211 protein-coding genes, 1 tRNA gene, 1 pseudogene and 1 riboswitch (2 of these 214 cut by a window edge) are annotated in these 230,686 nt (G+C 34.7%); of the genes and pseudogenes, 145 read left to right on the top strand and 68 right to left on the bottom strand.

Going from position 1 to position 230,686, the window contains the following annotated elements:
- The 12 genes from BR65_RS06615 to BR65_RS06560 all read left to right on the top strand — a co-directional run.
- Nucleotides 1-234, top strand: the 3' end of a protein-coding gene (locus tag BR65_RS06615) for a glycoside hydrolase family 32 protein (protein ID WP_034537417.1). Its footprint begins 1,167 nt before the window's first position; the window shows 234 of its 1,401 coding nt (coding positions 1,168-1,401); its start codon lies off the left edge, out of view; the stop codon is at nt 232-234.
- 124 nt (nt 235-358) lie between these two features.
- Nucleotides 359-1,018 (top strand): undecaprenyl diphosphate synthase family protein, encoded by a 660-nt coding sequence (locus BR65_RS06610; protein ID WP_034537416.1) that lies wholly within the window; start codon nt 359-361, stop codon nt 1,016-1,018.
- Between the two features lie 217 nt (nt 1,019-1,235).
- Nucleotides 1,236-2,033: a histidinol-phosphatase HisJ family protein gene (locus BR65_RS06605; RefSeq protein ID WP_034537414.1), complete on the top strand. Its 798-nt coding sequence runs from the start codon at nt 1,236-1,238 to the stop codon at nt 2,031-2,033.
- Nucleotides 2,034-2,194: 161 nt separating this feature from the next.
- Complete coding sequence (locus tag BR65_RS06600) at nt 2,195-3,586, top strand: glycoside hydrolase family 1 protein (RefSeq protein ID WP_023178964.1); 1,392 nt, start codon at nt 2,195-2,197, stop codon at nt 3,584-3,586.
- Nucleotides 3,587-3,814: 228 nt separating this feature from the next.
- Entirely contained in the window at nt 3,815-5,095 is a 1,281-nt protein-coding gene (gene celB, locus BR65_RS06595) for a PTS cellobiose transporter subunit IIC (RefSeq protein ID WP_034537411.1), read from the top strand.
- Nucleotides 5,096-5,264: 169 nt separating this feature from the next.
- On the top strand, nt 5,265-5,981 hold the full coding sequence (locus BR65_RS06590; RefSeq protein WP_023178961.1) for a GntR family transcriptional regulator: 717 nt from the start codon (nt 5,265-5,267) through the stop codon (nt 5,979-5,981).
- Nucleotides 5,982-6,015: 34 nt separating this feature from the next.
- Nucleotides 6,016-8,703, top strand: coding sequence for a sigma-54-dependent transcriptional regulator (locus BR65_RS06585; protein ID WP_034537408.1), 2,688 nt, complete (start codon nt 6,016-6,018; stop codon nt 8,701-8,703).
- 157 nt (nt 8,704-8,860) lie between these two features.
- On the top strand, nt 8,861-9,178 hold the full coding sequence (locus BR65_RS06580; protein ID WP_023178958.1) for a PTS sugar transporter subunit IIB: 318 nt from the start codon (nt 8,861-8,863) through the stop codon (nt 9,176-9,178).
- A 61-nt stretch (nt 9,179-9,239) separates the two neighbouring features.
- Nucleotides 9,240-9,539, top strand: a complete 300-nt coding sequence (locus BR65_RS06575) for a PTS lactose/cellobiose transporter subunit IIA (protein ID WP_285836196.1) — start codon at nt 9,240-9,242, stop codon at nt 9,537-9,539.
- 147 nt (nt 9,540-9,686) lie between these two features.
- Complete coding sequence (locus BR65_RS06570) at nt 9,687-11,105, top strand: glycoside hydrolase family 1 protein (RefSeq protein ID WP_023178954.1); 1,419 nt, start codon at nt 9,687-9,689, stop codon at nt 11,103-11,105.
- 124 nt (nt 11,106-11,229) lie between these two features.
- Nucleotides 11,230-11,997, top strand: a complete 768-nt coding sequence (locus BR65_RS06565; RefSeq protein ID WP_034537406.1) for a sugar phosphate isomerase/epimerase family protein — start codon at nt 11,230-11,232, stop codon at nt 11,995-11,997.
- A 198-nt stretch (nt 11,998-12,195) separates the two neighbouring features.
- Nucleotides 12,196-13,368, top strand: coding sequence for a hydroxymethylglutaryl-CoA synthase (locus tag BR65_RS06560; protein ID WP_034537405.1), 1,173 nt, complete (start codon nt 12,196-12,198; stop codon nt 13,366-13,368).
- A 130-nt stretch (nt 13,369-13,498) separates the two neighbouring features.
- Here BR65_RS06560 and BR65_RS06555 read toward each other — a convergent pair whose 3' ends face one another.
- Together BR65_RS06555 and BR65_RS06550 are read right to left on the bottom strand one after the other, a co-directional pair.
- Nucleotides 13,499-14,794 (bottom strand): hydroxymethylglutaryl-CoA reductase, degradative, encoded by a 1,296-nt coding sequence (locus BR65_RS06555; RefSeq protein ID WP_034537402.1) that lies wholly within the window; start codon nt 14,792-14,794, stop codon nt 13,499-13,501.
- Nucleotides 14,795-15,087: 293 nt separating this feature from the next.
- Complete coding sequence (locus tag BR65_RS06550; RefSeq protein WP_023178948.1) at nt 15,088-15,693, bottom strand: 50S ribosomal protein L25; 606 nt, start codon at nt 15,691-15,693, stop codon at nt 15,088-15,090.
- A 444-nt stretch (nt 15,694-16,137) separates the two neighbouring features.
- Between BR65_RS06550 and BR65_RS06545 the strand changes: the two genes are divergently transcribed.
- The 6 genes from BR65_RS06545 (at nt 16,138) to BR65_RS06520 (ending at nt 23,491) form a co-directional block, all read left to right on the top strand.
- The gene (locus BR65_RS06545) at nt 16,138-16,905 is read left to right on the top strand and encodes a MurR/RpiR family transcriptional regulator (protein ID WP_023178946.1); all 768 of its coding nucleotides are present in this window, start codon (nt 16,138-16,140) and stop codon (nt 16,903-16,905) included.
- Between the two features lie 126 nt (nt 16,906-17,031).
- Nucleotides 17,032-18,639: a PTS transporter subunit EIIC gene (locus tag BR65_RS06540; protein WP_034537401.1), complete on the top strand. Its 1,608-nt coding sequence runs from the start codon at nt 17,032-17,034 to the stop codon at nt 18,637-18,639.
- A 31-nt stretch (nt 18,640-18,670) separates the two neighbouring features.
- Complete coding sequence (locus BR65_RS06535; protein WP_023178943.1) at nt 18,671-19,996, top strand: 6-phospho-alpha-glucosidase; 1,326 nt, start codon at nt 18,671-18,673, stop codon at nt 19,994-19,996.
- A gap of 509 nt (nt 19,997-20,505) precedes the next feature.
- On the top strand, nt 20,506-22,056 hold the full coding sequence (locus BR65_RS06530; RefSeq protein WP_023178940.1) for a gluconokinase: 1,551 nt from the start codon (nt 20,506-20,508) through the stop codon (nt 22,054-22,056).
- Nucleotides 22,057-22,262: 206 nt separating this feature from the next.
- On the top strand, nt 22,263-23,051 hold the full coding sequence (locus tag BR65_RS06525; protein WP_023178938.1) for a threonine/serine exporter family protein: 789 nt from the start codon (nt 22,263-22,265) through the stop codon (nt 23,049-23,051).
- On the top strand, nt 23,048-23,491 hold the full coding sequence (locus tag BR65_RS06520; protein WP_034537400.1) for a threonine/serine exporter family protein: 444 nt from the start codon (nt 23,048-23,050) through the stop codon (nt 23,489-23,491). The genes BR65_RS06525 and BR65_RS06520 overlap by 4 nt, the downstream gene beginning before the upstream one ends.
- Before the next feature lie 106 nt (nt 23,492-23,597).
- Here the strand turns inward: BR65_RS06520 and BR65_RS06515 are convergent, their stop codons facing one another.
- A complete protein-coding gene (locus BR65_RS06515; RefSeq protein ID WP_034537398.1) occupies nt 23,598-24,422 on the bottom strand; it encodes an aminotransferase class IV in 825 nt (274 codons plus the stop codon).
- A 236-nt stretch (nt 24,423-24,658) separates the two neighbouring features.
- Here BR65_RS06515 and BR65_RS06510 point away from each other — a divergent pair, with 236 nt between their 5' ends.
- The 22 genes from BR65_RS06510 (at nt 24,659) to BR65_RS06405 (ending at nt 47,834) form a co-directional block, all read left to right on the top strand.
- The gene (locus tag BR65_RS06510) at nt 24,659-25,750 is read left to right on the top strand and encodes an ABC transporter permease (RefSeq protein WP_034537394.1); all 1,092 of its coding nucleotides are present in this window, start codon (nt 24,659-24,661) and stop codon (nt 25,748-25,750) included.
- Between the two features lie 15 nt (nt 25,751-25,765).
- Complete coding sequence (locus BR65_RS06505) at nt 25,766-26,437, top strand: ABC transporter ATP-binding protein (RefSeq protein WP_034537393.1); 672 nt, start codon at nt 25,766-25,768, stop codon at nt 26,435-26,437.
- A gap of 40 nt (nt 26,438-26,477) precedes the next feature.
- Nucleotides 26,478-26,933 carry a MarR family winged helix-turn-helix transcriptional regulator gene (locus BR65_RS06500; protein WP_034537392.1) on the top strand — a complete coding sequence of 152 codons (456 nt, stop codon included), beginning with the start codon at nt 26,478-26,480 and terminating at the stop codon, nt 26,931-26,933.
- A 56-nt stretch (nt 26,934-26,989) separates the two neighbouring features.
- Nucleotides 26,990-28,501, top strand: a complete 1,512-nt coding sequence (locus BR65_RS06495) for a phytoene desaturase family protein (RefSeq protein WP_023178930.1) — start codon at nt 26,990-26,992, stop codon at nt 28,499-28,501.
- A gap of 44 nt (nt 28,502-28,545) precedes the next feature.
- Nucleotides 28,546-29,406, top strand: a complete 861-nt coding sequence (locus BR65_RS06490) for a phytoene/squalene synthase family protein (protein WP_023178929.1) — start codon at nt 28,546-28,548, stop codon at nt 29,404-29,406.
- Between the two features lie 91 nt (nt 29,407-29,497).
- Nucleotides 29,498-31,000, top strand: a complete 1,503-nt coding sequence (locus BR65_RS06485; protein WP_034537390.1) for a phytoene desaturase family protein — start codon at nt 29,498-29,500, stop codon at nt 30,998-31,000.
- Nucleotides 30,993-32,405, top strand: a complete 1,413-nt coding sequence (locus BR65_RS06480) for an aldehyde dehydrogenase family protein (protein WP_034537388.1) — start codon at nt 30,993-30,995, stop codon at nt 32,403-32,405. Before BR65_RS06485 ends, BR65_RS06480 begins: the two co-directional genes overlap by 8 nt.
- A gap of 65 nt (nt 32,406-32,470) precedes the next feature.
- Nucleotides 32,471-33,526, top strand: coding sequence for a glycosyltransferase family 2 protein (locus tag BR65_RS06475; protein ID WP_244877153.1), 1,056 nt, complete (start codon nt 32,471-32,473; stop codon nt 33,524-33,526).
- Between the two features lie 15 nt (nt 33,527-33,541).
- Nucleotides 33,542-34,036 (top strand): glycosyl-4,4'-diaponeurosporenoate acyltransferase CrtO family protein, encoded by a 495-nt coding sequence (locus BR65_RS06470; protein ID WP_023178925.1) that lies wholly within the window; start codon nt 33,542-33,544, stop codon nt 34,034-34,036.
- A 129-nt stretch (nt 34,037-34,165) separates the two neighbouring features.
- Complete coding sequence (locus BR65_RS06465; RefSeq protein ID WP_156098852.1) at nt 34,166-34,972, top strand: motility protein A; 807 nt, start codon at nt 34,166-34,168, stop codon at nt 34,970-34,972.
- The gene (locus tag BR65_RS06460) at nt 34,969-35,715 is read left to right on the top strand and encodes an OmpA/MotB family protein (protein ID WP_034537383.1); all 747 of its coding nucleotides are present in this window, start codon (nt 34,969-34,971) and stop codon (nt 35,713-35,715) included. The genes BR65_RS06465 and BR65_RS06460 overlap by 4 nt, the downstream gene beginning before the upstream one ends.
- A gap of 180 nt (nt 35,716-35,895) precedes the next feature.
- Entirely contained in the window at nt 35,896-36,342 is a 447-nt protein-coding gene (locus BR65_RS06455; protein WP_023178922.1) for a CopY/TcrY family copper transport repressor, read from the top strand.
- Between the two features lie 21 nt (nt 36,343-36,363).
- On the top strand, nt 36,364-38,823 hold the full coding sequence (locus BR65_RS06450; RefSeq protein WP_034537382.1) for a heavy metal translocating P-type ATPase: 2,460 nt from the start codon (nt 36,364-36,366) through the stop codon (nt 38,821-38,823).
- Nucleotides 38,824-38,865: 42 nt separating this feature from the next.
- Nucleotides 38,866-39,075: a heavy-metal-associated domain-containing protein gene (locus BR65_RS06445; protein ID WP_023178920.1), complete on the top strand. Its 210-nt coding sequence runs from the start codon at nt 38,866-38,868 to the stop codon at nt 39,073-39,075.
- A gap of 320 nt (nt 39,076-39,395) precedes the next feature.
- Nucleotides 39,396-40,733: a C1 family peptidase gene (locus BR65_RS06440; RefSeq protein WP_034537381.1), complete on the top strand. Its 1,338-nt coding sequence runs from the start codon at nt 39,396-39,398 to the stop codon at nt 40,731-40,733.
- Nucleotides 40,734-40,846: 113 nt separating this feature from the next.
- On the top strand, nt 40,847-41,425 hold the full coding sequence (locus BR65_RS06435; RefSeq protein ID WP_023178916.1) for a TetR/AcrR family transcriptional regulator: 579 nt from the start codon (nt 40,847-40,849) through the stop codon (nt 41,423-41,425).
- 68 nt (nt 41,426-41,493) lie between these two features.
- Nucleotides 41,494-42,618, top strand: coding sequence for an ABC transporter permease (locus BR65_RS06430; RefSeq protein WP_034537379.1), 1,125 nt, complete (start codon nt 41,494-41,496; stop codon nt 42,616-42,618).
- Nucleotides 42,618-43,301, top strand: coding sequence for an ABC transporter ATP-binding protein (locus BR65_RS06425; RefSeq protein ID WP_023178912.1), 684 nt, complete (start codon nt 42,618-42,620; stop codon nt 43,299-43,301). Before BR65_RS06430 ends, BR65_RS06425 begins: the two co-directional genes overlap by 1 nt.
- Before the next feature lie 237 nt (nt 43,302-43,538).
- The gene (locus BR65_RS06420; RefSeq protein ID WP_023178911.1) at nt 43,539-44,738 is read left to right on the top strand and encodes a dicarboxylate/amino acid:cation symporter; all 1,200 of its coding nucleotides are present in this window, start codon (nt 43,539-43,541) and stop codon (nt 44,736-44,738) included.
- Nucleotides 44,739-44,900: 162 nt separating this feature from the next.
- Nucleotides 44,901-46,577, top strand: coding sequence for a formate--tetrahydrofolate ligase (locus BR65_RS06415; RefSeq protein ID WP_023178909.1), 1,677 nt, complete (start codon nt 44,901-44,903; stop codon nt 46,575-46,577).
- Between the two features lie 34 nt (nt 46,578-46,611).
- Nucleotides 46,612-47,235 carry a cyclodeaminase/cyclohydrolase family protein gene (locus tag BR65_RS06410; protein WP_034537377.1) on the top strand — a complete coding sequence of 208 codons (624 nt, stop codon included), beginning with the start codon at nt 46,612-46,614 and terminating at the stop codon, nt 47,233-47,235.
- A gap of 38 nt (nt 47,236-47,273) precedes the next feature.
- On the top strand, nt 47,274-47,834 hold the full coding sequence (locus tag BR65_RS06405) for a 5-formyltetrahydrofolate cyclo-ligase (RefSeq protein ID WP_023178906.1): 561 nt from the start codon (nt 47,274-47,276) through the stop codon (nt 47,832-47,834).
- Nucleotides 47,835-47,899: 65 nt separating this feature from the next.
- On the opposite strand, the gene BR65_RS06400 is transcribed toward BR65_RS06405, so the two are convergent.
- Nucleotides 47,900-48,343 (bottom strand): acyl-CoA thioesterase, encoded by a 444-nt coding sequence (locus BR65_RS06400; RefSeq protein WP_034537373.1) that lies wholly within the window; start codon nt 48,341-48,343, stop codon nt 47,900-47,902.
- A 202-nt stretch (nt 48,344-48,545) separates the two neighbouring features.
- On the opposite strand from BR65_RS06400, the gene BR65_RS06395 reads away from it, so the two are divergent.
- Together BR65_RS06395 and BR65_RS06390 are read left to right on the top strand one after the other, a co-directional pair.
- Nucleotides 48,546-49,676, top strand: a complete 1,131-nt coding sequence (locus BR65_RS06395) for an exonuclease SbcCD subunit D (RefSeq protein ID WP_034537371.1) — start codon at nt 48,546-48,548, stop codon at nt 49,674-49,676.
- Between the two features lies 1 nt (nt 49,677).
- Complete coding sequence (locus BR65_RS06390) at nt 49,678-52,737, top strand: AAA family ATPase (protein ID WP_034537370.1); 3,060 nt, start codon at nt 49,678-49,680, stop codon at nt 52,735-52,737.
- 57 nt (nt 52,738-52,794) lie between these two features.
- Here the strand turns inward: BR65_RS06390 and BR65_RS06385 are convergent, their stop codons facing one another.
- Nucleotides 52,795-53,349 (bottom strand): hypothetical protein, encoded by a 555-nt coding sequence (locus BR65_RS06385; RefSeq protein ID WP_023178899.1) that lies wholly within the window; start codon nt 53,347-53,349, stop codon nt 52,795-52,797.
- Between the two features lie 377 nt (nt 53,350-53,726).
- Here BR65_RS06385 and BR65_RS06380 point away from each other — a divergent pair, with 377 nt between their 5' ends.
- The 5 genes from BR65_RS06380 to BR65_RS06360 all read left to right on the top strand — a co-directional run bounded on the left by BR65_RS06380 (nt 53,727) and on the right by BR65_RS06360 (nt 60,429).
- The gene (locus BR65_RS06380) at nt 53,727-54,593 is read left to right on the top strand and encodes a glycosyltransferase family 8 protein (protein WP_034537369.1); all 867 of its coding nucleotides are present in this window, start codon (nt 53,727-53,729) and stop codon (nt 54,591-54,593) included.
- Between the two features lie 129 nt (nt 54,594-54,722).
- A complete protein-coding gene (locus BR65_RS06375) occupies nt 54,723-55,571 on the top strand; it encodes a glycosyltransferase family 8 protein (protein ID WP_034537366.1) in 849 nt (282 codons plus the stop codon).
- Between the two features lie 380 nt (nt 55,572-55,951).
- Nucleotides 55,952-57,712, top strand: a complete 1,761-nt coding sequence (locus BR65_RS06370) for an ABC transporter ATP-binding protein (RefSeq protein WP_023178895.1) — start codon at nt 55,952-55,954, stop codon at nt 57,710-57,712.
- A complete protein-coding gene (locus BR65_RS06365) occupies nt 57,699-59,480 on the top strand; it encodes an ABC transporter ATP-binding protein (RefSeq protein WP_034537363.1) in 1,782 nt (593 codons plus the stop codon). Before BR65_RS06370 ends, BR65_RS06365 begins: the two co-directional genes overlap by 14 nt.
- A 196-nt stretch (nt 59,481-59,676) precedes the next feature.
- Nucleotides 59,677-60,429: an acyl-[acyl-carrier-protein] thioesterase gene (locus BR65_RS06360; protein WP_034537361.1), complete on the top strand. Its 753-nt coding sequence runs from the start codon at nt 59,677-59,679 to the stop codon at nt 60,427-60,429.
- Between the two features lie 51 nt (nt 60,430-60,480).
- On the opposite strand, the gene BR65_RS06355 is transcribed toward BR65_RS06360, so the two are convergent.
- Nucleotides 60,481-61,446 carry an asparaginase gene (locus tag BR65_RS06355; RefSeq protein ID WP_034537358.1) on the bottom strand — a complete coding sequence of 322 codons (966 nt, stop codon included), beginning with the start codon at nt 61,444-61,446 and terminating at the stop codon, nt 60,481-60,483.
- 229 nt (nt 61,447-61,675) lie between these two features.
- On the opposite strand from BR65_RS06355, the gene BR65_RS06350 reads away from it, so the two are divergent.
- A complete protein-coding gene (locus BR65_RS06350; protein WP_034537356.1) occupies nt 61,676-63,127 on the top strand; it encodes a DEAD/DEAH box helicase in 1,452 nt (483 codons plus the stop codon).
- Between the two features lie 204 nt (nt 63,128-63,331).
- Here the strand turns inward: BR65_RS06350 and BR65_RS06345 are convergent, their stop codons facing one another.
- A complete protein-coding gene (locus BR65_RS06345; RefSeq protein ID WP_023178888.1) occupies nt 63,332-64,960 on the bottom strand; it encodes an ABC-F family ATP-binding cassette domain-containing protein in 1,629 nt (542 codons plus the stop codon).
- 265 nt (nt 64,961-65,225) lie between these two features.
- On the opposite strand from BR65_RS06345, the gene BR65_RS06340 reads away from it, so the two are divergent.
- Nucleotides 65,226-65,693: a Dps family protein gene (locus BR65_RS06340; protein ID WP_034537355.1), complete on the top strand. Its 468-nt coding sequence runs from the start codon at nt 65,226-65,228 to the stop codon at nt 65,691-65,693.
- Between the two features lie 39 nt (nt 65,694-65,732).
- Here the strand turns inward: BR65_RS06340 and BR65_RS06335 are convergent, their stop codons facing one another.
- On the bottom strand, nt 65,733-66,776 hold the full coding sequence (locus BR65_RS06335; RefSeq protein WP_034537354.1) for a hypothetical protein: 1,044 nt from the start codon (nt 66,774-66,776) through the stop codon (nt 65,733-65,735).
- Nucleotides 66,777-66,925: 149 nt separating this feature from the next.
- On the opposite strand from BR65_RS06335, the gene BR65_RS06330 reads away from it, so the two are divergent.
- The 4 genes from BR65_RS06330 to brnQ all read left to right on the top strand — a co-directional run bounded on the left by BR65_RS06330 (nt 66,926) and on the right by brnQ (nt 71,252).
- On the top strand, nt 66,926-67,888 hold the full coding sequence (locus tag BR65_RS06330) for a phosphoglycerate dehydrogenase (RefSeq protein WP_034537352.1): 963 nt from the start codon (nt 66,926-66,928) through the stop codon (nt 67,886-67,888).
- 287 nt (nt 67,889-68,175) lie between these two features.
- The gene (locus BR65_RS06325) at nt 68,176-69,045 is read left to right on the top strand and encodes a transporter substrate-binding domain-containing protein (RefSeq protein WP_034537350.1); all 870 of its coding nucleotides are present in this window, start codon (nt 68,176-68,178) and stop codon (nt 69,043-69,045) included.
- 17 nt (nt 69,046-69,062) lie between these two features.
- Complete coding sequence (locus BR65_RS06320; protein WP_023178879.1) at nt 69,063-69,743, top strand: amino acid ABC transporter permease; 681 nt, start codon at nt 69,063-69,065, stop codon at nt 69,741-69,743.
- A 150-nt stretch (nt 69,744-69,893) separates the two neighbouring features.
- Nucleotides 69,894-71,252, top strand: a complete 1,359-nt coding sequence (gene brnQ / locus BR65_RS06315; RefSeq protein WP_023178877.1) for a branched-chain amino acid transport system II carrier protein — start codon at nt 69,894-69,896, stop codon at nt 71,250-71,252.
- 92 nt (nt 71,253-71,344) lie between these two features.
- Here brnQ and BR65_RS06310 read toward each other — a convergent pair whose 3' ends face one another.
- Complete coding sequence (locus BR65_RS06310) at nt 71,345-71,824, bottom strand: nucleoside 2-deoxyribosyltransferase (protein WP_034537349.1); 480 nt, start codon at nt 71,822-71,824, stop codon at nt 71,345-71,347.
- Between the two features lie 150 nt (nt 71,825-71,974).
- On the opposite strand from BR65_RS06310, the gene BR65_RS06305 reads away from it, so the two are divergent.
- From BR65_RS06305 to uvrC, 3 genes are all read left to right on the top strand, one after another.
- Nucleotides 71,975-73,105 carry a 3D domain-containing protein gene (locus tag BR65_RS06305; RefSeq protein ID WP_023178874.1) on the top strand — a complete coding sequence of 377 codons (1,131 nt, stop codon included), beginning with the start codon at nt 71,975-71,977 and terminating at the stop codon, nt 73,103-73,105.
- A 26-nt stretch (nt 73,106-73,131) separates the two neighbouring features.
- On the top strand, nt 73,132-73,392 hold the full coding sequence (locus BR65_RS06300; protein ID WP_023178873.1) for a hypothetical protein: 261 nt from the start codon (nt 73,132-73,134) through the stop codon (nt 73,390-73,392).
- A gap of 345 nt (nt 73,393-73,737) precedes the next feature.
- Entirely contained in the window at nt 73,738-75,510 is a 1,773-nt protein-coding gene (gene uvrC / locus BR65_RS06295; protein WP_023178872.1) for an excinuclease ABC subunit UvrC, read from the top strand.
- Between the two features lie 196 nt (nt 75,511-75,706).
- Here uvrC and BR65_RS06290 read toward each other — a convergent pair whose 3' ends face one another.
- Together BR65_RS06290 and BR65_RS06285 are read right to left on the bottom strand one after the other, a co-directional pair.
- Nucleotides 75,707-76,054, bottom strand: a complete 348-nt coding sequence (locus tag BR65_RS06290; RefSeq protein ID WP_023178871.1) for an iron-sulfur cluster biosynthesis family protein — start codon at nt 76,052-76,054, stop codon at nt 75,707-75,709.
- Nucleotides 76,055-76,136: 82 nt separating this feature from the next.
- Nucleotides 76,137-76,481 carry an iron-sulfur cluster biosynthesis family protein gene (locus BR65_RS06285; RefSeq protein ID WP_034537348.1) on the bottom strand — a complete coding sequence of 115 codons (345 nt, stop codon included), beginning with the start codon at nt 76,479-76,481 and terminating at the stop codon, nt 76,137-76,139.
- 197 nt (nt 76,482-76,678) lie between these two features.
- Between BR65_RS06285 and BR65_RS06280 the strand changes: the two genes are divergently transcribed.
- Complete coding sequence (locus BR65_RS06280) at nt 76,679-77,149, top strand: Rrf2 family transcriptional regulator (RefSeq protein ID WP_034537347.1); 471 nt, start codon at nt 76,679-76,681, stop codon at nt 77,147-77,149.
- Nucleotides 77,150-77,182: 33 nt separating this feature from the next.
- Complete coding sequence (locus tag BR65_RS06275) at nt 77,183-80,005, top strand: YhgE/Pip domain-containing protein (RefSeq protein WP_034537344.1); 2,823 nt, start codon at nt 77,183-77,185, stop codon at nt 80,003-80,005.
- A 54-nt stretch (nt 80,006-80,059) separates the two neighbouring features.
- Here the strand turns inward: BR65_RS06275 and BR65_RS06270 are convergent, their stop codons facing one another.
- The gene (locus BR65_RS06270; RefSeq protein ID WP_034537342.1) at nt 80,060-80,791 is read right to left on the bottom strand and encodes an amino acid ABC transporter ATP-binding protein; all 732 of its coding nucleotides are present in this window, start codon (nt 80,789-80,791) and stop codon (nt 80,060-80,062) included.
- Nucleotides 80,784-82,235 (bottom strand): amino acid ABC transporter substrate-binding protein/permease, encoded by a 1,452-nt coding sequence (locus BR65_RS06265; protein ID WP_034537340.1) that lies wholly within the window; start codon nt 82,233-82,235, stop codon nt 80,784-80,786. The genes BR65_RS06270 and BR65_RS06265 overlap by 8 nt, the downstream gene beginning before the upstream one ends.
- A 187-nt stretch (nt 82,236-82,422) precedes the next feature.
- On the opposite strand from BR65_RS06265, the gene BR65_RS06260 reads away from it, so the two are divergent.
- Nucleotides 82,423-82,983: a GNAT family N-acetyltransferase gene (locus BR65_RS06260; protein WP_034537339.1), complete on the top strand. Its 561-nt coding sequence runs from the start codon at nt 82,423-82,425 to the stop codon at nt 82,981-82,983.
- A gap of 54 nt (nt 82,984-83,037) precedes the next feature.
- On the opposite strand, the gene BR65_RS06255 is transcribed toward BR65_RS06260, so the two are convergent.
- From BR65_RS06255 to BR65_RS06245, 3 genes are all read right to left on the bottom strand, one after another.
- The gene (locus BR65_RS06255; protein WP_023178862.1) at nt 83,038-83,556 is read right to left on the bottom strand and encodes an LURP-one-related/scramblase family protein; all 519 of its coding nucleotides are present in this window, start codon (nt 83,554-83,556) and stop codon (nt 83,038-83,040) included.
- A gap of 124 nt (nt 83,557-83,680) precedes the next feature.
- The gene (locus BR65_RS06250; protein ID WP_169727077.1) at nt 83,681-83,845 is read right to left on the bottom strand and encodes a YvrJ family protein; all 165 of its coding nucleotides are present in this window, start codon (nt 83,843-83,845) and stop codon (nt 83,681-83,683) included.
- Nucleotides 83,846-83,946: 101 nt separating this feature from the next.
- Complete coding sequence (locus BR65_RS06245) at nt 83,947-84,858, bottom strand: Cof-type HAD-IIB family hydrolase (RefSeq protein ID WP_023178858.1); 912 nt, start codon at nt 84,856-84,858, stop codon at nt 83,947-83,949.
- Nucleotides 84,859-85,051: 193 nt separating this feature from the next.
- On the opposite strand from BR65_RS06245, the gene BR65_RS06240 reads away from it, so the two are divergent.
- From BR65_RS06240 to tnpC, 7 genes are all read left to right on the top strand, one after another.
- On the top strand, nt 85,052-85,735 hold the full coding sequence (locus BR65_RS06240; RefSeq protein WP_023178857.1) for a uracil-DNA glycosylase: 684 nt from the start codon (nt 85,052-85,054) through the stop codon (nt 85,733-85,735).
- A 101-nt stretch (nt 85,736-85,836) separates the two neighbouring features.
- Nucleotides 85,837-86,817 (top strand): phosphate acetyltransferase, encoded by a 981-nt coding sequence (gene pta, locus BR65_RS06235; RefSeq protein WP_023178856.1) that lies wholly within the window; start codon nt 85,837-85,839, stop codon nt 86,815-86,817.
- 127 nt (nt 86,818-86,944) lie between these two features.
- Entirely contained in the window at nt 86,945-87,583 is a 639-nt protein-coding gene (locus tag BR65_RS06230; RefSeq protein WP_023178855.1) for an NAD(P)-dependent oxidoreductase, read from the top strand.
- A gap of 543 nt (nt 87,584-88,126) precedes the next feature.
- Entirely contained in the window at nt 88,127-89,899 is a 1,773-nt protein-coding gene (locus BR65_RS06225; protein WP_034537338.1) for an oleate hydratase, read from the top strand.
- Nucleotides 89,900-90,145: 246 nt separating this feature from the next.
- On the top strand, nt 90,146-90,352 hold the full coding sequence (locus tag BR65_RS13970) for a hypothetical protein (protein WP_034537336.1): 207 nt from the start codon (nt 90,146-90,148) through the stop codon (nt 90,350-90,352).
- Entirely contained in the window at nt 90,339-90,698 is a 360-nt protein-coding gene (tnpB, locus tag BR65_RS06215) for an IS66 family insertion sequence element accessory protein TnpB (protein ID WP_034537334.1), read from the top strand. Before BR65_RS13970 ends, tnpB begins: the two co-directional genes overlap by 14 nt.
- A gap of 105 nt (nt 90,699-90,803) precedes the next feature.
- Nucleotides 90,804-92,366, top strand: coding sequence for an IS66 family transposase (gene tnpC, locus BR65_RS06210; RefSeq protein WP_051932677.1), 1,563 nt, complete (start codon nt 90,804-90,806; stop codon nt 92,364-92,366).
- A 182-nt stretch (nt 92,367-92,548) separates the two neighbouring features.
- On the opposite strand, the gene BR65_RS06205 is transcribed toward tnpC, so the two are convergent.
- On the bottom strand, nt 92,549-93,892 hold the full coding sequence (locus BR65_RS06205) for an IS701 family transposase (RefSeq protein WP_051932676.1): 1,344 nt from the start codon (nt 93,890-93,892) through the stop codon (nt 92,549-92,551).
- Between the two features lie 156 nt (nt 93,893-94,048).
- On the opposite strand from BR65_RS06205, the gene tsaE reads away from it, so the two are divergent.
- Together tsaE and BR65_RS06195 are read left to right on the top strand one after the other, a co-directional pair.
- Nucleotides 94,049-94,513, top strand: a complete 465-nt coding sequence (gene tsaE / locus BR65_RS06200; protein WP_034537332.1) for a tRNA (adenosine(37)-N6)-threonylcarbamoyltransferase complex ATPase subunit type 1 TsaE — start codon at nt 94,049-94,051, stop codon at nt 94,511-94,513.
- Nucleotides 94,514-94,524: 11 nt separating this feature from the next.
- Entirely contained in the window at nt 94,525-95,049 is a 525-nt protein-coding gene (locus tag BR65_RS06195; RefSeq protein ID WP_023178853.1) for a GNAT family N-acetyltransferase, read from the top strand.
- 38 nt (nt 95,050-95,087) lie between these two features.
- On the opposite strand, the gene BR65_RS06190 is transcribed toward BR65_RS06195, so the two are convergent.
- From BR65_RS06190 to BR65_RS06170, 5 genes are all read right to left on the bottom strand, one after another.
- Nucleotides 95,088-95,819, bottom strand: coding sequence for an amino acid ABC transporter ATP-binding protein (locus BR65_RS06190; protein WP_023178852.1), 732 nt, complete (start codon nt 95,817-95,819; stop codon nt 95,088-95,090).
- Nucleotides 95,812-97,269 carry an amino acid ABC transporter substrate-binding protein/permease gene (locus BR65_RS06185; RefSeq protein ID WP_034537331.1) on the bottom strand — a complete coding sequence of 486 codons (1,458 nt, stop codon included), beginning with the start codon at nt 97,267-97,269 and terminating at the stop codon, nt 95,812-95,814. Before BR65_RS06185 ends, BR65_RS06190 begins: the two co-directional genes overlap by 8 nt.
- A gap of 185 nt (nt 97,270-97,454) precedes the next feature.
- Nucleotides 97,455-97,988 carry a 3'-5' exonuclease gene (locus BR65_RS06180; protein ID WP_023178850.1) on the bottom strand — a complete coding sequence of 178 codons (534 nt, stop codon included), beginning with the start codon at nt 97,986-97,988 and terminating at the stop codon, nt 97,455-97,457.
- Between the two features lie 149 nt (nt 97,989-98,137).
- Nucleotides 98,138-100,774: a cation-translocating P-type ATPase gene (locus BR65_RS06175; RefSeq protein WP_023178848.1), complete on the bottom strand. Its 2,637-nt coding sequence runs from the start codon at nt 100,772-100,774 to the stop codon at nt 98,138-98,140.
- Nucleotides 100,775-101,298: 524 nt separating this feature from the next.
- Complete coding sequence (locus BR65_RS06170) at nt 101,299-102,063, bottom strand: exodeoxyribonuclease III (protein WP_023178846.1); 765 nt, start codon at nt 102,061-102,063, stop codon at nt 101,299-101,301.
- 150 nt (nt 102,064-102,213) lie between these two features.
- Between BR65_RS06170 and BR65_RS06165 the strand changes: the two genes are divergently transcribed.
- The 11 genes from BR65_RS06165 (at nt 102,214) to BR65_RS06115 (ending at nt 114,216) form a co-directional block, all read left to right on the top strand.
- Nucleotides 102,214-103,113: a Gfo/Idh/MocA family protein gene (locus tag BR65_RS06165; protein WP_034537330.1), complete on the top strand. Its 900-nt coding sequence runs from the start codon at nt 102,214-102,216 to the stop codon at nt 103,111-103,113.
- 141 nt (nt 103,114-103,254) lie between these two features.
- Nucleotides 103,255-104,634, top strand: a complete 1,380-nt coding sequence (locus BR65_RS06160; protein WP_081901360.1) for a TrkH family potassium uptake protein — start codon at nt 103,255-103,257, stop codon at nt 104,632-104,634.
- Between the two features lie 12 nt (nt 104,635-104,646).
- The gene (locus BR65_RS06155; protein ID WP_034537329.1) at nt 104,647-105,318 is read left to right on the top strand and encodes a potassium channel family protein; all 672 of its coding nucleotides are present in this window, start codon (nt 104,647-104,649) and stop codon (nt 105,316-105,318) included.
- 279 nt (nt 105,319-105,597) lie between these two features.
- Entirely contained in the window at nt 105,598-106,500 is a 903-nt protein-coding gene (gene murB, locus BR65_RS06150) for a UDP-N-acetylmuramate dehydrogenase (protein WP_034537328.1), read from the top strand.
- Between the two features lie 613 nt (nt 106,501-107,113).
- Complete coding sequence (locus BR65_RS06145; RefSeq protein ID WP_023178837.1) at nt 107,114-107,656, top strand: helix-turn-helix domain-containing protein; 543 nt, start codon at nt 107,114-107,116, stop codon at nt 107,654-107,656.
- A gap of 60 nt (nt 107,657-107,716) precedes the next feature.
- Nucleotides 107,717-108,811, top strand: a complete 1,095-nt coding sequence (locus tag BR65_RS06140) for an ABC transporter ATP-binding protein (RefSeq protein WP_023178836.1) — start codon at nt 107,717-107,719, stop codon at nt 108,809-108,811.
- Between the two features lie 10 nt (nt 108,812-108,821).
- Nucleotides 108,822-109,637, top strand: a complete 816-nt coding sequence (locus BR65_RS06135) for an ABC transporter permease (RefSeq protein ID WP_034537326.1) — start codon at nt 108,822-108,824, stop codon at nt 109,635-109,637.
- Nucleotides 109,634-110,467 carry an ABC transporter permease gene (locus BR65_RS06130; protein ID WP_023178834.1) on the top strand — a complete coding sequence of 278 codons (834 nt, stop codon included), beginning with the start codon at nt 109,634-109,636 and terminating at the stop codon, nt 110,465-110,467. The genes BR65_RS06135 and BR65_RS06130 overlap by 4 nt, the downstream gene beginning before the upstream one ends.
- Nucleotides 110,464-111,537 (top strand): ABC transporter substrate-binding protein, encoded by a 1,074-nt coding sequence (locus BR65_RS06125; RefSeq protein ID WP_034537324.1) that lies wholly within the window; start codon nt 110,464-110,466, stop codon nt 111,535-111,537. Before BR65_RS06130 ends, BR65_RS06125 begins: the two co-directional genes overlap by 4 nt.
- 524 nt (nt 111,538-112,061) lie before the next feature.
- Entirely contained in the window at nt 112,062-112,733 is a 672-nt protein-coding gene (gene rpiA / locus BR65_RS06120; protein WP_023178832.1) for a ribose-5-phosphate isomerase RpiA, read from the top strand.
- A gap of 181 nt (nt 112,734-112,914) precedes the next feature.
- Complete coding sequence (locus tag BR65_RS06115; RefSeq protein ID WP_034537323.1) at nt 112,915-114,216, top strand: pyrimidine-nucleoside phosphorylase; 1,302 nt, start codon at nt 112,915-112,917, stop codon at nt 114,214-114,216.
- A 54-nt stretch (nt 114,217-114,270) separates the two neighbouring features.
- Here the strand turns inward: BR65_RS06115 and BR65_RS06110 are convergent, their stop codons facing one another.
- Nucleotides 114,271-114,480: a hypothetical protein gene (locus BR65_RS06110; protein ID WP_034537322.1), complete on the bottom strand. Its 210-nt coding sequence runs from the start codon at nt 114,478-114,480 to the stop codon at nt 114,271-114,273.
- 178 nt (nt 114,481-114,658) lie between these two features.
- Here BR65_RS06110 and BR65_RS06105 point away from each other — a divergent pair, with 178 nt between their 5' ends.
- The 3 genes from BR65_RS06105 to BR65_RS06095 all read left to right on the top strand — a co-directional run bounded on the left by BR65_RS06105 (nt 114,659) and on the right by BR65_RS06095 (nt 116,581).
- Entirely contained in the window at nt 114,659-115,378 is a 720-nt protein-coding gene (locus BR65_RS06105) for an AzlC family ABC transporter permease (protein ID WP_034537321.1), read from the top strand.
- Nucleotides 115,371-115,694, top strand: coding sequence for an AzlD domain-containing protein (locus BR65_RS06100; RefSeq protein ID WP_034537320.1), 324 nt, complete (start codon nt 115,371-115,373; stop codon nt 115,692-115,694). The genes BR65_RS06105 and BR65_RS06100 overlap by 8 nt, the downstream gene beginning before the upstream one ends.
- A 104-nt stretch (nt 115,695-115,798) precedes the next feature.
- Nucleotides 115,799-116,581 (top strand): GNAT family N-acetyltransferase, encoded by a 783-nt coding sequence (locus tag BR65_RS06095; RefSeq protein ID WP_034537319.1) that lies wholly within the window; start codon nt 115,799-115,801, stop codon nt 116,579-116,581.
- Nucleotides 116,582-116,653: 72 nt separating this feature from the next.
- Here the strand turns inward: BR65_RS06095 and fni are convergent, their stop codons facing one another.
- Genes fni through BR65_RS06065 form a run of 6 tightly spaced genes read right to left on the bottom strand, consistent with a single transcriptional unit; the run spans nt 116,654 to nt 122,481 of the window.
- Nucleotides 116,654-117,721 carry a type 2 isopentenyl-diphosphate Delta-isomerase gene (gene fni / locus BR65_RS06090; RefSeq protein WP_051932674.1) on the bottom strand — a complete coding sequence of 356 codons (1,068 nt, stop codon included), beginning with the start codon at nt 117,719-117,721 and terminating at the stop codon, nt 116,654-116,656.
- Between the two features lie 42 nt (nt 117,722-117,763).
- The gene (locus BR65_RS06085) at nt 117,764-118,840 is read right to left on the bottom strand and encodes a phosphomevalonate kinase (RefSeq protein WP_034537316.1); all 1,077 of its coding nucleotides are present in this window, start codon (nt 118,838-118,840) and stop codon (nt 117,764-117,766) included.
- Nucleotides 118,841-118,884: 44 nt separating this feature from the next.
- Nucleotides 118,885-119,871, bottom strand: coding sequence for a diphosphomevalonate decarboxylase (gene mvaD, locus BR65_RS06080; protein ID WP_034537315.1), 987 nt, complete (start codon nt 119,869-119,871; stop codon nt 118,885-118,887).
- Nucleotides 119,864-120,808, bottom strand: a complete 945-nt coding sequence (gene mvk / locus BR65_RS06075; RefSeq protein ID WP_034537313.1) for a mevalonate kinase — start codon at nt 120,806-120,808, stop codon at nt 119,864-119,866. The genes mvaD and mvk overlap by 8 nt, the downstream gene beginning before the upstream one ends.
- Nucleotides 120,809-120,844: 36 nt before the next feature.
- The gene (locus tag BR65_RS06070) at nt 120,845-122,203 is read right to left on the bottom strand and encodes a tripartite tricarboxylate transporter permease (protein WP_034537312.1); all 1,359 of its coding nucleotides are present in this window, start codon (nt 122,201-122,203) and stop codon (nt 120,845-120,847) included.
- 35 nt (nt 122,204-122,238) lie between these two features.
- Nucleotides 122,239-122,481 (bottom strand): hypothetical protein, encoded by a 243-nt coding sequence (locus BR65_RS06065; protein WP_023178818.1) that lies wholly within the window; start codon nt 122,479-122,481, stop codon nt 122,239-122,241.
- Between the two features lie 212 nt (nt 122,482-122,693).
- On the opposite strand from BR65_RS06065, the gene coaA reads away from it, so the two are divergent.
- Nucleotides 122,694-123,617 (top strand): type I pantothenate kinase, encoded by a 924-nt coding sequence (gene coaA / locus BR65_RS06060; protein WP_034537309.1) that lies wholly within the window; start codon nt 122,694-122,696, stop codon nt 123,615-123,617.
- Nucleotides 123,618-123,727: 110 nt separating this feature from the next.
- A complete protein-coding gene (guaA, locus tag BR65_RS06055; protein WP_034537308.1) occupies nt 123,728-125,278 on the top strand; it encodes a glutamine-hydrolyzing GMP synthase in 1,551 nt (516 codons plus the stop codon).
- Between the two features lie 105 nt (nt 125,279-125,383).
- Here the strand turns inward: guaA and BR65_RS06050 are convergent, their stop codons facing one another.
- Nucleotides 125,384-126,253, bottom strand: a complete 870-nt coding sequence (locus BR65_RS06050) for a TIR domain-containing protein (RefSeq protein WP_034537307.1) — start codon at nt 126,251-126,253, stop codon at nt 125,384-125,386.
- A 314-nt stretch (nt 126,254-126,567) separates the two neighbouring features.
- Nucleotides 126,568-127,077 (bottom strand): hypothetical protein, encoded by a 510-nt coding sequence (locus BR65_RS06045; protein WP_034537306.1) that lies wholly within the window; start codon nt 127,075-127,077, stop codon nt 126,568-126,570.
- Nucleotides 127,078-127,254: 177 nt separating this feature from the next.
- Between BR65_RS06045 and BR65_RS14020 the strand changes: the two genes are divergently transcribed.
- From BR65_RS14020 to BR65_RS06010, 7 genes are all read left to right on the top strand, one after another.
- Nucleotides 127,255-127,782, top strand: a complete 528-nt coding sequence (locus tag BR65_RS14020) for a hypothetical protein (protein WP_202881938.1) — start codon at nt 127,255-127,257, stop codon at nt 127,780-127,782.
- Nucleotides 127,783-127,819: 37 nt separating this feature from the next.
- A complete protein-coding gene (locus BR65_RS13815; RefSeq protein WP_156098850.1) occupies nt 127,820-127,984 on the top strand; it encodes a DUF6933 domain-containing protein in 165 nt (54 codons plus the stop codon).
- A complete protein-coding gene (locus tag BR65_RS06035) occupies nt 127,953-128,447 on the top strand; it encodes a DUF6933 domain-containing protein (RefSeq protein ID WP_425304616.1) in 495 nt (164 codons plus the stop codon). The genes BR65_RS13815 and BR65_RS06035 overlap by 32 nt, the downstream gene beginning before the upstream one ends.
- Before the next feature lie 39 nt (nt 128,448-128,486).
- The gene (locus tag BR65_RS06030) at nt 128,487-128,855 is read left to right on the top strand and encodes a site-specific integrase (RefSeq protein WP_034537304.1); all 369 of its coding nucleotides are present in this window, start codon (nt 128,487-128,489) and stop codon (nt 128,853-128,855) included.
- A gap of 648 nt (nt 128,856-129,503) precedes the next feature.
- Complete coding sequence (gene trpS / locus BR65_RS06020; protein ID WP_034537301.1) at nt 129,504-130,514, top strand: tryptophan--tRNA ligase; 1,011 nt, start codon at nt 129,504-129,506, stop codon at nt 130,512-130,514.
- 551 nt (nt 130,515-131,065) lie between these two features.
- Nucleotides 131,066-132,604, top strand: a complete 1,539-nt coding sequence (locus tag BR65_RS06015; RefSeq protein ID WP_034537299.1) for an ATP-binding cassette domain-containing protein — start codon at nt 131,066-131,068, stop codon at nt 132,602-132,604.
- A gap of 83 nt (nt 132,605-132,687) precedes the next feature.
- A complete protein-coding gene (locus BR65_RS06010) occupies nt 132,688-133,485 on the top strand; it encodes a nucleotidyltransferase domain-containing protein (RefSeq protein ID WP_034537297.1) in 798 nt (265 codons plus the stop codon).
- An 87-nt stretch (nt 133,486-133,572) separates the two neighbouring features.
- Here BR65_RS06010 and ndk read toward each other — a convergent pair whose 3' ends face one another.
- Together ndk and BR65_RS06000 are read right to left on the bottom strand one after the other, a co-directional pair.
- Nucleotides 133,573-133,974: a nucleoside-diphosphate kinase gene (gene ndk / locus BR65_RS06005; protein ID WP_034537296.1), complete on the bottom strand. Its 402-nt coding sequence runs from the start codon at nt 133,972-133,974 to the stop codon at nt 133,573-133,575.
- 117 nt (nt 133,975-134,091) lie between these two features.
- A complete protein-coding gene (locus BR65_RS06000; protein ID WP_034537295.1) occupies nt 134,092-134,475 on the bottom strand; it encodes a hypothetical protein in 384 nt (127 codons plus the stop codon).
- Between the two features lie 198 nt (nt 134,476-134,673).
- Here BR65_RS06000 and BR65_RS05995 point away from each other — a divergent pair, with 198 nt between their 5' ends.
- Entirely contained in the window at nt 134,674-135,126 is a 453-nt protein-coding gene (locus BR65_RS05995) for a hypothetical protein (protein ID WP_034537294.1), read from the top strand.
- 53 nt (nt 135,127-135,179) lie between these two features.
- On the opposite strand, the gene gpmA is transcribed toward BR65_RS05995, so the two are convergent.
- Nucleotides 135,180-135,866, bottom strand: coding sequence for a 2,3-diphosphoglycerate-dependent phosphoglycerate mutase (gene gpmA / locus BR65_RS05990; protein ID WP_034537293.1), 687 nt, complete (start codon nt 135,864-135,866; stop codon nt 135,180-135,182).
- Nucleotides 135,867-136,094: 228 nt separating this feature from the next.
- Here gpmA and BR65_RS05985 point away from each other — a divergent pair, with 228 nt between their 5' ends.
- The 4 genes from BR65_RS05985 to BR65_RS05970 all read left to right on the top strand — a co-directional run bounded on the left by BR65_RS05985 (nt 136,095) and on the right by BR65_RS05970 (nt 141,670).
- The gene (locus BR65_RS05985; protein WP_034537290.1) at nt 136,095-136,880 is read left to right on the top strand and encodes a glucose-1-dehydrogenase; all 786 of its coding nucleotides are present in this window, start codon (nt 136,095-136,097) and stop codon (nt 136,878-136,880) included.
- A 626-nt stretch (nt 136,881-137,506) separates the two neighbouring features.
- The gene (locus BR65_RS05980; RefSeq protein ID WP_034538650.1) at nt 137,507-138,505 is read left to right on the top strand and encodes a glycosyltransferase family 2 protein; all 999 of its coding nucleotides are present in this window, start codon (nt 137,507-137,509) and stop codon (nt 138,503-138,505) included.
- Nucleotides 138,501-138,908 carry a GtrA family protein gene (locus tag BR65_RS05975; protein ID WP_269465134.1) on the top strand — a complete coding sequence of 136 codons (408 nt, stop codon included), beginning with the start codon at nt 138,501-138,503 and terminating at the stop codon, nt 138,906-138,908. The genes BR65_RS05980 and BR65_RS05975 overlap by 5 nt, the downstream gene beginning before the upstream one ends.
- Nucleotides 138,909-138,913: 5 nt before the next feature.
- Nucleotides 138,914-141,670: a YfhO family protein gene (locus tag BR65_RS05970; protein WP_034537288.1), complete on the top strand. Its 2,757-nt coding sequence runs from the start codon at nt 138,914-138,916 to the stop codon at nt 141,668-141,670.
- Between the two features lie 41 nt (nt 141,671-141,711).
- On the opposite strand, the gene BR65_RS05965 is transcribed toward BR65_RS05970, so the two are convergent.
- The 3 genes from BR65_RS05965 to BR65_RS05955 form a co-directional block, all read right to left on the bottom strand.
- On the bottom strand, nt 141,712-142,419 hold the full coding sequence (locus BR65_RS05965; protein WP_034537286.1) for an MgtC/SapB family protein: 708 nt from the start codon (nt 142,417-142,419) through the stop codon (nt 141,712-141,714).
- A gap of 77 nt (nt 142,420-142,496) precedes the next feature.
- A complete protein-coding gene (locus BR65_RS05960) occupies nt 142,497-143,063 on the bottom strand; it encodes a chromate transporter (RefSeq protein WP_023178795.1) in 567 nt (188 codons plus the stop codon).
- Nucleotides 143,060-143,638 (bottom strand): chromate transporter, encoded by a 579-nt coding sequence (locus BR65_RS05955; RefSeq protein ID WP_023178794.1) that lies wholly within the window; start codon nt 143,636-143,638, stop codon nt 143,060-143,062. The genes BR65_RS05960 and BR65_RS05955 overlap by 4 nt, the downstream gene beginning before the upstream one ends.
- A 276-nt stretch (nt 143,639-143,914) precedes the next feature.
- On the opposite strand from BR65_RS05955, the gene BR65_RS05950 reads away from it, so the two are divergent.
- Together BR65_RS05950 and gorA are read left to right on the top strand one after the other, a co-directional pair.
- Nucleotides 143,915-144,769: a glycosyltransferase family 8 protein gene (locus BR65_RS05950; protein WP_034537284.1), complete on the top strand. Its 855-nt coding sequence runs from the start codon at nt 143,915-143,917 to the stop codon at nt 144,767-144,769.
- 58 nt (nt 144,770-144,827) lie between these two features.
- Entirely contained in the window at nt 144,828-146,180 is a 1,353-nt protein-coding gene (gorA, locus tag BR65_RS05945; RefSeq protein ID WP_034537282.1) for a glutathione-disulfide reductase, read from the top strand.
- A gap of 423 nt (nt 146,181-146,603) precedes the next feature.
- On the opposite strand, the gene BR65_RS05940 is transcribed toward gorA, so the two are convergent.
- Nucleotides 146,604-146,831, bottom strand: coding sequence for a hypothetical protein (locus BR65_RS05940; protein ID WP_023178789.1), 228 nt, complete (start codon nt 146,829-146,831; stop codon nt 146,604-146,606).
- A 286-nt stretch (nt 146,832-147,117) separates the two neighbouring features.
- A riboswitch (purine riboswitch) is annotated at nt 147,118-147,218 on the top strand.
- A 163-nt stretch (nt 147,219-147,381) separates the two neighbouring features.
- On the opposite strand from BR65_RS05940, the gene BR65_RS05935 reads away from it, so the two are divergent.
- On the top strand, nt 147,382-148,842 hold the full coding sequence (locus BR65_RS05935; RefSeq protein ID WP_034537279.1) for an NCS2 family permease: 1,461 nt from the start codon (nt 147,382-147,384) through the stop codon (nt 148,840-148,842).
- 178 nt (nt 148,843-149,020) lie between these two features.
- Nucleotides 149,021-149,503 carry an AI-2E family transporter gene (locus BR65_RS05930; protein WP_034537277.1) on the top strand — a complete coding sequence of 161 codons (483 nt, stop codon included), beginning with the start codon at nt 149,021-149,023 and terminating at the stop codon, nt 149,501-149,503.
- A 56-nt stretch (nt 149,504-149,559) separates the two neighbouring features.
- Here the strand turns inward: BR65_RS05930 and BR65_RS05925 are convergent, their stop codons facing one another.
- The gene (locus BR65_RS05925; protein WP_023178784.1) at nt 149,560-150,309 is read right to left on the bottom strand and encodes an NAD-dependent epimerase/dehydratase family protein; all 750 of its coding nucleotides are present in this window, start codon (nt 150,307-150,309) and stop codon (nt 149,560-149,562) included.
- A gap of 83 nt (nt 150,310-150,392) precedes the next feature.
- On the bottom strand, nt 150,393-150,590 hold the full coding sequence (locus BR65_RS05920) for a CsbD family protein (protein ID WP_023178782.1): 198 nt from the start codon (nt 150,588-150,590) through the stop codon (nt 150,393-150,395).
- 230 nt (nt 150,591-150,820) lie between these two features.
- Here BR65_RS05920 and tsaB point away from each other — a divergent pair, with 230 nt between their 5' ends.
- The 4 genes from tsaB to tsaD are packed head-to-tail and all read left to right on the top strand — an operon-like array spanning nt 150,821 to nt 153,638.
- The gene (gene tsaB / locus BR65_RS05915) at nt 150,821-151,543 is read left to right on the top strand and encodes a tRNA (adenosine(37)-N6)-threonylcarbamoyltransferase complex dimerization subunit type 1 TsaB (RefSeq protein WP_034537275.1); all 723 of its coding nucleotides are present in this window, start codon (nt 150,821-150,823) and stop codon (nt 151,541-151,543) included.
- On the top strand, nt 151,527-152,096 hold the full coding sequence (gene rimI / locus BR65_RS05910) for a ribosomal protein S18-alanine N-acetyltransferase (protein WP_034537274.1): 570 nt from the start codon (nt 151,527-151,529) through the stop codon (nt 152,094-152,096). The genes tsaB and rimI (BR65_RS05910) overlap by 17 nt, the downstream gene beginning before the upstream one ends.
- 11 nt (nt 152,097-152,107) lie before the next feature.
- Nucleotides 152,108-152,572, top strand: a complete 465-nt coding sequence (gene rimI, locus BR65_RS05905; RefSeq protein WP_034537272.1) for a ribosomal protein S18-alanine N-acetyltransferase — start codon at nt 152,108-152,110, stop codon at nt 152,570-152,572.
- A 46-nt stretch (nt 152,573-152,618) separates the two neighbouring features.
- Nucleotides 152,619-153,638: a tRNA (adenosine(37)-N6)-threonylcarbamoyltransferase complex transferase subunit TsaD gene (gene tsaD, locus BR65_RS05900; RefSeq protein ID WP_034537270.1), complete on the top strand. Its 1,020-nt coding sequence runs from the start codon at nt 152,619-152,621 to the stop codon at nt 153,636-153,638.
- Nucleotides 153,639-153,779: 141 nt separating this feature from the next.
- Here the strand turns inward: tsaD and BR65_RS05895 are convergent, their stop codons facing one another.
- On the bottom strand, nt 153,780-154,322 hold the full coding sequence (locus BR65_RS05895; RefSeq protein WP_023178773.1) for an SF0329 family protein: 543 nt from the start codon (nt 154,320-154,322) through the stop codon (nt 153,780-153,782).
- A 69-nt stretch (nt 154,323-154,391) separates the two neighbouring features.
- A complete protein-coding gene (locus tag BR65_RS05890; protein ID WP_034537269.1) occupies nt 154,392-156,338 on the bottom strand; it encodes an ABC-F family ATP-binding cassette domain-containing protein in 1,947 nt (648 codons plus the stop codon).
- Nucleotides 156,339-156,648: 310 nt separating this feature from the next.
- Between BR65_RS05890 and BR65_RS05885 the strand changes: the two genes are divergently transcribed.
- Nucleotides 156,649-157,290: a redox-sensing transcriptional repressor Rex gene (locus BR65_RS05885; RefSeq protein ID WP_034537268.1), complete on the top strand. Its 642-nt coding sequence runs from the start codon at nt 156,649-156,651 to the stop codon at nt 157,288-157,290.
- A 22-nt stretch (nt 157,291-157,312) separates the two neighbouring features.
- Here the strand turns inward: BR65_RS05885 and BR65_RS13640 are convergent, their stop codons facing one another.
- Nucleotides 157,313-157,471: a DUF4305 domain-containing protein gene (locus BR65_RS13640; protein ID WP_244877185.1), complete on the bottom strand. Its 159-nt coding sequence runs from the start codon at nt 157,469-157,471 to the stop codon at nt 157,313-157,315.
- Between the two features lie 81 nt (nt 157,472-157,552).
- Nucleotides 157,553-158,206: a CPBP family intramembrane glutamic endopeptidase gene (locus BR65_RS05880; RefSeq protein WP_023178768.1), complete on the bottom strand. Its 654-nt coding sequence runs from the start codon at nt 158,204-158,206 to the stop codon at nt 157,553-157,555.
- Between the two features lie 345 nt (nt 158,207-158,551).
- Here BR65_RS05880 and groES point away from each other — a divergent pair, with 345 nt between their 5' ends.
- Complete coding sequence (groES, locus tag BR65_RS05875; protein ID WP_023178766.1) at nt 158,552-158,836, top strand: co-chaperone GroES; 285 nt, start codon at nt 158,552-158,554, stop codon at nt 158,834-158,836.
- Nucleotides 158,837-158,889: 53 nt separating this feature from the next.
- Nucleotides 158,890-160,515 carry a chaperonin GroEL gene (gene groL / locus BR65_RS05870; RefSeq protein WP_023178764.1) on the top strand — a complete coding sequence of 542 codons (1,626 nt, stop codon included), beginning with the start codon at nt 158,890-158,892 and terminating at the stop codon, nt 160,513-160,515.
- Nucleotides 160,516-160,618: 103 nt separating this feature from the next.
- On the opposite strand, the gene BR65_RS05865 is transcribed toward groL, so the two are convergent.
- Nucleotides 160,619-160,939 carry a hypothetical protein gene (locus BR65_RS05865; RefSeq protein WP_236620716.1) on the bottom strand — a complete coding sequence of 107 codons (321 nt, stop codon included), beginning with the start codon at nt 160,937-160,939 and terminating at the stop codon, nt 160,619-160,621.
- Between the two features lie 1,013 nt (nt 160,940-161,952).
- Between BR65_RS05865 and BR65_RS05860 the strand changes: the two genes are divergently transcribed.
- On the top strand, nt 161,953-162,864 hold the full coding sequence (locus tag BR65_RS05860) for a nuclease-related domain-containing protein (protein ID WP_034537267.1): 912 nt from the start codon (nt 161,953-161,955) through the stop codon (nt 162,862-162,864).
- A gap of 211 nt (nt 162,865-163,075) precedes the next feature.
- Nucleotides 163,076-163,159, top strand: a tRNA-Leu gene (locus BR65_RS05855).
- A gap of 79 nt (nt 163,160-163,238) precedes the next feature.
- Here BR65_RS05855 and BR65_RS05850 read toward each other — a convergent pair.
- Nucleotides 163,239-164,162, bottom strand: coding sequence for an AEC family transporter (locus tag BR65_RS05850; RefSeq protein ID WP_023178759.1), 924 nt, complete (start codon nt 164,160-164,162; stop codon nt 163,239-163,241).
- A 208-nt stretch (nt 164,163-164,370) separates the two neighbouring features.
- On the opposite strand from BR65_RS05850, the gene BR65_RS05845 reads away from it, so the two are divergent.
- From BR65_RS05845 to gloA, 3 genes are all read left to right on the top strand, one after another.
- The gene (locus BR65_RS05845) at nt 164,371-164,907 is read left to right on the top strand and encodes a GNAT family N-acetyltransferase (protein ID WP_023178757.1); all 537 of its coding nucleotides are present in this window, start codon (nt 164,371-164,373) and stop codon (nt 164,905-164,907) included.
- Between the two features lie 22 nt (nt 164,908-164,929).
- The gene (gloA2, locus tag BR65_RS05840) at nt 164,930-165,310 is read left to right on the top strand and encodes an SMU1112c/YaeR family gloxylase I-like metalloprotein (protein ID WP_023178756.1); all 381 of its coding nucleotides are present in this window, start codon (nt 164,930-164,932) and stop codon (nt 165,308-165,310) included.
- A 77-nt stretch (nt 165,311-165,387) separates the two neighbouring features.
- Complete coding sequence (gene gloA / locus BR65_RS05835; RefSeq protein ID WP_023178754.1) at nt 165,388-165,768, top strand: lactoylglutathione lyase; 381 nt, start codon at nt 165,388-165,390, stop codon at nt 165,766-165,768.
- A 92-nt stretch (nt 165,769-165,860) separates the two neighbouring features.
- Here gloA and BR65_RS05830 read toward each other — a convergent pair whose 3' ends face one another.
- Nucleotides 165,861-166,286: a hypothetical protein gene (locus BR65_RS05830; protein ID WP_023178752.1), complete on the bottom strand. Its 426-nt coding sequence runs from the start codon at nt 166,284-166,286 to the stop codon at nt 165,861-165,863.
- A gap of 578 nt (nt 166,287-166,864) precedes the next feature.
- Here BR65_RS05830 and BR65_RS05825 point away from each other — a divergent pair.
- The 3 genes from BR65_RS05825 (at nt 166,865) to BR65_RS05815 (ending at nt 170,496) form a co-directional block, all read left to right on the top strand.
- Nucleotides 166,865-168,142: an alkaline phosphatase family protein gene (locus tag BR65_RS05825; protein WP_034537265.1), complete on the top strand. Its 1,278-nt coding sequence runs from the start codon at nt 166,865-166,867 to the stop codon at nt 168,140-168,142.
- A gap of 20 nt (nt 168,143-168,162) precedes the next feature.
- Complete coding sequence (locus tag BR65_RS05820) at nt 168,163-169,428, top strand: MFS transporter (RefSeq protein WP_034537263.1); 1,266 nt, start codon at nt 168,163-168,165, stop codon at nt 169,426-169,428.
- A gap of 132 nt (nt 169,429-169,560) precedes the next feature.
- Nucleotides 169,561-170,496 carry a dipeptidase gene (locus tag BR65_RS05815; RefSeq protein WP_023178746.1) on the top strand — a complete coding sequence of 312 codons (936 nt, stop codon included), beginning with the start codon at nt 169,561-169,563 and terminating at the stop codon, nt 170,494-170,496.
- A 68-nt stretch (nt 170,497-170,564) separates the two neighbouring features.
- Here the strand turns inward: BR65_RS05815 and BR65_RS05810 are convergent, their stop codons facing one another.
- Nucleotides 170,565-172,226, bottom strand: a complete 1,662-nt coding sequence (locus BR65_RS05810) for a peptide ABC transporter substrate-binding protein (RefSeq protein ID WP_051932671.1) — start codon at nt 172,224-172,226, stop codon at nt 170,565-170,567.
- 199 nt (nt 172,227-172,425) lie between these two features.
- On the opposite strand from BR65_RS05810, the pseudogene BR65_RS14080 reads away from it, so the two are divergent.
- The 3 genes and pseudogenes from BR65_RS14080 to BR65_RS05790 form a co-directional block, all read left to right on the top strand.
- Nucleotides 172,426-172,740 (top strand): annotated as a pseudogene (locus tag BR65_RS14080) (YrhK family protein); the annotation flags it as partial.
- Nucleotides 172,741-173,361: 621 nt separating this feature from the next.
- A complete protein-coding gene (gene ptsG, locus BR65_RS05795; RefSeq protein ID WP_034537262.1) occupies nt 173,362-174,900 on the top strand; it encodes a glucose-specific PTS transporter subunit IIBC in 1,539 nt (512 codons plus the stop codon).
- A 3-nt stretch (nt 174,901-174,903) separates the two neighbouring features.
- Nucleotides 174,904-175,596, top strand: coding sequence for an N-acetylmannosamine-6-phosphate 2-epimerase (locus tag BR65_RS05790; protein WP_023178738.1), 693 nt, complete (start codon nt 174,904-174,906; stop codon nt 175,594-175,596).
- A gap of 61 nt (nt 175,597-175,657) precedes the next feature.
- On the opposite strand, the gene BR65_RS05785 is transcribed toward BR65_RS05790, so the two are convergent.
- Nucleotides 175,658-176,464 carry a MurR/RpiR family transcriptional regulator gene (locus tag BR65_RS05785; RefSeq protein ID WP_023178736.1) on the bottom strand — a complete coding sequence of 269 codons (807 nt, stop codon included), beginning with the start codon at nt 176,462-176,464 and terminating at the stop codon, nt 175,658-175,660.
- A gap of 902 nt (nt 176,465-177,366) precedes the next feature.
- On the opposite strand from BR65_RS05785, the gene BR65_RS05780 reads away from it, so the two are divergent.
- Nucleotides 177,367-178,689: an FAD-dependent oxidoreductase gene (locus BR65_RS05780; protein WP_034537261.1), complete on the top strand. Its 1,323-nt coding sequence runs from the start codon at nt 177,367-177,369 to the stop codon at nt 178,687-178,689.
- A 220-nt stretch (nt 178,690-178,909) separates the two neighbouring features.
- Here the strand turns inward: BR65_RS05780 and spxA are convergent, their stop codons facing one another.
- Nucleotides 178,910-179,314 (bottom strand): transcriptional regulator SpxA, encoded by a 405-nt coding sequence (spxA, locus tag BR65_RS05775; protein WP_034537260.1) that lies wholly within the window; start codon nt 179,312-179,314, stop codon nt 178,910-178,912.
- A gap of 276 nt (nt 179,315-179,590) precedes the next feature.
- Between spxA and gcvT the strand changes: the two genes are divergently transcribed.
- Genes gcvT through gcvPB form a run of 4 tightly spaced genes read left to right on the top strand, consistent with a single transcriptional unit; the run spans nt 179,591 to nt 183,947 of the window.
- On the top strand, nt 179,591-180,700 hold the full coding sequence (gcvT, locus tag BR65_RS05770) for a glycine cleavage system aminomethyltransferase GcvT (protein WP_211251485.1): 1,110 nt from the start codon (nt 179,591-179,593) through the stop codon (nt 180,698-180,700).
- A 34-nt stretch (nt 180,701-180,734) separates the two neighbouring features.
- Complete coding sequence (gcvH, locus tag BR65_RS05765) at nt 180,735-181,133, top strand: glycine cleavage system protein GcvH (protein WP_023178730.1); 399 nt, start codon at nt 180,735-180,737, stop codon at nt 181,131-181,133.
- Between the two features lie 4 nt (nt 181,134-181,137).
- Nucleotides 181,138-182,484 (top strand): aminomethyl-transferring glycine dehydrogenase subunit GcvPA, encoded by a 1,347-nt coding sequence (gcvPA, locus tag BR65_RS05760; RefSeq protein ID WP_034537257.1) that lies wholly within the window; start codon nt 181,138-181,140, stop codon nt 182,482-182,484.
- Nucleotides 182,481-183,947, top strand: a complete 1,467-nt coding sequence (gene gcvPB, locus BR65_RS05755; protein ID WP_034537255.1) for an aminomethyl-transferring glycine dehydrogenase subunit GcvPB — start codon at nt 182,481-182,483, stop codon at nt 183,945-183,947. The genes gcvPA and gcvPB overlap by 4 nt, the downstream gene beginning before the upstream one ends.
- A gap of 79 nt (nt 183,948-184,026) precedes the next feature.
- On the opposite strand, the gene BR65_RS05750 is transcribed toward gcvPB, so the two are convergent.
- Nucleotides 184,027-185,391, bottom strand: coding sequence for an FAD-binding oxidoreductase (locus tag BR65_RS05750; RefSeq protein ID WP_034537252.1), 1,365 nt, complete (start codon nt 185,389-185,391; stop codon nt 184,027-184,029).
- A 258-nt stretch (nt 185,392-185,649) separates the two neighbouring features.
- A complete protein-coding gene (locus BR65_RS05745; RefSeq protein WP_051932669.1) occupies nt 185,650-186,384 on the bottom strand; it encodes a YjjG family noncanonical pyrimidine nucleotidase in 735 nt (244 codons plus the stop codon).
- 124 nt (nt 186,385-186,508) lie between these two features.
- On the opposite strand from BR65_RS05745, the gene BR65_RS05740 reads away from it, so the two are divergent.
- From BR65_RS05740 to BR65_RS05725, 4 genes are all read left to right on the top strand, one after another.
- Nucleotides 186,509-186,838, top strand: coding sequence for a DUF6054 family protein (locus BR65_RS05740; protein WP_023178721.1), 330 nt, complete (start codon nt 186,509-186,511; stop codon nt 186,836-186,838).
- Between the two features lie 219 nt (nt 186,839-187,057).
- Entirely contained in the window at nt 187,058-187,708 is a 651-nt protein-coding gene (locus tag BR65_RS05735; protein ID WP_034538642.1) for a CAP domain-containing protein, read from the top strand.
- Between the two features lie 227 nt (nt 187,709-187,935).
- A complete protein-coding gene (locus BR65_RS05730) occupies nt 187,936-188,355 on the top strand; it encodes a DUF4430 domain-containing protein (RefSeq protein WP_034537249.1) in 420 nt (139 codons plus the stop codon).
- Entirely contained in the window at nt 188,342-188,887 is a 546-nt protein-coding gene (locus BR65_RS05725) for a hypothetical protein (protein ID WP_023178716.1), read from the top strand. The genes BR65_RS05730 and BR65_RS05725 overlap by 14 nt, the downstream gene beginning before the upstream one ends.
- A gap of 96 nt (nt 188,888-188,983) precedes the next feature.
- Here BR65_RS05725 and BR65_RS05720 read toward each other — a convergent pair whose 3' ends face one another.
- Nucleotides 188,984-190,438: a M23 family metallopeptidase gene (locus tag BR65_RS05720; protein WP_034537246.1), complete on the bottom strand. Its 1,455-nt coding sequence runs from the start codon at nt 190,436-190,438 to the stop codon at nt 188,984-188,986.
- A gap of 262 nt (nt 190,439-190,700) precedes the next feature.
- Between BR65_RS05720 and BR65_RS05715 the strand changes: the two genes are divergently transcribed.
- A complete protein-coding gene (locus tag BR65_RS05715) occupies nt 190,701-191,600 on the top strand; it encodes an ROK family protein (RefSeq protein ID WP_034537244.1) in 900 nt (299 codons plus the stop codon).
- A gap of 147 nt (nt 191,601-191,747) precedes the next feature.
- A complete protein-coding gene (locus BR65_RS14150; protein WP_023178710.1) occupies nt 191,748-193,529 on the top strand; it encodes an ammonium transporter in 1,782 nt (593 codons plus the stop codon).
- Nucleotides 193,530-193,578: 49 nt separating this feature from the next.
- On the opposite strand, the gene BR65_RS05705 is transcribed toward BR65_RS14150, so the two are convergent.
- The 3 genes from BR65_RS05705 to BR65_RS05695 are packed head-to-tail and all read right to left on the bottom strand — an operon-like array spanning nt 193,579 to nt 195,772.
- The gene (locus BR65_RS05705) at nt 193,579-194,160 is read right to left on the bottom strand and encodes a hypothetical protein (RefSeq protein WP_034537241.1); all 582 of its coding nucleotides are present in this window, start codon (nt 194,158-194,160) and stop codon (nt 193,579-193,581) included.
- A complete protein-coding gene (floA, locus tag BR65_RS05700) occupies nt 194,160-195,161 on the bottom strand; it encodes a flotillin-like protein FloA (protein WP_023178705.1) in 1,002 nt (333 codons plus the stop codon). Before floA ends, BR65_RS05705 begins: the two co-directional genes overlap by 1 nt.
- Before the next feature lie 2 nt (nt 195,162-195,163).
- The gene (locus BR65_RS05695; RefSeq protein ID WP_244877151.1) at nt 195,164-195,772 is read right to left on the bottom strand and encodes an NfeD family protein; all 609 of its coding nucleotides are present in this window, start codon (nt 195,770-195,772) and stop codon (nt 195,164-195,166) included.
- Between the two features lie 448 nt (nt 195,773-196,220).
- Here BR65_RS05695 and glgB point away from each other — a divergent pair, with 448 nt between their 5' ends.
- The 7 genes from glgB (at nt 196,221) to BR65_RS05660 (ending at nt 207,916) form a co-directional block, all read left to right on the top strand.
- Entirely contained in the window at nt 196,221-198,131 is a 1,911-nt protein-coding gene (glgB, locus tag BR65_RS05690) for a 1,4-alpha-glucan branching protein GlgB (protein ID WP_034538641.1), read from the top strand.
- A 54-nt stretch (nt 198,132-198,185) separates the two neighbouring features.
- A complete protein-coding gene (locus BR65_RS05685; RefSeq protein WP_034538640.1) occupies nt 198,186-199,334 on the top strand; it encodes a glucose-1-phosphate adenylyltransferase in 1,149 nt (382 codons plus the stop codon).
- The gene (gene glgD, locus BR65_RS05680) at nt 199,324-200,496 is read left to right on the top strand and encodes a glucose-1-phosphate adenylyltransferase subunit GlgD (RefSeq protein WP_034537237.1); all 1,173 of its coding nucleotides are present in this window, start codon (nt 199,324-199,326) and stop codon (nt 200,494-200,496) included. Before BR65_RS05685 ends, glgD begins: the two co-directional genes overlap by 11 nt.
- 4 nt (nt 200,497-200,500) lie before the next feature.
- A complete protein-coding gene (gene glgA / locus BR65_RS05675; RefSeq protein ID WP_023178696.1) occupies nt 200,501-201,937 on the top strand; it encodes a glycogen synthase GlgA in 1,437 nt (478 codons plus the stop codon).
- 123 nt (nt 201,938-202,060) lie between these two features.
- Nucleotides 202,061-204,496 (top strand): glycogen/starch/alpha-glucan phosphorylase, encoded by a 2,436-nt coding sequence (locus BR65_RS05670; protein WP_034537235.1) that lies wholly within the window; start codon nt 202,061-202,063, stop codon nt 204,494-204,496.
- A 41-nt stretch (nt 204,497-204,537) separates the two neighbouring features.
- A complete protein-coding gene (locus tag BR65_RS05665) occupies nt 204,538-206,394 on the top strand; it encodes a glycoside hydrolase family 13 protein (protein ID WP_034537232.1) in 1,857 nt (618 codons plus the stop codon).
- Between the two features lie 244 nt (nt 206,395-206,638).
- Nucleotides 206,639-207,916 (top strand): NCS2 family permease, encoded by a 1,278-nt coding sequence (locus BR65_RS05660; protein WP_034537230.1) that lies wholly within the window; start codon nt 206,639-206,641, stop codon nt 207,914-207,916.
- 85 nt (nt 207,917-208,001) lie between these two features.
- On the opposite strand, the gene BR65_RS05655 is transcribed toward BR65_RS05660, so the two are convergent.
- Nucleotides 208,002-208,730: a hypothetical protein gene (locus tag BR65_RS05655; RefSeq protein ID WP_244877149.1), complete on the bottom strand. Its 729-nt coding sequence runs from the start codon at nt 208,728-208,730 to the stop codon at nt 208,002-208,004.
- A gap of 128 nt (nt 208,731-208,858) precedes the next feature.
- On the bottom strand, nt 208,859-209,491 hold the full coding sequence (locus BR65_RS05650; RefSeq protein ID WP_034537226.1) for a DsbA family oxidoreductase: 633 nt from the start codon (nt 209,489-209,491) through the stop codon (nt 208,859-208,861).
- Between the two features lie 201 nt (nt 209,492-209,692).
- Here BR65_RS05650 and BR65_RS05645 point away from each other — a divergent pair, with 201 nt between their 5' ends.
- A complete protein-coding gene (locus BR65_RS05645) occupies nt 209,693-211,366 on the top strand; it encodes a peptide ABC transporter substrate-binding protein (RefSeq protein ID WP_023178685.1) in 1,674 nt (557 codons plus the stop codon).
- 69 nt (nt 211,367-211,435) lie between these two features.
- Here BR65_RS05645 and BR65_RS05640 read toward each other — a convergent pair whose 3' ends face one another.
- Together BR65_RS05640 and BR65_RS05635 are read right to left on the bottom strand one after the other, a co-directional pair.
- Nucleotides 211,436-211,792, bottom strand: coding sequence for a hypothetical protein (locus BR65_RS05640; protein WP_034537224.1), 357 nt, complete (start codon nt 211,790-211,792; stop codon nt 211,436-211,438).
- 139 nt (nt 211,793-211,931) lie between these two features.
- The gene (locus BR65_RS05635) at nt 211,932-212,300 is read right to left on the bottom strand and encodes a DUF4828 domain-containing protein (protein WP_023178681.1); all 369 of its coding nucleotides are present in this window, start codon (nt 212,298-212,300) and stop codon (nt 211,932-211,934) included.
- A gap of 317 nt (nt 212,301-212,617) precedes the next feature.
- On the opposite strand from BR65_RS05635, the gene BR65_RS05630 reads away from it, so the two are divergent.
- Nucleotides 212,618-213,973 carry an aspartate kinase gene (locus tag BR65_RS05630; RefSeq protein WP_023178679.1) on the top strand — a complete coding sequence of 452 codons (1,356 nt, stop codon included), beginning with the start codon at nt 212,618-212,620 and terminating at the stop codon, nt 213,971-213,973.
- Nucleotides 213,974-214,254: 281 nt separating this feature from the next.
- Here the strand turns inward: BR65_RS05630 and BR65_RS05625 are convergent, their stop codons facing one another.
- Entirely contained in the window at nt 214,255-215,079 is an 825-nt protein-coding gene (locus tag BR65_RS05625) for an undecaprenyl-diphosphate phosphatase (RefSeq protein ID WP_034537222.1), read from the bottom strand.
- A 143-nt stretch (nt 215,080-215,222) separates the two neighbouring features.
- Nucleotides 215,223-216,206: a YeiH family protein gene (locus BR65_RS05620; RefSeq protein ID WP_034537220.1), complete on the bottom strand. Its 984-nt coding sequence runs from the start codon at nt 216,204-216,206 to the stop codon at nt 215,223-215,225.
- Between the two features lie 176 nt (nt 216,207-216,382).
- Between BR65_RS05620 and BR65_RS05615 the strand changes: the two genes are divergently transcribed.
- From BR65_RS05615 to BR65_RS05600, 4 genes are all read left to right on the top strand, one after another.
- A complete protein-coding gene (locus tag BR65_RS05615; RefSeq protein ID WP_034537218.1) occupies nt 216,383-218,554 on the top strand; it encodes a glycoside hydrolase family 3 N-terminal domain-containing protein in 2,172 nt (723 codons plus the stop codon).
- Nucleotides 218,555-218,687: 133 nt separating this feature from the next.
- A complete protein-coding gene (locus BR65_RS05610; protein WP_023178672.1) occupies nt 218,688-219,197 on the top strand; it encodes a PTS sugar transporter subunit IIA in 510 nt (169 codons plus the stop codon).
- 335 nt (nt 219,198-219,532) lie between these two features.
- Complete coding sequence (locus BR65_RS05605; protein ID WP_034537215.1) at nt 219,533-220,255, top strand: ABC transporter ATP-binding protein; 723 nt, start codon at nt 219,533-219,535, stop codon at nt 220,253-220,255.
- Nucleotides 220,256-220,282: 27 nt separating this feature from the next.
- Complete coding sequence (locus tag BR65_RS05600) at nt 220,283-221,938, top strand: hypothetical protein (protein ID WP_034537213.1); 1,656 nt, start codon at nt 220,283-220,285, stop codon at nt 221,936-221,938.
- A gap of 56 nt (nt 221,939-221,994) precedes the next feature.
- Here BR65_RS05600 and BR65_RS05595 read toward each other — a convergent pair whose 3' ends face one another.
- From BR65_RS05595 to BR65_RS05575, 5 genes are all read right to left on the bottom strand, one after another.
- A complete protein-coding gene (locus tag BR65_RS05595; protein WP_023178667.1) occupies nt 221,995-222,615 on the bottom strand; it encodes a flavin reductase family protein in 621 nt (206 codons plus the stop codon).
- Between the two features lie 180 nt (nt 222,616-222,795).
- Complete coding sequence (locus BR65_RS14175; protein ID WP_051932667.1) at nt 222,796-223,089, bottom strand: VOC family protein; 294 nt, start codon at nt 223,087-223,089, stop codon at nt 222,796-222,798.
- 58 nt (nt 223,090-223,147) lie between these two features.
- Complete coding sequence (locus BR65_RS05585; protein ID WP_034537210.1) at nt 223,148-224,053, bottom strand: VOC family protein; 906 nt, start codon at nt 224,051-224,053, stop codon at nt 223,148-223,150.
- A 147-nt stretch (nt 224,054-224,200) separates the two neighbouring features.
- Entirely contained in the window at nt 224,201-225,259 is a 1,059-nt protein-coding gene (locus BR65_RS05580) for a lactonase family protein (RefSeq protein WP_023178661.1), read from the bottom strand.
- A 142-nt stretch (nt 225,260-225,401) separates the two neighbouring features.
- The gene (locus tag BR65_RS05575) at nt 225,402-227,507 is read right to left on the bottom strand and encodes a CDP-glycerol--glycerophosphate glycerophosphotransferase (RefSeq protein ID WP_034537207.1); all 2,106 of its coding nucleotides are present in this window, start codon (nt 227,505-227,507) and stop codon (nt 225,402-225,404) included.
- Between the two features lie 201 nt (nt 227,508-227,708).
- On the opposite strand from BR65_RS05575, the gene BR65_RS05570 reads away from it, so the two are divergent.
- The 3 genes from BR65_RS05570 to BR65_RS13455 all read left to right on the top strand — a co-directional run bounded on the left by BR65_RS05570 (nt 227,709) and on the right by BR65_RS13455 (nt 229,982).
- A complete protein-coding gene (locus BR65_RS05570) occupies nt 227,709-228,077 on the top strand; it encodes a PTS glucitol/sorbitol transporter subunit IIA (protein WP_023178657.1) in 369 nt (122 codons plus the stop codon).
- Nucleotides 228,078-228,105: 28 nt separating this feature from the next.
- A complete protein-coding gene (locus BR65_RS05565) occupies nt 228,106-229,311 on the top strand; it encodes an AI-2E family transporter (protein ID WP_023178656.1) in 1,206 nt (401 codons plus the stop codon).
- A gap of 158 nt (nt 229,312-229,469) precedes the next feature.
- Nucleotides 229,470-229,982, top strand: a complete 513-nt coding sequence (locus tag BR65_RS13455; RefSeq protein WP_051932665.1) for a hypothetical protein — start codon at nt 229,470-229,472, stop codon at nt 229,980-229,982.
- A 228-nt stretch (nt 229,983-230,210) separates the two neighbouring features.
- Here the strand turns inward: BR65_RS13455 and BR65_RS05555 are convergent, their stop codons facing one another.
- Nucleotides 230,211-230,686: the 3' portion of a M20 family metallopeptidase gene (locus BR65_RS05555; RefSeq protein ID WP_034537206.1), read on the bottom strand. Its footprint extends 703 nt past the window's final position; only the last 476 of its 1,179 coding nucleotides appear in the window; its start codon lies beyond the right edge, outside the window; the stop codon is at nt 230,211-230,213.

Here is a 230,686-nt window from a genome sequence, read left to right as displayed (position 1 = left end):
AAAACAAGGGGTAAAGAAGAACGAAGTGTCTTTTTAAAACGTGACCTGATGGAATTAAGGATAATGGTTGAAAGCTCATTGATTGAATTATTTTTAAATAGAGGAGAAGAAGTTTTCACCTTACGTTATTTTGTAGATGAAGATGACTTTCTATTGAGATTTAATTATTTAAAGGAAACTGCTGAAAAAACACTGACACTTTATTCTTTAGATTCGTTTGTATTAGAAAAATAATGAATCAACTTAAAAATTTCTCGAGAGACTATCTCGGGAAATTTTTTTTGAGAAAAGCTATTTATTATTCATTTTTATAGAATTCGGTTACAATAATAAGGTGGACATTTAAGGGGGGAATTTGATGAACGTATATAAACGTCTGCCTAAACACATCGGAATCATTCCAGATGGCAATAGACGATGGGCTCAAGAAAATGGACTTGAAAAGCAAGAAGGATATAAATTTGGTATAGAACCTGGTCTGGAATTATATCATCTTTGTTTAGAATTAGGTATTAAAGAAATGACATTTTATGGCTTCACAATGGACAATACTAAACGCCCAGCAGAACAGACACAAGCTTTTCAAAAAGCCTGTGTAGATGCTGTGAATAAGTTGAAAGATAGAGATGCAGATTTGTTGGTTGTCGGAAATACAAATTCCCCATTATTTCCAAAAGAATTGCTTCCTTATACTAAGAGAACTAAATTTGGCAATGGACTAATGAAAATCAACTTTCTAGTGAATTATGGCTGGAATTGGGATTTGAATTACGGTATTAAACAAATCGATTTTGACCCTAAGCAAGATAGTACAAAAATGATTGCCTCTTCAGATATCTCAAGAATGGATCTTATCATCCGATGGGGCGGTAGAAGAAGATTAAGTGGATTTTTACCGATTCAATCAATCTATTCTGATTTTTATGTCGCTGAAGAAATGTGGCCAGATTATACTATTGATCAAGTACATGCAGCTTTGCAATGGTATCAAGATCAAGATGTAACATTAGGCGGCTAAAACATTAACTAAAAAACGATCGTAAACAACGAAGTAAAAGCTAAATAAAAGACACGCGACTAAAAAAGGTGGACACTTCACTCATAGGTGTCCATCTTTTTTTTGCTAGATAAAAGATGAAAAGAAACTGCATCTGGATTAAACTGAATAAAGTCATCTAATTCAATAGAGAGAACCTTATTTTGGAGGATAAATTAAGACAAAGGAGTGTAGAATCATGTATCTTGCTGATTATCATCATCACACAGATAATTCATTTGATTCTCAAGCACAGATGAAAGAAGTATGCGAACAAGCGATAAGAAGAGGGGTGAATGAAGTTTGTTTTACGGAGCACTTTTCTGTTAACCCTAAAGTTCCTACTTATGGTCACATGGAATTTGACCGTTATTTTTCTCAGATTAACAAGTGCCGTGAATTAGTCAAAAATCAACTAGTGATTAAAGCTGGAATTGAACTATGCGAGCCGCATTTGATGAAAGAAGACTATAAAGAAGCTTTAGCAAATTTGGAAATAGATTTTATCCTAGGGTCTGTTCATAACATCAAAGAAGAAAAATTACGAACGTTTATGGCAAATAAAACGAAGGAAGAAATTCACCAAAATTATTTTGAAGAAGTTTATGCAATGGTAAGCGACGCTGACATTGATGTGATCGCACATTTAGATTTAATTAAACGCTATGCTGTAGAAACAGTAGGTAACTACGATTTTACAATTTATAGACCTATTATTGAAAAGATTTTACGCAAAGCGATCAAACGAGATATTGGAATTGAAATCAATACATCAGGATTGTCAAAAAAAGGATTAAAAGAAACTTTTCCATCAATGGATGTTTTGCGATTGTATCATTCATTGGGTGGAAAAATTTTAACGATTGGTTCTGATTCGCATCGCTCAGAAACAGTAGGATCTAATCAAGAAATAGCAATAAAAATGGCAAAAGAAGCAGGTTTTGATAAGGTATATGTATTTGAAAGAAGAACGCCGAGTACAATCAATCTTGAGTAAAATATAAAAGGAAAAACGCTCATAAATGATTGGATTCCTGTTTAATTAAAAATATAGCGCTAACATCTTGTAATCTGTTCTTTATAAATGTATAATTGTTTTATACAAATGACTAGACTTTTAGTCTAGAGGTTAAGTTAAAAAAAGGAGTGTTTAGTAGGATGAAATATGAATTTCCAGAAGGATTCTGGTGGGGATCTGCAGCTAGCGGCCCGCAAACAGAAGGCGTTTTTGAAGGCGATAACAAAGGGGATAACATTTGGGATCATTGGTACCGTGAAGAACCAGAAAAATTCTTTAATGGAGTAGGACCAGAAAAAACTTCTTACTTCTATGAAAAATATAAAGAAGATATCCAACTAATGAAAGAAACAGGTCACACAACATTTAGAACTTCTATTCAATGGAGTCGTTTGATTCCTAATGGTACAGGAGAAGTGAATCAAAAAGCTGTTGAGTTTTATAATGATGTGATCAATGAATTGCTTGCAAATGATATTGAACCATTTATTAACTTATACCACTTTGATATGCCTATGAAATTACAAGAAAAAGGCGGTTGGTTAAATCGTGAAACAGTAGATGCTTATGTAGTATTTGCTCAAACATGTTTTGAATTATTTGGCGACCGCATTAAGAAATGGTTTACACATAATGAACCTATTGTACCAGTTGAAGGTGGATACTTATATCAATTCCATTATCCAAATGAAGTGAATATGAAAAAAGCTGTTCAAGTTGCTTACCATGAAGTTCTTTCAAGTGCTAAAGCGATAAAAGTTTACCATGAAATGGATTTAGATGGAGAAATTGGAATTATTTTAAACTTAACTCCAAGCTACCCAAGAGACGAAACAAATCCTGAAGATGTAAAAGCAGCACAACTTGCCGATGCATTCTTTAACCGCTCATTCCTAGACCCTTCAGTTAAAGGTGAATTTCCAACAGATTTAGTTGAGTTATTGAAAGAAATCGATCATTTGCCTACTATTGAAGATGACGATTTAGAAATTATAAAAAATAATACTGTCGATTTGTTGGGAGTTAATTACTACCAACCTCGTCGTATCAAAGCGAAAGAATCATCAGAAAAATTAGCTGATGGTCCTATGCCAGATGATTATTTTGACAATTATATCAAACCTGACCGTAAAATGAATCCTTACCGTGGATGGGAAATTTACGAAAAAGGCGTTTATGATATTTTAACAAACCTTAGAGAAAACTATGGCAATATTCGTTGCTACATTTCTGAAAATGGAATGGGTGTAGAAGGTGAAGAAGCCTATATTAATCCTGATGGAAGTATAGAAGATGATTACCGTATCGAATTTGTAAAAGATCATTTAACTTATATGCATCAAGCCATTCAAGAAGGCAGCAATGTACAAGGGTACCATATGTGGACATGTATGGATAACTGGTCATGGACAAATGCTTATAAAAACCGTTATGGTTTTATTGCAGTAGACATCAACAATGAAGGAAAAAGAACAGTTAAGAAAAGTGGTCGTTGGTTCAAAGAAGTATCTGACGCTAACGGGTTTAACTAAAAAGTAATTCAGTATTGGATTTTCCAAATGGAAAATCCAATATTTTTTAAATAAGTTCAGTTTTTTTAAATAAAAGACTAGACATATAAAAATGTACATGCTATTATTCATATGTAATCGATTTCAAATAATTGATGAAAACTAAAAAGAGGCCTATTTTTAGTTGCTTTACAAATTCTTACCTATTTAACTTTACTTAGAAAATAAGAATAGAAAAGAGGAATACCCGTGAATGGATTTATTGATAAATTAGGGGAGAAATTACTTCCTATTGCCGGGAAACTTGGCGAAAATCGTTATCTTAAAGTTTTACGTGATGCATTTATGCTTGCTTTTCCAATTACCATGTTTGGATCAATTGTAGTTGTATTAAATAACTTGCCATTTTTCAGCGATACATTAAAAGGTAACTTAGGAAATTTATTTGGAAATGGGCAAAATGCGACAATGTCGATCATGACCATTTTTGTAACGTTCGGTATTGGTTATTATTTAAGCAAATCCTATGATGTTGAAGGCGTCTTTGGTGGGGCTGTATCATTAGCTTCGTACTTAATTTTAACACCTTTCTCAATGGTAACTGAATCTGGAGAAGCAGTAACAGGCGTGTTATCATTAGATCGTTTAGGTGCAAAAGGTATGTTCATCGGTATGATCGCAGCATTTATTGCAGCTGAGATATACACACGTATCGTTAAAAAAGGAATTGTTATCAAAATGCCTGATGGTGTTCCACCAGCAGTTGCAAATTCATTTGCAGCCTTATTACCTGCTATTATTACATTAGCAACTTTCTTATTACTAAATGCAGCAGTTTCTGGTTTCTTTGATACAAACTTGCATGATGTTGTCTATACAGCAATCCAACAACCATTAACAGCTCTTGGTAGTGGATTACCTGCTACACTGATTGCCGTGTTCTTCGTTCAATTCTTATGGTTCTTTGGATTACATGGACAAATTATTGTTAACTCAGTAATGGACCCAATCTGGAACACTTTAGCTTTAGAAAACCTTGATGCTTTCAAAGCCGGCGATGCTTTACCACATATCGTAACTAAACCATTTATGGAAATTTACACTGTTGGTATGGGTGGATCAGGAAGCACTTTAGTTGTTGTATTACTCCTTGCATTTGTTATGAAAAGCAGACAAAATAAAGATATTGGTCGCTTAGCTTTAGGACCTGCAATCTTTAACGTAAATGAACCATTGATTTTCGGTATGCCTTTAGTATTAAATGCTTCAATCTTTATTCCTTGGTTAATTGCTCCTTTAGTAACAACAGCATTCAATTATGCGGTTATGGCTGCAGGAATATTCCCGATCCCAACAGGGGTTACAGTTCCTTGGACAATACCTGTTATTATTAATGGATTCATGGCTACCAACTCATTAATGGGTGGATTACTTCAAGTAATTGATATGGCCATTATCGGATTGATTTGGTTCCCATTCCTTAAATTAGTAGATAAAGTAAATCTAAATGCTGTTTCTATGGCTGATTAAGTTTACGCTTAAAAGAAATAGTGATTAAAAAAGGAACTTGCCTCTTCGGGGTAAGTTCCTTTTTGTTAGAAAATATAATTGAAAATGAGTTTTTTTATATTAAAAGGCTAGTCTTATTTTTTTAATTAGGCTATGATGATCGTGAGTGTAATAACAAGGAGGTGCCAAAATGGTAAAGTATGAAGCGATAGCAAATGAAATAAGGAATCGCATTACAAATGGAATTTATAAAGTGGAATCTCTTATTCCCGATCAAGTGACATTATCAGAAGAATTTAGTGTTAGCAGAATGACTATAAAAAAAGCGTTAGATATCTTGGCAATGGAAGGATTGATTTACCGGCAGCGTGGTTCTGGTACTTTTGTTATGAAAAACTCTCCATTAAATGAAGAAAATGCTGCAGTTAATGAATACGATGGACTAACTAAACAAATGCAAGGCCATAAGTTAGAAAGTAAGATCATTAAATTTACAGTTGAATTTCCAAACGAAGAGATTATGGAGCATTTGATGATTGAAAAAAATATGCCGGTCTATAACCTAATTAGATTAAGAATACTTGATGATAAAGCGTATGTTTTAGAGCATACTTACATGCCAACCGATTTGGCAATAGGATTAACAGAAGATATCATTAAAGGTTCTATTTATAAATATATTCATGATGAATTAAATATAAAATTTAGTGGAGCTTATCGTAAAATTAGGGCTGATAAATCTTCTAAGTATGATCAAGAATATTTAAATTGCGGTGTCCATGACCCCGTATTAGAAGTTGAACAAATTGTTTATTTAAAAGATGGACGTCCTTTTGAGCATTCACGAAGTCGTCATCGCTATGATACCCGTAGCTTTACGTTTATAGATATGAACCAAAAATTTTAAAAGAAAACATTAATCAAAGTAAGGGGGAGGCAAAGTGACAAACAATCGTAAAAAAGTAGTGCTAGATTACTTAAATGAATTAAATAAAGCTGTCACAGCCAAAGATATTGCACTGGCATTATCTTTAGATCGGGCAAATATCAGTCGTTACTTAAATGAATTGTATAAAGAAAACCAAATTAATAAGATACCAGGTCGTCCAGTTTTGTATCAAGCATTTCCACTAAACGAAGTACATCAAAAAGAAAAAATGGATCAAATAGCTTTTTCTCGTCTGATTGGTTATGAAGCCTCTTTAAAAGAAATGGTGCAGCAAGCAAAAGCGGCTATTTTATATCCCCCTAATGGGTTGCATACGATTATTTTTGGACAAACGGGTACTGGGAAATCATTATTTGCAGAATGTATGTATCAATATGCTGTGGAATCAAATGCATTATCTACAGATGCTCCTTTTATTACTTATAATTGTGCTGATTATGCTCAAAACCCACAATTACTATTTGGGCACATTTTTGGTGTGAAAAAAGGTTCTTATACTGGTGCTACTCAAGACCGAACAGGATTGCTTCACCAAGCAAATAATGGCATTTTATTTCTAGATGAAATTCATCGATTACCGCCTGAAGGTCAAGAGATGTTATTTACATTTATTGATAAAGGCATTTATCGTCCACTAGGTGAAAGCAATGAAACGTATCATGCAAATGTATTGATCATTGGAGCAACAACAGAAAAATCAGATGTTTTGTTGTCAACCTTTACTCGTAGGATACCGATGGCAATCACGCTACCTGAGTTAGCTGAACGGACCATTGAAGAGCGGTATGAATTGATCGATAGTTTTTTAAAACAAGAATCTCAACGTCTCAACCAAAAGATAACGATTGAAAGAGAAGTCTTACTAGCTTTTATGTTGTACCAACCAGAAGGCAATATTGGACAATTTCAAAGAGATTTAAAACTTGTTTGTGCTAAAGCCTTTTTGAATTTTAGAACAAAAAAAAGTTTAGTTTTAAAAATAGACCAAAAAGATCTGCCACTTCAAGTTCAAAAAGGATTGCTGTCCATAAAAGAGATGCCCAAACCTATGGAACGATTGATACAACAAGATAAAGCAGAATTTACGTATCAACCTTTAAATGAAGGAACTGAGCAGCAAGTTGAAACAGCTATGGATTCCACAACTGCAAAGAATCTTGTGAAAAAAACGAATAAGAATGTGTTGGGAAACTATCAAATGGAAGGTCAAGGTCATAAAGAACAAAAGACGTATTTTAATGAATATGTAAAAAACTTATCAGCAACATCAGATATACGTCATCATATGATTGATCCAATTTTAAAAGAACTCGTTAAACAAATGTATGAAGTGGCGAAAAAGCGACTTGATCGTTCTTATTCAACTAAAATTGAGTTTGCGTTTGCTTTGCATTTACAAAGTGCATTGGAACGGATTGAAGAGAACCAACTAATCGACTTTCCTAATTTAAATGAAATTCGAAAGAATTACCCTAAAGAATTTCAGGTGGCCATTGATTTGTCTGCTATGATCGAAGAAATGTATTCCATTGAGATCCCTTTTGAAGAAATCGGTTTTATCACGTTATTTTTAACTAAACAAGAAGAAACAGAGATCAGTCAAAAACAAGAAAAAACAACAGCTATTATGGTTTTGATGCATGGAAAAACAACGGCCAGCAGTATGTTGGAAACGGTAAAGGAACTATTAGAAACATCGGTGGGTATTGCTATTAATATGCCATTGTCTATGAAAGTTCAAGTAATGTACAATCGTGTGCGTCAAACGATTATGGAAGACAAAGAAGTGTACCAACAAGGTTTATTGATACTGACCGACATGGGTTCTTTAAATACATTTGGAAATATGCTGGCAGAAGATTTAGGGTTAAGAATAAAGACATTGCCGATGGTGAGTACTCCAGTTGTTTTAGAGGCAGTGAGAATGGCTAGCATTGGACGCACACTAGAAGATATTTACCAAAGTTGTCAAACCGTATTGAAGAGCAGTACAAAACAACTGACGTTAATGGACGCAAAGAAAAAGAAAGCCATATTGGTTACTTGTTTTACCGGTGAAGGAGTGGCTAAAAAATTAGAGCAACGCATTCGTCCAATATTGGACACTGACAATGTCAGCATCATTCCGTTGCAATTTTTACATCGTGAAGCGTTTAATCAACGAATTGACCAATTAATGGAAACGTATGACATTAAAGCAATAGTAGGAACGGTAGAATTTGACTACCAAAATATTCCTTTTTATACAGCCTATGATATTTTTAATGATGAAAAATTACAATTGTTAAAAAACCAAGTTGAAGAAGAGCTTCCAATCAATGAAATGATCCAATCTTTAACGGGAACATTAGAAAAAGTAGGATCGGTTCAACAATTGATGCATTTCTTACAAAAATTGATGCAACAGTTAAAGAATGAGTTGAATATTATGATTCCAGCAGGTGTTGAAACAGGAATGATGTTGCATATTGCATTTTTGATAGAAGGACTGAAAACCGGAACAATCTTGCGCAAGTTTTCTGATTTAGATGAATACGCTAAGAAAAATCGAATGACCATGGATGTTATCAAAGTAACCTTGATTCCATTAGAAAAACAATATCAGATCGCTATTCCAGAAGATGAAATAGCTTATATTGCTCAGATGATTATTGAAAATAAAGTTAAATTTCATCTTTAAAAGTACACACTAAAATAGTGTGTACTTTTTTTGTTCGAGTGTGTAATGAAAACGATTGAAAGAAAAGGCTTTCTGAATAGGTTTTCATTTATAAAAGTTGGCACGCTTATTGCAATATAATAAGTGTAAAGCAAATAAAACATTGGAGTGATAAATAATGGCAGAAAAAACAATTATGTTAGTATGTTCAGCAGGTATGAGTACAAGTTTATTGGTGACTAAAATGCAAGCAGCTTCAAAAGCTCGTGAAATGGATACAGAAATTTTCGCAGTATCTGCAGCAGAAGCTGATAAACACATTGCAAGTAAAAACATCGACGTTCTGTTATTAGGACCTCAAGTTCGATTTATGAAAGGCCAATTTGAAAAGAAATTAGCTGACAAGAATATTCCTTTAGATATTATCAACATGCAAGATTACGGTAAAATGAACGGTGAAAATGTATTAAACCAAGCTCTTGAATTAATGAAATAATTAGTTACGGTTATGGAAAGGAAGTTTTGAAGTGGGACAAGCAATAGATATAGAAACAATCATGGGTTTGATTATTCATGGAGGAAATGCTAAAAGTGATGCAATGGAAGCTATTCATGCTGCAAAAAAAGATGATTTTGCATTAGCAGCTGAAAAATTGGAATCGTCAGATAAATCATTAGTTGAAGCTCATCATGCTCAAACGAGTTTGTTAACACAAGAAGCTTCTGGTGAAGCAATGACAGTTTCTTTATTAGCTGTGCACAGCCAAGATCATTTGATGAATGCTATTACATTTAAAGATCTAGCATCTGAAGTTGTAGACGTATACAAAAAACTTGCAGGAGTAGCAATCGACTAAATGTAAGTTCATATGTGTTCATAAAAAGTCATAAAACTTTATTTTATGACTTTTTATTGTCTAGTAAGCTCGAAGAATAATACTTATCATTTTAAATTAGATGACTATCGGTTTTTAGATGAAAATGTAAATGAAGGAGCGTATAAATTGAAAAAAACTATTCCAGAGAATTTTATTATCGGTGCTGGGTCTTCAGCATGGCAAACAGAAGGATGGAAAGGCAAAAAAGAAGGACAAGATTCGTATCTTGATACATGGTATAAAAACGAACGCCATGTCTGGCATGAAGGGTATGGACCCGGTGTTGCAACAAATTTTTATGAACGTTACCAAGATGATATTGATTTAATGAAAGAAATTGGCTTAACTCATTTTAGAACGTCTATCAATTGGTCGAGATTCTTTACGAACTATGAAACGTTAGAAGTAGATGAAGACTACGCTTCATTCATTGACCGTTTTGTAGACAGTTTGATTGAAGCAGGGGTTGTACCTATGCTTTGTTTAGAACATTATGAACTTCCTACTTATTTGCTAGATAAGTATGAGGGTTGGAGTTCTAAAAAAGTTGTAGAATTGTTTACGCAATATGCGGAAATTGTATTTGATCGTTATGCAGACCGCGTGAAATATTGGTTTACATTTAATGAACCAGTGGTTATCCAAACACGGACCTACTTAGATGCTATCCGTTATCCACATGAGCAAAATACTAAAAAATGGATGCAATGGAATTACCATAAAGTTTTGGCAACAGCAAAAGTTGTTGAAGTGTACCATAGAAATAACTACGATGGACAGATCGGTGTTGTCCTTAATCCAGAAGTAACCTATCCAAGATCTTCCTCAGAAGCAGATAAAAAAGCAGCAGAAATGTATGATCTATTTTTCAATCGAATTTATTTAGATCCGTTGGTTAAAGGAACTTACCCTGAAGAATTGTTCCCGCTTTTAGAAAAGCACGATATCCTATTTGACTATACAAAAGACGAACTGGATATTATTGCACAAAATACTGTAGATTATCTAGGGATCAATTTGTATTACCCTAATCGTGTGAAGGCACCAAGTCATCAATGGAATGAACAAACTCCATTCCACCCAGCGTATTATTATGATCATTTTGAATTGCCTGGACGCAAAATGAACAAATCAAGAGGATGGGAAATTTATCCTCAAATGATGGTTGATTTTGGGATGCGCATAAAAAATGAGTATGGCAATATTCCATGGATGGTCACAGAAAATGGAATGGGTATTGAAGAAGAAGAACGATTTATGGATAGTAATGGAGTCGTGCAAGACGATTACCGCATTGAGTTCATTACAGAACATTTGAATAGTTTAATAGAAGTTACTGAAGCAGGATCAAATTGCAAAGGCTATATGCTTTGGGCCTTTACAGATTGTGTATCTCCTATGAATGCATTTAAAAACCGGTATGGCTTGGTTAGAATCGATTTAGACAATAACCGAGACCGTTCATTAAAGAAATCAGCCTTTTGGTATAAAGATTTAATTGAAAAAGGTGAATTTGATGTTCCGGATAAAACGGAAATCAAGTAAAAACGGAACGTCTTAAAAAAGTTGATAAGAATAAATAAGATAAAAATGGTAATCTATTCTTAATGGATTGCCATTTTTATTTTGAATAGGAATAATGTAGATGGATTTATTAAGGAGGATAAAAATGACAACTGAAACAATTGTAGTAAATATGTTGGTTTTTGATGAATTAGTTAAAGAAGGAAAGAGACAATTAGATTTTTTTGAAGGTCTCTCTCAATTAGCGATAAAAAAAATAGAAATTAGAAGAGATTACATCAAAGAGGAGTCTGAATTTAAAGACCTTAATGAAGCAGCAAAAAAATACGGTTTTGAATTGTTGTATTCTGTTCCAGAATTGCTTTATACAGATCAAATGATGACAGAGACAGAACTAAGATTATATGCAAAAGAAGCGTATGCGTTAGGGGCTAAACATTTGAAATTTGGAGCTGGATACGTTAAAGAAGTTTCGACAGAAGATGTTGTGACTTTAAATAATGTATTAAATGAATACGAAATCAATCATTTTACGATTGAAAATGGTCAGGAAAGTTATTCCACAGCGGATAAACTAAACCAAATAAGTATTCAATTAATTGAAAAAGGGGCAGCTGTTTCTCTAACATTTGATACTGGGAATTTCATGTATGTTCATGAAGATCCAGTTAAAAACGCAAAGCTTTTAAAAACCAATGTAACGTATGTCCATTTGAAAGATATCAAAGCAGGTACATTAGAAATGACCCTGTTAAATGAAGGCGATATTTCTATAGCAGAAGTACTTAAAGCATTTCCAAGCGATATCAATACAGCAATTGAATACCCATGTGGACATGATCCGTTAGACGTATTAAAAAAAGAAATAGATAAACTAACAGCTATTAAAGAAGCGATAGAAAAATTAAGATAAAAAAATAAATTGGTGTACTTCACTTTGAGACAAATTATTTTATTAAGCTTCTCTTTAGATTTAGTGCAAAGAGTTGTTTTTTTATTGGGAATAAATTATGATTTATTAGAAAGCTTAGTAGAAGAGGCCATTAGGCAGGTATACACTGAACTTACAGTTGTATAAGAGAAGTCATTAAATAAAAAAGGGGTCCTTTCTTTGAAAATTGGAGTAGACAAGATTGGTTTTTATGCACCGCATTTATATGTGGACATGAATAAATTGGCGGTAGCTAGAAATGTAGAACCAGAAAAATTCACCATTGGTATTGGTCAAGAAAAGATGGCAGTTGCTCCTATTACACAAGATCCAGTAACGTTAGCAGCCAATGCAGCTTTAACGATTCTAGATGATGAAGACAAAGAAAAAATCGATTTCGTTATTTTTGGTACAGAGTCAGGTATTGATAATTCTAAATCTGCAGCTGTCTATGTCCATCAGTTATTGGGCTTAAACCCGAATGCTCGATCGATCGAAGTCAAACAAGCTTGTTACGGAGCTACTGCAGGGATTCAAATGGCAAAAGGTCATATTGCCTTAAATCCAGAAAGCAAAGTTTTAGTATTAGGTTCTGATATTGCACGTTATGGATTAAATACTTCAGGAGAGTCTACTCAAGGAGCCGGTGCTGTTGCTATGGTTATCAGTGCAGATCCTAAGATATTGGCATTAGAAGATAAAAGTGCCTATCTAACTGCGGATATTATGGACTTTTGGCGTCCTGTTTATTCAGACAAAGCCTTTGTTGACGGCAAATTTTCAAATGAACAATACATTCACTTTTTCAATACAGTTTGGGAACAATACAAAGCTAAATCTGATTTAGGTTTAAATGATTTCGAAGCCATCTGTTTCCATTTGCCGTACACTAAAATGGGACTTAAAGCTTTGAGAACAGTATTAGAAGAAGCAGATGAAGCTGATCAAGAACGATTATTGGCTAACTACAAATCAAGCACAATGTATAACCGCAATGTTGGAAATATCTATACTGGTTCACTGTATCTGAGCTTAGTTTCTTTACTTGAACAAAGTGACCAGTTAAAAGATGGTGCTCGAATTGGGTTGTATAGTTACGGATCAGGTGCAGTAGGCGAATTCTTTACAGGTATTTTGCAACCAAACTACCGCGAATATCTGCAAGCAAAAAGTCATGCTGAATTGTTTGCTGCTAGAACAGAGGTCTCTATTGAAGAGTATGAAGCTGTTTTCCAAGAAACCGTTCCAGTTGATGGATCTACAGTAGAATTTGATGCGACAAAAGATACAGCAGCTATTTATTTAGCTGGTATAAAAGACAACATGCGTCAATATGTAAATAAAGCTAACTAACAGTAGGAAGTATAAATTCCTATCAAAAAACTTACGCTCATTTCTGATGATATCCTTCATCGAAAGTGAGCGTAAGTTTTTTGTGTTCTAGTGAAGTGAGATCAAGAGTTGGAATGAACTCTAAACGTTTTTACTCTTCTAAAGATAAAATTTCTTGAAGCAATTCTTTTGCAGTTGCTAAGTTCATGTTCTTAGCGTGTTTTAATTGTTCTGAGACTTGTTCAATGGCTTTTCCAGTAGCTCCTGCACTGATGGCTAAAGAGCGAGCTTGCAAGCCCATATGTCCTTTTTGGATTCCTTCAGTCACTAATGCTTTAAGTGCTGAAAAGTTTTGAGCCAATCCAACTGAAACAATCACCGCTTCTAATTCTTTGGCCGATTGGTATCCTAACAAGCGTTTGCTGAACTGAGCAGCAGGATGAATCGAAATCGAACCGCCAACTGATCCTACAGGCAAAGGCAACGTCAATTCACCAATCAAATCACCGTTCTCAGCTTTTTTCCAAGAAGAAAGAGCACGATACTGTCCACTGCGTGAGGCATAAGCATGAACTCCAGCAGAAATAGCCCGCCAGTCATTTCCAGAAGCTAAAACAACAGCATCGATACCATTCATGATGCCTTTATTATGAGTAACTGCACGGTAAGGGTCAACATAAGCTAGTTGTCCGGCTTCAATTAAACGGTCGCGTATGTCTTCGCCCGAAAAATCGTTTCTTTTTAGCAAATCAACTGAAATCTGACAAGTAGCTGTTGCCAAACACTCCGTTGCATAGTTAGAAAGAATGCTCATCAAAGCGGTACCACCGGTCAAAGTTTCAAGATACCCCGTAATGCCTTCCATCATTGTATTAATGATATTAGCTCCCATTGCCTCCATAGTCGCTATGTGTATATGCACGATTAAAAATTCAGGTGTTGCGGCTTCTTCATCCTGCTCAATAACGCGAATTGAAAGATCTTTTGCTCCTCCGCCACGATTAACGATAGAAGGGTGAGCGGCGTTGGCTTTTTTGAGAATATCTTTCTTATGGTTAGTCAAGTTGATTTTGGCAAGAGAGATATCAGGAATGTTTTTTAAGGCTACTTGCCCAATCATAATCCGTTCTGAAATAGTTGTTTTGAATCCGCCAGCTTGAGCGATAATTTTTGCTCCGGCACTGGCTGCTGCAATAACAGAAGGTTCTTCGATTGCCATCGGAACAACATAATCTTTTCCATCAATTAAAAAATTTAAAGCGGCTCCTAATGGAAGTTGGTAAGTAATTAAGTAATTTTCAATCATATTGTCAGCAAGTTCATCTGATAAAAGCAGACCTTCGTTTAGAAGCAAGTCATCAGAAGAGAGGATATTTGCGTCTACAAGAGCATCCATTCTTTCAGTGAGGCTTTTTTTATAAAATTTATCTAAATAGGCTTTGTCCATAATTGTATGCTCCTTGTGAATTCCTAATAACAAAAGTTTACCATAATCTTTCCTTAATTTCGTTAGTAAATATTTATTAGCTCAATCATTATTCACCATTCTTGCTGCAAATTTAGCTAAGAAGACTGAACTAACAGGTCTCTACAGTAGAATCTTTGGTACTAAATGCAAGAAAACTGAACTATCCGGCTACTATCCAATAATATTGGTTTGTGACATGAAATAAATAAAAAACCTCTTCTATCTAATGCCATTAAGCAAAAGATAAAAGAGGTCGCTGGATGTTTATTAAATTATACTTCTTCAGTTTCTCCAACTAGACTAGGTTCTGAAGCTTCTTCTGTAGTTTCTGGTTCTTCAACTGATGGTGGTAAAACACTAACAACAGATTGTTCAGCATCACTTAATACAGTGATATCTTTATCAACTTTAATATCAGAAACCGTTAATGCATCTCCAATTTCTAATTCACCAGCATCAACAGTGAATTCAGTTGGGATATTTGTTGGAAGAGTTTCAATTTCTAATTCGTTTAAAGTTTGAGAAACAATGCCTCGTTTAACATTTTCAGCATTTACTACACTAATTGGAACAGTAACTACTAATTTTTCACCTTTTTTAACAACTTGTAATTCAACATCTAAAATTTGATTTACTAAAGTTGCACTTTGAATTTCTTTAATAATAACTTGATGACTTTCACCATTTGGAACGGCAACATCAAAGATAGCATTTTTACCTAAAGTTTTTAAAACGTTATCCAAGTCTTTACCGTCTAATAGTACTGGGGTGCTCTCAAGACCCTTACCATTGATAACAGCTGTAACTTTCTTTTCTCTTCTGTCGCGGTTTGCTGCTGAAGATCCGACCTCTGTTCTTAAAGTAGCATTGATTTTCATAAATATTTTCCCCTTTCAACTAACGTGAATAGTGGTTAAAATAAACGAATTCTAATTAAATTAGAATACATTTTTTAAAACCCTTACATCTATTAGTGTAACAAAGAAACTCAAAAGAAGCTAATGTAAAGACTTTATCAAACAGATCATAGGATGACTTTTTATTTTTTTACTAAACTATTGAAAGTTGGAATTGCTGGTTTTAAGGAATAAAGGTAAACTAAACTTAATAAGAATAGAAAAAAATTAGTCTATATGAAATGAAACAAAACAGGTCTTATTCCATTTGTCGGATTATTAAATGCTGCTGGAATCAAATAGGGATTTATTTGACTAGATAAAATAGCGTTCATCCTGCATCAGTAGAATATAAGGTAAGTGCAAGATCATAGCTCAATACTATTAAAAATAGTTGACAGCCTCAGCTAATAGGAGTGAATAGAAGTGAATGATATTAGTAAATTAATTCAGGGAAAAAACTTATCAGAGCTAGATGAAAAAATTGTCCATTACATTATTGAACACATTGATGATATTTTAGAAAAAGGGGTGCGTGGCGTAGCAAAAGATAACTACACATCACCTTCTACCATTATCCGCTTAGCTAAGAAACTTGGCTACACAGGATTTATTGATTTATATTATCAGATTCTTCCAATGGTCAAGAAAGTAGAAGGTAGCCAAGCAGATAATGATGAAGACTTTTTACGTATTAGTCAGGAAGACTTTTTTAAAGAGAACAGCAGAGAAGATATTGAACAGTTTATTCAGCAAGTTTTGTATTTGAAACAAAAATACCTTTTTATTTATGCAACGGGATTTTCTGCAATAGCAGCGGAGTATTTGTATAAGAAATTATTGGTATTAGGTAAGAAAACAATCATTGCTACTGGAACAGATTCAATTGGTGTTTTTGAAAATAATTTGGAAGATATCGGAGCTCTTATTGTCATTTCAAAATCTGGCGAAACACAGCTGGTTATTGATAAATTACTTGTAGCAAAAGAACAAAACATTTTTACAGTCACCTTTACAAAAGAAACCACAAATCGAGCAGCAGAAATATCTGATTTGAACTTTAAAATTATTGATAACAACAAATTGGATGACCGAAATATGCTGCCCAATAGTTTCTTCCCTAGATTACTAATGTTAGTAGAATTCATTTTTAAAACGTATCTTGATGATATGCAACAAAAAATCAATCAATAGACCGAAACGTGTTTCAAAAAAGCGAAACACGTTTTTTATATACCCAAAATCGTATACAATAAATCGCTTTCAAGATAAACTAGCATTATCAAAAGAAATGAAACAATAAAAGTGGGAGGTAAAAATATGAAAGAGAAATTGATGGATGGTATGCAGCGGTTTTCAAAAGCCATGTTTATACCAGTATTAATTTTACCAATTGCAGGGATTCTGATTGCGATCGGGAATTTATTCACAAATGCAAAGTTGATTGAAACCGTTCCCTTTTTGAATAATCCTATTACGATGGGGTTTGGCGCAATTTTATCTGGATCATTGGTTTCAATTTTAAGTAACCTTGGTTTAGTTTTTTGTATGGGGTTAGCAGTTGGTTTAGCTAAGAAGAAAAAATCAGAGGCAGGATTTACTGCTGTATTGGGTTATTTAGTTTTTATTAACGCAATGAACAAATTTATGGAGCTTAGTGGAATACTGTTTGAAGGAGAATCGTTACAAGGTACTGGACAAACAATGGTATTAGGCGTCCAAGTACTCGATATGGGTGTTTTTCTTGGTATTATTTTAGGAATTGTAACAGCAATCGTACACAATAAATTCTGTGAAAAAGAATTTAACAATGCTTTTCAAATTTATGGCGGAACACGATTCGTATTCATCATGTTGATTCCAGTAGTGGTTTTATTGGCAATTGCATTTACGTACATTTGGCCGTTCTTCCAAAGCGGCATCAATAGTTTAGGAACATTGATCAATCAAAGTGGAAACTTCGGTATCTTCCTATATGGAACATTGGAGCGCTTATTGATTCCAACAGGATTGCATCACTTAGTTTACACACCTTTCTTGTATACCTCATTAGGTGGCATCCAAGAAGTTGGAGGACAACTTTTTGAAGGAGCTAGAAATATCTACTTTGCAGAAATTGCAGATCCTTCAGTTAGTATCTTGTCTCCAAGTGTTATCTGGGACGCACGTGGAATTTCTAAAATGTTTGGACTAATCGGGGCATGTTTAGCTATGTATCATACAGCCAGCCCAGAAAATAAAGGGAAAGCAAAAGCTATTTTGATCCCAGCAGTCGTTACTTCATTTGTAGCGGGTGTGACAGAGCCAATCGAATTTTCATTTATGTTTGTAGCACCGTTGCTATTTGTGGTTCATGCGGTATTAAGTGGACTGAGCATGGTTGTTTTAAATTTATTAAGTGTAAGAGCTATCGGACCCAACGGCTTTATCGATTTCTTATTGTACAATGTACCACTAGGAATTGAAAAAACAGGCTGGCCAATGTATATCTTAGTCGGACTGGTATTCTTTGTTATTTATTACTTCACATTCCGTTTCTTGATTACTAAATTTAAGTATAAAACCATTGGGCGTGAAGAGACTGGTCAAGAAACAAAACTCTATTCTAAGAGTGAATACAATGAAAGCAAAGGTAAAAAAGCAACTACTAATGAAGCTCAACCCCAAGCAGAGACTAGTTTAGCCAGCACGATCGTTGCAGCTCTTGGCGGGCCAGACAATATCAATACGGTAACCAATTGTTATACCCGTTTGAGGTTAACTTTAGACAAGCCGGATAAAGTCGATGAGTTAGCGTTAAAAAATGACACTGGAGCAAGCGGAGTAATCATTAAAGATCACAATGTACAAGTCGTATATGGTTTGCAAGTGAATAGCGTCAGAAAAGCTGTCGATCAGTATCTAGGAAGAGAATCAGAAGAAGAATAAAATTGGATAAACTGAAAGGAAGTAATTAAAAATGAAAAAATTCTCAATTGTGATTGCAGGAGGCGGAAGTACGTTTACGCCAGGAATCGTTATGATGATGTTGGATAATATCGACCGTTTTCCAATTCGGACGTTAAAACTATATGACAATGATGGAGAACGGCAAGCGATCCTAGGAGAAGCTTTAGAAATCTTATTGAAAGAACAAGCTCCTGATATTGATTTTTCTTATACCACTGATCCAGAAACCGCATTTACGGATGTTGATTTTTGTATGGCTCATATTCGTGTTGGAAAATACGCTATGCGTGAACAAGATGAAAAAATTCCATTAAATCATGGTGTAGTTGGACAAGAAACTTGCGGACCAGGCGGAATCGCTTATGGGATGAGAAGTATTGGTGGCATGATGGAAATTATTGACTACATGGAAAAATATTCTCCTGACTGCTGGATGTTAAACTATTCTAATCCAGCTGCAATTGTGGCTGAAGCTTGCCGCGTGATGCGCCCAAACGCTAAAGTATTGAATATTTGCGACATGCCAGTAGGTACGTTAAGAAGAATGTCTCAGATCATTGATAAAGAACCAAAAGACTTAGAAGTTCGTTACTTTGGACTAAACCACTTTGGCTGGTGGACAAGTGTTAAAGATAAAGAAGGACATGAATATTTGCCGCAAATTCGCGAATATGTTGCTGAGAATGGTTATTTAACAAAAGTTGAAGTTGATACACAGCATATGGATCAAAGCTGGCAAGAAACGCATAAAAAAGCTAAAGATTTATTAGCAGTTAATCCTAGATATTTACCAAATACGTATTTAAAATACTACTTGTTTCCAGACTATGAAGTAAACCATTCAAGCTGTACGTATTCACGTGCGAATGAAGTAATGGACGGCAGAGAGAAAACAGTCTTCACGGCAGCTAAAAAAATTGTTGAAAAAGGTACTGCTGAAAACAGTGGATTTACAATTGACAGTCATGCATCGTTTATTGTTGATTTAGCACGTGCCATTGCATTCAATACACATGAAAGAATGTTGATGATCGTAGAAAATAATGGTGCCATTGCAAACTTTGATGATGACGCAATGGTAGAAGTACCTTGTATCGTAGGCAGCGATGGTCCAGAACCATTAGCTCAAGGGAAAATTCCAGCTTTTGAAAAAGCTTTGATGCATCAACAAGTAACAGTAGAAAAATTAGTAGTAGAAGCTTACATTACTGGAAGTTATCAAACATTATGGCAAGCTTTAACACTTTCAAAAATAATTCCAAGTGCGGAAGTTGCTAAAAATGTATTGGATGATTTAATCGTAGCCAATAAAGGATTCTGGCCAGAATTAAGTTAACTAGGTATAATAAAGTATGGCAAGAAAATGTGGAACTTGTTCCCTTTTCTTGCTTTTTTACTGAGAATTAACTAACGAAAGCATTTTTACTAATGGGGGAAGAATCAGTATAGAAGAGGAGGATTGGATCAGGAAAAATGGAATGAAGTTAGCAGGACATTTAGCGACTTCAAATCAGCAATTTATGGGGTGTGATGAAATCGATTGCAGAAGGATTTGATGTGTTGTATCATTCTAACTATGAGTATGATTTAACGAATGTAGCAAAAGGAAGGGAACAATAGTAATAGTTCAGTTATCTGAAGTTGATTAATGGAATGGACTCAATCGGCTTTTGAGAAAGACAATGGACCGTTGTAAAGGCTCTTCAATTGCCTGTTCCTGTAATTGCACAATCGTTAATAGTCCGTTTTAACGCAACAACTTAAGATTTTTTTTGAGAAAAAATAGTCGCATCATTGTGCAATGAATTCGAAGAATATTCGGTTCAAAGCAAGGAGGATTAAGAAATGATAAATCAGCAAAGGTATACCATTGGAGTTGATATTGGTACTACAAGTACGAAAGCCGTTTTGTACCAAGAAGATCTTCAAGTAGTAGATAGTACATATGTTGGATATGACATTATTCAAACTGAACCTGGGATGGCAGAACAAGACCCAAAGGCCATTTTTCAGGCTGTACTATCGGTTATTCGAACATTAATGGAAAAAGATACTAGTATTAAAGAGAAAGTTGATTTTATTTCTTTCTCCAGTGCTATGCACAGTGTAATCGTTATAGACGAAAAAAATGAACTTTTAACAAATTGTCTAACGTGGGCAGATAACCGTTCAACTGAATTAGTTACACAGTTAAAAGCCAATACAGACTGGAAAGCATTGTACCAAAAAACAGGTACGCCTATTCATTCCATGACGCCACTTAGCAAGATCATCTGGTTAAAGGAATACCATCCTGCTATTTTAAAAAAAGCTAAAAAAATTATTGGTATAAAAGAATACATTCTCTATCAATTAACTGGCGAATATAAAATTGATTACTCACTTGCTTCAGCTACAGGGTTATTTAATATCCATGAATTAGCATGGGATCAAGATATTCTAAAGCTGTTTGGAATAGAAGCATCTATTTTATCTGAACCTGTAGACGTTACATATAGATGGCCAGCGATCCAAGAAAAGTATGCAGACGAAATGAGTATTAGTGCAGCAACGGACTTAGTTATTGGAGCAAGCGATGGGTGTTTATCTAACCTTGGAGTAGGAGCAATGAATCCGGGCGAGACAGCAATCACCATTGGTACTAGTGGAGCCATTCGAATGGTCACCAATCATATTGTTTTAGATACTGAGGGCAGAACATTTTGTTATTATCTATCTAAGGGACGTTGGGTAATCGGAGGTGCTGTCAATAACGGCGGGAACGTAATGGCTTGGCTTACTGCGGTGCTTTACCCAGAAGGAAGTCTTTTAGTAGATAACGGCGTAGAAACAAGATTAGAACAACTTAATCGATTGGCTGAAATCATTCAGCCTGGAGCAGAAGGATTGTACTTCTTACCTTATTTAAATGGCGAACGCGCACCGTTGTGGGAATCCCAAGCAACAGGTAGTTACATCGGTTTAGCAGCTCACCATACGACTGGTCACATGGTTCGTGCTGCAATGGAAGGCGTATTATTTAACCTGCATGATGTCTGGCAAATCATTCAGGAAGTAGGAGGACTTTCTAAAACAATCAAGGTAACTGGTGGTTTTTTAAACTCTCCTTTATGGAAACAAATGATTGCAGATATATTTGGCAGGCCAATGCAACAGCCGACCAGTTTTGAAAGCTCTTGTCTAGGTGCAGTCTTGATTGGGAAAGATAGCGAAGAAACTGCTGAACAAACTTTGCTGCAAGAAAATAGAGTGTTGGTAGAAGGCATAACCGAATCGAAAATATGGATGCAACCAAATCAACCTATAGTAGAAAAATATCAAAAAATTATTCCAACCTATCAAAAATTGGCTAAAGAGATGAGCAATGTTCGCAAAGTTTTAAGTGAAACGAATTAGGTTATTCCTCATTATCTTAAACAGTACAATTCATTTTAACAGCGCAAACGCAAAAAACAGAGCGAGATTTCTTGCTCTGTTTTTTGCGTTTGCGTTCAATTACCTAAAAACTAGGACTATAAAGGTTCTTGGGGATAATAAAAAATATGCTATACTAAATTAAAAATGGGAATGAAATATAGGACTAAATTGGGGGTGACAGCTAAGTGGAAAAAGATAAGGGACACGATATGGATTATAAAACACTAATGGATGTGGCTATTCTTGCAGGGAAAATTATGTTGGAAAGCAATGCTGAAACGTATCGTGTAGAAGATACAATGAACCATATTTTAAAAACGTCCAAATTTGAAACGACTGAAGCCTTCGCAATTGCCACTGGCTTAGTAGCAACGTTAGATGATCCTAGTATTGAAGATCCTATTACAATTGTTAAACGGATAAATTCGCGAGACACAAATTTAAATAAAATTGCTAATGTAAATACTATCTCACGGCAGTTGACGAGCAAAGAAATTAAGCTTTCAGAAGCTTATGAAGCTCTACAAAAAATAGGCGGAGAACAGTATAAGCAACTGTATAAAGATTTCGCTATTTCTGCTTTAGCGGCTTCATTTGCTTTATTGTTAGGCGGGGGTATTTTTGAAATCATAGCTGCTGGAATCAACGGCGGTTTTTTGGCACTTGTATTAAAAGGAGAAAAAAAGTTGGATATGGGGCCTTTTGTGCGTAATGTTTTATCTTCTGCCGTTATATCGGTAGTTGCAGGTTTGATGCAAGCATTTGTCTTTTCTACTCTGAGTATCAACTTAGTTATTATAGGAACTATTATGCCATTGGTACCCGGAACAGCAATTACAAATGCCATTCGAGATACGCTACAAGGAGATTACATGTCTGGTGGAGCTAAGGCCTTAGAAGCTTTTGTTATTGCGTTGTCTATTGCTTTAGGTGTTGCAATCGGATTAATTCTTATTGGGGGTGCAATCTTTTGATTAGTCAGATTATTGGTGCCTTCTTAGCAGTAGTTTCAGCTGCTGTTATTTTAGAATCACCTAAAAGATACGTCTTTACAGCAGCTTCTGTGGGAGCTGTAGGATGGGGAATCTATCTCGTATGTCTGGAACCATTTGGATCTGTTTCGGCTACTTATATTTCAGGTTTGGTGATTTCTATCCTGTCACATATTTATTCGCGTATTTTTAAAGTTCCTGTAACCATCTTCTTTTTACCTGGTTTTTTTCCTCTAGTTCCAGGGTCAGGTATGTATTTGACCGTTTATGAATTTATCCAGGGCAATACTAATACAGCTCAAGAACATCTTCAAAACACGATTCAAATTGCAGGAATGATTGCTTTAGCTATTTTTACGATTGATACAGTCTTTAAAGTAATAAAAAAAGTTCAACAACTAAAAGCAGAACGAGTCACATAAAAAAGCCCTGAACGCAAATTGCGCTCAGGGCTAAATTAATTATAGCGTTTTATCATTTTTATCATTGGTAGAGCAATAAGCAAATTTAACTTGAATTTATGGAAGACTATCGAGTAAGTTTGTGTTCTTTGATATAGGTTTCAACCAGTCGATCATATTCAATCATTAAAGCTTGAATAACGGGGTCGGACGTAGAGTTTAAGACCCTATCTCCAATTGAACGAATAGGTAAAATATTGTTTCCCGTCCCTGTAATAAAAGCGCCATTAATCTCATTTAGTTTTTTGACCGGTATGGTTTCTTCTATTACATCAATTCCTAATGTGCCACACAACATCAAAGTTTTTTTTCTAACGATCCCAAGTAAAACATCGTTAGCAGGAGAAGTGTAGATTTTTTTGTTATGGACAATAAATAAATTTGAACGACTGCCTTCTGTTACATGATCTTGTTGGTCAACAAGTAAAACTTCGTAAGCGTGTTGTTTTTCCCGTTCATCTAAAACAACTTGCTGATATTCTGTTCTCAAAACTTTAATATTTGGATCAGGTCGTTCGAGCTTTAATAGCGTTGTGTGCATACCATTTATATAATAATCTTTGGGCGGATAAATAGAACGAGTGAAGAAAATTAACAGCCCGGCCGATTGATTTAAAATCATTTTAATATTTTGATCGCTAACTTGATTAACAGATATCAACTGGTAAATACGGTCAGTTAATGCTTTATCAAAATCTGTTAAATTCAAACCGGTCGCAGCAGCTGACTTTTTAAATCGATCCAAATGGTCTTCTAAAAAAAGAGGAATACTTTGTTGGACACGTATCACTTCGTAAATGTTTTTTCCATCCAACTGGCTAAAAACCCTAGCATCGGCTGTGGATTTTAGATCGTTATTTATAAAATAAAAAGCTTGTTCTACTTGTTCCATAATAATCTCCTTTTTGTATAAACCTTTTGTTAACAGATGTCTTTTCTATTGTAATCAACTAATAAGAGAGTTAGCAAGATTTTTTGTCATTTAGTTAATGAATAAAATAAATTTAAGAAGTGTAAGTCAAAAAGCTTTACTTTGTAAAGTGTTCTCTGTAATGTATATCGTGTAAGATGTATTAATTGAAATTGTTAAAGTATGTAACGAATATTGCATACATAGGAGGAGATAAAATGTTTTTAGCATGGAAAGAGATTAAACATTCAAAAACAAGATTTGCATTAATTATTGGGGTTATGGTTTTAGTATCTTATCTAGTGTATTTTTTAACAGGTTTAGCTTACGGTTTAGCGCAAGATAATCGTACAAGTGTTGATAAATGGGAAGCAGATGCTATTGTTTTAACAGATGAGTCCAACCAAAATATCAATATGTCTATGATGACGATTGGAGAAACAGAAGATATTTCCGCAGATGAAACAGCATTACTTGGTTTGGCTTCAAGCGTTATTCGTAAAGAAGGCGAAACTGGAGAAGACGCTAAAACGAATGTAACTTTTTTTGGGATTGATCCTGATGAGTTTATTATGCCGGAAGTAATAGAAGGTAAGCCTTTTGAAAATGATGATGAAGTAGTTGCAGATATCAGTTTGAAAGAAGAAGAAGGCATTGAACTGGGCGACACAGTCCAACTTGCTGGGAGTGATAAAGAAGTAGAAGTGGTAGGTTTTACAGAAAATGCTAAGTTTAATGTAGCTCCTGTTTTGTATACAACGATCGCTTCTTATCAAGAAGTTCGTTTTGAGGCTGCTGATGATTCTGAAGATGGACGAATCAGTGCAGTCGTAGTAAGAGATTCAACTGAAGATCTTGACGAAATAGTTGGAGATTCAGAAGATCTAGTATCATACTCTATTGGCGACTATATCAACAATATTCCAGGATACAGTGCACAAGTATTAACCTTTGGATTGATGATTGGATTCTTGATCGTTATTGCAGCAGTTGTTATCGGTATCTTTATATATGTATTAACGCTACAAAAAACAAGCATGTTTGGTGTGATGAAAGCTCAAGGGATATCTTCAGGCTATATTGCTAAATCAGTAGTAGCTCAGACATTCTTACTTTCAGCTATTGGAGTTGGTATTGGTTTACTATTGACTGTGGTTACATCCTTCGTATTGCCTGCAACCGTCCCTTACAGCACAAACTGGGTATTTTTCATTAGTATAACAGCCTTATTGATTATTGTTGCTGTTTTAGGAGCTTTATTCTCAGTACGAACAGTTGTTAAAATCGATCCATTAGAAGCAATCGGATAATAGGAGGAATGAGAAATGAAATTAATTGAATTAGATAATGTCAGCCGTTCATTCGGTGAAGGACATACAAAAATTGAAGCACTAAAGAATACTAGTTTCTCTGTAGAAGAGGGCGAATTTGTTGCTATTATCGGTCCTAGTGGATCAGGAAAGAGTACCTTGCTGACCATTATTGGTGGCTTGCAAACTCCTTCAAATGGAACAGTAGAAATCAATGAAAAACCGTTTAGTGATGTTAGTGAAAAAGAACGTGCAGCATTACGATTTAAAGAAATCGGCTTTATTTTGCAAGCTTCAAATTTAGTTCCATTTTTGACCGTGAAAGATCAACTTAATTTGGTAAATAAAGTTGAAAAAACAAAAGTGAAGAAAGAAAAACAAAAAAAACTATTAGATGAGTTAGGGATTTATGATTTGAAAGATAAATACCCAAGTGATTTGTCCGGTGGGGAACGTCAACGTGTAGCAATTGCTCGTGCATTGTATCATGAACCTTCAGTTATTTTAGCAGATGAACCAACGGCTAGTCTGGATTCTGAAAAGGCATTTGAAGTAGTTGAAATTTTAGCACGAGAAACAAAAAATAAGAAAAAAGCAACCATTATGGTAACCCATGATGAACGATTGATTGACCATTGTGACAAAGTATATGTTATGAAAGACGGCGTATTAACGTTAAGAGAATAAAAATAAATCTATTACAGATTAAGAAGGTTGGCGTTGATAAATGGATGAAACAGTATTTGTTCGCTCTTTAGAAGAACAGTTATGTTTTGAAGTATATAGAGCTTCAAATGGTTTTTCAAGAATGTACGGAAGAGCATTAAAACCATTTGGGTTAACATTTCCGCAGTATCTTGTACTATTGGCCCTATGGGATGAAGACCATGTCTTTATAAAAAATATCAGTGACCGTATTGGGATGAGTATTGGAACAATGAATCCAATTCTTAATCGTTTAGCCACTCAAGGATGGATCGAAAAAGTAACATCTGATATTGATAAGCGTGCAGTAGTGGTTACATTGACTGAAAAGAGTCAGAACGAAAAAAAAGCAATCTCAAAAGCAATCTTAAATGAGATCATTAATTGTGATATGACAGACATCAATAATGATGCTTTCTTAAATGGATTAAAAGCATTAAATAGAGAATTTGATCATTTAGAAGAGGACAGTGAATAAACTGATTTAGGGGATAAGATCTTTTTAGCGATGCTGGAGAAGAAAAGAGGGATTATTTGACAAAAAAGGTAGCCGTTATTGGAGCTGGTGTAGCCGGTTTAGCTAGTGCTATTCGGTTGCAACATGAAGGATATGAAGTAGAGTTATTTGAAAAAGAAGCCATTCCAGGTGGGAAAATGAATCGTATTGAAAAAGATGGTTATACATTTGATCTAGGTCCAAGCCTCGTGATGATGCCGGAGATTTATAAAGAAGTTTTCGAATTGGCGGGAAGAGATCCAGATGATTATATTCCTATGACAAGACTAGATCCTATGTATTCTGCCTTCTTTGGCCCAGATGAAAAAGATAGATATGATGTATCCTCAGATCTCGTTACATTGATAGCTTCACTGGAAAATCTTAGTGATGAAGATGCTAAAGGATTTTTAAGTTACTTGCAAGATATTTATGGACGTTTTATCGTAGCAAAAGATCACTTTTTGCAACGACCTTTCAGAAGTGCGTTAGATTTTTATAATCCATTTATGATCAAGCAAGCGCTGAAGTTGAAAACATTTGATACTGCCAGTCATTCTATCGGTAAATTCGTAAAGGATAAACGAATGCAGCAAATGTTGAGCTTTCAAACTTTATATATAGGCGTTTCACCCAATAATGGACCTTCTCTTTATTCGATCATTCCAATGATTGAATTCCTTTACGGTGTTTGGTTTATTAAAGGCGGTATGTACACAATGGCTAAGTCAATGGAACGTTTATTTTTAGAATTAGGCGGAAAAGTGAATTATAATACGCCTGTAGAACGTATTTTGATCCAAGATAAAAAAGCTTATGGAATCCAACTGCAAAATAAAAAGGTTCTAACTGATTTTGTTTTATGTAACGCGGATTTCCCTTATGCTATCAAAAATTTGGTTCAAGACAAAGCTGCAAAAGGCAAATATACTGATAAAAAAATTGACAGTATGAAGTATTCTTGTTCTTGTTTTATCCTGTACCTAGGTATGGATCGTAAATATGATCAGGTTGAACAATTGCATAATTTTGTGTTTACAGAAGATCTAGATAAAAATCTTGAAGATATTTTTGATGGGAAATTATTAGATAAACCTTCTTACTATTTATATATGGCTTCAAAAATGGATCAATCTATGGCACCAGAAGGCAAAGAAGGTTTGTATCTGTTGGTTCCAGTTTCGGATCTATCAACAGCAGATTACGAATGGAATGAAGAAACGGTTCAGTATTATCGTTCGCAAGTCTTAAATTCACTTAAAACATTAAAAGGTTTTGAAAATGTTGAAAATGAGATCGTATCGGAAACGTATATGACACCTTTAGATTTTGAAGAAAAATTCAATGCGTATAATGGGGCTTGTTTTGGTTTAAGACCTAATTTGCTGCAAAGCAATCATTTTCGTCCACAAGCAAAAGCAAAGAATTGTGAAAATCTTTATTTTGCCGGAAGTAGTACCCATCCAGGAGCAGGAGTTCCTATCGTATTGTTGTCTGCCAAAATAGCTGTAGAAGAATTATTGTTAGATGATCGTGGAGTTAAAGCATGATGGTTTAAAAAAAGTAGATTATCAAAAGTTAGGAGGGTCGGAATATGGAATTAAACAAACAAGAAACCATAAAACAAGATTATCAGTACTGTGAAAACATTATTAAACAGCACTCCAAAAGTTTTTATTATGCTTTCTCACGTTTGCCTAAGGCTAAGGCACAAGCCATATTTGCTATTTACGCCTTTTGCAGGCGGGCCGATGATGATGTAGATTTAGCAGAAACAACCCAAGAACAGTTAGCTGCAGTTGATGCACTTGAAAAAGAATTGGCCTTATTTGAAAGTGGAAAACCAATTGATCACCCTGCTTGGAGAGCTTTAGCAGATGTGTTTGAACGATACGATATGGATATTCAGCCGTTTTATTATCAATTAACTGGTCAAAAAATGGATGTGCAATTTAGCATGCCTGAAACGATGTCAGGATTAGAAAAGTATTGTTTTTATGTAGCCGGCTCAGTTGGGCTTATGTTATTGCCTGTTTTAGCTTCTGAAACAAATAAAGATCTTACTCAAACAGCGATCGATCTAGGAGTAGCCATGCAGCTGACCAATATATTGAGAGACGTTGGCGAAGATTTTCAAAATATTGGACGTGTGTATCTCCCGGTTTCAGAATTAGAAAAGGAAAATTATTCTGTTCGAGAGTTGGGGAAAAAAGAAGTTACTGATAAATTTATCCGTATCTGGGAAAGATTAGCTCAACGTGCTGAAGAATTATATGATAAAGTTCAACCTGACTATCGTTATTTTGATGAAGATAGCCGTTTACCGGTTGAATTATCAGCTAATGTCTATAAAGGGCTGTTAAATGCGGTACGAAAAAATAAGTACGATTGTTTTACAAAACGCAATTATGTTTCTAAAATGGAGATGCAGCGTATTTACCAAGCAATAAAATAAGGAATTGTCCTTGACGAATGAGCACGATGCTTGAGTCTGGGACTTTTCTTATACAATAAATGAGAACACAGTACATGAGGAGTGTTTGAATATGTCATCTCAGAAAAAATCAGTAATTGTCATTGGCGGAGGATTAGGTGGGCTTTCAGTAGCTATTTCACTAGCTCAGAGTGGATATAAGGTATCTCTTTTTGAACAAAATAATCATCTTGGAGGTAAGTTAAACTGTTTAGAACAAGATGGTTTTGGTTTTGATTTAGGCCCATCAATTTTAACAATGCCTCACGTATTCGAAAAACTATTTACAGACAGTGGACGTAAGATGGAAGATTATCTTTCGATCATTCAATTAGATCAACAATGGAGATCTTTCTTTCCAGATGGTACGGTTATTGACCTATATGGCGATTTAGATAAAATGGCTAGGGAAAATCAAGCGTTAAGTGAAAAGGATATGAAAGAATATACAGAGTTCTTGTCTTACGCTAAAAAATTATATGATGCAACTGAAAAAGGTTATTTTGAAAAGGGATTAGATAAAACAGGAGAAATTTTTCGGGAGCATGGGTTAATAGGTTCGATGAAAGATTTTGATTATTTTTCATCTATGTATGATGCTATTGAAAAAAGAATCAGCAATCAAAAAGTCAGAGACATGCTGGCTTACTTTATCAAGTACGTCGGTTCTTCACCATATGATGCCCCAGCGGTATTAAATATGATGATTTATATGCAGCATGCTCAAGGCGTTTGGTATGTTCCTGGGGGGATGCATAAAATCGCTGAGGGACTCGTTAAGCTGGCTGGCGAGTTGGGCGTAGAATTGAATACAGGTAAAGCCGTTACTTCTTTTGTTAAAGATAATCAAAGTCAAATTAATGGTGTACAATTTGCGGACGGCTCTCTAAAAAAGGCCGATTATTATGTTTCAAATATGGAAGTCATCCCAGCTTATAAAAAATTATTAAACGAGGAAACTGACTTTATTGAAAAATTAGAAAAAAGATTTGAGCCTTCAAGTTCTGGATTAGTTTTGCATTTGGGTGTAAATAAAGAATATCCACAGCTTGCTCACCATAATTTCTTTTTCTCAGCTGATCCAGCTAATCACTTTGATACTGTATTTAATAAACATGAACTTCCAGAAGATCCTACTATTTACTTAGTAAACGTGAATAAAACAGATGAAACTCAAACTAAACCAGGACATGAAAATATTAAAATATTGCCTCATATTCCATATATTCAAGACAAACCCTTTACTCAAGAAGATTATCTGCAATTTCGTGAACGAGTCTTAACCAAATTAGAAAAAATGGGATTAACAGATTTGCGTCAACATATTGTGACAGAAGATATGTGGACACCGGATGATATTGAGAAAACCTATGGATCGCATAAAGGTTCAATTTATGGAACCGTTTCTAATCGTAAAAAAAATCATGGATTTAAGCATGCTAAACACAGTGAAAAATATGATAATCTTTATTTTGTTGGTGGAACCGTAAATCCAGGTGGAGGTATGCCGATGGTTACTATGAGTGGTCAACAAGTTAGAGATAAAATCGTGCAACGAGACCAAGAAAATGAGTGATACAACAAGAGTCAATAACCAAAAGATAAACTGGTTTATTATTCAACAACGTCAAAAAAGTAGGATGACAGAAACAAATCTTTCAGATATCCGTTACCGCAAACAACAATTGGCTACTTTTAAGTTAATGTTAGAGAATAATCAAGATGAGTTGCTGAATGCGCTTTATGAAGATTTAGGGAAGTCACCTGAAGAAGCTTACGTTTCTGAAATTGCTGTATTGCTTCAAGAAATCGACTTTATGAAACGTAAACTAACTAAGTGGCAAAGACCTAAAAGGAAACGTCACGTTAGATTAAGTTCATTTAGCAAAACAAGTATTCAACATCACCCTTATGGATCGGTATTGATTATTAGTCCTTGGAATTACCCTTTACATCTAGCACTTCTTCCTGCAATAGGGGCAATAGCTGCCGGGAATAGTTGTTTTATTAAACCTTCTGAGTATGCTCCTGCAACAGCAAAGTTATTAGCAGAATTAGTTGAGAATTATTTTTCACCGGATAATTTAGTGGTTGTCACCGGAGATGCCTCAGTGGCTAGTGACTTATTAGAATTGCCATGGGATTTCATTTTTTTTACTGGAAGTAAAAAAGTGGGTTCAATTGTTTACGAAGCCGCAGCTGCAAAGCAAATTCCGATTGTACTCGAATTAGGGGGAAAGAATCCTTGTATTGTTGACGAAACGAATCTAACTCCGTCAGTTGTTCAGCGAATCATTTGGGGGAAATTTTTAAATGCAGGACAAACCTGTATCGCTCCTGATACGATGTATGTTCATGAATCTGTTTACGCTAAATTTCTTCAACTAGCGGCTGACCAAATTAAAGCATTTTATGGATCTCAACCGATTCACCCTTCACGTTTCGGTCGTATTGCTCATGATAAACAAGTTGAAAAATTAATGGGCTATTTGAAACAAGGAAAAATCTATTATGGTGGACACACGGACACTGCTAATCGATTTATTGAACCGACACTATTAACAGATATCCCAGTTGATAGTTCAATTCTGCAAGAAGAAATATTCGGTCCAATTTTGCCAGTCATTCCTTACACTGATTTAGCAACTTTAGTTCATCAATTGAAATCTTTTCCTGATCCGCTAGCTGTATATGTGTTTAGTAAAGATAAAAAATCCATTCAGTTTTTGAAAAGCGAATTGCGTTCAGGAGCGTTCAGTTTAAATCAAGTGATTTTACATGCTGTCAGCTCGCATAGTCCTTTTGGTGGGGTCGGAGCTAGTGGTTTTGGACGCTATCATGGGATGGCTAGTTTGGATACCTTTAGTTATTTGAGGATGGATTATGAGAATCTCTTGCCTTTCAATATACAGAAACAATATCCTCCGTATCAATCTAATGATATAAACCTTCTTCGTAAATGGAGGCGTTGGTTATTTTAGAAGTAGAAAATATCATCACTATTTTTTGTTTTCTTACAGGAATAGCACTAGTCAGTGGCTTTCTGATGCTTTGGAAAATTCCTTTAGCATTAAAAAAAGACAAACGGCTAAGTGAAGGGAAAACGTTATCGATTATTATACCTGCTAGAAATGAAGCAAATCGTTTACCAAAACTACTAAACTCATTAAAAGAACAATCAACCTATAACGTAGAAATAATAGTAGTCGATGATGATTCAAAAGATCAAACGGTTGCTATTGCTAAACGTTATGGCGTTCAAGTAATAGAAAGAAACAGTACTGAGGAGGGTCTCGGAAAATCCGCAGCTTGCTGGCGTGGAGCCCAAAAGTCCGATGGAGATTGGTTGCTTTTTTTAGATGCAGATACGTACTTTGATGATCAATTTAGTTTACAGCATTTACTAAACACCTATCAATCGGTTGGTGAAAATGGCATTTTATCTTTTCAGCCTTATCACAAAATAGCCCACCTATATGAAAATTTATCTGCAGTTTTTAATATTATTTTAATGGCTGGAATGAATACTTTTACACCTATAGGGGATAAACTTAAAGCAGCTGGATCTTTTGGTCCATGTATTTTGTGTACAAGAGAAGACTATTTTAATGTTGGCGGTCATAAAGAAATACAAGGAGCAATCATGGATGATTTAGCATTAGGGGAGTTATTCGACAAAAACGGATTTCCTGTTCGTTGTTATAGCGGAAAAGAAACCATTTCTTTCCAGATGTATCCAGAAGGAATAAAAGCATTAGTGGAAGGGTGGACAAAAAGCTTTGGAACTGCTGTGCAATCTACTCATCCATTAGTCACATCAATCATTTCAAGTTGGATCAGCGGAAGTTTTTTCTCTGTTTTTGCTTTAATAGGAGCTTTGAATATAGGCCACTTTAACTTAGTACTATCAACTAGCCTTTTGTGTATCCTGTATCTTATGCAGTTTTATTGGCTAGCTAGACGAGTAGGAAACTTTAAGTTTTATGCACTCGTTCTCTATCCGTTCCAATTTTTATTTTTTATTGGATTGTTTGCTTGGTCACTTGTTTTGACAAAAGTTTTTCATAGAGTGAAGTGGCGAGGGCGTAATATAGAAGTATAATGGAGGGAAAACTCAATGCAGCTCATAGAATTATCCGTTTTCTGGACCATCATTACTGATAGTGCAGCATGGCTTTTTTTTCATTTAGCTATTTCTATTTTTACGTTGCATTTACCGAAACATTTTTTCCTAACCACTAACTTTCTTTATCGGACTAGAGAATGGGAAGCGGAAGGACAATTTTGGCAAACACATTTTAACGTTAAGAAATATGCAAAGATCATTCCTGAAGGCTCTCGTATTTTAGGAAGTGGTTTTTATAAAAGAAGGTTAAAGCATAAAGAAACGACTTATTTAGAAACCTTTATACTCGAAACAAAAAGAGCAGAATTGACACATTGGCTTTCAATTCTTCCTTCATTTCTCTTTTTTTTATGGAATCCAGCTTGGGCAGGCTGGGTAATGGTTAGTTACGCTTTACTATTCAATATTCCTATTATAATAGTTCAACGATATAATCGACCGCGGCTTGAAAAAATACTTGCTCGTAAAAAAAAATTCCCATTCTAAGATTCAATGAATGGGAATTTTTTTGGTTTTCATCCTCATTAGAGACTTAATAACGAAAGAAAAAAACCGATATAAGTAATGAAGATATAGGTATTGTTCCGTTGATATTAAAAACTTGGAGGAATTATAGTGGGAGCATTGATTGCATTAATTATTGGATTTGGATCTATGATCATAGGCTTTATGGGAGAAGGAGGACATGTAGGTGCACTTATTTCTTGGACGCCAGCTGTGATCGTTTTCGGAGGTACTCTTGGAAGTGTCTTGTTAGCATTTCCTTTAGAATATATAAAAAATATTGGGAAAATTCTTAAAGTGTCATTTACTGCAAAGTCAAAAGACTTAACGACTATCATTGTTTACTTCAGTACGATAGCTGCTAAAGTAAAAAGAGAAGGCGTATTGAGTATTGAATCTGAAGCTGCAGATAGTTCTGATGTTGATCCATTTATAAAAAAAGGCATTCAATTAATAGTAGACGGCGAATCCTATGAAATGATACGAGACACATTAGAACTTGAAATGGATGCTATAGCAGAGCGTCATAAGACTGGAGCAGCTATTTTTAATTCAGCTGGCGGTACTGCTCCTACAATGGGAATTGTTGGAACAGTATTAGGTTTGGTCCATGTATTAGGTGGCTTAGCAGATGCAGATATGTCTCAACTGGGTGCAAGTATCTCTTCTGCATTTTTAGCAACTCTTTATGGACTGGCTAGTGCAAACTTAGTCTTCCTGCCTATTGCTACTCGATTAAAAAAAATCGCTCAAAAAGAAGAAATGGAAAAGGAACTAATATTAGAAGGTATTTTAATGCTCCAACAAGGCGTGCGCCCTAATCTAATAACTGAAAAATTAACCGGTTTTCTAAATGGTACAGAAATTGTAGTAGACAGCAGCAATATAGAAGAAGGAAAGGCAGTTCCTGAACTATGAGCAGACGAAACAAGAAACATGAAGAAGAACCAGAAAATCATGAAAGATGGTTACTCTCCTATGCAGATTTCATCACACTCTTAATGATATTTTTTATCATTATGTATTCTATGAGTGAAATGGATAAATCAAAATACAATGCTCTGGCTTCTGTTTTCAATGTTGAAATGGGTGGCGGAGATGCAAGTATCGTTGAAGGTGGAAACGGAACTGGAAATGCGGATACTGGAGCAGAAGGAGAATTAACGGAAGAAGAAAAACAACTAGAGGTTAAAGAAGCTGTTGATCAATATATTGATACCAGTGGATTAAACGATAGTGTAACAACATCTATTGAAGAAAGAGGATTAGTTCTCAGTTTTAATGATGCCTTATTTTTTGATAGTGGAGATGCAGAAATTAAGGAAGATCAAAAAAATAAATTTGCAGATATTGGAAGATTGTTGAATCAGCCTGCTTTAAAAGAGAGTTTTATTCGAGTGGAAGGACATACGGACTCTATTCCTGTCTCAAATCCAAAGTATAAATCAAACTGGGATCTTTCTGCATTAAGAGCGAGTAATGTTGCTCAAATTATTATAAATGATGCTGGGATTCAGCCTAACAGGGTTTCTGTCATAGGATATGGGGAATACCGGCCAAAAGCAGATAATAAAACCGAAGAAGGAAGGAATGAGAACAGAAGAGTTGATATTTTGATTTTGAATAGTGAATTTAATAACGCTGAACAAGTAGCACAATAAGGAGTGAGAGAATTTTCTCGCTTCTTTTTTCTATAATAAAAGAAAGAAACAGCACTAAGAATGAAAAATTGGATACCAATTGTAAATCCTAGACATAACTATTGACAAGAAACGTTTACAGATGTAAACTATAGATATAAGAAACGTTTACGAATGTAATCGAATAGGAGGACGAGATAAATGACAAACAAAACTCAGCCAACCATTTCAGATGCGGAATGGGAAATTATGCGGGTAGTTTGGACTAATCACACGGTGACTAGTAAAGATATTACAGAAATAATAAAAGAAAAAATGAATTGGAAACAAGCGACGATTAAAACATTGATTGGTCGGTTAGTTGAAAAGGGAATGTTGAAGACAGAAGCAATCGGAAATAAATATTTGTACAGTCCTTCAGTTACTGAAGAAGAAAGTTTGAAAAGCAAAACATCCGATTTTTTTGAACACCTTTGCAATCGAAAAGTTGGGGCAACGCTAGCAGAATTGCTTAGTGAAGCCACGTTAAGTCATTCGGATGTACAGCTATTAGAAGAAATAATACAACGAAAAAAAATGGAAGCAGTGGATGTTGTATCGTGTAATTGCACGCCGGGCCAATGTGACTGTCAACACTATCATCATTAATTTAAAAAGGAGTGAATGAAAATGATTGAAAAAAACTTTACAATTGAAGGGATGAGTTGTGCTTCTTGTGCTCAGACTGTTGAAAAAGCAACTAAAAAATTGTCAGGAGTCCAAGAATCAACGGTTAATCTAGCTACTGAAAAAATGCATATCACCTATGATGAGGCAAAACTTACGGATAAAGATATTCAAGAGGCTGTCAATCAGTCAGGATATAAAGCAGTAACAAACACAAAACAAAAAAATTATGTGATTGAAGGCATGACGTGCGCATCTTGTGCACAAACAATTGAAAAAGCAGTAGGGAAATTAGCTGCTGTACAAATGGTAAATGTTAATTTAGCAACTGAAAAAATGAGTATCGAATATGACCCTGATCAATTAGTTTTAGCAGACGTTACGAAAGCTGTTGAAGAAGTTGGGTATACAGCACATGAAGAAGTTGAAACAGGGGATGAAATAGATAGAACTCGTGAAAAAAAAGCACAGCACATAAAAGATATGTGGCAACGTTTTTGGATTTCAGCCCTTTTCACTGTGCCTTTATTGTATATTTCAATGGGGCATATGCTAGGAATGCCTTTACCAGAATTCATTGATCCTATGGCAAACGCTGTGACATTTGCTCTAGCTCAATTGGTTTTAACTATTCCCGTAATCATTTTAGGAAGAGAATTCTTTAAAGTGGGGTTTAAGGCTTTAGTTAAAGGGCATCCCAACATGGATTCGCTGGTTGCTTTAGGAACGAGTGCTGCATTCCTGTACAGTTTGATTTCAACTGTAGCGATAGGAATGGGAAATACTCATTTAGCGATGGATCTTTATTATGAATCTGCGGCAGTTATTTTGACGTTGATTACGCTTGGAAAATACTTTGAAGCTCTTTCAAAGGGAAAAACATCTGAAGCAATAAAGAAATTAATGGGTCTAGCTCCAAAACAAGCTAGAATAATGCGTAATGGACAAGAAGTCGATGTAGCAATTGATGAAGTTCAAGTAAATGACCTCATCATTGTTAAACCTGGTGAAAAAATGCCGGTCGATGGAATCGTTGTTGAAGGAAATACTTCAGTTGATGAAGCAATGTTGACCGGAGAAAGTATACCGGTTGAAAAAACAGCCGGCGATGCTGTAATTGGGGCAAGTATCAATCAAAATGGGACCATTAAATATAAAGCCACTAAAGTAGGGAAAGATACAGCCTTATCTCAAATCATTAAATTGGTTGAAGATGCCCAAGGTTCGAAAGCTCCCATTGCAAAATTGGCTGATATTATTTCTGGATATTTTGTACCTATCGTTATTGTATTAGCTGTTATATCAGGTTTAGCTTGGTATATAGCAGGTGAGTCAGGTGTATTTGCTTTAACGATTGCTATTTCTGTATTAGTTATTGCTTGTCCTTGTGCACTTGGGCTAGCAACTCCAACTGCTATTATGGTTGGAACAGGAAAAGGTGCAGAACATGGAGTTTTGATTAAAAGTGGTGGAGCATTAGAAAAAACGCACAAAATCCAAACGATTATCTTTGACAAAACAGGTACAATCACAGAAGGAAAACCTGAAGTGACAGATATTGTAGCAGTGAATGGGATGTCCGAAGAAGAACTGCTGATCCTTGCAGCTTCTGCTGAAAGAGGATCAGAACATCCATTAGGAGAAGCGATTGTTCATGGGGCAGAAAAGAAAGACTTGTCTCTTTTTAAAACTCAAACGTTTAATGCACTGCCAGGACATGGAATTGAAGTAACGATTGAGAATCAATCGCTATTATTAGGAAATAAAAAACTAATGATAGACCATGGCATTTCGATAGATACAGTAGAAACAGTTTCCGATACGTTGGCTGGTGAAGGGAAAACACCAATGTACATTGCTAAAGATGATCAAATTGTTGGGATTATTGCCGTTGCTGATACAGTAAAAGCAAATAGTTTGAAAGCTATTGAAAAATTGCATAAGATGGGATTAGAAGTAGCGATGATCACTGGTGATAATAAACGTACAGCCCAAGCAATTGCAAAACAAGTCGGTATTGATCGTGTATTAAGTGAAGTACTTCCAGAAGAAAAAGCAAACGAAGTGAAAAAATTGCAAGCTGAAGGAAAGATCGTTGCGATGGTTGGTGATGGAATCAATGATGCTCCAGCTTTAGCTCAAGCAGATATCGGAATTGCTATTGGATCAGGTACAGATGTAGCTATGGAATCTGCTGATATTGTGTTGATGAGAAGTGATTTAATGGACGTATCAACAGCCGTTGAATTAAGTAAAGCAACCATCAAAAATATCAAAGAAAACTTATTTTGGGCATTTGGATACAATGTATTAGGTATTCCAATTGCGATGGGTCTATTGCATGTTTTTGGTGGACCATTATTAAATCCTATGCTAGCTGGAGCGGCAATGAGTTTCAGCTCAGTATCTGTATTGATTAACGCCTTGCGCTTAAAAAGGTTCAAACCCTCTTCTATTAAATAGAAAAGAGGTAAAAAAATAAAAATAGAAATGGAGCGATTACTAATGAAAAAAGAATTGACCATTGAAGGTATGAAATGTGAAGGTTGTGCCAGCACAGTAGTTGAAAAAATTCAAGCTGTTGAAGGAGTTGAACGTGTAGCAGTTGATTTAGCTACTAAACAAGCTATTGTGGAAAGCCAAACAGACATTGATGAAGCGGTTTTTAATCAAGCATTAAGCGATACAAATTATGATGTAGTAAGCAGTAACTAAAGTTTAAAAACTCACTTTTCTACGGAAGAGTGAGTTTTTTTGTTCACTTTTACGTGGACCCCGCTTTGACGAATAAGTGAGAATTTTTTTTATTCAACTTTTACGTCAAAGGTCGTTTCATGTAAGAGTAGTACCCGTTGTATGATATGTAATCAAGAAAGGCTAGGAAAAAAAGTTGAATTAAAAGGGAAAACAATTATATTTTGATGAAATAGACCATTAAAATAAGGACAAGTTTAATTAGTACTCTAAATGAAGCAGCTTGCTAAATAAGCCAAAGAAGAGTAACCTATTAATTATTATTTAGGGGAGGAATGAAGATGGGAATCAATAACGAATTATTAACGAAATTTAAAGACCAATTTGATGGCAATAGCAGTAACCAAGTGATCAAAGGTGCAATTGCAAAAGTTGGTATTGATGATGCTTCTTTAGACAATAATGTTTTAAGAAAGCACTCTTTTGAGTTTTCAAATGAAACAAAACGCGGCACAATAACAAATCAAAAATCTAGTGGACGCTGTTGGATGTTTGCAGCATTAAATACAGCTCGTGTAGATACAATGAATAAGTTAAATATGGAAAGTTTTGAGTTTTCACAAAACTATACCTTATTTTGGGATAAATTAGAAAAAGCAAATTATTTCTTAGACAGCATTTTGGAAACACTTGACGAAGCCCAAGATTCTAGAATTATTTCTCATCTATTGATGGATCCAGTTCAAGATGGAGGACAGTGGGATATGTTTTCAGGTCTGTTAGAAAAATATGGAGCTGTTCCTAAATCAGTTATGCCGGAAACCTTTCATTCTTCTAATACAAGAAAATTAAATTCAATACTGACATCTAAATTAAGAGAATTTGCTTGTCAATTACGTGAAGGTTACCAAGCAGGATCAACACAAAATGAACTAACGGCTAAAAAAGAAGATATGTTGTATTTTATCTATACAGTTTTAGTGAAAGCTTTAGGAGAAGTTCCTGAAACATTCACTTATACGTATCGAAACAAAGATGATGAATACTGTCGCATCAAAGATATTACACCACAAGCTTTTTTCAAAGAGTATGTAGGTTGGGACTTAACTAGTTTAGTCAGTTTGTTGAATGCACCAACAGAAGATAAACCATATGGAAGAGCTTACACCGTTAAGTATTTAGGAACCGTTAAAGAAGCTAAACCGATTCAATACATCAATGTTCCGATCCAAGTACTAAAAGAAGCAGCAGTTGCTTCAATTAAAGATGGACAACCTGTGTGGTTTGGCTGTGATGTGGGCAAAATGTCGATAAGAGATGTTGGGATTATGGATGAACACAGTTACAATTATGAGTTGACATTGGGTGAAGATAGCGGTTTGTCAAAAGCTCAACGCTTAGATTACGGAGACAGCTTATTGACCCATGCGATGGTTTTTGTTGGAGTAGATTTAGATGAACAAGGTCAACCACAGACTTGGAAAGTCGAAAACAGTTGGGGAGATAAGTCTGGTAAAAAAGGGATTTTTTCTATGAGTGATAAATGGTTTGAAGAATTTAATTATCAAATTGCAGTAGACAAGAAATACATTCCTGAAAAATGGTTAAAAGCCTTAGATGAACCCATTATCGAATTAGAACCTTGGGATCCAATGGGTGCTTTAGCATTAGTTAGATAAATGGATACCAAGAGTTGAGGGATTTGTCTCAGCTCTTGGTATTTTTGCTTTTTAGCAGATGAGAACATGGTATAATCTATAGTAGAAAAGAGAAAATGAAAGGATGATTTTGGATGGTAAGAGAAAAGAAATTTTCAACAGAAGATATTTACGTACAGACTCATAATCTTCTGATAAAGGAAGGATATGAAAAATTTTCTTTTAGTCTGCTAGCTAAGTCATTAAATGTTTCAAGAGCGGCTATTTATAAGTACTATACGAATAAAGATGAACTTATTACGGACTATTTAATAAAGCAAATGGAACAGATGATGCGGGATTTTAATCAACTAACATGGTCTGTAGACTATTCCAATCAATTTGACCAATTATTCGAGCTGATATTCAATTATCGAGATACGCATTTGATCTCAAATGATATACCAAAGAAAACCCTAATTAGTCCTGAAAAACAACTACAAAAAGAGGCGATTTCTAAAGAAGTGCATGGCCATTTTTTAAATTATATACAACAATTTATCCAGACGGGTAAAAAAAATGGACAGATAAAAAAAGAAATACCCGATAGTTTAATTGTGGGTATTATTTTTCATAGCATTAATATACCTGATCGTTCTCAATTAAGTTTGCAAGAAAAAGCTTATTTTATTAAGATGATCATAAAAAATGGTATTTTTGATACACCAAAGTGACACGAGTGTAACTTTGGTGTATACTACTCATTATAAGGATAAATATTCAAAGAAATGGGGTAGGATAAATGTTTTTAGCATTAAAAGAATTAAAGCACTCCAAAGGAAAATTTATGATGATTGGTTTAATTATCGTATTTATTTCGTGGCTCGTGTTTGTATTATCTGGTCTTGGAACAGGATTATCTGATTTAGCAACTTCGACGTTAAAATATTCTGAGGCAGATTATGTTGTTTTTGAAGATGAAACAGATTTTAGCTTTTCTAAATCGATTCTTCCCGAATCGTTAGAGAAAGAAATAGCAGAACAAAAAGGTGTAGAGTCTGTTGCTTCTATGGGGACTGTTTCAGCTTCGATTCGTTCAGCTGGCAGTAATGAAGAAAATGCAACAAAAGTTGATGTTCTTATAGCAGGCATTCAACCCGGATCGTTCATGGAGCCAAGCGTTCGTTCTGGTGAACCATTGGCGTCAAGTAATTTAAATGGTGTAATCGTAGATGAATCATTGAAAGAAGATGGATTTTCATTAGGTGATACATTAGCAATCAATGGATCTACTGAAGAGTTGGAGATCATTGGTTTTGTTGAAAATGAGACTTTAAACCATCAACCGGTTATTTTTAGTCAGCTAGATAAATTTCGTGCTATCAAGTATGCTGCACCTGGTTCAGATAATGGAATAGAAAATCCAGTTAATGGAATTCTAGTTCAAGGAACGGATATAGATGTGGAAGTCGTAAATGAAACAATCGATGGGATTGAAATCGGTACAAAAGACGAAGCAGTGAATGCAGTTCCTGGCTATACAGCTGAGAATGGAACGATCATGATGATGCTTTGGTTTTTAATCATTATTTCGGCGTTTATCATAGGTGTATTTTTCTATGTTTTGACCAACCAAAAAACACAACAGTTTGGTGTATTAAAGGCTATTGGAGGAAGCAACTGGTTTGTTATTAAAACAGTTATTTCACAAGTTTTTATTTTATCAGCGGTCAGCATCTTAGTAGGGATTGGACTGACATATATGACTGCAGCATTACTGCCAGAAGGAATGCCGTTTAATTTGCAACTTCCTATGGTTATTATCTATAGTGTTGTTTTACTAGCGATAAGTGTATTAAGTTCGTTATTTTCTGTAATGAAAATTTCAAAAATTGATCCGTTAACAGCCTTAGGGAGGGTGGAATAATGTCTGGTATTCAGTTGAAAAATGTAACAAAACGTTATAAAGATAGTGAAAGTGAAACCATTGCTTTAGATCATGTTTCGTTGACTGTAAATAAAGGAGAGTTTGTGGCGATTATTGGACCGTCTGGTTCAGGAAAAAGTACCTTTTTATCCATTGCTGGAGCTTTATTGCAGCCTTCTGAAGGAGAAGTGTTTGTAAAAGACAGAGCTATTTCAACTTTAAATGAAAAAGAATTAGCACACGTTCGCTTAGAACAAATTGGCTTTATACTCCAAACATCTAACTTAATCCCTTATTTAACAGTGTTAGATCAACTCTTAGTAGTTGTTAAAATGAAAGGTGCGATCACTGAAGAATTGAAACAAACCGCTAGTGAATTGCTGACAGATTTGGGATTAGGAAACAAACTGAAAAAATTCCCTAACGAATTATCCGGTGGTGAAAGACAACGAGTGGCTATTGCACGTTCTTTTATGAATGATCCAGATGTTATTTTAGCAGATGAACCTACAGCTAATTTAGATACGGCGCGTGCTTATGAAGTGGTCCAATTGATTGCAAAAGAAGTAAGATCTCGTAATAAAGCAGCTATCATGGTAACGCATGATGAGCGTATGCTGAAAGATTGTGATCGAGTATACCGTATTGAAGACGGTGTACTGAAAGAAGAAAAAAATGTATAAGCAATAAATTCGAAAAGTAGATAGTTAACCATTAGCTGGCATCCATTCGGTAGTATTCTGAATAGATACCAGCTAATTTTCATGATTTAATAAATAAGCAACTATTATTTTTAGGATAAAAGAACTATTTTTAATTAAAAAATGGTTAGGAATAAAAATGTATGTTAGGATAATGAAGGAAGAATTTATTGTAAAAAGTAAATTTTTTTTTTTTTAATAAAAGGAGTGTAAATAAGAATGAAAAGAATCAAATTAGGATTAGTAACTAAGTTGCTAATAGCTATTATTTTAGGTATTATTTTTGGACAGTTGGATTTTTTGCCAGATTTTATTATTCAAATACCCGTTACGATTTCTTCACTATTTAGCAGTGTACTAAGTTTTATTATCCCATTAATGATCATTGGTTTTGTAGTAGTAGGAATTGCCGATTTGACACAAGGAGCGGGTAAATTATTAGGTTTAACAACAGTGTTGGCTTATGCTTCAACGTTAATTGCTGGGATGATTGCATACTTTGTTGCTGTAAATCTATTTCCTTTATTTATTGATGCTAGCTTAAGTAAGGCTGTAGTTGGGGATCAACCAAGTCTTGAACCGTTATTCTCTATACCAATTGAACCTATGCTGGATGTGACTTCGGCTATTGTTTTTTCATTTATGTTCGGTATTTGTATTTCTTGGTTAAAAGGACAAGGCAAAGGGGAAACGATGTACAACTTTTTTAGTGAATTTAGTTTGATTATCAGCAAACTGCTTAATTCATTTATTATTCCCGGATTGCCATTTTTTATATTTGGTAATTTTGTAAATTTGAGTTATACAGGAAGTGTGTTTTCAATTCTTTCTATTTTCTGGAAAGTCTTTGCGATAGTCATTGGTTTACAACTGATTTTAGTATCGCTCTTCTTTGTTATTGCAGGGTTATACGCGAAAAAAAATCCTTTTACAATGATTAAGAATCAAATTCCAGGATATGTGACAGCTATTGGAACGCAATCATCTGCGGCTACGATTCCAGTAAATTTAGAAGTTGCTAAAAAGAATGGTGTATCAGCTCAAATTCGTGAGTTTGTTATTCCTTTATGTGCTACGATTCATTTATTAGGAAGTATTGTGACAGTAACATCATGTGTAACAGCTGTATTATTGATTTACAATATGCCGGTACATTTTGGAATGATGGCAGGATTTATTGCGATGTTGGGAGTAGCTATGATAGCAGCACCAGGCGCACCAGGTGGAGGCATCATGAGCGCTTTACCGTTTATGACGATGGTTGGTATTGATCCAACGGGGGTGTTGGGAAATCTATTGATTACATTGTATTTAACACAAGATAGCTTTGGAACAGCAGCAAATATTTCTGGAGATAATGCCATTGCTGTAATCGTAGATAAAGTATACTATAAACACATTTTAAAAAAATCCAATTAAAGACAGGCGAATGTACTTCTCTTAAGTACATTCGTCTTTTTATGTAAACAATAAAAATCAAAAAATATTGAGAGATTTTACAATACTATAAGGAATAAAACCAGAAAAATGATAGTATAGAGATAAGAATATTGAGTTTAAGACTAGGCGGAGGGATTACCTATGGAATTTAAAAACGATGTAACGATTGCACAAGAAGCCATTATGGAACCAATAGTAGAAGTGGCTGAAAAATTAGGAATAGACAGTGAATCGATTGAACAGTATGGGAAATACAAAGCAAAGATCAATGAAATAGAAATTGCTGATTTAGATACCAGAAAAGAAGGAAAATTGATCTTGGTAACGGCTATTACGCCTACACCAGCTGGGGAAGGCAAAACAACTACTGTCGTAGGCTTAGGAGACGGACTTCAAAAAATAGGCAAGAAAGCAGCAATTGCTTTAAGAGAGCCTTCATTAGGTCCTGTATTTGGGATGAAAGGAGGTGCAGCTGGAGGCGGGTATGCTCAAGTCGTGCCGATGGAAGATTTAAATTTACATTTTACAGGTGACTTTCATGCCATCAGTGCAGCTAACAATTTACTAGCGGCTATGCTGGATAACCATATTCATCATGGCAATTCACTAGCTATCGATACACGAAACATTACGTGGAAACGAGTAGTAGATATGAATGATCGCCAATTACGTTTTATCGTTGATGGTTTAAACGGCAAAACAAATGGTGTTCCGCGTGAAGATGGATTTGATATTACAGTTGCTTCTGAGATCATGGCAATCTTATGTTTATCCACAGATATGGAAGAAATGAAAGATAAACTGAAAAGAATCATCGTAGGGTACACTCATGCAGGACAGCCCGTTACAGCTGGTGATTTAAAAGCACATGGAGCAATGGCTGCACTATTAAAAGACGCACTGAAACCGAATTTGGTCCAAACATTAGAACATACGCCTGCTTTTGTTCATGGCGGTCCATTTGCCAATATTGCACATGGCTGCAATAGCATCAAAGCAACGAAATTGGCTTTGAAATATGCTGATTATGTCGTAACGGAAGCCGGTTTTGGAGCTGATCTAGGAGCAGAAAAATTCATGGATATTAAATGCCGGTTATCAGGATTGGAACCATCAGCAGTCGTTGTTGTCGCAACAGTTAGAGCTTTAAAGATGCATGGCGGCATGTCTAAAAAAGAATTGAATAAAGAAAATCTTTCAGCCCTTGAAAAAGGATTACCTAATTTAATGAAGCATATTGAAAACATGCAAACTGTTTTTGGAATGCCAACCGTTGTAGCCATCAATAAATTTCCAACGGATACAGCTCAAGAATTAGCTTTGGTAGAAGAAAAATGCAAACAATTAGGGGTAAATGTTGTTTTATCAGATGTTTGGGAAAATGGTGGGAATGGTGGTCAAGCTTTAGCTCAAGCGGTCGTGAAACTTGCAGATCAAGAAAGTACTTTAACATATGCCTATGAATTAGAAGATTCGTTAATAGATAAAATGACTAAAGTTGTTCAAAAAGTATATGGCGGTGAAGGGATTGTATTAGCTCCTGGAGTAAAAAAAGAAATCAGTCGTTTAGAAACTCTTGGATTTGGGGATTTACCTATATGTATGGCAAAAACGCAATATTCGTTTTCAGATGATAAAAATAAATTAGGGCGTCCAGAAGACTTTACAGTTACGATCAAAAAGGTAAAAGTTTCTGCTGGAGCAGGTTTTATTGTTGTTTTAACGGGTGATATTATGACGATGCCGGGATTACCAAAAGTACCTGCAGCAGAATCGATTGATGTTCTGTCTGATGGAAGAGTCATTGGATTATTTTAATTTCTTATTATAAGAATGAAAGGTGGTCATAGCAATGAAAGAACAATCTATTGAACAATTTTTAACAGATTTGTCAGCAAAAAAATCCACTCCTGGAGCAGGCGGTGCAGCAGCGTTAGTAGCAGCCATAGGATCTGCTTTAGGCAGTATGGTGGGCAACTTTACCATCGGAAAAAAGAAGTATGAATCTGTTCAACTTGAAGTTCAGGAATGTGTACATGAACTGGAAAAGATAAAGATGGACTTAGAAGATTTGATCCAAAAAGATGCGGACGCTTTTTACCCTTTAGCACAAGCTTATAAACTGCCAAAGTCAACTTCTGCAGAAGTAGAATACAAAGAGAATGTTATAGAAAAGACTTTGGTTGGAGCAACAACTGTGCCAATTGAAATTATGGAGAAAGCGGTACGAGCAATCGAGATTCTTGGAAGCTTATCAAAAATTGGAAATACGATGCTGATAGCAGATGCAGGAACCGGAATACTTTTCTGCAAAGCGGCTTTAGAAGGGGCTAGTCTTAGTGTCTACGTCAATACTGCTGAAATGAAAAACATGCAAAAGAAAGAGGCTTTAAACCAAAAGGCCGATCTTTTAGTAGAGGAAGGATCTTTTCTTGCGGATAAAGTATACAAAAAAATCAAATTTTCTTATAAATAACCCCATTAATCAAAATAAATGGACAGAAAGAGGAAGCAATGACAAAAAAAATAGATAAGCAACTATTGCGTCAGCAAATGATTTCTTTTTTGAAGAGCATTTCTTCAGAAGAAAAAGTAGCAATCGAAAGAAAATTGGAAAAAAATTTATTTGAATCTGAAGAATGGAAAGAGGCTAAAAGAGTTGGGGTTACGCTTTCTCAAGGATTTGAATGGAATACATTCGGTATTATCGACCGAGCTTGGCAAGAAGGTAAAATCGTTTGTGCTCCAAAATGTATTCCAAAGGAAAAAGCGATGACTTTTTATGATTTCACAAATAGAGAACAACTGGAAAAAGGCTTTTACAATCTCATTGAACCAAAACCTCTTGAGACTACAGAAGTGTCTAAAAAAGAAATTGATTTAGTTTTAGTACCAGGACTGATTTTTGATGAAAAAGGTTATCGAATCGGTTTTGGTGGTGGGTATTATGATCGTTTTTTAAGCAATTTTCCCAATCGAACTGCTGCGCTTATATATTCAAGACAGTTAACTTCAAAATTGCCTATTGAACCTTTTGATATACCTGTTCAAAATTTAATTACTGAAAAAGGATAAGATAAATAAGCCCAAGAAGACAAAAGCAACCTGTCTTCTTGGGCTTATTTGATTTTTTTAGATGTCTATTTTGGAATAGATAAATCAACTTTTAAATAAGAATCGAATAAATCATATAATTTAGGCTGTTCTTTTTTCAATGAAAAAGGGCGGTTTTCTTTGTTTAAGAAACAGTGTTTGCTTTCTCCAGTTGTTCGTAATTCACCTGTAGCTTTATCCACTATACGATACGAAATAGTCAGTCTAATCCCATTGAACTCTTCGATTTTAGGAATGATGTACACTCGATCATTGTAACGAACCATTGATTTGTAAATGCAATTTATCGCTAGAACGGGTACGATAACACCTGATTCTTCCATTTTAGCATAGCCAAAACCCATCTGGTCTAATAAATTTGTTCTGGCTTCTTCAAACCAGCGAATATAATTTGAGTGATGAATAATTCCCATTTGATCCGTTTCATAATATTGAGCTTGGTGTTCATATAAGTCAAAATGTCTTTCCATGTTTATGCCTCATTCCTTAGTACTAGTTAATAATAGGATAGCATAAATGAATGGTTTTTTTTCAATAAAATAAAACGAGAAAGATCAGAATTTGTTTTCGCTAGCTGGTGTTTTCAAAGGATTTTTCGTAGTATACTTCTTGGTAGAAGAACGTTAAAAATGGATGCTGTTTTTATAACAATGTCACTAAAGGAGAGTACCTATGCGATTATTACATACAGCAGACTGGCACATTGGAAAGATCGTCAATGAATTTTCTATGTTGGAAGACCAGGAATATTTTCTAGATCAAATGATTAAAAAGTTAAAAACAATAGAATTAGATGCATTGATTATGGCTGGCGATTTATATGATCGTTCTATGCCCTCAAAAGAAGCAGTGTCTTTAGCTAATAAAGTGTTAACAAGACTGATTCAAGAAGTAAATGTACCGGTCTTAGTCATAGCAGGGAATCATGATAGCAGTGAACGAGTGGAATATGGAGCAGACCTTTTAGCCACTAATCGTTTGTATATTGAAGGAACAGTAAAAGAAGTGACACGCAAAGTAACCATTAAAGGAGTCAACTTTTATTTACTGCCATTTGCTGACTATGCATACACTAGAGAATTGTTACAAGTTGAAACGATTAAAAGCTTAGAAGACGCTACTAGAGTCCAAATTGAAACGATAAAAAAAGAGATGGATCCTGAAGAAATAAATGTGCTTATTGCACATGGCTATGTTATAAACTTAAGCAATGATACTTCTGAAACGACAGATTCTGAAAGACCCTTAAGTATTGGAACCGCAGAATATGTTAGTGTTGAGTTATTTGAAGATTTTGATTACGTTGCTTTGGGACACTTGCATAAAGCTCAAAAAGTAAAATACGATCGAGTTCGCTATAGTGGGTCATTATTAAAATATTCTAAATCAGAAGCTCGACATAAAAAGCAATTGTCACTTGTTACGTTAGAAAAAGACCATGTGGAGATTGAACCGATCTATATTAAACCAAAAAGAGATATGCGTATTGTTAAAGGATTATTTGATGAGATAATGGAACAACAATCAGAAGATTATCTATTTTTTGAATTGCTAGATGGAAATTTTGTCATTGATGCAATGAATCAATTGAAGCGTCGTTACCCAAATGCAATGGGTTTGGAATACGTTGCTAAGAAAGAACGAGAAGAAAATTCATCCATAAAGCATCAAGAACAATTGGAAAAATTATCTATTCAAGATATTTTTGCTGATTTTTATACACATTATAAAGAAAAAAATTTAACAGATGAGCGCAAAGACATTATTGACAATATATTGCATCAAATGGAAAGAGGAGAATAAAGTGAGACCATTAAAGTTAGTTATGAATGCTTTTGGCCCTTATAAAGAAAAAGTGGTAATTGATTTTACTCAATTCCAACAAGAAACGCTCTTTTTAGTAAGTGGGCCAACAGGAGCAGGCAAGACCACCATTTTTGATGCCATTGCATATGCACTATACGATGATGCTAGTGGGACAAGCCGAGGAAAGGATTCTTTTAAGTCACAATTTGCTTCTGATGACATACTCTGTTTTGTAGAGCTGGAATTTGAAATAGCTGGGAAAAAGTATTTTATAAAAAGAAGCCCAGCACAAAAAGGACCAGGAAAGAATGGGAAATTAAAGAATTGGTCTTCAGAAGTTGAATTTCACCATAATGGTACTGTTACTACTAAAATTAATGAAGCAAATAAAGAGATTCAAGAATTGCTTTCATTGTCATATGAACAATTCAAACAAATAGTAATGCTGCCGCAAGGTGAATTCAAAAAAATGCTGGAGTCTAATAGTGCCGATAAAGAAAAGATTTTTCGAAATATTTTTCAAACTGACACCATCAAGGAATTTCAATCGATTTTAAAAGACCAAGCAAATAATCTGAAACGTGAAATAGATCAAAGTGAAAATACGCTGCAACAATTTGTAGGAATGATCAATAAAGACGTTAATGAAACATTAAAAGAAGCGATTGCCTTTTTTGATGTTCCAACAATTTTAAAAGAATTAACGGCTTTAGTAGAAGATTACCAAACAAAGATTGGTACATTAGAAAACGAGTTGTCAGCCTTAAATGGAAAATATCAGACAAATCAACAAAAAATCGAATGGTTAACGAGATTAGAGTTTCTTGAACAGGAAAAAAACTCTTTAGAATCAACTAAAGAGTTGATAGAAGCAAAACGATTAGAGATAGAGTTGGCAAAAAAAGCCGAAACTTGTTTGGAAGCAAAAAAACAAGTTGAATCCTTAACCCAACAAAGAATGTCTATTGAAAAAGAATTACTGGAAGAACAAAAACAATTGGTTGATATTTCAGAGCAATTCATAGAAGCAAAAAACCGTTATGAAATTTTACAGACTGAATACAAAGACCTGCCTGCTAAACGTGAATCTTTGACCGATTTAAAAGAGCAAGAAAAACAACTCAATGAACAAGTGACTAAAGAACAGGCAAAGGTCTCATTAGAAAATGAAAATGAAGAAACGCAACAACTAATTGTCTTGCTTACCGATCAAGTTATAAGGGAAAATGAACAGCTAGATAAAATAGATTATGAATTAAAAGAAATCCAACTAGCTAAAGTAAGCATTATGGATAAACAACGTGAGGCAGCTAGACTGCAGCAAGAAGAACACCAACAGATAAAAGAACAAGAAGCGGTAATCGATTTTTGTGAAAATCTAGAAAAACAAACCGTTAAAGTAGAAGCGTTTCAAGAAATTGAATATGTCTTTACTCAAATTGAAAAAAAATACCAAGAAAAAAGAGTAGTATACAATCGAAATCTTGCGGGTATATTAGCTGAGGAGTTGGCAGAAAATGAAGCATGCCCGGTATGTGGTTCTCTTCATCATCCTTCTCCTGCCAAATTAGCGAACGATACAATCTCAAAAGAAGCCTTAGAAACGGTAGAAGTAGAAAAAAATGAACTTGGAAAGCAATTTGATCGACTATCTATTGAACTTCAGGGTTTAAATGAAGTGATTCAAACAAGTGAAGAAAAGCTATCTATTCAACGAAGCGAGGTATACGAGAAACGAGCTAAACTTGATGAGCTAGTGTCTGAGAATCGTATAAAACAAGACAGAATTACAAAAGAAATCGCTGCTTTGCAAAAAATAATGGACAAGGAAGAGCAAGTAGAAGAGCAAAAACAAGAAATTTTACAACAAATAAGAGAAAAAGAATCGAAAATCCAAGTACTTAGATCTACGATACAACACAATGTGAAACGGATAGATGAATTAAAAAAAGACATCGATACTCTAAAAATAAGAACAAAATCTAGCAGTCTGTCTGAAATCCAAGCACAAATCGACAATAGAATAAAGGAAATAACAACGATTGAGCAGGAATACGAAGAAGCTCAAGAACAGAAAAGTACATTAGAAAGACAACAAACTCAGTATCAAACAAGTACAACATCTTTTGAAAAGCAGCTAAGTTTATTACTTGAACGTGAGGCAGATTTGAAAGAATTGTTCCATCAACAGTTAAAAATAAATCAATTAGATGATACGTTTGAAAAATATGTAGTGAAAAAAGAACTAAAAGAACAAATGATTGAGGAAATAGAATCATTTGATAAGAAAAGTTGGGCGAATCAAGACGCTATTTTGGAGCAAAAAAGAAAACTTGAAAAAGAAGGAAGTAGTCACTCTATTGAAGTGTATCAATCTCACAATCAAGAAATAGAAAACCACAGCAGAACATTAAAAACACAACAACATGAGCTGATTGGAACGGAAAAAACGGTTCAATCTATTCTTTCTCAAATTCAATTGAACTATCAGACAAAAAAAGGGCAACAAGAAGAATACCTCATGTACAAAGAGTTAGCTGAGATTGCTAATGGATCTAAAGAAACAGAGTATATTTCATTCGAACGATATGTATTAGGGATTTATTTTGAAGAAATTATTGAAGCTGCAAATAGTCGATTTACACAAATGACTAATAGTCGTTATTCGCTTATTCGCAATAAAGAAAAAACAAAAGGAGCGGGTCCTAAAGGCTTAGATCTAGATGTCTTTGATAATTATACAGGGATGAAAAGAAGTGTGAAAACTTTGTCTGGCGGGGAAAGTTTTAAAGCTTCTTTAGCACTGGCTTTAGGTCTAAGTGATGTGATTCAAAATCATAGCGGTGGAGTGAGCGTAGACACTTTATTTATTGATGAAGGTTTCGGAACATTAGATACAGATTCATTAGATAGTGCAATTGAAACATTGGTTGAATTAAACCAAAGAGGTCGTTTGGTTGGAATTATTTCTCATGTAGAAGAACTAAAAACAAGAATCCCGGTTCATATTAAAGTGACTAAATCATCAAAAGGCAGTTATGCTGAAATTAAAGTGTAAAAAAAGGATCGAGATTTTTCTCGATCCTTTTTTGTCTATTCAAATAAATTCATTCGTTCAGTAAGACATCTGAGTTTTAGTTTGTTCTTCAGAAGTCGTTAAAAGATAATCCAATAATGAGCCAGAATAAATTTGTTCAAATAATGGGACTTTGCTTAAATCTTCTGGTGTAACAAAGTAGGATTCTTTTTCAAATTGATAGATGTCACTTTCTTTAAGAACAGAGGCAACAAATTGAGAACAAAAGAAAGCATCACTTCGATCAAAATCAATATTTAAAGCTAAAGTAACTAACCCAATTAAGTTAAAGCGGTAAAGATCTTTCGTTTGATTGTAAAACGATAAAACATCGACTAAACGGTCGTATTGCTGTTCAGATACTTCACAAGAATAAATAGCACATTGTGCTCTTAAAAAATAATGGCGTGATAAATCTTCCTCTATAAATCCACCTGAAAAGGGATTGTAAGCATGTTTTCGTCCAAAACTATAAGGTTTTAGTAATCCTGGTTCTAATGCAAGAGAAGCATGATTGTATTTTGCTTTAGTATATAGTTTGATTGTTCTAGAAAGAACAGTATTCGTATCCGTTAGCATTAAGTAAATTTTCATTACAAGACCTTCATTTCTTTTACTTAGTTATTCTATCCAATTAAATGACCTAAATGTTTAATAGCTAAAAAATAAAAAGTATGGGTAATTATACCAGTTCTTTTTTAGTATACATGAAATCAAAAAAAATTCTATGGAACTTAAGAAATAAAATTCATTTTTAAATAGTAGAAGAAAGCAAGTGAATAGAGGGTGTAAGCGCTTTGATATAGACTGCCTTTTTAAAAATTATAAAGTAAACGTTGTTATACCAAGGCGTATCGTTTGTAAAAAAAGGAAGAAAGAGGTAGAATTTTGTATATAATAGAAACCAAATTTTAATTATTTATTCATTTATTTTTAATTAATAGACAAATAAATAGAAAGGATGATTGGAAATGGGAGAAAAAAAACTGATTCCAATTGTAAGTGCTGCAGATAATAACTATGCACCTTATTTAGGTGTCACCCTAAAAACGATTTTAGATCATCTTAATTCTGAATATGATGTAGCGTTTTACATTATTGATGATCATATATCTACGGAAAGTAAAAATAAATTAAAGCAAGTTATTTCCAATCATACGGCTCATACGGCAACACTTGACTATTTAGAGGTTGATTCCGAGTTGTACGCAAATGTAATGGAAAGTGATCATATCACTCAAACAGCTTACTATAGAATCTCTTTACCAGATTTGTTGGAAGACAAACATTACAAAAAAGTATTGTATATAGACAGTGATGTTTTAGTATTGGATGATGTATCCAAATTGTATGAAACAAATATTGGCGACAAAGTAGTTGGGGCTGTTGTTGACCCTGGACAAGCAGTTGTTCATCCAAGATTAGGAATCGAAACAGAAGACTACTACTTTAATTCTGGGTTAATGATCATTGATTTAGATAACTGGCGTAAAGCGCAGATTACTGAAAAAACCCTAGCTTTTCTTGAAAATCAAATGGATAAAATTATTTACCATGATCAAGATGCTTTGAATGGAACGCTTTATGAAAAATGGTATGCTCTTCATCCTAAATGGAATGCACAAACTTCTTTAGTATTTGAACGGCATCAGCCGCCAAATGATGAGTATGCTAAATGGTATAAAGAAGCTGTTAGCCAACCATCCATCGTTCATTTTACCGGTCATGATAAACCATGGAATTCAGATGAATTCCATCCTTATACTGATCAGTATTTAAAAGAATTGAGTCAAACGCCTTTTAGAGATACAGCTGTAAAACAAAACGCAGTTAACTAGAATAGTAAATAAGATCTATGGGTTAGAGGAGAAACTCTTCTAAAGTGAACATTAGCTTATCTTGTTTTTAGTACAAAACAAGTAAGGCAATAACTAAAATAATTTACAAATCTTAAGGAGGAATTACCAATGGTTGAACAAAAAAGCATTTCAATTGTTTCATCAAGCAATGAAGCGTTTGTCCCACATTTGGCTACGCTCTTTCTTTCACTACTAACAACAAAACAAACAAATACAACTTTTCACTTTCATGTGATTGATGACAACATTTCACTACGCTCAAAATTTTTATTGAATCGTACAGTAGGAGAATACAATGCAAGAATCAGTTATGTCACAATTGACCCAACGGATTTCTCAGGCGCTGTAGAAAGTGATCGTATTCCACAAACGGCTTATTACCGTATTTCAATACCTAATCTATTGAAAGAAAGTAAACGTGCCATTTATATGGATTGCGATATGATAACCTTAGAAGATATTGAAGCACTTTGGGAAGTTGATCTAGGCGAAAATTTACTGGCTGCAGTTGAAGATGCAGGTTTCCATAATCGTTTAGAAAATATGGGAATCGAAAGTGAGTCCGACCTTTACTTTAACTCTGGTTTAATGGTTATGGATTTAGAAAAATGGCGTGAACAACAAATAACAGAACAAGTTTTGACTTTCATTAAAGGTAATCCAGAAAAATTAAGATTCCATGATCAAGATGCGTTAAATGCCATCTTACATGATAGATGGTTAGAATTAGATCCTCGTTGGAATGCACAAACCTATATGATGTTAAATGAAAAAGAACATCCAACGATTCAAGGACAATTAAAATGGGATGAAGCTAGAGAGAACCCTGCTGTCATTCACTTCTGTGGCCATGCTAAACCATGGAATGCAGATTCAAATCATCCATTCAGAGATAATTACTTTGACATTCGTGAAAAAACATTTTTCCCAATGAAGAAGGAAACGAAATTGCTCTAAAGTCTGAACAGACTGTTCATTAATGGTAATAAGAAGGGCTGGGATGCTTATCCCAGCCCTTTTGCATCGTACAGGTTGAAGTCTTAAGGTGAAGTTTGAAAGTTAATGGTAGTATAAATAGAAATAGTTTAGAAAGAAAAGCGACCCGCTGATTTATTCTAGTGAGCAGAATAAGTGTATTCATTTTCTTTATCAAATATAATAAATAAGTAAGCATGAATGAATCATGTAAACTAGTATAAATAAAAAACAAATTTTCTTATTTTTTTATTGCTACACAAAAAAATTAGTGGAATGATTGTCAGCAATTTATTTGTTAATTCAGCATTTTTCATAGAATAGTGTAGCAATGAAAAGCTAAGATAAGGAGGCATTGTTGTATGAGCAGTATTAAATGGGTTTCTCAATACATTCAATCGAATAAGGTAAAAGCTTTAGTAGGAACGATTATGGTTATAATAGTAGCTGTATTGAATATTGTTTCCCCGTTGATCGGTGGAGAAATTGTCGATAAGGTTATTGTGGACGATCAAAGGAATATGCTTGTTCCTTTATTAGCTTTAATGATCGGTGCTACCGTATTGAGGACAGTCATGAGGTATGTATACCAGATTATGTTTGAACACATAGGGCAGGATGCTATTTATCAAATGAGAGAAGATCTTTATAAAAAACTACAAGAACTCGATTTTGCTTTTTTTAACAATACGCGAGTAGGAGATATTATGGCCCGCATGTCTGGTGATACAGATGCAATTCGCCATGCTATTTCATGGTTAACCTATAATGTATTAGACAATATTTTATTATTGGTTTCAGCTATTTTAGTTATGGGATTTATAGAATGGCGTTTAATGTTAGCTTTATTAGTTGTTACACCTTTTATTGGGGTATTAACAATTTTATTATCAGGAAAAGCAAATGCTGTTTATTATGAGATTCGGGAAAGTTTTTCAAGATTAAATTCAATGGTAGAAGAAAATGTCAGTGGAAATAAGGTAATAAAAGCCTTTGCCAGAGAAGATTATGAAAAAGAAAAATTTGATAAGTATAATGATGATTACAAGCAACGCAATATGGATTCTGCTAACGTAACAAGAACTTATTTACCACCATTAGAAACATTAGCAGGCTTTTTATCGGTTATTACAATTGGTTATGGAGGATTTTTGGTTATTAACGGATCAATGAGTTTAGGCGATTTGGTTACTTTTAATGGATTCATATGGATGTTAAACTTGCCAATGCGAAATGTCGGTTGGTATGTAAATGATTTACAACGGTTTATTGCTTCTTCTTATAAAATCAGAGAAATGTTAGCGGCTAAACCAATGATTCCGATTGAAGAAAAAGAATCTGCACAAACAATCCAAGGGATCGTTGAATTTCAAGATGTTTCATTCTCATTTGCAGATGCTCCTGAAACACCTGTATTAAGTCATATTTCTTTAAAAGCTAAGCCTGGTATGACAATTGGGATTTTAGGGGAAACAGGTTCTGGTAAATCAACCTTAGTCAATATGATCTCGCGTTTCTTTGATCCTACGGAAGGTAAAATATTGATTGATGGAATTGACGCAAAACAATGGAACGTAAGAGAATTAAGAAGTCATATTGCGATTGTTATGCAAGACGTTTTTCTATTTTCAGATACGATTCAACAAAATATTTCATTCGGAACTCCTGGAGCAGATATGGAAAATGTTCAAAAAAGCGCACGAGTGGCTGATGCTGATCCGTTTATTCAAAACATGCCGGATCAATACAATACGTATTTAGGCGAACGAGGCAGTGGTTTGTCTGGTGGTCAGCGTCAAAGGATATCCTTGGCCAGAGGATTAATGAAAGATCCTTCAATATTGATCTTAGATGATACGACTTCAGCTGTAGATATGGAAACAGAAGTGAAAATTCAGCGTGAATTAGGTGAAATCATGAAAGAAAAAACGACCTTTATCATTGCCAATCGTATTTCTTCTGTGAAATCTGCTGATGAAATCATTATCATGTCTAAAGGGGAGATTATCGAAAGAGGAAATCACGCTTCTTTATTAGACAAAAAAGGGTACTACTATAGAATTTATCAGAAGCAATTAGGCCAAGCTGATGAAGAGGAGGTAGAAACAAATGGAACAGACTAATCAATCCATTGAAGAAAAAAATACCCAAAAGAACAGCACAAATATGTTGAAAAGAGTAGGGGGATACTTAGCTCCTTATAAGAGCGGCTTCTTAAAACTCCTTTTTGCAATTTTAGTATCCAACATTGTTTTAGTCCTTGGGCCATACTTTACCAGTATCGTCATTGATGAAAGTATTCCAAACAAAGATACGACTCAACTAATATGGATCATTGTGTTATTTTCGGCGGCTCAGTTATTTGGCGGGTGGTCTTCAAGGTATCGGATCAAAAATATTACATTATTAGGACAAGACGTATTAAAAGATATGCGTACGGATGTCTTTGTACATTTGCAAAAACTTCCATTCTCATTCTTTGATAGTCGTCCGCATGGGAAAATCGTTACACGAGTAGTGAACTACATCAATTCATTAAGTGATCTTCTTTCTAATGGTTTGATCAATGTTCTATCAGATGTCTTCAGTTTAGTGGTTACCTTAATCATTATGTTTGCTATGGATGTGCGGTTGACGCTTTACAGTTTTATCCTATTGCCTGTTTTATTCGTTGTGACACTTGTCATTCAAAGAGAACAGCGTAAAGCATATGAAGAAGTCAGTAGCAAACAGGCAGAATTAAATGCTTATATTCATGAAAGTGTTGCTGGAATAAAAGTTACTCAGTCTTATACAAGAGAAAATGTGAATAAAGATATTTTTGCAGAAGTTAGTGAAGGACAACGAACAACCTGGATGCATGCAGTCAAAATTCAATTTTTACTAGCTCCATTTATCCAAAACATCGCAACGATCACTATCTCAATTATTTATTTTATTGGTTTGAGTGGTTTTGGTGTGGATGTTTCTACAGGGGTATTGATAGCCTTTATTGGTTATGTGAATAACTTTTGGAACCCAATGATCAATATCGGAAACTTTTATAATAGTTTAGTGACTGGTATGGTTTACTTGGAACGTATTTTTGAAATCTTGGATATTGAACCAGAAATCCAAGATGCACCTAATGCTTTTGTTATGCCCCCAATACAAGGTTATGTTGTGTTTAATGATGTGAAATTTGGCTATAAAAAAGATCAACCTATTTTTGAACACCTTTCTTTCAGGGTCCGTTCTGGTGAAACAATCGCACTTGTGGGGCCTACAGGCGCCGGTAAATCAACGATTATTAACTTAATGACTCGATTTTATGATGTAGATGATGGAGAAATTTTAGTTGATGGTATAGATATTCGAAAAGTAACCTTGAATTCTTTAAGAAATGAAATAGGGGTCATGTTGCAAGAGACATTTATTTTCTCAGGAACGATCATGGAAAACATTCGTTTAGGGAAATTGGATGCAACTGAAGAAGAAATTATACAAGCTGCAAAAATAGTCCGAGCCCATGATTTTATCATCAGTTTAAAAGATGGTTACCGTACAGTTGTTAAAGAACGCGGAAGCACCTTATCTGCTGGGCAAAGACAATTGATTTCCTTTGCTCGTACCTTGCTGGCTGATCCTAAAGTGTTGATACTTGATGAAGCAACTTCTAGTATTGATACACAAACAGAAATTTTGCTGCAAGAAGGTTTGGATCGATTGCTAGAAGGAAGAACAGCGTTTATTATCGCACATAGATTATCTACCATAAAAAATAGTTCACGTATTTTTTATATCGCAGATAAAAAAATTCAAGAATCAGGAAGCCATAACGAATTGATGGCTCAAAAAGGGTTGTATTACAACCTATATTCTACACAAGCTGAATTGCTGAAAAAAATGTAGTTTTAAGCAAGTGATATTAAATAGAAAAAGGTCTTAGACAACTGTCTTTGGCCTTTTTCTATGATTTCAAAAATAGTATTTTTTATTAGGTTTATAATGATTTAGTAAATAAATACTCATCTTTATTTTCAGGTATTTTTAATAAAAATATGCTATTCTAAAAGAAGGATCTTTTATAAGGAAATGAGGCTTTTAAATGAGCGGAAAAGTATATAAAAAAGAACACCAAATCAAATATTATGAATGTGATACAACACAAAAAATGACAGTCTCCATGTTACTAAACATTATGTTACATGTATCTGGTGAACAAAGTTATTCATTAGGCGTAGGAGATGAAGTTTTAGTAGAAAAAGGATTAGCTTGGATCATTCTTCAATATGAAGTAAACGTTGACCGGATGCCGGCTTTTTACGAAACCATCAACATTACAACACAAGCCACTTCTTATAACAAGTTATTTTGTTACCGTACGTTTAAAGTTTATGATGAAGAAGGCAATTTATGTGTGACAGTCAACAGTACATTTGCTTTAATGAATATAAAAGAGCGGAAAATGGCTCGTGTACCTGATGAAATTGTAGCACCTTATGGATCAGAGTTCTCTAAAAAATTGATTCGGAGTCCAAAACCAGAAAAAGTTGATGAAGAAACAATGCTTTCTAAAGAGTATCGTGTCAGATACTTGGATATTGATAGTAACCGTCATGTGAACAACTCGAAATACGTGGAGTGGGTCATGGATACATTAGACCTTGAGTTCTTGACGTCCCACGAAATAGAAAATATGACGATCAAGTTTGAAAAAGAAGTTCATTATGGTCAATTGATCCATAGTGAAATGAGCTTGACGAAACAAGAAGAGGGTAAAGTTCTTACTGCTCATCGTATCGTGACAGAAGGTATCATCAACTGTGAAGCAAGCATTCTGTGGAAAAAGGCTCGTTAATTAAGAAGACCAAAAAAAACCGTTCATTTCATATGAACGGTTTTTTTTTAGTTAAAAGTAATTTTCAAGTGAATGAGTCAAGGTAGCTTGACTCAATACTACTTGTAATTTAATACGGGCTTTAGGTCCGGATAAACCAGTAGCAAAAATAACGCCATCTTCTTTCAACTGTTTACCGCCACCCATATAGTCATAGACATCCTGTGCAATACCGTTAAATGAACGTGAGACAAGAACGACTGGAATATTATTGGCTAAGACTCGCTTAAGAGCAGGCAAAGTAGCAGGCGGTAAGTTACCTGCACCTAGCGCTTCAATAACGAGTCCATCAGTAGTAGGTTGATTTACAGCATCGAATAAGGTTCCATCCATACCTGCATAAACTTTTAGCAAGTAAACTTTTTTATTTACAGTGTTGATCGAATAAATTTCTTCTTCAATTAGTTTTTGGAAGAATAAAACTTTGTTTTTTGAGATTAAACCGATAGGGCCAAATGTTGGTGTTCGGAAAGTGGCCACATTGCTTGTATGCGTTTTGGTTACATAACGTGCAGTGTGGATCTCATCATTCATTACTACTAAAACGCCTTTTTCTTTAGCTTCTTCAGCTAAAGCCACCCAAATGGCACTTTGAAAGTTATATAATCCATCTGAACCGACCTCATTTATTGAACGCATAGCTCCAGTTACGACAATGGGAATAGATGTTTCAAGTGTGAGATCCAAGAAGTAGGCTGTTTCTTCCAATGTGTCAGTCCCGTGAGTAATGACAACGCCATCTGCTTCATGAGCAGCAATTGCTTGTTCGATTCGATTTTTTAAAATAAGCATTTTATCAGGTGTCATATGCGGAGACGGCAAATGGAAAAAGTCTTCCACAATCATATTCGCGACATTATCAAATAAATGACCACGCTTTTTTAACGGATTTTCTGAGGTGGGAGAAACTTTTCCAGTTGTTTGATCCTCACTCATGGAAATAGTTCCACCGGTATGTAATACAAGAATAGTTTTCACATTGAACCCTCCTATAAGAACAAAAAAAATCATCCATAAATCATTTTCGTTAAGTAGTATATCACGTTTTGTGGATATCTTACATGGGCTTCAATAAAGAAAAGACAAATGAAAGGATGAGAGTTTTGCCACTATGTAAGGGATTTTACCAAATTATCGCTTTAAAAAACAGTAATTTAGTGAATATGCTGTTATACTAATAGAAAAGGAACAATTGAAAGAGGTTATTATGAATAAAAAGAATACATTTGAAGAATTTGCTATTAGTGATGAAATTATTGTTGCATTAACAAGTTTACGTTATTTCCATCCTACTAAAGTTCAAGAAGAAGTGATCCCTGTAGCGTTAGAAGGAAAAGACGTTATTGTTGAATCACAAACGGGAAGTGGAAAGACAGTTAGTTATGGTTTACCACTATGTGAAACTGTTGATTGGGAAGAAAATAAACCACAAGCACTTGTCTTAGTACCTACAAGAGAATTAGCTATTCAAGTAAAAGAAGACATTATGAACATCGGTCGTTTAAAGAGAGTAAAAGCTACAGCAGTATATGGTAAAGCTTCGTTTGATACTCAAAAATCTGAATTAAAACAAAAAAGCCATATTGTTGTAGGAACACCTGGTCGAGTATTGGATCATTTGCAAAAGGGAACGTTTAAAGTAGAGAAAATAAACTGCTTAGTCCTAGACGAAGCTGATGAAATGTTAAATATGGGATTTGCCGATCAGGTAGAAGCCATTATTAACTTTTTACCAGAAGAACGCCAAACATTATTGTTTTCAGCAACTATGCCAAAAGAAATTGAACGTATAGCAAGTTTCTATATGAAACCTGACAAACAATCGATTCAAATTCAAACAACTGAGTTATCTAAACCAAAGATTATTCAATCGAGTGTTAAGGTACAAGAAGACAAGAAAGAACAACAGTTGCTAGATTTATTAACTGTGGAAAACGCAGATTCATGCATCATTTTTTGTAATACACAAGAAGCTGTGAACAACTTATATACATTTTTAAATAAAGCTGGTTTGCCAATAGATAAGATCCATGGCGGAATGGTCCAAGAAAATCGTTTTTCTGTAATGGATGATTTCAGACAAGGAAGATTCCGCTATTTAGTAGCTACGGATGTTGCTGCTCGAGGAATTGATATTGATAACATCACTCACGTTGTGAACTATGATGTTCCTGTGGAGAAAGAAAGTTTTGTCCATCGTACTGGCCGTACAGGTAGAGCTGGAAAAACAGGAATGGCATTGACTCTTGTTACACCTAGAGAAGAAAAATGGTGGAATGAAGTTAAGGATTACGCTAAACAATCTGTTATCGAAATCTCACTGCCAAGTGCTCGTACGGTACAAAGTCATAAATCGGCTTTTGAAAAGAAATTACAAGAACGTCCGCCATTGAAACAAGTTCGTTCAAAAGAACTAAATCGTGGTATTACTAAAGTTTATTTTAACGGCGGTAAAAAGAAGAAGATACGGGCAGTTGATTTTGTTGGAACAATCGCTAAAATTCCTGGAATCAATGCAGATGACATTGGAATCATTACGATTCAAGAAAATGTGACGTATATTGATATCTTAAATGGTAAAGGTCCTCTGGTCATCGAAGAAATGCAAAGTCGTACTGTTAAAGGTAAAAAATTAAAAGTACACAAAGCTAGAAAATAAAAAAAGAATGCCTCTAAAAGCTGATCATTATTTGATCACTTTTAGGGGCATATTTTAATTTTGCTTCACTTAACCATGAAATGATGTTTCATAGCTTAAACCGTAAAGAAATGATAATCCGGATTGATTTTTGAGCAAATTGTTGCGAAAAGAGGTATTGGATAAAAAATAGAGTTGAGACAAAAGTCTCAACTCTATTTTTTATTAGTTAGCGTACAAAGCAGCAATTTGTTCTTTAACTGATTTGTTGTCTAGGAATTCATCATAAGTTGTTTCAGCGCGATCAACGACTCCATTTGGAGAAATTTCGATAATGCGATTTGCAATGGTTTGGATAAATTGGTGGTCATGTGAACCAAACAATATTGAGCCTTTAAAAGCAATCAAACCATCATTTAAAGCGGTAATAGATTCTAAGTCCAAGTGATTTGTAGGATCGTCCATTACTAAAACGTTCGATTTACTCAACATCATTTTAGATAACATACAACGAACCTTTTCTCCACCTGAAAGAACGGATACTTCTTTTAGTACATCTTCACCAGAGAAGAGCATACGACCTAAGAAACTACGTAAGAATGTATTGTCATTTTCTTCAGCAGAAGCAAATTGACGCAACCAATCTACAACGGTTAACTTTGCATCAGTAAATTCGTCAGTAGTATCTTTTGGTAAGTAAGATTGAGAAGTCGTTACTCCCCACTTAAATGTACCAGAATCTGGTTCCATTTCGCCCGTCAAAATTTTGAATAAAACAGTAATAGCAATATCATTTTTACTTGAAAAGGCAACTTTGTCGTCCTTATTTAACGTAAAAGTAATATTATCTAATATTTTTTTGCCGTCAATTGTTTTAGAAATATTTTCAACACGCAAAAGGTCATTTCCAATTTCGCGTTCAGGAGTAAATCCAACAAATGGGTAACGACGAGAAGAAGGTTGAATATCATCTAAAGTAATTTTTTCTAACATTTTCTTACGAGAAGTCGCTTGTTTCGACTTAGACGCATTTGCACTAAATCGAGCAATAAAGGCTTGTAATTCTTTGATTTGCTCTTCTTTTTTAGCATTTACGTTACCTTGTAATTTAGTAGCCAATTGACTTGATTCCAACCAGAAATCATAGTTTCCAACATATAACTTGATTTTACTAAAATCAACGTCAGCCATATGAGTACATACTTTATTCAAGAAATGACGGTCATGGGAAACAACAATAACGGTATTAGGGAAATCAATTAAGAATTCTTCCAACCATTCAATTGATTGTTTGTCTAAACCATTGGTAGGCTCATCCAGTAAAAGAACATCTGGTTTGCCGAATAAAGCTTGTGCCAGTAATACTTTTACTTTTAATGACTCTGTTAATTCGCTCATTTTTTTATCAAGCATATCTTCTGTAATGCCTAATCCTTGAAGCATAACTGCAGCTTGAGGTTCAGCTTCCCAACCATCTAATTCAGCGAATTCACCTTCTAATTCGGCAGCTAATAGACCATCTGCATCAGTAAAATCTTCTTTCATGTAGATAGCATCTTTTTCTTTCATAATGTCATACAAACGTTTGTGTCCCATAATAACTGTTTCTAAAACAGTATATTCTTCAAAGCCATAGTGATTTTGACTTAAAGTAGTCAAACGTTCGTCAGGACCCATTGAAACATTTCCTGTTGAAGGTTGGATATCACCAGCTAGTATTTTTAGGAAAGTTGACTTACCTGCACCATTTGCACCTATGAGACCATAACAATTGCCGGGAATGAATTTTATATTTACATCATCGAACAATTTTCTATCTGAAAATTGTAAACTTACGTTAGTTACTGTAATCATTTAATTTAGTTACCCCTATTCTTTTATATATCTTGACCATTTTAGCACAAATAATTGTTAAATGCGATGGTAGGAGATTTTTTATTATTATTTAGCAACATTCTATAGAAGAAGATTACAAGAGAGCGCTTAATTAGGAATAAGCTAATCGGGGTTTAATAATTGAGCGAAAAAAAAGACCTTTTACTAGACTATTATTTCAGGTTAGATTATAATAAGTATAAAGTAATAAATAAAACAATTAACTAATAGGAGGAATAGCAGAATGGAAAAACAAACAGAAGTACAAGAATTACTAAATGAATTAGTTGCAACTTTTGGTGTATTCAATATTAAATTGTATCAACATCATTTTTATGTCAAGGGACCTCATTTCTTCAAACTACATGAAGAATTCGAAGAACTTTATGATGGTGTAACAGAACAATTTGATGAATTAGCTGAGCGATTGATTGCAATCGGTGGAAAGCCTTACGCTACTTTAGGAGAATTTTTAGAACACTCTGTGGTTAAAGAATCACCTTATGACAGCAAAGAAACGGCTGAAGAAATGATTCATTCAACTGTTGTAGACTATAAAATTATTGATGAAAAATTACAAAAAGGGATTGTTCTTACAGGTGAAGCTGGGGATGATGCCACTCAAGATCTACTGATTGGTTATAAAGCTGGAGTGGATAAAACGATTTGGATGTTACAAGCTTTCTTAGGCAAAGACCCATTAGAAGATTAATATAAAAAAAGGAAGTGAGATAAATTCTCACTTCCTTTTTTATCTTTTGATTTCAGAAAAAATGTAGAGTTCCAAGGATTTCTCTTTAAGAATATGCAACTGATTTCGATAATTTCTGGTTCGAGTATAGATTCTAAATTTTAATACATCTTGAGCTGGAAGCTCTAATAATTTTTTGTTTTGTAACGTTACTTTAAAATTGGGAGATGATGCATCTACGATCAAAGATGAGGAAAAATCCATTCGTTGATCATTTGCAGCTGCTGATTTTAATTCTAAACGAATAGATTTTGACCGATATAAAGCATTTTTCTTTATTTTTGTGCGATCCATTTCAAAAGAAAATAAATAGCCATCTTGCATAGAAGGTTTGTCTAATGATAGTGGTAATGGATATTCTTGTAGTTGTTCATGAAGGTTATTTTTCGCCAATGAATCAATGGGCGCGCAATCAAGTACATGTAATTGTCCTTTTCGTTCATTAAATTGGATAAAATAAGCAGGATAAACAGGATCTTTACCATATTGAATAAGATTATGATGGTCCCAAGTTGTGTGAGACGCAAAGTGAGAACTTAGTTGAAAGATGCGAACAACTTTTTGCCTCTCGAGTTGCTCATAATAGTATTGAGTAGAAAGCAGATATTCATAAAGCCCAGCATCTCCAGCAGACAAAGCCATTCTTCCTGCAGTAGATAAAGAGATAGAATAAACCGGTTGCTCCCAAATACGTATCCTTTCAGTGTCTTTTTTTGTTAAAGAAAGACGATAAAAACCAGTGTAATCAGAGAAGTACAACGTATGATTGAAAAGAGCACTATCATAAATCGTTTCAGAAAAAGAAAGAGTACGTTCTAAAAAAGGAGCTAAATCATCAACGGACACATGCAACTGTTCCGTTGGCTGTGGTTCAAGGTAAATTGGGCGATCTACATAAGCAAGTTGGGTCAACCACTTATTCCAATTGTATATTTTTAGTTCTTTTTTATTAGTCCATAAATAAAACTTTCCGCTATAAAGTTGAAAATCATGAAATTGACCATCAATAATCAACTTAGTTGTTAATAAATGTTCTTTATCCATCAAAACACCCCATTCTAAACCCCTGTCTTTCACTCTATTGTACCATTTATAGCTTTAAAAATAACAAAAAATGAAAATAGATAAGGGATATTCTTTGATATCTTATTTAGTAATGAGATAATAAAAGAAAACAATGAAAAGGTGATAAAATGACTGAAAAAAATATTTTACTTATGCAAGAAACAACTAAAGAACAACTTCAGACGTTAAAAGAATTAGCTCCAGACTATAAGTTGATTAAAGGTTGGGAGATGGATGAAAAAGAAATCCCTTTAAAATCTGTGGAAATTATATATGGGTGGACTGGACAACGATCAGAGGAACTATTAACAGATGATAAACACACATTAAAATGGGTACAAGGAAAAGCAGCTGGTGTTGACTTTCTTGATTTAGAAAAGCTTGAAAGAAATAAGATTTTACTTACAAATGGAAGCGGGATACATAGTATTCCTATTGCAGAATCAGTTTTTGGTATGCTGTTAGCTTACGCTAGAGGAATCCAAACAGCTGTTAAAAATCAGCAAACAAAAACATGGGAAAAAGTAGATAAGTTAATGGAATTGCATGAAAAAACAATTATGATTGTTGGGACCGGTAAAATTGGAGTTGAAATTGGACGATTAGCTAAAGCATTTAATATGAAGACGATCGGTGTAAACCGCAGTGGAAGAGATGTAGACTACATGGATCAGTTAATTAAACAGCCAGAACTAAAAGAACAAGTGAAACAAGCAGATATTGTGGTAAATATTTTACCGCATACAGATCAAACACATTATTTCTTCAATGAAGATATTTTCTCGCAAATGAAAGAAGGAACGCTCTTTATTAATGTAGGAAGAGGCCCAACGGTTAAAACGGATGATTTAATAAAGGCTCTTGATAATGGAAAATTAGCTTTTGCCGGTTTAGATGTTTTTGAAACAGAACCTTTGCCAGAAAATAGTGAATTATGGGGTAGAGAAGATGTTTTGATTACTCCTCATATTACCGGGATTGCAGAACATTTCAAAAAAAGATTATTTGCTATCTTTGAAGAAAATTTAAAAGCTTACTTAGCTGGAGAAGATTTACCTAGAAACTTGATCGACTATGATCAACAATACTAAAAGTTTGATTAAAAGTAATAAGAGAACACCTCGCTTCAACTAGGAGGTGTTTTCTTATTGTCAAAAAAGAGACATTAATATAACAGTTTTTTTCTGTGTTTCATTTTGAATAAAAACAAAATTGTTTGTTAATCATCCTTTCGTGATGTTGATTTAATGGTATTTTTGTTTAGCTGACAAGAAAAGTATTAAAAGAAATAAAATCTTTTTAGGATAAGTTTGACTACACAGTTAAGCGCTGTTATTCTAATTGAGGAATTTAAAAAGAGGGTAAAGGGGATAGTAACATGTTAAAAAAAATAATGAGTTTTGGGTTAATAACTTTTGTGTCAATGACTTTAGCAGCTTGTGGATCAAATGAATCATCTTCTGCTTCATCAAAAAATACTTCAGACACAATGTGGAGTGAAATCGAAGAAAGAGGAACTTTAAATGTAGCTACATCCGGAACGCTTTATCCAAGTTCTTTCCATGAATCAGAAACAGATAAGTTAACAGGATACGAGGTAGAAATTATTCGTGAAGTTGCTACTCGATTAGATTTAGATGTCGATTTTACAGAAATGGGTGTAGACGGTATGTTGACTTCTGTTAATAGTGGAGCAATTGACGTCGCTGCTATGGGCATAGACCGTGATGGGGAAAATGCTGATAAATACAATTATACGATTCCATATAAATATTCTTTTGGATCAATGGTTGTACGTGAATCAGATAACTCGGGTATTGAAACGTTAGAAGATTTAAAAGGTAAAAAAGCAGCTGGAGCAGCTACGACGAGCTATATGAAAGTTGCAAGACATTATGGAGCTGAAGAAGTGATCTATGATAATGCAACAAATGACCAATATCTTCAAGATGTAGCGAATGGACGTACAGATGTTATATTGAATGACTTTTATTCACAAAAAATGGCTGTTGCTGCTTTACCGGAGATACCAGTAAAAGTCCATGACATTTTTTACAATCCTAGTGAAACAAATTATGCGATTAAAAAAGGAAATGATCTGTTAACTGAAAAAATCAACACGACCTTAGAAGAAATGAAAGCTGATGGAACTTTGACAGAATTGTCTAAACAATTTTATGACGGCGAGGATGTATCGGAACAGATTGATTATGAGTTTCCTGAAATCGAATTTGAGGAAGGCGAATAGAAAGTAGGTGACAGAATATGTCTGAGATTCAATGGCACTATATTTTTGATCCTGCTTTAGCTATTGACAGCTTTGGATATATTTTAAAAGGATTAGGGTACACTTTGGGCATTTCATTAGCCAGTATGATTTTTGGAACGATCCTAGGATTTTTATTAGCCATTATGCGTATGTCAAATAGTAAAATTTTGAGTATGATTGCGCGTACGTATATTTCCTTTATGCGTGGAACACCAACGTTAGTATTTTTATTTATTTTGTATTTTGGTTTCCCTTTTATTGGCATCCAGTTTAAAGCTGTAAACGCAGCTATTATCGGTTTTAGTTTAAGTTCAGCAGCTTATAGTGCAGAAATCATTCGATCTTCGTTGCATTCTGTTGATCACGGACAATGGGAAGCCGCTTATGCTTTGGGATTAAAATGGACTTTTATTATGAGAAAAGTCATCATACCTCAAGCAATGAGAATTGCAGTACCGCCAATGAGCAATGTGCTACTTGATCTCATTAAAGGCACATCTCTGGCCGCAATGATAACTGTTCCAGAAATTTTCCAGCAGGCTAAAATTGTTGGCGGGCGTGAATTCGATTATATGACAATGTATATTTTAGTTGCTTTAATTTATTGGGCTATTTGTAGTGTATTTACTATTTTTCAAAACTATCTCGAGAAAAAAACGTCTCTTTATATAGACTAAACATAAAAGATATTTCTGTCAGATTTTGACAGAGGTATCTTTTTATAGTGAAAAACAGGAGTAAACAAGAGTTTTACTTGAAGCTGAAAGCTAAAAAAGCTATTATTTAAGTTACGCATCACATAGCTAAGTTAGAAAGGACGTTTTTTTATGAAAAAAGGACTGACATTGTCTTCCTACCTTTATATAGGATCAATGTTATTTGGACTGTTTTTTGGAGCAGGAAATTTAATATTTCCCGTTCACATGGGGCAAGTAGCAGGAGCTAACGTAAGTTGGGCTACACTAGGTTTTTTAGTAACAGGTATTGGATTGCCGTTTTTAGGAGTTATTGCAATCGGAATTTCAAAAAGTAATGGATTATTTGATTTAGCCAGTCGCATCCATCCATTATATGGTTATTTTATGACTGTTGCATTATACTTAACGATTGGGCCCTTTTTTGCACTTCCAAGATTAAGCACCGTTTCTTATGAAATTGGTTTGACACCTTATATCAATCCAGAATATCAAACAATAGGGTTAGCAATTTTTTCTATTTTATTTTATGGAGCAGCATTATTTCTTTCTTTAAAACCGACAAAGATTTTGGTCTATGTTGGGAAAGTATTAAATCCTATTTTCTTAGTTTTTTTAGGTGTCTTAATTGTAACGGCATTTATTCGTCCAATGGGAGGAATCGCTGAAATACCAGTTACTGGTAATTACATCAATGAGCCTTTTGTTAGTGGTTTTCTTGAAGGTTACAACACGATGGATGCATTAGCATCTCTTGCATTTGGGATAGTCGTGGTTCAAACCATTAAAAGCTTAGGTGTGACTAAACCAAGTGAGATCGCAAAAGATACCATTAAATCTGGATTGATCAGCATCATTTTAATGGGAATCATCTACGCTAGTCTTTCTTATTTAGGGACAATGAGCGTTGGACAGTTTCCAATTTCAAAAAATGGCGGAATCGCTTTAACACAGATTTCCCAATATTACTTCGGATCATTTGGGAGTGTATTGTTAGCTGTAATTGTAACGATTGCTTGTTTAAAAACAGCTATTGGTTTAATAACAGCCTGTGCAGAAACGTTTAAAGAAATGTTTCCTCGCACGATCAGTTATAAAGCGTATGTCGTTGTTTTTAGTGTATTGACAACATTAGTTGCTAATGTTGGATTAACAAACATTATTGCATACTCATTACCTGTATTAATGTTTTTGTACCCTCTAGCCATTACGTTGATTTTATTAGCATTATTATCACCGTTGTTCAAAGATCGACAAGTTGTCTATGTCACAACAACATTATTTACTCTTGTGGTAAGTGTGGCGGATCTATTCAAAGCATTGCCTAAAGATATTCAAGGTGTTAGCGGAGTAAAAACGTTCTTAGCATTTTGTACGGAATATCTTCCTTTATTCTCTATTGGGATGGGATGGATTTTACCAGCTACAATTGGTTTTGTAGTTGGATTGTTGATCAGTTGGTTTACTAAGCCAACTCCTCGTAGCCTGTAAAGTGTATGCTATATAATAGAAGATAACGAAACAAAAAATACAAAAGAGCAATGGAAACGACACGTTTCCATTGCTCTTTTGTTGTAGAAATATTACAAATAATCGTTAATAGCTGTAATAAAGTCTTTTGAAGTACTGTAAATAGCTCCATTCATTTTTATAATGCCAACAGTGTAAAGATTGATATATGAGAATTGAGATTCTGCAACTTCTTGTAAAGCGGCTAATTTTTGTTTGTTTTCAGCGCCTTGTTGACGTGAATCCGTGTATAAACCAATAATAGGAATTCCAGCTTGATAAGCGACCCCAATTTCGGTAGCAACTCCAACATCAATAGTTGAGCCATCTAAAACTGCAACCATTAATTCGCTGTCTAATAAGGCATCTGTATCATATTTAGCAATAGCAACAGAATCAGCATAAGCATTTTTGTCATTGATTTCACCTTGCTCTTGAGGGACATAAATTTCAACATCAGGGTACGTTACACGAATACTTTGTACAAGATTTTCATTATAAACTCTTTCCATCTCTGAAAATAGTGGGCTAGCAAAATAGATTTTTTTTGACATTTTTTGGCCTCCTAATACGATTATTACAATTTTAGCATACTATAAAAAGGTTTTGTAACAAAAAGTAATCGTAAAGAAATATAGTGAGACATCTTTTTCGTTATAATCATTGAAGAGCTTATAAGTCAAAAAGAAGGGTGTTGTCAATTTGTGAGAATTAAAAAGCTAGTTTCCAGCCTTATGATGGCTTTATTATTGGTTAACGTTGTGCCAACGGTTAGTTTCGCAGCGACATTAGATGAAATTGAATCGCAACAAAATACAAAAGAAAAAGAAATGGCAGAAATGGATAGTCAAATCAATAAAGCATTAACAAAGGTGAATGAAAAAAATAGTGAGCTAGGAGAATTAACTACTCAAATTGAAGTGCTAAATGAAACTGTTCAAGCAACAAACGAAACAATATCAGAACAAGAAGAAGTTGTTAAAGAGCGTTTGGATCAAGCAAAAGAACGTATCTTATCTATGCAAACAACAGAAGTAAATCAAAACGTCGTATTGTCATTATTTGAATCTGAAAGTATAACAGATTTCTTTAATCGTGCGTATGTTTTAGTTACTTTACAATCAGCCGGAAATGATCAGTTGGAATTAGCAGAGAATGAAAGAGCAGAATTAGCTGAATTACAAGCAGAATTGAAAAATGATTTGGCATTATTAGAAAATCAAACAGAAGAAGCTAAAGAACAAAAAGCAGAATTAGATACACAAATAGCAAATCTACAAAAAACAATGGATGAAAATCAAGAGATTTTAAATGAATTAGATGAACAACGTGCAACAGAAGAAACAAGACTTGCAGAAGCTAAGGCGGAAGAAGAAAAAATAGCGGCTGAAAAAGCAGCAAAAGAAAAAACTGCCGCAACTCTTGTAAAAACTTCAGAAAATGAAGCAACAGTAACTAAAACGACAGCTTCAAATGAGCAAGCAGAGCCTGAAAAACAAAGTACAACAGTTGAAGCTGAAACGACTAAATCTACTGAAACAGCTTCAAAAGGAAAAACAATGGTTGTATCCGCAACAGGGTACTCTACAAAAGAAGCTAATTTAAGTACACATACTGCTACTGGAATTAATTTAGAAAGCAACCCTATGGTTATTGCAGTAGATCCTCGTGTCATTCCTTTAGGATCTATCGTTGAAGTCCCTGGTTATGGAACTTTTATCGCTGGTGACACTGGTGGAGCAATAAAAGGAAATAAAATCGATGTACATTTTTCAAGTGTTCAACAAGCCAATAACTTTGGAAGAAAAACAATTACGATCACAATTTTAAATTAAGAGCTTTTTAGAAAAAGGTGAATCAAATGACAGAACAAGCAGAAATTGATTTTTATCTTGATAAAGATGAGGATACTTTTTTAGAGGCATGGGAAAATAAATATGGTGAACTTAATGATGAACAAATAGAAGAATTATACCAAGAAATTGCACAAGATATCGAATTAAAATACAAATCTGGTGAGCATCAGCTTGGAAAATTATTTTCTTATAAAGAGATTGCAGTAGGCTATTCAGATTATAGTACGTTTAATAATTGGTTCTTGTTTAGTTCTTCAAAAAAATAATAAATAGAAAAACAGCGACGGAGAGTAATTTCTGTCGTTGTTTTGCTGTTTAGTGGTAAACTAAATAAGGTTAAATAAGTGCTTATTTGGTAATTGGTGTTGGTACAACAAAATAAAATTTCTTCTGGAATAGACGGATTTGCTTGTGGAAAGCCATGTGACCGTCTGAAACTTGTAATTTTCAGACTTTTAATCCTTAGATAGGACTACAAGCAACCCTTATTCCTCCAGAAATATCTCGTAATCAATTTATCTAATCTATCAACATCAAAAATTATAGAGCCAAACGAATAAACGAATAAGTAAAATTAAAAGTAATGAATGACTATAAGGGGAATCATGAATATGGTAAGTACTCATATTAATAATAAATTGATGTTGCTTCCTGATTTGCCAGGATGCTATTTGATGAAAAATAAAGAAAAAGAAATCATTTATATTGGAAAAGCTAAAAATTTAAAAAATCGGGTTCGTTCTTACTTTAGAGGAACACATGAAGGGAAAACTCAATTGTTGGTTGAAGAAATAGTGGACTTTGAAACCATTATTACGTCAACAGATAAAGAGTGTTTGCTCCTTGAGATTACACTGATCAAAAAACACCAACCAAAATACAATATTAAATTAAAACAAGGAACCAGTTACCCTTATTTGAAGATCACAAATGAAAAAGACCCTCAATTAATTATTACTTCTGAAGTAAAAAGAGATGGCGGGCATTACTTTGGCCCGTATCCTAATGTCTATGCAGCAAGTGAAACACAGCAGTTTATCCAAAAAGTATATCCTTTAAGAAAATGTAACGGGCACCAGAAAAGGGCTTGTTTATACTATCATCTCGGACAATGTATCGGACCTTGCGATCATGAAGTTCCTCAAGAAGAGTACGATGCTCAAATAGATAAAATTAGACGTTTTTTAAACGGTGATGTAAAAGAAATAAAAAAAATATTGAAAAGCAAAATGATGCAAGCAGCTGATGAGCTGGCTTTTGAACGAGCAGCAGAATACCGTAATCAAATTCAATACATTGAAACAACAGTAGAAAGGCAAAATATTATTACCAATGATTTCACTACAAGAGATGTGTTTAGTTTTTATATGAATAAAGGATGGATCTCTATTCAAGTATTCTTTATTCGACAAGCTACGTTAATTAAACGTGAAGCAACTATCTTCCCGTGTTATGATACACCCCAAGAAGAATTGGCCTCTTACATTGTGCAATTTTATCAAGAGGCAAACCATTTGTTGCCAAAAGAAATCTTAGTTCCGAGTGGTTTAGATACTAAAATTTTATCTGAGGTGCTAGAAATACCAGTCAAGGTACCGATTCAAGGGCGTAAAAAAGACATGTTGGATCTTGCAACAAAAAATAGTGAAATTTCATTGAACGAAAAATTCCAACTGATCGAGATGGATGATCGAAAAACGGTAGGGGCTATGAAAGAACTATCAGAAGCATTGAATCTGCCGCTAATCAAGCGCATTGAAGCATTTGACCATTCCAATATTCAAGGAACCAATCCTGTTTCAGCTATGGTTTCTTTTTTAGACGGAAAACCAGATAAAAGCAATTACCGAAAATATAAAATCAAAAGTGTAACGGGCAGCAATGAACTTGCTACTACTGAAGAAGTCATAAGAAGACGATACGAGCGACTGTTGAAAGAAGGCAAACCACTGCCTGATTTGATTTTAATGGATGGGGGTAAAATTCAAGTAAATGGTGCAATCAACATTCTTGAAAATGAGCTTGGTTTATCTATTCCTGTAGCAGGTATGGTGAAAGATGAAAAACATAGAACGTCTTCTCTTATTTTTGGAGAAGATCTTCAGAGAGTTCCTCTTAAGCCAACCAGCCAAGCTTTTTATCTTGTGCAACGCATTCAAGACGAAGTTCACCGTTTTGCTATTACATTCCATAGACAATTACGTGGTAAAAATAGTTTATCTTCTAAATTGGATCGTATTGAAGGCGTGGGACCAAAGACACGAACAAAAATATTAAAACATTTTAAATCAGTCAAAAAAGTAAAAGATGCAAGTGTGGAAGAAATCAAAGGACTAGGCATTCCTCTAAAAACGGCTGTGAAAATCAAAGAAGGACTCGAGTAAGTTATTTTAATGTGGGTAAAAGTGCAGGCCAACTTAGTCAGAACTTCTGGAAGAATAAAGCTAGTTTAGTTTACGTTCCATAAATTTTATTTTGTTGCATCCATACCCTAGTGTTTAAAAATTTAAAAAAGCCGAGATGAAGAATTAATTTCCTTCATCTCGGCTTTTTTTTATGATAATGCATTCGAATACTGAACTAAAAAAGTTTATTGTTGTCATTATCTAAGATCGTAACATCATCATTTATCAATCCAGCATCGCTTCTTAAGATCAAGCTATTCAGTGATTTTTTATAATCCAATACTACGTTTTCTGATAAATCATCCAATCGTTCGCTTTGAACTGGAATTTTTCCAATAGTAGAATCAATTGTTGCATCTAATTCCTCATTAGGGCTAGTTAATAATTTCAGTGAAAACGTACCGACTATTCCACAAGCATAACCACCTACAATGCGGTTGTAATATAAAGCTAAATCACCTGAATGTTGTTCTTGAATCATTTTTAAACGGTCAATAGCAGGTTCTGTGATAGTTAAAAACATAAAATTCCTCCAATTTCACTTTCAATTAGTAAGTTAATTGTAGCGGAAATTTAGAAAAATGTCCAATATCCTGTTTAATAAACTAAAAGACAGCTTGATTAGCATCATTAAGAATTAATAGATTGTCATTGATCAGACCACTATTGCTGCGTAGAATAAGGGTGCTTTTTGTTTCATTGTAATCTAATTTCATTTCATCATCTAAAAAAGGCAGGCTCCATCCTTGAACTGGAAGATCACCTAATGAAGAAGAAATAGTTGCATCAAGTTCTGGATCATTTTGTTGAATGATTTTTAATAAGAAAATCCCATTATTTCCACACGTACAACCAATTCTTGATTCATAGTAAAACACGAGTTGTCCAGGATGACGAGAACAAGTCATTTCTATTTTCTTTTGTGCACTCTCCGTTATGGTTAGATACATTTTAATGAACCTCCTTCATTTCTTCACATTTATGATATCTTGTATCACGTGTCTTGTCTAGCCAAACTCATAGCAATTTCTTTTTGATAAAAAAACAAGAAAAAATAATTGTAATTCTATATAAAAAGGAGTATATTATTCATTGTGGACATTAAAAGTCCACAATCACGAAATTAACTGACGAAAGAAGGGAAATAATGAAGTTAACTAAAGGTTTGGAGCAAGCGATATGTATTCTAGCTATGCTTTCAACTCAAGATAATCAAATACCGATTACTTCACGTGTGCTAAATAGTCGACTAAATGGGACGTCACATTCTTATATTCGAAAAATTATTCGGAAATTAGTAGTCAGTGGATTAGCAACATCCATTCCTGGAAGTAGCGGTGGCTTTAGATTAGCTAAACAACCCGAAAAAATAAATTTGTTGGAAATTGTTGAAGCATTAGAAGGTGAAATTGTTACTTATCCGAATTCAGGAATGATCAATCAAGTGTTCTCAGATCTTGGAGAAACGGCTAGTAATGGAGAAAAAATGTTAACAATGGTTTTTGAAGAAGCAGATAATCAATATACAAGTTTTCTTAAACAACAAACATTAGATCAACTGATCTGGTCAACGATCGGTAGAACTGAATTACCTGCTATTGATTGGAATGAAAAATAGGAAGCGTTAAATTGAAAGGGATGTACAGATAAGATGGAAATGTTAAAGAATGAATGGAAGAAATTGGTATCTAATAAGATGCTGCTCATTTCTTGTATTGTAATATTGTTTATCCCCATAATGTATGCGGGAGGTTTTTTAAAATCTAACTGGGATCCTTACGGAAATACGGATAAATTATCTGTAGCAGTTGTTAATCTAGATCACTCTGTAGACTATCAAGGAAAGAAATTGGATATAGGCTCAGACGTTGTCGATAAACTAAAAGAAAATGATGCATTAGATTGGCATTTTGTGTCTCAAGAAGAAGCTCAAGAAGGTTTGAAAAACCGTGAGTATTATATGGTAATGACATTGCCAGCTGATTTTTCAAAAGATGCTTCTACATTGATGGATGTGAATCCAGAAAAAATGACCATTGAATATGAAACGAATGGATCACTAAATTATATCGGAGAAGTTATCAGCAAATCGGCTGCTAAAGATTTGAAATCTGAAGTATCTAATAATGTAACAAAAGCTTATACAGAATCTGTATTTGAGCAAATCAGTACCATTGGAAACGGCTTTGCTAAAGCAGCAGATGGGGCGGAAGAAATTGATGGTGGAACTGGAAAATTAGCAGATGGATCTCAGCAACTAACAGATAATTTAGAGACCTTATCGTCAAGTACGTTGACTTTTAAAGAGGGTGCTGAAACATTTGAAGTTGGCGTAAAAGAATACGCAGCTGGAGTATCACAAGTAAACGATGGAGCACAACAATTAACGAATGGAATCAATCAATTGTACTCAAAAGTAGGACCGCTAGAAGATGGTGGAGCTCTTTTAGAAAAAGGATCAAATGATTTAACGAATGGATTAGAAACTTACACAAACGGTGTATCAAAATTAGCTGATGGAACAAAAATCTTAAATGAAAATTCTGCAGCAGTAAAAAACGGAACGGTTGAAATCAGTAATGGTGTTGACCAAGTGAAAACAGGCAGTGATCAATTACTAACAGGATTGAACCAACTTTCCTCAGAATTAGATCAGAGTTTATCACAAGAAAATGCAGACAAGTTAAGCTATTTAATGGGGAATTTAGATTCAATGAACGAAAATATTCAAAAGTTAAATACTCTCCTTAATGGACAGTCAAGTACCGCTGGTTCTGGCGGTGTTGAAGCTAGCCTGCAACAAACAAGATCAAGTTTGTTGAATCTTATAGGAGATATAACACAGGCTACAACTGAGTTGGCAGATGCAAAAAATTCAGTTAAAGATCTTGAAGAAACGATACAAGCAGATACTGACTCTAATACTTTAGCAATAGAGAAAACAGCAGCGTTTCAAAGTCTTTCTAATGAGCAGCAAGAAGAGTTGCTTAGTGCAATAGCGGATCAAAAAGATGCGGAACTAGCTAGTTTGACGACCATAAAAGATCAACTAAATGGTGCAAATACGACTCTCAGTAATGCAACGGATAATACAACAACAACTACTGCTTCACTAAATGATCTACAGTCAGAATTAGCGGTAACCAGTGAATTAGCCGGTCAATTAACAGAATTGAAAACACAAGTAGGAGCTTTGGCACAAGGGTCAAACGCTTTGTTGCCAGCAACGACTCAAACAATAGAAGAGTTGACGAATGGTTTAACTAAGATTCAAACAGCTTTGGAACAACAAGGAACAGGTTCTAATAAAGGGATCATTCAAGGAGTGACCGAACTAAATCAAGGTCTAGCAACTATTCAAAATGGATTATCAGGACAAGATGGTTTAGTAAATGGTGTAACCAATTACACAAATGGAGTGAACACAATACAGTCTGGAGCAGACGAATTAAATACAAATTCACCAGCTTTAACTGCAGGATCTCAACAACTAACGAATGGAATAGGACAATTAGCAGGTCAATTGCCTAATCTTGTTGAAGGAATCACTCAATTGAATACTGGGTCAAACCAACTAGTTCAAGGAACAACTCTTCTAGATGGGAAATCTGGAACTCTCATAAAGGGTGCAACGAGTCTAGCTGACGGGTCAACAAAAATCAGTGATGGTTCTCAAGCCTTAAGTGAAGGGTCTGAAACATTAGGAAGCGGAATTGAAACTTTAAAAGATGGAACCAGTCAATTAGCAACGAGTTTGTTAGATGGTTCTGAAGAAGTCAATGATGTAAATGCTACGAATAAAACTACGGATATGTTTTCAAGTCCTATAACATTAAAACAAGAAAAATATAGTAAAGTTCCAAATTACGGAGCAGCACTAGCTCCTTATATCATGTCCATGTCCTTGTACATTGGAGCAGTTGTTTTTACAACTATTTATCCTGTACGTAAGAGATCCACTCAAGGAAAATCAAGTCTAGCTTGGTGGCAAAGTAAAGTCTCGGTAGCGATGCTTGTTGCTGCTTTAATGGCTGTCATTGAATGTGGTATTTTATTGATGATTGGATTAGATGTGTTATTTGTTGGGAAATTCTTCTTACTAGCCGTACTTACATCATTAGCCTTCATGTCTATTGTCTTAACGTTAGTTGTAGCATTCGATAATGTTGGGCGCTTCGTGGCAATGGTATTGTTAGTCTTACAATTAGGCGGTTCAGGTGGAACGTTCCCAATTCCGTTGACGAATAGCTTCTTCCAAACGATTCATTTATGGTTGCCGATGACATACTCAGTTTATGGGTTTAGACAAGCCATCAGCAGCGGTTTAGGAAATGATATTTATTGGCAAGCTAACTTTGTTATGATCGGGATCATCATTGTTTTCAATGGATTACTGATTTTAACTATGCACTTCTTACAAAAAAAGAATCAAAATAATGAAGTAAAAGAAGTAGAAGAAACAGTTAAAGCTTAAAAACAAAAAAAGTTCTGCTATACGAGTGAAATTCTCGTATGGCAGAACTTTTTTTTAGATTAAAACTTTTTCTAAGAAGTTCTTTGTCCGTTCATTTTGAGGGTTATTAAAGACATCCTCAGGTTTTCCTTCTTCAACGATATAGCCGCCATCCATGAAAATCACGCGATCTGCTACTTCTTTAGCGAAGCCCATCTCATGAGTTACGACCAACATCGTCATTCCTTGGTCTGCTAGCTTTTGCATAACTTCCAGTACATCGCCAACCATCTCTGGGTCAAGTGCGCTGGTAGGTTCATCAAACAACATAATGTCAGGATCCATAGCTAGTGCTCGTGCAATAGCCACACGTTGTTTTTGTCCACCGGATAATGATTTAGGGTAATCATTGGCTTTTTCAGAAAGTCCAACCGTTTCCAGCAATTCTAATGCACGTTTTTGACTTGATTCGTTAGATTCTTTTTTTAATTCTTTAGGAGCTAATGTAATATTCTCTAAAACCGTCAAGTGAGGAAAGAGGTTGAACTGCTGGAAAACCATTCCAATGTTTTCTCGGACTTTGTTGATATCTTGTTTTGGATCGGTCAAATCAAAGTCATCGATAATGACTTTTCCGCCAGTAATTTCTTCTAATGCATTCATACAACGAAGAAAAGTACTTTTACCAGATCCTGAAGGGCCGATAATACAAACCACTTCACCTTCTTGAACTTCAACAGATAAATCTTTTAATACTTCTAAATCTCCAAAATTTTTCTTTAAGTGTTCCACTTTTAATTTAGTCATTTGATAGTCTCCTTTCAAGATAATTTGAAAATTTCGTAAGAATGGTAATAATGATGATGTACATCAAACCAACGATCAGCCACATATTACCAGAAGAATAGGTACGTGCAATGATAATCTTCCCAGTTTGTGTCAATTCAACAATACCGATAACCGACAAGATCGATGTATCTTTCAGTGTAATGACAAATTGATTGATGAAAGACGGAATCATGATTTTAACCGCTTGTGGTAAGACAACTTTGCGCATAGAGGTATTGTAAGTAAGTCCTAAACTTCTAGAAGCTTCCAATTGACCAGGGTCTACGGCTTGGATTCCTCCACGAACCAATTCAGCAATATAAGCTGTAGTGTTTAAACTTAGTGTGATCACTCCAGCAATATAGGCAGGAATTTGGATACCTAAGAATTGCGGAATGGAGAAATAAATGAAAAAGGCTAAAACAATTAAAGGAATACCACGTAGAATATCCACATAAATAGTTGCTATCCAATTTAAGGCTCTATTAGGTGTAGCACTAAATAAACCAAAAATGACACCTAAAATCGTAGCGATAACAAAAGCAGTGATGGTCAATAAGAGTGTTCTCCCAAGACCTTTTAATAATTCCCCACCATTTTGTTGGATCAAACCAAAGAAACCAAGATTAGCCGTTTCTTTTTGAGTTGTATCTCCAAGATAACTATTAATAATGTCATCATAAGTACCATTTGCACGAATATTGATCAAACCGTTATTAAACATTTCCAATAGCTCGGCATTTTGTTCTTTATTTACTGCAAAACCATAATTGTCACCTGGTTCAGGATCTGTCGGGATTTTTAATTCTAATCCTGATTGAATAGCATAAGCCATTACAGGGTAATCTTCAAATGCAGCATCTGAGTTACCAGTTTGAACATCTTCATACATATTAGCAGAATCTTCAAATGTATTTACTTCAAAACCATATTCTTCTTGAATGGATTGTGCAAAAGCAGCACCAGTTGTTCCGACTTTGATAGCTACTGTTTTTCCTTCTAAGTCTTCGTAAGAAGTAATGTCATCATTGCTTTTTGAAACAGCCATAACGACACCGCTCTCAAAGTAAGGTTCAGAGAAATCAAAGGACTCTTGACGTTCTGGTGTAATGCTCATACCAGCAATCATGCCATCAACTTGATTTGTTTCTAAAGCTTGTAATGCAGCACTAAACCCCAAGGGTCTTAATTCATAATTAAAACCTTGATCTTTAGCAATGGCATCTAGCAAATCAACATCGATACCTTTGTAGTCGCCTTCAGCATCTTTGTATTCAAATGGAGCAAAAGTAATATCTGTACCAATAATATATGTTTTATCGGTTTCTTGCGCAGAAGCGCTCACTGGCAGGAATAGAGTGGAAATTAATGTAAATAATAGGGTTGTCATAAGTATAATGAATGAATGTTTTTGTAATTTCATAAAAATCCTCCTTGTCTAAGATAATAGTCTAATTTAACTTTAAATCAATTGCAACCTTAATGTAATCTGAGTATGTAATAAAATCTAACATAGATTTGTTTTATTTCTAATCTCTAAGGAGTTGAATAGCTGTTGGTTGTTCGTTATGATTAATAAGGAAACAAAATCTATTTAAGCAGGTGACAACATGATACGAACAGCAGAAATTTCAGATATAGAACAATTAGTGGAATGGGTCTGGATTATTTTAGAAGATATGGAATTATCTTTATTGAAAACAATGGATACTGAGACGCTGAAAACTATGATAAAAAAAGCAATGGAAAGCAAAGATTACCGATATAGTTATCAGAGAGCTTTAGTTTGTATTCGCGATGGGGAAATGGCGGGAGCTTGTTTTGGATATAAGGGTGAATTAGAACCTGTAATCGATGATCCATTTAATAAACTGTTAAGCGAAGCGGGAATTGAAGAAGAGCTGTTTAAAGATTCTGAAACAGTTTCCGGAGAATGGTATTTAGATTCCTTAGTAACAGATAAAAAATTTAGAGGCAAAGGCGTCGCAACTGAATTATTAGAGGCTTTACCAACTATTGCAAAAGCAGAAAATGAACCATTTATTGGGTTGAATTGTGATAAAGAAAATCAAAAAGCACAAAAACTTTACTTGAAAATGGGCTTTGAAAAAGTATGGGACTGTAAGTTAGGCGATCACTTATATGATCATATGCAGTTAAAAATCAATTAAAAAAAGAAGCATTAATCGATTGTATCAAAATCTGATTAATGCTTCTTTTAGTAGTTAAATCAATTGAATAGCACGACTTGTTTTTTTCTTTTTCAGCTCGGGTAAGCGTGTTAAGGTAAGGTTGTCAACAATCAAAGCAATGCAGAGGCAAAGGGGGGCGTGTTGAATTTCAGGTACGAATAGCGTGTAATAATCTCCTGCTGAAGTATAGGCTTTGTTTAGTTCCATGATCAGTTGTTCTTTACAGTACGCCGTATAGTAATGATTATAGAAATCACCTGTTACTAGCCAATTTAATGGAGTAACCTTAAAATACAAGCCAGCCAAGTTGCGATGCTTTGTAATAGAGCCATATTTTTTACCTTGGATATAAATGTCGAATTTAGGCAATAGTGACAATACGGTTTGTTTAACTTCTATAAGCAAAGAGCCATCCATGCTATATAAAGATATTCGGTCTCCAACTCTGCCCCATTTTCCTGTAATAAGGTACAGGTCTTTACCATATTCATCTTTGACAAGAATCTTTTCTTGCTTTGAAACATATTCTTGCTTCATATAAAGAACTACCATATTAAACGCTCCTCTAATAGTGGATTAAGCGTATACATATCTATTTTTAGTATATCAAAAATGAAGCTAAAATAAAATATAAAATTGCATAAAGAAAAACCGCCAAACTAGAGGCGGTTTTTCTTTATGCAGCTGATTTGATCACTTGGCTGAGTTCGTTTAGAGCTTTTACCACGTCATCAAGTTTTGTTTCCATACGCTGAAGCAGAAATAATGCGATAAAGATGGGAAAACCTACATTACCGATAATTTCCATTACTGCGGATAGCCATTGTGTACTTGCATCCATGATGTTTTCTCCCTTCACTTAGTAGATAGGTAAACAAATCATTTACCTATACATAACAACGAAAAGGAAAGTAAGATTGTTACTCTGCTTGCCAGTTTATTCTATTCTTCAGCACTTTTCAAAATCTCTGGAGCTCGTGCGGATTCTAAATTGTCATTTAAAGCAAGGGATATTGCATGTGCAACACCACTAGCATTATTGCTGGTAGTACGGTATTTAGCATAGGTTTTGACTTCTTCCTCTGCATTTTCCATAGCAAAGCTGTATCCAGCAACTTCTAGCATAGAAACATCATTGAAATTATCTCCAAGTGTCATAATATTTTCAAGTGGAATATTCAGTTTTTTTGCAGCAGCTTCAAGGGCGATCCCTTTTTGAGCATTTATATTGTTGATTTCAATGTTATTAACAAAAGATGCTGTGATAGCAAGATTTCCAGTTTTTTCAAGTTCTTTTGTAAGAGGGCCAAGCACTTTGCGACCATCATCACTAAAAGCGATAATCTTTAAAACTTCAATCGAGTCATCGTGTACAAGTTGTTCATAATCCTCAACATAATTGATGTTCATTATTTCTAAACGGGCAGCTGCTAAAACGACAGCCATTTTATAAGTAGTGTCTGGATTTGTTTCATATAGTAAAGAAGCAACAGATTCAATACGTTTCGCTTTATTATCAGAATAGATTCCATTAGATGTGGTCATCTCACAATAAAGGTTTCTTTTCTTTATTTCAGCAACCACTTCATGGACTGTTTTTTTATCGATACCAATATTTTGGATAACTTTGCCTTCTTCATTGTAGACTTGAGCGCCATTTAAAGTAATGAACGAACAATTGATGCCTACTTCTTGAAGCAAAGGTTGTGCTTCAGTAAATCCTCTTCCGGTGGCAACCATAAAGTGGATACCTTTATCAATAGCCGCTTTTATGGCTTTAGCATTTGTCTCAGAAACTTTCATTTTTTCATTTAGTAGTGTCCCATCCATATCAGATACAATAAGCTCTATCATTTTTGGTTCCTCCCAAGATTCTTTGTATTACTAAGTCTACCATTAAAATAAAAAAAATAAACGCATAATGCTTTTTTCACTCTCATTTATCATAAATGGAATGTAGCTAAAAAGGGTCAACACTATCGCTTGTGAGAAAATAATAAATCTTGTAGGATAGAAGAGAAGTTAAGATAAACAAGGAGGAATTGTATTGACATTACCAGTAAAAAACGACTGGCTGCCTATTTTGAACGAACAAATGAATACACCGTCTTATCAATCATTGAAAGCATTTCTTGTACATGACTATCAAGAAACAACGGTTTATCCTGAGATGCATCATATCTGGCAAGCTTTTGAATGGACACCTTATAATGAAGTAAAAGTGGTTATTCTGGGACAAGATCCTTATCATGGACCAAATCAAGCACATGGCTTAAGTTTTTCTGTATTGCCAAATGTAAAAATCCCTCCATCATTAGCCAATATTTATAAAGAACTGCAAAGTGATCTTGGGATTAAACCTGTTAATCATGGTTATTTAGAATCGTGGGCTAAACAAGGGGTTTTATTGTTGAACACAGTTTTAACTGTTCGTAAAGGCCAGGCTCATTCACATAAAGGCAAAGGCTGGGAAGAGTTGACAGACGCTGTTATTAAAAAATTGAGCGATCGAGATAAACCTATGGTATTTATTTTATGGGGGAGTCCTTCAATTAAAAAGAGAGCTTTGATTGATGAAACAAAACATGTTGTGTTGACCTCAGTTCATCCTAGCCCGTTATCTGCTTACCGAGGCTTTTTCGGATCAAAACCTTTTTCTAAGACAAATGAAGCCTTGATTAGATTTGGTGAAGAACCTATAAACTGGCAGTTGCCTGAGTCAGTTCAATAAGTAATACTTGTAGGATTTGAACCTCAAAAGGCTGTCATTTTTAAGCAAATAATAGTATGATAAAGTTGTATGTTAAATCACAAATTGTGGAGGTCGTTAGTGTGGAACTAATTGAAAGTTTATCAGAAAAAATTAAAGGTAGAAAAGTACGTATTGTATTTCCGGAAGGTTCTGAACCTCGTATTCTTGGTGCTGTAGTTCGTTTGGCATCTGAAGATTTGATTCAACCAGTATTGATCGGAAATCCTGAATCCGTTAAAGAAGCTGCAAAAAATCGTGGTTTTGATGTAGAAAATATTGAAATCATTGATCCATCTAATTATGATAAATTAGATGAAATGGTTGCTTCTTTTGTAGAACGCCGTAAAGGAAAAGTTACTGAAGAAAAAGCGATTCAATTATTAAAAGATGAAAATTACTTTGGTACAATGTTAACATACATGGGACTAGTTGATGGTTTGGTAAGTGGAGCAATCCACTCAACAGGAGACACGGTTCGTCCTGCATTACAAATTATTAAAACTAAACCAGGCGTTAGCCGTACAAGTGGAGCATTTATCATGATGCGTGGACGTGGACAAGAAAAATACTTGTTCTCAGATTGTGCTATCAATGTAAATCCAAATGCTCAAGAATTAGCTGAAATCGCTGTAGAAAGTGCTAAAACTGCTGAAATGTTTGGCATTGAACCAAAAGTTGCTATGTTAAGCTTTTCAACTAAAGGATCAGCAGTTGCTGAAGAAGCAACTAAAGTAGCAGAAGCAACTAAGATTGCTCAAGAACTTGCTCCTCAATACGATATCGATGGTGAAATGCAATTTGATGCTGCATTTGTAGCTTCTGTTGCTGAACAAAAAGCTCCAGATTCAAAAGTTGCTGGACAAGCAAGTGTATTTGTATTCCCAGAATTGCAATCAGGAAACATTGGTTACAAAATTGCGCAACGTTTTGGTAACTTTGAAGCAATCGGACCTATCTTACAAGGTCTAAACAAACCAATCTCAGATTTATCTCGTGGTTGTAACGAAGAAGATGTTTACAAATTAGCGATTATTACAGCAAACCAAACGTTAATGAATTAAGATTGTTCTTAAAAGCCGACTCACATGAGTCAGCTTTTTTGTTTAAGTAAAGTTTAGAATAGTTGCTCATTTGAAGGTGTACTCATTATAATGAAAAAAGGGTGAAGACTAAAAAGGAGGAAACCACATGAAAATTGGAATTGTCGGAGCAACAGGTAAAGCAGGCTCAAAAATTTCTGCAGAGGCTTTAATGAGAGGACATGATGTTATTCCACTAGTACGAAATGCTTCAAAATTAGTAGACCAACAGGGGAATCATTTCATTGAAAAAGATCTATACAATTTGACATATGAAGACATAAAAGATTTAGATGTAGTAGTTGATGCATTCAATGCGCCACCAGGAAAAGAAACCTTGCATCAAACGAGTTTAGCGTATCTAGTGTCTTTGTTACAAGGATATGAAGTGCCTCGTCTAGTTGTTGTTGGTGGAGCAGGAAGTTTATTTGTGGACGACAAAATGACAACACGTTTGATGGACACTCCGGATTTTCCTGAAGCTGCTAAACCTACAGCTTTAAATATGGCAAAAGCCTTTGAACAACTGCAGCTGGCAGAAAGTGTCAATTGGACTTATATCAGTCCTTCAGCTTTTTTTAATCCTGAAGGAAAACGGACAGGGAGTTATCAACTTGGACAGGATCGTTTATTGGTCAATAGTAGTGGGGAAAGTGAAATCAGTTATGCCGATTTTGCCCTTGCATTAGTAGATGAAATTGAAAATCAACAATTTATTCATCAACGAATCACAGTATGTAGTGAATAAAAAAATATTAATCAAATCAATCGATTATTTAGGGTTTAGAGAAAAAGTCTAGACCCTTTTTTACGATTACTTTTTAATGTGCAGGTTAGAAATAAACCCCACAAACGTTTTCTTCGCAAATTAGACTGTATTTTTGTTTGGCTATTTGTAAATACTTGAATTACAATAACCCCACTTTACAACTTTTTAAGTAATAGAAGACATAAAAGTACAAACAACTCTGACTTTTTTGTCTACTAGATTCGAGGAAAAAAACAACAAAAACGGGAGTTGTTTGTTAGGAACCGATTATACCAAAAGGGATTCACAATCCATAGCTTGAGAAACTATTGTTCACCATAATTTACCAGGATTCCCCAGCCTAATATTGTATTTGTCGTTACTTATTATTAATTATACCAAAGATATTTCTTTTTTAAAAAGCATTCAAATGAGTATGATTGTTTTTTAGTTGTTTTCTGTCCCAGGATCAGCGTATTGTTTGACATAAAACCACAATAGGAATAACCTTAAGATGTTTAAAAATATAGGAGGGAATAGACAATGAGACATACAAACGGGAATTATGAAGCATTTGCAAAAAGTCGTAAGCCAGATGGTATCGAAGAAAAAAGCGCTTATATCGTCGGTGCTGGGTTGGCAGGTTTAGCAGCGGCTGTTTTCTTGATTCGAGATGGTCATATGGAAGGTAAACGTATTCACATTTTTGAGGAACTATCCCTTTCAGGTGGTTCATTAGATGGAACCTTTATTCCACATGATGGTTTTGTTACTCGCGGAGGACGTGAAATGGAAAATCATTTTGAGTGTTTGTGGGATCTTTTTCGTTCTGTTCCTTCACTTGAAGTGGAAGATGCATCCGTTTTAGATGAATTTTATTGGCTAGATCATGATGATCCCAACTCTTCTAACTGTCGAATTATCCATAATCGCGGAGAACGGGCAGATGATGATGGTCAATTTACGTTATCAAAAAAAGCACAAAAAGAGTTAGTTGAATTATTCATGACTTCTGAAAATCAATTGATTGGCAAAAAAATTGAAGATGTCTTTGGCGATGAATTTTTTGAATCAAATTTCTGGTTATATTGGTGTACAATGTTCGCTTTTGAAAAATGGCATTCTGCAATCGAGATGAGGCGCTACGTAATGCGCTTTATTCATCATATTAAAGGATTACCTGATTTTTCTGCATTAAAGTTCACTCGTTATAATCAATATGAGTCATTAGTTAAACCTTTAATCACGTTCTTAAAAGATCAAGACGTCGACTTCCAATATGAAACAAAAATTAATAATATTCAGGTTGATATTGATCACGAAACCAAAGTTGCGCGCACTATTTTGTTAACAAAGGAAGAAAAAACACAAGAAATTTCCTTATCTGAAAACGATCTTGTTTTTGTTACAAATGGATCAATCACAGAAAGTTCCACTCAAGGAGACCATAATACACCTGCACCAATAACTCATGAATTAGGCGGAAGCTGGAATCTTTGGAAAAACTTAGCTAAACAATCTTCAGAATTTGGACATCCAGAAGTATTCTATGAAAATCTTCCAGCTGAAAGTTGGTATATTTCAGCAACAGTAACTTGGGAAAACTTCGATATTGAACCCTATATTTCACGATTAACGAAGAGAAAATTGCGGACAGGAAAAGTCGTTACCGGTGGCATAATCACTATTAAGGATTCAAACTGGTTAATGAGCTTTGCAATACACCGTCAACCACATTTTAAAGGACAAAATGATCAACAAACAATAATGTGGGTCTATGGCTTGTTATCAAATAAACCAGGAAATTATATAAAAAAACCAATCGAACAATGTTCCGGTCAAGAAATTGTTCAAGAATTAATGTATCATCTTGGTGTACCAGAAGAAGATATTCAAGTGTTATCTGAAACTTCTTGTACAGTAATTCCAGTTTATATGCCCTATATTACTTCATACTTTATGTTAAGAGCACCAGGAGATCGTCCTTTAGTAATTCCAAACGGATCAAAAAACTTGGCATTCATTGGAAACTTTGCAGAAACAGAACGTGATACAGTATTTACTACTGAATATTCTGTCAGAACAGCTATGGAGGCTGTTTATCAATTATTAAATATTGAACGTGGTGTTCCTGAAGTTTTTGATTCTGCATATGATATTCGTACACTTGCCAATGCTGTATATTATTTAACGGATAAGAAGAAACTTACGAAAACGGAGCTTCCGTTTGTAGAGCGGAAATTGATAGAAACTTTTGTTAAGAAGACCAAAAATACGTATATTGAAGATGTTTTGAAAGAATCAGATCTTCTTTAGCATTGAAACCATACAAATAAATAAAATTTAACAACATTGAAAAGTAGGTAGATATAGAGACATGGCTGGGGAATATTGTCCCAGCCATGTCTCTATATTGCTCAAAAAAAAATAAAGGTAACAATAAAATGAAACATTATCCATTGCAAGGAATTAAAGCGTAAGCGCCTAATAGAAAGGTATCTTCCGAAATACAAAATCTCTTGATAAACTTGAAACAATTCAAGTTTACAGTAGGTTTTATTTTTGAAAGCAAAACAAGATGTTGTCCCAGTGACGTTAAACGGTGATTCAAAAGCTTCATCTACCACGTCATTTAAGCCGAAGGCTTCCCCCTCTACATTGGTGGCTCGTGTCAAATTCTCCCGAGCAGAGTTATTTCTCTATGAAGAGATCAAAGAGGAGATAGTGCATATTCTTTTATCGGGGTTGAGTGCTCATGAAAATTATTGACCTTACTAAAGTGAAGAATGTATTTATCGTTTGTGGAAAAACTGATATGCGCCGGCAAATTGATGGTTTAGCTGCAACAATTGTGGAAGAATATGATATGAATGTCTATGATGATGCCGTATTCCTGTTTTGCGGTGGAAGAAAAGATCGGTTCAAAGCCCTATATTGGGAGGGCGACGGGTTTATTCTTTTATATAAGAGACTCGAAAATGGCCGTTTGAAGTGGCCGAGAGATCAACAAGAAATCAAACAACTGACTTCCCAGCAACTACGTTGGCTGCTGGAAGGATTGTCAATTGACCAGAAAGTTACTATACAACCGGCAGCTGAAGGAATCGTGACATAAAAAACTAGTCTGGAACGGAGAATAAATTTTCTTTCCAGGCTAGTTTTTCTGATGAAAACCGATTATAATTAGCCTATCGAAAAAAACAGAAAGAAGGGTCTCTTCATGTCGAAGTCGTTAGAAAAGCAGTTGGAAAAAGCCTTACAACAAAATGAGTTAATGGCTCAAAATCTAACTGAGTTAACACAACAACTCAAACACGTAAATGAAGAATTGGCCCTTCAACGCGAACAGAACCAGTACCTTCTCCAACAACTGTTTGGACGCAAAAAGGAGACTTTGTCTCCTGAAAAAATTCATCCCAACCAAACGGATCTTTTTGAGGATGACCCGTCTTTTAGTTGGTCAGAGCAGACTGGCAGCCAAAGCGAAGAAGAAACAATCGAAGAAACTCCTGTCCGTCGTCATAAGAAGAAAGGTCATCAAAAAGAAAAACTCGCTCACTTACCAGTCGTTGAGCATCTATACCGTGAAGAAAATTGTACTTGTCCTCAATGTGCTTCTGCCATGAAAGAAATGGGAAAAGAAGTCGTACGTGAAGAGGTCGTATACATTCCTGCCCGCTTAGAGAATCATCGGCATATTCGATTGTCCTATTCCTGCCCATCTTGCGAAAAATACGGAGAAACATCTATCATAAAAGCTGAAGTACCGAAATCTCCACTCAGCGGCTCTTTCGCTTCTGCTTCTCTTATTGCAGAAACCATTTACCAAAAGTTTCAACAAAAAGTCCCTACTTACCGTCAGGAAGCCCACTGGACGATGATGAATTTTGATATCAAACGTACCAACATTTCCAATTGGCATAAAAAAACCAGTGAGTATTATTTTGAACCGTTGGTTCAGCTATTGAAGAAAGCCTTATTGGAAGAAGAAGTGCTTCATGCGGATGAGACAACTTTCAATGTTTTGGATAGCCATCGAACAAAGGATTACGTCTGGCTCTTCAGCTCGGGACGGTATGCGGAGAAGAAAATCCACATTTACAAACATGGACCTTCCAGAGGAAGCGAGGTTCTCGAAAACTTTTTAGCCGGTTATAAACGATACCTTCACTCGGATGGGTATTCCTCTTACGGGAAACTCACTGATGTTACGTCCATTGGCTGTTTTGCTCATGTTCGAAGGAAATTCTATGATGCTCTTCCCGCCGAAGAAGGGGAAAAGAAAAGTACTTCACGGTTAGCCGTGGAGAAATGCGATGCTATCTTTCAAGAGGAAAAGAAACTGGCAGACCTGACGGTCGAGGAACGGCAATTAAAAAGGTGGGAGTTTGTGCAGCCAAAACTCGAAGAATTTTTTGGGTGGCTTCGAACACTGAATCCGATGATCAAAGGAAAAATCGGAACAGCTATTTCCTACGCATTAAAACAGGAAGTAAAAGTATTGAATTTTCTGAGGGATGGTCGCTTAGTGCTTTCCAATAACTTAGCAGAACGCGGCATAAAATCCCTCGTCATGGGGCGGAAGAATTGGCTGTTTGCGGCTACCACCGAAGGTGCTCACGCCAACGCAGCCATCTTGAGTCTGCAAGAAACAGCAAAAGCCAATGGATTGAATCCACAAAAATATTTTGACTATCTCCTGACACACCTGCCAAATCAAAAAAACACACTTTTGGAGGTTTATTTGCCATGGGCTCCAAAAGTGCAGATAAATTGTCATTAAAACGCACATGATATTCAATCATTTGGACACCTCTCAGTATAGAGGTATCCTTTTCCATTTTCTAGGTACCTTTCTATTAGGCGCTTACATTAAAGCTAGAAAAATAATCGACAATTCAATAAATTATTGGAAATTTTTTCAATTAGCTAAATAAATTTAACTTTACACTACTTTACAAGTTCTTAAAAACTTCGTTTTTTCTTATGCCACTGTTCAAAGGCCTTAATGATGGCCAATGAATTAATACGGTTTTCGAGAGCAGACACGAAAGTATAGAAAAATAATTCTTCTTGGATCGCCATACCAAATAATTGTTTCTTTACTTGAGCACTCTCTGACTGTAAATGAGCATACTGAGTCTGTTGGAAAGGAATCAGCTGAACGCAACTATAGACGATGGCCGTGAAGTTGATATAATTTTCGATGCCTGCTTTACTTCGGACCATATAATTGCCGAAAGACCAGAAAGTTTTCTGTTCATAAAAAATGACTTCAATAGACCAGCGAAAACCATATAAGTGATAAGGCAGAAGGTCTCTATTATCTTGGTTGTTTTTTTCTGGAAAGTCTTTTTCCAACTCATCTTCATCCATTAAGATATCCTCTGGCATCAAGGTACTGATGAAAAGCCTGTAGCTAGATGGGTTTTCCGGATTACTGGCGGTTACCATGGCATAAACCGGCTCTGGAAAAAGATTCGTTAGCACCTTTCTTGTTCCGACAACATAGTCTCCAGTATGGTTGTTCAATTCAAAATCAGTCTGAATCGTTAACACGTGGCCTTTCTTTGCCGGACGGCCACGTTTACCGGTTGGTTTTGGAGGCAAGTCGTACAACTTCGTGTCTACACGTACATTTGAAATTAACTCTAGCTGAGGGTTCTCGGGTACTGCTTTTCGAACAGCTCCTTTCGGATACCAACTATCACAAAGTAAAATAATTTTCTTTTCCGAAGGAAATACTTGAAGAGCTTGATCAATCATTTCTGCTGCCAGTTCTAGCTTATTCTCCTTTTCAGAACGCAACTGATAACGAATAGGAATACTTAAATAGCGAACTTTCCCTTGATACCATAGGGGAATAGAAAGGACTAAACCGACAAAACAATGACCTTTTAAATAATTGCTTCCATTGTGAGCGGCATGGTCAAACATCAATTGATAATCATCAAAATGTGTCCCGTACTTTGGCTGTAAGGTGTCGTCAATAATCAAAAAGAACGGATACTGGTGTAAGTTTTCTGGGACACAAGAAAGAGCTATCTGTATCGTGGTCTGGGTCAGTGCAGTTAGTGGAATCTTTCCAGACGACAACAGAAAATAGTAGGAATTCAAGCTAGAATTACTGACTTTTTTCAGAAACCAATGATAGAGAAAACGAATGGATTGGATTCCTTGTATGGAAAGAATCGCCAAAAAAAGCAGGAAAACTTTCGTTGCCGTTGGTTGAATTAATTCGACGAAATAAGGCGAAAAATAAGTTTTTAAACTTTTGATTGTTTGGCCATTTTGATACAATGGTTTCATAACAAGCAACTCCTTTTCTTTTGTTGGTTTTTCCTCAAACTAATCATACAAAAGTTTTGGAGTTGTTTGTATTTTTACGTCCTAAAGGACGAGAAAACTTGTAAAGTGGTGTTACAATAAATAAGAGATAAGTATACAAGAGTAAAGGAGAAAAAAATGAAACCACTAAGAGCACGTAATGAAGAAGAAACAAAAACAGTGGCTGCTGATTTAGCAAAATGGTTAGAGCCTGGAGATGTGATTTTACTAGAAGGAAATCTTGGGGCTGGAAAAACGACTTTTACTAAAGGGTTAGCTGAAGGGTTAGGAATCAAGAGAGTCATCAAGAGTCCAACTTATACTATTATCAGAGAATACTTAGATGGAAGACTGCCTTTATATCATATGGATGTCTATCGTTTAGAAGAAACGGGTGGAATGGATTTAGGGTTAGAAGAGTATTTTGAAGGTGATGGAGTATCGATTATTGAGTGGGCAACTTTTATTCCAGAAGATTTGCCTCAAGAATACTTACAGATTAAACTAATGCCTGTTGGGGAAGAGTTAATGGAACGCGAATTAACTTTTTATCCAATTGGGAAAAGATATGAAGAACTGATGCAAAAATTTGAAGCAAAGTAAGGTGGGACTAGATGATCGATACGATACAAATACGAGAAGCGATTCCAAGTGATGCAGAAAAATTATTGAATCACTTAAAAAAAATTGCAATTGAAACAGGTTTTATGACCATGGGAATTGAAGGACCAGGAAAATCAATTGAAACTGAAACACAGGAAATTGAAGCCATTGTAGCCTCAGATGTAACGGTTATGTTAGTGGCTTTAGATAAAGAAGAAATTATCGGAATTGCCGAAATTCATGGAACGAACAGACCGAAACTTAGACATATAGGGGATATCAGCATTTCAATCGCAAAGGATTATTGGGGAATGCGTTTAGGCACAATGATGATGGAAAAGTTGATTGAGTGGGCAAATGGTCCGTCAAGCAGCTTAAAACGATTAGAATTAACTGTCCAAGCTCGAAACGAACGTGCACGCCGCCTTTATGAAAAAATGGGCTTTAATCTTGAAGCAATCATGCCAAGAGGAGTCAAAGATGAAGGAATGTATTTAGATGTTTGTTTAATGAGTATGATGATTGGAGAAATATAAAAAGCGTTGCAAAAGAATTCTTTTGCAACGCTTTTTTATTAGATTAAAACTTTTTCTAAGAAATTCTTTGTTCGTTCATTTTGAGGGCTGTTAAAGACATCCTCTGGTTTTCCTTCTTCAACGATATAGCCGCCATCCATGAAAATCACGCGATCTGCTACTTCTTTGGCGAAGCCCATTTCATGTGTCACGACTAACATGGTCATACCTTGATCCGCTAGTTTCTGCATGACTTCAAGTACATCTCCAACCATCTCTGGATCAAGTGCGCTGGTAGGCTCATCGAACAGCATAATATCTGGATCCATCGCTAAAGCTCGTGCAATAGCCACACGTTGCTTTTGTCCGCCGGATAATGATTTAGGGTAATCATTGGCTTTTTCAGAAAGTCCAACCGTTTCCAGCAATTCTAATGCACGTTTTTGACTTGATTCGTTAGATTCTTTTTTTAATTCTTTAGGAGCTAATGTAATATTCTCTAAAACCGTCAAGTGAGGAAAGAGGTTGAACTGCTGGAAAACCATTCCAATGTTTTCTCGGACTTTGTTGATATCTTGTTTTGGATCCGTTAAATCAAAGTCATCGATAATGACTTTTCCACCGGTAATTTCTTCTAAAGCATTCATACAACGAAGGAAAGTACTTTTACCAGATCCTGATGGACCGATAATACAAACTACTTCACCTTCTTGAACTTCGATAGACAAATCTTTTAACACTTCTAAATCTCCAAAATTTTTCTTTAAGTGTTCCACTTTTAATTTAGTCATTTGATAGTCTCCTTTCAAGATAATTTGAAAATTTCGTAAGAATGGTAATAATGATGATGTACATCAAACCAACGATCAACCACATATTACCAGAAGAGTAGGTACGTGCAATAATGATTTTACCTGTTTGAGTCAATTCAACAATACCGATCACGGATAAGATTGATGTATCTTTCAGTGTAATGACAAATTGATTGATAAAGGATGGAATCATAATTTTAATAGCTTGCGGTAAAACAATTTTACGCATAGATGTTGGGTAAGGCAATCCTAAACTTCTCGCAGCTTCTAATTGTCCACCGGCTACGGCTTGAATTCCTCCACGGACCAATTCAGCAATATAAGCCGTTGTATTCAAACTTAAGGTGATCACACCTGCTATATAAGCAGATAATTGAATATTTAAGAATTGAGGAATAGAGAAATAAACGAAAAAGGCTAAAACAATCAAAGGGATACCTCGCATAATCGTTACATAAATCGTTGAAATACCAGTCAACAGTTTGTTTGAAGTAGCACTAAACAATCCTAAAATAACTCCGACTACTAATGCAATTGCAAAAGAAACAAGGGTCAATACTAGTGTTCGGCCAAGTCCAGTTAGTAATTCTTTATAATTGTTTTTGATTAAGGAAAAGAAGCCATTACTAGTCGTTACAGATTCTGCATCTTCACCAGTATACTTAGTTGTAATGTCTTCATGAATGCCATTTTCTTTGATATTTGCTAACCCGGCATTAAATTTTTCCAGCAATTCTGGATTTTGACCTTTATTAACAGCAAATCCATAAACATCTCCTGCTTCTGGATCAAGTGGGAATTTTAGCTGAAGACCTTGCTGAACGGCATAGGCCATAACAGGATAGTCATCAAATACAGCATCAGAATGGCCTGCAACAACATCATCATACATCGTAGCTGAATCTTCGAATTGGTTCACTTTGATATCAAATTCTTTTTTTAATTCTTCAACAAATGCAGCACCTGTTGTACCAACTTTAACAGCGACTGTTTTTCCATCTAAATCTTCATAAGAAGAAATTTCATCATTATTTTCTGAAATAGCCATAACTGTACCGGCTTCAAAATAAGGATCAGAAAAGTCAAATGATTCTTTACGTTCGTCTGTAATACTCATTGCTGCAATCATTCCATCAACTTGATTGGATTCTAAAGCTTGCAACCCTGCACTAAATGCTAAAGGACGTAACTCGTAAGTGAAACCTTGATCTTCAGCAATAGCATCCAGAATTTCTACATCAATACCAACATATTCATTGTCAGCATTTTTGAACTCGAAAGGTGCATAAGTAACATCTGTCGTGATAACATAAGGATCGCTTTCTGTTCCTTTTTCAGCTGAAGCGGATAGTGGTGTTGCTAAATTTATGAATAAACCTAGCATAAGTATAAAGACAGCTCCTAAAAACTGTTTTTGTTTTTTAATCATGTAAACTCCTCCAAAGTATTTTTGCTATGTTTTTAAACAGAGCTAGTATAATAAAAATACGGGAATTCCCATGTCAATTCAACTAATTGCACCTGAGGAAAGGTAAGACAAAAAAACAAACGGTCTTTAAAAAAAACTAAAAGACCATTTGTTTTATGCACTTTTATTCAAATTAAATACATGAGTTAAATATGTTTAACTAATTTTTTTAAAGGGTCTGTCCCAAAGTGATCTTCTAAATAAAGCAGAATAGCAGCACAAGCGTTACTATCTTCAAGTGCGTTATGATGGTTATCTAAACGGATGCCTAAATGATCACAAACGGTGTTTAGTTTGTGGTTAGGAAGTTCTGTCATTAGTTTTCGACTAGATTGGACCGTACAAAGTGTTTGAAAATGAGGTTGCTCTAAGTTGTAATAATCAAGACAGCCTTGTAAAACACCTCGGTCAAAAGGCAGATTATGTGCGACAACGAGTTTGTTTTCTGTGAAGAACGGTTTTATTTCTTCCCAGACTTCTGGGAAAGAGGGAGCATTATGAACATCTCTTTGGGTAATACCGTGAACTTGGATATTACGCCAAAAAAATTCAGTTTCTGGTTTGATCAACGAGTAATAGTGATCAACAATTTTACTTTTGCGTACAACGGTCAAAGCAACTGAGCAAGCACTATGACGCTGGTTACTGGCTGTTTCAAAGTCTAATGCGACAAAGTTCATTTTTTTCCTCCTCGAACAAGTATTCGGTTAATAGTATAAAGGATTTTATTGCTATTTACTAGTGAAAAAATCCAATAAAAAGAAGACACCAATTCGCTAATAGATTTCATTAACGAATTGGCGTCTTTTATTATGCAAATTACAAGAAATTAAGCTTCGTTTTTAAAAGGAATAAATTTAGCTAATTCCATTAAGATTACAGCAACTAGTGCTAAACCTGCAGCAATTCCCCATTGTTCCCAACCAAAGTTTGCTGGAATAGCAAAGATTGAACGGATTCCTGGAAGAACGGTTACTCCGTATAATACAGAACAGAATAGAACAGCATAGATAGCAAATTTATTAGAGAAGAAACCAGCTCCAATAGATGTTTGCGTATTTGAACGTGCTGGGAATGTTTGTAATGTACGAGCAAGGATAAGTGTTGTAAAGGCCATAGCAATACTCATTTCATCTGAATAACCTAATCCAATATATTGCGAAATGATAACAGCAATCCCGATAAGCGTACCACGGAAAGCAACTGATCTTAGTGTAGCACCAGCAAAAATTCCTTCGTTAGGATCTCTTGGTTTACGTTCCATCACGTTTGGTTCGCCTTTTTCCATTCCTAAAGCAATGGCAGGAATAGAATCATTTACTAAGTTGATAAACAACAATTGAAGAGCTGTAAATGGGTTTACCCAGTCCATTAATAAAGCGGCTACGATAGCAATAATGGCACCAAGGTTACCAGCAAACAAATAAGCGACAGCTTTTTTTATGTTATCAAAAACATTACGACCAACTTCAACTGCGCTAATGATTGAAACGAAATTATCATCCGTAAGCACCATTGCAGCAGCATCTTTAGCTACGTCTGTTCCACTACCCATTGCGATACCGATATCTGCTTGTTTCAATGCTGGAGCGTCATTCACACCATCACCTGTCATAGCAGAGATCTTGTCTTTATTTTGCCAAGCACGAACGATTCTGATCTTGTTTTCTGGAGAAACACGAGCGTAAACAGAAATTTTTTCTAATTTAGCATTTAATTCATCTTCACTTAAAGCGTCTAGTTCTTGACCAGTTAACGCGATATCATCTGGTTCAGAAATACCGATGTCACGAGCAATAGCACGTGCAGTAGTTTTATGGTCACCTGTGATCATAACTGTTTTGATACCCGCTTTTTTAGCTTGTTCAACAGCTCCGTAAACAGCTTCACGAGGAGGATCGATCATAGCCACTAAACCAACTAAGATCAAATCATTTTCATCTTCAAAAGTAATCGTTTGACCTTCTGTGATTGGTTTATAAGCAAAAGCTAAAACGCGAAGAGCACGGTCTGAGAAAGCTTCATTTTGATCAGCTAAAGCTTTTAAGTTTTCATCTGTTAAAGGAACAACTTGTCCATCAAGCAAAATTTTTGAACTGCGATTGAAAACAACATCTGGTCCACCTTTTGTCAGCATCAATTGTTCGCCATCAATAGTATGAACAGTAGACATTAATTTACGATCTGAGTCAAACGGCAACTCAGCTAATCTTGGGTAAGCATTACGTAATTCATGGTAAGGCTTGTTTACTTTGTTGCTGAAAGCAATCATAGCAACTTCAGTAGGATCACCAAGTTCTTGACCTTGTTCATTGATGTTAGAATCATTTGCTAATACAGCAATTTGCATTAAACGAGCTTCATCAGCACTCCAAGTTTCTGGTTTAGCATTGAAGTCACCAGTCTGTCCATTTGGTAAGAAATAATCAACGATCGTCATTTTATTTTGAGTTAATGTACCTGTTTTATCAGTACAAATAACACTTGTCGAACCTAAAGTTTCAACAGCTGGAAGTTTACGAATGATCGCATGCTTCTTAGCCATCTTGCCTGTTCCTGTAGAAAGAACGATCGTAACGATCGATTGCAGCGCTTCTGGAATGGCTGCAACGGCTACTGCAACTGCGAACATAAATGCATTCAACAATTCAGTATTTACATCTGTTGCTCCACCAAAGAAGATACGAGCAGCTTGGATAGCAAAAATAAGAACCGAAAGAATTAGAATACCAAAACCTAGTTTTTTACTAAAGTCATCTAATTTTCTTTGTAGTGGCGTTTGTTTAGCTACAGCATTATCGATCAAGCTGGCAACTTGACCAATTTCAGTATTGTTTCCGGTACCTGTGACAACTACAAGCCCACGTCCATAGGTTACTAATGTTCCACTATGAACCATGTTTGAACGGTCCCCAACGGGTACTTCTTTTTCAACAACATCAATACTTTTATCCGCTGGAACAGATTCACCAGTCAACATTCCTTCATTGATTTGAAGAGATCCTGCTTCTAATAGACGTCCATCAGCTGGAACATAATCCCCAGCATCTAAAAGGACAATATCACCTACAACAAGTTCTTTTGCAGGGATCGTTACTTTAACTCCATTACGAATCACTTTTGACTCAGGAGCCGAAAGACTGGATAAAGCATCTAGCGAACTTTCTGCTTTTTTAGTTTGGATCACACTGATAATTGAGTTGATCATTAAAACCGCAAAGATAATTAATGATTCTACGACTGAACCTAATGCCATTTGGATTACGGCTACGATTAACAACACAATAACCATTGCATCTTTAAAGGTTGCTAAAAATAATTTAAGAACGGAGTCTTTTTCTTTTTGCTTTAATTCATTTAAACCGTCACGTTCTTGGCGTTTCTTAACTTCACTTTCCTGCAAACCTTCAGGTGAAGTTTGTAATTCTGATAAAACTGTTTCTTGGTCTTTTTGGTAATTTTCCAAGTGATACACCCTTTCATAAAAAAAATTTAGCCGGTTCCTAACAACTAATCAAGTAATGGATTAGTATGGGTAGAATCGGTCGTTAATAAGAATAAAAAAATAATGCCAATTATAACACAGTTGCCCAAAATAGTAGCATATTCATTATCGCCAAACAAGTTTTGTACTGATTGGGAATGAGGTTGATCATTCTCTAAGCTTGTGTTGTTCGTTTGATATCCTCCTTTTTATGGTCGTTAAAATCGATAAAAAAAGAGACTTATGCAGGATTGTCCTTATGGAGAACAATGTGCATAAGTCTCACTATTTAAGACAACACCAGAAGATTGTTGCGAATCTACTTGTTGGTGACGTTGCCACAGCTATCGCTGCCAGTTACTCCCTTATGAAAAACTATCGATTTCATCTTAATTAGTATATAGTTTCTACAATGATTTTGCAACAAAAAAATAACAGAATAGCGAACGCAATTTAGACTAATGATTAGAACAGACTAGGTTCTAGCGATTTTTGCTTCATTTTATTTAGTCAATCTTATCTTTCAAGGTTAATTCTACAGGGCAATGATCGGATCCTAGAATATCGTTAAGAATTTTGGCGTCTTGTAAGTGATCTTTTAACCGTTCAGATACACAAAAGTAATCAATTCGCCAACCAGCATTATTTTTACGTGCATTAAAACGATAATTCCACCAAGTATAAGCACCTTCTTCATCGGGGTAGAAGTAACGGAATGTGTCGATAAATCCATTATCTAATAAATTGGAAAATTTCATGCGTTCTTCTTTACTAAAGCCGGCACTTTGCTGGTTTGTTTTCCAATTTTTCAAATCGATATTTTGATGAGCCACATTTAAATCGCCACAAAGGATAACAGGTTTTTCAGTATCCAGTGTTTTTAAATAACTTAGAAAAGCATCTTCCCATCGCATTCTATAGTCCAAACGTTTCAGTTCGCTTTTAGAATTAGGTGTATAACAAGTAACAACATAATAATCAGGGTAATCTAGTGTGATTACTCGTCCTTCATCATCGTGTTCTTGTTTTCCGATTCCGTAATAAACAGCCGTTGGTTTATGTTTGGTAAAAATGGCTGTTCCTGAATAGCCTTTTTTTTCAGCATAATTCCAATAGTCATAATAGCCAGGAAGTTCAAGATCAATCTGGCCTTCTTGGAGCTTGGTTTCTTGCAGACAAAAGAAATCAGCATCTAATTCATTAAAAATATCCATAAATCCTTTTTTTACAATGGCACGCAACCCATTAACATTCCATGAGATAAATTTCATTAGCTAGTTCCTCCTAAATAAGTAACATCTTATCTTTATTGTACAAAAGATAAAAAAATAGTAAACTATAGAGCATTTTTAAAAGAGTAATCTCGTACAAAATATGATAGGATATGTAGTGAAAAAGAAAAAAGAGAGAAGGGTAAAAAAATGAAAATTGGAATTATTGGTTTAGGAAATATTTCTCAAAAAGCTTATTTGCCAGTTATGATGGCAATGGATAAAGAAATAGAATGGCATTTATTTACACGTGACCAAGAAAAGTTAGCAAAAATCGGCAAAAAATATCGTATCACTAATTTATACTCTTCTGTTGAAGATTTACTTATGAGTGGAATCGAAGCAGTTTTTATACATACAGCTACGCATATTCATGAAGCTCTTATCAGACAATGTATCGAAAAAGGCATCCATGTGTATGTTGATAAACCAATCAGTGAAAATATTGATGAAGTAAAAGCATTGATGGATCTAGCCGAAGAAAAAAACGTTTTACTTGTTACAGGATTTAATCGCAGATTTGCGCCGATGATCCAAAAAGTGAAAGAAGTTCCAAATAAAAGTATGATCTTAGTCCAAAAAACAAAACCTAACAGTTCAGGTAGTGTAAAATATGCAATTTATGATTTGTTTATCCATGTAGTTGATACCGCTTTATTTTTACTGGATGAACCTGTTATCCAAACAAATTTCAGCATCAAAGAAGAAAACGGTGAGTTGAAAACTTGTGTTTTACATCTTACCACGGAACACACAGAATGTATTGCGACAATGAATTATAACTCTGGTGCCAACTTCGAGTCTGCAGAAGTTCAATCTCCAACTGGCACTCACCGAGTGGTCAATTTAACAGATTACGAAATTGAAACGGCTGGACAAAAACAAGTGATCAATTTTGGTGACTGGGATCAAACGCTTGAAAAAAGAGGGTTTGCTCCATTGATCCGTGCCACAATAGAAGGTATTGAAAATCAAAAGAATCCTGTGAGCATGGAATCTTCTCTTGAAAGCCACCGCATATGTCAAATGATTGTAGAAGATTATGTATAATAAAATATTATGATTAAAAGCGTAAGATTGACGGAAGCCAATCTTATTTTTTTTGAAAAATCGAATTTGCTTTACTTTTATTTTAGAAAGAATATAATACATTCGTATGCCAGAATTTAAGAAAGAATGAGGAGAAAACGAATGTTTTTAAAAAGACTTAGGAGATTACCTCCAGCTGCTAAAATAGTCATTAGTTTTGCAACAGTTATCTTTATAGGGTCGCTTTTATTGACGCTTCCTATTAGCAACCTTGAAAGTTCAGAAACAACTTACTTTGATAATTTATTTACAGCAGTATCCATGGTATGTGTAACGGGTTTGTTTACACTACCCGTAGCAACATCTTTCACGGTGTTTGGACAAATAGTCTGTATTGTGCTCATGCAAATAGGTGGAATTGGGTTAATGACTATTCTTGCAACCTTTATCATGAGAATAGGAAGGAAAATGCGTTTTTCAGATACTATTGCTGTGAAAGAAGCTCTTAACAGAGATGAACTAGGAGATTTCAAAACGTATCTAGCATCTATTATTAAATATACTGCCATTATAGAAGGAACAGGAATGCTTCTTTTAGCGCTTAGATTTGTGCCGGAATTTGGTTTTGCTAGCGGCCTTTTTGTGTCTTTATTCTTAGCTGTCTCAGCATTTTGTAATGCAGGTTTTGATAATTTAGGAGCTTACAGTTTGCAAGAATATGTTCATGATCCTTTAATAAACTTAGTAATTACTACATTAATTATTTTAGGTGGAATTGGTTTTTCAGTTTGGTTTGATGTTACACATAATATTCAATCTATTATAAAAAATAAATGCAAAAGCGGATGGAAACGTTCGTATCGTATGCTGAAAATTCATACACGTTTAGCCATCAATATGACCCTAGGGTTGATTGTCATTGGAACGCTTGTCTTCTTAGTGGTAGAGTGGAACAATCCTAATTCGATCGGTAATTTCACGTTTGGAGAAAAAGTATTGGCTTCCTTTTTCCAAACAGTCACAATGAGAACAGCCGGTTTTGCCACGCTTGATTATGAACTAATTAAACCTTTTTCGTTATTCTTTTTTATCGGTACTATGTTTATTGGTGGATCCCCTGGTGGAGCTGCGGGTGGTATCAAGACCACAACTTTTGCACTAGTAGCATTGTTGGTTATCAGTGAAATCAAAGGTCAAAAACATGTTAACTATTCTCATCATACGATTCCAATAGAAATCATTCGACGCGCAATTGTTATTGTTGCAACATTTTCTCTATTTCTAATAGCTGGTGTAAGTGTGTTGATGTTAGTTGAAGACCAGCCTTTCTTGTACTTGTTGTTTGAAGCTGTATCAGCATTAGCAACAGTAGGAGTCAGCGTGAATTTAACACCAGAGTTATCACATATTAGCCAAGTTGTATTAATGATTTTAATGTTTATTGGTAGAATTGGGCCGATTACGATATTATTGAGTTTAAGTCGAAAAAGTAAAAAAACAAAAGATCAGTTGTATGCAAAGACAACAATTCTAATTGGATAGGAGAACTTGAAAATGGCAGTAAGAACAATCGGTGTATTAGGACTGGGTGTCTTTGGATCATCAATTGCTAAAGAATTAAATGAATTTGATTGTGAGGTTATTGCAATTGATTTAAGTATAGATAATGTTGAACGTGTCGAACCGCATGTAACACAAGCGATACAAGGAAATATCACTGATTTAAATTTTTTAAGAAGTATTGGTTTAGAAAATTGTGATGTAGCCGTTGTGGCAACAGGTACGAGCCTAGAAGCAAGTGTCTTAGCTATAATGAATTGCAAAAAATTAGGTATACCTTCAATTATTGCAAAAGCTAAAAATAAATCGTTCATGGAAGTTCTTTACGAAATTGGCGCTACAAAAGTGATTCGCCCTGAAAAGGAGGCTGGAACCCGTGTAGCAAAAAATGTGTTAAGAAGACATATCACTGATATTGTAGACTTAGATGAAGATTACGCTGTTATCGAATTCAAGCCTCCAGTACGTTGGATCGGAAAAACATTTGATGAACTAGATTTAAGACAAAGATATGAAATCAATATTATTGGAATCAGAAAAGTTAATCAAAAACGAATGGATGTTTCTTTCAGCCCAGATTACCGGATCGAAGAAGGAACAGTTTTGGTAGGGATAGCAGAATCAGAAGTATTTGAACGTTACGATTATTTGAATAAATTAAAATAAGAAACGCTACCTTAGCCTTTTTTGAGACACGTGCTAATGAAATCAATTAAAATAGCCAGATAGGATTTGGACAACCGTTCCGAATCCTATTTTTTTGAAACACATTTCAAATAAAATAACGCCAAATCTTTTAATGGAATACTAATCCAAACTACAAAAAAACAACTGTGCATGGTAAACTAAGTGCATTAAGATAAAATTGTCTTTAGCAAAAGTTAGTTAGTTTTATTATAAAAGTAGAGCAGCAGGCTCAACTAATACGAGAGGGTATTAAACACTATGTCTATTAAAGAATTTAAACAGCACTTTCCAAAACTGATCCTAAAAGAAAATGAACCTTTATCTCTATATACGTACACAAAAACAGGCGGACCAGCTGATGTAGTAGCCTTTCCTAAAACAACTGAAGAAGTAAAAGATGTTGTAGGCTGGGTAAAAAAAGAATCACTGCCGTTAACGGTTTTAGGCAATGCAAGTAACCTGATTGTTAAAGATGGCGGGATACGCGGTGTTGTCATGATATTGACGGAAATGAAACAAATTAAAATTGATAAGAAAAAAATAATCGTTCAAAGCGGGGCACGTTTGATCGATACTTCTTATGCAGCTTATGAAGCTGAACTTACTGGATTGGAATTTGCATGTGGAATCCCCGGTAGTATTGGTGGAGCAGTTTATATGAATGCTGGAGCATATGACGGCGAAGTGAGTGAAGTGATTGAATCTGTTACAGTATTAACTCTTGATGGTGAAATTAAGACATTGGATAATCATGAATTAGAATTTAGTTACCGTCATAGTCGTATCCAAGAAATTCAAGATATCGTTTTAGAAGTTATTTTTCAATTGAAAAAAGGCCACACAGTTGAGATAAAGGAAAGAATGGATAAATTGACCTTCTTAAGAGAATCGAAACAACCTTTAGAATACCCTTCATGTGGAAGTGTTTTTAAACGTCCTACAGGTTACTTTACTGGAAAGCTTATTCAAGAAGCTGGTTTACAAGGTAAGATATGGGGTGGCGCTCAAGTATCGATGAAGCATGCCGGGTTTATCGTAAACATTGATCACGCGACAGCAACAGATTACATTGAATTGATCCAACATATCCAAGAAGTCATTTTAGAAAAGGACGGCGTAAAACTTGTTCCTGAAGTCCGTATCATCGGAGAAGACCAATAAGGTTCATCTGATAAGATAGCATGCCAAATTAAGGAAAAAAATGAAGTATAGTTGATGAAGAGATAAATTGGAAACTCTAGAAGAGAAATCTTCTAGAGTTTTTTTTAGGTAATGCATTAAAAATTTGGACTAAAGCTTTAGAAATATAGTGTAGAGACTTTGCAGAGTAGATTTAATAGTTGAAAAAGGCTAAGAATGTTCGATAGAGGAGTTATAGAGTAGATTTGCTAGCGGAAGGTGCCGAGGAATGTTCAATAGGGGTTCTTTAGAGTAGATTTGCTAACAAAAGGTAACGAGGAATAGTCAGTAGAGATGCTATAGAGTAGATTTGTTAATAAAAGATGACAAAGAATGTTCAGTAAAGGCACAATAGTTCAGATTTGCTATCGAAATTGAACTTACACGAATAAATATAAAATGATCTATTACCTAAGGAGATCAATTGGTTGAAAAGAATCGTATTTAGGTTGAGTTGGGTACGATTTTTTAGTTGCATTTTGAAAAAAAGGATTTATAATAAAAAAGGTCTTAGTAAACATTAAGTTTACCGTAAGTGAACATTAGTGAGTCTTAGTTTACTTCCAGTAAACAAGTTGCTAAAAGGAGAAATTGTATGGAAATTGGAAATCAAATCAAGAACTTAAGAATTCAAAAAAATTTAACACAAGAAGAATTAGCAGAACGTACGAATTTAAGTAAAGGATATATCTCTCAAGTTGAAAGAGATTTAAGTGTTCCGTCAATGGAAGTGTTTTTTGATATTCTAGAGGTATTGGGCTGTAGTCCTAAAGATTTCTTTGATGAAAAGCAAGAAGAACAGCGCGTTGTCTACACAAAAGACGAAATGACGGAATTTGAAGATGATGAAAAAGGGTATAAGATTGAATGGCTCATACCAGAATCGAATGAAAATGAAATGGAACCGATCTTTTTAAAACTAAGTGAAAAAGGCCAATTTAAAGAATTTGGCCCTTCTTTATCGGAAACTTTTGGCTATGTATTAGAAGGCGAAGTCTGCATAGAAATTGGTTTGAAACGTTATTTTGCCAAAAAAGGGGAGTCTATTTACTTTCATGCTACCCAAAAACATCAGATCATTAATCATCACAATAATGACAGTCTAGTACTATTAGTTGTTACAGATTCTTATCTTTGATTAAATTGATAAATAGTATAGCTAAAGAAAAATAAATTTTACTATAAGGGAGCAAACAAAATGACAGAAAATGCGATTATTACATTTGAAAATGTAAAAAAACAATACGATGATGATGAACCAGTATTAAGAAATATCAATTTTGAGATTAAACGGGGAAAATTTTATACGTTACTAGGTCCTTCAGGTTGTGGAAAAACGACGATTCTAAATTTAATTGCCGGCTTTACTGAAACGTCAGAAGGAACGATTATGTTAGATGGAAAAAAAGTAAACGATGTTCCTGCTAATAAACGTAAAGTAAATACTGTTTTTCAAGATTATGCGCTATTTCCTCATATGAATGTATTTGAAAATGTAGCTTTTGGATTAAGAATCAAGAAATTAGATAAAAAAACCATCAAAGATAAAGTAGAAAATGTTTTAAAAATGGTTCAATTATCTGGTTATGAGGATCGAGCTATCAGCGAAATGTCTGGTGGACAACGTCAACGAGTTGCTATTGCACGTGCTTTAGTAAATGAACCAGAAGTTTTATTATTAGACGAACCTTTATCTGCATTGGATTTGAAATTGAGAACAGAAATGCAATATGAATTGCGTGAACTGCAACAGCGTTTAGGAATTACTTTTGTATTTGTTACGCATGATCAAGAAGAAGCTTTAGCCATGAGTGATGAAATTTTTGTGATGAAAAACGGAGAGATCATTCAAAGTGGTACACCAGTTGACATTTATGATGAACCAATCAACCGCTATGTGGCAGATTTTATTGGTGAAAGCAACATTGTAAAAGGCACGATGGTTCAAGATTATGAAGTTTCTTTTGTTGGGCATACATTTGAATGTGTAGATGCTGGAATGAAAGCAAATGAAAAAGTCGAAATTGTATTACGACCAGAAGATTTAGCATTAACAACAGTAGAAAAAGGCAAATTAACAGTTAAAGTGGATACTCAATTATTCCGCGGTGTGCATTATGAAATTATTGGATACGATCGCGACAATAATGAATGGATGGTCCATTCGACTAAAAAAGCTGTAGTTGGAAATGAAGTAGGATTGTACTTCGAACCAGAAGACATCCATGTTATGCGATTCAATGAAACGGAACAAGAATTTGATGCACGTCTTGAAAGCTACGAAGAAGACTAGGAGGAGAAAAATGACAAAACAATCTAAAGTGGTTTATTTTATACCCTATGCTTTTTGGTTACTCTTATTTGTTGTTGCTCCTTTAGTTTTAATTGTGTATCAATCATTTTTCACAGTGGAAGGACAATTTACTTTAAGCAATTACCAAGCTTATTTTCAATCCGGTACATACTTAAGAATGACACTAAATTCATTTTGGTATGCGTTTTTGATTACTTTATTTACCTTGCTTATTAGTTACCCAACAGCTTATTTATTGAGTAAAACAAAGCATAAACAATTATGGCTCTTACTGATTATTTTACCAACATGGATTAATTTATTATTAAAAGCCTATGCTTTTATTGGAATTTTTAGTGCAAATGGAACAGTGAATGATTTTCTTTCTTTTATAGGGATAGGAAGACAGCAAATTTTGTTTACAGATCTTAGCTTTCTAGCGGTTGCGACCTATATAGAGATTCCATTTATGATCTTGCCTATCTTTAATGCTCTTGAAGAAATGAATCCTTCTTTTATTCGAGCTAGTCGAGATTTAGGTGCCAATAACTTTGAGACCTTTAGAAGAGTTATTTTTCCTTTGACATTAAATGGCGTGAAAAGCGGAGTCCAAGCAGTCTTTATTCCATCATTATCGCTCTTCATGTTGACGCGTTTAATCGGAGGAAACCGCGTAATCACTTTGGGTACAGCGATTGAACAGCACTTCCTCGTTACACAAAACTGGGGCATGGGTTCAACTATTGGAGTCGTTTTAATTGTGGCTATGGTTCTGATCATGCTCTTTACAGGAGAAAAGAAAAAGAAAGGGGCAATTCGTAAATGAAAAAAGAAAGGTTTAAATGGTCAAATCTTTATCTCATTTTTATCTTCATTGTTTTATATGCGCCAATCGCTTATTTGATTTTTTTCTCCTTTAATGATGGTGGAACAATGAATAGTTTTACCGGTTTTACTTGGGATAATTATAAGGCTGTATTTGAAGATTCACGGCTGATTGGGATTGTTTTAGATACGTTTTTAATTGCATTATTGTCTTCTTTACTAGCCACTATCATTGGTACATTTGGGGCAATAGGGATTTACTTCTTAAAAACCAGAAAAACAAGAAATACACTATTGGGTTTTAATAACATTTTGCTGGTTTCACCAGATGTTATTATTGGAGCAAGTTTTTTGATTTTATTTACCTTTATTGGATTTAGGTTAGGCTTTATGTCTGTGTTATTGTCACATGTAGCTTTCAGTATTCCCATTGTAGTCTTGATGGTATTGCCGAAATTACAAGAAATGAATGATACGATGATTAAAGCTGCACGGGATTTAGGTGCAAATACATGGCAAGTACTAATAAAAGTTATTTTGCCAAGTATCACTCCTGGTATCTTAGCAGGCTATTTTATGGCATTTACTTACTCTCTAGATGATTTCGCAGTAACGTTCTTTGTAACAGGAAATGGATTTTCAACATTAGCTGTAGAGATCTATTCAAGAGCTCGACAAGGAGTGAGCTTGGAAATCAATGCTTTAAGTGCCTTAATGTTTATTTTTGCTCTGATTCTAGTTGTTGGTTACTACTTTATTCAACAACACAATATGACGAAAAAACAAAAAAATAAAAAACGACAACATGCTGAGGCGGTGGGCATGCGATGAAAAAATTAGTTTTAATGGTCTTAGCCATTTTAATAGTTTGTGCAGGGTTATATCTTGGTGCTGATCAACTGGAAAAGGCTCAGGGAATTACAGGAGAAAACAATTTGAATTTGTACAACTGGGGAGATTACATCGATCCAGAATTGATCACTAAGTTTGAAGATGAAACGGGATATAGAGTGACTTATGAAACTTTTGATTCTAATGAAGCGATGTATACCAAAATTGAACAAGGCGGGACGAATTATGATCTAGCCGTTCCTAGTGAATATATGATTGAACGGATGATTGATGAAGATTTAGTGATTGAATTGGATCACTCAAAAATAAAAGGCCTTGAGAATATCAATACTCAATTCTTAGACCAGCCATTTGATCCAGACAACCAATATTCTATTCCTTATTTTTGGGGTACTTTGGGAATCATTTACAATGACAAATTTGTAGAAGAAAATGCGATCCAACATTGGGATGATCTATGGAATCCCAATTTAACAAATGAACTTATGCTGATTGACGGTGCTCGTGAAGTTATCGGTTTGGCATTGAATAGCGAAGGGTATTCATTAAACTCAAAAGATAACGAACAACTAGCTTCGGCAGCTAAAAAGTTAGATAGTTTGACTCCTAATGTAAAAGCTATTGTTGCTGATGAAATCAAAATGTATATGATTCAAGAAGAAGCATCAGTTGCTGTAACGTTTTCTGGCGAAGCTTCAGAAATGTTATGGGAAAATGAAAATCTTCATTACGTTATTCCAAGCGAAGGCTCTAACTTATGGTTTGATAACTTTGTTATTCCTAAAACAGCTAAAAACTTTGAGGCAGCTTATGCGTTTATCAACTTTATGTTAGAACCAGAGAATGCAGCTCAAAACGCAGAATATGTTGGGTATTCCACACCCAATAAAGCAGCATTGGAACTCTTGCCAGCTGAAATAACCGAAGATGAACAATTTTATCCAAACGAAGAAACCATGAAAAATCTAGAAGTATACGAAGATCTAGGATCGCAATACATTGGCATCTACAATGACTACTTCCTAGAATTCAAAATGCATAGAAAATAAGGATGCGGAGTGTCTCGTCTAGCTCCGTAGAAAAACAGGGGAATTCCCGCAAGAGGCTAACGCCTCGAGGGAAATTTCATCTTTTTTCCTAGGAGCTGAGACACGCAGCTCAACTAAAGGATGCGGAACTTCCCGTTCAGACACACAGCGATTTTTAAGAATTGAAAGCAAGAGCATCCCGCGCATTGCGTCAAATCTTGAAAATAGCCCAGTGTCTGGGAAGTGCAGCTCAACTAAAGGATGTGTAGCATACCGCTTAGACTTGACAGAAAAACAAGGAATTCTGTAAGGGATGTTTCATCCCTGCAAGAATTACGTTTTTTCCGAAAGTCTGGTATGCGGAACGACCCCGATAGATACGTACGGTCTCGATTTAATAGAAGTTTGTCCAAATCAGCTGTTTTTCGCATTGGTAAAACTGGAATAGTAATTCTATTCCAGTTTTTTTGTTGTCTATGATCAATAAACCAAGCATTATGCTATACTTATGGAGAATAAAACAGTTAAAAAGGGGAGTAGGAAAGGTGAACTTAAAACAATTAGTTGGAGAAAAGGCAGCAGAATATGTAAAAGAAGGTATGGTCGTTGGATTAGGCACAGGATCGACTGCTTATTATATGGTAGAGGCTCTTGGTAAACGCGTAAAAGAAGGATTATCTATTACGGGAGTAACTACTTCTACTCGTACAAAAGAACATGCTGAAAAACTAGGCATTCCTTTAAAGACTATTGATGAAGTAAAAAAAGTTGATCTAACGATTGACGGTGCAGATGAAATTGATGCACATTATCAAGGAATAAAAGGCGGCGGCGGAGCTCTTTTATTTGAAAAAATCGTTGCGGACTATTCTGATAAAGTGATATGGATCGTTGATGAAAGCAAAATGGTTGAAACGCTAGGCGCATTTCCTTTACCGGTAGAAGTAATGCCTTATGGGAGTCAACAATTAGTACGTATTTTTGAAGAAAAAGGATTCCATCCAACTATGAGAAAAAATGATAAAGAAGAAACTTACTTAACGGACGGCGGTCATTATATTATCGATTTACAAATGGATAAGATAGAAGATCCTAATTCATTAGCTGGCTGGTTAGATAGCCTAACAGGGGTTATGGAGCATGGCTTGTTTTTGAACCGTGTTAACACCATTATTGTGGGGCGTGAATCAGGACTAGAAGTTATAGAAGCTCGTTAATCCATTTGAACTAAAGAAGAAAATAATGCTTTTCTTTTTTAGTTCAAATCAAGCATCTTCTATGGCTAATTGATTTGGCATACATGAGAGAATTGTTAGAATGAACAAGTTATGAAAACGTTTTTTCTGTAGGTGTGATAAAATAAATGAATCAACTTAGATAAAGAGGGGTATACGATAAATGAGAATGGTCGATTTAATTACAAAAAAACAACATGGTAAAGCATTAACAACTGAAGAAATCCAAACAATGATAAAAGAATATACTGTAGGGGAAATTCCAGAATACCAAATGAGTGCAATGTTAATGGCAATTTATTTCAATGATATGGATGATCGTGAAAAAAGTGATTTGACAATGAGTATTGTTCATTCTGGTGAAGAAATTGATTTGTCAGCTATCAAAGGTATAAAAGTAGACAAACACTCAACCGGAGGAGTTGGCGATACTACAACGCTTGTTTTGGCACCTTTAGTGGCAAGTCTAGGTGTTCCAATTGCTAAAATGAGTGGACGCGGCTTAGGTCATACTGGTGGCACGATTGATAAATTAGAATCTATTCCAGGTTTCCACGTAGAATTGACACAAGAAAAATTTATTGAATTGGTAAATGAAAATAAAGTAGCCGTTATTGGGCAATCAGGAAACTTAACACCAGCAGATAAAAAATTATATGCTCTAAGAGATGTGACAGGTACAGTTGACTCAATTCCATTGATCGCAAGTTCAATTATGAGTAAAAAAATTGCTGCTGGAGCAGATGCAATTGTTTTAGATGTGAAAACCGGAGCAGGAGCTTTCATGAAAACAACTGAAGATGCTAGAAAATTAGCTCATGCAATGGTTCAAATCGGAAATCGTGTAGGACGTAATACTATGGCTGTTATTTCTGATATGAGCCAACCACTAGGTTTTGCTATCGGAAATGCATTAGAAGTTAAAGAAGCCATTGATACATTAAATGGTAAAGGACCAGCTGATTTAATGGATTTGTGTTTAACTTTAGGAAGCCAAATGGTTCATTTAGCTGGTATTGGAAAAGATTTAGATGAAGCAAGAAGTTTGTTAGAAGAATCTATTGAAAATGGAAAAGCATTAGAGAAGTTCAAAACGTTTATCGCTTCTCAAGGTGGAGATACGAGCGTTATTGATGATCCAGAATTATTACCTAAAGCAGATTATCAAATAGATGTTTTAGCAAATAAAGATGGCTTTATTTCTGAAATCATAGCAGATGAATTAGGAATTGCGGCTATGATGTTAGGAGCTGGACGTGCTACAAAAGAAAGTGAAATTGATTTAGCTGTTGGAATCGTCTTGCATAAAAAAGTAGGCGACGCTGTTAAAAAGGGCGAAGCATTATTAACGATCCACACGAATCAAGAAGAAGTACCAGAAGTAGAACAAAAGATCTGGGAAGGAATCACAATAGCGGATTCAGCTACGCCGATTCCACTTATTCATGAAGTGATCATCGACTAACCTATTGAGTGAACAAAAAGAGTGTTGAGATTTTTTCTCAACACTCTTTTTGCGCTAATTTTTATTTGGATCTGAAAATAAATAGTGAAGCGTAAAAAGGATGATACCAAAAACACCAATGATTAAAATGATACCCATCAAAGCATGTAAGACAGCCCAAAATCCGCCACTATAGACAGCATTTTTAAGTGCAGGTACAAAATAATACAGTAAAAAATAAATGATGCTAATAAAAAATGAACTGAAGATCAATCTTCTTAACATAATTAGTCATTCCTTTCATAAGCCCTTCAATAAGTTTACATTATCAAAAGTGAAGATGAGATACAATCTAATTTAAGAAAAAATGATTATTTTGTAGTAGTTTAACTACAAAAATAACCATGTAAAATTTAATGATATGATATACTAATTTTTACACGTTCGTTTAGGAGGGAATAAAATGGAAAAACAGGATTGGGTGGATGGATTTAAAGTTAGTTATCCAGTCATTATTAGTTATGTACCATTAGGTTTAGCTGGAGGTATGGTTTTATATGATGCAGGATTTAATGCCCCAACTATTTTGGCAATGAGTTTGCTTGTCTTTGGGGGAGCTGCTCAGTTTATGGCTGCTTCAATGGTAAGTATGGGAGCTTCAGTTTCAGCTATTATAACGATGACGTTCTTTTTAAATTTGCGTCACTTATTAATGAGTTCAAGCATGTCTGGGTTTATTAAGAAACCATCTTTACTATTTACACTGTTTTTCAGCCATACTCTAGCGGACGAATCCTTTGCTATTAATTACAATCAATTTAAAAATCATGAATGGACGGCTAACAAAGCGTTATCCATCAATATATTAGCTTATTTGTCTTGGTCATTAAGTACGCTTGTTGGAGGAATGATCGGAAGTGCTTGGAAAATTGATACGACCATTATAAATTATGTTTTAATTGCTATGTTTATTAGTTTATTAGTCAGTCAATTTGTCTCTAAGTTATATGTTTTTGTAGGATTAGCAGCTGGTGTACTAGCTGTTGTCTTCACGGTATGGTTGCAACATACGATTGCGCTAGTTATTGCTGCAATTCTAGCTTCTTTTATCGGTTATTTTACTGATGAGTATTTAGCAAATAAACAAAAAAATCAACAGAAAGAAGGATTAGAATATGACTAGTCAACAAGTGCAGCTTATCTTTGGAATGGCTCTAGTGACTTATTTGCCTCGTGTCTTACCTATGCTTGTGTTAAGCAATCGGTCCGTTCCAGAGAAAATATCTAAATGGATGTCATTTGTACCGGTATCAATATTTGCAGCGTTGATTTTTTCAGATGTTTTTTTCTGGGAAAGTCAATTCAATGTGAATCCAATCGTTAATATAAAGCTTCTGCCATCCGTTCTTGTATTTATAGTGGCTTATAAAACGAAAAGTCTTTTATGGTCTATGGTACTTGGTATTGCAGCCATTGCTTTAATGGTCTATTTGGTTTAACTCCTCAAAAAAATTATTAAAATTGAAGTGCATAATGATACATTTTTTTTGTAAAAAACGTATACTAAAAGGGAATAAGGATGTTATTGGGAGGAGGAACTAGATTGATTTATAAGTGCGATGAGAAACAACGAGAAGAGTTACTAAATTTTTTATATAAAGAACCAAGTATAAATTTATTTGCTATTGGTGACATTGAAACATATGGTTTTGATCATTTTAATTTAGATGTTTGGGCTTATGTTGATAGTAAAGATACAATCAGTGGAGTACTGGTCCGCTACAAAAATAATGTTATGCCTATTCATGGGAAAGAGTTTGAAGGAATAGACACTTTTATACCTTTGATCCAGAGTTTAACTCCCGTACACATATCTGGTAGTGAGGATGCTATTGCTCAGTATGAAGAAGAATTTGAGAATTATGAAAAAGAAGAATCGTATTTAGCTGAATGCAAAGAGTTGGAGATAGAAAGTCCACTTCTTCAACAAGTTTTGCCTTTATCTAAAGAAGACATCGATTCTTATCTTAATTGTTTAAGAGAAGCAGGGATGGAAAACCTGCCATCAGCAGAAGAGGTTGCTGATGAATTGGAGCGTAACTTAAATGCTATCCAAGTTATCAAAGATGATACAGGTAAGATCGTTTCAACAGGAAGAATTGCAGTTGAAACGAAGCTCTCAGCGATGATCATTGCTGTAGGAACAATTGAAAGCTATCGTAAACAAGGATATGCAACGGCTGTAGTGGCTGCTTTAGTTAATGACTGTATCAGGAATAATAAAACGGCTTGCCTTTTTTATTCTAATCCTGATGCAGGGCGAATGTATCAGCATTTAGGTTTTAAAGATACACAAAAGTGGATCATGTTGAAAAACAACGATTAAATAACGCTATTGAAAAAAGAAGATGAAACAGTCATTTTTATGATTGTCTCATCTTCTTTTTGTGTAGTTAAATTAATTTATTGAAGAACGATTTGCAAAGCTTGATGCGTCAATACGGCGAAGATCGCACCAATCTTTAACTTCGCCTAATAAGATGATATCAGTATTAGTCAATTCGCTGATTGATTTTTTTCCAAGCAGGGTCATAATAGAGGCAATTTGGTTTTTCCAAGCATTCACTTCTAAAACAGTAGCTTCTACTCCTTCTCTTAGAGCCATATGCAAGAAAAGGCCTGAGATACCGACCGCACGGGCACCTAGAGATAAGGATTTAACAATATCTAAAGGATTACGAATCCCACCTGAAGCTAATAATTCAACTTGGTCTATAAAGGGTTGCGCTTCTAATAAAGAAATAACTGTAGATTGGCCCCAACCTTCTAAGTAATCTAATTTTTCACTTTCTCGACGGTAGTTTTCGATTTGAGCAAAGTTTGTTCCACCTTGACCGCTGATGTCAATCGTTTTGACCCCAATTGATGACAACTGCTTTATGGTTTCACGACTCATACCAAAGCCTACTTCCTTAACAATAACAGGCACAGAAACGTTTAGAGCAATTTTTTCTAATTCAGTTAACCAGTTAGAAAAATCACGATCTCCTTCAGGCATAACAATCTCTTGAGGAGAGTTCACATGAATCTGTAGGGCATCAGCTTGAATCAAATCGATTGCCTTTTTAGCATTCTCTAACGTTTGTCCAGTACCTAAGTTGGCAAAAATCTTACCAGTAGGGTTTGTTTCTCTAACGATTGTAAAACTATCTTTAACAGTAGGATCCTTAAGAGCAGCGCTAATGGAACCTGTTGCCATAGCGATACCCGTTTCTCGTGCAATTAAAGCTAATTTTTCATTGACCTTTTTCGTCCAAGTGCTGCCACCGGTTATAGCATTAATGTAAAAAGGAAATTCCATATCTAGTGTAGCAAATGAAGTGGAAAGAGAAGCATCAGCGACACTCATTTCAGGAAAAGAATGATGGACAAAACGGAAAGAATCAAAATCAGACTTTCTAACGTCTTTAGCAAATTTTTCTGCTAAAGAAACATGTTCATTTTTCCGGTTATTCATTGGTTTCATAGTGTGATCCTCCAAAAATTTTTATCCAAAAAAGAAGGACAACTAAGCATCCGTTTTTTTGTAAACATGTAAAGGAAGGTTTGTGATGCCTTCTTTTTCCCAATCTGTAATCAGTGACAATAAACCTTCTTTTCGATTGAAAATCACGATGCCACAATCTCCGCCGCCAGCTCCAGAGGATTTAGCAGCACCATTAAATTCTTCTGCCATTTTGCATAATCTTGATAAAGCAGGTGTTTCAATTGTCACAGAAGTATCTTGGCTCATTTTAAGCAAGAGTTGGCGGTTGTTTCTTATTTGATGTTGGATCTCTTCGACATTTCCTTCTTGAAAAGCTTGAATCATTGTGTTGACACATCGTCTGCTTTCTTCTAAAAAGGTTTCATATGCCATTGCATCTTGTCTTCGTTTAGTGGTTACTTCATCTACTAAATGAGACGTTGATGCCGGTGAACCCGTCCATCCAATAACTAAGCGTAAGTCTTTTGGAGGAGTCAATGGAGTAAACGATAAATGAGGCCACTCCATTTCAATCAATTCTTTCACGTTTTTTTGTTCCTGTTGTTCGGATACCCAATCACGATCGAATGTTGTAAATGCTAACCAACCACCATAAACACTTGCTGCTACATCACCACATGAACCGTTGCTTTTAACAGATAAATGAGCTAAAGCGGCTAATTTAAATACAACATTTTTGTTATCTGTGATGCCATAAAAACGGCATAAAGCCTGAACTGTAGCGACCGTCACAGCGGCGCTTGAGCCTAACCCATATTTTTTACCTTGTGAGCTGTCCAATTCACTATTGACAGTTAAATGATAGAAAGACAATTCTTTTCCTTGTTCTTTCGCGTATTCTTCTGTTAAACGAATAGCTGCTAAAATGTAGTGAAAAGGGTTCTCACGTTTATCAAGCACTAAACGATCATTTTCGCGTTTCCATAGTACAGGAAGATTTCCATATTGAAAAGACGTAATGCTTCCTACGTGTTCAGATTTTTCAAGTGATACGGTAATAAATTGATCAACAGCTACTAATATAGCTGGATGACCTGGTTCAACAACGGCGTATTCGCCCGCAATATATAACTTACCAGGTGCAGAAGCTTCTATCATACTGTAATTCCTCCTAAGTAGTAAAACCTTGTTTTTTTAGCTTGTTAGAGTGTGATTTCTTTTAAATCACTTCCTGGTCCAGAGATAATGAGTTGGTCTTCATTGAAGTAGTCTAAAAAAGCTGTTTTGATCTTTTCACTATCTGATAAACGACAAAGGACTTTGACGTTTGGACCTGCATCCATCGTAAAATAACAAGGAATTCCTTTTTTGCGTAATTGTCTAACTAATTGCATTGCCAACACACTATCAGGTTCCCAGTAAGAGATTGGAGGATTTGCACCTAGCATTGTTCCGTGCATTTTCATACCGTTGCTCTCCGTAATAGCCCCAATTTGTTCAAAATCACGATCGTTAATGGCATTTTTTATGTTCACAAGATCGACAGCGGTACTATCGATCCATCCTTGATAAAAAGGAGAAGTTGCAACTGTCAGTTTCATGCCTTCACGGCTAGACAGTTCTTTTTGTTTCTTATTTACCACAACTACGACCATTCCAATATCCCAATTCGCATCGTCTACTTTAACAGCATAAGAATCGGATGAAGAAGTTCCTTTTTGCCACTCGACAAAGCCACCATAGATACTGCGAGTTGCTGAACCAGACCCTTGTCTTGCAAATATAGACAGTTCTTGTGGAGAGAGGTTTAAACCAGTTGCTAAATTAGCAGCTCCGGCTAGTGCAGCCATCCCAGAAGCAGAAGAAGCTAATCCAGCTGCTGTTGGGACATAATTTGTACTTTTAATTATAGCAGGTGCTTTCATACCGGATTGTTCTCTAAATAAATTTAAGAAGCGGCTAACTTTTTGAGTAGCAGCTTCATCTTGAACACTTTCATTTAAATAAAATGCATCCTTTTCAAGAGAATCATCAAAAGATACTGATGTTTCTGTATAAAAAGCGTCCAGAGTAAGAGACAAACTGCTGCTTGTAGGCAAGATCAATTGGTCATCCCGTTTTCCCCAATATTTAATTAAAGCAATATTTGTATAAGCGCGTACTTTTTTTGCGTTGCTCAATTTAGTCATCTCCTAATTGGTGTGTCCATGTATTTACTGCTCCAGCTTCTAGTAAAGCATTTGAAATGCAGGTTGCAGTTTCTTTGTCGGATGCTAAAGAAATCATGCAGCCGCCACGACCGCCACCGGTCAATTTTGCACCTAATGCTCCATATGTTCTTGCTGTAGTCACTAAATGGTTCAATGTGTCATTGCTTACCCCTAAAGAGGAGAGAATTTCATGAGCTTTACTCATAGCCAAGCCTAATGTTACCGGATCAGTGGATTCTATTGCAACTTTTGATTGTTTTGCTAAGTCGCCTAATTGATGAATAGACCGCATTGTTTTTTCAGAATCTTCTTTATTTAATAGAGCGATGCTAGCAACAGCATCTCTTGTTTGGCCTTTTAATCCGGTGTCTGCCACAATTAAGTAAGCAGGCATAGATAATGGAAAAGGAACGAATGGTTCACCTTTTATATAGTAAAGCGGATGTCTGCCACTTGTCATCGCAGCATCTAAGCCGCTTGGATTTCCATGAGCAATCGTTTCTGAAACGTTTGCTAACAATAGGAGGCGGTCATCTGTTAAAGTGACAGCAAAATAATTAAATAGTGCCCGCACCATCGCAACGGCTACAGCAGCACTCGAACCCATGCCTCTTTCAACCGGGATCGTACTTTTAATGATCACTTTAAAATTCTTTAGTTCTTGTTGTAATTCATTCACTGTAGATTCTACTACAGCCTTTAGATTTTCTAAATGTTTAGGAACTGAAGCCAAGTTGCCTCGGTAATAGACGCAGTCTAATTGAACCGGTCCTTCAGCTGGTATAATAGTCACTTCGATATGTGTGGCAGGAAAAGGAATGGCTATGGCAGGCTCTCCATAAACGACGGAGTGTTCTCCCATTAAAATGATTTTTCCATTTGCAGTTCCCACGGCAGGTTGACTAGTTTTTAACATGTTGTAACTCCTTTATTCCTAGTATATTGAGCTGAATTAAAACTGAGCTATTTTTTCGACTAACCATGGAGCCGCATATAATGTCATAAATTGAATACCGTAATTCATGCCCATTTTGTTTAAGGTCCCACTAGTGATGCCGATTAAGAGAACACCAAAGATATTAATTAAACCCGCATCCATGTAGGCTAATAATAAAATGAAGGAAATAAATAATCCTAAAATAGCTTCATGAGGAATTTTTTGTAAAACAAATTGTGAGATTTTTCCAGCATAACGATTGATCACAATGTAACTGATAAGAGCAGCTAGAATCGAACCAATTAAAATAGCCAAAGTAAATTCACCTTTGCTCAATAGATGGTGCAAATTATGATCAACGGTAAACACTGGCGGGGCGTTAAATAACGGACTTCCAGGACCAATAGCGGTAGGAGACAAAGGGATCCCTAAAGCAATCAAAGGAATAATAATCCCAGAAAGATAAGTGGATTGTGCTAAGGCGCTCATAGTAATAATTGCTGTAGAAGCTTTTTCAACCGGATCTTTTTTCTTATTGGAAACAAATTCACCAAATAGAATAATTAATCCAACCGGACTTAATACAAAAATAAAGTTAGAGAGAAGAGCTGAAAATGATGCTGCCTTAAGCTCACTTTTAGATAATATTTTGAATGGATTGATTGTTTGATGAGCAGATGTACTTTTAGGTAGTGCAATTTTTTTATATTCAGAGGTCAACATTTTTTCACGGCTCTCTTTATTAAACAGTGAGAGAAGGGAAATAATGAGAGGACCGATTGTGATTCCTAGAAAGAATGATGTGGTGATATTGGTGTCTGTTGGTACAACACCAATTCCCCAATATAAATGACGCAACCCTTGAAAAAGCATAGCTAAGGGAAGAATACTGATTAAAGATAATAATTTATTTTTTCCTATTAAAGAAAGGAAAACAGCTCCAATAACAAATAGTAGTGACGAATAAGGCTGAATGATCTCAGCAAAAGGTGTTAATAGGTCAGCCACTAGTAAAGCCACAGGAACAGAGATAATTGTTCCAATCAAGGCACCAGAAGCCATTTTCTTAATTGTGATCTCAGACAGGCCTCGGTTTTTTAAGTATAACGCATGTTCGATCATTGGACTAGAAAGAACACCTCCAGGAAGCCCAACTAAAGCAGTGGGCATTGAATTGGTTAGATTTAACGTAACAATAGCTGAAATAAAAAAAGTGAGAACAATGATGGGTTCTGTTCCAGCCAAAATAATAGCTAATGTGACGGGCATCAAGACAGAGGTTTCATCTGTACCCGGTATAAATCCTATAAAAGTATATAAAACAATGGCTGCAAGAGCAGCTATAACCATTTGAACCAACAATAACATTTCCATATTTTTGTTCTCTCCAATACTTCGTTCTTAATTAACTAGTCTTTTTTTTCGTCTTCAAGTGTAATTACTCTTTTAGGTTTAATAAAAATACTTGAAAGAATAAAACCGATAACGGCTCCAGCTAAACCAAAAAATAGCTGCTTTGTTTTATCATCGCTGGGTGCTAAAAAATAAGCTCCCATAGTAGAACCGCTGGATAAAAGAATAGCGATAATCAATTCTTTTAATTCAACGACATCTCCCCAAATTTCAATTTTTTGTTGTTTACCCTTTTCCATGATGTACTCCTTTTTAGTCTAATATTATTTTATACAAAGATTCTTCATTCTATACCAAAATATATACTACACTATATTTAAGCTAAATGCCTAGTTAAGTTTCTTTTAAGATAGCTTGCTTATACGTTTATAGGAGAATAAAAACTATAAAAAGAAGCATAAATTTGGTACAATAGTTCGGAAGTCTAGGAACTCGGGGGTCTAATAAATATATGAAAGAGTCTGCCACATTTCATATCATTGAGCGTGACGAATGGAAAAAACTTAATAGCGATGGTATTGCACCATTATCCTCAAATGAATTACAAGAGTTGAAAGGGTTAAATGACCAAATTTCGATTACAGACGTTGAAGAGGTTTATATACCGATTGTGCATGTTTTAGATGCATACTTGAAAAATTATGAATACTTGCAAGCTCAAAAAAATAAATTTTTAAAAAAAGAAGTGATTCATAAACCGTATATTATTGGAATCGCTGGAAGTGTGGCTGTTGGAAAAAGTACGACAGCAAGGTTGTTACAAACTATGTTGTCTAGAGTCTATAAAGAAAAATCTGTGGAACTGATCACGACAGATGGCTTTTTATACCCCAATAAAACGTTAGTGGAAAAAAATATTATGAACCGTAAAGGATTTCCAGAAAGTTATGATATGCAGCAATTGATCTCTTTTTTAGGAGATGTGAAAAATGGGAAATCATCGGTTGTTTCACCAGTCTATTCTCATGAGTTTTATGACATTATTGAAGGGGAAGAGCATGTATTAGAACAACCGGATATCCTGATCGTTGAGGGTATAAATGTCTTGCAACTTCCTGCGAATCAACAAATCTATATCAGTGATTTTTTTGATTTCTCTATTTTTGTAGATGCTGAAGCTGCATTAATCGAAAAATGGTATTTAGAACGATTTGGTCTGCTATTAAGTACAGCATTCAAGCAGCCAGGAAATTATTATTCTTCTTATGCTGAAGGGGACCGAGAAGCCGCATTCGAGATGGCTCGCGGAGTGTGGAAAACAGTAAATCTAGAAAATTTAAAAGAGTTCATTTTGCCTACTAAAAATAGAGCAGAATTGATTATTCATAAAACAGATAATCATTACATTGACCAAATTTTATTAAAAAAATATTAGAGTGGTAAGGGATACATAAAAAGTGCGGTTGACCTTGCTTAAAATAGTCGGTAGAATGAAAAAATATAACAAAGAGTTGAAAATAATAGTTTGGGGTGGACTGTGTGGTAATGGTTACAGATTTAACAAATGTTGAAAAAATGATAGTACTAGATTTTGGAAGTCAATACAATCAACTGATTACACGACGTATTCGTGAATTGGGAGTTTATTCTGAATTACTGTCTCATAAAGTGACAGCTGAAGAATTAAAAGACATGAATGCAAAAGGAATCATTTTTTCTGGCGGACCGATGAGTGTATATGATGAAGGATCTTTCTCAGTTGATCCTGAAATCTTTAATTTAGGTATTCCTATTTTAGGAATTTGTTATGGTATGCAATTGATGACAACTGCATTAGGCGGTAGAGTTGAAGGCAGTCAAAATAGAGAATATGGTAAAGCAAGCATCAATATCAATGAACAACAAGCTCCTTTATTTAACTCATTAGCTGAAAATGAAACAGTTTGGATGAGCCATGGAGATTTAGTTACTCAAGTTCCAGAAGGTTTTGTTGTTTCTGCAACTAGCCCACATTGTCCAATTGCATCAATGTTTAACCCACAAAAGAATTTCCATGCAGTTCAATTTCACCCTGAAGTACGTCATTCAGAACACGGAAATGAAATGTTGAAAAATTTTACTTTTGATGTGTGTGGTTGTGAAGGAAACTGGAGCATTGCTGATTTCATTGAATCTGAAATTGCAATTATTCGCGAAACAGTTGGCGATAAGAAAGTATTGCTTGGATTATCAGGCGGAGTAGACTCAAGTGTTGTTGGAGTTCTATTACAAAAAGCAATCGGCGATCAATTGACGTGTATCTTTGTTGACCACGGCTTATTGCGTAAAGGCGAAAGCGAACAAGTAATGGAAAGTTTAGTTGGTAAATTTGGCTTGAACATCATTCGTGTAGATGCGAAAGAACGTTTTATGACTAAATTAGCTGGTGTTAGCGATCCAGAAACAAAACGTAAAATCATCGGAAATGAATTTGTTTATGTCTTTGATGATGAAGCAACAAAACTTGAAGGTGTTGATTTCTTAGCTCAAGGCACGCTTTACACTGACGTGATCGAAAGTGGAACAGATACTGCGCAAACAATTAAATCACATCACAATGTAGGTGGACTTCCTGAAGACATGCAATTCAAATTGATTGAACCATTAAACACTTTATTTAAAGATGAAGTTCGCGAATTAGGAATCCAATTAGGAATGCCTGAAAGCCTAGTATGGCGTCAACCATTCCCAGGTCCTGGTTTAGGAATTCGTGTAATTGGTGAAATAACAGAAGAAAAACTAGAAATCGTTCGCGATAGCGACTACATTCTAAGAGAAGAAATTGCTGCTGCCGGTCTTGACCGTGACATCTGGCAATACTTCACTGTTCTTCCTGGATTCCGCAGTGTCGGAGTAATGGGAGATGGACGTACGTATGACTACACTATCGGAATTCGTGCTGTTACTTCAATTGATGGTATGACAAGTGATTTTGCTCGTATCCCTTGGGATGTATTGCAAAAAATCTCTGTTCGTATCGTAAATGAAGTGAAACACGTTAACCGCATCGTGTATGACATTACGAGCAAGCCGCCAGCAACAATTGAGTGGGAATAGTAACAGGAGAGCTGTAAGCCTTTATACATAAAGGGTTTCAGCTTTTTTTTATTGCACTTTATAAAGAAAAACAAGCAATTAAAATCAATCACTTGTTTTACGTATTTATTCTTCTTGAGAAGATTGGAAAAGTTCATTCAATTTTTCTGCAATTTCATTAGGTGTCATAATTCCTGTATTCATAGCAAGCTTACCTGCTAAAGCCGGACTGAATTCTTGGATTTCTTTCTTTGTAATATCATGCCAAACCGGTAAGATTATTTTTCCCCCATTGGATTCTATTTGAAAAAGAGCTTCTAATTCATAGTTTGTCCAATACTTTTTAATGTAATTTCTAGATAGAATAACTACACCGAATTTAGATTTTTTAAGACCTTTATCAATCTCTGCTCTAATGCTGTCTCCCCATTTTATAGAGATACTGTCATACCAGACTTTCAATCCATAAGTTTCTTGTAGAATATTTGAAAATTCATCACAGAAACTTTCTTTATCTTCCGCCGCATGAGATAGAAAAACATCAAAATCTTCTGCACCATCAGAATTAAATATATTCTCTGAAGATGTTGTAATAGCGGATTGTTCTGTTACTTGTTTTGTCAAATCTAAAATTTGTTTTTCATAAGTACCAAAGACTTTATCTTGCTGTTTAGCTAAAGACTTTGCTTGTGTGGTTTCTATTTTTTGTAGTTTTAATGTTGCGTCGGATAATTTCTTCCTTTTATCAGCTATTTTTTTATTGATGTCAGCTTTATCTGTAAGGATTTTAGATACATCTTTCTGATAGCCCTCTATTTGGCGGTTTTTTGTTCTTAACGTAGAAGCTGATGTGTTTTTTGTGATACTTTTTTGTGTTGCTCCAATTTTCTTAGTTTTATCGGCTTCTTTCTTAACCAAGTCAGCCATCTTTTTTTCCAAAGAAGCTATATCCTTATTTAACTGATTTACTGTTCTTTGTACTTGTTCTGCGCTCATTTACTGACCTCCAATTGATTCCTTTTCTTACATTATAACAAATGAGAAGATACTAGAATACGGTTTTACATCTTACCTAAATTATGCTTTGGTGGGTTTGACTGATTACCACATATCTTATTGGAAATTATGGCAAATATTATCTTTCTTTTAAAGTTGAATCTGATACCGAGAGTTCAAAATGTGTTTATTACGATGTTCTGAAAAAAAGAGATTTATATAGGATAAATTTTTTATTTCATCTTCCAAAGTTTCTCCAATAAGAAAATTAAGGAATAAACTTAATCAATATCATTAAGGTCTAAAGGAGTTTATTAATATACTATTGATTTTAAATATTGAATTTTATTGAGATCTTTATAATTATTTTTTTCAGCTCTATAACTATCTTGGAAAGAAGATGTATATATTTTTAAGTACTGTTCTTCTGAAGGCAAGAAAAATTTAGCTCCATGTTCGGTCTTTAATTCTAACTGATCAACAGAGATACCTGTTGAGTTTGGTAAAGTATTTATTACGCCATACTCAACACTAAATAATCCATTACTAAATTCATGTTCATGGAGATCAATCAGCTGATAGCCTAATTTTTTCATGATAGTACAAATAATAGTCCAATTGTAAATTCGAACATTATCTGGAGCTCCCCATCCTCTAGGATCACCAGGAACGTGTATATCTACATCTCGCGCATTCCAATCTTTTTGAGTCACATACTCTAATCCCAATGATCCCATGAGCAGAGGTGTTATACCTGATTCATTTAACAAAGTAGTTATTTTTAAAAACTCATCAAATTTATTCACCAAAGTATTTCCTCCCATTTTATAAAAGCCGTTAGTTTTAACTTTCAATTTCAAATTGAATGTAGCAATATTTAAATATATTTGTTGTTAAAATTATTTTGCTAGTCTATTGCTTTAAGTGGTTTTATAGTATTATTATAAATAAAAAACAGTCGTATTCATAATAATAAATTTTTGGAGTTTAAAAAAATTTTTTTGAAATTTTATAAAGGAGGAGTTAACATAAGCGTCTATAATTTTTTAGCTACTGACTTTAAATTGCCTATTTTTAATAATGATATTCAATCAGTTAATGATTTGGTAAAACTAGGGTATACTAAAAAAGATATACATAACATTTTTGGTAATATTTTGAATGGCTTAGATATTAATGACGATGAAAAATTTTTTCTTTTTGATAGTAAACAAAAAGAGAACGAGCTGGAAATTTATGAGGATAACCAGAATCCTTTTGCTAGATACTATTCACAAAAGAAGTATATCTATAAGATAGAAAGTCTAAATAGCGAATCCTTATCAACATTGATGAAAGACTTTCTAAATAATATCAAGACAGACTATAAAGAAATAGAATTATGGCATACATGGCTAGATAAATACGAGATGGATGAAGTAGGGTATGAAAAAATCAATTGTTCAAAACTTGCAGTTGATAAGTTAGATGCTTTTTTTGAAACTAATACTTATTTGAATCCCAAAGTAATGAGTATTTACAGACACTAAAAAATGAACAAACAAAAAATGTGAAAGGGGAATGCAAATGATTATCGGAGCCACTAAAAAAGCACAACCTTTATTTTCGAACCTGCCAAGTATAAATGATAAAGAATATGGGAAACAGTTTGCACAAGTCAATCCATTATTTTCATGGCATGCAAATTATATTAATGTAAATCGAAAAAAAAGTTATAATTCTGCTCAATGACCAAACTTATAACCCTATTATTCTGCAAGATATCAATGCACAAAAGAAAAAGCAATTACCTAAGCTAATACCTGAAGCTATTCGGATGACTTTTGATATTGCAGGAATTACAAATGAAAAAAATGATGAGTATTTAAATCTTGCTGGAGGTATCCAAGTAGCTGTTACTTCTAATCGTTCAGTGATGGGAAGCATCAATTTGGTGGCAGAAGAATTAATTAGTCTTAGATTAAATATCAACCAAACGATAAATAGAGAAAAGATGGTTTTTTATAGTAACTATATTCATACAAGATTGTTCAAAAAAGGATATAGGAATAGTGCAGAAGCGTTGCGAGATGCTCTAAACAAACCGTTGAAATTGGAAGAGGTTATTGAAGGGGAACCGTATTCTATTGAAAAGTCTTGGAATTACAGTGAGCTTTCTCAATTAGATGCTTCAACTTTATCCGAGCAGCAATAGGAGAACTATATAGAAAAACTAACTGAAAACAATGAAAAAATGTTAGCAGCTTTTAAAAAGTATATGATAGATGTAAAAGACTTAAGCGGAAAAACCGTAAAACGTCATATCGAACATCTTGATTTTTATCTAAATATTTATTTAGCTGAGTATGAAAAAGTAACTCCTATAAATTCTGTAGAATCAATAGAGAATTTTCTTGGTAATTTTTTTGTACGGAAAAACTTAATGAGTTCACATACATCCCTTAAACAAAATGGTTCAGCTTTGAAAAAACTTTACCAATTTTTATATGATGCTGGTGAAATTTCTAAAATTGAATTTACTGAAATCAATGAGTTCATCAGAACAGGGCTTCAAGAAGGGGAAGAATATTTAAGTTTTATTGATGATGAATCTTGGTTTTAAAATTCAAAATATAGAATGAAAAGGTCTTTTTTAGATGGAATTGGAAAATCATTAGAAAAAAGAGAAACAATCTTCAAAAAACTAGTCAAATCAAATAAATAGAAGAAAAAATAATAAGAAAAAAATATTCTAAATCATTAATTCAAAATTGTATTCATTATAATGATACTTTTGAAGAATTCGTACATGATATAAAAATATTTAATAATTTAGAATCAACATGTTACACTAGGAATAATAAAATTCTACCTGAGATATTTACAAAGTATAATAAATTAAATGAAGATTACTTAAGGGCCGTTTTTTTAAAATTATGGACTACAATTGTAAGAGATAATGAATTCTATAACTCATGGCTAATTAATCATAAGAGTGTTGAATTTAGGTATAAATTGTATTTAATACCTAAAAGAATCAAATTAAATGAATTTATATCAATGAAATATATAGTTGCAGTGACTTTTGAACTGATCTTTGAAATAGATTTGTTTGATGCTTATGCAGTTGTATTGAAAGCTCTGAAAAACGGAAAAAGATTGTTAATTTCATCTAACAATTTCAAGTACATACGGTATATAAATTTGGAGTTAATAAATGTAGACATTTATAATGAAATAAAAATATTGGATAAAAAGAGGAGAGAAAGAAATGAGTGACAATAGAAAAGTTATGTTTTCAGGAATAAAACCAACAGGGGATCCTACATTAGGTAATTATTTAGGTGCAATTAAGAACTGGGTAAGTCTTCAAAATACCTATCAAGGAATTTTTAGTATTGTTGACTTACATGCTATTACAGTTCACCAAAATCCGGAAGATTTGAAGAAAAGAAGTATAGAGATTGCAGCAATATATTTTGCAGCAGGAATTGATCCAAAAGAAAATATAGTTTTTATCCAATCTCATGTACATCAGCATGCAGAAGCTGCATGGTTATTAACATGTAACAGTTATATGGGTGAATTAAATAGAATGACGCAATTCAAGGAAAAGTCATCTAAAAGTGTAAAGGAATCAGTTCCTACAGGTATTTTTGCGTATCCGTTATTAATGGCTGCTGATATATTATTATATGGAGCCGAAGTTGTTCCCGTAGGTAAAGATCAGGTGCAACATGTTGAATTAACAAGAGATTTAGCTAATAGATTTAATAATACATATTCTAACGTATTTAAAATACCAAAGCCTTTTGTGAATACTGGTTCAGCTAAAATATATGATTTACAAGATCCAACAAAAAAGATGTCTAAATCAGAAACTTCAAATCCTAATGGATACATTTTAATTATGGATTCACCAGATATAATTAGAAAAAAAATATCAAAAGCAGTCACAGACTCAATTGGAATTGTAAACTATACTGATGAACAGCCCGGGGTGAAAAATTTAATTGATTTAGTTTGTTGTATAAATGGGAGAGAATCGTCTGAGATAGTTGAGCTATTTAAAGAAAAAGGATACAAAGAATTTAAAGAATATGTTGCGGAAACAATAATTAATGAATTGGAACCTTTACAAAATAAAGTGAAATTTTTATTAGAAGATAAGCATCAAATTGAAAATATTTTAAAAGAAGGTGCCAGAAAAGCATCTGAAATTTCCCAAAAAACATTAGATGAAATGAAAAAGAATATTGGATTCTATAGTATTGGAGAATAAAGTATAGATACTTTTAGAAATTATTTAATAAATTTAACTGTTTAATATGGACTATATGATATTTCACAAGATAAGCATAGCTTGACCACGATCAAATTACTTTTGTAGTAATTGTGCAAACATTGTTTTTCTACTTCCAGAATTGCCTTTTATGATTATTAGTGTTGAGCTTATTAGGTTCTCAAACATCTTTTATTAACCTACAACTATATCATTAACAACAACTGCAGTACATTGAATTCCAGGTTAATGTGACACAATTATTGTACAAAATACATATCCTTGCTACAATGTACCTAACAAATCGAAAGGTTGTGCTTAAATGTACACTATCTAAAACAAATCGTAATTGAAGAAGAAACTTTTTCTGCCAATAGGGTGGGTTTCTTTGCAACGGTTTTTTTAGATACATCATTTAAACAACTTTTTGAATCGGTATAAAGTTGCCATCTATAGGCATGCTAGGATTCTCTCTGTTTAATTGAACTTGACCGACCGTCTGCAGAAACTTGCTGGCGGTCGTTTTTATTTATTAGATAGGAGGAATCAGTATGTTACAAGTGAGAAATTTGACCTTGCACCACTTAATGGATTTAAAAGAAATCATCAAAGACTTGAGTTTTACCGTTAATCCTGGAGAAAAGGTAGCGATTATCGGGGAAGAAGGAAATGGCAAGTCAACATTATTAAAATGGATTCTTGAAGATAAAAGTATCGAATCGTATATTCAAGCAGAAGGGGAATTGGTCAACCAGTTCAGTCGCATGGTTTATTTGCCGCAAACTTTACCGCAAAAATATATAGAATTCACCATTGATCAGTACTTTTTTGGACAAGCAGATGCCATGGATATTGACTATCAAATGCTTTATCAATTAGTAGGGCAACTTGGATTTGATGCTGACCGGCTAACCAGTTCGCAATTGTTAGGAAGTCTATCCGGTGGTGAAAAAATCAAAGTCCAGCTACTAAAAGCACTTTCCACAGATCCTGATTTGTTATTGCTTGACGAGCCTTCCAACGACTTGGATCTTGATACAGTCAAATGGCTAGAGCACTTTATAAAAGCTACACCACTAACGATTGTTTTCATTTCTCATGATGAGTCTTTACTTTCCGCTACAGCGACCAAAGTCATTCAGATTGAGTTATTACGACATAAGACGATCCCAGTTGCAACAGTATCCAATTTACCCTACAAAGAATACATTGAACAAAAAGAAGCACGCTATGAACATCAATCTCAAGTCGCTAATAAGCAGCGCGAAGAACACCAGAATCAAATGGAAAAATACCGGCAAGTTGAAAGTAGTGTGCACCACGCACAAGGAACCATTTCAAGGAAGGATCCAGCTGGAGGACGCTTACTCAAAAAGAAAATGCATGCAGTAAAATCTATGGGAAGACGATTTGAGCGTGAAAAAGAAACCTTTGAAGATATTCCGTTAAAAGCAGATGCCATCTTAGTGAAATTCTCAAACACTAAATCTCTTCCTGCAAATAAGACCATTCTCCATTTGGAAGATGAGAGTGTGAAATTGGGAAATAAAGTTTTAGCTCACTCATTGAATTTGCTAGTTAGAGCTCCTCAAAAAATAGGAATTATCGGGCAAAATGGGGTTGGTAAAAGCACATTACTGAAGCAATTATGGACAGAACTAAGTCAGCGCAAAGATATTTCAGCTGGATACATGCCGCAAAACTATGCTGATTATTTAAGATTGGATGAAACACCAGTTGAATTTCTTAGGGAGATTGGAGACAGTGAAGAACGCACTCAAGTGATGACTTACCTAGGAAGCATGCGGTTTACCACAGATGAAATGCATCATCCAATCCAGTCATTATCAGGAGGACAGCAAGCAAAATTGTTACTACTGAAAATTGATTTATTAGGACAGAATGTATTGCTTTTAGATGAACCTACACGAAACTTCTCGCCGCTCTCGCAACCAGAACTCAGAGAATTATTTGAAAAATTCGAGGGTTCCATCATTACTATTTCACATGACCGGTTGTTTTTAAAAGAAGTTTGTGACCAAGTGTATGAGTTGAAGAAAGATGGATTGGTTAGGGTGGAGATGGAGTAGCTTTTTATGGAAAAATTTCTCTCTCATTGCTTCATTTATCATTTAATAGAGCAACGAGAGAGAAAATAAAAGGAAGGTGAATTATGAAGAAAGAGGAGCTCATAAGAAGCAGACATGAACTTTTAAAAGTGTTAATTCAAAAGGTTCAGATTTTTTCGGGAATAGATGGTATTTTTCTTGGAGGCTCTATAGCGGCACAAAATGAAGACCCTTTTTCAGACATAGATTTAAGAATTTTACTCAAAGAATCATACTCAAAAGATAAGTTTATTCAGCTTTTTATAGATGAACTTAGCGATATATCATTTATTGAAACGGAAACACGTTCTTATGCTGTAATTCATTTTAACAATTTCATAAAATTAGATATTTTTGTTTATAATAAAATAGATTTAACGCCTAGTATTTGGATGCAAAATATACTTATTATTTTTGATAATAAAGGTTATCTAAATACAATGAAAAGTAAATCTGAAAAATTAGTCTATCATATTACACAAAATGAATTTGACGAATTACTTTCTAAATATTTTGCTTTTTTTCATGAACTATATCGACGAAAAGAACGTAAGGAATACAACTACTGTGAGTCATGTACAGTGATGTTAAAGAATATTCTAGTTGCTTTCTGGTATATTGAATTAGGGTATCAATGTAATTCATTAGGGGATTGGAGTAAATATGAAGGGGAAAGATCTATACTAAAAAGTTTTCAGTTGAACTATTTAGATAAATGGACACCAGTTTTAGTTGGTGGAACTGAGATTTTCATGGAATCTATTAATAGGGAGATACTAAAGTCTGCTAAACAAATCGCTAAGAACTACAATCTATACTTTAATGAAAAGCAGTTTAATGAGGTAACTTCAAAAGTTATTTAATTAGAAAGCTATAATATTTCTTAACATAAAAAAATTCGCCAAGTTTAAAACTTGACGAATCTTTTTAAATTAAGAGCCGTTTTTTATTTAACCAAACCAAATGGCACGTTCTCGATCGGCACTTTCTTGCGAGTCAGAAGCATGAACGGTATTTTCAGACAGGCTAAGTCCATAAAGAGCACGAATGGTATTGTCTGGAGATTTACCAGGATCTGTTGTCCCGTTCAATGATCGAACTCGACTGATAGCATTTTCGCCTTCTAATATAAGCACAACTAAAGGGCTTCTTGTAAGATAAGAAACCAATCGACTAAAGAATGGTTTTTCTTTATGCTCTGCATAATGTTTTTCTGCTGCTTCTATAGAAGCTTTTATTAATTTCATATCAAGAATTTTCAAACCATTTCTTTCGTATTCTATTAAAATATTCCCAATTAGGTTTCGCTCTACTGCATCTGGCTTGATCAATACAAGTGTTTTTTCTGTCATGACTAATCATTCCCCCTAGAGTATACTTAACATGATTCTAACATGTTAAGCTTCTTTTAGTATAGAAAAGGGCACTTGATTGAGTGGAAAATTTGAATTTCAATTGATTTTTATTTGTTAATTTACACGCAATGATTTGGTTTGTTTTCTAAAAGAAGAAGAACCTTTTTCATTTTGTTTTTTATAGATTTCGTATATTTGAGCAAGTACCATAGGGTCTTTAATAGTCGTATCCAGAAAATATAGAATAGCATCATTCACTTTGGTATCATGATTATGCTCAATCATATCTTTTAATGTGAAGTTGTAATCATGTAAATTCTCCAACATATGGTGATAATCTTCAATAAACAATCTGAAGTTTTTATTGTCATGTAAAGCTGATTTAGTGATAATATTTTTTTTGTGGAGATTTAAAAAGTATTCTTCTTTTGTTAAAGTTAGATAATTCACAATATTTTCTATATCACGAGATTCTTCATCAGTAAAATTTAAGTTCATCTTAAAATGCCTCCTGTTTTATATATGAAGTTATTGCGGTACAAGAGTACAACACTATTTTAATTTAGTAAAGGTATATACCAAATAATAGTTAAAAATAGGGATAGTTTAATAAAAATGTTATAATTTGTTCAATAATTCGTTACATTTAATGGTTGTTTTTAAGGTAAGGATAGAAATAATGGAGGAGTGAATAAAATGGGATTAATGTTATCAGAAAAAGAGATATTAGCTAACTTAGAAGTTAACGGTTTATTGAGTCCAATGACAGAAAGCACAGCAGTGTGGGCACAAATTATGCCTTCTACAGGATCTTTAGTGCTGTTTGGAGCATATGCACAGTTGGCAAAAGGGTCTTATTTTATTTTATGTATGGAACAAGATAAAGTTATTTTATTGCCAGTTCATAAAATAACCGGAAAAATGGATTCAAAAAAAGAACCAATCATCATGACATTTGAAGAATTAGACTCGGTCGAAGTGGGTAAAAATGCTTTATTACACAAGGTAACATTTACAGCGGGCGAACGAGTTATGCCTTTAAAAATAAATAAAGTTGCTGCTGGAACGAAATGGCATAAAGACCATTTAGAAAAAGCGTTAGCTGAAATAGCTAGATGCGAAGCAACTGTGAATCAAAGAAATATGTAGAAGGATAGATAGAAAAAGCAATCAATTCCTAAAAGGAAATGATTGCTTTTTGTTTAGTCTAAATAATATTTTTTGGTTACGATCAATTCTTCATTCAGTTCATAAACGAGAGGTTGGCCAGTTGGAATTTCTAATGCCATGATTTCGTCATCTGATATTTCTTCTAAATACTTGATCAAAGCCCGAATGGAGTTTCCATGAGCAGCGATCAGTACGGTTTTATTATCCAAAATAGCGGGTGCGATATGATCTTCCCAAAAAGGTATCACACGTTCTAAGGTAACCTTTAGACTTTCTCCCATTGGAATGGTTCTTTTTTGAAGATTAGCATAACGACGATCGTTTAATGCAGAGTTTGGATCATCAGGTTTTAATAGAGGAGGCAGTGTATCATACGAACGACGCCAAATTTGAACTTGTTCCGGACCAAATTCTTCGATAGTCGCTTGTTTATTCAAACCTTGTAAAGATCCGTAATGACGTTCATTTAAGCGCCATGATTTTACTTCTGGTACCCATAATTGATCAGATTCTTCTAAGACGATATGGCACGTTTTGATGGCTCTTTTCAAAACAGAAGTAAAAGCAAAATCAAAATTGATGCCGGCATCTTTGATTTTTTGTCCTGCTTTACGTGCTTCTTCATACCCTTGTTCGCTTAAATCAGCATCCATCCACCCAGTAAATTGATTTAATTTATTCCATTCGCTTAATCCATGTCGCACAAAAATTAATTTCAATTTAAACACCACCTTTTTGTAATAGAACACAAGTCTCACTTTTATTTTACTCTTGTTTTTTATAAAAGCTATTCATATGGTTGGCAACTCTTTTTGTTTAACATTGAAGGTATTTTTTTTGGAATAAAGATTTTTGACGCCGAGGGCCGAAAATAGACGCTGGTTTTTTATTGAGCTATACTAACTATAAGACATTCATTCAGTCATGAAAACTATAGGAGGGGTTAGATGTATAACGGGTTAAAAGGTAAAGTTGCGGTGGTTACAGGTGGTTCTAAAGGAATCGGAAATGCCATTGCCAGACGGTTATCTGAAGAAAAAATGAAAGTTGTCATTAACTACCATAGTGATAAAGAAGGCGCTGAAGAAACGGTAGAAGAACTAAAAAAAGCTGGCGGAGAAGCTGTGGCAGTCGAGGCTGATGTCAGTAGTGAAGATGGAGTGAAAGCCTTACTAGATGCAGCTATTTCTAATTTTGGCGATTTAGATGTGTGGATCAACAATGCTGGAATGGAGAATAAAGTATCTACTCATGAGTTAACGTTAGAAGACTGGGATAAAGTGATTAATGTGAACTTGACTGGGGTCTTTCTTGGCTCTAAAGCAGCTTTAAATCATTTCTTAGAAAAGAATAAAAAAGGAACTATCATCAATTTATCTTCCGTTCATGAACGGATTCCTTGGCCAACATTTGCACATTACTCAGCTAGCAAAGGTGGAGTAAAATTGTTCAATGAAACAATTGCATTAGAATACGCGCATAAAGGTATTCGAGTGAATAGTATTGCTCCTGGAGCAATCAACACACCGATCAATGCAGAAAAATTTGAAAATGAAGAAGAAAAAGAAAAGACCTTGAATATGATTCCGATGAACTATATCGGAAAACCGGAAGAAGTTGCCGCAGCTGCGGCTTGGCTGGCTTCTGATGAATCAAGTTATGTAACTGGAACAACACTTTTCGTTGACGGTGGGATGACCTTATATCCTTCTTTTGAAAAAGGGGAAGGTTAAAAAATAGTTTGTTGTCTCATTAAAATTTAGTAGAGAACCTTGAATAATGTTGTTTTTAAGCCAATAAATGGGAGTTTAGTGGTTTAGGAACAGCAACTGTTCAAGGTTTTTTTTGTATATTCTTTTTTATTATTTCTAGTATTATATAAAATGAATACCTTTACAAAATATGGAAAAAGTTATTTTTCATTTTACTAAAAATAGGATTAAAAAGGTGCATATATGAGAATTCTGAATGGTATTATTTCATTAACTAGTTCATTTTTTATGTTTATACTGCTTTACACGTTGCGTTTAGGTGATTATTCAACCTATCATGCATCTTGGTATATTTTCCCCTTCATACTATTAGCTATTTCGATTCGTTGTTTTTTTAACCATTATGTAGATGAAAAAAAATAATGCTTATAATCTGTTTACATCATTAAATAAAACGCAAGTGATTATAAAAAGACTTAGAGTAGCTCATTCTAAGTCTTTTTACGTTCATTATGAAGAACATTAAGAGAAATTTCTCATTTTAAATGCGACAAATTAGACGTCTATTTTGCTGTAAGATATACTAGGTAAGAGACGAACGGATGTAATGTAAGGTTCGATGTACGAAAATGAAAGGTTCGATAAAAATGAAGACAATTACTATATTGATTCCTGCTTATAATGAAGAGGCAGTAATTGACAAGATGTATAAAAAATTAGATGCCGTTTGTGGAGAATTATCTCAATACTCATTTGAATTTTTATTTGTGAATGATGGAAGCAAAGACCGCACGATGGACTATATCAAAGAGTTTAAGAGAAGAGATTCTCGTGTTCAATACGTAGATTTATCACGTAACTTTGGAAAGGAAACAGCCATGTTAGCAGGGTTTGATTATGCTAAGGGAGATGCGGTCATTATTATTGATGCCGACTTGCAGCAGCCGCCAGAAACGTTTGCTGAGATGATTCATTGGTGGGAAGAAGGCTATGATGATGTCTATGCTGTTCGAATAGAACGCGAAGGAGAAACATGGTTTAAGAAATGGACTTCTAATACCTATTACACTCTTTTGCAAAAGGTAGCTAAGGTGAAAGTTTATCCACAAGCTGGAGATTTTAGATTGCTCGATAAAAAATGCATTGTGGCACTAAGACAACTGAGAGAGCATGAGCGCTATACCAAAGGAATGTACGGGTGGATAGGGTTCAAAAAGAAAGAAATCTCTTATATAGCAGAACCTAGAGCAGCTGGTGAAACAAAATGGAAACTATCTGCATTGTTGAATCTAGCACTAAACGGAATTACTTCTTATAGTACGATGCCATTAAGAATCTGGTCTATTATTGGATTCATTATTTCAATGTTTGCCTTTATTTATATGGCTATTGAAATTATTCGAACAGCTTTATTTGGTGCAGAGGTTGCTGGGTATCCTTCGCTGATTGCAGGTATTTTATTTTTAGGTGGAATTCAACTTATTTCACTTGGAATCATCGGAGAATATCTTGGACGTGTGTTTGTAGAAACCAAGGAAAGACCGGTATATTTTATTCAGGAATATTCTGAAAAAGAAAATGAGCAAAAAAATCAAATTCAAGATGAATGGAAGAAAGAGATGGACTTAAAGCATGATGAAAATTAAAGAATTAGTTAATAAGTATGCAGAAGTGATTAGTTATTTGATTTTCGGAGGGTTGACGACTGTCGTCAACATTATTGTTTTTTACTTATTTGATTCTATATTGGATGTGCATTATTTATTCGCAAATGCTATTGCCATTATTGCTTCAATTTTATTTGCCTTTTTTACAAATAAAAAGTATGTGTTTAAATCCTCTACACCAACAGTTAAATTGTGGCTAAAAGAATTTAGTTTGTTTGTTTCTTTTCGCTTATTATCAGCCGTCTTCGATATGGGGAGCATGTGGTTATTGGTTGATGGATTAGAACTAAACACCAATATCGCAAAAATCATTACACAATTTATCGTGGTGGTGCTGAATTATGCCTTTAGCAAATTTTTCATCTTTAAGCAAGGAGAGTGATCAAGTTGTTAAATGCCTTCAGCGATAATTTATTTGAAGAAAGAAAAATCACAAAACGAACTTTTGCTCTCTATACAGGTTTATTTTTAGTAATGATTATTGGAATTTATAGTTATTTTATTGTGTTACAAAAATCGTTTATCTGGGAAGGGGATGGCTATTCTCAGCACTATTTGATTTTTAAAGATTATTTAAGTTCGATAAGAGGCTTTTTAGCTCAACCTTCAGAAGGATTTCAATTTTGGGATTGGTCTATTGGAATGGGCTCAGATTTATTTGCGGCTTATGGTTATTATGTCTTAGGTGATCCCTTTGTGTATTTAGGATTGTTGTTTCCAGCAAGCATGACTGAATTGGCATTCCATGTACTGGTTTTATTGCGCGTCTATTGTATTGGCGCAGCCTTTTTAACCTATTGCCGCCGTATGAATGTTTCCAGCTCAGGGGCTTTGGTGGGCACAATCATGTACACTTTTACGTTCTATGTCATACTAAATGTAACAAGGCATCCCTTTTTCCTGATGCCGATGATCTTTTTCCCGTTATTGTGTCTAGGAATAGAAAAAATCTTGCACAATGAATCAAACTTGTTATTTATTTTTATGATTTTTATTAGTGCGTGCAGCAATTTTTATTTTTTCTACATGTTGAGTGTATTGATTTTTATCTATGCCGTCATTCGTTATTTCCATCTTTATGGAATGAAAAAAATGAAACTACTTTTCCACTATATCTGGAAATCTGTTTACTCTTATTTGATTGGATTATTATTATCAGGCTTTTTGTTTATACCAATCGTTTGGGGTTTTTTACAGTCTTCTAGAGAGCCAGGAAAGTTTGCCAGTGGATTGACCCTATATCCAGTTAAATACTATTTTTCTTTATTCGCAAATTTATTTGTATCGGAACGGTACTTATGGACGGTATTTGGGTTTTCGGCCTTCGTACTATTGTTGATACCTATATTATGGTTAAGACGAAAAACATTTGGATTTATTTCATCTAGTTTAGCATTATTTAGCATCATGCTATTATTGCCAGCGTTTGGATCCATTATGAACGGCTTTGCAGGACCCTATAATCGTTGGACCTTCGTATTGCCAATGTTCTTTTCGTTAGGTGCAGCTATGTTATACAATCAACGATTCCATTTGGAAAAAAAAGAGTTGAAAGCAATGGGTTACATGCTTACTTTGTATAGTTTAGTTATGATTCTGATTGGCAGTGTCATTGGGTTCAGATTAACATACGCCATGCCAATCTTTTTTGCTCTAGTACTCTTCGTTCTTTTAATAGTAGCAAATAAACAACGCGCCGCACAATCGTTGACAATAAAAGGCAAGAAGCTTTATTCAGCAGCTTTATTAGTCTTGATCATGGGGAACTTAGCATACAACGCTATGGATTATTACTATCCATGGGGGCAAGATACACTAAATTTGTCATTGGATTATGGAACCGTTGATGAAGATTATTTAATGACTTTTGATCAACTTGAGCAGGAACTTCCTGAAAGTAAGGATATTTCGCGTATTGGTGTAACAAGCAAAGACAATCATGTGAAAAATCAGATGGTAGGATTAAACCAAATGGGATTGAATTCGTACTTGTCAGTAACAAATGGAGCGATTTCAGACTTTGCTCGATTAATGGAAACAGGACAATTTCAATTGATCCAACCGTTACGAAATGGCTTTGATGATCGCAGGGTAGCGAATAACGTTTTAGGCGTTCGTTACATCATTACTAAAGCTACTAATGAGAAGTACCTGCCGTATGGTTATGATGTGGTCAAAGAAACTGATTCAAATTATATTGTTGCAGAGACGCAAGATTATTTCCCATTTGCTTATGCGAATACAACTTATCTAACAAAAGAGTCAATAAAAAAACTGAATCCGATTGAGAGAGAACTTTTTCTATCTTATGGTGTCATACTGGATTCAGAAAGCGATAAAATAAAAGAGTTAGATGTCTTTAATCAAGAGTTGTCTGTTGATGAAGTGGAACATCAAATTATTTCTGCAGACTCAACAAAAGCAACGGTTGAGCAAAATGAAATCAATGTAATAGAAAATAATGGGACCATCGAATTGGTTCTTGATGATCCAAGTGCAGTACAAAATGCTGAAGTATACGTGTATTTTGAAGGATTAGATTTTACGCCTAAAGTCAGTGACCCATTGACAGGTACACCAACGAGTTATTCTGCTAAAGTAGCATTTGGAGAACAAAAGAAGACGATTTATCAATCGAATCTTTTAAGTTTTAGTTCTTACTTTAAACGCACGAAAATGTTGTTTAATATAGGATATCAAGAAGGAAGTGCTCAAGAGGATACTATTTCCATCCAATTTTCTAAAGCAGGTGAATATAAGATTGAGGATATCACCGTGTTTTCTGTTCCTCTAGATTCCACTTATTCTGACAGAGTAGCTGAAAAAAGAGACCAACAGTTGATGATTGAAACGTTTGATAATCAGACTGTAAGTGGGTCGATAGACCTATCAGAGCCTTCAATTTTAACAACCACTATTCCTTATACAAAAGGGTGGAAAGCAGAAGTGAACGGCGAAAAAGTTGAGACGATCCAAGTAAATGAAGGTTTTATTGGGATTCCATTACAGGCTGGCCCGTCAAATGTGACCTTTACGTATCAAACACCCTTTTTATGTTTAGGAATTGGAGCTTCTTTGCTAGGACTTGTATTGGTGATCTTCAATACATTATTTTGGAACAAGCCAGGTAAAAAAACAACTTAAAAAAGCCTTGGAAGAGAGGATGTTCTCTCTTCCAAGGCTTTTTAGTTTTCTCTTAACGTATGGACACGAAGAATGTGTTCGTATTCTGAAAGATCTTCAACAACAGAAGCGATTGGTTTAGTATCTGGTAAACTAAGTGTGTAGAGGTTGACATAACTGTTATTTTCTTTATTATTTGTATCCACACTATAGTCTAAACCAAGAACATTGATTCTCATACTTTCAAAATAAGTATTTAAAAATTGCTTCGTTTCTTTTCGATTGACATAATAGATTTCAATTCGTTTTGAACTTTGAACGCGAAAGATACGTCTAATGACAAGTAAAACAAGTAATATAATGAGACAGCTGAGTAAAGCTAAAAAGTAGCTGCCCATTCCAATGGCTATACCTAAGCCAGCAATTGTCCAAATTGAAGCAGCTGTAGTTAGTCCGGTAACACTTTTTTTCGTCACAATAATCGTACCGGCACCTAGAAAACCAATACCGCTTATAATTTGCGCAGGCATCCGAGTCATATCCGTATTTAATAGTTGTGTCAAATCTGGATTATTTAAGCCCATCTCAACGGTATTATAAGTAACTTCTAATTGAACTAGTGTCACGATACAGGCTCCAAGACAAACTAATATATGAGTTCTGAGACCAGCATCATGTCCTTTGATCTCACGTTCATAACCAATGGCACTGCCAAATAAAACCGCTAAAATTAAGCGTAAAAAGATTTCACCGTTATCTAATTCAAACATTTAACCACCTTCTTTCTAGACAAATAAATGTAAAATAAAAAGGGTCATTATGAAGTATCAAAGACAAAAATCTCATTTTAAAGCACGATACTAGAAATAATCAATCTGGCAACTCCTGCTAAAAGCATAATATAGATGGGACCAATTTTTGTTTTTTGTAACAAAACTAAACCGATACCAAATAGAATCAAGGAAATCCAATCAATCTCAGCCCATGCAATTGGAAAAGAATCGCTATTAAATAAAGCTGTCAGTAAGATAGATAAACCGGCAGAAGCAATCAAAGCAACAACTGCTGGGCGTAATCCTTTTATCACTCCTTGAACCAACGACAATCCTTTGTATTTATAATATAGGACTGCCAATGATAATACAATGATAACGGATGGTGTGATACACCCTAAAGTAGCAATAAGGGAACCTGGAATTCCAGCTACTTTAGTTCCAACAAAGGTAGAAGCATTTAATGCTATTGGACCAGGAGTCATTTGTGAAATGGTTAAAATATCAATATATTCTGTACTCGTTAGCCACTGATTTTTTTCAATCACTTGTTCTTGTATCAAGGGTAAAGCAGCATATCCGCCACCAAAACTTAAAGCACCAACTTGGAAGAAACTCCAAAATAATTGCAAGTAAATCATTTCTTTAAGCCTCCTTTTGTCAGATGCGTTTCTTTATAAGTCGTGTACGCCCCAATCGCACCACAAATAACTAAAATGATGACGATATTGATAGAAGTAAAAGAAGCTACAAGAAAAGCAAGGATCATAACAATAATAGGCAGGTTTTTTTTGGTTTTAGTGATTCCTTTTGCCATACCGATCACGACATTTACAATAACGGCAGCCACCCCAGCTTGCATACCAAGTAGAACAGCATTTACAATAGAATTATCACGAAAAGCCAAGTAAAAATAGGAAATAATCGTAATAATTATCAGTGGAGGTAAAGAAGTTCCTATTACACTAATAATAGCACCTGGAATACCAGCCATACGGTAACCGATTATAATAGAGGCATTAACAGCGATTGGTCCCGGTGATGATTGAGCAATAGCTACTAAGTCTAACATCTCTTCTTCATTGATCCACTTTAACTCATGTACAAAGCGCTTTTGCATAAGAGGGACAATGACATATCCTCCGCCAAAAGTAAAAGCACTCAAAGTAAAAGTAGACATAAATAATGTCCAATAAAATGATGTATCTTTTTTCATAAGAAACTCCTTTATTTATAAATTTTACTAATCTATCATAAGTATACAATAAATGAGGAGAGAAAAAGAAATAGTAGGCAGGTTTAACTCCATTTTATAAATCATTTTTGGCTGAATGCTCTGCTTTAATTGAAATATTTTGACGTTTCATTCATACTTTAATAAGTTAATTACTTTTTTTTAGTAAGAAAAAAACGATTCTAACCAATATAAGGTAGAGAAAAGTGATAAAAAAAGTTACACTATAAAAGAGAAGCAGAATGTAGGAGAAATGTTATGAATCTATTATTTACACTTAATGAAAATTATTTGCCTCCTCTGTACACGGTTCTTCGTTCGATTTTTTATTCGAATAGTAAAGAAAAGTTTACGGTATATATTATGCACCAAAGCATATCGGAACAAAAACTGGAAGATTTGCAACAATTTATCACTAAAAATGGACATACATTTTGCCCGATTGATTGTAAGAATCTATTTACAGAAGAAATTTTTGTGAATCGGTATTACTCTATAGAAATGTATTATCGCTTACTAGCTCCATTCGTGTTGCCAGCAGAATTGGATCGGGTTTTGTATCTTGACCCTGATATCATTAATTTACGTTCATTTTCATCATTTTATGAACAAGATTTTGAAGGCAAGTTATTTGTAGCGACGACTCATGATTATGCAACCAAATGGATCCAACCTATTAATAATATACGTTTAGGTACATTAGCATCAGAAGATTACTTTAATACGGGTGTCATTCTAATGAATCTTACTTTGATCCGAAAAACAAGAAATCAAGAGGAGATATTTACTGCCATAAAAGTGAATAAGAATCGGTTAGTACTGCCAGATCAGGATATTTTCAATCATTTGTACTGGAACGAAATCAAAGAAGCAGATTGGCAGATCTATAATCTTGACGCGCGTTTTTATTCTCAATTGAATCGTGTTTTTCCTCGAAAGTTTTCTCTGGAGTGGGTAGAACAAAAAGTGGTATTTATCCATTATTGTGGCAAGCATAAACCATGGATAGAAAGAGAATCATACCGTCATAAATTAGGCGGGTACTATCTTTACTTTGAAGAGCCCTCAAGACAAGTGGGGAACTTAGATGGATTAAATGAAAATAAAGAGTAAAACACTTCATTAACTGAAGTGAAGATAGAAAATTACAAAGAAAGCAGGGATTTAGAAAATGAGTAAACATTATGATTATATTGCAATTGGCGGAGGAAGCGGTGGGATTGCTTCTGCTAACCGTGCGGGAATGCATGGGGCAAAAGTTGCTTTGATCGAAGGAAATGCTATTGGCGGAACGTGTGTCAATGTAGGATGTGTACCTAAAAAGGTTATGTGGCATGGCGCTCAAATAATGGATGATATGAAATTGTATGCAGAAGATTACGGCATTTCAATTAAAGATCGCCAATTAAATTTTGAAAAATTAGTAAAAAATAGAGAAGGCTACATCTCACGTCTACACACGATCTATCAAAAAAACTTAAACAACAATAAAGTTGAATTGATAAATGGGTATGCGAAGTTTGTTGATGCACATACGATCAAAGTAAATGGTGAACAATTAACAGCTGATCACTTTTTGATTGCAACAGGTGGACGTCCTGAGTGGCCAAAAATTCCAGGTGCAGAATATGGAATTGATTCAGATGGATTCTTTGAATTAACGGAATTACCTGAACGGGTAGCGATTATTGGTGCAGGTTATATTGCTGTTGAATTAGCAGGTGTATTGCATGGATTGGGTTCAGATACACATTTATTTGTTAGAAAGCATGCTCCATTACGGAACTTCGATTCAATCATTGTTGAAGGACTGGTTGAAACAATGGCTAGAGAAGGAGCAACTTTGCACATCCATTCTGTTCCTAAAGAAGTAATAAAGAATGAAGATGGCACCCTAACGATCCATTTTGAAGATGGTTCTACTCATACAACAGATACACTTATATGGGCAATTGGTCGTCAACCAAATACAAAAGACTTAAACCTTGAAGTAACGGATGTAGAATTAAATGCTGGTGGATACATTAAGGTTGATAAATATCAAAATACAACTGCTAAAAATATTTACGCTATTGGAGATGTGACAGGCCATATTGAATTAACGCCGGTAGCTATAGCTGCTGGACGTCGACTTTCTGAACGCTTATTCAATAATAAACCAAATGCATTTTTGGATTACACTAACATTCCAACAGTTATCTTTAGCCATCCGCCGATTGGAACGATTGGAATGTCGGAAGAAGAAGCAAAAGAAACGTATGGAGAAGAAGACATCAAAGTGTATACGTCTATTTTTACTTCTATGCATAGTTCTATAACGGCTAATCGACAAAAAACATATATGAAATTGGTTTGCCAAGGTGAAAATGAAAAGATTGTTGGTTTGCATGGACTTGGAAAAGGTTTGGACGAAATGGTCCAAGGATTCGCAGTAGCGATTAAGATGGGCGCAACAAAAGCTGATTTTGACAATACAGTAGCGATTCATCCTACTGGATCCGAAGAATTCGTTACAATGACTTAGTTAAGAACTAATAGTATTGAAAGTAAAGTTGGGTTACGGAATAAAAAGTAGCTACAAAAAAAGTTTTGCTCTTCCTAGTGAGAGTGAGACTTTTTTTGTATCACTTTTACGTGAACCCCGTCTTGACGGAAAAGTGGAGGTTATTTTTTACTCACTGATACGTGAAGAGCCGTTTCATGAAAAAGTGACATTAATTTTCTGCTCCACTTATTCGTTGAAGGCCATTTCATAGAAGAGTGGACGTTCTTAACAATCGAAAAAGGAAGATGCTTAAAAGAAAATAGGTAAATCAAAAAAATTTGTTCTTTATTACTTATTAAACTAGGAACTAAAATTAAAAATAAACAAAGAACAGTGCAGAAAAGTTATTTCTGCACTGTTCTTTGTTTATTTATCAGACTTAATCGAATGAAGTTCTAAAAACTATTCGTAATTCCACTCACCGTTACTACTGTAATGAACGACCTCACCATTATCAAAGTGAACATCCATTGTTTGAAGATCATTGTTCCATAAAACTTCTTTAATATTTTCTTTAGTGTATTTAGGAGGATCGTCCAATGTATCCATGTGTTGCGCATAAACGTTGGTCAACCAGCTGATTTGATTTGAATCTAATTCACTGTATCCTTTTACTTGTGTGAAATCCATAATAAATCCCTCCTGTATCTTTTGAATCTATTGTAACGTATCTAAAGAAAAATAAAAAAAGAAAACCCTTTAGTAAAAGAAAATAGACTCTTTCAAAATTATTATGAATATACAGACTGAAAGAGAAAGCGGTTAAGAATTAAAAACAAATAAGAGAAAATACCCATTAAATAGTTAATAATCCTTTATATAACAGTTTTATTAATGTTAAACACGAACAATGAAATGTTTTATTTGACGTAATATCCACTTTGGTGTTGTTTTATAAAAATTTATCTTCTATAATTAACTTGCAATGTTTAGAACCGAATATAATTAAGCGATATGGGCTTTAAGTTTCTACCGGACACCGTAAATGTTCAGACTATTGGTTCTAGATAAACTCAGTTGGTTTATTTAGAGATACATTAGATGCATTGGAGTAACTGTGATTAATTAATTTTTTTGTCATTATATCTTCAATAAAGCAGTTAGGTAGAAAAACTGAAACTCAGTAGATTTAACTATCAAGGTTCACTTTGTAATCCAAAAAAAGTGGGGAAATAGTAAAATGGAAAAGTTTTTTAAATTAAAAGAAAATGGAACGACGGTAGGTACTGAAGTTACAGCAGGGCTAACGACTTTCTTCGCAATGTCTTATATTATTTTTGTCAACCCGGCAATTCTTTCTTTAACAGGTATGCCTACACAAGCAGTTTTCTTATCGACTTTAATAGCTGCTGCTATTGGAACATTAGTAATGGGGCTGTTCGCTAACGTTCCTTATGCACAAGCTCCTGGTATGGGATTAAATGCATTCTTTACGTATACAGTCGTATTTGCTTTAGGATTTTCTTGGCAAGAAGCTTTAGCAATGGTCTTTCTTTGTGGAATATTTAATATATTGATCACCGTAACAAAAATACGTAAAATGATTATTCGTTCTATTCCAGAAAGTCTGCAACACGCTATTAGTGCTGGAATCGGTGTATTTGTTGCTTATATAGGGATCAAAAATTCAGGTTTTCTTCAATTTACTTCAGAACCTGGCAATATCGAAACAATCAACAATGCTCCTTTTGATGCAACAGCCTCTTACTCAGACGGTATTTCGAGTGTCGTAACTGGTGGTGGGATTGTACCTGCGTTAGTTAACTTTACAAGTCCTGGATCTTTATTAGCTTTGATTGGTTTGATTATTACCGTTATTTTATTAGTGAAAAATGTAAAAGGAGCTATTCTGATTGGGATCATTGTTACAACGATTATCGGAATTCCGATGGGCGTGGTAGACGTATCAGTGATATCTAACCCAGCTAATTCATTAGGCAATGCTTTTTCAGAGCTAGGAACGACTTTTGGTGCTGCGTTTGGTAGTGAAGGGATGATTTCTCTATTCAGCAGTGCGTCACGTTTGCCATTAGTTATTATGACCATTTTTGCTTTTAGTTTATCAGATGTATTTGATACAATTGGAACATTTATTGGAACGGGTCGTAAAACTGGAATCTTTAGTGCTGAAGATGAAGTAGCATTAGACAATAGTACTGGTTTTAAAACAAAAATGGATAAAGCCTTATTCGCAGATGCTATCGCAACTTCTGTAGGTGCTATTTTTGGAACATCTAATACAACGACTTTTGTTGAAAGTTCAGCTGGTATTGGTGCCGGCGGAAGAACAGGTTTAACAAGTGTTGTTGTAGCTGTATTATTCCTTTTAACAAGCTTATTCTCACCCCTAGTCGCACTTGTGCCGACTCAAGCAACATCTGCATCTTTAATCTTAGTAGGAGTTATGATGATGTCTTCATTCTTAGAAATTAAATGGGATAATTTAGAAGAAGCTATTCCAGCATTCTTTGCTTCTATTTTTATGGCTTTATCTTATAGTATTTCATATGGGATCGCTGCTGGATTCATTTTCTATGTCATTGTTAAAGTGGTCAAAGGAAAAACAAAAGAAATTCATCCAGTATTATGGATCTCAACATTATTGTTTGTATTGAACTTCTTGATTATGGCGTTTATCTAAAAAGAAAATAGCAACTTTAAGTAAACCATCTTAAACCTAGACAGCAGCATACTGTTGGCGTTTAAGATGGTTTTTTTGTATCATTAAAAGATACTACTCAAGTTGGATCACACAAGTGTTGAATTCTTATATAATAAAAGAAATAAATGACTTAAGAGAAACGGAGCTGGATAAAAGAATGAGTGATTTAAAAGACATATTTTATCGATCGTTAAAAGGAATCAAAGGTTACTTTAAAGCAGAACTAAAATTAGCTGCTCTAACGTTTGTTCTTTTATGTATTGGTTTTTATATTATAGGAATTGATTTCTGGGGAATAAAGGCTTTAGGAATTGCTATTATAGATATTATTCCTGTTTTAGGAAGCGGGATTATCATGATTCCATGGGCACTTATCCATTTCTTTATGGGAAATACAACGATTGCTTGGCAATTAGGACTAGTATATATCGTTATTAATGTGGTTCGACAAATTGCTGAACCGTTTGTTACAGGTAGAGAAATTGGTGTAAGACCGCTTTATACATTTATCTCGACAATTGTTTGTATGCTTATTTTTGGGCCTTTGGGAGCACTGATAGGAGCAGGTGTAGCAATCGTTATAAAAGCTGTTTATGACGTGAAAATGGTTCGTAATAGTGATCCAAGTGAATGGGAATAAAAGCGAATAGGAAACGGAGCTGGGGTCATCCCAACTCCGTTTTTTCTTTATGAAAATTAGTTTTGGTTAAAATAACCAAGAAGGTTAAAGCCGTTATCTTTTGGTTTATAGCCAATATCTACTCTAGCCTGATCAATATCTAAACGTGGGAAAGTGTTATTTGAAATACCATTAACGAGTATGAATGGTTCGTTTAATGTAGCTGTTAAACAACAATCTACAAGGTGGCACATATCCTTGCCTGATAAGTAATTAGACATAGCTTCAGGAGCATCTAATGCTGGAAGTTCGTCTCCTTTAAAATCGCCAATTCGAATTCCTATCGACTCTAGCCCGGTTGTAAAAGCATAATGACTCGCTAGACCTTCCAAATAGACTTTTGACACTCCATATAAATCAGCTGGACGAACGGGGTCATTTGTTGCGACTTGGATATTTTGCGGGTAAGCATCGACAGCATGAATGGAGCTAGCAAAAATAATACGTTTGATCGAATCACTTTTTGCAGCTTCAATATAGAGATTATGTGGAAGCTTGTAATTCAAATCTAAAAGACTATCATAAAACTCCGCATCAGGACTTGGATCCCCCGCTAGTTGAATAACATATTCAATACCCTCTAGCAGTCCTTTCCAGTTATCTAAAACAGATAAATCTAATTCTTTTGTAGTGGTTCCTTTAACAAGTTCTTTATCAGATTTAGAAAAATCAATATCTACTAAGGTTAATTCATGGTTTTTTTTCAAATGAGTGGTTAGTACTTCACCAATCGTTCCTGTTGCACCGGTAATTAAGATTTTAGCCATTGCCCATCCTCCTGATTAATTTAAGTTAAGTTAAAAAGAGTACCACGTTAGCAGTACTCTTTAGGGGGAAACAAAGTTAATTCTTACTTATCGTTCTTATCATTTAAGTCGTCTTTTACTTTACCGACTTTTTTTTGAACTTCGCCTTTGGCTTTTTGAGCTTTACCTTCAGCTTGTTTGCTGCGGTCGTTTGTTGCATCACCATATGAATCTTTAGCTTCACCAACAACCTTGTCTTTAATACCTTTAGCTTTATCTTTCATTCCGTTATCTTTTTCCATGTTCAATTCCTCCTATGAAACTAGATTTTTTTACGGCGATAATTTTTATCCAGCAAATGTGTTGCCGTTCAGCAACAACAGTTGGAGATAAGAATTATCTTACAAATGAAGCATAACTTTTAGAAAAATAAAAATCAACTAATACGCTTTCTTAAAGAAGGAATTTAAGTTTTTAAGAGATATGTGCTAAAATAAAGCTAGAATTAAGTTGGACAAAAAGGAGCCGTTTCATGAAAGTATTGGCAATAGATACTTCTAATCAAGCAATGAGTATTGCAGTAATAGAAGATAGTAAAATTATAGGAGAATTGACTACAAATATTAAACGAAACCATAGCGAACGATTAATGCCGGCTATTGATGAGCTAATGAATGATGTACACTGGAACCCTAGTGAGTTAGATAGAATCGTAGTGGCTAAAGGACCTGGTTCTTATACTGGTTTACGTATTGGTGTAACGATTGCCAAAACATTAGCATGGACGCTAAAAATTGAGTTGGTAGGGATCTCTAGTCTGAAGATGTTGGCTGGAAACTGTGAAATGTCTCCACACTATCTTGTGCCTTTATTCGATGCTCGACGTAAAAATATTTATACCGGTTTGTATCAATGGCAAAATGGGGAATTAATCCAAGTAGAAGCAGATACCCATATTTCAGCAGAAAAGTGGGCTGAATACTTAAGTAAAAAAGAAGGCACTTTTGAATTGATTGGAGAAGACCGTTTCTTATATAAAGACACATTTGAACACTATTTAACGAATCGGGTGTACGAAGCGCCTTTAAAAGATCATCTTCCAAAAGCTGGCGTTTTAGGTCTGTTGGGCTTACATGAAGAACCTGTAGATGCACATACATTTACGCCTGATTACTTGAAATTGGCAGAAGCGGAGGAAAATTGGCGTAAGGAGCATCCAGATCAACTGGAGGAAGCTTATGTTGAAAAAATTTAAGCAATGGTTTAGCGAAACTACCTCGTTTAGCCAAATACCTCTTAATAAGAAGCTGGCTAAGCGTGCACGATTAGAAAAAGACTTCGTTCAGTTGAGTGATGGCTCCTTTTTAACCGTGTCTATTGGATCAGAATCAGATATTTCAGGTATTTTAAAAATTGAGTCGCTTTGTTATAATGGCAAAATACCTTGGAACGAATATGCTTTACAGCATGAAATCAAAAATAACAATAGGGCTATTTATCTAATTGTCCGGCAATCAACTAAGCCTGTTGGTTTCATTGGAGCATGGCTAGTAGAAGAGGAAGCACACATTACAAATGTTGCTGTTATTCCAAATTATCAAAAACAAGGAATTGCGACTTTTATGATTACCGAGTTACAAAAAATAGCCCTGCAAGAAGGCATACAGAAAGTAAGTTTAGAAGTACGTGTTTCAAATAAAAAAGCTCAAAGCTTATACCGTACGCTGGGATTTGAAAATGGGAAAATAAAAGAGAACTACTACAGTGGTGATCGAGAAGATGCCCTGGAAATGAGTAAGTTTTTATAAGGAATGAAACAATGGAAAACCCAAAAATTGTTTTTTTATTTAAACAAAGTGCAATAGTAACTGAAAATGAATTGTTTCAATTAGCTGAAGACAGCTATGTAAACGGAAGTCCATGGTCAATTGAAATGTATAAACAGGAATTAACTGGAACTCATAATGAATACGCAATAGCCTTGTATGAGGGAGAAAAGGTTGGTTTTATTGGATACACTATGCTTTTTGATGAAGCAGAAATAACAACATTCGGTATCATATCCGCCTATAAAAACCAAGGAATTGGTCAACTATTTTTACGATCTTTTATTGATTACTTGAAAGAAAACGAAATCAAGACAGTGTTTTTAGAAGTTCGAGAGCAGAATAAGTCTGCAATTGTTGTATACAAAAAAATCGGTTTTGAAACGATTGCTACACGTAAAAATTATTACCATGATCCGATAGAAAATGCCTTAATCATGCAACTAAGTATAAAATAGTTAAAAATTGTCTTGTTAAAGAGTCTATTAAAGAAAGAGTGAAAGTATGTCTATAGAAAGAAATTTAATTTTAGCGATTGAATCAAGTTGTGATGAAACAAGTGTAGCAGTGGTTGAAGACGGGACAATCGTTCATTCCAATATTGTTGCTTCACAAATAAAAAGCCATATGCGTTTTGGCGGAGTCGTGCCTGAAATTGCTAGTCGTCATCACGTAGAACAAATCACACAATGTATCGAAGAAGCTTTAACAGAAGCAGTGGTGGGTTATGAAGACCTTTCAGCAGTTGCTGTTACGCAAGGACCTGGTTTAGTAGGAGCTCTCTTAATCGGAGTAAACGCAGCTAAAGCTGTTGCCTATGCGCATCATTTGCCATTGATTGCAGTAAATCATATGGCAGGACACATCTATGCAAATCGCTTAATAAAACCACTTATTTTCCCACTTTTAGCTCTTGTAGTTAGTGGAGGACACACTGAGTTGGTTTATATGAAAGAAGATGGAGACTACACGATTATTGGTGAAACCAGAGACGATGCAGCAGGAGAAGCCTACGATAAAATTGGTCGAGTACTGGGACTGCCTTATCCCGGCGGAAAGAAAATTGATGAAATGGCACATTTGGGAGAAGACACGTATCATTTTCCAAGAGCTATGTTAAAAGAAGATAACTATGATTTTAGTTTTAGCGGCTTAAAAAGCTCTTTTATCAATACAGTTCATAATGCGAACCAAAAAGGCGAACCACTAAACAACATTAACTTAGCAGCTAGTTTTCAAGCAAGCGTGATTGAAGTTTTGGTTTCAAAAACACTTAGAGCTGCTAAGGAATACGATGTAAAACAATTGCTTTTAGCAGGAGGAGTAGCTGCGAATAAAGGCTTACGTGATGCTCTTACTAAGTCGATGGCTGAAGAATTGCCAAATGTAGAATTAGCTATTCCACCGCTATCATTGTGTGGGGATAATGCAGCTATGATCGGAGCGGCAGCATATGTCCACTATCAACAAGATCAGTTCACGGATTACGCATTAAATGCTAAACCAGGATTGACATTCAATTAAAAGAAATAATTAGACCATACAAAACTGCATAGAAAAAAACTCATTCTCAATTTTTTCGGAGAATGAGTTTTTTAGATTCTGTAAAAAACAATGGTGACAGTATGCAAAAAATGAGGTCCTAGTACTTGGGAAAATTTATGTCTATTGATCTGCATTGTGTATCGTTATATGTTCTGCAGCACAACGTAGTTTATAAAAATCGTAAACCAATGGATGTTCTTCTAAAATAGATTCTTGCATGTTGCGTAAAGTTCTTTTACCTACTCTGCGATCTAACATACATAATATTTTTGTTAATATATCCTTCGACTTTAGAGAACGTTCAATTGGCGAATTGAAATAATCTTCTAGAACAGAAAAGAAATCAAATTGTGCATAGATGCCTTCCTTTTTTTGTTGTTCGTATGCGTCTGTCTGGTAGGTTTGGTTCTTAAAAACATCAACAACATTAAAATCATTCAATTGAGTGCGAATAGCCATTTCTTTATAATAGGCTTCTCTTTCAGCAGTTAAGGTGCACATAGTTAACATTTCTACTTTATCAACAGTTAGGACAGCTCTGCCTAACTGGTCATGTGCTTTTCGATAATTAATAACTTGAAAATCTATTCTATTATGCAAAGAATCACACACAAAACTCATTAAATGCTTCTTAGCTTTACTCCACTTTGGATGATAAGACACTAAACTGCCTCCCGCATAATTTGGTAGAATTAATTTTTTATTTAAACGTTTAGCTTATTTTTATTTGGCTTATTGCATTTCTTCTAACTGTAAACTTTTTTCTTCCCATTCACTGACTAAGTTATCCAATCGTTCTTGAGCACCAGTAATTTCTTCATTTAGTTCTTGCACATGTACATGATCTCCGAATACTTCTGGGTCGATCAATTGAGTTTCGCACTGAGTAATGATTGTTTCAACTTCTTCCATTTCTTTTTCAATGACCTCGATACGACGTGTTAATTGACGCAACAACTTTTGTTCTTCTTTATTGATTTCACGAGATGCTTTGACTGTTGGAACAGATTCATCTTTTGTTTTTTCAGCTGATTCCGTCTCAGCAAGCAAACGCAACTCTTCTTGTTCAGCTTTCTTTTCAAGGTAATAATCATAATCACCTAAATAAAGTGTGCTTCCTTCTTCAGAGAGCTCAATGATCGTCGTTGCAATGCGGTTAATAAAGTAACGGTCATGTGAAACAAATAAAAGAGTTCCATCAAAATCAATTAGTGCATTTTCTAAAACTTCTTTACTGTCAATGTCTAAATGGTTTGTCGGTTCATCTAACATTAAGAAATTATTTTTGTTCATAGCTAATTTAGCTAAAGCCAAACGTGCTTTTTCTCCACCACTCAAGGAAGATACTGATTTCTCTACGTCTTCTCCAGAGAATAAGAAACTGCCAAGTATTGAACGAATATCTTTTTCAGGCGTTGTAGGGTGCTCATCCCAAAGTTCTGCCAAAACAGATTTAGTTGAATTTAAGTCGGATTGTTCTTGATCATAGTAGCCCAATGAAACATTTGTACCCAAATGCTTTTCGCCCTGGATCAAAGGAAGTTGATCGATAAGTGATTTTAGCAATGTTGATTTTCCGATTCCGTTTGGTCCGACTAAAGCAATCGAGTCGTATTTTCGAACATCTAATTCAACAGGGCGAGATAGAATGGTTCCATCGTACCCAATCGCACCATTGGATAAAGTTAAAACAACATTGCCACTTTCTTTTTCAGTTTTAAATGAAAAACGAGCAGACTTTTCATCGCCTTGAGGTTTATCGATACGGTCCATTTTTTCTAATTGTTTGCGCCTGCTTTGAGCACGTTTAGTAGTTGACGCACGGACTAAATTACGATTGACGAAATCTTCTAACTTAGCAATTTCGCCTTGTTGTTTCTCAAATTCTTTCCATTCTTGTTCAAGACGAGCGGCTTTTAAATCTAAATATTTTGAATAATTACCTTTATAATGAGTAATCTTTTGACGACTGATCTCATAAACTTCATTCACTACTTTATCTAAAAAGTAGCGGTCATGAGAAACAATCAGTAAGGCACCAGTATACGATTGCAAATAGGTTTCCAGCCAGCTGAGAGTTTCAATATCTAAATGGTTTGTAGGCTCATCAAGAATCAATAAGTCTTTTTTTTCTAATAATAATTTTGCTAATGCTAAGCGTGTTTTTTGTCCACCAGAAAGCTGACTGATCTGTTTAGTATAATCTTCTTCGTAAAAACGAAAACCATGCAGCACAGAACGAATCTCAGATTGATAACCAAACCCATTTTCCTCACGAAAACGATGTTGGATGTGGTCATAGCGATTTAAAGTTGCTGTATAAAGTTCTTCATCAGATAACAAATCAGGGTCACCAAGTTGCTGTTCGATCGAACGCATATCTTTTTCTAGTTGAATGACCAATTCAAAAACGGTCAACATTTCATCCCAAATCGTTCTTTCAGAAGCTAGACCGGTATTTTGTGCTAAGTAGCCAATACTGACTTGCTTTCCTTTGACGATTTTTCCAGCATCCGGTTGTTCAATATCCGCGATCATTTTTAAAAGAGTAGATTTACCTGTACCATTTCTTCCAACTAAGGCAATCCGCGAATGTTCTTGTACTTCTAAATAAATATTTTCAAACAACACATCTGCTCCAAAATAGCGGGCAACGTGTTGTGCTTGTAATAGAATCATAGTCTTGGTCCTCATTTCATCATTCTCATTAGTAGTTTATCATAGATTTGGGCTGAGTGAAATTACAAACCCAAAAAAGCTAACTTTTTAGAAGTGGCTTCACAAGCATTATTGTGAATTTTGACACTAATGTTAAATAGAGATTGGAATGAATGACAAAAATTAATACTAGTAATATACAAAAAAAATGATATAATAAGAACGTTCACTAAAAAAAGATTGTGAAGTAAAATATATAATGATTTGCTTGTGAATTGAACTAGCAAAAAAATTGGAGAAATTAGACTAAAGACTGATGGAGGATAAAAGAATGGTAGAAAAGAAAATACCCAATGCAACGGCTAGGCGATTGCCGATTTATTATCGCTATTTGCGATTCTTACATGATTCCGGAAAAGTACGTGTTTCTTCAACTGAATTGAGTGAGGCTATTAAAGTTGATAGTGCTACAATTCGAAGAGACTTTTCTTATTTTGGAGCCTTAGGCAAAAGAGGATACGGATATGATGTTGAGGATCTAATGAACTTCTTCAGTAAGACACTTAAACAAGATAGATTGACAAATGTAGCTTTAATTGGAGTAGGGAATTTAGGACATGCTTTATTGAATTATAACTTCCATCAAAGCAACAACATGCGAATCAGTGCAGCTTTTGATATCGATCAAGAAATCGTTGGCACTATTTTAAGTGGTGTTCCTATTTATCACATGGACGACATGGTTGAACAACTTAAAGTGCAACAAATTGAAATTGTTATTATTACCATTCCATCATCTGTAGCACAAGCAACGGCTGATCGATTAGTAGAAGCAAATGTAAAAGGTATTTTAAATTTCACCCCATACAGAATTTCTGTACCGGATGATGTAAGAGTCCAAAACGTTGATTTAACAAATGAATTGCAAACATTGATTTATTTCTTAGATCATTACAAACCTACAAAAGATTAAAAAAAAGGAAACAAACCGTTTTTTATGGTTTGTTTCCTTTTTTGATTTTGAAATAAATTTCGAGTATTTTTGTAGCTCTAACAAAATAACTAGTAGAAAACAATACATAAAGGATAGAGAAAAATGTCCAGCCAGAATTGCCTACTGAATCAATAGCAAACCAGATGAATATTCCAGACATCAAGTAAGTAAAAATGATTTGCATTATAAAATTACGTTTATTTATCAAATGAAAAATTCCTTTCTAACATATAGTAATCCCTCATATGAAGTTTACTAACATAACTAATGTGTTCATAGCAATATGAGTAATCATTGGTGCAGCAATATTTTTAGTTTTACTATAGAGAAAACTGAAAACAAAAGCCATACTAGAATAAAGTAAAATATGTCCATCAAGATGCATAAAAGCAAAGAGTAATGCACTGATTACTGCAGCGCCTATAGGCCCTGTAAGATCATATAAGAAACCAAAAATAACTTTTCTAAAAACAAATTCTTCCATGATTGGTCCTAATATAGAAACAATGATAAGATAAATCGGATACTTATCGACGATCAAAAGAATGCTTTGAGTATTCTCCGAAGCTATTGGAAGTCCCAATACTACTATTTCAATAAGATTTGCGAGATACTGAACCAAAAGGACTAAGGGTATTCCAATAATTCCCCAATAGATCACTTTTTTTCTAGGCACAGAGGGAGCTAAAGTCAACGAATTTCGAATGGTTGACTTTCGATTAAGCAGCAGCATAGCAATTGCTCCAATAAAAAAGCTGAAAATTGTTCCATAAATAGCTGCTTCTGTTTGTAAACTTTTTGGAGCTAGCGCAAGAATCACTGCCGGTAAGAATTGAGCAATTAAGTAAAATACGATCATTAAAACAGATGTGTGACGAGTAAGTTTCTTCAACATGACTAAGACCTTCTTTTTTTCGAGATGAACTGTCGTTTCCACAGTTTGGTAAATTGGTTTAATACAACGAATAAAAGCCTCTAAAAGTAAGAAGAGGAAACTTTATTCTATATAATACTAAAAATACTTCGTTTTTCAGTATACCATAAAATGTTGGCAAATGAATACAACAGATAATATGAGCTAGTTTATATTTTAATGGAAAAGAGCTCATTTAAAAAGGAGAAAGAATTGAGATAAAAATTCTTGCATTCTTTTCTATATTTGTTATTATTAAGAAGTGGTTTAGCACTTGGTCTGTTTGAGTGCTAAAATCGAAGAAATAATTTAGATGGAGGGATTTACGTGTTAAAACCATTAGGAGATCGTGTCATTATTGAAGTTGCTAAGGAAGAGGAAAAAACAATCAGCGGGATTGTTTTACCAGGTTCAGCTCAAGAAAAACCTCAAACAGGTTCTGTTATTGCTGTTGGGGAAGGTCGTATTTTAGAAAACGGCTCAAGAGTAGCATTGTCAGTTAACGTTGGCGATACTGTGTTATTTGAAAAATATACTGGAACAGAAGTGAAATATGACGGTAAAGAATATTTAGTGGTAAAAGAGCACGATATCGTTGCAGTCATCGATTAAATAAAACTAAAGCAAAACTACTGAACAAACTAAATTAATGAGGTGAAGGAAAAATGGCAAAAGATATTAAATTTTCTGAAGACGCACGTGCATCAATGTTACGTGGAGTAGATATTTTAGCAGATATTGTTAAAGTAACATTAGGACCCAAAGGAAGAAATGTTGTTTTAGAAAAATCTTTCGGTTCACCACTTATTACAAATGATGGTGTTACAATTGCTAAAGAAATTGAATTAGAAGATCATTTTGAAAATATGGGAGCACAACTTGTTTCAGAAGTTGCCTCTAAAACAAATGATATTGCTGGAGACGGTACAACAACAGCAACTGTTTTAACACAAGCTATTGTTCGCGAAGGATTAAAAAATGTAACTGCTGGAGCTAACCCTGTGGGTATTCGACGCGGGATTGAAATGGCGACAAAAGTGGCTGTAGAAGAATTGCTTGCTATCTCTAAAAAAGTAGATTCAAAAGAATCAATTGCGCAAATTGCTGCTATTTCTTCAGGCAACAATGAAACAGGAGAATTGGTTGCTGAAGCAATGGAACGCGTTGGAACAGATGGCGTTATTACAATTGAAGAATCTAAAGGAATTGAAACAGAATTAGGCGTTGTTGAAGGTATGCAATTTGATCGTGGTTACTTATCTCAATACATGGTAACAGACAACGATAAAATGGAAGCTAACTTAGAAAATCCATACATTTTAATTACGGATAAAAAAATCTCTAATATTCAAGAAATCCTTCCATTATTAGAACAAATTTTACAACAAGGACGTCCATTGTTGATTATTGCTGATGATGTGGATGGAGAAGCTCTTCCTACATTAGTATTAAACAAATTACGTGGAACATTCAATGTTGTTGCTGTTAAAGCTCCAGGATTTGGAGATCGTCGTAAAGCTATGCTTGAAGATATTGCTATCTTAACTGGCGGAACAGTTATTACTGAAGATTTAGGTCTAGAATTGAAAGATACAGCTATTGACCAATTAGGGCATGCAAGCAAAGTTGTTGTAACAAAAGATGCAACAACAATTGTTGAAGGTGCCGGTTCTGCTGAATCTATTTCACACCGTGTATCTTTATTGAAAGCTCAAGCAGCTGAAACAACTTCTGAATTTGATAAAGAAAAATTACAAGAACGTTTAGCTAAACTTTCTGGCGGAGTTGCCGTTATCAAAGTTGGAGCTGCTACTGAAACAGAATTAAAAGAACGAAAATTACGTATTGAAGATGCTCTAAATGCAGCTCGTGCAGCTGTTGAAGAAGGAATCGTTTCCGGTGGTGGAACAGCGTTGATCAATGTTCAACGTAAAGTTTCTGAAATCGAAGCAACTGGCGATGAAGCAACAGGTGTGAAAATCGTGATCCGTGCTCTTGAAGAACCTGTTCGTCAAATCGTAACAAATGCTGGACTTGAAGGTTCTGTTATTGTTGAAAAATTAAAAAGCGTTGATTTAGGCGTAGGATATAACGCGGCTACTGATGAATGGGTAAATATGATCGAAGCTGGAATCATTGACCCAACTAAAGTAACACGTTCTGCTTTACAAAATGCAGCAAGTGTTGCAGCTCTATTGTTAACAACTGAAGCTGTTGTTGCAGATCAACCAAAACCAGATGCTCCAATGGGCGGAATGGGAATGGATCCAGGCATGGGCGGCATGATGTAAATCATTAAACCTGACAAGTAAAAAAGACGTACATTAAAGGAATCCTTTAGTGTACGTCTTTTTTTATAGAATAAAAAAACAGCAGTGTAAGAGGGCTGTACTTTTATTCGAATTCTAAATCTGTCATCATTTCATCTAAGTTTTCAATGGCATCATTCTTTTCAAAAAATTCGACCCATTCTTGATAAGGGTCAGAAGATTTAGCTTTGATCGTGATTTTGAATTTGTCATAAATACTTCTAGCCATATCTGTCCACATACGGTCGACAGCACGTTCTAATTTTGCTTCATTCCACCTTTTTGCAGGTTGTCTTCTGGCGTTTCTTCGTATTTGGTCATCCATAGCTTTTTCAAAAAAGATTCTTTTGCTTCCTAAATTAGCATCTAGATATTCTTCGAACTCTTTAAAAGTCAAATTTATCACCTTTCTACAACTCGTTTTTTAAATCTGTCTACCTAATTCTGTCAATAAATCAAAGAAGCTAATTATAAAATGAATTTATTAAGTTTAATTTCTTCAAACCTTTATAACGTTCTTAAAAGGGATAGTAGGTATCTTTAATCATACCATAAAGCATAAAGCAATAGAAAGGTAACGGAGTTAAAAAAAGATGTTTTTAAATGAGCTAACAATTCGACAAAAGTTCCAGAAATTGATGGGTTTTTCGCATAATGATTTTTAGAGGAGATTTTGTTCTGGAAAATGGTTAAGAATCTGAAGTAGAGCGTGTATAGAGAAGAAATGAGCGACCAAATGTATTGAAAATGTCAGATAGAAGGGTTATAGAGGAGAAAGATTCCTTAAAAGTACTTAAGAATCTGAAGTAGAGCGTGTATAGAGAAGAATTGAGCGACCAAATGTGTTAAGAATGTCGGATAGAAGGGGTATAGAGTAGAAAGCTTCTCAAAAAATGGTTAAGAATCTGAAGTAGAGCGTGTATAGAGAAGAAATGAGCGACCAAATGTGCTAAGAATGTCGGATAGAAGGGGTATAGAGTAGAAAGCTTCTCAAAAAATAGTTAAGAATCTGAAGTAGAGCAGGTATAGAGAAGAATTAAGCGACTAAATGTGCTAAGAATGTCGAATAGAAGGGTTATAGAGTAGAAAGCTTCTCAAAAAATGGTTAAGAATCTGAAGTAAAGCAGGTATAGAGAAGAATTGTGCGACCAAATGTGCTAAGAATGTCGAATAGAAGGGTTATAGAGTAGAAAGTTTCTCAAAAATTAATTAAGAATCTGAAGTAGAGGACTGTTACCTTTTAATAGCCTCAAAAGTTAGTATTAATTCTTAAGTAGATGGTTTTTAATCGGAAAATTTTCGAGGTCGAAAAGTTCTCTATCTTAAAATTCCTTATGGTGGATAAAAATAAGCAGAACCTCCTTGTTTCTACGTACTCTAAGTTATAGAGAAGATTTGCAAAAGCGAGGAGTGCAGGTAATGGCATATAAAGAAAGAGAAAAATCGTCTAGTTTATTAATAATGGAATCTTTAATGAATCGCTCGAATCTGTCGAAAGATGAGCGCAATCGTTATGCTTATTTGGTAAAAGGTTTGGAAGGAGAACAAATCTTAGATCGAAGGACGGAAATGCTTGAATGCGATTGTCTTGTATTGAATGATTTGCTATTGAAAATAAATGGAACAGTAGTTCAAATCGACTCTTTACTAATTACAGCAAATGGTATTTGCATATATGAAGTGAAAAATTATGAAGGCAAATATTTTTATGAAGCGGAAAAACTATATAAATTGTTGACTAAGAGAGAAGTTATGAGTCCGTTGATCCAAATAAATCGTAGTCAGACTTTGCTTCGTCAATTGGTGGAGCAATTGGGATTTAATGTTTCAGTTAATGCTTTTGTTGTGTTTGTAAACCAACAGTTCACCTTATATCAAGCTCCGCCTCAAGAAGAGTTGTTGCTTCCAACTTTGTTAAATGAACATTTTGCAAGAATTAACGGTATCTCAGCTCGGCTGACCAAAAATCATCGGCGTATTGCTGAAGAGTTGAAGTCATTACATATGGAGAGTTCAATTTTCACTGATATCCCAAATTATGAAAGTGAAAAATTAAAAAGGGGAATAACATGTTCTCAATGTGGCGTATTTATGGATGATTTCACTAGAAGTTGGACCTGTACTTGTAAATGTTGCGGTCACGAGGAACTAATATCGGGGATCGTTATTCGTCATGCTGAAGAGTATAAGAGGTTATTTCCAGATCAAAAAATAACCACATCTGTGATCTGCAAATGGTGTGGCAATAAGCTGTCTGCTAAGAGAATTTGGAACATACTTCATCACTATTACCAATCTAAAGGAAAAGGTAGATGGACATATTTTGAGTGAGTAATCAAAACTATAAAAGTTTATTAATAGAAAAATTTGACTTAGAAAGAGTAAAAAAGAATTTCTTGCAAAAAAGGTACAAAGTTACTTTTTAATTATCTAGTCATCCGTCTAGACAGGATAGTTATTAGTGCGATTCTTTTGAGAATAGATAATGGATCATCTTTACAATCTTCAAAAACGTTGCTATAATAATCTTTGTTATGAATAAGCGGCCGTGGCGGAATGGTAGACGCGTTAGCTTGAGGGGCTAGTGGGAGGTTCTCCCGTGGAAGTTCGAATCTTCTCGGCCGCATACGTACAGTACATAGTAAAAAGAAGTAACGTTTGAGAGCATTTCCACTCAAGTGTTACTTCTTTTTTAAGTTGGTTCGTTAATTCATTGAGAAAGCAAATTCAGCAATACTTAAAACTAACGGCATACTGATAAGTGAAAGTAACGTTGATAAGACGACTAAGCGAGCGCCGTATTCATAATCTCCACCATAAAGCTGTGAGAACAAAGCTGTATTGACAGCGATAGGTGCAGAAGTCGCAATCGCTAATACAAAAAAGACTAAGTAGTTATCTAAAGGCAAAAGCCATAATATAGCGATACTGATAAGCGGAGATAAGATTAAAGCTAAAAAGGTGGTCCAATAAGCTCGTCGATGAGTAAAAACATCTGCTAATTTTGATTCTGCTACATAACTGCCTAATAAAATCATAGCTAAAGGTGTATTTAAATCAGAAATAGTATAGAGCGAGTCGCTCATAATAGTGGGCAGTTCGATTTGTAGCAAATAAAAAATCAATCCAACCAGTGAGCCTAAAGAGGCTGGGTTCAAAAAGGAATTTCTTGGAGTAATCAACGATTTATCACCGGAAATGATGTAAATGCCATAAGTCCGTTGTAAAATATTCGTCACTGTACTATAAGCAGATACAAAGAAAACTCCTTCGAAACCAAGAACAGCTTGGACTAATGGAATCCCAATAAATCCTGCATTGGTAAATGTTGTTGCATAACGGTCGGTTCGAGAAGCGTTACGTAAGAAAAAGTAATTAACTATGATACGTGCAGCCATCAATAAAATCGCAATTCCAACAGTCGCTAAAAACCACTTGAATTGAGTAGATTGATAGGGTTGCTGAAACGACATAAATAGAAGTACAGGAGTGATAAAGTTTGCTAACATATTAGCAATTTGTTTAGTGCCAGATGGATTTAAAACATTTCTTTTTACAAGGATATACCCAAAAAAGATCAGGACGAACATGCTACCTAATTGTTGCAAAATAATACTGCTAATAGACAATTGACTTGTATCCCTCCTTATAAAAATAGACTATAAGAAGTATACCGTAAATGATCCTAAAGCAGCAAAAAAATGTTTTTGATTTAAAGCAGTAAGCTCGTGACAAACCAATGATTTAATGCTAGTTTAAATAAGCCAAGAAAATATAGCTGAAAAAGGGTAAAATAGCTAGATGCTTTATTGGGAATTTGAATAGAGGAGCAAAAGTATGAAACATGAAGAGATTGAAGAGCAGTCAACTGTTGAAGAGGTTCGAATTGAAATGGCTACACCTGAAGATGTGGATGAAATTGTGGCTATTTGTACACAAGGGTATGCTTGCACGGCTGCGGCTGTAAAAGATCAGCAAAAAGTACAAGAAAAGGTTGAAGAATATTACAATCCTCAAAGAATCCTTAGTGAAATTGAAGAAGTATCGGCTAAATGGAGCGGTTGGATCGTTGCTCGATTAGATAAAAAAATTATTGGAGTAATTGGTGGAGGAATTGTAGACTCAAAAGTAGGGAAAGTTTTTGTGTTGTATGTCGATGACAGCTATATAAGAAAAGGAATTGGTACACGTTTGGTCAATCATTTGACTCAAATGCAGCAATTGTTAGGAAACAGTACTCAATTGGTCAGTTTCTTTAAATCGAATAAAGAGAATTATGCATTTTACAAAGCGTTGGGATTCACTTATCTTCAAGATATCATTGATAATGAAAATCCAGACTTTACTAGTATTGAAATGATTCGAGATATCTAAAAAGAGTTGGAGGAATTACTTTATGAACATTAAAAAAATTCATCACGTAGCTATTATTGCATCTGACTATCAAAAATCCAAACAATTTTATGCGGAAGTATTAGGCTTTGAAATTATACGCGAAAATTATCGTTCAGAAAGAGATTCTTATAAGTTAGATTTAAAATTAGGAGATAGTGAAATTGAATTGTTTTCTTTTCCTGAACCATCAAAACGACCAACACAACCAGAAGCGGTTGGTTTAAGGCACTTATGTTTTTATGTAGACAATTTTGATGAAACGATTCAAGAGTTAAACCAAAAAGGAATCGAAACAGAGCCAGTACGAGTAGATGAATACACAGGCGGGCGATTCACTTTTTTTAGAGATCCAGATGATTTACCGTTAGAATTACATGAATAACTTATGGTTTGAACTCTTACTGAAATTGTATTAAGATAAAGAAGTACAAATTAGGGTAATGAAAGGATGAAATATATATGGCTAAAAAAATGTTGCACACTTGTATTCGTGTGAAAGATTTAGAAAAATCAATGGACTTTTATACTAAAGTATTAGGGTTTAAAGAGGCTCGACGATTAGATTTTCCAGAACTTAAATTCACATTAGTCTATCTTGCTTTAGAGGGAGACGATTATGAACTAGAATTAACCTATAACTATGACCAAGAAGAACCTTATACACTTGGAAATGGTTACGGACATATTGCAATGGGAGTCGATGATCTAGGAGCAACTCAAGAAGAATATAAAGCTAGTGGTTATGAAGTGACAGATCTAAAAGAGCTTCCTAATAATGCGGCTAATTATTTTTTCGTTACGGATCCAGATGGTTATAAAATCGAAGTCATCCAAAATTAAAAAATAAATAAAGACATAAAGTAGTTAAGAAGAACGACCAGAAAACGAAAAAGAGACTAGGACAAAAGTCCTAGCCTCTTTTTTTAGACTGTTTATTTGGGTTCTGTTAAACCAAAACGGTCAATTAAATTTTCAAGATTCTTTGCATGCCAAGGGGAATCAGGGACTTCTTTAGGGACTTTGTATTTTTTTATCCGATCATCGGTTTCAGTAGCGTTGTTGTATTGAATCATTAGAGAATAGAAGCTAGGTTGTTTTTTAAAATAAATAGATTTAACTTCGATCAAGGGAACCTGAGCATAGTCGCCTTCAATAAGGGTCATAGCATCTTGAGCGATTGGGAGAATAACGAACTCTCTTTCTGCAAAATTGAGAAAGATTTTTTCTGTTTCATTTTTTCCTAGCAAAGCAGCATACCATTTTCGTTTGCGCGTTTTTCTTTCAACCAAAATAGTCTTTCCGCTCTTTGCTTCCAAACCATGACGCTTTAAATAGTCTACAATAACTTCTTCTTTCATAAAAAGACCTCCTTAACATTCAAGCTTTGCCTAGTAATGAGATCAACTATTCTAATGAGTCAACTTCATTATAGAACAGCTCATTTGTTAGTACCAATGATACGCATGGAAAGTGAAAAGAAGGCATTTAAATTAAGGAGTACAGTGAAAAAGTTCGAACTTAATCGTGTCAAATAAAAGTGAATGAAGGTACTGGTAGTGCGATTAAATATAAATAATAGAAAAAGACTTGTGTTTAATGATTACTCATGGTAAAGTATATTCATGCGATGAGTTGACCTCCAATCAGGTGACTTCGGTCATTTCGCTGCGGCGACAAGTGATTGGAACTTTAGACAGGGCACAACCGTACTTATGTACAACTGCAAGATGCAGGTGTTTGGACCCCTCTGTTTTGTGGAATTCAAGGGACCTATTTATGCAAATGAATACTGTCGGAAAAAGTACTGATTTTATCAGTACTTTTTTTTTGTACAAAATTAAAAATGATAAAGAATATGTTACACAAAAAATATCAGTAGTATCCTTTCTCAAAAGTAAGTATATGAGATAACAGAAGGGATAAGGAGGAAGAATACATGATGAAACAACGCTTATATATGATTTCTTTAGATGCCTTTGGAACAAAAGATTTAGAGTATGCACGCACATTGCCAACGTTTAACTATCTATTGAACCGAAGTGCACTAGTAGAGAAAGTAGAAACCGTTTACCCATCCCTAACGTATATGGCGCATACTTCGATCGTAACAGGGGTATACCCAAATAAACATGGTATTACGAATAATACATATACACAACCAAAACGTCAGTCACCAGATTGGCATTGGTATGCTAAAGATATTAAAGTACCAACACTTTTTGATGTTGCTCACAAAGCTGGATATAAAACGGCTTCTTTTTTATGGCCAGTGACAGGTCGAAGCAAAGCAATTAACTATAACCTTACTGAGATATTTGCTAATCAACCTTGGCAATCACAAACTCTTATCTCATTATGGTCTTCTTCACCAAAGTTTATCTTTGATCTGGATCGGAAATTTGGCAAAATGCGTAATGGAATCAATCAACCCGAACTGGATCATTTTTTGACAGCTGGAATTGTTGATACGATTAAGACTAAAAATCCTGATTTAATGGCAATTCACCTAGTCGATTTAGACAGTACAAGACACCATTACGGAGTGGATACGCAAGAATCTAAAGCGGCTATTAGACGGATGGATGAGCATTTGAGCCAAATCGTTACAGCAATGAAAGAACAAGGTATCTTTGAAGAAACCGTATTGGCACTATTCGGAGACCACTATCAATTAGATACCCATACAGTAGTCAGATTGAATCAATTGTTTAAAACAAAAGGGTGGTTAAAAGAAACTAAAGATGGAATGATCAAAGAGTGGGATGTTTTAGCTAAAGGAGCAGATGGGTCTTGTTACATCTATACAAAACCTGGAGTAGATTTAGCAGAAGTGAAACATAGTTTGGCACAATATCCTGAACAAATTGAAACAATCTATACTCAAGAAGAAGCTGGTCATTTAGGAGCCGATGATAATTGCAGCTTTTTAGTTGAAGCAAAAAAAGGGTATTACTTTATCAATGACAGCGATGGTCCTTTCTTAGAAGAGATTAAGGATAATGAAGAAACGACTTTTCACAAAGGAACACATGGATATAGTCCTCAAAAAGAGAACTACGAAACGACATTATTCATTTCAGGTCCAGGAATCAATTCAAACGCACGCATCCCATCAGCACGATTGATTGACGAAGGACCGACCTTTTTACACGCAATGGGATTAACATTCCCACAATCTGTTGATGGAGAGGTTTTAAAAGGATTATTTAATTGAGTGAAAGAAGTGAGCGAATAATGGGAAAAGAAAAAAGGAAATTTAACTATACAAAAATTGAAAAAAGTTGGATTTTACAAGATTGGGCTAACTCAGCTTATTCTATCATGATTACCACAGCTGTTTTTCCTTTGTTTTTTAAAGCTGTAGCTACAGGTGCTGATGTTAGTGCGGCTAATTCAACGGCTTATCTGGGGTACGCCAATTCAATTGGGACATTGGTCGTTTCAATGTTGGCGCCTATATTAGGAGCTATAGCTGATTATAAAGGATATCGGAATCCGATGTTCACTTTAGCGACAGGATTGGGAATTATTGCGACAATTAGTTTTGCATTCATTTCAGATGAAAATTGGCAGTTGTTATTGATCCTTTATGCATTCTCATCGATTGGATTTAGTGCGGCAAATATTTTTTATGATGCCTCATTAGTAGACTCCACAACGCCAAACCGAATGGATCGTATATCAAGTGCTGGTTACGGATGGGGTTATATTGGCAGTTCCATTCCGTTTGTTATTTTTATTATCTTCCAATTAACAGGTATTTTGCCTATTTCGCAAATTGCTCTTATTAAAGGTGGGTTTGTTGCCACAGCTCTATGGTGGTTTGTCTTCACTATTCCTTATTGGAAAAATGTAAAACAGAAAACATACATCGAAAAGCAGCCTCATGTCATTAAAAACAGTTTTTTAAGACTATGGAAAACCATTAAAAATGTTCGTCAACATCGTAATGTATTCTTATTTTTAATCGCGTATTTCTTCTATATTGATGGGGTAGGAACCATCTTCAAAATGGCAACCTCTATTGGTTCAGATGTCGGACTTTCAACAAATGATTTGATTATTGTCATGATGATTACTCAATTAGTGGCTTTTCCTTTCTCTATTTTGTATGGAATACTAGCTGGTCAATTTGGTAATAAAAAAATGATTTACGTTGGGATAGCGACCTATACCTTTATTTGTATTTTCGCTTTAAGTTTAGATTCATTACTGACGTTTATTGTATTAGCCGTTTTAGTAGGAACAGCTCAAGGAGGAGTTCAATCACTTAGTCGTTCGCTATTTGGGCAGTTGATTCCTAAGGAAAATGCAAATGAGTTTTTTGGTTTCTACAATATCTTCGGCAAATTTGCAGCAGTTATTGGCCCGCTTTTAGTAGGGATTACTTCTCAAATAACAGGGAATTCATTAAATGGGGTTTTCGCTTTGATTATTCTTTTCATTATTGGAGGAATAGCACTATACTTTGTGGAAGAACCGCCTTTAATCAAAGAATAAAGTTAAATAAAAGGTTCTGATTCAGTTAATTGTACTGAATCAGAACCTTTTTTAGTATTGCACTTCTAGGGTGATTAAAGTATGATGAGAAAATAGGGATTAAGGGCGTAGAAGCAGAAAGTAGGAGAAAAAGTGAAGAGTATTGATATGCATTGTGATGTACTATATAAGATGCAAAATAGCAAAGGTACGTTAGACTTTAAGGATTCAGATGAATTAGATGTTAATTTGAAACGCTTAAAAGAAGGAGAAGTTAAAGTACAAGCATTTGCCATTTTTATTGAGCCGGACCTTCCTTCAGATAAACAATATGCAGCTGTTTTAGAACAAATTGATTATTACCAAAAAGATATTTTAGGAAAAAATCCTGAGATAAAACAAATCTGGAAATGGGAAGAAATCCAAGAGCTGAAAGATAATGAAATTGGCTCATTTTTGACCTTAGAAGGTGTGTCAGCTATTGGAAATGATCTAAGTAAGTTAGATGAATTGCTAGATGCGGGCGTTTTGTCTGTAGGATTGACGTGGAATCCAGCCAATCTTGCTGCTGATGGCGTCGAAGAACCAAGAGGCGCTGGATTAACGGTATTTGGTTTCGAAATCGTCAAACGATTGAACGAACGAAAAGTTTTTACAGATGTTTCGCATTTAAGTGTGAAGGGTTTTTGGGATGTGATGAAATCTGCTAGTTACCCTATTGCAACGCATTCGAATGTTTTGTCGCTCTGCAGTCATGTACGGAATTTAAACGACGATCAAATCAAAGCGATGATCGAACATGACGCTATGATCCATGTTATTTTTAATCCAACCTTTACTCTTGAAGAAGGCAAATACAAAGAAGTAACGATAGCCGATTTAATTCCTCATATTGAACGATTAGTTGAATTAGGAGCAATGCGAAATATTGGATTTGGCTCAGACTTCGATGGGATAAGTACCCATATCAAACAATTAGCGCATGCGGGAGAAACCCAAAACCTAATTCAGTCGCTTCTTGAAATATTTACTACTGAAGAAGTTGAAGGGTTTGCTTATCAGAATTTTATGGATCATTTGCCAAAATAAAAAGAGTCCAACAGCCATTTTTATGCTGTTGGACTCTTTTTATTGGTTATGATGTGTTATCCTCACAATTATTCTACGATATAAGCATCTTTATAAGTGTACCGAGCGCCAACAGAGTTGATTCCGATTCCTTTAATTTTGGGATTGCGTAACATGGCTTCACCTTTTTGGTAGATTGGAATAAGCGCTGCATCTTCTAAAGCGATTTGATGAGCTTCTAACATATCGTCCCATCTCAAAAGAGGATCGTTAGCGTGGATTTCTTTAGCGTCATTGATCAATTGATCAACTTTGTCATTAGCGTATCCTCCGTTATTATAAGATGACGTACTGTATAGAACATCTAACATGATCATTGGATCGGATACATAGCCGCTCCAACCAGAAGAGATCAAATCAAAATCCCCTGCTGCTGCTTTAGCTAATCTTGCACTGAAAGGAACATTTAACAGCTTGATTTTTACGCCATCTAAATTATTTTGCAATTCTCCTTGTAAATATTCCATGACACGTTTACTTGTTTCATCGTCATCTCCAAGCAACTCAAGTTCAATCGTGTCTACACCTAACTCTTGTTTAGCTTCTTCAACTAAGCGTTGAGCTTCAGTTAAGTTATAGGTATAAAAATCACCAGCTTCTTCAGCAAATTCTACACCAGTTTCAGGATGTTGAACAAAATGATCTGGAACCAATCCAGTGATAGGTAAAGAGCCGTTGTTTAAAATACTAGAAGTCAATTCTTCACGATTGATAGCCAATGCAAGAGCTTTTCTTAATGATTCATTTTTTAAATAAGGATTATCAGTTTGATTAACTTCTAAATAATTGGTTCTAGAAAAATATTCAACGGTATAGCTGGGATCTTCTTGATATTGTTTAGCATATTCACCAGATAATAAGGCATTGTCTACATCGCCTTTTTCATATAAGTTTACTCCGGTAGCAACTTCTTTTATAACTTGGTTTGAAATTTTTGTTAAATCAACATTTTCAGCATCCCAGTAAGTAGGATTCTTCTCGTAGCTCCAATTTTCATCCAACCCATTATCCCAATCGGTTAAAAGAAAAGGCCCATTTGAAAGAGTCGTTTCACTGCTTGTACCATATTGATCTCCTGCTTCTAAAACAAAAGCTTCATTTTGCGGAAAGAATGAAACAAATGACATAAGAGAAGGGAAGTAAGCAATAGGTGTTTCAAGTGTGACTTCAAGTGTTGTATCATCCAAAGCCTTAACTCCCAGTTCTTCAAGTGGCCGTTCACCAGCGATGATTTCAGAAGCATTTTTGATATCTTCAAATAAATAAGAATAGGCTGCTCCAGAAGTTGGATCTACATTTCTACGCCACGAAAATACAAAGTCATGAGCTGTGACTGGATCTCCGTTAGACCACAAAGCATCTTCTCTTAAATGAAATGTGTACGTTAACCCATCATCAGAAATATCTTCACTTTTAGCTAAAGCAGGAATTGGATCATTGTTTTCCCCTAAGCGATAAAGTCCTTCGATAAATTGATTTACACCCGCAAATGTAATATTTTCAGCTACTAAGACACTGTCAGTTGTAGCTAATTCACTTTCGACCGTAAGGTGCATGACTTGCTCTGAAGCAAGTACATCTTCTTGAACGTCTTTTGATTCGTTAGCTGTTTCTTTTTTTGATCCACAAGCACTCAATAGAGCCACTAAACTAAAAAATACTAAACCAGATGTTACTCCTTTTTTATTCATCCTTATTCCCTCCAAAAAAATCATCTTAGATAATTTTTATCTTAACTTGTCAATTCTAATATGAGAAGTAAAAACGTGCAAGTTCTAATAAAAAAGCAGGTATTTTTTAATAAAGCTAAGTTTAGATTCAATTCTTGGAAAGTGAAAAAAGAAACTTGTATACTAACTTATAGAGAATTAAAAATCGGAGGTAATCAGAATGCCGAAAATTGAACGCAAAGAGCACGATATTAATCCAGGTAAAGAAGAAGATATTGAAATAAAGAGTGGACGTTTTCGTTTGTATTTTCAGAACCGTTATACATTGATTTCATTGACGAATGATATATTAACTGGGATTTTTTATATTATTGGTAGTTTAGCCACACTCACGGATATTCCAGATATTTATGGTACTTATCTTTATTTAGTTGGTGGGGTTTTTCTAACGGCTCGTCCTATTCTGAAAATTTTTCATAATATCTTTATCTACGATGATGAAAAACTAGCAAAACAAGAACAAGAAGAACAAGAAGAACAAGAAGAACAAGAAGAACAAGAAGAACAAGAAGAACAAGAAGAACAAGAAGAACAAAGCGACACTAAAGAAGGTAATAAAGATTCAGATGAAGAAGATAACGAATATAATGAAGAGTATTATGGCAAAGATAATGATGAAGAGTACGAAAAAAAAGAAGAAGAACAAGAAGAAAAAAGTAAATAAAGTCAAAGAAAAAGTCGAGCGTTTGTTGCTATTAAACAACAATGTTCGACTTTTTTTATGTTTTTTGACTAGCTCAGAGTCGCTTTCCGTTTGAGTATCCGAAACTTAGTACAACCACCTTAGAATAAACGTCTAATTGAATGGGTCAAACTAAGAGTAGATTCTAAAGTTCCTGCAAGACTTTGCGAGTTTATTATACCGTATTGAAATAAGACATAAAGGCTTTAAGTTAAACCGTAAATCAGGTTCATCCTCAGTTTTCAAACACGTTCTAATCTACCTACACTAAAAATTATAGAACTTTTTTAAGTGTTATTTGACATTATTATGTTTTATTTATTTTTAATTGGAAATATTTTCTTTTAAAAAAAGTTGACGAAAACATTTTCATGATATAGAATGAGATAAATTAGAAAAAGGGGACTGAAGAAAATGAAAACGTTTTTTGAGAAAGCTCAACAATTTGGTAAGTCGTTTATGCTGCCAATCGCAATTTTACCTGCTGCAGGATTACTTTTAGGAATTGGAGGATCGTTATCTAATCCCAACACTATAAGCGCGTATCCTGTTTTAGATGTCGCATGGTTACAAGCGATCTTTACCATCATGAGTAGCGCCGGAAATATTGTTTTTAGTAATTTACCGATTATATTTGCTATTGGGGTTGCTATTGGTTTAGCAAAATCTGATAAAGGTACTGCAGCATTAGCGGCTCTCATTGGTTACTTAGTGATGCATTCGACAATAAATGCTATACTAACCATTACTGGAGAGTTAGTCGTAGACAATCTTGCCGCAGTTGGTCAAGGAAGTACAGTGGGAATCCAAACACTTGAAACAGGAGTTTTTGGTGGAATCATTGTTGGTATATTAGCAAGCTACTTACACAATCGCTTTAATAAAATTGAATTGCCAGCTTATCTAGGTTTCTTTGGTGGTTCTCGTTTTGTTCCTATCATTACTTCTTTTTCAGCTATCCTTTTAGGTGTTGTAATGTACTTTATATGGCCAGTATTCCAAGGCTTGATTACAAATGTAGGAGATGTGGTTAATGCTACTGGATATTTAGGGACCTTTTTATACGGATTTATCTTACGTATGCTTGGGCCAGTTGGACTACACCATATTTTCTATCTTCCTTTTTGGCAAACAGCCGTTGGTGGAACATTGGAAGTTGGAGGAGAACTTGTTCAAGGAACACAAAATATTTTCTTTGCTCAATTAGCTGATCCAGCAACACAAGAGTTCTTCAGTGGAACAGCACGTTTCATGTCAGGACGTTTTATCACTATGATGTTTGGGCTAGTTGGAGCCGCATTTGCGATCTATAAAACAGCTAAACCAGAAAATAAAAAAGTTGTGGGTGGGTTGATGTTATCAGCTGCCTTAACCTCATTTTTAACAGGGATCACAGAACCGCTTGAATTCTCGTTCTTGTTTATAGCACCAGCTCTATATGTTGTACATGCTGTTTTTGATGGGCTTGCATTCATGTTGGCTCATATCTTTGAGATAACGATCGGGCAAACATTTTCTGGTGGATTTATAGACTTTATTCTATTCGGAATCTTACAAGGAAACGAACGAACAAATTGGATAATGGTATTAGTGATAGGAGTAGTTTGGTTCTTCTTATATTACTTCACATTCACGTTCCTAATTACAAAATTCAACTTCCAAACACCAGGTAGAACGGATAAAGTAGAAGTTGCTGGCAATAAAACTAAAGTTGAAGGTCGCGCACTAGATATCATTAATGGTTTAGGTGGCGAAGAAAACTTAGTGAATGTTGATAACTGTGCAACAAGACTTCGTGTGACGGTTAAAGATGATTCTTTAGTAGATGAAGCTTTATTAAAAGAAACTGGAAGCCAAGGACTTATCAAAAGAGGAAATGGGATCCAAGTTGTTTATGGTCCGCAAGTATCTGTTATAAAAAATGAAATTGAAGAATTGTTAGGAGACGAATAAAAAATGAATATGTTGGATAAAGTAAAATCAGAATTAGTTGTTTCATGTCAAGCTTTGGATAATGAACCTTTGCATAGTTCATATATTATGGGAAGAATGGCCATAGCTGCTGAAGAAGGTGGAGCGAAAGGGATCCGTTCAAACTCTAAAGAAGATATCATTGAAATTAAAAAAAACACAGACTTACCGGTTATTGGAATCGTGAAAAGAGACTATGAAGATTCAGAAGTTTTTATTACGGCAACGATGAAAGAAATCGATGAGTTGGCTGAGTCTAAATGTGATATGATTGCACTAGACGCTACTGACCGTATCAGACCAAATGGAGAAACACTAGAGACATTTGTTCAAGCGATCCGTTCTAAATATCCTTCCATTTTATTAATGGCTGATGCATCAACTGTAGAAGAAGTAATAGAAGCAGAAAAAATCGGTTTTGACTGTGTTTCTACTACTTTAATGGGATACACAAAAAAATCTGAAGGTCAAAATATTGCAGACAATGATTTTGAACGCTTGAAAATCATTCTAGATACTGTCAACGTTCCTGTTATTGTTGAAGGTCACATTGATACACCTGAGAAAGCTAAAAGGTGTAAAGAATTAGGTGTTCATTCAATCGTAGTAGGCAGCGCGATTACACGTCCTCAATTGATTACAGCTGGTTTTGTTGAAAAAATGAAAGAAGTAAAATAAAATAAAACTAAAAAGCTAGTAAGAAAAAGGGTATAATTCCCTCTTCTTACTAGCTTTTTTTCTAGTTCAAGTCTAAAGCAGTCAATGTTTTTTTCCGGTTGTCTTTATACGATTCATCTTCTAACAATACATAGCACAATACATCCAAAATAAAATGAATCGGCAATTGGCTGTTAATGAATTGCTCATCAGGAATAGACGTTCTACCAGATGCAAATAATACTTGATCTGCAATTTTTGTTAAAGGTGTATGATTCTGATTGGTGATCACGAAAACAGTGGCTTCTTCTTTTTTTGCTATGGTGCAGGCATCGATGACAGCTTGCGTTTTTCCATAGTTTGAAATAGCAATCATTAAGTCATATTTTTTTAATAGAACAGCATCCATCAACATCATATGCGGATCGGTCACCACGTCAACTATCAGACCCATTCTGACTAAGCGGTATTTCAATTCCATGGCGCTTAATCCTGAATTTCCAACGCCACAAATCAAGATCTTATGGGAATGATGGATTGCTTCTACGAAATCCGCAATTTGTTGCGTTTCAATTAATTGAGACGCAGAATTAATCAACTGTGTGTAGTAGCTGGCAATTTTAACGGGTACTTGTAAAGGAGCAGGAGTACCACCTAGTTCCTGAGATACAAATGTTTTAAATTCACTAAAATTTCGGTAATTTAATTTCGCACAAAAACGAGAAATGGTAGCATTTGAGGTCTCCGTTAAACGTGAAAGATCCTTGATATTCCACGAATCAATGTCTTCTTTGTGTTCAAGTATAAATGCAGCTACTTGTTTTTCTTTCTTTGATAATAAAGGGTATGTTTGGTTGATCCGATTAGAAAGATTAAGATTGTTTGTCATAAGTAAGATAACCTGCCTCTAAGTCCTTTTTTTAAGGATACCATGTATATTAGATGTTTACAAAAGAGAAATAAATAAAAAAAGTCAAATAGAAGTCTTTTATTATTTCATCTTAGGCGTGTTTTAAAACTAGTTTGTCAAGAGGGAATTCGCCGTTAGATAAACAAAGGCTAAATAAAATGTTGCGAGTTTATCATACTATGTTGCGATAGGCCGACATTGTTTCGAAAATGGTCCGATTCGATAGTGAGAAGGAAAAAGTATGTTGGCTTAATGTAAAATCTCATTTGAGTAGGCGCAATAAGCCTTAATTCGATTAACTCAGAGTGGTTTTCCGTTTGAGTAGAAGTAATAAGTCTTAATTCGATTAACTCAGAGTAATTTTTCATTTGAGCAGATGTAATAAGGCTTCATTCAACTAACTCAGAGTAGTTTTTCATTTGAGTAGATACAATAAGGCTTAATTCGACTAACTCAGAGTCGCTTTCCGTTTGAGTAGATGCAATAAGGCTTTATTCGATTAACTCAGAGCCGTTTTCCATTTGAGTAGATGCAATAAGGCTTCATTCGACAAACTCAGAGACGTAATTCATTTAAGTAGGCGAAACAAATCTTAGTACAACCAGCTTAGAATAAACGTCTAATTGAATGGGTCAAACCTAAGAGTAAATCCTAAAGTTCCTGCAAGACTTTGCGAGTTTATGATACCGTATTGAAATAGGACATAAATGCTTTAAGTTAAACCGTAAATCAGGTTCATCATCAGTTTTCAAACACGACCTAAGAGATAATGCAGAGAAAGTTTATAAACAAATCATTCTTTCTTGCAGCATTGAAATGGTATACTAAATTTGTATTAGAAAAAACGATTTCAACTTAATTTAGAAAGGAACGGTGTTATTTTGAAAAAGTATGATGCGATTATTATTGGATTTGGTCAAGGTGCTCGTACCTTAGCAACTAAGTTAACAGCGAATAAATGGAAAGTAGCATTGATTGAAAAAAATGAATTGATGTATGGCGGTTCTTGTGTCAACATCGGTTGTATCCCTACTAAGATCTTAGAACACGATGCAAGGGAACAAATAGATTATGCTACGGCATTAAAGCGCAAAAATGAGGTAACTCAAAGAAATCGAAATACGGAATTTACAAGTATGCAAAAAAGTGAACAGGTTGATTTGTATACTGGGACAGGTTCATTTAAATCAAACCATGTCATAATCGTCGATTTAGGCGATCAAACGGAAGAACTTGAAGCAGAATATATTTTCATTGGTACTGGTTCAGAAAGTAATTATCCACCAATTGAAGGATTAAAAGAAACAAAAGGAATCTACAATAGTACAGAACTTCAGTCACTGCCTGAAGTACCTAAATCTTTAGGCATTATTGGTGCAGGGAATATTGGGTTAGAATTTGCTTCTATTTATGAAATGTTTGGTTCAAAGGTCACTCTTTTTGAAACGGGCGAACAATTCATGCCAAAAGAAGAGCGAGAAGTAGCAGAAGCTGTTCAACAAGTTCTGGAAGACAAAGAGATCACGATTCAGCTAAATGCAAGAGCGAATAAAGTTTCAAATGAGAAAGACCAAGTTAAGCTTGAAACAGAGGACAATAAGGAATTTTTATTTGATGCTGTTTTAGTCGCTACCGGTCGCAAACCCAATACTGCTTATTTAAATTTGGAGAATACAGAGATTGTTGTTGATGAAAAAGGCGGAATCGAAGTGAATGATTATTTGGAAACCGCTGTTGAACATGTTTTTGCTTTAGGAGATATTAAGGGAGGTTATCAATTTACGTACATCACGATTAATGATGCTAAGTTAATTGCTGATTATGTATTAGGCAAAGGCAATCGTAAACGCTCAGAGCGCCAGCATATCCCTTATTCTATTTTTATAGAGCCGTCATTTGCTCGAGTTGGTTTAACCGAAGCAGAGGCAAAAGAGCAAGGGTACCAAGTGATTACCAACACTGCTCCCGTTAGCGGAACAACTCGCTCAGATGTTATTAATGATACTAGAGGATTGTATAAAGCTGTTGTAAATAAGGAAACAGATGAGATTTTAGGAGTCACTCTTTTCGGTGATCAAGCTCATGAATTGGTGAATCAAGTGAAGATGGCCATGGACAATCATATCCCTTACACTTATTTGAGAGATCAAGTCGTGACACATCCTGTTATGTCTGAGATTTTTTCTACATTATTTGATATGTAAAAAAAAAGACTTCTTTTCACTTTAAATAGTGGAGAGGAGTTTTTTTATATGTAGAAGCAACTATAAAATTTTTGTAACTCTCTTTTGGACAAACAGCAACGAAAAAACCAAAAGTTTGTCTAAAAGGCGAGCAAAAGTGGACAAGTTTTGCGAATTTACTCGTAGACTTGCCCACTAAAGAGAAAATAGGACTAAAAAATTATTTTTATGATTAATATTATTAGAAGTTAATCGGTAATTGATCATGTAGTTTTAAGAGTTCTAATTTGCGTATATCTCTAGGTAAGAAGCAGCGAATATCTTCTTCATTATAGCCGACTAACAGTCTTTTATCGTCTACAAGAATAGGACGACGCATAATTCCTGGATGCTGCTGTATCAGCTTTAAAACTTTTCCTAAAGACATATCTTCTATATCAAGATCTAACTCTCTAAATGCTTGTGAACGCTGTGAAATGATTTCTTTTGTTCCATTTTCAGTCAGTTGTAAGATAGATTTCAGCTCTTCATCGGTTATCTTTTCAGTGAATACATTTTTTTCAGTAAAGGGAATGTCATGTTCTTCTAACCATGATTTGGCTTTGCGACAAGAAGTGCAACTAGCAGATGAATACAATGTAATCATGTAAAACCCTCCTTCTAAAGGTTATTAAATAGTAGTATACTATATCAGCAAACGCAAACGTTTTCAATAGAAAGCTTAAAAGAAACAAAGATAAAAATCAATTATTATGCTTAAAGGAAAAAGAGTAGAAGGATAATAAATTTTTTCAATAAAGTTAGTTATTGTCTATGAAAATGTTGGGTAAAATGTTAAATTTAACTAAATAGATTAAGCGAAAAAAAGAAGACAATAAAGTTGTTTTTACTTTTAAAATAGGAAAGAATGAGGGATGCAAAATTGGATAATGAATTAAAACAAACACCTTTGTTCGGTTATTATAAAAAGAATACTGTTAAACTAATGGATTTTGGAGGATGGGCTTTACCAATTCAGTTTTCAAGTATAGCAGAAGAGCATAAAGGCGTACGTATGAACGCTGGTTTATTTGATGTTTCTCACATGGGAGAGATTGTTGTAAGCGGAAAAAATGCTGGGAAATTTTTAGATTATGTATTAACAAATGATATTTCAAAAGTCACTATTGGCCAAGCTCAATACAACGCTATGGTCTATGAAAATGGTGGGACCATTGATGATTTGATTATCTTTAAATTAAAGGATCAAGAATATTTAGTGACACCAAATGCTTCAAATAGTGATAAAGTCTTTCAATGGATGAATGAGCATAAAATGGAAGATGTTGTTTTGGAAAATAAATCAAACGATATTGGTTTATTGGCTCTTCAAGGTCCTTATGCAGAACAGATTTTACAAAAACTAACAGATGATAACTTAAGTAAACTGAAGTCTTTTCATTTTTCTCAACAGATTACTTTAAAAGGTTTTTCTTCAGTCCTTATTTCAAGAACAGGGTATACTGGTGAAGATGGTTTTGAATTATATGTAAAAGCAAAAGAAACGGAAAAATTATGGAATACCTTGCTTGAAAAAGGCAAAGAAGAAAAGTTACAGCCTTGTGGTTTAGGTGCCCGTGATACGTTGCGTCTAGAAGCCAGTCTTTCTTTATATGGAAATGAACTTTCAGATGAGATCACACCTCTTCAAGGTGGTATTGGTTTTGCGGTTAAAACTAAAAAAGAAGCTGAATTTATTGGTAAAACAGCCTTAGAAAATCAATTGAAAGACGGCGTCGATAAAAAAATCAAAGGCATTCAGTTAATTGGAAAAGGAATCCCGCGTCATGGATATTCTGTTTTTGATGAAACTGGATCAAAAATCGGAGTTGTTACTTCGGGAACAAAATCACCAACGCTAGGAAATAGTATTGCTTTGGCTCTTTTGTCTTCGAAAGAGACTGAGATAGGAAAAACTGTGAAAATCGAGATACGCAATAAGTTAGTAGAGGCTGAAATCGTGGCCCTGCCCTTTTATAAAAAGAAAAAATAAAACTTAATACATTAAAGATGAGGAGTGTTTAACAATGACAGAGGATAGATTATATAGTAAAGAACACGAGTGGATATTGCCATTAGGAGAAAATGCAGTACGAGTAGGAATTACAGATTATGCTGTTAAACAGCTGGGGGATGTCGTATACGTAGAAGTTCCTGAAATGGATGCAGAAGTTTCGATTGGAAGTGAAATGGGAACAGTGGAGTCCATTAAATCAGCTTCTGAAATTTTTGCACCGGTTACAGGAATAATTATTGCTGTTAATACAGAATTAGAAGATGGACCTGAGTTGGTCAATGAATCTCCTTATGAAGAAGGCTGGTTTGCTGAGATTCAGTTAGAAAATTCAGTAGAACTAGAAGGATTATTAAATGAAGAAAGTTATCAAGCTTATGTTGCAGAATTGACAGTTGAAGAGGAGGCATAAGCGATTGAACGAATTCAGATACCTTCCCGATACGGAGCAAGACCAATTAGATATGTTAGAAGCTATGGGAATCGATTCAGTTGATGAATTGTTTTCAGATATCCCAGCAGAGATAAGGTTAACCGAAGATTTACCTATTCCTCAAGCTATACATGAATCAGCATTGACAAAAAAAATGAGACAGTTAGCAGTAAAAAATAAGACGGCCCATGAGTATTCTTTCTTTTTAGGAGCTGGTACATACGATCATTATATTCCAAGTGTAGTAGATCATGTCATCTCTCGTTCAGAGTTTTATACGGCTTATACGCCTTATCAAGCAGAAGCTAGTCAAGGAGAGCTTCAGGCATTGTTTGAATTTCAATCCATGGTGTGTGAATTGACAGGAATGGATGCGGCAAACTCTTCTTTGTATGATGGGTTTACTTCGCTTGGTGAAGCAGCTACTTTAGCTGTAGGAGCAACAAAGCGTTCTAAAATTTTGATTTCTAAAGCCGTCCATCCTCAAGGAAGACAAGTCGTTCAAACAGTTGCAAATGGACAAGAGTATCAATTAGTAGAAATTGATCTAACAAATGACAGTACTAATTTAACATTGTTAGAAGAACAGCTAGACAACGAAACAGCAGCTGTTATTATCCAGTACCCTAACTTTTTAGGTTCGGTTGAGGATTTAGCAGCCATTAAAGAACTTGCTGCAACACAAAAAGCATTGCTTATTGTAATGGCCAATCCTTTAGCTTTAGCATTATTGGAGTCTCCTGGTAATTTAGGAGCGGATATTGTAGTAGGTGATATGCAACCATTGGGATTAGCAATGAATTTTGGCGGTCCACATTGTGGTTATTTTGCAGTCAAGAAAAAATATATCCGAAAAATTCCTGGCCGTATTGTAGGACAAACCACTGATACTGAAGGTAAAAGAGGTTTTGTATTAACGTTACAAGCTCGAGAGCAACACATTCGTCGTGAAAAAGCGACTTCTTATATGAGTTCTAATCAAGCTTTAAATGCACTAGCATCCTCTGTTTTTATGTCTGCTTTAGGCAAAGAAGGGTTGCAAAATATGGCTCAGCTTAATATTGAAAAAGCAGATTATATGGCTAAACAATTGGAAGAAAAAGGGTTTGTCGTAACCAATAAAGCTCCTTTTTTCAATGAGTTTGTTGTGCAATTGCATCAACCTGTAAGCAAGATCAACCAGCAGTTGCTGAAAAAAGGCTATATCGGTGGTTATGATCTAGAACCCGATTATGGATTTGAAAATACCATGTTAATTGCGGTTACTGAACAACGAACCAAAGAAGAAATTGAGCACTTTATTGAGGTAATGGAGGGACTGGATAAATGACTGAATACAATGAATTGATTTTTGAAATAAGTCAACCAGGACGTACAGCATATTCACTTCCTGAAAGTGACGTTCCCTCAATTGATTTAACGGATAAGTTTTCACAACACTTGATTCGCAAAGAACCAGCTGAATTGCCAGAAGTATCTGAACCGCAATTGATGCGTCATTATACTTCTTTATCTAGCAAAAATTTTGGTGTCGATAATGGATTTTATCCATTAGGCTCTTGTACGATGAAGTATAATCCTAAAATCAATGAAGACGTTGCTCGTTATGATGGGTTTGCAGCGATTCACCCATTTCAACCGATTGAAACAGTTCAAGGAGCGTTTCAATTACTGTATGAATTACAGGAAGATCTTCAAGTTATATCCGGGATGGATGCAATTACTTTGCAACCAGCTGCTGGAGCTCAAGGGGAATGGACCGGTTTAATGATGATGAAAGCTTATCATACCAAAAATGGCGATAGATCCACTAGAACAAAAGTATTAGTACCTGATTCTGCTCATGGAACTAATCCTGCTAGTGCACATGCAGCCGGTTTTGATGTAGTTGAAATTCCATCTAATGCCAATGGAACAGTTGATTTAACAGCCTTAAAAGAAAAAGTTGGGCCGGATACTGCAGGATTGATGTTGACGAATCCAAACACATTAGGTATTTTTGAAAAAGATATTGTGGAAATGGCTGAAATCGTACATCAATCCGGTGGACTTGTTTACTATGATGGAGCTAACTTAAACGCTATTTTAGGTCAAACAACGCCGGGTAAAATGGGATTCGATATTGTTCATTTGAATCTACATAAATCTTTTAGCACACCACATGGTGGCGGAGGGCCGGGTTCAGGACCAGTAGGCGTAAAAGAATTTTTGATTCCTTATTTGCCGATTCCAAGAATTGAAAAACAAGAAGGCAGTTACGTATTGAATACAGCCTTCCCAGATTCCATTGGGCGTGTTAAGGGTTACTACGGTAATTTTGGCGTAAACGTTCGTGCGTACACTTACATTCGAACAATGGGTCCAAAAGGGCTCCGTCAAGCCTCTGAGAGTGCCGTAATACATGCTAATTACTTAAGAAAGAAATTAGAACCGTATTTTGAAACACCGTATACTCAATACAGCAAGCATGAATTTGTTTTATCAGGCTCTAGACAGAAAAAATTAGGGGTACCCACAACCAGTATTGCAAAGCGGATCTTAGATTTTGGTTATTATGCACCAACTGTTTATTTCCCACTGATCGTGGAGGAAGCCTTAATGATTGAGCCAACAGATACGGAAACAAAAGAAACACTTGATGCTTTTGCTGATGCGTTGATCCAAATTGCCAAAGAAGTAGTAGAGACACCAGAAATAGTTCTTAATGCTCCTCATACAACTTTTGTAAAACGATTAGATGAAGTAAAAGCTGCAAGACAATTGATTGTTAAGTATACGAAAGAAGTAGAATAAAAGAAGACCAACCTCGAAAAGTTACGAGGTTGGTCTTCTTTTATTTTTATGGTAAAAATGGTATCAATAAAGTGAGGTATTACATTACTTTTGTTGGATTTAAGCGACCATCCGGATCAAAAACTTGTTTGATTTTACGCATATAAGTTAGATAATTTGGATCCGTCATTTTAGCAAGGTAAGGTTTTTTGATAATTCCAATACCATGTTCTGCTGAGGGAAGACCACCTAATGCTTTGATTTTTCCATACATTTTAGTTAAAACATCATCACGTTTTGTTTCCCATTCTTGTTGATCCGTGATTGATCCACGCGCAACACAGGTATGAAGATTTCCATCACCAGCATGTCCAAAACTGATCATACTTAATCCACTTTCAGCTTCTAATTGCTTTGTATATTGGTATAGAGTAGAAAGTTGATTGATAGGAACTGTTTCATCCATGGTTACTTGTTCTGTGTAATTTACGACAGCTGTTAATAGAGAATCACGTAATGACCAGGCTGTTTTTTCCAATTCAGGAGTGTCTAAACTAATGATTTCTAGAACATTATGAGGTTGAACGCTTTGTTTTAATAATTCAATCCGATGCTGGATAACTTCCATATTATCGCCATCTAATGTCATCAAAAGGTAAGATTCACCAAGTTGACTAGGGAAAAGTACACCATTTTCTTTTTCACTTAATTGGATGGTTTCTCTTTCGAAAAATTCAAGTGCTGTTGGATCTACTCCATTTTGTAAAATAGTTAATACAGCATCTGTTGATTCTTTAAGTGTTGGAAAAGCAAGAACTAATGATAGGCTAGCTTTTGGTAAAGGAATCACTTTTAATTTGATTTGAGTAGTAATACCTAAAGTTCCTTCAGAACCAATAAATAGATCTTTCAAATCATAACCAGAACTATTTTTGATGTTGACGCTGCCTAAAGTTAATTCTTCACCAGTGGCTAAGACAACATCTAATTGACGTACATAATCTCTTGTTACACCGTATTTAACAGCTCGCATACCACCAGCATTTGTAGCAATATTTCCACCGATAGAAGAATTTTTAGAACCTGGATCAGGTGGGTAGAAGAAGCCTTTACTTTCTACATACTCTTGAATCTCATGAAGTAATACGCCTGGTTCAACTGTCAAAGTCATTGTTTCTAAATCTAAATCAATAATTTGGTTCATTAGATGTAAATCAATAATTAATTCATTTTGAACAGGAGCAGTTGCTCCAGATAAACCTGTGCCTGCGCCACGAGCAATAATGGATAAATTTTCTTGATTAGCAAATTTTACTAATGCAACGACTTCGGCTTTTGTTTTAGGCAATGCAACACCATAAACGCTTTTTGCATGTCCTACATATTCATCGAATAAGTATTTTTCGGGCACTTCTTCACCTTGAAAAATGCGATTTGAGTCGGTAATGATCTCTTTTAATAACATGAAAAAATCTCCTTTTTATATAAAATGGATAAGTTTTTAGTTTCTTACGTTCATTAGTGTAGCACTTAACGGATAGCAAAAGCAATGAAATTATGGAATGAAACCGTTCGAAAACGTTGTTAAATCAACGATTTTAAAATTGGTATAGGTCAATTAAAAGAAAAAAATAGTGAATTCTTGCTGGAAAAAATTCTGAAATAAACAGCAACACAGATAAAAAGGATTAGAGTTAAAAGACTCAAATCCTTTTTTGCGTACTTAAAGAGTAACGGTAGAATGTTGTTCAATTTCCCTCGCGGTAACTGTAGGAGATAAGAGCATATCTTCTAATAATTGAAGTTGATGAATTTCATAAGTTGTAGGGTGTGTTCCATTTATAGAACCATTGGGATTAAACCAACACGTATCAATTCCAGCATTGATTCCTCCTTGGATATCGGAAGTCAAGGAATCGCCTATGATCAAGGTCTTATCAGCTGTGATTTGAGGGATTTTTTCAAAAACACGATGAAAGAATTCTTTCTTGGGTTTTTGATAGCCAATTTCTTCAGAAATGAAGATGTCTTTGAAATAAGTGGTCAGGCCTGAGTTGTTTAGACGGATGATTTGGGTACGAGCAACCCCATTCGTTACCACATAAAGATCATAATAGTTGGCCAACTTTTGAAGCAGTTGTTCTGCCCCGTCAATCAAGACAGCACTTTGTTCTAAGTATTGTCTGTACAAGTTATCTAAATGAATCCCATTTAATGTTAGGCCAAGTTTTTGAAATAAAGTAGAAAAACGTGTATGTAACAATTCTTCCCGTTTGATTTCTCCTTTTTCAAAAGAAGTCCATAATTGTTGGTTCATTTTTTGGTAGAACTGCTTAATGTCATCTGTTAATGCAACATCATGTTCTTTAAACAATTCTTGTAAAGCGTAGCTTTCAGCTGCTTTAAAATCAAGTAAGGTATCATCAACATCAAATAAAAGGGTCTGGTACTGTTTCAAATGAATAAGCCTCCTTCAGTTAATTGTTCGCACTATTCTTTAAAAGTATACCATTTTTCTTGTACAAAGTTAGAAAGTTTTGCATAATAAAATTATAGATAGTAACCTTAAAGGATGGGATGATATGAAGGAAAAACAAGTTATATTGAATGGAAATAGTTTGGAGATTCTAGAATATTTTAAAAAGAATTTGAAATTCGAACGTTATGAACAATCGACTACATATGGATTTGACTTTGAATATGGAAAAGGATATTTAACTGTATTTGAAAAATACTTTTCTAGAAATGACAGCGTAGCAAGTTTGACCCTTCATATACATCCTTTAGAAAATGAACAAGTTGAATTAATAATGATCGTTTCAGGCAGTGAAACTGGGATTTTTAAAATAGATTGGTGGATAGGTAAATCTATTTTGAAAACAATGAATAAGCTGATAGAGGAATTCAAATAGCTAAACAAATCTTTTCTAAAAGGTATTTTTGCTGGGAATTTCTATTGTTTAACTTTGTTTTTTTATTACTTCTGTTGGAAAAAAAGTTTCGCTCAAAAGTGAATACAAAAATAAGATAAAAGAGAACGAATGTATTCTTTTTATCTTATTTTTGTATTCACTAATTTTTGGTATACTACAAGCTGTAAGTCAAATAGAACAAAAGAAAGGTTTGATGGAATGAGAAAATTTTTCTCATATTGTATAATGGTAATTGTCTTAATCGGGTTTGGTTATTGGCTTGCAAATTCGTCTATTCTAGAGAATACAAAACTTGGCGATACGATTTCTTTAATTGCTGATAAAGCATCAAGTGCAAAAATAGTTGTTATAGAAGAACCTTCAAGTGATCATAGTCAAGAAGCATCAACGAGTGTAGAATTATCCAGTACTAGTGATGATGCAACTGAAGCAGATAAACTAAATAATGAAATTGTTGAAAAACGGGTTTTAGAATTACTGAATGACTTGAGAAAAGAAGTAGGTGTTCCTCAATTAACTTCTAATGATCAATTAAAAAAAGCAGCTAACAAACGAGCAATTGAAACAGAAGAATCTTTTTCTCATACACGCCCTGATGGGAAAGCTACCTTTACTGTTTTAGAAGAACCAGATAGTGAATACTCTTATCAATTAGCAGGAGAAAATTTAGCAATGGGAACCTATTACTTAGACGAAAATGGAATGTCTGAATGGTTATTTGATGGATTAAAAAATAGTCCAGGACATTATGAAAATATGGTTAATAAGGATTTCGAAGAGGTAGGTATTGGGGTTCATTATGATGGCGAAAATCTTTATATTGTACAATTATTTGGAACGCCGTTATGAAACTGCTCGCGAATATGATTTGAAATAACTAGTTGAATAAGCAAACATAAGGTTGGGTCAAATGACTCAATCTTTTTTTGTAACCACAACATGTTGTGGTTGAAAAACGATTACGTCTGTTATATAGTAGTTTTAGGAAGGGAATAGAGTAAAGAAATTTTTTCAACTTTATACATATGGTAAAATGTCTATCTTAAAAGAGTGACATAATTGGAGGAATAAATAGAATGAAAGTTTTTAAATTGGGATTTATAGTAGCAGCAACATTTAGTTTGGCAGCTTGTGGGAACACGACTGTGCAAGACTCAGATTCTTCTGCAGCAAAAAGCAACTCTTTAGTTGAACAGCAAGCAAAAGAGACACTTTCTGTCGTCATGTCATTAGAACAAGATGGAAAAGAAGTTGAAGGTGCAACGCAAGAACTAGAAGTAGAAGAAGGTACTACTGTCTTAGAAGCACTTAAAGGACAGTATGAAGTAATCGAAGAAGATGGATTGATTCTTTCAATCGATGGAATGGAACAAGATGAAGATGCGGGGAAATACTGGTTGTATGAAGTAAATGGTGAACAACCAACTGTAGGAGCCGCAGAATGCGAAATAAAAGATGGAGATCAAGTGAAGTGGTTGTTAAATGCTTTACAATAAACTGAATAGAAAAGTATCTATTCAAAAAATAACCTTACTTGCTTTTATGACTGCGCTTTGTCAAGTTAGTCGGCAATTGTTTCAGTTTCTACCAAATATCCAGCCAGTAACCGTTATTTTAATTATTTTAACGTTAACATTAGGTGTAAATGACACTTTGATTGTAGCGGTCTTATCGATTATTCTATCAAATGTGACACTTGGTATGGGTGTCTGGACGATTGCTCAAATCGTTTCATTTTGTGGAGTTGTTTTAGTTACAGGACTTATCATCAAACCCTTTTTTAATAAAATTCCTTTTGTGTTTATGCTTTGTTATGCCGGTTTTACAGGATATTTGTATGGTTTTTTGATTTCTTTAATTCAAGCTCCATTTTTTGGTATTCAAAATTTTTGGATTTATTATGCTTCTGGAATCCCTTTTGATACCTTACATGCAATAGGAAATAGTGGGTTTTATCTAGTATTAGCGCCAGTTCTGTTTCCTTTATTAGAGAAATTTCTTAATAAGTACTATAAGAATGAACAATAAATAAAAGGCAATAGGGAGCAAGTGTCAAACAACATAAAAAGACAGATGGGTCATTGGTAAAAATGATCCATCTGTCTTTTACGTTAAAATGTATTGTTACATTCCTAAATAAGGAGCTGGGTTAACTCGACTTCCGTTTTTGTACATTTCAAAATGCAAGTGTACGCCCGTAGAAGAACCAGTCGTTCCCATTGTTCCAATTTGTTGCCCTTGAGAAACTTGCTGTCCTGGAGAAACAAGCAAACTTCCAGCAACCATATGTGCATAAAGCGTTTGGAAACCATTGCCGTGATCAATTTTCACATAATATCCCCATCCTGAATCATATCCAGCAATCACAACTGTACCGCTTTTAGAAGCAACAATTGCTCCACCGCCACCAAAATCAATGCCGCCATGCAGTTTGTAATCACCTGTAATCGGGTGCACTCGGTAACCATAAGATGAGGTTGAATATCCGCCACTAGGTCGTATGAAACCTGAATTAGATGATGGTTTTGATTCTTGGACGACCGGTTCTTTTGAAGGACTTGTGTTGCTAGAAGAACTAGGGTTAGTAGTTGAACTGCTGGACTTATTAGTATTTGTTGATTTTTTAATAGAAGAGCTGGCAATTGTTGTTTTTTCTTCAGCAGCTTTTTTAGCCGTTTCTTCTTGGTTAGCTTTTTCTTGAGCTTCAACAGCAGCTAATCTAGCTTCTTCCTCTGCAGCGGCTTTTGCAGCTTCTTGTTCAGCAGCTTTTTGTATGGCTAGTTGTCTGGCTTGTTCTTCTTCAATAATACGTTGACGTTCTTTTTGCATTTCTTCAGATAGTGTACTTGTTTGAGTAGCAATGACTTGCTGCTCTTCAACAAATGTATTTTTCTCTTCTTCCGTCATATCGTATTGAATGGCAACTTGAACGATTTTATCATCGAGTTCAGCTTTTTGAGCAACTAGATTGTTTTTAGATAATTCAATATCAATTTTTATTTCTTCAATGGCCATTTTTTCAGCTTTAGCTTTTGTTTCGTTCATTTCTAATGTAGTTTGATCTTTTTCTTGTTCAATCACAATAGTTTTATTGGCAGTAACCAATTGATTGACGATACCTATACGGCCAACTAAATCTGTAAAACTTTCAGCCGTTAGAAGAAGGCCTATTAAATTAGAAGCATTTCCATCAGTTTGTACAGAGCGAGCTTGATTTTCAAGTTTACCTGTTCGTTGGGCAATTAGTTTTTTTAAAGCTTCAATTTCTATTTTCAATTGTTCAACTTTTGCTTTAGAGTCTTCTAACTTTATTTCTTGCGCATGTAATTTTAGAACTGTATCATCGATTTGAGATTGCAGTGTAGTAATATCTGATTCTAAACTGCTTTTTTCTGTTTCTAGCCCATTTAAGGTTTCATCTTGTTCTTTGATTCTATTATTAAGCTCTGATGATTGTGATTCAAGTTCATTTTTTTTCTGTTCCATTTCTTCCAGTGTATCGGCTTGAGCGATAGTTGGTAAAAATGGTCCAGCAAACATCACCGTAGCTATAATTCCTATGATTGCTCTCTTTTTCAATAATATACCCCCATTAAATCCCCTTGCTTTTTACGTACCTAAAAAGTATAGCATAGATAATGAACAATTGTGGTGTTAGTTGTGTAACAAAAAATAGCAATAGTATTACAGAAAGGCTGTACAGTGAAATAAAGGATAGTATTTCGCTTTTAAAGAATAAAGAGAAATGAGCTGCTGAATTGTAAACGTTCTATTTAATAGATGGAAGTGGTAAACTAGAGGTAGTGATTAAGTAAAATTTGGAAAATAAAGGAGGATAATAGTGGATTATTTAGGTGTGGATATCGGCGGAACTGAAACAAATTATGGATTAATTAATGATCAAGGCGAACTAGGTGAAATAAAAACTAAAAAAACGCCTATGGGTTCATTAACAGAACTTTTGGATTTGATGGAAAAAATCTACAATGAATATGCTGATCAAGTTGAAGGTATGGCTATTAGCATGCCAGGTATTATCCATTCGAAAACCGGGTATGCAGTGCATGGAGGTTCGTTAAAGTATATTAAGAATTTGAATATGATAGAAATGTTGGAAACAAGATGTCAAACGACTATTCATGTAGAAAATGACGGGAAGGCAGCGACACTTGGGGAGTTATGGAAAGGAAATTTAAAAGGTATCCAATATGGCATCATGCTTAATTTAGGTACTGGCATTGGTGGTGGAATAGTAGTGAATGGTGAAGTTTTAAAAGGTCAGCACTTCTCGGCAGGTGAATTTTCTTTTATTAAAACAAATTCAGATAAAAGTAAAGATGCAGATTATATGTTTGGATTTCAAAACGGCATAAAAAAACTGTATCAAAAAATAGGAGAACAGTGTGAATTACCGTCAGAATCAATAAATGGATTTAAGATGTTTGAATTGATTGAAGATGGAAATAAAAAAGCCGCTGCATGTCTAGATGAATATTGTTACACATTAGCTATTCAATTGTTTAATTTACAGACGATAGTAGATCCAGAAAGAATTATTATCAGTGGCGGAATCAGTGGAAATCCATTGTTGATTCAAATGATCAAAGAGAATGTAAAGAAAGTATATGAAGAAGAATTAGGAGAACAGTTATTTATTGTGCCTACAATCATGAAAAGTAAACTCGGAAATAACGGAAATATTATTGGAGCATTATACAATTACAAATTAAATGAGGAATAAGAAGTTTAAAAACTGTCAATACATGTTATAAGATATAACATGTATTGATAGTTTTTTTTATTTATTTTGAATTTAAAAGCTAAAACCCTTGATATAGCCTTTTTGTAATGTTAGATTTTATAACATAAATGAAAAGGGGGATACAATATGTTTTCATCAGCAGATACATTATGGGTATTGGTTGGAACTGTTTTAGTATTTTTTATGCAAGCGGGTTTTGCGATGGTTGAAACGGGATTTACAAGAGCAAAAAATGCAGGAAATATTATTATGAAAAATTTAATGGATTTTGTATTAGGGTCTTTAATGTACTGGATCATTGGATTTGGAGTAATGTTTGGACCAAGTATAGCAGGTTTGATTGGAACACCGGACTTATTTGTACAAGGAAATTACGATACAACGATACCAGGATATGTATTTTTGATGTTTCAAACGGTATTTGCGGCAACTGCGGCTACGATTGTTTCTGGTTCAATGGCAGAAAGAACGAAGTTTAGTGCATACTTAGTTTACACATTGGTTATTTCTACAGTTGTTTATCCTATTTCTGGACATTGGATCTGGGGTGGAGGATGGTTAGCGCAATTAGGATTTGTCGATTTTGCTGGTTCGACAGCTGTTCATATGGTTGGTGGAGTAACAGCTCTAATCGGAGCAAAGCTTGTTGGGGCTAGAATTGGAAAATACGACAAAGATGGAAAAGCAAAAGCTATTCCAGGACATAGTCTAACATTAGGAGCTTTAGGTGTTTTCATTCTTTGGTTTGCTTGGTTTGGATTTAATGGAGCTTCAACGGTCTCTGCCACGGGTGATGAAACATTATCTCTTATTGGAACAATCTTTTTAAATACAAATTTATCCGCAGTAACGGCTACTTTAGTTGCTATGATGATTACATGGACAAAATATGGCAAACCAGATATTTCTATGACGCTAAATGGTTCGCTAGCTGGTTTAGTAGGAATTACAGCTGGATGTGCGATAGTTTCACCATTTGGAGCTGTAGCGATAGGGGCAATTTCTGCTAGTGCGTTAGTCTATGGAATCGAATTTGTCGAAAAGAAAGCTAAAATTGATGATCCAGTAGGTGCTTTCGGTGTTCACGGGATATCAGGTGCATTAGGAACTATCCTAGTAGGTGTTTTTGCAACTGATGGAGGATTGCTGTATGGAGGTGGAGTCAACCTTTTAGGGATTCAATTATTAGGAGTAGGTTCAGTTGTTGCTTGGGTAACGGTCACAATGGTTATTACATTTAAACTCATTGATAAAACAATTGGGTTACGAGTAACAGAAGAAGAAGAAATTGCAGGGATGGATATTTCAGAACATGGATTAGAATCAAGCTACGGTGACTTCGTGACGGTTCCATTTGGTCAAAAACCTGTATTTGGAGGATTGAAATTTGAAAATCAAGAACCTGCCTTAGCTTTAGCCGGAATAGAATCAGTTTCTATAGATAATGATGATACTGATCCAGTCCTTGAATTTCACAGACATTCCGTTAACCCTTTGAGTACAAATAAGAGTAAAGAGGGCGAAATTACCCCATTAATGAAAGTCGATATTATAACGAATGAATCAAAATTTGATGACTTGAAAAAAGATTTAAATACGATTGGTATTACAGGCATGACGGTGACAAAAGTACAAGGTTATGGTATGCAAAAAGGGCATACAGCTTACTACAGAGGGGTAGAAATCGAAGCAGACTTGCTGCCTAAAATACGACTAGAAATAGTTGTGAGCAAGGTACCGGTTTCTCTAGTGACTGAGACAGCTCGAAAATCTTTGTATACCGGTGCTGTCGGTGACGGAAAAATATTTGTCTATAACGTAGAAAATGTCATTCGAGTAAGTTCAGGAGATCAAGGAACAAAAGCTCTGGAGTATGATGATGTGGATAAAGAAGAAGTAAAAGCTTGATATAAAGAAAACCATCAAGAAAGTTCCAAATAGGAACTTTCTTGATGGTTTATTCAGTACGTCTTAAACTAACAGGTTTATCTAAAATTTCTTTGTAGATGATCCCTTTTACATAATCGTTTTGGAAATGAGTTTTCTTAGTTTTAACCACAGCCTGATAACTTGATTTTTTAGTAGAAGTTACCTTATCAATAGGGGTTAATGAAGTTAAATCATTCCTATCAAAAAGCGTCTGACTTTTACTTTTCTTAACGTCATTTTCATTAAATAAAGTTGTTTTTGGAGCAGAAGAAGATCGTACAGGTTCCGCTCTTCTTTTTGCAGCTTCTTGTTGCATACGACGAGACAATTGCTTCGATTGCATCTGTTGATTTCTTTTTTGAGAAGAAGCAGTAGATGATTTGCTAGCATATTTTTGTCTAGTCGTGTTATTTGCTATAAAAGCATCTTTTAAAGATACAGAATCTTTATTTCTTAAATCTGTTCTTTGTTGAAGGTCTCTTTGTCTACTTTGCGATGAAGTGGAATTGTTTCCAATCATTGCAATAAAGAAGCGATATATAGCAGCGATAAATGAAAAAACGGTAGTCCCTATAAGAAATAAAACGACAAGGGCTATTAAAGTATTCATTATCTATCACTTTCTCTCTCAGTAGTATCTGAAATAGAGTTTCTCATTTTAGTATCGGCATTAACATTGTTCATATTGTAATAATCCATTGCACCTAAGTTTCCAGATTTTAAAGCTTCAGCTAATGCTAAAGGTACTTCAGCTTCAGCTTCAACCACGCGAGCACGCATTTTTTGAACTTCAGCGATCATTTCTTGTTCTTGAGCAATCGCCATTGAGCGTCTTTCCTCAGCTTTAGCTTGGGCAATATTTTTATCTGCTTGGGCTTGTTCCATTTGTAAGCTGGCACCAATGTTACGTCCAACATCAATATCCGCAATATCAATGGAAAGAATTTCAAAAGCAGTACCAGAATCTAATCCTTTTCTTAAAACAGTTTTTGAGATAGAGTCTGGATTTTCTAAAACATCTGTATGTCTTGCTGCACTACCAACTGTTGTTACAATACCTTCACCAACACGAGCGATGATTGTTTCTTCACCAGCACCACCGACTAGGCGTTCAATATTCGCACGAACCGTTACTTTTGCACGTGCTTTAACTTCAATACCGTTCATTGCCATTGCAGCAATTTGAGGTGTTTCGATAACTTTAGGATTAACACTGACTTGTACGGCTTCAAAAACATTTCTTCCGGCTAAGTCGATTGCAGCAGCTTGTTTAAATACTAAATCAATATTTGCACGTTGTGCGGCAATTAAAGCATCAATAACTTGGTTGATATCTCCACCAGCTAAATAATGAGCTTCTAATTCATTGATGTCGATATCTAATCCAGCTTTAGTGGCTTTGATCAATGGACGAATGATATCTTGTGGAGCAACTCGTCTTAAACGCATTCCAACAAGTGTTCCTATGTTAACTTTAACACCTGAGAAATAAGCAGTAACCCACAATCCAACGGGTACGAAACGGAAAAATAAGCTGATAACGATAATAACGATAATGGCTATGAATAAAAAGCCAATCCAATTTGTGGGGCTCTCTGCAACTGTTGTCATATTTAATCCACTCTCCTAACAATAATTTTGTATCCTTCTACTTTTGTGACAATAACGGAAACATTTGTGTCTATATGCTCTCCAGTACTTACGACATCTAACTCAGTGTCTTCAAATTGTACTTTTCCAGATGGCCTAAGTGGCGTAGTTGTTTCTCCAGTTTTTCCTAAATAAGCTGAAGCGTCAGTGTTGCTTGAAAACCCGCTTTCTTTATCTAAATTATTTTGAAGGACAAGTTTTTGTAAATGAGTTAACGAGTACCCTCTGCGGATGAGCATAATAAATAAAAATGAAGCAGCAACCACCGCAATACTTAAATCACGTAAAGCTGTACTAAGATCATTATTCGTTAAATAGACACCGCCGATAATTAAAAGAAAACCAATGATACCTGCTACACCAAAGTCAGGTACAAAGACTTCAAATATCAACAAACAAATTCCTAGAATAAAAATTATAATCGGAACCCAATTTTCAAGACTATTTATATAAAAATATCCTCCAAAACTTGCTAATGCCAAAAGTCCTCCTAAAGTAGATTTAGGTGTTAAAGCCGCTATGACTAAACCAATAAATCCAACAGTTAATAAAATTATTTCCAATACATTCACCTCCTCTTTAAGAGCTGTTCCTTTTCCCTAACTAAATCCTCGTTGATTTTAGTTACTCTTATTTTACCATTAGTAACAAGGTTACGCACTTTTAACTCAAAGTTTATTGAATTTTTAGTGTTTTATCAGAAAAACGGCTGTATTTTTATGAAGCTTTTTGCATGTTATAAAAAATAAAAACAATTCAGTATTTAGATTAAACTTGAAAAAAAGATTAAAAACTTTTTTTCAAGTTTAATATTTTTTAGAAGCCACTAACAGCATAACAGTAAGCGTTATCGCAGTTAGGTGGTATAATACGATTAGAAGAATAAATGGACTATTTTTTTAAAAGATAAAAAATTAGGTCGATTAATCAGTGCATACATTGTAAAATGAAAATATGATTAAAATAAAATGAAAAATGAATGCTAGTTAGTTGGGAGTGAATCGAGTGACACATCTATCAATGAGTGAAGAAGTAAAAAAAAAACTTGAAGAAGAATTGTTTTTATTTAATACCGGGGAATATTTCGACAGTTATTTAACGCTAGGATGCAATAGGGATACCTATGAAGGGAACTCAGGATTTCGTTTTACTGTTTGGGCTCCTAATGCGATAAGTATGGCTGTAGTAGGAGATTTTTCCGATTGGGATTTAGGAATCGAAATGGAGAAAATTGGCAAAACGGGTTGTTGGACAGCCTTTAGCGACAAAGCTATAGAAGGACAATGTTATAAATACCGTATAGAACAACCTGATGGAACGGTAAAGTTGAAAATTGATCCTTATGCATTTGAATTTGAAGTAAGACCAAAAGACGCTTCGATTGTAAAGGGTTTACCCGAAAAGAAATGGAAAGATGGGTTATGGTCTGCAAATAAAAAACGATTTTCTATCTATGAACGCCCACTAAACATCTATGAAGTACATCTTAGTTCTTGGAAACACCACGATGATGGATCGTGGTATACAATTCCTGAATTAAAAAACGAATTGATTCCTTATGTTAAAAAAATGGGGTACACACATATTGAATTCATGCCTTTAATGGAACATCCTCTAGACGCTTCTTGGGGGTATCAGTTGACCGGATACTATGCGTTATCTTCTAAATTTGGCACGATGGAAGAGTTTCAAGACTTAGTAGAAGCGGCACACCTAGCAAATATTGGAGTAATCATGGATTGGGTACCAGGCCACTTTAATCGAAATGATTATGGGATGGTTCATTTTGATGGGACCCCTCAATTTGAATACACAGATAAAAATAAAGCTCAAAATAATCGATGGGGAACAATGAACTTTGATTTAGGGAAAGCTCAAGTCCAAAGCTTCTTGACTTCTAATGCACTATATTGGATCGAACAATTTCATTTAGATGGGTTAAGAGTCGATGCCGTATCCAGTATGTTGTACCTTGATTACGATATTGGTGAGTGGACGCCTAATGAAGATGGAAGCAATCACAATAAAGTAGGTGTTGAATTTATTCAAAAACTTAATAAAAAAGTATTTGAACGACATCCTTACACCTTGATGATCGCCGAAGAAAGTACGGCGTGGTCAAAAGTTACGAAACCAGTTCATATGGGAGGGCTAGGTTTCAACTATAAGTGGAATATGGGGTGGATGAATGACACATTGAAATTTTTTGAAATGGATCCATTATCCCGTAAACATCATTTCAATTTAATTACTTTTTCTTTTATGTATGCATTCAATGAAAACTTTATTTTGCCATTCTCGCATGATGAAGTGGTACATGGAAAAAAATCATTGATGCATAAAATGCCAGGTGATCGCTACAACCAATTTGCCAGCTTGCGTACATTAGAAGCTTATATGATGGTTCACCCAGGTAAAAAGCTGAACTTCATGGGGAATGATTATGGTCAATTTCTAGAATGGCGCATACATGAAGGATTGGAATGGCAAAGTGTGAATGACGAAATGAATGCTAAACATTTGCACTTTATGGAATCGTTAAATTTACTGTATAAAAAAGAAAGAGCTTTATGGGAAGTAGATCATCAAGCAGATGGAATCCAAATTTTAGATGCAGATAATGCTTCTGAAACTCTTTTAACGTTTATTCGAAAAGGTAAAAAGCCGCGTGATTTCGTAGTCGTTATTTGTAATTTTGTACCAGTTGAGCGAAAGGGGTATAAGGTAGGAGTTCCTTATGAAGGCATTTATGAAGAGTGTTTAAATACTGAATTGAGCGAATATGGCGGGGTCTGGACAAAAAATCAAGGACCTTTAAAAACGGTTAAAGAAACCACTAACCAGCAGGTCCATACGATTGAATTGATTGTACCGGCAATGAGCGTTTTAATTTTACGACCAAAAAGAATTTTTGGAGTTCCAAAAAATTAATCGATGAAAAGGAGGGTAGAGGAAGGATGGCAAGAAGATTCTTCCGGCAGTACAATGAAAAAAACAGAAACTTTAGCAATGATTTTAGCAGGAGGACAAGGAACAAGGCTTGGAAAATTAACTAAAGATATTGCTAAACCAGCAGTACCTTTTGGAGGTAAGTACAGAATCATTGATTTTGCGTTAAGTAATTGTGCTAATTCTGGGATCAAAAATGTAGGTGTAGTGACTCAATATCAACCTCTGGAATTAAATACCCATGTAGGAAACGGCGAAAGCTGGGGATTGAATACTCATGATGGCGGAGCTACTATTTTGCAACCTTATTCTAGCGTGGATGGAGAAAAATGGTTTAAAGGAACGGCACATGCCATTTACCAAAACATTGATTTTATTGATCGGTATAATCCAGACTATCTTTTAGTTCTTTCAGGAGACCACATCTATAAAATGAATTATCAAAATATGATTGAATTCCATAAAGCTAAAAAAGCAGCTTTAACTGTAGGCGTTATTCCTGTTCCGCTTGATGAAGCCCCTCGCTTTGGAATCATGAATACTGATCAGACAGACCGAATTATTGAATTTGAAGAAAAACCAGCAGAACCTAAGAGTAATTTAGCTTCAATGGGGATTTACATTTTTGACTGGCCAACGCTGAAACGGTATCTAGTGGATAATCATGCTAAGAATCGTACAATGGAAGACTTTGGGAAAGATGTTATTCCAACTTATTTGAGAAATAGTGAAAATGTATTTGCTTATGCCTTTAAAAATTACTGGAAAGATGTTGGAACGATTGAAAGCCTTTGGGAAGCAAATATGGAATTTTTAGACCCGAATCATGCATTAAACATAAGGGACTCTTCATGGAGAGTTTATACACAAAATCCATCTGCTCCACCTCAATTTTTAACCAAAACCTCTAAGGTTGCGGATTCTATGATTGCAGATGGCTGCTATATTGCGGGTGAGATCAAACATTCAATTTTATCATCTAATGTTAAAGTAGGAAAAAATTCTATTATTAAAGATAGCTTGATCATGGCTAACGTAACGATAGGCGAAAATGTGACCATTAATTGTGCCATTGTTGGAGAAAACGCAAAAATTCATGATGGGGCACAAATTATTGGAGATGAAAAAAATATTAACGTAGTGGGATACGCTGAAGAGGTAGGAGGGTTAAAAGATGAAGACTAATCAACAACTATGTGCAGTGTTAAATTTGGATGAATCAGAACCGCAACTGATGCCTCTAACAAAAATAAGAGCAGTAGCAGCTTTACCATTTGGTTCACGGTACCGGCTAATCGATTTTCCTCTTTCTAGTTTATATAGTGCTGAGGTCAATTCTGTTGCAATGTTCGTACGCGGCAGTGCAAGAGCTTTAATGGATCATGTTCGAAGCGGCTATCCTTGGGGAATGGAATCGACTGTGGGTGGCGGATTGTTTATTCATTCTGGAGCAGAAATAAAAGAAGCTTTGGAACGTTTAGAACCAGGACAAATCAGTAGTTACTATCAAGATCAAATAGACTTTGTTAAACATTCTCAAAAAGGGTATGTTGTAGTCATGGGCAGTAAAATGCTTTGTAATGTAGATATTAAAGGTGTTTTAAGAAGTCATATTGAAAGTCAGGCAGACATCACCGTCGTCTATAAAAATGTTTCAAGAGGGTTTTGCTTACCAGATTCTATTGATAATTGTTTATCTTTTGAAGTAGAAGGTGACAGTAAAATCACTGATTTGCTTCCGGCTAATGAGCTTCCAAAAGAAGAAACAAAGATGGCAATTGGCATGGGTATTGCCATTATGAGCAGTGAAACCTTTATTGAATTGACTACAGAAGCAGCTAACAATCGAATCAAAGGAGACATCAATGTTTTAATTAGATATAATTTAAAAAAATACACTGTGCATGGATATGAATATACAGGGTATTTGAAAAATATTGAAACGGTCTCAAGTTATTATGATGCAAACATGGACTTGTTAGATGAAGACAACTACAATGCGTTATTCTACCGCAGCCAGCCAGTTATCACAAAAGTGAAAAATGGTGCACCGACTTATTATTCAAAAGAAGCTAATATCAGTAATTCACAGTTTGCTAGTGACTGCGTAATCAATGGAACTGTTGAAGATTCAGTTGTTTTCCGAAAAGTTGTGATTGAAAAAAATGCAGTCATTAAACGTTCTTTGATCATGCAAGGCAGTAAAGTTGCTGCAGGAGCAGAATTAGATTACGTTATCTTAGATAAAGGTGTAAAAATCGGTCCTGGAGTTAAATTAAGTGGAACTAAAGATGAACCATTAGTGATTGAAAAAGGAAGAGAGATCACAGTAGAAAAGGAGAGCTGAAAAAATGAAAGTTTTATTTGCTGCGGCAGAATGCGCTCCTTTTTTTAAAACAGGAGGGTTAGGGGATGTCGCAGGGGCCTTACCCAAAGAATTGAAAAAACAAGGCGTAGATATACGTGTGGTTTTACCGCTATACGGGACAATGCCGAAAAAATTTAAAGACCAATTAGAAGATGTTGTGCAGTTTGAAGTGAAGGTTGGTTGGAGAAACCAATATTGCGGCGTGAAAAAATTAAAAAAAGATGACGTTATCTATTATTTTATTGATAATCTATATTATTTTGACCGTGAGAGTATTTACGGTTTCGATGATGATGGAGAACGCTTTGCTTATTTTTCCCAGGCCATCTGTGAGATGTTAGAAAAAGTAGATTTTATTCCAGATGTTTTACATGTAAATGATTGGCACACTTCTATTATTCCGGTTTTGTTAAAAGACAAATACCAATGGATCGAAAACTATCGCTCTATCAAAACAATTTTAACAATCCATAATTTACAATTCCAAGGCATTTATGACCAGTTAGTCTTGTCTGATTTGTATGGAATTGGTTATGATGCGTTTCATGAACACGGGCTCAAATACTATGATAAAATCAATTGTTTAAAAGGTGGCATGTTTTACGCCGATCAGATTACAACCGTTAGCCCAACCTATGCAAAAGAAATCCAAACACCTGAATTTGGTGAGAATTTGGATGGTGTATTGCGCTACAACAATTATAAATTGAGCGGTATTTTAAATGGAATTGATTACGAAGTCTTTGATCCTGAACAAGATGATGTCATTCCAGCTCACTTTTCTATTACTGATTTAAAAGGAAAGACCCTCAATAAAACAACATTGCAAGAGCGTGTGGGATTACCGGTGAATGAAAAAGTAGCATTAATGTCTATGGTAAGTCGATTAACCACTCAAAAAGGCTGCGATTTATTGCGAGATAAAATAGAAGAATTGATGCACCGGAATCTACAAATTCTTATATTGGGTACTGGAGAAAAAGAATACGAAGATAGTTTCAGTTATTTCGCTTGGAAATATCCAGAAAAATTTAAAATGATTATTGATTTTGATGTGGCCTTAGCTCAACACATCTATGCCGGAAGTGATTTATTTATTATGCCTTCAGCATTTGAACCATGTGGATTGTCACAACTCAATTCCCTACGCTATGGCACATTGCCGATCGTCCACGAGACAGGAGGATTAAAAGATACAGTCCAATCCTATAATCCAGTTACAGGTGAAGGAACTGGATTCAGTTTTTATGACTTCCGTTCAACGGTTATGGTAGAAACAATTGATCGTGCACTAACGCTCTATTATGATGAACCTAAAAAATGGACATCAGTAGTAAAACAAGCTATGAAAAAAGATTTTAGTTGGGAAAAGTCCACAAAAGAATATAAACAAGTATACACAACATTACTTAAGTCATAATGAAAGAACTTCAACAGGAGTATAAAAATAGACAACTATTCTTATTTTGACTGTTGAAGTTTCTTTTATTCATGCATAATCTGGTCTCAACACTAAAGGATAAAAGAATATGGGGAGAAAAAAATGACATTAACGACTACTGAGTTTAAAACAGAGTTTACGAAAGTCTTTGAAGCACTATATGCCTCGAATATAAAGGACGCCTCTTCTGTTCAACAATACAATGCTTTAGGCAATTTCATAAAAATGTATTCTTCTGAGAACTGGAATCAAACGAACCAACTGTATCTGGATAATCAAGTCAAACAAGTCTACTATTTTTCAATGGAATTTTTACCAGGACGTATGTTGAAAAGCAATTTACTAAATTTAGGTATTTTAGACACAGTTCGAACTGGAATCAAGGAAATGGGATTAGACTTTGAAGAAATTGTAGAATCTGAAGTAGATCCTGCCTTAGGTAATGGTGGATTAGGCCGTCTAGCTTCTTGTTTTATGGATTCGATTGCCTCTCTTGGAATACCGGGAAACGGAAATGGTATCCGTTACCGTTATGGATTATTCCAGCAAAAGTTTGTAGATGGTTATCAAGTTGAGTTGCCTGAAAACTGGTTGCGGAATGGAAATGTTTGGGAAGTTCGAAAAGAAAATAAAGCTGTTACTGTCCGCTTTGGTGGTGAAGTGTACTTGAAAGAGGATGGCAAAAATAAACTGCGTCCGATTTATTCTAATACTCAAAATATTTTAGCAGTACCTTATGATACAGGAATGATTGGTTATGAAAATGATGTCGTCAACAATCTTCGATTATGGTCAGCAGAAATTCCGGTTGAAGAAGAAATAAATTATAAAACAGTCGCGGATCGTGAAGTAGTAAACCAAATCACAGAAGTACTTTACCCAGATGATTCTAATTATGAGGGGCAGCTTCTTCGATTGAGACAAGAATATTTCTTTACATCTGCTGGGATCCAAAGCATTGTTCGTTTCTTTAAAAAGCAGCAACTGCCATGGAGTGAATTTTCCAATAAAATAGCCATTCATGTAAACGACACCCATCCAGCTTTGTGTGTACCTGAATTGATGCGTATTTTATTAGATGAAGAAGGTTTAGGTTGGGAACAAGCTTGGAATATTACAAAACGATCTATCAGTTATACCAATCATACGATTATGCAAGAAGCAATGGAGAAATGGCCTGTTCAGATGGTTCAAGAATTACTGCCTCGTATTTATCAAATTATTGAAGCCATTAATCAACGTCATATCGATAAAAAAGTTCCGTTGTATGGGGAAGAACTAACGTATCGTACAACGATTATTTCAGACGGATACATTAAAATGGCTAATTTAGCGATTATAGGGAGTCACAGTGTAAATGGGGTCGCTCAATTGCATACCGAAATCTTAAAAGAAGAAACATTGCGTGATTTTTATGAAATGTATCCTTCTAAATTTAACAATAAAACAAATGGGATTACGCAAAGACGTTGGCTTCATTTAGCTAATGAGAAATTGACTCATCTGATTGATGAAAAAATTGGTAAAGAGTGGAAGACAAATCCAGCTGAACTTAGACAGTTTAAAGCTTACTCAAAAGATAAAAAAACCCTTAGTTGTTTAGCTGATATCAAGTTAGAAAATAAACAGCGTTTTGCAGCCTATGCAAAAGAAAAATATGCGATTGAACTCGATCCTACAGCATTATTTGACGTACAAATTAAACGACTGCACGCATATAAACGTCAATTATTAAATGCTTTGCATATTTTGGATCGCTATTTGAAAATCAAAGATGATCCTACGGTTGAATTGCAGCCGAGAGTTTTTATTTTTGGGGCAAAAGCAGCACCTAGTTACATTTACGCAAAACAAATCATTAAATTTATTAATGCTTTAGCTCATTTGGTAAATAATGATCCAGATGTAGGCGATAAAATGAAAATCGTATTTGTAGAAAATTATGGGGTTTCCTTAGCAGAATTGATCATACCAGCTGCAGATATCAGTGAACAAATTTCTTTAGCAGGAAAAGAAGCTTCTGGAACAAGCAACATGAAATTGATGCTGAATGGTGCATTGACATTGGCAACCTTAGATGGCGCAAATATTGAGATCAAAGATTTAGTTGGAGAAGAGAATATTTTCTTGTTTGGTCTGACGAATGAAGAAGTCAATCAATTAAACAGAGAAGGTACCTATTCAGCTAAGCGAGTTTTGGATGAAAATGAACGATTAAATAGAGTGTTGGAGTGCCTAATCAATGGGATGATTCCAGATATTGAAGAAGAAGGCAGAGTGATTTATGATTCATTGATCCGATATAATGATGAATATTATGTTTTAAAAGATTTCGATAGTTTTGTTGCAGCGCAAGAAAGAGCAGATGAATTATACCAAGATAAAGAAGCTTGGAATCAAAAGGCATTGATCAATATTGCCAGTTCTGGACCATTTTCTGCTGATTTCACTATTATGAGATATGCTGACGAGATATGGAATGTTAAAGAAAAAGCCATAAAAAACAGATCATTTCTAAAAGGGAACCAACCGATCTAACTGTAATTGAATAACTATTATAAAACTGAGGAAGTAAAATAATGAAATCTATTTATTACAATTCATGGTTAACAGGATACAAAAAACCGTTCGGAGCAGTACCTATTGATGAGACAGTGACGTTCACTATTGTGTGTGAAGGAATGGTCGTTGAATCTGTTTTTCTTATCGTACAAAAAGATTTTGGAGCTACTTTTGAAGTAAAGATGCACACAATGAGTTCCAATTATTACCAAGAATCGTTCCAGCTATCAGAGGGACAGGGATTGTATTATTATTATTTCAAAGTGATTTATCAAGAAGAACACCAACTGAAAACCATTTATTACGGGAATAATCAACGGAGTAGGGGCGGAGAAGGACAGACTTATGAAGAGAAAAAAGAACTAAAACCGTATCAATTAACAAGTTATTTATATGAGGATCGTTCGCCTAAATGGTACCGTGAAGGAGTAGCCTACCATATTTTTGTAGACCGCTTTTATAATGGAAACAAAGATGGAAACGTAATAAATCCAAAGAAAAACTCATTTCTTTATGCGAGTCAAGAAGATTTACCTATGTATATCAAAGACAAAGATGGAGAAATTATCCGTTGGGAATTTTATGGCGGAAACCTAAAAGGAATTATTCAAAAATTGCCTTATTTAAAAGAGTTAGGAATAACTATTTTGTATCTTAGTCCATTATTCGAAGCACGTAGTAATCATAAATATGATACAGGGGATTTTATGAAGATCGATCCTATGTTTGGTGATGAAGAGACATTTAAAAAACTGATAAAAGAAGCTGAGTGTAATGAGATGCACGTTATATTGGATGGTGTATTCAACCATTCAGGAGCAGATAGCCGTTATTTCAATAAATTTGGAACGTATTCTGACAAAGGTGCCTATCAGTCTATGGAAAGTCCTTATTCTAATTGGTACACATTTGAAAATTTCCCGGAAAGTTATCAGTCTTGGTGGGGCGTTAAAGATTTGCCAAAATTAAATACTGAACATCCAGATGTACGTTCCTTTATTTATGAAGACGAGAACAGTGTGATTAGAAACTGGACAAAATTAGGTTTAGGAGGCTGGCGTCTAGATGTAGCAGATGAACTATCAGATGATGTACTAAAAGGAATTCGTCAGGCATTAGAGGAAACGGCCCAAGATGCTGTATTGATTGGAGAAGTTTGGGAAGATGCTTCTAATAAGATCGCTTATGATAAACGTAGACATTATATTGAAGGAGATAGGTTACATGGAGCTATGAATTATCCATTTCGTGATATTATATTAGGTCTTTTACAACATACTCTAACACCTAAAGCAGCAGCTGAAAAATGGATGAGTTTAAAAGAAAATTATCCAGTAGAAGCTTTTAAAAGTAATTTTAATAATATAGGAACTCATGATACTAAGCGTATTTTGACAGCGTTAAATCAGAATAAAGCAAAATTAAAACAAGCAATGACCTTACTCTTTACCTTGCCTGGAGTTCCGTGTCTTTATTATGGGGACGAAGTGGGAGTTGAAGGAAAAGAAGATCCTGATAATCGAAGAATGTATCCTTGGGGAAAAGAAAATCTGGGTATTCAAACAGTTGTAAAAGAGTTAATTGCGATTCGCAATAAAACAACTAGTTTAAAATCAGGGGAATTCTTTCCTTTTTCACAAGGACACTTAATGGGCATCATTAGACTAATAAGTAAAAAAGAATTTGTTATTGTGCTTTTAAATACTTCGGATGAAAGAATAACACTTGAAACTTCTGCTATTTCAGAATGCTATGATTTAGATATCAAGGAATTTCTAAAAGAAAATGAATTGGATTGCTTGTTAATAGAACCAGAAGGAATCATTCTTTTGAAAAAAGAACTCGAACAAGAGTTATCTGCCATATCCATGTAAAAAGAAACAGTCATTAGCTAGTTAGAGCTAATGACTGTTTCTTTTTACATAGTTTACTAAAGAGAATGAAGCTTATTCTAAAATTTAGTTCATGACTTTTGATTCTGTGGATGCTATAATGGAATGTTGGGGCGTGTAAAGAAAGAAACCTTTCTTTTTTGCTATGCAAGCTTTCTAAAAGTATGCAGGCCCATGTCTCCAGATTACTTGTGCTTGAAAAGCACATTAAAAAGGAGAAGAAATAGTGAATTATTTTAAATTGAAAGAAAAGCAAACAAGTGTGAAGCAAGAGATGATTGCAGGGGCTACATCGTTTTTCGCATTATCTTACATCATAATAGTGAATCCATTGATACTAGCTGAGGCAGGTATTCCAGCTGAATTAAGTGTTTTCGGTACCATTCTTGTTTCGGCAATTGGAAGTATTTTAATGGGATTGTGGGGAAATGCTCCATTAGTCCTAACTCCAGGTATGGGAGTGAATGCATTCTTTACGTACACGATCGTTGGTTCAATGGGGCTGTCTTGGCAACAAGCGTTAGCAGTTGTATTTGTTTCTAGTTTGATTTTTATTGGAGTGGGATATACATCGATTAGTAAAATGTTGGTAGATGCTATTCCTGATTCATTAAAACATGGAATCACAGCTGGTATTGGTTTGTTTTTAGTTGTCATTGGTTTAGAAAATGGAGGAATCCTTGTTGATGGAGGAGCTAATTCATTTATTGCTTTAGGTGATCTTTCTCAACCAATCGTATTGATAGCCGTAATAGGTATCTTCTTATCTGGTGTATTATATTTAAGAAATGTACCAGGTAGCTTCTTTATCGGAATCGCTGTGATTACGATCATTTCTTTAATAACCGGCATTCATGAGGTGGGGGATTCTTCCTTTTCATTAAGCAACCTTACAGAATTTCCAGCGATCGTAGGAGCCTTCGATTTTTCAGTGCTCTTTAGTATCCCTTTTATATTAGCTGTATTTTCATTAACAATGATTCTGATTTTTGAATCAATTGGTCTTTTTGAGGGGATGTTGGAAGACAAGACACGTTTTACAAGTGCTTTTAGAGTTAGTGGAATCATGACTCTGGTATCTAGTTTGTTTGGAACAAGTCCAACTATACCAGCAGCTGAAAGTGCATCTGGCATTAAAGCTGGTGGGAAAACAGGCTTAACGGCTGTGACTGCTGGAGTCTTATTTTTACTTTCGTTAGTATTTACACCTTTATTATCTTATATTCCGAATGCGGCATTGTCTCCAGTTATCGTTATTACTGGAGCAATCATGATGGAAAATCTAAAACATATCCCGTTTGATGATTTCAGTGAGTGGTTCCCAGCGTTTTTGATTATAGTCATGATTCCCTTAACATCAAGTATTGTTGATGGATTAGCTTTCGGTTTTGTAGCTTATCCTATTTTTAAATTGGCAAAGGGAGAATTCTTTGCAGTGAAGAAAGCAATGCATGTTGTTTCGTTTCTATTCTTATTAACTATGATTGCCATCTCCTTGATTTGACAATCAGACAAATAGTTGTTGAATGAAATAAAAAAATAAACTAACACCTTTAGCATTGAAAATGTCAAAGGTGTTAGTTTTATTTTTAAACGAATAATAACAGAAAAGCATATCCAAATGACCCAATCAAAAAACTGCCAATACTGCTTTCTTGTTCTTGAGGCAATTCTTCTTTCAGCACATTTAAAATAATACCGCCAGCTATAAAAGCTTGTAAAATGGAAAGGACAAGTTCATTAACTTCGGTCAATACTCCGAGAAGCCAGCCTAAAAGAATTGCTGCAGTTAAAAGAATCCTGCCATATTGATCATAGATCTGTTTATGATCTCTGCGTAAACTCCAATCATTGGTAACGAAATGAACTCCTAAAGCAATAAAATAAAAAAGTAAACCGAAAAGAGTAGTGAATTCTTCTTGTACTAATAAGTATCCAATAATAGCGTTATAGACAAAAAAGGAACTCATATGGATCCAAAATACACCTGAACTAGTATTTTCAAATTGACTGTCTTTTTGAGAAGCTTTTACTAAACGTTCTAGAGAATAGAATAAAACCAAACCTACTAAAGCAATGATATAAATATGATTTTCAAGATATTGCCAAGGACTATTTTCTAATTCTTTAGATAAGACTTGTTGATAATCTTTCAATTCTGGAAGTAACATCACAAAGACATATGAAACAGCTACTCCAGCTGAAAAAGACAAAAATTTACTTCGAGGAACTTTATCCGCAAAACGCATAGACTTAGAAAAAAAGTGAATTAGTGCAAATCCTATTGCACAGATAAAACTTAGCCAAATATACATCATAAACCTCCTTTCTCCTTTAGTTTAACGTATTATAGAAATTTATAAAAAAGAATTGCTTTGGCACATTTCTAGGACAAAAAAGATTCAAATCTCTTTTAGTAAGGAGATTTGAATCCATTGTTTTTAGCTTAATCTAATTTTTTAGCATCCACTTCTGCTAATACTTGTTTGAATAATTCAACAGGTTGCGCTCCGCTGACACCATATTGCTCATCAAAAATAAAAAAAGGGACTCCTTGAATACCGATTTGAGCAGCTTGAGTTTGATCTGAACGAACAGCGTCTAAATAAGCATCTGAAGCTAAGACCTCTCGTGTACGTTCTTCATTTAAACCAATTGTGGTAGCTAAATGAACTAAAAAGTCATCATCATTTAACCATTTTCCTTCAATAAAATAAGCTTTTTTTGCTAATTCCATAAATTCATTTCCTTTGCCTTGCTCTTTAGCAAATTGAAATAAGCGATGAGGCTTTAACGTATTACCATGTTGAATAGCATCATAATGGTAGTTTAGACCAGCATCATTAGCCATTTGTGTTACTTGATGAATCATAGCTTGTGCTTGTTCTGTACCCATTCCTTTATGGTCAGCAAAATAGTCTTTCATTTTACCTTCATATTTTTCAGGTGCTGTAGCATCAAGTTCGTAACTGTGAAATTCAATTTCTATATCTGAGCGATCTTTAATCGCTTCTTCTAAATGGCGTTTTCCAATATAACAAAAGGGACATACAAAATCTGACCATACTTCTATTTTCATCTTTACCACTCCCTATGATGACTGCTTACTAATGATTAGCTTAATGCTAAACGAGATTAATTGTCAAATAATGAAGCTTTTTTTTTAAAAAAGCTTCATAAAAAGCTTGCAAACAAGATTTAGAATGTGTATATTTATTAACAAGTTCTAATATGATTAAAGAATAATTAGAATAAGATGAGTGATCAGGGGGAATTAATGATGGAAAAGAAGAAGTGGTGGAAATCAGGGGCATTATTATTAACAGCAGGTATATTAGTTGCCTGCGGAAATGAAGCAGAAAGTGAAACGAGTAGTTCAAGCTCAAGTGAAGGGAACTTAGCAGAAGAACAAGTATTAAATTTAGTTGAAATTGCTGAACTGCCTACAGGAGATACAGCATTAGCTACAGATACAGTAAGTTTTACTGTTTTTAATAATGTAAACGAAGGCTTATACCGTCTTGACAAGGACAGTCAACCAGTTCCAGCATTAGCTCAAGAAGAAGCTACCGTTAGTGAAGATGGATTAGAATACACCTTTAAATTACGTGAAGATGCAACTTGGTCAAATGGTGATCCTGTAACGGCTAAAGATTTTGTTTATGCTTGGAAAAGAGTTGTTGATCCTGCAACTGCTGCTTCTTATTCATACTTATTTGAAGGAATTAAAAATGCGACAGCTATTATTTCTGAAGGCGCAGATCCTGAAACTTTAGGAGTAGAAGCCATAAGTGATTATGAATTAAAAGTTACAATGGAAACTCCAGTACCTTATTTCGTATCATTAATGGCATTTCCTACATTCTTTCCTCAAAATGAAGCATTTGTAGAAGAGCAAGGAGACAAATATGGAACATCTGCTGAAACAATGGTCTTTAACGGGCCGTTCACATTTACGGAGTGGGATGGTACAAATCTAAACTGGACTTATGAAAAAAATGATGATTATTGGGATGCTGAAAATGTATTCTTAGAACAAATCAATGTGGAAGTTATTAAAGAAACATCAACAGCATTAAACTTATACGATTCTGGCCAAATTGATCGCGTTAATTTAACTGGTGAATTTGCTAAACAATATAAAGATAATGCAGATTACACAGTTGAAACAGAAGCAAGAACCTCTTATCTTCAATTAAATCAAGAACGAGATGGAGAAGAAACATTATTAGCAAATGAAAACTTACGTAAAGCAATTGCAACTTCTTATGATCATGAATTGCTTGTTAATGAAATCTTGGCTAATGGTTCTCAAACAGTAGGAGGGTTAGTGCCTTCTGAATTAGCGTCAAACCCAACATCTGGAGAAGACTTCCGTGCAGAATCAGGAGACTACCTAGCCTTTGATGCAGATGCAGCTAAAGAATACTGGGAAGCAGCTAAAACTGAGCTAGGAACTGATACTATAACGTTAGAGTTACTTGGTGATGATGATGAATCGAATAAAAAAATTGGCGCTTACATGAAAGATCAAATTGAAACGAATCTACCAGGCGTGAAGATCACATTGAAAAATGTTCCATTTAAATCTCGTTTAGAATTGCAAACAAAACAAGATTATGATCTAGCTTTAGGTGGATGGGGAGCTGACTTTGCTGATCCAGTAAACTTCATTGATTTAATGACATCAGAAAGTCCTTATAACCGTTCTAGCTACAGCAATGCTGAATTTGATGAATTGGTAGCTTTATCTAAAGGCGAAAATGCAACGGATGTAGATGCACGTTGGACAAACTTGCTTGATGCAGAAAAAATCTTATTAGATGAAGCAGGTGTAGCCCCTCTTTTCCAAAGAGCAGCAGCAACATTACAAAAAGAATATGTTAAAGATATTTACAACCACCAAGTTGGAGCTAAATACACTTACAAAAATGCTTATATTGAAGCACACTAAAACGTAAAAAAAGAGTTCTAAACTAAGATTACTAAATCTTTAGTTTAGAACTTTTTTTAACCTCTTTATTCACGGGGTAGAGTACGTAGAAACAATTTTATTTGTTTGGAAATCAAAAAGGATATTGCAGATAAATAGAATAGCTAAAACAAAAATACTTGTAGAAGTATCATTTCCAAGATAAAAGTGAACAAACAAAGAATAGATTATAATTTTTGCAATAAGTTGCAAGCCGAATACCCGTTTTAATTTCTTTATTAATGGAAAAGAATTTTTTTCTCTGATATTTTTTATAATTCTGCGATCATTAACGAGGAAAATACGGACAAATTGATTATCAAAATCATAAGCGCCAAAATAGCGCAAAGCCAATAAATTACCCATCACATAAAAGAAAATCAATCCAATTAAAAGGTATTGAAACAAATGAAGTGCCCCTTTCTAGACAATGAAACTAGTTTAGTATTTAGTATAGCATAATGGTAAAAAAAATGATTTTTAATCCGTAGGCTATTCGGATAGAATATTAAAAAACCATCCATGAGATTACTTTCATGGATGGTTTTTATTCTGTTAAAACAAACAAATAATCTTTTTCGTCAGCATCGTCATAAAAGGACAGTGTGTTATTAGCCTCACGTTTAGCAATTAATTCATAGCCAAAGTGATCAGTAAAGACAAGTTTCTGGTTCGAAACAGATGTGATACTCCCATCAATAGGCAGGTCATTAATAAAAAGCTTTCCTTCTATTGTTATTTTTAAAAACGTATGTGACTGATCTTTTTCCTGACTGGTCCAAGTACCAATATAAAGGGTTAATGGATTCTGAGTAGGAATAGAACGGGTATTTTTTTTCTTAGAAACAGATTTACCTAAGAGACCTGCTGCTACAGAAAAACCTAAAAGATAGTTAATATATCTATGCAATTTCATAATTTGATTTCTCCCATAAATAAGTAATAGAATAAGTGCGATTCAATAAATAAGTTGTTAAACAACAACCTCTATATTATAAGCTTATTTTGCCGAATTAAATAGGGACTAAAGTATTATTTTGATGTCAAAATGATGTTAAATAGATTACTAAAAAGATAAAAAGAATGGATTTACAAAAAGGAGAAGGTTTTTCTCTTAATTTACTATAAAAACTTGATTCTTATTTAAAAACAGTCCAAAATGTAAGAAGACGTATGAGAAGAAAGCTATTTTTTTCATACCTACAAATTGAAATGAAAAAGGATGTTACTTTGATGAACGTGATTAAATTTGGTGGAAGCTCTTTAGCTTCAGGAAGTCAGTTAAAAAAAGTAGTACAAATTGTGAAAGATGATGCTGCTCGAAAAATAGTTGTAGTATCGGCTCCTGGTAAGCGTTCAGCAGAGGACGAAAAAGTGACAGATCTCTTAATCGGTTTTGGTATGAAAGCTCTCGCTGGTCACGATTATAGTTCTGTATTGAGTAAAATCGTAAACCGGTACCAAACAATTGCAGAAGAATTAAGTTTGGGAACAGAAATTATTGGTGAAATAAGACAAAATCTAGATGATTTAATAAATGGAAATAAAGATGAACCAGATTATTATTTAGATGCTTTTAAAGCAAGTGGAGAAAACAATAATGCAAAACTAGTAGCGGCTTATTTTAATAAAGAAGGTGTACCAGCAAGGTATATGAACCCTAAAGAAGCTGGGTTACTTGTAACAAATGAGCCAGGAAATGCACAAGTATTATCAGAAAGCTATGAAGAATTGGCAAAAATGCGCGACAGTGAGGAAGTTATCGTTTTTCCAGGTTTTTTTGGATACACACGTGATGGGAAAGTTTGTACTTTTTCAAGAGGCGGATCAGATATTACTGGATCTATTTTAGCAAATGGAATTCATGCTGATTTATATGAGAATTTTACAGATGTAGATGCTATTTTTACTGCAAATCCTAATGTTGTTGAAAATCCAATTGGAATCAAAGAATTGACTTACCGTGAAATGCGCGAACTTTCGTATGGTGGTTTTTCAGTTTTGCATGATGAAGCTTTACAACCCGCTTTTAAATTAGGGATTCCGGTTCAAATTAAAAATACAAATAACCCTTCTGCTTCAGGTACACGTATCATGAAAGAACGCCAACTATCTGATCAAGGTGTAATAGGGATTGCTAGTTCAAGTGGATTTAGCAGTATTTATATTGATAAATATTTGATGAACCGTGAAATCGGTTTTGGACGTAAGGTATTAGAAATATTAGAGTCAAGAGGAATCAGTTACGAACATATGCCTTCCGGAATTGATAACTTGACCATTATTTTACACAGTGACCAAATGTCTTCAGAAGAAGAACAATCATTATTGGTTCAACTAGAAGAGGAATTGGGTGCAGATAGTGTGAAAGTTGAACACGATATTGCTCTGATCATGATCGTTGGAGAAGGCATGCGTGAAAGGATGTTTACAATGTCTAAAGCAGCTACAGCTTTTTCTGAAAACAACATCAACATTGACATGATTAACCAAGGGGCATCAGAAGTAAGTGTGATGTTTGGGATTCAAGCAAAACATGAAGACTTAGCAGTGAAAGCATTATATGAAGCTTTTTTTGAAAAAAAATAAACGTACGACCAAAAGCACTTTTGGATACATTCATGTTCTAACCTAGGTATTCTGATATCAAAAAAGCTAGGTTAAAAACTAGCCTCATACCAACTTTCAATCTCACTCTTTTTTCATGAAAGAGTGAGATTTTTTTGTTGTGCAAGTGTTACATGAAACCCAGTTTGATGAACAAGTGACGCCCGCAAATCAAAAAACTCATTCTCACTTCTGATGAATAGATCATCAAAAATGAGAATGAGCTTTGGAGTTGGGCATTTGTCCTGATCTATCTAGTATTTTTAACTAAATAAAAGGAAGTAACCAATAACTAGAATACCTAAAATAATTCTATACCAGCCAAAAGCTTTAAAGTCATTATTTTTAATGTATCCCATTAAGAATTTAATAGCGATAACAGATACAACGAACGCAACAATCATACCTGTTAAAAGAATGCCTATTTCTATTCCGGTAAAGTTAAAACCAAACTTAAAGAGTTTAAGGAAACTTGCTCCAAACATAATTGGGATAGAAAGGAAAAATGAATACTCCGTAGCAACGAAACGAGAAGTCCCAATTAGAATAGCACCTAAAATTGTTGCTCCTGAACGAGAAGTACCTGGGATCAATGAAAGAACTTGGAACATCCCAATTAAAAAGGCTGTTTTGTAAGTTAAGTCTTTAAAAGAGTTGACAGAACTTTCCTTGCCTTTATTCCGATTTTCAATAACGATAAATAAAATTCCATAAACGATCAACATAATAGCAACTGTCCAATAATTGTATAAATGATCATTTAACCAGTCATCAAACAGAAAGCCTAATACAGCTGCAGGAAGAACTCCTACAATTACTTTGTACCAGATAGACATAGTATCTTTCTTTTCTTGAGTTGTTTTCTTTGGTGAAAAGGGGTTTAGCTTATGGAAGAAAATCAACACTACTGCCAAAATGGCACCTAATTGGATGACGACAAAAAACATTTCTTTGAATGCTACAGAAGCATCTAAGTTAATAAATTCCTCTACCAAAATCATATGACCTGTGCTGCTAATCGGCAGCCATTCAGTAACACCTTCGACAACTCCTAAAAAAGCAGCTTTCAATAATTCAATAAAAATCATGTTGTTCTCCTTTCAAATCAAAACAGATATGCAAAATACACAAAATTAAGTATACCTAACTTTATTAGAATATCCTATAGTATTTAAATAAAATTAAGGTTTTTTTAGTTATCTACAGAGTTCCTTTAGATAACGATCAACCATTACAGTAAACCTTGGAAAAATTGGATAAGTAAACTGCTGGCAGCGACAAAGAACCATGTAATTAAGCCTAGCAGAACAGGTTTTTTCCCTGTTCTTAAGAGATCTTTTAAGTTAGCTGATAAACCGATAGATCCTAACGCCATGGCGATCATAAAACGTGAAAGCCATTTAGCTCCTGAAATAAAAGTTTCTGGTAAAATACCAGTACTACTGATCAAAGAAGCCACGACAAACCATAAGATAAACCAAGGAAATAATTGTTTTAATGGTACTTTTTCAGCATGTTGCTTTTTTTTGTAAATTTGGATACCAGCTATGATCAATGAAACAGGGATGATCAATGTAGCTCTGGTCAGTTTTACGATCGTAGCGTAATCTCCAGCTGTTTCACTGTAACTATAACCAGCTGCGACAACTGAAGAAGTATCATTAATAGCTGTACCAGCCCATAAACCAAATCCAGCATCAGATAAGTTCATCAAATGACCTAAAAATGGAAAAAGAAAAACAGCTACAACATTAAATAAAAAAATCGTGGAAATAGATAAAGCCACTTCATCCTCTTCGGCCTCGATGATCGGTGAAACAGCTGCAATTGCTGAACCACCACAGATAGCTGTTCCAACAGCTATCAAAGTTTTAGTGTTGAGGGGTATTTTTAACCATTTTCCGATTAAAAAAGCACTAATAAAGGCTACAGCGATCGTAATCAGCGTAACACTTAAAGATGAGAGCCCAGTCGTTCCAATATCTTGAATGGATAAACTAAAGCCTAGCAAAATGATGGAGGCTTGTAAGATTTTTTTTGAAGAAAATTTGATGCCCGGTTGGAAATCAGCTGGAATGCCAAGGGTATTATTTAGTAGCAGCCCTAGAACAATAGCAAATACAGCACTGCCAATAATTGGAAAAACAGTTCCTAATAATGTAGCAATAAGAGCAAGAGCTATTGAAAGAAAAAGTCCTTTGCTTATTTTTTTCATTGATTTTTATCGTCCTTTCTATTTGATACTGTTCAACTATAGCATATTTTTTTAGAAAAATTAAAAAAAGAGTGGTCTGTTTTTAGTTTTCAGAGGTATCATTTGAGAAACAAAAAATTAGATGATACAGTTGCAGTAAGAAAACGGTTTAATTTTGACAAGGAGGATAGGTTCTTATGGATACTACTCAACTTAAGCACTTGCTAGGAGAAATGACAAGAGCTGAAAAAATTGGTCAAATGGTCCAACTTGCAGGCGAATTCTATAAAGAAGAAGACAGCGAAAATACTGGTCCTATGCATGAAATGAATATGACTCCTAAAAAGATGACAGTTAGTGGTTCAGTACTGGGTATTTCTGGAGCAGAAACGCTGATAAATATTCAAAAGGAACATTTAGCAAAAAGTCGATTAGGAATTCCGCTGTTATTTATGGCTGATGTGGTACATGGATATCGAACGATTTTCCCTGTCCCGTTGGCTATGGCTAGTACATGGCAACCCGAATTGGTTGAAGAAAGTGCTAATGTTAGCGCAACAGAAGCAGCCGTTTCAGGGTTGCATGTTACTTTTGCACCAATGGTCGACTTAGTTCGTGATGCCCGTTGGGGTAGAGTAATGGAATCAACGGGAGAAGACCCATACTTAAATCAACTTTATGCACGTGCTTTTGTTAGAGGGTACCAAGGGCAGGATTTAAAAAATGATCCATTCTCTGTTGCAGCCTGTGTCAAGCACTTTGCTGGTTATGGTGCACCTGTAGCTGGGCGAGAATACAATACAGTAGAACTTTCAGAAAGGACATTGAAGGAAATGTATCTTCCAGCTTATCAAGCTGGAATCAGTGAAGGAAGCAAATTAGTAATGACGGCTTTTAATTCACTAGAAGGTGTCCCAGCTACCGCTAATAAGCCTTTAATGCGGGAGACTCTTCGAAAAGAATTAGGTTTTGAAGGAGTTTTGATTTCAGATTGGGCTTCAGTTGGTGAATTGATTCCACATGGAATAGCTAAAGACTTAAAACAAGCCGGAGAACTAGCTATACAAGCTGGAGTAGACATTGAGATGATGACAGGCGGCTATTTAAATTATTTAAATGAATTGATTGATGAAGGCAAAGTTTCTGAAGAACTTTTGAATGAAGCAGTCTGGCGTATCTTGACCTTGAAAAATGAATTGGGTTTATTTGAAAATCCTTACCGTGGTGCAAACAGTGAACTTGAAAATAACTTGGTGTTCAGTAAAGAACATCGAGAAAAAGCTAGAATCGTTGCTGAAGAATCAATTGTTTTATTAAAAAATGAAAAACAGGTCCTTCCATTAACTCACCATCAAAAGGTCGCTTTAATCGTTCCGAAAGATCAATCAAAAGACGTTTTAGGTCCTTGGTCTTGGAAAGGAGAACCTAGTGAAAGTGTATCGGTATATGAAGGTTTGTTAAACCATATCTCAAAAGAAGCTATTGTAGTAAAAACAATAGACCATTCAAAAAATGACAGACCAAAAGACTGGCTAGATGACGTAAGTACTGCTGACGTTATAGTAGCAGCACTTGGCGAATCTTCATATATGAGTGGAGAAGGAGCTAGTCGGAGTAACATTAAATTGCCGGCAGAACAGATTCAAGTGATTAAGGAATTGCGTACCTTAAATAAACCAATCGTTTTAATTTTATTCAATGGCAGACCATTAGATTTAACAGACGTTGTGCAAGATGTGGATAGTATTCTTGAAGCATGGTTTCCAGGAACAGAGGCTGGAACTGCTATAGGAAATATTTTATATGGTACTAAAAATCCAAGTGGGAAACTAACCATGTCATTTCCAAGAGCTGTGGGGCAAGTTCCGCTTTATTATAATCAAGACAATACAGGACGGCCTTTAACGGCTTACAACCAAGAAGACAAGTATCTTTCAAGATATTTAGATGTTGATAATCGGCCTCTTTTTCCATTTGGGTATGGATTAAGTTATACTCAATTCAGTTACAGTCCAATGAAAGTTACTTTATCTAAATCTGAAAGAGAACAGACAGATAAAATCATTGTAGAAACCACGATTACAAATAGTGGAAAAGTAACAGGATCTGAAGTTGTCCAGTTGTATATTCGAGATAAAGTTGGACAAGTCGTTCGTCCAATAAAAGAATTAAAAAGATTTAAAAAAATTTTGTTAGAACCTGGTGAAGTTGCAACTGTTCTATTTGAATTAAATCAACAAGATCTTGAATATGTACACCAAGATTTATCTGTCTCCGTTGAATCAGGAGAATTTGATTTGATGATCGGATCGAATAGTGAAGAGGTAGAAACCACTACAGTTTATTTAGAATTAAAAAAAAATGAATAAAAATGCATAAAATGAGTAATTAGACAACCTTTTATCTTCTCTTTAACAGCACGTTTATGGTATCATTAAGTGCAAACTTCTTATTGTTCACGATAGGAAGTAGACTATAAAATATAGAAAGTAGGAATTGAATATGGGTATGTTTGATTTTTTAAAAAAGGATAGTAAAAAAGATGAAAGTGCTGCAGCAAAATTATTTGCACCTGCAAATGGGACGGTTGTATCTATCGAAGAAGTAGCTGATCCAGTTTTCTCACAAAAAATGATGGGTGATGGATATGCAGTTATTCCAACAGATGGAAAAATTTATTCACCAGTTACTGGTAAAGTTGTTAGCGTATTTCCAACGAAACATGCAGTTGGAATTGAACTTCCTAATGGAGTAGAAATCTTATTGCACATGGGATTAGATACTGTTGAATTAAACGGTGGACCTTTCACTACAGCTGTTTCAGAAGGAGATCAAGTAACACCTGAAACATTGATTTCTACAGTTGACTTAGCTGCTCTAGAAGCTGCTGGAAAAGATAACGCTATGGTTGTTGTATTAACAAACATGGATAAAGTAGCTGATTTCACTTTAAGTGGTAAAGGACAAGCTTCTGCTTCAGCAGAAATTGGAACCCTTACAGCAAAAGCATAAATCTATTTGCAAAAAAAGTTTTAGAGAATTAAAGTTGATAGTTGAACTGCACCCCGAAAGCTAGAGTAGACTCTAACTTTTGGGGTGTATTTGTGTAGTTAAATAGAGTGATGAAAACCTAACTAATACATCTTTTAGTCTAAAATAATTTGCTAGCTTAATCTATCTATAAAAATCTGGGTTTCTTACTGTTACTATGTGCTGAAAAAATTATTTTACTAAATACAACATAAAAATGGCTGTAAAATAGAATGAAAAAGGGTATGCTTATTTATAATTGACTATCCAAATAAAAATTGATAAACAAGCTCGTAAAACGAGAGAGGAAGTATGAAATGTTAACAATCAAAAATTTTAGTAAAACCTATAAAGGAGATAAAAAAGTAGTAGACAATATAAGTCTTATAGTAGAGGAAGGAGATATTTTTGGTTTCATTGGTCATAATGGAGCAGGGAAAAGTACCACAATCAAATCGATAGTTGGTATTCTTGATTATGAAGAAGGAGAAATTTTCATTGACGGTCATTCGCTGAGAACAGACCCGATTTTATGTAAGCAAGTTACTGCCTATATACCAGATAATCCAGATTTATATGAACATATGACAGGTATCCAGTATTTGAATTTTATAGCAGATATTTTTGGTGTTTCTTCAACTGTTCGAGAAGAGAAAATAAAAAAATATGCAGAATCATTTGAAATCACCGGAAATCTCGGAGACCTAATTTCTTCGTATTCGCACGGCATGAAACAAAAACTTGCCATAATCTCCGCTGTAATTCATGAGCCAAAGCTACTTGTATTAGATGAACCTTTTGTTGGTCTGGATCCTAAAGCTGCTGTTGTCCTAAAAAAAATCATGCATGAACTTTGTGCACACGGAAGTTCCGTTTTCTTTTCAACACATGTACTGGATACTGCAGAAAAACTTTGCAATAAAATAGCTATGATCAACCAGGGAAAACTTGTTTTTTCAGGCACTATGGAAGATATGTTGAAAGAGAAAAAAGGCAATTCATTAGAAGAAATCTTCATAGATATTTTGGATCATGAATAATCAAAAAAGAGGAGCACACGTTAAGTTATGAATACTATGGATGTAAAAACAAAACGAAAAAATTTATGTTGGCTTCTTACGAAGAATAGATTAATAGAGCAGCTTGGAATCAATGTTTTTCGTTATGAAAAGGATAAACGTAAAAGAAACAGTAAAATTGCACTGACAGTATCTATTGGTATTATTTTGATTATGCTTATTGCGTATTGTGGTGGAATGGCTTACGGATATGTTTACTTAGGAATGATAGATTTGATTCCAAGTATCGCTTTATTCATTAGCAGCCTGTTCACTTTATCGTTTTCATTGTTTAAATCAAATGGAGAACTTTTTGGCTTTTATGATTATGATCAAGTCATGTCTCTGCCGTTGACGGTAAGAACAATTATTAACAGCCGTTTTTTAAATATGTATATTTGGAACACATTTATTGCATTTATTGTGATGTTTCCAATGGGGATCATTTATATTTTGTTTGAACAACCTGCTTTTATATCTTATCTTATGTGGTTTATTAGCATCTTTTTAGTCAGCTTGATTCCTACAGCTGTTGCGGCTATTTTTGGTGCGGTGGTTACAACGATTTCAGTTAAATTTAAATACACAAGTGCAGTGGCTACATTCCTTTCCATAGCGTTATTAATAGTGTTCATGTTACTTTCCACGAGTGTTGCAACATCGGATATTGGTTTTGGAGAACTTTTTGATTTTCAAACAGGAACGATAAATGCTGACGCATTTTCAACATTAGCTCCTTATATTTCTGATCGAATGAACCAGTTCTATCTACCTACAAAACTTTTCAAGGAAGCAATAGTAGATGGGAAAATCCTTTCTTTTCTGATTTTTGCAGGCATTTCTATAGGTTTATACATGTTGTTGTTATTGCTGTTACCTATAAAGTACAAACAAATCAATACAGCTTTGACTTCACATATAAGCAGGGGAAATTACAAAGTTGGAGTGCTGCAACAAAGTGGGATGCTCTTGGCATTGTATAAAAAAACAATTATGCGTATCTTAAAGTCAACAGTATGTGCCACAAATTTGCTGGTTGGTTGTGTTCTTGCAATTTTATTAGCCGTTATGGTCTTAACTGCTGGACCAGAGAAAATACTGCAGAGCCTTGATTTAGTTGACTATTTTCCTATCGTAAAAAATGTTGCCGGTTATGTCATTGCAGCTATGGTTTCTATGTCCAATACGGCTGCTATTTCACTTGCATTAGAAGGAAAAAACATCTGGTTGATTAAATCATTGCCAATTTCTCCAAAAACACTATATGATAGTTATTTGTTATCCAATCTGACTTTTACCATTCCAACATCGATCGTCTGTTCAATATTGTTTAGCATCGCCTTGAATACTAGCTTTATTGAAACGATTTTGATAATAATCACACCACTTATTTTTTCATTATTTACTGCAGTAGCCGGTATTTTTATTGGAAATAGGATGGCCTATTATGACTGGCAGGATGAAACGCAACTTATTAAGCAGAGCATGATGAACCTAATAGGAATGTTAGGAGGCATGATAATCATTCTATTGTTCGGATTAATAGCTAATATAGGTGTCCTTCCATTCGAAATCAAAACTATTACAGTTAGTATAAATCTAGTCATTTTAATTTTTGCAGTCCTATTGTATTTACATGAATGCAATCGTCCAATAAAACAATAAAATCCAAAAAAAAGAGACACTCAAGAATTTTTTCTTCTTGAGTGTCTCTTTTTAGCTTACTTTGGGCGTACAATAGTAAATTCTTCATTTAATGTAGCGTATTGATTACCCGCAAGTCGCGCAACAGGGTTTAATTGGTCATTTAAAATGTATTCTTTTTCTTGATCAAACACTTTCTCGTCAAAAAAGAAATCTGTTACTCGGATGAAAAAGAAATCCGTTACGATTTCCTCATTTTCATTTTTAATCGGTACATATTGATGCAAGACGCCTTCAAAACGTATTTTAGCTTCTACAATAGAAGGAACCTTTACTGTTACACTATCGACTAATGTTAAACCCGTTTGATCAATTTCACTTTCATCTGGGGAAAGGGGGGCAGAAGTTTGATTCATTTCTTCCACCACAGACTGATCAACAATATGGATGACAGCTTCTTTTTGATCAATGATATTGCGAGCGGTATCTTTTATTGCGCCATCTTTTCTTAAAATAGCAACAGTCAGCAAAGGCAATTCATTTGAAGCAGCGCTAAAAAAGCTGAAAGGAGCTGCATTTACTACAGATCCGTCTTTTGATAATGAGGTGACCCAAGCAATCGGACGTGGGATTACACTGCCGCTTACAAATTTATACTGTTGTTTTTTAGATAATTGTTCTGCTTTATAATGAATCATTATGTGCCACTTCCTAATTAGTTAATGTACACAAGATACAGTAAAGTACCTCATGCTTTTGTTCATTTAAGTATTCTTTTTCGAATACTTTTGTGCTGCGAATTGTATCAATTGGTCGAACAAGTTTTTCAATTTTTTCACGTCGGTCTCTAGATTTAGGAGGCAAAGCTAATGTCTCTCCTAACGTCTCATAACTTTCTTCATCATCAATAAAACCAGGACCATCTGTTGCGAAATCAAATAAAATACCTGGTGAAATACTAGCATATAGCGATTCAAAATAAAAAAGATCAACATATCCTGAGATCGGGTATCAGGAAGGAGTTCATTGTGTTCAACGATTACTTGTGCGCCAATTCCACCTTCACCGACTTCGAACAGGTGGAATTGATTTTCTTTCTTTATTTCTTTAAATTTAAATAAGAGAACTTTTTCCAATACTTCTTTCATAAAATCAAAGTTTTTAACACGCAAAAAGATAGGATCTAAACCTGTAATGGCTGTAATATGGTGAATTCTTTTTAATTCGTTCCTATTGAAAATCCTCCAATTGAGCTTCGATTACGGCTCTTTTATTCTCTAAAAAAATAGGTAGTGCAAGTTTATTTCCCAATGCTTCAATGGGTTCGTCCAAGGTAAAACCAGGAGTCTCAGTGGCTATCTCAATGCGTAACCCATTTGGCTCTTTTACATACAAGCTTTTAAAATAACCACGTTCAATATATTGTTCAATGACGATGTGGTGATGTACTGCTTTTTGATACAATTCCTCAAGTTCTTTAGCGGAAGAGACAGTGTAAGCAATATGATCTATGGATCCTCTTCCCATGCGAGATAATGATGATTTCTTGTTAGAACCAACAAATGTAAGTGCACTTTGTTGTGTATCTTTTAACTGAGAATGCTGATTAGTAGGGGTTAGACCTAAAAACGTTTTAAGGAAAGAGAGAGTTTCATCCGGACGTTTAACGGTAAGTTCGGCTTCAAAAATACCAATAATTTGATTAGATTGTGGAATGTCAGAATGCTTAGTCGCATTTTCAGTAAGAATAATGTCATCTACTTCAATTAATGAAAGTTCCATCTGATCAGGATCTTTAAAAAATAAACGTTGGTTTTCTAAATCTACATGACTCTCGATTGAAAAATGAGCTAAACGAGTTTTCCAATAAGAGAGTGTACCTTTTGGAATCTTTAAGGTTATAGTAGAGAAATAGTTGGTTTCATTATAAGAACGACCAGCTCTTTTTAGCTCAAAAAAGGTTAATAACGTACCAGGGTTGCCTTGGTAGTCTCCATAAAATAAATGGCGAATAGATGTATTTTCTTGATTGACCGTGCTTTTTACAAATCGTAAACCGAGCACAACGGTATAAAAATAGTGATTGGTTTTAGCAGATTTAGTGAAAGCAGAAATATGGTGAAGACCTTTTATCACTTGTTTCATCTCCTTTCAACAAAGTAACTATACCATATCTAAAATCAGCTTACAATAAATAAGTTTAATTAGAGATAAATTAAATAGAGGTAAAATAAAAACCTAGTTGAAAACCGTTATCGGCTTCCAACTAGGTTTTTAAGTTTCTTATTCAAATGCGACGCAAACACATTCTGGAGCATAAACATCTTTTTGTAGCAGAGATAACAGACCTGTTTCAGCATCTCTTTCAAATAGCGTTAGTTTATCTGAATTTTGATGTCCGACTACTACAAATTGTTCAGTTGGATCTAGTGCAAAGTCACGAGGAGTATCTCCTTCAGATGAAATCAACTGAATTCGTTCAATTGTATCTCCAGTTTCATTTATAGAGTAAACTGCAATTGAGTTGTGGCCACGATTTGAAGAGTATAAAAAGCGTCCATCTTCAGTCACACGTACAGCTGACCCGCTGTTAAATGTTGTATGAGATTCTGGAATAGAAGAAACAGTTTGAACCGTTTCAAATGAACCATCTGTCGCATTGTAAGCTAAGACAACAATTTCACTAGTTAGTTCTCCTACAAGGTAAGCAAATTTACCATTTGGATGAAAAACTAAGTGGCGAGGGCCAGTACCTGGATTTGCTTTATAAGTCTGAACTAGATTTAGTTTGCCTTCTTCAGAAACTTGGTAAGTAAAAACATTATCTGTTCCTAGATCACAAGCCACCACATACTTTTTATCCGGAGTAAGATCTAAGTAATGAGCATGAGCTTTTTCTTGATTTTCATGAACGCTTGAGCCTTCATGTTGTTTGACATCAGTTAACGTCAATGAGCCTTTATTGTTTGCTTTATATACAGAAACAAATCCATCATGGTAACTTGTTGTATAAACAAGCGAACGATCCGCATCATAAGCAACGTAACAAGGCGGAGCAGCATTTTCTTCAATTAATTCACTCGTTTTTTCAAAAAAAGTAGTCGTATTTTCATATGTTGTAGCAGGTTTTTTCTTGAAAGCAGCGATTCCGCCACCTTGATCTGTTTTACTAACAGAATAGATGATATCTTTTCCATTTGATAAAGTTAAATAAGTTGGATTGCCTACCTTGGCTACAAGTTTAGCTTCCTCTAAGCGTTTCGTTTCAGTGTTTAATGCGATTTCATAAATACCTTCACTATTTCCTTTAGTATACGTTCCTAGATAGATGGTTTCTTTCATTGTAAAGCCTCCTTGGTTTTATGTAACAGTTTTCAATTTCAAGTATAGCACTAGCTGATTAAAGATTTAAAGTAAAAAGACACTTTTTTTACAAAAAGTGTCTTTTTAAACTTAATGGACGAACGATACAATTGTTAGTTGGTTAGTGAAGTAGGGCAGAAATAGCTTCGTAGATACGTTGAGCGGATTGTGTATCATGATAATAAAGCAAGGCATCTACTTTTTGTTTATTCTTACGAGTAACTTGAAATTGGTTTTGGCCGATTTGATCCAATAGATGAATGAGGCTTTCTTCTGATGTTGTAATTTCACCAGGCAACTCATTTAAGTACGTACAGCTGGAATCAAATGGTTCTTCTGAAGAGTGTGTTTTGATATCCGGTTGATAAAATAAAACCGGTTTTAAAAGAAAGCTAAAATCAAAAGCAATAGGATCGGCATCCGTTATGAATAGTTTGCTATCTTTGATTAATTGCTGAACATCTTCTTGACTTTGTAGCACAACCGTACAATTATTCTCTGTAAATGCTGATAAATAATGCAGCATCGAGGGAGGAAGAGCTACTACGACATCAAGATGGTAATGGTCAACGAAATCTAGGAAAGCTGGATTTTTTAATAAAGAAAGGAAACACAATGCCATATGGGTAATGACGTCAGATTGATAGTGCAAACCAGATTCTTGATTCATCGGAAATAAAAGAATTTGTTGTTTTGTTGCTGAACTTGTTTCTACAGTTAATAACTTATCAAAACGCGGTAAACCGGTAAGTGAAATTTTTTCTTCAGGGAAGTTGAATGTTTCAATAGCGTATCTTTTTTCAGTTTTAGAACTTACCAAAATTAAATCTGCTTTAAAGCGTTTGGTATTGTATTCAAAAGTTGATTTTGCATTGTGTAAGCCGAGTACATTCTTTGGCAAAAGAACCTTTTTAGCACTTAACACATCTAACCATAACGGATTGCGTGTTGGCAAAATAGCATAAGGTTCTTCAGTAGTCACCAGCAATTGAGCCATTGCTAAAGTCCAAATATATTTTTTTGATTTATAGATCAAAAGATGATCTTCACCTAATTCTGCTGCTTTAGCATAATCTGGAGAATGGCTATCGATCACATAGTAAACCTCTTTTTCGGGGTAATTCTGTCTCATATAACGATAAAAATTCCATCCATTATTTCTAGCTTCCATGGGTGTTTCCCCAATGATCCAAATGCTTCGATTACTGTAAAATGGGCGCAAAACTGGGATAAATGGAAGGAGTTCTTTCATGTATTCAAATGATTCCTTTTGAAAGTTCGTTACTGAAAGAATAAAATTATTTGATTGACCAGTGAAATTAGGAGCTAACACCATAGTTTTCTTTCCATAACTATGTGAAAAATAAGTGTAATTTTTTTTCGCATTGGCATCACTAGGATTGGAAACACGGATAACAGTCGGTTCAAAAAGTCCATTTAAGTATAATTCAAAGTATAAATCAAAATCTTCATCGCCGGTTTTGTTCAGAAAGAACTCATGTGCACAATCAGCTAAGTCTAAGTTGATCTGATAGTTGTAAGAATAAAGATGTGTGATGTCTTCTGACTGAATCAGCTGATGGTCTGAATGGATTGTTTGACGATGGCCAAATTTTCTTCCTACCAAAATTGTATCGATTCGATTAATTGGATTTGCTTTCGTCATAATTGTGCCAGTAAGTGTTAAAGTATCTTTTTTTAATTGTACAGAATCTATAGTTGACTGTTTGATATAACGCACACTTCGTACTGGAATGTTGATCGTAAAGCAAAAGCCTTGGGTTATTCGGCTAAAGTAAGGGTAAAGACGGTGGCCGCTATCTTGAACTTCAGTCAGACCATAGGATTCATAATGATCAAAGCGATTAAGAGATAGAGGTTCATCTTTAAAAATTGAGTGACCATCTATTGTATAACGAATAGTAAAATAAAATTCAAAATGTTCTTTTGGATCTACAGGTGCGTATTGCTTAATAAAGGAACGGATATTAACTGAGAAAGAGTGGGCCCCATTAGCGAACTGTGCTTTAAAAGGATATTTTTCTCCTGTTTCTCTATGTAAAATAAAAAACTCTATTAATTCAGCTGAAAGTTCATTTGTTAATGTGACAGTAGTTAGTAAATCATCGTCTTGTTTTTTTAAAACAAATGAGGGATGATGAATCTCTTTGATTTGTTTTTCTGCTTGTTCTATTTTTAAGTTCTGCTCATTAGTAGTAGAATTCATAAAATCCACCTCCATTATTGGGTAGTTTATCTCAATTTATCATACCAGTCTCTCCAACAGGTAGCAAACACTAAAAAGGAATTTTTAAAGCAATGAGTAACTTTTTTTGTTTTTAGCATCTTACTGGAATGGATTAGCTTTTATTAACCTTTAAAAGCAAGAATATGGTAAAATAAAAAAGAATAAAGGAATGAGAAAGGAATGGATAATATGTTAGTTGGAACAGTAACGGCAATTGGAGAAAATGCTATCAGCAAAAAAGATCCTATGATAATTTTATTTGGAGAGCAAGCTACAGATGATATTCGTACCGTAGCTATTATTCAGTCTTTCGAAGAAGATAAAGAAACGACTAAATTAAAACCAGGCAGTACAATTTCTTTCGGTGAAAAAAAATACGTTATTGAAACTGTTGGAAGTTTAGCCAATGAAAATTTAAATACTATTGGTCACGTTACCCTTTCTTTTTCAGAAGTTCCAGAAGATGATCGAATCGAGAGCGGCGTTTACTTATCACCTTATGAATTACCAGAAGTATCGATTGGTACCAAAATTACCTATAACAATTAAAAAGACTATATAGATTGGAGCAAAGGTTATGGGGGAAGAAAAACTAAAAGTAAAAACCAGAGAAACAGTTACCTGGTTTTGGAAATGGGTTTTAAATAATAAAGTAGTTTCCATTTTAATTGTTTCACTTTTAATCTTTCTAAATCTATTTTTATTTTCAAAAGTCGCTCATTTATTTTCACCCATCAGAGATTTTATAAGTATTATTGGACTTCCGGTTATTTTAGCAGGAGTACTGTATTACCTTGTTAATCCATTAGTAGATTGGATGGAACGAAAAAAAATTCCTCGGATGCTCGGGATAGCTTGGATTTTTATTATTATCGGTGCACTGATTGTTTGGGGAATTACAACATTGATTCCAATCATTCAAGAACAAACTTTCAGTATTATAAAAAATTGGCCTATTTATTGGGATAATATCGTGACCCAAATAGATAGTTGGTTACGAAGCGATGTGTTATCTGAATTTCAAACACGATTGTCCGATTTCAATACAAATCTATTATCTAATGTATCAGAACAAGCTAATGGGGTTTTGGATTCAACTTTTGAGAGTATCGGAAGTGTCGTTGGAGCAGTAACAAATATAGTGATTGCTATTATCACGATGCCATTTATTCTTTTTTACTTGTTAAAAGATGGCAAGAGTCTACCGTATCATGTAATGAAAGTAATTCCTTCAAAGATGAGGCTAAGTACGTATAACTTGTTAACTGAGATCAATACACAAATCAGTCAATATATACGCGGCCAACTAGTAGTAGCCTTTTTTGTAGGGTTAATGTTTTGGATTGGGTTTGCTATCATTGGTTTAGAATACGCTGTGACTTTAGGTGTATTGGCCGGTTTTTTAAACTTGATTCCTTACCTTGGATCATTTTTAGCAACTATCCCAGCTATTGTCATTGCTTTAGTGGATTCTCCAAGCATGCTGATCAAAGTACTGATCGTATTTGCTATTGAACAAATGATTGAAGGAAGAGTGATCCAACCGCAAATATTGGGAAGCAATCTAGAAATTCATCCGCTTACGATTATCATAGTTTTACTTTCTGCAGGAAAGATTTTTGGGATTCCAGGAGTTATTCTGGGGATTCCAGGGTACGCTGTCTTAAAAGTAATTGTTGTCCATTTCTTTAAATGGTATAAAGATTATACTGGACTTTATGAGAGTGATGAAAATCCAGCTCCTCCACCGGTTATTATTGTAAATAAAAGTAAAAAAAGCTAATCTTGATAAGAAAACTGTTAGCAGCTGAGGTGTTAAACACCTACAGTTAAATGAATTAAACTACCAACTGGCTGGTATGAAGACGGGATTCAACCGGACTCATACCAGCCAGTTTTCTATTTATTTGACCATTAGGATAGAAGGAGAGGGAATGTGAAATGAAAAGGAAATTTTTTCGTGATTTTTTCTTACTAACAATTCTTAGTTGTTTTTTGACAGGATGCTTTTCAACGTCTATCAGTAAAGAAATCTCCAATTCTTTAGCGATTCAATTGCCATCAGAATCAGAAATCAATTACGAAGATGATCATGGAGGTTTTCATGGAGATGGAGTCACTGTTGCTAATGTCCAGTTTGAAGAAGATGAGGCAGAAACTATTTTATCTCAGATTCAGAACAACAAAGATTGGAAACCTACTCCTCTTTCGGAGAATATCGAACTAGAATTTTATGGCGGCGAAAAAAACGATGTTTATTATATATCTGATTTAGCAGAGAAAAATAATATGCCTGAAATTACAGAGGGTTATTGGATATTTATCGACAGATATGATGGTGAAGATCGAATTACTGAAGGCGAAGAGCTATTTTCTGAGTCTGCTAAAAACTATACAGCAGGAATATACGATAGTAAAAATAAAAAGTTATATTATTTTGAGTATGACAGCTAACTGGATGAAAGCAATAAAACCAGTTTTAAACAAAGGGAACTTTTTTCTAATCCTAATTGAGATGTTGCACCTATTGTGAGATTTTCTGTTACATAAAATGAAAAAAAGTTGTTTTTTTTATAGTGTTCATTAAGGTAGAGAATGCGAGTACTAGTCAAAAAAGAACAAAACTGTTTGCTGATTCTATATCATTTTCTTACTAGATACTTGTAGAGCAAGTTGTTGCTTTTAATTGGATTCGGTTCCTAAAAATTCTAAAGCAAATTCAACATGCCAAGCGACGCCTAGCTTTAAGATATCTTCGTCAAGTTCATAGTGATCATCATGAGGAGCATGAATGGTATTTTTTTCTTCATTGTATATCCCAATGATGCCGTAGACACCGGGAGCTTCTTTCAGATAATAAGAGAAATCTTCAGAATTCATTGCTCTTGGGAACTCTGAAACCTTATTTGAACCAAATACTTTCGTGCCAGCATTAGTAGCTATTTTTGCTAAAGCAGCATCATTTTTTGTTGGAGGTGTGCTCGGCTCGATTGTTACATCAACAGTAATTTCATACATGTCTGCAAAAGCCTTAGCATGGCGCTTAATGGCTGCATGAGTAAGATCACGACTCTCTTCATCAAAGTAGCGCATTGAAATGTCCATTGTTGTTTCTTTTGGAACAATATTGGCTTTTTTTCCGCTTGCAAAGCGTCCAA

The organism is Carnobacterium inhibens subsp. inhibens DSM 13024, assembly GCF_000746825.1.
In the GTDB taxonomy this organism is placed as follows: Bacteria; Bacillota; Bacilli; order Lactobacillales; family Carnobacteriaceae; genus Carnobacterium_B; species Carnobacterium_B inhibens.
Note: the sequence above shows the minus strand (reverse complement) of the source record. Positions and strands in the feature narration are given on the sequence as shown.

Excerpts from the sequence above, each read along its gene's own strand:
- BR65_RS06245 (WP_023178858.1), bottom strand. The coding sequence starts at position 84,858 with ATGATAGAGCTTATTGTATCTGATATGGATGGGACACTACTAAATGAA.
- BR65_RS06460 (WP_034537383.1), top strand. The coding sequence starts at position 34,969 with ATGAGCAGACGAAACAAGAAACATGAAGAAGAACCAGAAAATCATGAA.
- gloA2 (WP_023178756.1), top strand. The coding sequence starts at position 164,930 with ATGAACATTAAAAAAATTCATCACGTAGCTATTATTGCATCTGACTAT.
- BR65_RS05925 (WP_023178784.1), bottom strand. The coding sequence starts at position 150,309 with ATGGCTAAAATCTTAATTACCGGTGCAACAGGAACGATTGGTGAAGTA.
- BR65_RS06510 (WP_034537394.1), top strand. The coding sequence starts at position 24,659 with ATGTTTTTAGCATGGAAAGAGATTAAACATTCAAAAACAAGATTTGCA.
- BR65_RS05570 (WP_023178657.1), top strand. The coding sequence starts at position 227,709 with ATGGATAATATGTTAGTTGGAACAGTAACGGCAATTGGAGAAAATGCT.
- BR65_RS06290 (WP_023178871.1), bottom strand. The coding sequence starts at position 76,054 with ATGTTTTTAACTATCACAGAACCTGCTATTGACCGTTTAAAAATGATT.
- BR65_RS06010 (WP_034537297.1), top strand. The coding sequence starts at position 132,688 with ATGAAGAAAGAGGAGCTCATAAGAAGCAGACATGAACTTTTAAAAGTG.
- BR65_RS05790 (WP_023178738.1), top strand. The coding sequence starts at position 174,904 with ATGAATATGTTGGATAAAGTAAAATCAGAATTAGTTGTTTCATGTCAA.
- BR65_RS06145 (WP_023178837.1), top strand. The coding sequence starts at position 107,114 with ATGGAAATTGGAAATCAAATCAAGAACTTAAGAATTCAAAAAAATTTA.
- murB (WP_034537328.1), top strand. The coding sequence starts at position 105,598 with ATGTCTATTAAAGAATTTAAACAGCACTTTCCAAAACTGATCCTAAAA.
- BR65_RS05960 (WP_023178795.1), bottom strand. The coding sequence starts at position 143,063 with ATGATTTACTTGCAATTATTTTGGAGTTTCTTCCAAGTTGGTGCTTTA.
- gcvH (WP_023178730.1), top strand. The coding sequence starts at position 180,735 with ATGACAGAGGATAGATTATATAGTAAAGAACACGAGTGGATATTGCCA.
- BR65_RS06480 (WP_034537388.1), top strand. The coding sequence starts at position 30,993 with ATGAGTGATACAACAAGAGTCAATAACCAAAAGATAAACTGGTTTATT.
- brnQ (WP_023178877.1), top strand. The coding sequence starts at position 69,894 with ATGAAAAAAGGACTGACATTGTCTTCCTACCTTTATATAGGATCAATG.
- BR65_RS06535 (WP_023178943.1), top strand. The coding sequence starts at position 18,671 with ATGAAAAAATTCTCAATTGTGATTGCAGGAGGCGGAAGTACGTTTACG.
- BR65_RS06590 (WP_023178961.1), top strand. The coding sequence starts at position 5,265 with ATGGTAAAGTATGAAGCGATAGCAAATGAAATAAGGAATCGCATTACA.
- BR65_RS06580 (WP_023178958.1), top strand. The coding sequence starts at position 8,861 with ATGGCAGAAAAAACAATTATGTTAGTATGTTCAGCAGGTATGAGTACA.
- BR65_RS06430 (WP_034537379.1), top strand. The coding sequence starts at position 41,494 with ATGTTTTTAGCATTAAAAGAATTAAAGCACTCCAAAGGAAAATTTATG.
- BR65_RS06345 (WP_023178888.1), bottom strand. The coding sequence starts at position 64,960 with ATGATTACAGTAACTAACGTAAGTTTACAATTTTCAGATAGAAAATTG.
- BR65_RS05830 (WP_023178752.1), bottom strand. The coding sequence starts at position 166,286 with ATGAAAGAAGAAGTTATTGTAGACTATTTAAAGCGTCATGGTTTGGAA.
- BR65_RS06260 (WP_034537339.1), top strand. The coding sequence starts at position 82,423 with ATGATACGAACAGCAGAAATTTCAGATATAGAACAATTAGTGGAATGG.
- BR65_RS06015 (WP_034537299.1), top strand. The coding sequence starts at position 131,066 with ATGTTACAAGTGAGAAATTTGACCTTGCACCACTTAATGGATTTAAAA.
- BR65_RS05845 (WP_023178757.1), top strand. The coding sequence starts at position 164,371 with ATGAAACATGAAGAGATTGAAGAGCAGTCAACTGTTGAAGAGGTTCGA.
- BR65_RS06335 (WP_034537354.1), bottom strand. The coding sequence starts at position 66,776 with ATGGATAAAGAACATTTATTAACAACTAAGTTGATTATTGATGGTCAA.
- BR65_RS05930 (WP_034537277.1), top strand. The coding sequence starts at position 149,021 with ATGAGTGATTTAAAAGACATATTTTATCGATCGTTAAAAGGAATCAAA.
- BR65_RS05620 (WP_034537220.1), bottom strand. The coding sequence starts at position 216,206 with ATGAAAAAAATAAGCAAAGGACTTTTTCTTTCAATAGCTCTTGCTCTT.
- BR65_RS05920 (WP_023178782.1), bottom strand. The coding sequence starts at position 150,590 with ATGGAAAAAGATAACGGAATGAAAGATAAAGCTAAAGGTATTAAAGAC.
- BR65_RS06045 (WP_034537306.1), bottom strand. The coding sequence starts at position 127,077 with ATGGGAGGAAATACTTTGGTGAATAAATTTGATGAGTTTTTAAAAATA.
- BR65_RS06320 (WP_023178879.1), top strand. The coding sequence starts at position 69,063 with ATGTCTGAGATTCAATGGCACTATATTTTTGATCCTGCTTTAGCTATT.
- BR65_RS06610 (WP_034537416.1), top strand. The coding sequence starts at position 359 with ATGAACGTATATAAACGTCTGCCTAAACACATCGGAATCATTCCAGAT.
- BR65_RS05705 (WP_034537241.1), bottom strand. The coding sequence starts at position 194,160 with ATGAATACTTTAATAGCCCTTGTCGTTTTATTTCTTATAGGGACTACC.
- BR65_RS05730 (WP_034537249.1), top strand. The coding sequence starts at position 187,936 with ATGAAAGTTTTTAAATTGGGATTTATAGTAGCAGCAACATTTAGTTTG.
- BR65_RS06050 (WP_034537307.1), bottom strand. The coding sequence starts at position 126,253 with ATGAGCGCAGAACAAGTACAAAGAACAGTAAATCAGTTAAATAAGGAT.
- mvaD (WP_034537315.1), bottom strand. The coding sequence starts at position 119,871 with ATGACTAAATTGAGCAACGCAAAAAAAGTACGCGCTTATACAAATATT.
- BR65_RS06160 (WP_081901360.1), top strand. The coding sequence starts at position 103,255 with ATGTTTTTAAAAAGACTTAGGAGATTACCTCCAGCTGCTAAAATAGTC.
- BR65_RS06485 (WP_034537390.1), top strand. The coding sequence starts at position 29,498 with ATGTCATCTCAGAAAAAATCAGTAATTGTCATTGGCGGAGGATTAGGT.
- spxA (WP_034537260.1), bottom strand. The coding sequence starts at position 179,314 with ATGATTACATTGTATTCATCTGCTAGTTGCACTTCTTGTCGCAAAGCC.
- glgB (WP_034538641.1), top strand. The coding sequence starts at position 196,221 with ATGAGTGAAGAAGTAAAAAAAAAACTTGAAGAAGAATTGTTTTTATTT.
- BR65_RS06370 (WP_023178895.1), top strand. The coding sequence starts at position 55,952 with ATGAGCAGTATTAAATGGGTTTCTCAATACATTCAATCGAATAAGGTA.
- BR65_RS06360 (WP_034537361.1), top strand. The coding sequence starts at position 59,677 with ATGAGCGGAAAAGTATATAAAAAAGAACACCAAATCAAATATTATGAA.
- BR65_RS05995 (WP_034537294.1), top strand. The coding sequence starts at position 134,674 with ATGGGATTAATGTTATCAGAAAAAGAGATATTAGCTAACTTAGAAGTT.
- rimI (WP_034537274.1), top strand. The coding sequence starts at position 151,527 with ATGTTGAAAAAATTTAAGCAATGGTTTAGCGAAACTACCTCGTTTAGC.
- BR65_RS06605 (WP_034537414.1), top strand. The coding sequence starts at position 1,236 with ATGTATCTTGCTGATTATCATCATCACACAGATAATTCATTTGATTCT.
- BR65_RS06385 (WP_023178899.1), bottom strand. The coding sequence starts at position 53,349 with ATGAAAATTTACTTAATGCTAACGGATACGAATACTGTTCTTTCTAGA.
- tsaD (WP_034537270.1), top strand. The coding sequence starts at position 152,619 with ATGTCTATAGAAAGAAATTTAATTTTAGCGATTGAATCAAGTTGTGAT.
- BR65_RS06420 (WP_023178911.1), top strand. The coding sequence starts at position 43,539 with ATGAAAAGAATCAAATTAGGATTAGTAACTAAGTTGCTAATAGCTATT.
- BR65_RS05980 (WP_034538650.1), top strand. The coding sequence starts at position 137,507 with ATGAAGACAATTACTATATTGATTCCTGCTTATAATGAAGAGGCAGTA.
- BR65_RS06280 (WP_034537347.1), top strand. The coding sequence starts at position 76,679 with ATGAAGTTAACTAAAGGTTTGGAGCAAGCGATATGTATTCTAGCTATG.
- uvrC (WP_023178872.1), top strand. The coding sequence starts at position 73,738 with ATGGTAAGTACTCATATTAATAATAAATTGATGTTGCTTCCTGATTTG.
- BR65_RS06470 (WP_023178925.1), top strand. The coding sequence starts at position 33,542 with ATGCAGCTCATAGAATTATCCGTTTTCTGGACCATCATTACTGATAGT.
- BR65_RS06185 (WP_034537331.1), bottom strand. The coding sequence starts at position 97,269 with ATGATTAAAAAACAAAAACAGTTTTTAGGAGCTGTCTTTATACTTATG.
- BR65_RS06100 (WP_034537320.1), top strand. The coding sequence starts at position 115,371 with ATGACTAGTCAACAAGTGCAGCTTATCTTTGGAATGGCTCTAGTGACT.
- BR65_RS05950 (WP_034537284.1), top strand. The coding sequence starts at position 143,915 with ATGAATCTATTATTTACACTTAATGAAAATTATTTGCCTCCTCTGTAC.
- BR65_RS06455 (WP_023178922.1), top strand. The coding sequence starts at position 35,896 with ATGACAAACAAAACTCAGCCAACCATTTCAGATGCGGAATGGGAAATT.
- BR65_RS05935 (WP_034537279.1), top strand. The coding sequence starts at position 147,382 with ATGGAAAAGTTTTTTAAATTAAAAGAAAATGGAACGACGGTAGGTACT.
- BR65_RS06170 (WP_023178846.1), bottom strand. The coding sequence starts at position 102,063 with ATGAAATTTATCTCATGGAATGTTAATGGGTTGCGTGCCATTGTAAAA.
- BR65_RS06155 (WP_034537329.1), top strand. The coding sequence starts at position 104,647 with ATGGCAGTAAGAACAATCGGTGTATTAGGACTGGGTGTCTTTGGATCA.
- tnpC (WP_051932677.1), top strand. The coding sequence starts at position 90,804 with ATGTCGAAGTCGTTAGAAAAGCAGTTGGAAAAAGCCTTACAACAAAAT.
- BR65_RS05820 (WP_034537263.1), top strand. The coding sequence starts at position 168,163 with ATGGGAAAAGAAAAAAGGAAATTTAACTATACAAAAATTGAAAAAAGT.
- BR65_RS06070 (WP_034537312.1), bottom strand. The coding sequence starts at position 122,203 with ATGGAAATGTTATTGTTGGTTCAAATGGTTATAGCTGCTCTTGCAGCC.
- gloA (WP_023178754.1), top strand. The coding sequence starts at position 165,388 with ATGGCTAAAAAAATGTTGCACACTTGTATTCGTGTGAAAGATTTAGAA.
- BR65_RS06105 (WP_034537321.1), top strand. The coding sequence starts at position 114,659 with ATGGAAAAACAGGATTGGGTGGATGGATTTAAAGTTAGTTATCCAGTC.
- BR65_RS05600 (WP_034537213.1), top strand. The coding sequence starts at position 220,283 with ATGAATACTATGGATGTAAAAACAAAACGAAAAAATTTATGTTGGCTT.
- BR65_RS06575 (WP_285836196.1), top strand. The coding sequence starts at position 9,240 with ATGGGTTTGATTATTCATGGAGGAAATGCTAAAAGTGATGCAATGGAA.
- BR65_RS06600 (WP_023178964.1), top strand. The coding sequence starts at position 2,195 with ATGAAATATGAATTTCCAGAAGGATTCTGGTGGGGATCTGCAGCTAGC.
- groL (WP_023178764.1), top strand. The coding sequence starts at position 158,890 with ATGGCAAAAGATATTAAATTTTCTGAAGACGCACGTGCATCAATGTTA.
- BR65_RS06540 (WP_034537401.1), top strand. The coding sequence starts at position 17,032 with ATGAAAGAGAAATTGATGGATGGTATGCAGCGGTTTTCAAAAGCCATG.
- BR65_RS06270 (WP_034537342.1), bottom strand. The coding sequence starts at position 80,791 with ATGACTAAATTAAAAGTGGAACACTTAAAGAAAAATTTTGGAGATTTA.
- BR65_RS06115 (WP_034537323.1), top strand. The coding sequence starts at position 112,915 with ATGAGAATGGTCGATTTAATTACAAAAAAACAACATGGTAAAGCATTA.
- BR65_RS06140 (WP_023178836.1), top strand. The coding sequence starts at position 107,717 with ATGACAGAAAATGCGATTATTACATTTGAAAATGTAAAAAAACAATAC.
- BR65_RS05595 (WP_023178667.1), bottom strand. The coding sequence starts at position 222,615 with ATGATTCATTATAAAGCAGAACAATTATCTAAAAAACAACAGTATAAA.
- BR65_RS05940 (WP_023178789.1), bottom strand. The coding sequence starts at position 146,831 with ATGGATTTCACACAAGTAAAAGGATACAGTGAATTAGATTCAAATCAA.
- BR65_RS06440 (WP_034537381.1), top strand. The coding sequence starts at position 39,396 with ATGGGAATCAATAACGAATTATTAACGAAATTTAAAGACCAATTTGAT.
- BR65_RS06565 (WP_034537406.1), top strand. The coding sequence starts at position 11,230 with ATGACAACTGAAACAATTGTAGTAAATATGTTGGTTTTTGATGAATTA.
- ptsG (WP_034537262.1), top strand. The coding sequence starts at position 173,362 with ATGAAAACGTTTTTTGAGAAAGCTCAACAATTTGGTAAGTCGTTTATG.
- BR65_RS05885 (WP_034537268.1), top strand. The coding sequence starts at position 156,649 with ATGGTAGAAAAGAAAATACCCAATGCAACGGCTAGGCGATTGCCGATT.
- BR65_RS06375 (WP_034537366.1), top strand. The coding sequence starts at position 54,723 with ATGGTTGAACAAAAAAGCATTTCAATTGTTTCATCAAGCAATGAAGCG.
- BR65_RS05985 (WP_034537290.1), top strand. The coding sequence starts at position 136,095 with ATGTATAACGGGTTAAAAGGTAAAGTTGCGGTGGTTACAGGTGGTTCT.
- BR65_RS06515 (WP_034537398.1), bottom strand. The coding sequence starts at position 24,422 with ATGGAACAAGTAGAACAAGCTTTTTATTTTATAAATAACGATCTAAAA.
- BR65_RS06330 (WP_034537352.1), top strand. The coding sequence starts at position 66,926 with ATGACTGAAAAAAATATTTTACTTATGCAAGAAACAACTAAAGAACAA.
- BR65_RS06410 (WP_034537377.1), top strand. The coding sequence starts at position 46,612 with ATGAAAGAACAATCTATTGAACAATTTTTAACAGATTTGTCAGCAAAA.
- BR65_RS05740 (WP_023178721.1), top strand. The coding sequence starts at position 186,509 with ATGAAGGAAAAACAAGTTATATTGAATGGAAATAGTTTGGAGATTCTA.
- floA (WP_023178705.1), bottom strand. The coding sequence starts at position 195,161 with ATGACAACAGTTGCAGAGAGCCCCACAAATTGGATTGGCTTTTTATTC.
- BR65_RS06450 (WP_034537382.1), top strand. The coding sequence starts at position 36,364 with ATGATTGAAAAAAACTTTACAATTGAAGGGATGAGTTGTGCTTCTTGT.
- BR65_RS06205 (WP_051932676.1), bottom strand. The coding sequence starts at position 93,892 with ATGAAACCATTGTATCAAAATGGCCAAACAATCAAAAGTTTAAAAACT.
- BR65_RS06230 (WP_023178855.1), top strand. The coding sequence starts at position 86,945 with ATGAAAATTGGAATTGTCGGAGCAACAGGTAAAGCAGGCTCAAAAATT.
- BR65_RS05565 (WP_023178656.1), top strand. The coding sequence starts at position 228,106 with ATGGGGGAAGAAAAACTAAAAGTAAAAACCAGAGAAACAGTTACCTGG.
- BR65_RS05575 (WP_034537207.1), bottom strand. The coding sequence starts at position 227,507 with ATGAATTCTACTACTAATGAGCAGAACTTAAAAATAGAACAAGCAGAA.
- BR65_RS13640 (WP_244877185.1), bottom strand. The coding sequence starts at position 157,471 with ATGTCTGGAATATTCATCTGGTTTGCTATTGATTCAGTAGGCAATTCT.
- BR65_RS05670 (WP_034537235.1), top strand. The coding sequence starts at position 202,061 with ATGACATTAACGACTACTGAGTTTAAAACAGAGTTTACGAAAGTCTTT.
- BR65_RS06445 (WP_023178920.1), top strand. The coding sequence starts at position 38,866 with ATGAAAAAAGAATTGACCATTGAAGGTATGAAATGTGAAGGTTGTGCC.
- tsaB (WP_034537275.1), top strand. The coding sequence starts at position 150,821 with ATGAAAGTATTGGCAATAGATACTTCTAATCAAGCAATGAGTATTGCA.
- BR65_RS06500 (WP_034537392.1), top strand. The coding sequence starts at position 26,478 with ATGGATGAAACAGTATTTGTTCGCTCTTTAGAAGAACAGTTATGTTTT.
- BR65_RS06350 (WP_034537356.1), top strand. The coding sequence starts at position 61,676 with ATGAATAAAAAGAATACATTTGAAGAATTTGCTATTAGTGATGAAATT.
- BR65_RS05735 (WP_034538642.1), top strand. The coding sequence starts at position 187,058 with ATGAGAAAATTTTTCTCATATTGTATAATGGTAATTGTCTTAATCGGG.
- BR65_RS05645 (WP_023178685.1), top strand. The coding sequence starts at position 209,693 with ATGGAAAAGAAGAAGTGGTGGAAATCAGGGGCATTATTATTAACAGCA.
- BR65_RS05610 (WP_023178672.1), top strand. The coding sequence starts at position 218,688 with ATGGGTATGTTTGATTTTTTAAAAAAGGATAGTAAAAAAGATGAAAGT.
- BR65_RS06255 (WP_023178862.1), bottom strand. The coding sequence starts at position 83,556 with ATGGTAGTTCTTTATATGAAGCAAGAATATGTTTCAAAGCAAGAAAAG.
- BR65_RS06130 (WP_023178834.1), top strand. The coding sequence starts at position 109,634 with ATGAAAAAAGAAAGGTTTAAATGGTCAAATCTTTATCTCATTTTTATC.
- BR65_RS06135 (WP_034537326.1), top strand. The coding sequence starts at position 108,822 with ATGACAAAACAATCTAAAGTGGTTTATTTTATACCCTATGCTTTTTGG.
- BR65_RS06225 (WP_034537338.1), top strand. The coding sequence starts at position 88,127 with ATGAGACATACAAACGGGAATTATGAAGCATTTGCAAAAAGTCGTAAG.
- BR65_RS05810 (WP_051932671.1), bottom strand. The coding sequence starts at position 172,226 with ATGAATAAAAAAGGAGTAACATCTGGTTTAGTATTTTTTAGTTTAGTG.
- BR65_RS06085 (WP_034537316.1), bottom strand. The coding sequence starts at position 118,840 with ATGATAGAAGCTTCTGCACCTGGTAAGTTATATATTGCGGGCGAATAC.
- BR65_RS06195 (WP_023178853.1), top strand. The coding sequence starts at position 94,525 with ATGATCGATACGATACAAATACGAGAAGCGATTCCAAGTGATGCAGAA.
- rimI (WP_034537272.1), top strand. The coding sequence starts at position 152,108 with ATGGAAAACCCAAAAATTGTTTTTTTATTTAAACAAAGTGCAATAGTA.
- BR65_RS06505 (WP_034537393.1), top strand. The coding sequence starts at position 25,766 with ATGAAATTAATTGAATTAGATAATGTCAGCCGTTCATTCGGTGAAGGA.
- BR65_RS05625 (WP_034537222.1), bottom strand. The coding sequence starts at position 215,079 with ATGATTTTTATTGAATTATTGAAAGCTGCTTTTTTAGGAGTTGTCGAA.
- BR65_RS05580 (WP_023178661.1), bottom strand. The coding sequence starts at position 225,259 with ATGAAAGAAACCATCTATCTAGGAACGTATACTAAAGGAAATAGTGAA.
- glgA (WP_023178696.1), top strand. The coding sequence starts at position 200,501 with ATGAAAGTTTTATTTGCTGCGGCAGAATGCGCTCCTTTTTTTAAAACA.
- BR65_RS05955 (WP_023178794.1), bottom strand. The coding sequence starts at position 143,638 with ATGAAAAAAGATACATCATTTTATTGGACATTATTTATGTCTACTTTT.
- guaA (WP_034537308.1), top strand. The coding sequence starts at position 123,728 with ATGGTTACAGATTTAACAAATGTTGAAAAAATGATAGTACTAGATTTT.
- BR65_RS06030 (WP_034537304.1), top strand. The coding sequence starts at position 128,487 with ATGTTAGCAGCTTTTAAAAAGTATATGATAGATGTAAAAGACTTAAGC.
- BR65_RS05615 (WP_034537218.1), top strand. The coding sequence starts at position 216,383 with ATGGATACTACTCAACTTAAGCACTTGCTAGGAGAAATGACAAGAGCT.
- BR65_RS05860 (WP_034537267.1), top strand. The coding sequence starts at position 161,953 with ATGGCATATAAAGAAAGAGAAAAATCGTCTAGTTTATTAATAATGGAA.
- BR65_RS06425 (WP_023178912.1), top strand. The coding sequence starts at position 42,618 with ATGTCTGGTATTCAGTTGAAAAATGTAACAAAACGTTATAAAGATAGT.
- BR65_RS05890 (WP_034537269.1), bottom strand. The coding sequence starts at position 156,338 with ATGATTCTATTACAAGCACAACACGTTGCCCGCTATTTTGGAGCAGAT.
- tnpB (WP_034537334.1), top strand. The coding sequence starts at position 90,339 with ATGAAAATTATTGACCTTACTAAAGTGAAGAATGTATTTATCGTTTGT.
- BR65_RS05630 (WP_023178679.1), top strand. The coding sequence starts at position 212,618 with ATGAACGTGATTAAATTTGGTGGAAGCTCTTTAGCTTCAGGAAGTCAG.
- trpS (WP_034537301.1), top strand. The coding sequence starts at position 129,504 with ATGAGTGACAATAGAAAAGTTATGTTTTCAGGAATAAAACCAACAGGG.
- tsaE (WP_034537332.1), top strand. The coding sequence starts at position 94,049 with ATGAAACCACTAAGAGCACGTAATGAAGAAGAAACAAAAACAGTGGCT.
- BR65_RS05655 (WP_244877149.1), bottom strand. The coding sequence starts at position 208,730 with ATGATGTATATTTGGCTAAGTTTTATCTGTGCAATAGGATTTGCACTA.
- BR65_RS06395 (WP_034537371.1), top strand. The coding sequence starts at position 48,546 with ATGCGATTATTACATACAGCAGACTGGCACATTGGAAAGATCGTCAAT.
- BR65_RS05650 (WP_034537226.1), bottom strand. The coding sequence starts at position 209,491 with ATGAAAATAGAAGTATGGTCAGATTTTGTATGTCCCTTTTGTTATATT.
- BR65_RS05725 (WP_023178716.1), top strand. The coding sequence starts at position 188,342 with ATGCTTTACAATAAACTGAATAGAAAAGTATCTATTCAAAAAATAACC.
- BR65_RS06415 (WP_023178909.1), top strand. The coding sequence starts at position 44,901 with ATGGAATTTAAAAACGATGTAACGATTGCACAAGAAGCCATTATGGAA.
- BR65_RS06435 (WP_023178916.1), top strand. The coding sequence starts at position 40,847 with ATGGTAAGAGAAAAGAAATTTTCAACAGAAGATATTTACGTACAGACT.
- BR65_RS06340 (WP_034537355.1), top strand. The coding sequence starts at position 65,226 with ATGGAAAAACAAACAGAAGTACAAGAATTACTAAATGAATTAGTTGCA.
- BR65_RS06190 (WP_023178852.1), bottom strand. The coding sequence starts at position 95,819 with ATGACTAAATTAAAAGTGGAACACTTAAAGAAAAATTTTGGAGATTTA.
- gorA (WP_034537282.1), top strand. The coding sequence starts at position 144,828 with ATGAGTAAACATTATGATTATATTGCAATTGGCGGAGGAAGCGGTGGG.
- BR65_RS06405 (WP_023178906.1), top strand. The coding sequence starts at position 47,274 with ATGACAAAAAAAATAGATAAGCAACTATTGCGTCAGCAAATGATTTCT.
- BR65_RS06285 (WP_034537348.1), bottom strand. The coding sequence starts at position 76,481 with ATGTATCTAACCATAACGGAGAGTGCACAAAAGAAAATAGAAATGACT.
- BR65_RS05665 (WP_034537232.1), top strand. The coding sequence starts at position 204,538 with ATGAAATCTATTTATTACAATTCATGGTTAACAGGATACAAAAAACCG.
- BR65_RS05785 (WP_023178736.1), bottom strand. The coding sequence starts at position 176,464 with ATGACAAACAATCTTAATCTTTCTAATCGGATCAACCAAACATACCCT.
- BR65_RS05605 (WP_034537215.1), top strand. The coding sequence starts at position 219,533 with ATGTTAACAATCAAAAATTTTAGTAAAACCTATAAAGGAGATAAAAAA.
- BR65_RS05965 (WP_034537286.1), bottom strand. The coding sequence starts at position 142,419 with ATGTTTGAATTAGATAACGGTGAAATCTTTTTACGCTTAATTTTAGCG.
- gcvPB (WP_034537255.1), top strand. The coding sequence starts at position 182,481 with ATGACTGAATACAATGAATTGATTTTTGAAATAAGTCAACCAGGACGT.
- BR65_RS06125 (WP_034537324.1), top strand. The coding sequence starts at position 110,464 with ATGAAAAAATTAGTTTTAATGGTCTTAGCCATTTTAATAGTTTGTGCA.
- BR65_RS06310 (WP_034537349.1), bottom strand. The coding sequence starts at position 71,824 with ATGTCAAAAAAAATCTATTTTGCTAGCCCACTATTTTCAGAGATGGAA.
- BR65_RS06165 (WP_034537330.1), top strand. The coding sequence starts at position 102,214 with ATGAAAATTGGAATTATTGGTTTAGGAAATATTTCTCAAAAAGCTTAT.
- mvk (WP_034537313.1), bottom strand. The coding sequence starts at position 120,808 with ATGTTAAAAACTAGTCAACCTGCCGTGGGAACTGCAAATGGAAAAATC.
- BR65_RS06000 (WP_034537295.1), bottom strand. The coding sequence starts at position 134,475 with ATGAACTTAAATTTTACTGATGAAGAATCTCGTGATATAGAAAATATT.
- BR65_RS06475 (WP_244877153.1), top strand. The coding sequence starts at position 32,471 with ATGCTTTGGAAAATTCCTTTAGCATTAAAAAAAGACAAACGGCTAAGT.
- BR65_RS06365 (WP_034537363.1), top strand. The coding sequence starts at position 57,699 with ATGGAACAGACTAATCAATCCATTGAAGAAAAAAATACCCAAAAGAAC.
- BR65_RS13815 (WP_156098850.1), top strand. The coding sequence starts at position 127,820 with ATGATTATCGGAGCCACTAAAAAAGCACAACCTTTATTTTCGAACCTG.
- BR65_RS06065 (WP_023178818.1), bottom strand. The coding sequence starts at position 122,481 with ATGGAAAAGGGTAAACAACAAAAAATTGAAATTTGGGGAGATGTCGTT.
- BR65_RS06275 (WP_034537344.1), top strand. The coding sequence starts at position 77,183 with ATGGAAATGTTAAAGAATGAATGGAAGAAATTGGTATCTAATAAGATG.
- BR65_RS06555 (WP_034537402.1), bottom strand. The coding sequence starts at position 14,794 with ATGGACAAAGCCTATTTAGATAAATTTTATAAAAAAAGCCTCACTGAA.
- BR65_RS13455 (WP_051932665.1), top strand. The coding sequence starts at position 229,470 with ATGAAAAGGAAATTTTTTCGTGATTTTTTCTTACTAACAATTCTTAGT.
- BR65_RS06400 (WP_034537373.1), bottom strand. The coding sequence starts at position 48,343 with ATGGAAAGACATTTTGACTTATATGAACACCAAGCTCAATATTATGAA.
- BR65_RS06110 (WP_034537322.1), bottom strand. The coding sequence starts at position 114,480 with ATGTTAAGAAGATTGATCTTCAGTTCATTTTTTATTAGCATCATTTAT.
- BR65_RS06325 (WP_034537350.1), top strand. The coding sequence starts at position 68,176 with ATGTTAAAAAAAATAATGAGTTTTGGGTTAATAACTTTTGTGTCAATG.
- BR65_RS05635 (WP_023178681.1), bottom strand. The coding sequence starts at position 212,300 with ATGAAATTGCATAGATATATTAACTATCTTTTAGGTTTTTCTGTAGCA.
- BR65_RS05880 (WP_023178768.1), bottom strand. The coding sequence starts at position 158,206 with ATGTTGAAGAAACTTACTCGTCACACATCTGTTTTAATGATCGTATTT.
- coaA (WP_034537309.1), top strand. The coding sequence starts at position 122,694 with ATGAAAGAGTCTGCCACATTTCATATCATTGAGCGTGACGAATGGAAA.
- ndk (WP_034537296.1), bottom strand. The coding sequence starts at position 133,974 with ATGACAGAAAAAACACTTGTATTGATCAAGCCAGATGCAGTAGAGCGA.
- BR65_RS06490 (WP_023178929.1), top strand. The coding sequence starts at position 28,546 with ATGGAATTAAACAAACAAGAAACCATAAAACAAGATTATCAGTACTGT.
- BR65_RS06300 (WP_023178873.1), top strand. The coding sequence starts at position 73,132 with ATGACAGAACAAGCAGAAATTGATTTTTATCTTGATAAAGATGAGGAT.
- fni (WP_051932674.1), bottom strand. The coding sequence starts at position 117,721 with ATGAAACCAATGAATAACCGGAAAAATGAACATGTTTCTTTAGCAGAA.
- BR65_RS14150 (WP_023178710.1), top strand. The coding sequence starts at position 191,748 with ATGTTTTCATCAGCAGATACATTATGGGTATTGGTTGGAACTGTTTTA.
- BR65_RS05825 (WP_034537265.1), top strand. The coding sequence starts at position 166,865 with ATGATGAAACAACGCTTATATATGATTTCTTTAGATGCCTTTGGAACA.
- BR65_RS06380 (WP_034537369.1), top strand. The coding sequence starts at position 53,727 with ATGGGAGAAAAAAAACTGATTCCAATTGTAAGTGCTGCAGATAATAAC.
- BR65_RS06530 (WP_023178940.1), top strand. The coding sequence starts at position 20,506 with ATGATAAATCAGCAAAGGTATACCATTGGAGTTGATATTGGTACTACA.
- BR65_RS05685 (WP_034538640.1), top strand. The coding sequence starts at position 198,186 with ATGAAAAAAACAGAAACTTTAGCAATGATTTTAGCAGGAGGACAAGGA.
- BR65_RS05750 (WP_034537252.1), bottom strand. The coding sequence starts at position 185,391 with ATGTTATTAAAAGAGATCATTACCGACTCAAATCGCATTTTTCAAGGT.
- BR65_RS06550 (WP_023178948.1), bottom strand. The coding sequence starts at position 15,693 with ATGAAAATCAATGCTACTTTAAGAACAGAGGTCGGATCTTCAGCAGCA.
- BR65_RS06250 (WP_169727077.1), bottom strand. The coding sequence starts at position 83,845 with ATGGATGCAAGTACACAATGGCTATCCGCAGTAATGGAAATTATCGGT.
- BR65_RS06265 (WP_034537340.1), bottom strand. The coding sequence starts at position 82,235 with ATGAAATTACAAAAACATTCATTCATTATACTTATGACAACCCTATTA.
- glgD (WP_034537237.1), top strand. The coding sequence starts at position 199,324 with ATGAAGACTAATCAACAACTATGTGCAGTGTTAAATTTGGATGAATCA.
- BR65_RS06180 (WP_023178850.1), bottom strand. The coding sequence starts at position 97,988 with ATGAACTTTGTCGCATTAGACTTTGAAACAGCCAGTAACCAGCGTCAT.